This window comes from Malaciobacter mytili LMG 24559 (genome assembly GCF_003346775.1).
Lineage (GTDB): Bacteria > Campylobacterota > Campylobacteria > Campylobacterales > Arcobacteraceae > Malaciobacter > Malaciobacter mytili.
Window position 1 is genome coordinate 115,344 of sequence record NZ_CP031219.1, and the last position, 230,686, is coordinate 346,029.

Consider the following 230,686-nt stretch of genomic DNA (forward strand, 5'->3'; position numbering starts at 1 on the left):
TTAAAAAATTGGACTGTCATAATGAAGTCTATAAATCAAAAAAACAAAGATAATGTAAAATCTTTTTTGAACTTATATGAATACATTTATGACTTAAAAAATGGACACCCTAACCATTCTATGAAGAGCTTCCATAAAGTTTTAGGTTTTGAAAAAAGACATAATCAAATATCTAAAAATTTTTTATCTTTACAAATGAATTATGATTTACAGAAGAATTTTCTGATAGGTAAAAAAAGAAGTGGAAGAAAAGCAAGTTTTGGTAGAAGTATTCTTTTATCTTTACCTAATGAGGTAAAGTTGAAAGAAGAGGACTATAAAAAGATTAGAGATTTAATACTTATAAGATTAGTGAATTTTATAAGTAAAGAATACAATCTAAACTATACAAAAGAGCAAAGAGATAAATTTATAACAAATTATATATTATCAACTGCACATCTGCAAAACTCTAACAATCATATAAATATATTAGTTCCTAATATTTTTATAGATTATAATCAGGGTAATAAATTGATTAGAGTTGACCTAGGGAAAAGAAATATCTCTTATTTTGTAAAAAAATCTTTCAATTATATAATGCTTAAATATTTTAATCAAAATTATTTAGATTATGAGATTAAGTCACATAAAGAAACTAAAAAACTAAATTCACAATACACTTATAAATTAAAAGAAGTTGAGCAGAAAAAGGATGACTTGAAATCTCAAGTAAACAACATCAAAAATCTTTTTCAATCAACTAATGAAAGTATTTTAAAAATTCATAAGAGGTTAAATATCTATGTAATTAGGATGGATATTGCTTTAAAAGAAGCAAATAGAGATAAATTTGAGAAAAATAAAGAGTTAGTAATTAAAAATATTGAAAAAATGAAAAATGAAATTAGTAAAGATTTAACTAATAATGATAATAAGCCTGACTTGTCAATATTTGAAAAAATAAAATCAGAAATGAAAAACACCTCTTATAATAATAGTATAGATTTAAAAAGGTAAAAAATGGACTCACTACATACTATTAAAAGACTTGAAAAGAAGAAGAAATTGATAGACCTAAAATTAAGGGTTAAAGCCATTAAATACAAAATGGAAGAGAGTAAGTTATTAGATAAAGAAGAGAAAGAATATCTTAATTTCTCAATAGACTATATATTATTTATAATGGACAAATACAAAGAATCTGAAGGAATGGATATATAAAATGTTTTTACTAATAAATTTTTTCATGGATACTACAGATGTACTTGAAGAGTTTTTACTTCAAGAGAGAAAAAGAGAAGACAAAGATATCTCAAAAAAACCTAAGCCTCCTTTTGGTGGTTTAACAAATTTAGGATTATAGGTTATTTATAACAACTCAAAAAAGGCTTTGAGCCAGTAGGTAATATCTTCTTAAAGAAGAAAGCAAAACCTTAAAACATTAAGATTTTACTTCAAGAGGATTGGTGGAAAAAGATTTTATAGCGTAAGTAATGCATTAAGACTATATATCATTACATAAGTATATCAATTTGTAAAAATTTACAAAACTACTATAAAATAGGATTTCTCTCTTACTTTATTTTTTTAAAGAGCAACTTTTTGGGCTTTTTTAACAACTTTTGGGCTTCTTCATTTTTAATTTGACTTACTTTTTTTTCTGCTATACAATGAAAATAAAAAAGGTTAAATATTAAATGATAGAAGATTTTATTATTCAAAAACCAAAAGCTTTAATATATATTTCAAATGATTTAACAAAGAGAGAAAGATTGGTTTTGAATTTTTTAATATTAGTTGCTAGAAGTCAAATAAAAGAAAAAAATATTAAATGTGAGTTTATGTTAGCAGATATAAAAAATGTATGTAATATTAGAGATTTTGGAGTAATTAGGGATATATTAAAAAGCTTTAATAGTAATATGTTAAATATCGATTTATTAAAAGAAGAAAAACAATTAAAAATTATAGAAAATTTAACAATAAATTCTTCAAAAGTTGAAGTTTTATTTTCAGAAGATTTTTTTAATTTATTAAAAATAAATTCATATGCTTCAATTGATTTAAAACAACAAACAAAACTAAACTCAAAATACTCAATACTGCTCTATGAAATGATAATTGATTATTACAGAGAAAGTAATCACTTTATGCAGATACCTCATATTAAATTAGATATCTTCAAAAACTTAATGGGGTTTGAAGATATAACAAACTATCAATTAAAAACAACAGTATTAAATACAATAATTAAAGACATAGAAAAAGAAATAGATTTTTATTTACAATATGAATTTTTAAAAAAGCAAGGAAGTAAAAAATATAACTATATAGAGTTTAAATTTTCTAAGAAAAAATTGAAGCCTAAAATGACTAATGAGCAAATTTTAAAAGAGATTGAGAGACAAAGGGAAAAACTTCAAGAAGAATCAGAACAATTGACTAAAAAAAGATGGGAAATTTGGGAAGAAAAAAAAGAATTGGAAGAAACTATTGAGAGATATAAAAATGTAATGAAAGAATTTGATGATAAGTGCTGGGGATATATTTCTTAAATAATTGTTTTTTATAAATAGCTAAAATAATTTTTATTTATGAGGGAAAAATACGTCTTTTACACAAAACTAACCTTATCCAGACTATAACTTTTTATCAAATGAATTATATTTACAAGATTTATATTCAGTTGAACAACTTGCTAATGATAGAGATGTTGAATTCATATATAAAGTAGAAACATTACAAAAAATAGAAGATAAAATTCATCGATATTATTCTAAAGCTAAAAAGAATTACAAGATAAAAGTTTATACTAATTTTTAAATTTAGAAAGAATTTAAAGTCTACTTGATAATAATTGCAATATAATTCCAATGAATTTCTAAAAAAAGAGTTTATATGTCAAAACAATATTTAAAATCAATTTCTTTCCCTAAAGTGTTTAATGATGAAAATAAAACAAAAACAATAAAGTTAGCATTTAATGAAAACGAATTTGACTTATATAAAATGGTTAAAATATTATCATCAGAGGAGATTCGTGAAATACTTAAAGTATCTTCATATGATGAAATTGAAGAAGGTGCAAATAAAGAAAACAGAAAGTTAAATAATTATTGTATTACAAAATTAAAAGAATATTTTAGAAGTAAAAGAATTAATTTGAAAACAAATTCTAAGACAGGTACTTTTGCTAATAATAAACAACAAGAGATATTTGGTTGGTATCCATATTTAGAGGGGTACTCTTATGATTTTATTCAAGATATAATAAATCAAATTTCTCCCAAACCAAAGAAAATATTTGAACCATTTTCTGGATCTGGAACTACTGTTATAGTATCAGCTTTGGATGGTATTGAAGTTGGATATTCAGAAATTAATCCTTTAATGCAATTTATATGTAAAACCAAATTTGAAGCGATAAAATATGCGTCAGAAATATTAGGTGATAAAATAAAAATAGATAGTTTTTTAAAAAAGCTTCCAATAACAAATTTTAATAATGTAAAATTGACTAATAAACATAATTATATGATTGAAAAAGGTTATTTTGATCATAAAATATTAGTTCAGTTTATTTATTTACTTCAAAAAATTAGAGCTTCGCATTTATCTCATAATATTAAAGACATTTTGTTAGTAGCAATTGCTTCTATTACAGTAAAAGAATCAAATATGATTAGAAGAGCCGATTTAAGAAAAAAGAAAAATAATGAATTTAAGGAAATTGAAGAAGATGTAGTTTCATTATTTCAAAGAACTGTTGAAAAATTTATAAATGATTTATTATTGTTTGAGAATCTAACAGTATCTAATTCTAGATTAGTATCAAACAATGCAAAAGTTGTCAATGAAAATGAATTTAATACTTATGATGCGATTATTACTTCTCCTCCATATATCAATGGAACAAATTACTTTAGAAATACAAAGTTAGAACTCTTAGTATTAGATTTTATTGATAAAGAAGAAGATTTAGCAAAATATAGAGATGAATCAATTACTGCAGGCATTAATAATGTATCAAGTAGAATTCCTAAACCAGAAATTTTAAGTTATCTTTCTTCTATAATCAAAGAGTTAGAAGAAGATAATTATGATTCGAGAATACCTAAATTAGTAAAATCATATTTTAGTGATATGAAAATAGTATTTAATAATTCTTATAAACTTTTAAAAGATAATGCTGATTGTTTTATCGATATAGGTGATTCAAAGTTTAAAAATACACATATTCCAGCAGATAGAATTTATGAAGAAATAGCGAAAGAAATAGGTTTTACCTTAGTTGATAAGATAGTATTGAGAAGTAGGTTTTCAAAAGATGGAACACCACTAAAACAATATCTTTTACATTTTAGAAAATAATATAAATTAAAAAGGAATTTTTTGAAAAAATCAAATGCTTCAAAATTAGTTAAAAATAATTGGGAAAAGTTTAGAGATAATTTACCTTATAAGGTACATCCTTATTCAAAAAGAAATTGGGGAAATAATTTACATTCACTTTGTTCTTACCAAGGTAAATTAAAACCCGCATTAGGACATTTTTTAATATCTGAATTTACTTCAAAGAATATGACTATTTTAGATACTTTTTCTGGTGTAGGAACAATTCCTTTCGAAGGTGCTTTACAAGGTAGAAAAGTTATTGGTAATGATTTGAGTAAAGTAGCTTATGCCAACTCTCTTGCAAAAGTTGGGGAAACAAATAGAGAAGAAGTATATAAAATAATTGATAATTTAAAAAAATATATAAAAGAAAATATTCCAACTAAAAAAGATATTGACTCTGTTGATGTTTCTTTTAATAAAAAAATCCAAGATTATTATCATGAAAATACATTTAAGCAAATTCTTAGTGCTAGAAAATTTTTTATTGAGCACGATATTAAAGATGCAAATTATGCATTGGTATTTTCAAGTTTGTTACATATTTTACATGGGAATAGACCTTATGCCTTATCTAGAACTTCACATCCTATAACTCCTTTTGCTCCAAAAGGTGAGTTTATAGATAAAGATTTAATAGAAAAATTAATGGAAAAAGTTGAAAGATCTCTTACTTTAGAAGAAGAAAAATCTATTCAAATTGGAAAAGTAATTTATGGTGATGTTTTTGAGTTAGATAAAGCATTAGAATTAGAAAGTGTAGATTCAATAATTACTTCACCACCTTTTTTTGATTCTACCAAATTTTATTTAGCTAACTGGATAAGACTTTGGTTTGCGGGTTGGAATAAAAAAGATTTTGATATAGAAAAAGAAAAATATCTTGAAACAAAGCAAAAAAAAGATATTTCAATTTACAATGAATATTTTAGAGTATGTAATAATGTATTAAAAATAGGTGGAACTATTATTATGCACTTGGGTGTATCTAAAAAAGCTAATATGGGAGAAATGATTTTACCATTTGCAGAAGCTAACAATTTCAAACTAATAGGAATGTTTATTGAAGATGTTGATGGTAATGAAAAATTTGGTATTAAAGATCAAGGTTCAGTAAAAGGACATCAATTTATGTTTTTAGAGAAGATTTAATTAATCTTCTCTAAGTTAGTATTGTTCATTATAGAATTATTCTTCTAAACCTAATATCTGTTTATTCTCTAGAGACAATTTATCTATTAAATCAAAACCTTCAATAATTTTTTTAAATTCTTGAATTCTCTTCGGAAAGTCAGACTGCTCTCTTATTTGCCCTAGGTATTTATCCATAGCTAGATTGACATCAACATCAGTATTAGTCAAAGGTTTTGTTGATGTTAATAGTTCTAAATTTGCACCAGTAATTTGTGCTAATCTATAAAGTTTAGAATTAGATTTAAAAAACTTACTTGGCCAATGATGTTTTTTCTTTAAATTACATCCTCTACATAATAGTTCAGCATTACTTTCAGTTAGAGGCCATAAATAAACATTTGGCAAAATGTGGTCAATTTGATAACTTTTTCTATCATCAATATCTAAATCACATTCACAGCTAAAACATTTTGAATCAAATTTCTCAAATAGCTTTTTAATCTCTATTTTTTCATCTAGAACATCAGTGAAAAGTTGGGCTGTTCTTCTACTTGTTGCAGATTTTAACATTTCATCTCTTGTTCGAAATGGGTTTAAAATTGCATTTGCAGCAGCTTTACATGCTCGGCATTCAAATTGTCTTACTAATGGACCTTTTGAAGATGATTTTTTTGCAAAATGACTAAATGGCAGAGTCCTTCCACAAGCTCCACAAATTTTATAATATGATTCTGCTGATTCTAATGAGTTTTTAAAAAAAGCATTCCAAAATCTTTGAGTAGGTAGTGATGTAGCTTTAATAATATCAGGGTTCCAATGTTCAAATGGTAAATCACTCTTTGATGAATGATTAAAACCACAAGATTTACACACCCAATTTGCATTTTGATAAGCATCTTCAACAGATAATAATTCTTTACCAATATCGACATAGTTGTCTTTTTGGCATGATAAGCAAGTATAATGAACTTGCGCATTTTCATATGGTAGATCTAAGAATTTAAACCCAGATATTCTACCACGAGTTTCTCTTTTTTCTTTAGCCATGAATAATCCTTTTACAGCTTTACAAATGAGAATATTCATGTTATAATTTAATAGTCTTTTAACGAATATTCAACATTTGTTAATTAAAGATGTAATTGATTTGCAGATCAATTACATCTCACCTCATTTTTGAACAATCAAATTATAACATTTTAAAAGAGAAAGGTCAAGAGCTTTAAGTATTCGATTTTATGGGATTTCATAGTTTTGAAATTCATTATGAATAGATTAATAAAAGTTTAAGTTTAGTATGAATGAAGAAGAATTAAGAAAGAAAATTTATGAAATTTTAGGTTTAGAGTTTGGTTCATTATCAAATGAAGGTGGCAATGATTGGATTCGTGCTAAAAATCAAGCAATAGAAGAATATAAACAAATAGAGTTTGAAAAATTAAAAAATGTTAAGTCGACTGATTATTTAAAGATTGACAAAAATTCAGAAGAATTTAATATGGCTTTAAATTCAAAGTTTATTGAAACAAGTAATTTTAAGATATTGATAGCACAAAGAAATGACTTAACTAATGAAGAAATTGATAAGCTAATTGTCTTTGGTAATAAAGATATATTAATTAATTTGGCTAAATATCAAAAATTAACTTCAGATCAAATTGATAAAATAATTCCTAATAGTGTCTTTTTAACAAAAAAAAATATAATTGAAAATCAAGAATTAAATTCCAATCAAAAAGAAAAAATATTAGATTTAATGGCGAAAAGTAGTTTAGATTATAAAGAATTAATAAATAAGTTAAATGAAGCTTAGAATCTTTTCATGGAATGTAAATGGTATTAGAGCTATTTCAAAGAAAAATGTATTTGAATGGTTAGATGAATATAAGCCTAATATTTTAGCATTGCAAGAAATTAAAGCTACCGAGGAACAAATTCCAAAATTATTTGAGTATTTTTATACTAATCGTATTGTAAATAGTGGTAGATTAAAAAATCAATCAGGTGTGTTGACATATTCAAATATTGACTTTGTTTCTAATGATTTTTGTGAAAATATTGATGATAGACTTGAAGGTCGAATAATTGAACATAATATTAAAGATGTTTGTATATTTAATGTATATATTCCTAATGGAAAGGCTTCTAAAGAAAGATTACAATATAAACTAGAATTTTATGAAAAACTATTGTATCACAGTTCGGATTTAATAAAAAAAGGTAAGTCAGTTATTATTTGTGGAGATTTTAATACTGCTCATAAAGATATTGATTTAAAACAAACAAAAATCTTAAATAGAAGTGGTTTTACTGAAAAAGAAAGAGAGTATTTAGAAAAATTCTTTGAACTAGGTTTTATTGACTCTTATAGATATATACATGGGAGTAAAAAGAATTCTTATACTTGGTGGTCTTATAGGTCAAAAGGTCGCGAGAAAAATGAAGGTTGGAGAATAGATTATATATTAGTTTCTGATGATTTAAAAGATAAGATAATTGATGCATTTATTTTAAATGAAGTTTTTGGTTCAGATCATTGTCCTATTGGAATTGAAATTAAATTGTAGTTTATAAAATAATTATGGAGATAAGATGAATAGCGAATCAATAAAAGACAAATATTTAAATTCTTTAAAAACTTTTGATGACTTTGTTACTGTGTCAGAATGGGCTATAAAATTTTCAGAACTTTATCCTGAAGAATTAAAAAAAGCAGAGAGACAAGCTTTTAATCAACGTAATGAAACTACTGGACTTAGGGAAATTGCAGCAAGAATATCTTCTCGTTTAGCAAGAGGTGCTTTTGTTGGTTTAATACAAATTGATGATAGTGAACGCCCAAAAAAGATTAAGTATATTACAAAAGAGGAACAAGATAGAAACATTCAAATAGAAATTGATAATGATCTAGAGCCTTTAAGAAGACAAGATATTATTAATAATGCTAAAGATAGTATGAATATTATTGAATTGTATAGAATTTCAGAGTTTGAAAATATTCAAAGAGGATTTAAACTTTTTTTTGGAATTGATTTTGAAATTGATCATGCACAAGCATTATTAAATGATGTTGAACAAGGAATTCACCATCCTAATAACTTACAATTATTATTAAAATTTCATAATAGTAAAAAAAATAAAAAGAGTTGGGAAAGGTTTAGTTTTAAAGAGCAAGAAGAATATATAAAGAATGCTATTAAGTTACAATCTGTAGTTGCTGAGAAATTCGATATTGAAATAAATGATAGAATTTTAGAATCATTATTAAATAGACTTCAGAAAGTTTATTAAAACAAAAAATTTTAGGTTAAATATAATGATTATAAAAGAAAAGTATTTAAAAATCATTCCAATATTAGAGATAGCTACTCTCATTATATGTATATATTTTCATACTTATGGACACATGACCCTGATGGTAATTATGAATTCTTAAAGATTTTTGGTGTCAAATAGGTGACATTTATTACTATTTAATAAGTCTTTTAAATGAAATAGTAAAATTCTAAAGTCTGTATTTATGGTATTAAGTGGTATTTAGTTCGACTCCTGATAAAATCCTACCAGGCGTGCCATTTAAACTATATATAATTTATTACCCTCTAAACTTATCCGATAAGTCTCTTTTTTCTTTTTCAATTAGAACTTCATTTAAAGTAACTTTCTTTTTAAACTTGTTATATAATTTATATTGAATAAAAATAGCAAAAATACCTAAGCTTCCCACATATATAAGTAGATTTGAAAGTTTTATATTTAAGTAGTCAAAAAACATAGCACTTATACTTCCAAAGATAATAGCTAGTGAAATCATAAAAGACCTAAGTATTAAATAGTCTTTTAATTGTATCTCTTCTTCTTGCATAAAATCCACAGTATGAACCCTTGCTATTTCAAAAGTAATAGCTTGCAAAGTAAAAATACAAAGAATAATATATGTGAAGATTAAAATAGAGTGGCTTATTAAAAAATATGAGCTAATTTGCACAATATCTAAAACAATAGTAAATAAATAGATATTATAAATTTTTATATTTTTAAATAAAGGTTGAATAATCCCATCAAGAGCCCCTAAAAGCATAAAAAAACTTATCATAAAAACAGGAAGATAAGTTCCTTCTAGTTTTGTAATATAAGGAAGCAATGTCCAATCAATATATGTAACCAAAAATAAAACAACAGACTGTAAAGATAAAAAATATGACTTTTTAAGCTCTTTAAAGATGCTTTTATAGTTTTTTAAAGCCATAGAAAAGTAGCCTTTCTTGCAAATATAAAATTCGCAATTGTACTACTTTTTTAAGAATTTGCGTAAAAATTAGAAAAATATTTTTTAAGACCAAAGTTGTAGTTTTGGTAGGTGCGATACAGCTTTAATTATATCTGTTTTAGATACCATTCCCACTACTATATCTTCTTGATTTACAACTGGCATAGCATCAAGTTTTAAATCAATCATTACTTGACAAACTCTTCTTATATCTGCAATAGGATCAGCTGTAATTACTTCACTTAAAGATAAATCTTTTAGTTTTCTATTTAAAATAGCTCTACTATTATCCAAATCATCTATTAAAAGATTTAGAATAATTTTTTTACTAATCAGTCCTATAATTTTTTTGCCAAAGGATACAATAGGTATTTGGCTTACTTTTTTCTCTTTTAGCATATCATAGGCATCTTTGATACTTGCTTCATGGTCAAGATAAAAAATATCTCTAGTCATAATATCTTCCACATGATAAACAGCTTCACTTATATCTAAATTTGCCATTTGTTTATATGCATTTACAGCTTGTTCTTTTACTGCTGGATTTTCACCATTTTTCTTTTTTTCTTTATTTAAATAGTCTTGAAAAAGTGTATCATCATCAGGTTTTAAAAAAGCAGCTGAGGGAGCATCTAAATTCTTAATTTGGTATAGATTATCTGCTGTACTTCTAAATCCTACACTTCCATTATTATATATAGCAAACATCTCTCGTCCTTTATATGATACCAATATCATATAATAGCATAATTAATAGTTTTTTAATATATTAATTAGAACAGACTTTATTTCTACCTTTTTCTTTTGCTTCATATAATAATTTATCTGTTTGTTTATATAAATCCTCCAAATCTTGTATACAAGAAGCTTTTAAAGTTATCACTCCAAATGAAGCAGTCACATAAGGTGAAGTTGTATTTTCTTTATGCTCAATTTTAAGATTTTCAATTGTACTTTTAATCTTTTCTATAAAAGCTTTTGCTTTTCCCTCTTTACCATCTTTAAATAAAATCCCAAACTCTTCACCTCCCAACCTAAAGCAATAATCATCTGCCCTATGCAAAGAGTTTTTTACAGTTAGGGAAACTTTTTTTAAAACTTCATCTCCTTTTAGATGACCATAAGTATCGTTATAGAGTTTAAAATAGTCTATATCAAACATTGCAAAAGTAATATATTCATCTTTTCTTTTTGCTGCATTTATTACTTTTGGAAGAAGTTCATTAAAAAATCTTTTATTATAAAGTTGAGTCAATTCATCAGTCACTGATAACTCTTCAAGTCTTTTTTTTACTGTGATGTTTTCTTGAAGAGAGGTATAGCCTATTTTTTTATTATTCTCATCAAAAGTAGGTGAGATTAGTATTCTTACCCAATAAATAGAGCCATCTTTGGCTTTATTTTTTAGTTCTCCTTCCCATTTTTTATTATTGTTTAAACTCTCCCACAATTGAGCATATACTTTTTTATTATTATCTTTGGATTTTATAATAGAGTGACTTTTCCCTATTAATTCCCTTTTTGAATATTTTGAGACTTTACAAAAAGCTTTTGATACAGCTTTAATTTTACCATCCAAATCTGTAAAAGAAGTTATAATATTTTCATCCACAAGTTTTACATAATCTTTTAATTTTTTTTCTATAATTAGTCTTTTTCTTATCTCTTTATTTAGCTTTTTATTTACTCCCATAATTATAAATAAAATAGAAGCAAAGATAAGAGTAATTAAACCTATCCATCTAAAAATTAAGAGATAATCAACTTTAGCTTCATATTTTACAGCTACCCACTTATTTAAAATTGATTGATGTTCTTCTGTTGAGATTTTAGAAATAGCTTTATTAAAAATATCTTTTAAAATAGGTTCATCATTTCTTGTTCCTATTCCCAGCTGTAAAATTTCATCAAAATTTCCTGAAATTTTAAGTTCTCCAAAATATTTTTTTTGAATATAATAACCTGTTGTAGGTACTGTATCAATAAAAGCAAAAAGTTTACCCTCTTTTACTTTTTGTAAACCCTCTTGTACATTTTTTACATCTACTAAGTTTAAATTTGGGTGTTTCTTTTTTAAAAACTCTTTAAAAGCATAACCTTTAACAATCCCTATTTCTTTCGTAAGAGAGGAAAATTCTGAGATATAAACTTCTTGCATTTTTGTTACAATTACTAAAGGGATATTTAAATAAGCAGTGGGAAAGTCTAAATATTTTGCTCTTTGTTCAGTTAGAAGTAATAAAGAGATAATATCGCACTTTCTACTTTTTGCAAATTCAAGAGTTTCTGTCCAAGTTTTTGTTTTAACTAATAGTATAGGAATATTTAAAAGCTTTTCAATTACTTTTATATACTCAGCAGCCATTCCTATATGTTTATTATTTTCTATTTTTTCAAGTGGCATCCAATTTGGATCTACACACATCAAAATATTTTTTTTATTTTTTAAATATTCTATTTCTTTAAAAGTCAAATTATTTAAGACATTATTATTTTGAGGTATTTCGATAGTTTTAGAGAATAGAAAAGTTATTATTGTTAAATATAAAAATAGATACTTCATTTGATTCTTTTCCCTTTTAAATTATTTTAACATAAAAAAGACACTATTTTTAAAAAATAATTGTATAAATATTAAAAAAATTACTTCTATTTGAAATCTAACCTTATTTTATAAACTAAATAGATAAAATAAGAAAAATAAAAAAAAGGTATTTTATGAGTATTTTAGAGCAATTGATGAATAGAAGTGAATCATCATGCGAATTATGTAAATCAACAGAAAATTTATCAGTTTTTGAAGTTTCACCAAGTGATGGTTCTGTTGATAAATCTATTTTAGTTTGTTCTACATGTAAAGAGCAATTAGAAGATGAAAGTAAAATAGATGTAAATCATTGGCATTGTTTAAATGATAGTATGTGGAGCCAAGAACCAGCAGTTCAAGTAGTAGCTTATAGAATGTTAAATAAAATAGCAAATGAGGGATGGCCACAAGATTTACTAGATATGATGTATTTAGATGATGAGGTAAAAGCTTGGGCAAATGAGGGTATCTCAACAGGAAATGAGGTTATTCAAAAAGATTCAAATGGTGTAGTTTTACAAGCAGGTGATAGTGTTACTTTAATAAAAGATTTAGAAGTAAAAGGTGCTGGATTTACTGCAAAAAGAGGAACAGTTGTAAAAGGTATTTCTTTAACAGATAACCCTGAGCATATTGAGGGTAAAATCAATGGAATAAAAATAGTTTTAAAAACTTGTTTTCTTAAAAAAGTTTAATACTAAAGAGTTTTTACTCTTTAGTTATAGGAAGTTTTATAATAAACTTTGCACCATCTTTTGTATTTTCTACTTCTAGTTTCCCATACATACTATTTTCAATAATAGTTTTTGTCATATATAAACCAATTCCTGTACCTTTTCCTTCTTCTTTTGTAGTAAAATAAGGTTCAAATATTTTATTTTTTATTTTATCCTCTATTCCTCCTGCATTATCTTCTATTTCAATAATAGCAGTCTCATTTTTTTTATAGCTTTTTACAACTATTTTTTTATTTTCAAGAGTAGTTTCTATTAGAGCATCTTTGGCATTTGATAAAATATTTAAAATACTTTGTGAAAATTCACTTGAAAAACCAAATAACTCTATATCTTCTGCTAAATCTCTTTGGATTTTAATATTATAGTGTTCAAATGTTGATTCTAATAAGAAGATAGTTTTTTCTATAGTTTCATTTATTTTAAAATAGCTTTTTGTTTTATTAGGTTTAAAAAAGTTTCTAAAATCATCTATGGTTTTAGACATATTTGTAGTTAAAGTATTTGTTTTTTCAACAGCTTTATTCATAAAGTTATTATCAAGTTCTCCTATTTGATATGCAAATTGAATATTTTGCATAACCAAACCTAAGGCATTTAAAGGTTGTCTCCATTGATGAGCAATATTTCCTATCATTTCCCCCATTGCTGCAAGTTTACTTTGTTGAATTAACAGTTGTTCTTGTTCTCTTTGTTTTTTTATCTCTTTTTCCACTTCAATTTGCAGTTTTTTATTTAATTTTTGTTGATATTGCATATATGAAAAAAGAATATAAATTAAAATTACAAAAAGAATAGAGATTATTAGATTAAAAAATAAGATATTTTTTTTACCTTTTTGATAAATTTCCCTTTTATCTACTGTTTTAATACTAAGTTTAAAAGTATTGTTTTTATTAAAAAAGTCTATATAATTTATTAGATTTTCTTCATTATGCAATAAGGCTATTTTTATATTATCCAAATAAGAGCTAATAAAGTTAATATTATAGTGCTTATTTTCCACATCCGAAAAAGATATATTATCAAAAAGTGCAAAATTTAATTCTTCAAGTTTTAGTTTTCTACCACTTATTATATACCCTTTTGACTCTCCTGAAGAATCACTTTTTACAATAGGTAATTTTGCTAAATAAAAATGGCCATTTTGATATTTCATTATATCAGCAGTATGGGTTTTTGAAAAATTATTTAATATATAATAGATAAAGTTTTCTTTATTGTATATAGAATTTTCTTCTAAAAATTTAGAATAAATAATTTTGTTTTTCTGATTGATAAAAACCATAAATTCTAAACCTAAATCCTCTAAAGTAGAACTATTTTCTCTAAAGTTTTCATAGATATAATTATTATATTTAGTTTCTATAAAATTATAAGTTTCATCCCACTTTGCGTAGTCATTAGTTGTTTGCTCTATCTTTTGTAGTTCTTTATCTATTTTTTTTGCAAAGGAATACAAACTTTTTATGTTTTCATTGTATTCTAACTCTTTAAAGTCTTTAATAAAGTAGTTATAACTTAAAAAATTAAATATAAAAAGATAAATAATTAAAATACTTAAAATTAGATAACTGTTTTGAAATATCTTTTTCAAGATTATTCCTTATTTTCTTTTAATTATACACTTAATTATAAAACTATGCAAATTTAAAAAAAAAATTAAAAAATAAATAGATTTTTTAGGTAAATAAGAAGCAAAATTAAAATTTTTTTTTAAATTTAAATCCTAAAAAAGGCACTTCAGAAAAATTTTATTTCATTTAAGATTTTTTTTAGATTTTTTCTTTTTTTATTGATTATAATTCGAATGTAGAATAAGGGAAAAGTCCAAGGGAACCTGAAAACTCAAATAATGCATAGACCGTGCTTTTGTAAAAGTTTTCAGGCTTGTTTATACTCTAAAAAAAGAGTATTTTATACTAACAAATTAAACTTAACTAAGAAGTTAAATAGGAGCATGGATGTTAAAATTTATATTTATTGCACTTACAGCAATTACACTATCTTTATGGGCAAATAATGACGTAATAGAAAGTGAAGATATTCCAGCAGTAAATATTTGCGATAAAGTTTATGATGATTGCGCACTAAAATGTGAAGGTAGTGATGTTACAAATGTTGAACAATGCTATGCAAATTGTGAAAAACTTTATGATCAATGTCTTGAAGAAAAATCAACAGTACAACCAGAAGAGAAATAATTAAATTATCTCCTTATTCTACTAATTATTTAGGAGAAGTACTTTGAGTTATTTAAAGAATTTAGCAAATAGTCAACCTAAAGACCCTCTTATTGATGTTGTTTATGAAATTACAAATTGTATAAAAACAAAAAAAGATTTTGAACAAGCATCATTAATGGTTAAACAAAATAATCTAACTTTAGAAGGAGTGATAAAAAGAACTTCTAAATTAGATTTAGAGGATTTAGCACTTTTAGCAGATAAAGTTATAGCATTAAGCTAAAAGATTGAAGATTAGAAGGACGAGATGAAGACAAAAACAAATAAAGAGTTAGTAAAACTCTATTATGATGAGTTATGGAATAAACAAAATAAAGAGTATATAGATATTTTGTTTGATGATAATATTACATTTCATGGTTCATTGGATATTCAAACAACAGGTAAAAAAGAGTTTGAAGAGTATATGGATAAAATTTTAGAAGGTATTCCTAATCTTTATCATGGTGTAGAACTTATGGTAAATGAAGGAAATGTTGTAGCTGTAAGAGCAGTATATAACGGAACTCATAAAGGAAAAATTTTCGAATATGAAGCTACAAATAAAAGAATAAAATATAATGGAGCTTCTTTTTTTAAATTTGATAATGGAAAAATAGTTGATATATGGGTTTTAGGAGATTTAGCAAATCTTCTTAAACAGTTAAAATAGATTTTATGTATCAAATAAGTAATAATATCTATTGTCAAAAAGATATTTTAGATTTGGAAATACCAACTAAACTATTGACCAATCCATATTATGATTATCCATATTTAATAATAGAGAATTTTTTTTCACAAAAAATATTAAAAGAACTTTGTGAAATGCTAAAGTCAAATAGTGATGTTGAAGATGCCAAAATTAGAAAAATAAATGATTTAAATATTCTTGATAAGAAATTAGATAAGAGTATTCGAAAAACAAAGATTCATAAATTGCCTAAAAGATATTTAAATATTTATGAAAAAAAATTTATTTTTCATCAAAAAAAAATTGAAGAATTTTTCAAATTAGCTTTAACAACATCAACCAAAGTTCAAGTTCTTCAATATACCGAAGGTTGTTTTTATAAAGCTCATAGTGATGATTCAAATATGATAGTTAAGGATGATAAACTAGTAGGCTTTTTACCTGTTGCATTACAAAGAAAAATTACAACAGTACTTTTTTTAGATGATGAGTATGAAGGTGGAGAGTTAGTATTTAATTATTTATATGACAAAGACGGAAATGTTGTACAACTAAAAGGTAGAAGTGGAGATATGATAGTTTTTCTAAGTAATCCTGTTTACACCCATGAAGTAAAAGAGGTGATAAGTGGTAATAGGTTTACTCTAGTGCAATGGCATGATGCTATAATAAATTAAGGTTTAATATGCACAACGAAGAATTAGAGATGATTGGAAGTTTAAAAGAAAAGAGTATGAATATACAAGATAGTGTTTATCAAATAATCTTCTTTATTCATAATAAAGAAGATTATGAAAGTGCAGCACAAGTTATAATTAGACATAAAATTTCAATGTCAAAACTAGCAAAAAATACTTTTAAACTTACACTTTTACAATTTGCAAAACTTGCAGATGTAGTTATTAAAATAAAAAGGGGTAAGTAAAATACTTACCCTAAAAATTCAATAATATTAACAGCAGCAGTAGCACCATCACCAGCAGCACAAACCACTTGCTTAGCAGCATCAATTCTAACATCACCAGCAGCATATAAACCAGGAACAGAAGTTTTCATTTTTAAATCAACAATAACTTCCCCTTGCTCATTTACTTCACATAAAAATGAACCATCTTCTTGTTTAATTGGCTCATTTAATACATCCCTTCCTACAAATACAAATACTCCTGGTACATTTAAATCTCTTATACTTCCATCTTCTTTACTCTTTACTTTTAGTCCTAATACCCCTGTATTATCACCATATACCTCTTCTACACTTACATTTGTAACTTCTTCAATATTTTGTGTATGTTTCATATGCTCTATTGTACTAGGTGCAGCTTTATATGTATCTCTTCTATGTACTAAATAAACTTTACTACAAATTTTTGATAAATAAACAGCCTCTTCTAAAGCAGAATCCCCACCACCAATAACAGCAACTTCTTTATTCTTATAAAAAAATCCATCACAAGTAGCACAAGTAGAGATACCTCTACCAAAGAACTCTTTTTCACCTTTAAAACCAGCTTTCTTAGGAACAGAACCAGTAGCTAATAAAACCGCTTTAGATTCAAAAGTCTTACCATCAGAAGTAGTTAAAGTAAAAATATCATTATTCTTAGAAACAGAAGAAACTAAAGACATTTCATGCTTTAAACCAAACTTCATAGCTTGAGCAGGCCAAGACTGCATTAAATCTAAACCAGACATAACTTTATCTTGACCCGGGTAATTTTCAATTTCAGAAGAACCAGTGATTTGACCACCAGGCATACCCATTTCGAACATAATAACGTTTTTTAAGCCACCTCTAGTTGCATATAAACCAGCTGTTAATCCTGCTGGTCCTCCTCCTATTATCGCTAAATCTAACATTTTTTAATCCTTATTATTGTATATTTATGATGGAATTATAGTCAGTAAAGGATAAAAATTATCTTAAGAAAAAGATTATAAATAAATAAAACTTTTCTTAAAAATAAAATCTAAAAAAAAATCCATTAAATTACTTAAATAAAAATCATTATACTTCCACCATCAAAACAAAAAAATATATTAAAGGAAAAAAAATGTTAGTAACAAAAAAAGCTCCAGATTTTACAGCAACAGCTGTTTTAGCAGATGGACAAATTGTAGAGGATTTTAATTTATATGATAATATCGGAGAAAAAGGTGCAGTATTATTCTTTTATCCATTAGATTTTACATTTGTATGCCCATCAGAAATTATCGCTTTTTCAAAAAGAGCAGATGAATTTAGAGAAAGAGGAGTAAATGTAATTGGTGTTTCTGTTGATTCTCAATTTTCTCACTTTGCATGGAGAGAAACTCCTGTTGAATTAGGTGGAATTGGAAGAGTTAAATATCCATTAGTGGCAGACCTTACAAAACAAATTGCAAGAGATTATGATGTATTATTTGAAGAATCAGTTGCTTTAAGAGGGTCTTTCTTAATTGACAAAGATGGGACTGTAAGACATGCTGTAATCAATGACTTACCATTAGGAAGAAATATTGATGAAATGATTAGAATGGTAGATACAATGTTATTTACTAATGAACATGGAGAAGTTTGTCCTGCTGGATGGAATAAAGGTGATGAAGGTATGAAAGCAGATAAAAGTGGTGTTGCTGAATACTTAGCTAAAAATGAGGGTAAACTATAATATATAAAGAGTAAGATTTTTTCTTACTCTTTTATAAGTGAAATAGGAATGATTATTTCAAAAACTGCTCCAAAATACTTTTGTTGTTTATATAAAAAATTTTCATTATAGGCTTTTATCTCTCCTTTCATACTTCTTACAATAATTTGTTCACTCATATAAAGTCCAATTCCTGTACCTTGGCTTTGATGTTTTGTTGTAAAATATGGCTCAAAAATTCTATTTATAATTTTTTCTTTTATTCCGCCAGCATTATCTTTTATCTTAATAATTGCCATATGATTATCTTTTTTTATTTCAATTAATATTATCTTATCTTTAGTGTTATTATTTGAAAATGCATCTTTTGCATTATTTAAAATATTAATTAATACTTGAATAAGTTCATTTTTTATTGTATTAAAATTAAACTCTTCAACCTCTTTAATAACTTTAATATTTCTATTTTTTAAAACTATATTTATTAACTCTAAAGTTTTATTTATTATCTCTTTTGAAGAAAAGATACTTATTTCTTTATTGTTTTTATAAAAATCACTAAAGTCATTAATTGTTTTTGAGAGATATTGTGCTGTATGATTTATATTATCTAACCCTTCTTCTAACTCTTCATCAGTTAAAGAATAAAACTCTTTTTTAAATTTTAATCCAGTAGAAACAGTACTTATTAATGAAAGAGGCTGTCTCCATTGATGAGCAATATTGCCTAACATTTCTCCCATACTTGCAAGTTTTGATTGCTGTGCTAGATATTCTTGCTGTTTAGAGTGTTCTTTTATATATTCATTTATAGATTTTTTATATTTTTTAAAAACATTTTCAAGTGTTTTTGAAATAAAAATACTAATTAATAAAATAAAAATAGTTGAAAATAAAAATATTAAAATGATATTTTTTAAATAGTGGTCAAATTGTTTATCAAGAATATTTTTTCTTTCTTTTATGATTTTATTTACTTCATCTTCATAAAAGCCTTTTCCAATTATCCAATCCCAATTTGTAATTATTTCAAAATAAGTAGTTTTAGTTTTATTTTTTTGATTATCAAATCTTTTATTTTGAGTATAAGTTATATATCCACTTTTTTTATTTAATGAAGTATCTATTATATACTGTAAAGACTTAGTTGAAATATTTTTTATCTCCTTAGCATTTTTTTGTATATACTCTTTAGTAGGATGATATAAATAGTTCCCTTTTGTATCTAAAACAAAAATATACTCATTTTTATATTGTTGCTTTTTTATATAATTTAATACTTTTTGTTTTACTGTATTTTCATAATCAATAAAATACTCTCCTGTTCCAATAAACCAATCAAAAGGCTCAAAGTGTTTATTAAAACCTATTTTTTTATATTGATTTGTCATATCACTAGGTTTATGATACCACCATTTTAAAAAACCTTCTTTTTCTTCTTTTACTTGGGAAACGATTTGCCTTGTTAGATAATTTCCTTTTCCTTCTTTAAAATTATAAAAATTAGTTCCTTCAAGATGTCTAGCAACGGGCAGCAAAATACATTTATAATCAAAAGTATAAATATAAAAATAACCTCTTCCTTCTAAAAATTTAATATCTACTAAAGCATCTTTTATCATCTTTATAATTTCATTTTTAGGTTTAGTTTTATTTTCAAGATAGATTCTATTTGCAATATTATAAGCTTCATAAACTCTGTTTTTTAGTTGAGCTTTTAACTCTTCTTCCATCTCTTCTTGAATTTTAAAGATATAATTATTGATTTTTTGGATATCTGATTTAAGTTGTTCTTTTTTTTGTTGGATATATTTTTCTTCTATTTCTTTTTTCTCTTTTTTAAAATTATTTTTATAATCCATATATAAAAATATTGAAATAATAATAAATATTGAAAAAGAAAATAAAAAAGGAGCATACTTTATAAATTTAAGTATTATATTTTCATATTTATATTTCATAAAATCTTTTTTAAAAAATTATAACAAAAAAGGGATAGATATAATATAAATATTTTAAAAAGTTTAAACATAAAGTACTATTGTGTATAATAAATAAAAATAAAGAATTCGGTGATGTTATCAGAAAAAGAAAAATCAATATTAAAAATAATAAAATTATTTCCTTTATTTCTTATTATAACTTTTTCAATAATATGTTCTTATATATTTTTTATAGAGCATAATAAACATTATGTAAAAGAGACAAATGCCTTAAAAGAAAAGTTTATTTATACTGAAAAAACAAAAATAAAAAATGAAGTAGAAAGAATCTATGAATATATTAGTTTTCATAAATCAAATAGTGAAAATGAACTAAAAGAACTTATAAAAAATCAAGTGGAAGAAGCTCATTTTATGATGAGTGGAATTTATGAAACTTATAAAAATGAAAAATCAAAAGATGAAATCATAAAAATAATCAAAGCCTCTTTAAATAAGATGAGATATTTAGATGGAAGAGGATATTTTTATATCTATGATTTAAAAGGAAATAATATTTTTCATCCCATATTAAAGTTTTTAGAGGGTAAAAGTTTATGGGAGTATAGAGATATTACGGGAAAATTGATTATTCAAAATGGTATAAAAATATTAAAAGAGAAAAAAGAAACCTTTGATGAGTGGTATTGGGAAGAACCAACTACAAAAAAAGTAAAAAGAAAAATCGGTTTTCATAAAATGTTTGAACCTTATAATATTTTTATAGGTTCAGGAGAATATATAGAAGATTTTGAAGAAGAGTTAAAAGATAAAATCTTAGAATATATTGGAAAAATCAAATATATAGATAATCAAGGTATAACTATTATAAATCAAATAGGAACAATTTTAACACATACAAATAAAGACTTAATTGGAAAAAATGTATTTAATTTAAAAAACTCAAAAGATTTTAGTATTTATAAAGAGATAATTGCTTTATCTAAAACTCAAAGTGGTTATTTAAGCTATGAAGATACTAGCCTTATAAATAAAACAGAATTTATAAATAAAATTAGTTATATAAAAGCCTTAGAAAATTGGAATTGGATTATCTTTAGTTCTTTTTATAAAGATTCAGTAAATAAGCAAATACAAGATAGAGTTGAAAATTTAGAAAAAGATGATAAGCAAACAGTTACTTCTTTTATCGTTTTAGCAATAATTTTAACTTTATTGATGCTTCTAATTTCTTATAGAATTACTAAAATTTTAGAAAAAAACTTTTTAGAATATAGAAAAAGAATTTTAGAAAAAATTGAAGAAAATCGTGAAAAAGATAATATACTAGCACAACAATCAAAAATGGCAGCTATGGGAGAAATGATAGCAAATATTGCCCATCAATGGAAACAACCCCTTTCGGTTATTTCAACTGCTGTTACAGGTTTGAAATTTGAAAAAGAGATGGGACTTTTAAAAGATGAAGATTTTAATAGGGGATTAGATAGTATTTATAACTCTGTTATTCATCTTTCTTCTACAATAGATGATTTTAGAAACTTTTTTAAACCTAATAAAGAAAAAAAAGTATTTGATTTAAAAAATATAGTAGAAAAAACTTCAAAATTAATTAGTTCTCAATTTGATATTTATAATATTTATTTTGTAAAAAATATTCAAAATGTAAAAATATTTGGTCAAGAAAATGAACTAGTTCAAGTAATGATAAATCTTTTAAATAATGCTAAAGATGCTTTAAAAGATAAAGAAGGGAAAAGACTTATATTTATTGATATTTATAAAGAAGATAAAAAAGCTTTTATTGTTATAAAGGATACAGCAGGTGGAATTCCTTCAAAAAATATAAATAAAATATTTAATGCTTATTTTACAACAAAGGGTGAAGAGGGTACTGGTATAGGACTTTATATGTCAAAAAATATTATAGAAAAAAGCTTTGAGTCTACTATTAAAGTAGAAAATAGCACCTTTATATATGAAAAAGAGCAGTTTTCAGGTGCTAAATTTACTATAGCTTTTTCTTGTGTGGAAGATTAGTTTAAATACTCTTGCAAATCTTTATGTTCTTCCAATACAAAAGCACTATTTTTATTAATATTTGTACCTCTTTTTGCTTCATGAATTAAAATATATCCTTCAAGGGAATTTCTTTTATATTCAAAAGCATTTTGTTCTGCAACTTCTGCTTCTAAAACTTTATATGAGTTATAGCTATTTAAAGATAAAAGATACTCTTTAATTGAAGAAGAACAAACAATAGCCACATCTATATTATTATCCAATAGAGTTTTTAACTCATCCCAAGTTTCAACTAATTTACCTTTATTTAAACCTGCCCTTGAGTAAATTAATGTGTAGTTTGCAGGAACTTTTTTCCTATTTTTTAAAATATTATATTTTGTATAATCAAAAAATTGAACATCTGGAAAAAGTTGCATAATATTTTGATACTCTTTTTCTTTATAAGTAAAACTCTCTTTTTCCCATAAAATATCTGAAGTTTTATTTAATTGAATTAATAGTTTAAAATTCTCTTTTTTTGCTTTTCTTTGTAGAGTTTTTATCTCTTTTATTAATTTTTCAAAAAAATCATCTTTTTGAACTAAAAACAAAAAAGTTCTTTTTATTCTTGCTTGTTTAATTTTATTTTTACTAAAGTGAGAGTTTTGAAATAATCCATTATGATAAATACAGGCAGTTACACAGCCATTTGTAGCATTTTTACATAAGTTGATTTTACTTAAATTAATAGCCTTATTATCGTATTGTATACCATACATAGGTGCATGCATTATATTTTTTTGTGCAGCTAAATATAGTGTAGCTAATATTGTATTTCCTTCAATTTTTTTTGATAATAGATTTGTTGTATTGTAGTTATATTGCAAAACTTTTCCTTTTAAAGATTAAGTAGGGCGCGTATTATATAAAGATAAAGTTAAATAACATATAATAGAGTTATAAAAGGGTTAGAATGAAAAGAGTATTATTATATTGTTGAACAACTTGCTAATGAACTTATAAACCTTTCTTTTGATGTATTTAAGAGTACTTCTTATGAAGAATCAATCAATAAATATCTAAAAGAAAATTATGATTTTATTATTATTGATTTAGATACTTTTGATGCGCCAAAATTTTTAAATAAAATATTAAAATTAAATCCTAAACAAAGAATTATTAATCTAAGCAACTCTTTAGAACTTACAACTAAAGAAGGTTGTGAAACATGTATAAAAAATTATAATAAAAAAAGATTACTTAAGCCATATGATTTAAGAATGATTTATGATTATTTAATAAACTTTGATGAAAGAGTTTGTTTAGATTACAACAAAGATTTAGAAAGTAGAAAATTATCCCATGCTTTAAGTGAAATTTCTGAATTTGAGAGTTTTAAAATAAAAGAAGATGAACTGCTGATTTTTTTAGAAGAGCAAGATAAAAATGCTTTAACTTTAAGGGAGTTTTTCTTAATTATTGAAATTTTAAATAAATATGAAATTAATTATAAAATATTAGAACAATATAGCTTGCAAATATTAAGGAATTAGATGACTAATCAAGTTTTAAAAGAAGATATTTATAAGTATTTAAATATTGCAAAAGGCATATATGTAGTTTTAGAAGTAGATTCTACAATACTTTTTGCAAATGATTATGCATGTAATTTATTGGGTGTTCCTTTAGAAAAACTAGTAGGTATGAAGTGGATTGAACATTTTTTACCAGAAGAACTTAAAACTTATATATCAAATGTATTTATTGAAATTTCTAAAAAAAATATGCAAATTAACGAATATGTTGAAAATGAAATTATTACTTTAAATGGAGAAAAAAAATTTATCTCTTGGAGAAACTCTTATATTGAAGAAAATAAAAAAGTTTCAAAAATTGTATGTTTTGGTGAAGATATTGCAGAAAAAAGAGAAATTCAAAAATATATTGAAGAAAAAGAAGAGAGACTTAAAGCAATATTTGATTTTTCACCTTTAGGAATTTTAATCTCAGATAAAACAGGAAAAATGATAGAAGCTAACTTATCTTTTTTAAATATGTTAGGCTATTGTCAAGATGAGATAATTGGCAAATCTTATTTAGATATTACTCATAAAGATATAATTAGTTTAAATGAAGAGTATTTTAATAAACTTATTGATAATGAAATAGGAATGTATAAAATTACTAAAAAATATATAACAAAAAATAATGAACTAATTTGGGGAAATGTAACAGTATCTACAATAAAAGATGATTATAATGAGATTTTATATGTTTTAGCAATAATAGAAGATATTACTGAGATGAAAAAAAGAGAAGAAGATATTATTGCTCAAAGAAAATTTCTACATACTATTATCGATGAAAATCCAAATATTATTATGGTAAAAGATTATGATGGGAAGTTTGTTTTAGCAAATCAAGCTATAGCAAAACTTTATAATACCACTACTGAGAACCTAATTGGTAAAACAGATGAAGATTTTAATCCAAATAAAGAACAAGTTGAACATTATTTATCAAATGTTAGGGAAATAATGCATTCAGATGAAACAAAAGTAGTATATGAAGAATCAACAGATAGCTTAACAGGAAAAGTAAAATATTATCAATCTATTAAAAAACCAATAGTTGATAAATATGGTAATAAACAGATTTTAATTATTGCAAATGATATTACAGAGATAAAAGAGACACAAAAAAAATTAAAAGATAATGAAGAGATGATTCATCATCAATCAAAAATGGCAGCTATGGGTGAAATGCTTGAAAATATTGCTCACCAATGGAGACAACCTTTATCTGTAATTACAACAAGTGCAAGTAGCGTAAAAATTCATAAAGAGATGGAAACTTTAACAGATGAGTTTTTAGATGAGGTATTAGATGCAATAGTAAAATCAGGAAATCATCTTTCTCAAACAATTGATGATTTTAGAGACTTTTTCAAACCAGATAAAGAAAAAGTTGAATTTAATATAGCAATTACATATAAAAAAGCGTTATTTTTAGTAAGTTCAAAATTAAAAAATAGAGAAATTAAAATTATTGAAAATATTAAAGATATAAAACTATATGGTTTTGATAATGAATTAATTCAAGTAATTATGAATCTTATAAATAATGCAAGAGATGCCTTAGAAGAGAAAAAAATAGAATATAAACTTATTTTTATAGATATTTATAAAGATGAAGAAAATAATGCAGTATTGAAAATATTGGATAATGCAGGAGGAATCCCTGTTAATATTATTGGAAAAATTTTTGACCCTTACTTTACAACAAAACACAAAAGTTTAGGTACAGGAATAGGCCTTTATATGTGTGAAGAGATTTTAGTAAAACATATGAATGGACAAATTCGTGTAAAAAATAAAGAGTATGAATATAAAAATAAGCAATATAAAGGTGCAGAGTTTACTTTAAAAATACCTATTTTAGAAAAACAAGAGGAGATATAAACTCCTTTTGTTTTAATCTTTAAAGTTTTCTATTAACTCTTTTGCTTTTTGTAAAGCTTTATCACTACTTTCTTTATCAAAAGTTAAGGCAACAGCCATTCTTCTTCCCACATGGCTTTGTGGTTTTCCAAATACTCTTACGAAAGAAGTTTTAGTAAATACATTTTCTTGTATATCAATTACAGGATTAAAAGTATCTCCTTTTGCTTTATATGCAGCACTTGCTCCTGCTCCATAATCTATAAAATCTAAAGGTAAGCCTAATACTGCTCTTACATGTAAAGCAAACTCACTTTGAGATTGTGTAATCATAGTAACCATACCAGTATCATGAGGTCTAGGGCTTACTTCGCTAAAGTAAACTTCATCACCTTTTACAAATAATTCAACTCCAAAAATCCCTCTTCCGCCTAAACCATCAGTGATAATTTTTGCAATTTCTTGAGATCTTTTTTTAGCTGTTTCACTCATATTCATTGGTTGCCAAGAAAAAATATAATCTCCATCTTGTTGAATATGACCTATTGGTTCACAAAATGCTGTTTGATTTTCATTTCTTGCTGTAAGCATAGTAATCTCATAATCAAAAGTAATAAACTCTTCAACGATTAATTCACTAGCATCACCTCTTGCTTCTTTTGCCAATTCCCAAGATTTTTCTAAGTCAGCTTTGCTTCTTGCAATACTTTGTCCATGTCCAGAAGAACTCATAACAGGTTTAATTACACAAGGAAAACCTATTTTTAAAGCTGCATTTTGTAAACCTTCAAAAGTAGTTACAAATTCATATTTTGAAGTTGGAAGTTTTAATTCTACGGCTGCAAATTCTCTAATATTTTTTCTATTCATTGTTTTATTTACTGCATCAGCATTTGGAATTACATGAAAACCTTCTTTTTCTGCTGTAAATAAAGCTTCAATATTAATAGCTTCAACTTCTGGTAAGATATAAGTTGGTTTTTCTCTTCTAATTACATCTAAAATTTCATTTTTATTTTTCATATTTATAGTATATGATTTATTTGCAACTAATTGAGCTGGTGCATTATTATAACTATCAACTGCAATTGTTTCAATACCTAATCTTTGAGCTTCTATAATAACTTCTTTACCTAATTCTCCACTTCCTAAAAGCATAATTTTAATTGAATCAGATTTTAATGGTGCACTAAATTTCATATTTTTCCTCTTTGTAATTAATTTATTGATGTTGTAAAAACTTTTTTTACAGCACCTTTAAAGTATAGTGTTTCATCTTTTTTTGTAAGTGTTAATTCTTCTTTACTCTTTGGATAAACTTTAGCAATATTTCCAACTAACCCTAAGCTATTTGCTCTTAAAAAACAAGCAGCCATACCTGTTCCACAAGCTAGGGTTTCACCCTCAACACCTCTTTCATAAGTTCTTACATAAACTTTACCATCTTGTATTTTTGCAAAGTTTACATTTGCATTATGTTCATATCTCATTTTAGAAGCAAGATTATGGTCATATTTTTCTAAATCTTCAACAATAGTAACTAAGTGTGGAACGCCTGTATCAACTATATACCAAGTAAACCCTTCTTGTTCAAACTCCTCTTTAAGTATAACTGGTTTAGTAAGTTGTGTTTCAACAATATTTTCTTCAACTGTTGATTCAATTACTCCTGCACCTGTTAAAAACTGCATTTTAGAAGAAGCTAAACCATTTGTATAAGCATAATGTGCACAAGCTCTTGTACCATTCCCACACATAGCTGCATGGCTACCATCACTATTATAAAAAAGCCACTCAAAATCATATTTTTCATGTGGAACTAAAACTATAAGTCCATCTGCACCAATACCTTCAGTTCTATTACATAATTTAATAGCTTCTTGTGAATAATCTTTTTTTATAAATGAGTGGAAAATTACAAAGTCATTCCCACTTGCACTATATTTTGTATAAGTCATATTATCTCCCCAATAACTCTTTCAACTTCATTTTGTAAATTTTTTAAATCTTTAGAATTATCTATTACAAAATCAGCCAATTGTTTTTTCTTTTCAATATCCATTTGATTTGAGATTTTTAATATTGCTTCTTTTTCATCAATATTATCTCTTTTCATTAGTCTTTGTATTTGTAACTCTTTTGGAGTATAAATTACTAAAGATTTAGGAATTGGATAGTGCATTTTTTCAAAAAATAGAGGTATATCTATAAAGTAGGGTTTATTTGCCTCTTCAAAAATTCTTGACTCTTTAATAATTTCATCTTTGATTTTAGGATGTAATAAAGCTTCAAGTTTTAGTTTATTATCTTCATTTGAAAAGATTATTTTTCCTAACTCTTTTCTTAAAACTTTTCCATCTTTTACATACTGTTCCCCAAACATTTTGATAATTTCATTACTATTCTCATCTAAAAGTTTATGGGCGATTTTATCTGCATCAATTGTTAAAAATCCATGAAGTTTTAAAAGGTTACAAACTGTACTTTTACCTGTTGAAATTCCACCTGTTAAGGCTATTGCATTTTTAAATAAATCATTACTCATAGTAAGATTTTACTATAATAATGATTTATTTTAGTTTTAATTGTAGATTATCTTCTTGCTATTCCTGTTAATGCTTTGTGAATAGCTGCAGGAAATACAAATGAAGCTTGGTGCATCTCTGATGAGTAGTATTCTAAATCATCTAATAAATCTGATCTTTGTAAAACTAAATCAGCCGTTGGATGATATTTTTTAGAGGCAATTATTGAAGTATTGTGTCCAAATCTAAATGGCATAGCTATCCAAAATTTAGATCCTACTAATTGTAAATCTTCTTTTAATTTATCTTCATCACTTTGAAAACTTTGAGTAGAAAATGTAATTAGTCCATCATCTTTTAAAATTCTATCAATATTTGCTAAAACTAATTCATCTAGTTTTACATCTGTTAAAATAATTGCATCAATATTTTTTTCATTTTTAGAATTTAAAAAAGTAATATCTCCATATTCAATATTTGCATTGTGTTTTTCTGCTTCTTTTTTTAAAGCAGGACTTGTTTGACCAATTATTAAAATATTTGAAGGTTCTTTATGTGTACATAAAGGAATATGTACCATCATTTCATTAAAAGCTTGGTTATCATTCATTGAACACGACATTAAATCCGTCCTTTTATTAATTTTTCGATATAATACCAAAAATAATTTAAAGTAAATAGATATATTTGTATGTGCTAAAAAATCACAGAAAGTTTTAATAACAAATGTGCTAGGAAGTTTTTTATAGATACAAGTATATATTGCTTCGAACTTAAAAAACATATAAAAGGTAAAGAATGTCTAAAGTTAGCTATAAAGACGCAGGTGTAGATATTGATGCTGGAAACCAGTTTGTAGAAAATATTAAACCACATGTAAAATCAACTCTAATTCCAGGTGTATTAGGTGGTATTGGTTCATTTGCAGGTGCATTTGAATTACCAACTGGATATAAAAATCCTGTATTACTTTCAGGAACAGATGGTGTTGGAACAAAATTAAAATTAGCAATTGATTCTAAGAAGTTTGATACAGTAGGTATAGATTTAGTTGCTATGTGTACTAATGACTTATTATGTAATTTTGGTGAGCCATTATTTTTCTTAGATTATTATGCAACAGCAAAATTAAATGTAGAAGAAGCAACAGATGTTGTAAAAGGTATTGCAAAGGGTTGTGTTTTAAGTGAGTGTGCATTAGTTGGTGGAGAGACTGCTGAAATGCCAGGAATGTATAAAGAAGGTGATTTTGACTTAGCTGGTTTTTGTGTTGGAATAGCAGAGAAAGAAGAATTAAATAGAATTGAAAAGGTACAAGCTGGAGATGTTTTAATCGCATTACCAAGTTCAGGAATTCACTCAAATGGATTTTCACTTGTAAGAAAATTACTTTTAGAAAAACTAGGTATGTCTTTAGATGATGATTTTCAAGGAAAAGCACTTAAAGATGTATTATTAGAACCAACAAGAATTTATGTTAAAGAGTTTAAAGCAAATAAAGAAAATATTAATGCATTAGCTCATATTACAGGTGGAGGAATTACTGAAAACTTACCAAGAGTTCTTCCCGAAGATTTAAAAGCAGTAATTAAAAGAGATAGTATAAGAGTTTTACCAATTTTTGAATTTATGTCACAACATGTGGAACTTGAAGAGATGTATAGAACATTTAATATGGGGGTTGGAATGATTTTAGTTGTAAACCCTGCAAATGTTGATGCAGTTTTAGCAAATACTGATGGTTATATAATTGGAGAATTAGCAAGTGGTGCTAAAGGTGTAGAATATATTTAATAAAAAATATTAAATATTATAAAAAAGGCAAGAAGTTTTTTCTTGCCTTTTTTTATACTTTTTTTGTAGTTGAAACAAATAGTGCTGCAATTAATAAAAAAGTCCCTGTTACTCTATTTTGAATCTTCATTGCTTTTACATCTTTTACTAAAAATCTAAGTTTTGAAGCCAAAGAAGAATACCCTGTCATAACAATAATATCTATTACACATAAAGTTATAGAAATAATTATAAATTGTATCCATAGAGATTCATTTGGGTTTAAAAATTGAGGTATAAAGGCAACTAAAAAAATAGTAGCTTTAGGATTTGTTAAATTAATTAAGGTTGCAGTTAAAAAAGCCTTTTTCATATTGTATTTATCAATTTTTTCTATCTCTTCATTAATTTCAACTTTTTCAAAAATTTTACTTAAGCCTAAATAGACTAGATAAATAACTCCAACATATTTAATAATATTAAATAAAAGTACAGACTTTATAATAAGTGCCCCAAGACCAATTACAACTATAAAAGTTTGAGCTAATAATCCTAATTGAAGGCCAAAAATTGTAGCATAGGATTTTTTAAGTCCATATTTTAAACCATAATTCATAGAAACAACAGCACCAGCTCCAGGTGAAACTGAAATAGCAATTCCTGCTAAAACAAGGGTAATCCATAAATCAAATTGCATAAAAAAACCTTGAAAATTAAATAAGTGAGATTATATAAAATAGAAGTAGTTATGAAGTTTAAGTAGTAGCTTTTTGCTACTACTTATAAAATTTATGCAGCTTTTTTAGCAATTTTTTTAGCAGCTTTTTTAGCTTTTTTAACTTTTGATAATTTTAAATTTGTAACTTTTTTAGCAACTTTTTTTGTTAATTTTTTAATATCATCTTTTTTCTTTGCAACTTTTTTTACAGCTTTTTTAGCAATTTTAGCAACTTTTTTTTCTTTTAATTCTTTTGACATGTCTCTTTCCTTTTTCTATTTATATTATATAAAAAAGTTATATAATATGGTGATTATACATAAGAAAAATAGAAAAGTCAATAGTTTAATTGTAAAAATTCTGAAAACTTATAAATCATTGTAAAATAGAGTACTTAACCTCTTCATAATAAACATTTGGATATAATATTGAGTTTTACTAAAAAGATATATTTTTTAAGGATAAGTAAATGTTATTAACACCAGGTCCAACTCCTGTACCAGAGTTTGTAAGAAAAGCAATGGCTGATATAACTATTCACCATAGAACGCCAGAATTTGAAGCAATATTTGCACAAACAAGAGAGTTACTTTTTGAACTATTTGGAATGGATGAGGTAGTTATGCTTGCTTCTAGTGGTTCAGGTGCTATGGAAGCTTGTGTTACAAACTTGACTCACAAAAAAGCATTAACTATTAGTTCAGGGAAATTTGGTGAGAGATTTGGAAAAATCTGTAAAGCATTTGATATTGCATATACAGAAATAACTAACGAATGGAACACTCCTGTAAGTGTTGAAGCTGTTGTTGAAGCTGTAAAAAATGATAGTGAAATTGACGCTATTTTTATTCAACTTTGTGAAAGTGCTGGAGGGTTAAGACATCCAGTTGAAGAGATTGCACAAGAAGTTAAAAAAATCAATAAAGATATTATGATTATTGCAGATGGAATTACTGCAATTGGTGTAGAAAAAATTGATACAACAAATTTAGACGCTGTAATTACAGGAAGTCAAAAAGCTTTAATGTTACCTCCTGGATTGGCAATTATTGGATTAAGTAATGCTGCTGTTTCAAAAATTGAGACAAAAGCAAGAGGTTTTTATTTTAATTTAGCAACAGAAATTAAAAAACAAAAAACAAATACTACTGCTTGGACAGCTGCAACTACTTTAATTATTGGATTAAAAGAGATTTTAGTTTATATTAAAGAAAATGTAGGCTTTGATAATTTATTTAAATCAACTGCATTAAGAGCAGAAGCAACACTTGAAGCTTTAAAAGCTATTGGATTTGAAATTTATCCAAAAGTTCCTGCAAAGGCTATGACAACAGTTTATACTGAGCAATCAAATCAAATTAGAAAAATTTTAAAAACTAAATACAATGTTAATATTGCAGGTGGACAAGATCACTTAAGTGGAAAAATCTTTAGAATTAATCATATGGGATTAGTTGAAGATTTTGAAGCTGCATGGGTTGTAAACGCTATTGAATTAACTTTAGATGAATTAAATATTAGAACATTTGATGGAACAGCAAATAGAGTGTTTGTAGAGAAAATGTTTAAGGCTTAATTATGGTTTTTGAACACGAAATACCAAAAGGAAGCAGATTATATTTTGGGAAGAAAGCAAAACAAAAAAGAGAATTGGAGTATAAAATCAGTTCATTATTAGATAATAATGATTTTGAAGAGATAATTACTCCTAATTTCTCTTACTCACAACATCAATCTATTCATAATTGTAGAAAGCTAATTAAGTTTTCTGATGAACAAAATGAACAAGTATCATTAAGAGCAGATTCAACTCTTGATGTTGTAAGAATTATTACAAAAAGATTAGGTAGAACAACAACTCATAAAAAATGGTTTTATATTCAGCCTATTTTTACTTATCCTTCAACTGAAGAGTATCAAATTGGTTGTGAGTGGATAGGACATGATAATATTGCAGATATTATAAATTTAAATGTTAGTATTTTAAAAGAGCTAGATATTAACCCAATTTTACAAATTGCAAATATAAAAATCCCAAGATTAGTTAGTAAAGAGTTGGGAATTGATATTGAACTATTTATTAATGGCGAAATTGCACAATTATTTGAGCTAAATAATGAATGGTTAAGTGAACTTCTAAAAGTAAAAGATATTAAAGATTTAGAAAATATAATTGCAATGGTACCAGCAAGTATTAAAGAAGAACTTGTAAGTCTTTTAGACAAAGTAAAAGAAGTAAACTATGATAATATCGTAATTTCTCCATTATATTATGGATCATTAAAATATTATGATGGTATCTATTATAGGGTTATTGATGGTAACTCAATTTTAAGTAGAGGTGGAATGTATAGTAGTGAAGGTTTAACTTCATTAGGATTTGCACTTTATACAGATAATTTATTAAAAATTTTAGAGGATTAGGAATGAAAGCAGACTTAATAGTTGGAATTCAATGGGGAGATGAAGGAAAAGGTAAGATAGTTGATATGCTTGCTCAAAAATATGATATTGTATGTAGAAGTCAAGGTGGACACAATGCAGGACATACTATTTGGGTAGATGGAATTAGATATGCCTTACACTTAGTTCCTTCTGGAATTTTAAATCCAAATGCAATTAATATTATTGGAAATGGAGTAGTTTTAGCACCAGAATCTTTAATTAAAGAGATGGAACAATTTGAAAATTTAGAAGGTAGATTATTTATCTCTGATAAAGCTCATTTAAATTTACCTTATCACTCGCTAATTGACCAAGCAAGAGAGAAATTAAAAGGTGATAAAGCTATTGGAACAACAGGTAAAGGAATAGGACCTGCATATTCTGATAAAATCAATAGAATAGGTCATAGGGTAGGAGAGTTATTAAATAGTGATAAACTAGCTAGTTCAATTATTGAATATTTTGAACAAAATAGAGCAATTTTTGATGTTTTAGAAATTTCAACTCCAAATGAAGAAGAATTAAAAGCTTTATTAAAAGAGTATAAAAAAGCTCTTGCACCATATATTACAAATACTACAAATATGTTATGGAATGCACTTGACAATGGGAAAAGAATTCTTTTAGAAGGTGCACAAGGAACAATGCTTGATATTGACCATGGAACATACCCTTATGTTACTTCATCAAGTACAGTAAGTGCAGGTGCTTGTACAGGATTAGGTTTAGCTCCAAGAGATATTGGAGTGGTTACTGGTATTGTAAAAGCATATTGTACAAGGGTAGGAAATGGACCTTTCCCATCTGAAGATTTAGGTAAAGATGGTGATATTATGGCAGAAGTTGGGAAAGAGTATGGAACAACAACTGGTAGAAAAAGAAGATGTGGTTGGTTTGATGCCGTTGCTGTTAAACATGCAGGAAGATTAAATGGATGTGACCAATTAGCACTTATGAAACTTGATGTTTTAGATGGTTTTGAAACAATTAAAATCTGTAAAGGTTATAAAGTTGATGGAAAAGAGATAAATTATGTACCATCTTCTTTAGATGATTTAGAGCCTGTTTATGAAGTTTTAGATGGATGGGATAGTGTAGTTGGTATTAGACAGTTTGATAAACTACCACAAAATGCAAAAAAATATATTGAAAGAATTGAGGAATTAACTGGTGTTAAAGTGGGGATTATTTCAACTTCACCAGAGAGAGACGATACTATTATAAGAGGGTAGGCTATGAGAATTAAGTTACATCATACAAAATATATAGCAAGAAGAGTAGCTAGGGATTTAGTTAACTGTGACTTTGTTGAAGTAAGAAAAACAAAGGACGAAATAACTCAAGAGATTCAAAGAATCTTAACAGAAGATATTGAAAAAGAACATGATTTAGATGAAAAAGTTGCAGAGATTCTTGAAGCACAAGAAGCTGAAATTGAGTTTTTAAATGCAGATTATAGACAGCTATTTTGGATGACAAAAAAAAGAATGGCTAATGAGTTTGGTGTAATTTTAAATAATGAAGATAGATTTTCGGATATAGCGCACAAAATGTTAGATTATTTATGGGAAGAAGACTATATCCATTACACTTGTTCTGATAATCAAGTGAAAAATGTTATTTTTACATCAATTGATGAGTTTTTAAAAGGGTTTGAAGAGTCAGATAGTGCAGTACTTGAAAAAATAAAACACTATAAAAGAAAATTGATACCAGGTACTGAAGAGTACGATATTGTTTATAATAGACTTTATGAAGAAGAATTAATAAAACGAGGGTTAATGTAAAATGCAAAAAGTTTGGATTTATTTAGAAAACGGGGTATATTTAGAGGCGAACTCTTTTGGTGCAACAGGAACAAGTGTTGGAGAAATTGTATTTAATACTTCATTAACAGGATACCAAGAAATTATTTCTGATCCTTCATATGCTGGACAATTTATTACTTTTACTATGCCAGAAATTGGTAATGTTGGAGTTAATAAAGATGATATGGAAAGTATTACTTGCCATTGTAAAGGAATTTTAGTTAGAAACTATCATCATGAATACTCTAACTTTAGAGCTCAAAAAGACTTAGATGCTTTATTAAAAGAGCATAATGTATTAGGTATTTGTGATATTGATACTAGATATTTAACTAAAATGGTAAGAGATGAAGGTGCAATGATGATGATTGCATCAACAGAAATTCATGATAAAGATGAGTTAAGAAAACTATTACAAGAAAGTCCAAGAATTGAAGATATTAATTATATTGAAGAAGTAACAACAAAAGAGCCATATATTCATAAGTTTGGTGCATGGAATCATAGTACATTATCATATAATAAAGCAGTTATGAGTGATAAAAAAGTTGTGGTTATTGATTTTGGTGTAAAAAGAAATATCTTAAATGAATTAGTTGAAGTGGGATTAGAAGTTGAAGTTGTTCCTGCAAGTTTTAAAGCTGATGATTTAATTGCTAGATTTGAAGCTGGTGAAATTGGAGGTATCTTTTTATCAAATGGACCAGGGGACCCTCTTACACTTAAAAGTGAAAAAGAGCAAGTTCAAAAACTAATAAATGCAAATATTCCAATGTTTGCTATTTGTTTAGGTCACCAAATGCTTTCAATTGCACATGGACATGATACATATAAATTAAAATTTGGTCAGCATGGTGGTAACCATCCTGTTGCAAATCCAAATACTAAAATTGTGGAAATTACTGCTCAAAATCATAATTATAATGTTCCTGATAGCATTACTGAAATTGCAGATGTAACACATATAAATTTATTTGATAATACTATTGAAGGGGTTAAATATAAAAATAAAGATATTTTCTCTGTTCAACATCACCCTGAGGCAAGTCCTGGACCACACGAGTCTAAATATATTTTTAAACAATTTGCACAAATTGTAAAATAGATTTGCAAACTTTAAGTAATAAATAGAAATTCAAAATAAATGAATTTCTGTTTTGCTTTAATATCAAACTAATTAAATCAAACTAGCAATTTTATGAATAATACATTTTAATAAGAAATTTTAGAAAATAAAAAATATAGCCAGTTTAAAACTGGCTATTATAAGATAAAGTTTTGTAGTAAGTAATAAGTTCCCGCACTTGCAATTCCAGCAGCAATTCCAGCTAATAAGTCATCCCCCATAACTCCCCAGCCACCTTTTACATTTTTATCAATTCTTCCAATAATTGAAGGCTTCCAAATATCAAAGATTCTAAAAAATATAAAAGCTAAAGCACCTAAAATTATCATATTTGATTCATTAATTCCACAAATTGAAAGGGCAATCCACATTCCAGCTAGTTCATCAATAACTATTTCTTTACTATCATGAATACCAACTTGTTCTTCATATTTATCTATTTCTTTTGCAGCAATAACACTAATTAACAGTGCCAACAAAAATAGTGTTGATACATGAATATATTGTAATAAAAATAAACCCATAAGAAGTGAAACAAAACTTCCTACAGTTCCTGGTGCTTTAGGGCTTAATCCACTAAAACCCACAGTTAAGAAAAATTTTCTCAAAATATAGTCCTTATTTTTTCTTTTCAATACCTAATTTTTTTCTTTTTTCCCAAAGAGATTTTCTAGAAATACCAAGTTTTTTACTTAATTCTGTATCTGGATATTTCCCTTGAAATGATAAAACCATCATTTTTACATAATCATTTATAGTCATAATATTATTATTTAAAACTACTAAATCAGGTCTATTAAATTCTAGTTTTCTATATGGGAAATCTTCTTCTTTTTCTAAAGAAGTAATAATACATTTTTTATCTTCAATTAGCTTTATTAAGTTATCTTTTGCATTTTTCTTTAAAGTATGATAATCAGTTAAATAAACAATTCCTTTAAAAGGATTTGTAAGCTCTTTTTGCCAATTATCTGAATTTAATGAAACAAATTTTACACCCAAATCCATCTTTCTTGCTAATTCAAAAACTAATTTATCTGCACATTTTTGTGAGTTTGATTCAATCAAAGTTGGAAAAGATGGAGGAAGAGACTGCTCTTCTAAATCAATTTCTTGAAAAATAAAATCTAAATATCTTCTCATTGTATTTAGTTCTTGTCTTAATGATCTACACTCTTTATAATGATAGATTTTTCTTACTAGTTCATCCATTATAAATGGCTTCATAATATAATCTTTTGCACCATCTTTAATAGGATTAGTAACTGTTTCATCTGAAATATATGAAACAAGTAAGATAACAATAGAATCTTTATATCTTTTTATAATATTTTTACATTGTAATGAAGGCAATGAAGTTGATAACAATACAATATCATACTCTTTTGTTAAACTATCAATATTTGGTGATTCTACATAATCACAACTATGACCATCATCAAGTAGTCTTGAAACAACTTTTTGAGCTAAATAGATTTCACTTTCAATAATTAATATATTCATACTTTTTTCCAATCATAATATTTTAGTGTTGCTATACTTTGCACAGCAACTCCTTCTTTTCTTCCAATAAATCCAAGTTTTTCAGCAGTTGTTGCTTTTATATTTACAAATTGTTTTTCAATATTTAAAAGTTCTGCTAATTTTGATTTTATTTGAGATTTATAAGGATTGATTTTTGGTTGTTGAGCAATTATTGTTAAATCAATATTTACTATTTCATAACCTACATTGTAGATAAATTTTACAATATCTTTTAATAAGATTTTTGAATCTACATTTTTATATTTTTCATCAGTATCAGGGAAAAACTCTCCAATATCTCCTGCACCACATGCCCCTAAAAGAGCATCTATAACAGAGTGGATTAATACATCTCCATCACTATGTGCTTTAAATCCATAATCAACATCTATTTCTATTCCACCAAGGTACATCTTTTTATTTTCTTCAAAAGGATGAATATCAAAACCCGTACCTGTAAAAAAGTTTTTAGAAGGAGCTTGAAACTCTTTTAAAATTTCTATATCATTTTCAAAAGTTAATTTTTTACTTCTATTTGAACCTTGAATATATTTTATTTTTCCACCATTTGCTTTAATAGCAGAGCTATCATCAGTATATTCAATTTGAGTTTTTAAAGCTTGTTTTAGGATTTTAGTATTTGAAAGTTGAGGAGTTTGAATTAGTTTTACATTTTCTCTATTAATTGTCTCTTCATTATAAATTACTGTATCAGAAACATTGAGTATAGGCACAATACAGTCTGCTTCATTTTTGAGTTTAATTAAGCTAGTAATTACTTCTTTGGGAATATCAACTCTTGCCACATCTGTAATCATTATATAATCAGTTTCTACTTCAGCTAGAGCATTTTTTATAGAGTTTTGTCTTGTATCTCCACCTTCTATAAAAGTTATCTCATCACTAAAATTTTTCATATAATTTAGTTCATCTTTATGAGAAGTAACAATCACTTTATCAAAGTTATAATAAGAAGTGAGTTTTTTTGAAACATGAAGCCACATAGGTTCATTCCCCACTCTCAACCACTGTTTTTTGGAACTTAAAGCAAATCTAGAAGATGTTCCAGCACAAAGAATTAATAAGGTTACATTAGACAATTGTATTCCCCTTGTGTAAAAAAGTTACAAATTATAGTCTAATGTAACTTATGCGAAATTTAAGGTTCTTTACTAATTTTTACTTTCAAGGAATCTATTGCATTTACTAAAGGTTCAATATCAAAATTATATTCAATTGCTTTTGCAATTGCTCTTTTAATAGTCCCATCACTTAGGGGCTCTGTAATATCACATAGTATTTTTACTATCTGTAAAATTTGAGCTTTTTTTATGAATTCTTTTGGGCATGAATCTAAATCATTAACAAAACCTATTGTGAAAATTAAGTTAGGACTAAGATTCCAGTGTTTAAATATATTTGCAGTTATCCTAGAACATGAAAATCCCATAAACTCTTTTTCTACATTTTCAATATCATTTTCTTTTAATTTATCTTGAAATTCTTGAATAAGATTGTTTTCTACTATTAAATCTGAAATAATAAACTTTCCAATTTCTTGTAAAAATGCAGCAAGCATTAGTTCATCTTTTAACCCCTCATCAACTGAAGAAATCCATGCATTAATTAGCATTGACGAAAGATTTGAAATAAATAAAAAATCATCAGTAGTTGCATCATAAGCTTCAAGATTTGATTTTATTAAGTTTTGAACAACAGAGCCTAAAGCAATAGAGATACAAAAGTTTGTACCTAATAATGAAATAGCTCTACTTGGTGTTTCTACTTTATCTTTAAAAGCAAACATAGCAGAATTTGCAACTCTTAAAATAGTAGTAATCATTAAGGGGTCTTTTTCTATTATTGAACGCAATTCTCTAGGGTCTTTATTAGGAAGTTTTCTAAACTTTTCTAATTCCAAAACACTTTTTGGAAGGGGAGGCAGGGAGTCGATTTTTTCAATAATTAGTTCTTTCATAATTTTTCCTAAAAGTTTATTGTTAAAATTATAGCAAGTTATAATTGAACTAAAAGAAAAGTCTTAATTTAATATTATCTACACTTAATCTTAATAAAGTCAATTTAGATAAAATACTTAAGGTTATATAATAATAATTTGATATAATCAGAGCAAACTTTATATTAGGATTTTATAATGAGAGATTGGCTTGACAATCATAAAGATGATACTGTAAGAACTCAGATGTATTATGCAAAAAAAGGTATTATTACACCTGATATGGAATATGTAGCGAAAGTGGAAAATTTAGATCCAGAACTTGTAAGAAGTGAAATTGCAAGAGGAAGATTAATTATTCCTGCAAATGTTAATCATAAACATTTAAAACCTATGGCTATAGGTATTGCGGCTAGTTGTAAAATAAATGCGAATATTGGTTCTTCTGCACTAGCATCAAATATTGAAGGTGAAATTGAAAAAGTTGATGTTTGTTTAAAATATGGTGCAGATACTATTATGGATTTAAGTACAGGTGGGGATTTAGATTCTATTAGAAAAGCAGTAATTGAACACTCAACTGTGCCTATTGGAACAGTGCCTATTTATCAAATTTTACATGATTGTAAAGATAAAATTGAAGATTTAAGTATTGATAAAATGTTGGCTGTTTTAGAAAAACAAGCACAACAAGGTGTTTCTTATTTTACTATTCATGCAGGTTTTTTACTTCAATTTATGCCTCATGTTGCAAAAAGAAAAATGGGAATTGTTAGTCGTGGTGGTTCTTTAATGGCTGCTTGGATGATGCATTATCATAAAGAAAACCCATTTTATGATGCTTTTGATGAAATTTTAGATATTTGTAGAAGATATGATGTTTCTTTATCTTTAGGAGATTCATTAAGACCTGGTTGTTTAGCAGATGCTAGTGATGAAGCACAATTAAGTGAGCTTAAAATTTTAGGTGAATTAACTTTAAGAGCATGGGAAAAAGATGTTCAAGTTATGATTGAAGGACCTGGACATGTACCTTTAAATCAAATTGAAAGAAATATGAAACTTGAAAAAGAGTATTGTCATGAAGCACCATTTTATATCTTAGGACCATTAACTACTGATATAGCTGCTGGATATGATCATATCTCTTCTGCAATTGGAGCTGCTGTTGGTGGATGGCATGGAGCTAGTATGCTTTGTTATGTTACTCCAAAAGAGCATTTAGGGTTACCAAATGCTGAAGATGTAAGAAATGGTATTATTGCATATAAAATTGCAGCACATAGTGCAGATATTGCAAGGGGAAGAAAAGGTGCAAGGGATATTGATGATGAGATGAGTGATGCTAGATATGGCTTTGATTGGAATAAACAATTTGAATTATGTTTAGACCCAGAAAGAGCAAGGGAATATCATGATGAAACTCTTCCTCAAGATGTATTTAAAGAAGCCGAATTTTGTTCTATGTGTGGACCAAAATTTTGTTCATATAAAATTACTCAAAAAATCGTTAGCGAACATGGCGATAAAATGGTAAATGCGGGATAAAGCAATAAAAATTTAAAAGAGAGTGACTTTTCACTCTCTTTTTTTTAGTCTAAATTTTTTGGGTAAATTTTTTTTTACTTAAAATAAAGTATAAAATTAAGACAAAAATTATCCTATTTGTTTTATAATACATAAAATTTTTAAAATTAAGGAATTAATATGGCAACAATAGCAGATATTAAAAGTGCATTAGAAAATGTAAAATATCCTGGGTTTGCTAAATCTATTGTAGATTTTGGATTTGTAAAAGATGTTCAAGTAGAAGGTTCTGCCTGTATTATTACACTTGAAATTACTTCAAGTGCACCTGAAGTTGAAGAAAACTTAAGAAAAGATATTCATTCTTCATTAGTAGGAGTTGTTGAAAATATAACATTAAATATAAAAAAACCTGAAGCACCATCTCAACAAAGTAATAGTGTAAGTGGAAAAAATATAGCACCTCAAATTAAAAACTTTGTAATGGTAAGTTCTGGAAAAGGTGGAGTTGGTAAATCAACAACAACTGTAAACTTAGCAGTAGCAGCAGCTATGCAAGGCAAAAGAGTAGGTATCTTAGATGCTGATATTTATGGACCAAATATTCCAAGAATGATGGGAATAAATGGAAAAGAAGTAGAAGTTATTGGAAATAAAGCAAGACCATTTAAAGCTTATGGTGTTGATGTTATGTCTATGGGATCATTAATGGAAGAAGGTCAAGCCCTTATTTGGAGAGGTGCTATGATTATGAAGGCTATTCAACAATTATTAAGAGATATTTTATGGGAAGACTTAGATATTTTATTTATTGATATGCCTCCAGGAACAGGAGATGCTCAATTAACTTTAGCTCAAAGTGTACCTGTAACTTGTGGTATAAATGTTACTACTCCTCAACATGTTGCCCTTGATGATAGTAGAAGAAGTTTAGATATGTTTAAAAAACTTCATATACCAATTGGTGGAATTATTGAAAATATGAGTGGATTTATTTGTCCAAAATGTAATGAAGAATCAGATATTTTTGGAATGGGAACTTGTAATGAATTAGCAGAGCAATATAATACTCAAGTTTTAGGTCATTTACCAATTGAACCTGCTATTAGACAAGGTGGAGATAATGGTAAACCAATAGTATATTTCCAACCAGAATCACAAACTGCAAAAAGATATATGCAATCTGCACAAAAATTAATTGCATATATTGATGATATAACAGGAACAGTATCAAATGCTTCTATTCAGCCAACAACACCTCCAGGGGTGAGTGCTTGCAGTAGTGCAGGTGCTTCATCTTCTTCTCACAATGGTGGTGGATGTGGTTGCCATTAAGTAAAGAGTTTTTACTCTTTACTTCTTTTTTAATAAATCTTCTATATATTATATTCATATTATAAAAAAGGCTTTTATATGAATATGGAAAAAATCCAACAACAAATTAAAGAGTTTTCAAAACAAAGAGATTGGGATAAACACCACAATCCAAAAAATCTAGTAATGGCTTTAAGTGTAGAAGCTTCTGAACTTTTAGAAATTTTTCAATGGCTAGAAAGTAATCAAACTTTAAATTTAAGTGAAGAAAAATTAACTCATGTAAAAGAAGAAGTTGCTGATATTGCTATTTATCTAATAAGAGTTTGTATGGCTTATAATATTGATTTAGAAAATGCTATATTTGAAAAGATGAAAAAAAATGAATTAAAATATCCCTTAGTTGATAAAGAAGGCAATAAAATAAATTATAAGAAAAACTAATTATAAAAGTTAATATCTAGCTTATTTTTAATGCTATATAATTTTTATATATAACATATAAGGAGAAGATATGTTTTTAGGAAAAATAGCACTTTTAATAGTGGGTGGATTACTTATATTTATGGGATTAAGTTTTATTGTAAAAACATTTTTAAGAAAAGAGGAGTAAAATTTACTCTTCTATTCTTGAGTTTTTCTCTTCTATTCCAGAAATACCAAATCTTCTAGCTAACTCTTGTTTTACCCTATCAGGGCTTATATTTTTGCTTGCAAGTGCTACTAAGCAGTGATATAATAAATCAGCACTTTCATATACAATTTCTTCTTCATTATTATCTTTAACTGCAAAAGTTAGCTCTCCTGCTTCTTCTACAATTTTTTTAAGCATTGAGTTTTGTTTACCTTTTAATAGTTTTGCTGTATAAGATTTTGACGGGTCATCATTTTTTCTTTCAAGTATAGTATGATAAAGTGTCTCTATTATTCCATAAGCAGCAGTTGTATCAACTTCAACTTTTAAAACCTCTTTTGTTGTTTCTAAATTAGTAAAAAAACATGATTTTCTTCCAGTATGACAAGCAACACCAATTTGTTCAACTTTTAATAAAATTGTATCATTATCACAATCTAATAAAATCTCTTTAATATTTTGAAGATGTCCTGAACTTTCACCTTTTTTCCAAAGTCTTTGTTTACTTCTACTAAAGTAGTGAGCTATTTTTGTTTCAAGTGTTAATTCTAGTGCTTCTTTATTCATATATGCAAGCATTAATACTTCATTTGTTTTTGCTTCTTGAGTAATAACAGGAATTAGATTATTCATCTTCTCCCAATCAATTTTATCTACCATACTCATTTGATTTCCTTATTCTGCTTTGATTTTTGGGCATTTTACAAAAAAAGTGCTTTTGTTTCAATGCCAATTAAAACTTTTTACCTACTTCAACTTCTATTTTTTCTATCTCTTTTGTCTCTTCATTTATTTTAAAATTACTTTTAAAATTATCGTGGTTTTCTTTAAAAGGTTGTTGTAACTCTTCTTGGGCATTGTTTTTATATGTAACAATACTCTCTTTGTGTTTTGGGGCCTCTTGCAATTTTTGTTTTATATTTTCATATTTATCTAAATCATCTTCTTTGTAGTTTTTTTCTTTTGGAAGTTCAGTAATTAGTTTTTTTTGTTCTATTTGAATATTTGAGTAGTCAATTTTATCTTTAGCGTTTAAAGCTAGAAATAGTAAGCTTATTAGTAATATATATTTCATTTTAATAAAATAAGAAGTAAAAAATTACTTCTTATTCTCCTTTTATTTATTGTTTATTGCTGTGTCCCTTGTTTTATCTTTAGTATCAACCCAGATATTAGGAGTAGAACCACCAGGTGTTAAGAAAATTTTAGCATCTTTGTTTTCTTTAAGTGCATCATTAAATTTCCCTTGAATTTGGATTTGTTGCATCTCTAATAGGTTTCTAGTTAAAGAATCAGCAATTACTTTATTTGCTGCAGCTTGTGCTTTTGCTTCAATAGTTACAGCATCTGCTCTACCTTGAGCTTCAATTCTGTTTTTATCTGCTTCCCCTTTAGCTAAGGCAGCTTTTTTCTCAGCTTCTTGTTTAGCTCTTTGAACTTCGTATCTTACTCTTTCTGCTTCTTGATTTGCTATTTGAACTCTTTCAATTTGATCTTTAATTTTTTGAGGTAATACAATCTCTCTTAATTGAACTGATTCAATAGATACAGGTTTTGTCTCTAAAGCTTCAATTTGAGTTCTAATTCCATCTTCAATCATAGTTGCAATTTCATTTCTTTTTGTAGGAAGTGTTTCAGCATTAAATCCACCAACAACATTTCTTACAATATTTCTTACAACTGGGTCAACAATTTTATCTTCCCATCTAAGACCCCAAGTAGCAATAGTATTTGGTGCACCCTCTGCTGTTAATCTATATTGAACTGTTAATTCAATAGAAACAGGTAATCCCCTTGCATCTAGAATATTAATTGCAGGATAGCTTCTAATACTTTGGTCAAAAGCACCCATATCTTCAAAAGTTTTATAGTTGATTAATCTAACTTTAGTATCAACAATAATAACTTTTTGGAATACTGGAATATATAAATGAAATCCCGGTCTTAATGGAGTATCACTATATTTACCTGTTGTTGATTTAATACCTACTTGTCCTGATTCAATGATTACAAATGGTTTAAAAACAAATAGCAAAATAATTGCAATTATAATTGCATAAATAAATCCTGCTTTTTTCCCAAAATTTTTGAAAAACTCAGGAGTTTCAAATGGTGGTTGATAGTTTCCACCATTTCCTCCTCCTGAATTATTGTTTTGTTGTCTATTTTTAAAATAGTCGTTATCAATTGGCATATTATTCCTTTTATTAGTTTATATATGTCAAATATTTTAAATACTTTTCATTTTTTCCGCTTACTGCATCAAAATATGCAGTTTGTAATTTTTCTGTAATTGGTCCTCTCGCACCATTTCCAATAATTCTCGCGTCCACATCCCTTATTGGAGTAACTTCAGCAGCAGTTCCTGTAAAGAATGCTTCATCAGCAATATAAATCTCTTCTCTTGTAACTCTTCTTCTTACTACTTCAATACCCATATCTTTTGCTAAATCAATAATTGTAGCTTGTGTAATTGATTCTAAAGAGTTATCATTTGGTGGAGAGATTAAAACTTCATCTCTAACAATAAAGAAACAAGCACCACTTGCTTCTGCAATATACCCTTGGTCATCTCTTAATAAAGCTTCATCATAACCAGCCTCAACAGCTTCATATTTAGCCATTTGAGAATTTAAATAATTTGCAACAGCTTTTGCTTTACCCATTCCTGAAGTATTTGGAGTTCTTGTCATTGAAGATATTTTTACTCTAACACCTTTTCTTAAGCCTTCTTCTCCTAAATATGCACCCCATTCCCAAGCTGCAACAGAAACTTTTACAGGAGCCTCTTTATGATATAATCCCATAACACCATACCCAAGGTAAACTAAAGGTCTAATATAAGCTCCATTGAAAAGTTCATTTTTTTGAAGTAATTCAACTTGAGCTTTATTTAACTCTTCAACGCTAAAAGGTACATTCATTAATGTCATCTTTGCAGAATTAATTAATCTTTTTGTGTGCTCATTTAATTTGAAAATTGCACATCTACCATCAACAGTTTTATATGCTTTTGTACCCTCAATAGCACCATTACCATAATGTAACGTATGACTTAGAATATGTGTGTTCGCTTCATGCCAAGCAACATATTCACCATCCATCCATATATATTTAGCTTCTGTCATTTTAATTTATCCCAAATAAAATTTTTAGTTAATATTCTATCCAAATAAAATTAAAATAACCTCTTATTGCTATTTTAACTTTTTTTATACTATATTTATTAATTGCAACTTAGTGGCATACAAAAGCTATTTTATATAATTTTATATTAAAGCAAAACATAGTAAAAGATATAAATTTATTATTAGGATTATTATGAGTCAGCAACAATTTTGGAATGAAAAATTTACAAAGGATGGATATTTGTATGGAATTAATCCAAATGAGTTTTTAGCTTCAAAACTAAATTTGTTTAAAAAAGATTCAAAACTTTTATGTTTAGGAGAAGGAGAGGGAAGAAATGCCATTTTTTTTGCAAAAAATGGTTTTAAAGTAAAAGCAATTGATGTTTCTAATATTGGTTTAGAAAAATTACAAAAAAGAGCAAAAGAGCAAAATTTAGATATTAATACTTTATGTATAGATTTAAATCATTGGCAAGCTAATGAAAAGTATGATGTAATTATCGCTTCATATTTACATATGTATAAAAATGAAAGAGAAGAGTTATTTTTAAAAATAGAAAACTCTTTAAATATAAAAGGCTATTTTGTTGCTGAATTTTTTTCACAAAATCAATTATCGTATAATAGTGGAGGTCCAAAAGATACTGAACTTTTATACACAATAGAAGATTTTAAAAATAATTTTAACTCTTGTACAAAACAAATAAGTGAAGAAATAGTTTTTCTAAATGAAGGTAGAGGACATCAAGGCAAAGCAAGTGTTATTAGAGTAGTTATTCAAAAGAGCTAGTTTACCTACTCTTCAACTACTTTTATATATACTATCTAATAATAATTTATATCAACAATAATTATACTAGAGAAAAGAATGAGAAAAAAAATAGAAGATCTTATAGATAATAGAGTTTTAGTAATTGATGGTGCGATGGGAACACAGCTTCAGGTTGCTGAAATAAAAGACGAATATTGGTACTATGAAGGGGAGAATTTAGAAGGATGTAATGAACTTTTAAATTTAACTGCTCCTAATGTAATAGAAAAAATATATAGTGCATATGCTTATGCAGATGCAAACCTTATAAGTACAAATACTTTTGGCTCAATGCCTTGGGTTTTAGATGAGTATGGAATAGGACATATGTCTTATGAACTTTCAAGACTTGGAGCAAAAATTGCAAGGGAAGTTTGTGATAGCTATCAAAGTGATGAAAAGCCTAGATTTGTCCTTGCTTCAATAGGACCTGGAACAAAATTACCCTCTTTAGGGCATATTGAATATGATGAAATGTTTGAGGGTTATAAAACAATGGCTAAAGGTTTACTTGATGGAGGTGCAGATATTTTCCTTCTTGAAACATGCCAAGACCCTTTACAAATTAAAGCAGCTATTCATGCTTTAAATGAAGTAGCACCACATATTCCTATTATGGTATCTGTTACAATTGAATTAAGTGGAACAATGCTAATTGGAACTGATGCTTCTACAATTGCTACAATTTTAGAACCTTTTAATATTTTATCTCTTGGATTTAATTGTGGTACGGGACCAAAGCAAGTACATAAACATGTGAAAACTTTAAGTGAAGTATCAAAGTTTCCTATTTCTGTTCATGCAAATGCTGGACTTCCTCAAAATAAAGGGGGATATACATATTATCCAATGGGACCAAAAGAGTTTGTAGAATTACAAAAAGAGTTTTTACAAATAAATGGAGTTTGCTTTTTAGGCGGATGTTGTGGAACAACTCCTCAACACATTAAAGCCTTAGCAGATGCAATAAAAGGAATTAAACCAAAAAAACCAACAGGAAAGCATGAGCCTTCACTTGCTTCATTATTTAATAGTGTTCCTTTAGTTCAAGAATCAACTGCTCTTTTAATTGGAGAAAGAAGTAATGCTACGGGAAGTAAAGCCTTTAGAGAATTATTAAAAGCAGAAGATTATGAAGGAACTTTAAGTGTAGGACAACAACAAGTAAGAGCAGGAGCGCATGTTATTGATGTTAGTGTTGGTTTTGCTGGGCGTGATGAGAGTAAAGATATGCATGAAGTTATCTCTTTATACTCACAAAAAATTGCTTTACCTTTAATGCCTGATTCAACACAAATAAAAGCTTTAGAAACTGCACTTAAAAAAATTGGTGGAAGAGCTATTATTAACTCTGTAAATTTAGAAGATGGAGAAGAAAAGTTTGATGAGGTATGTAAATTAGCTAAAAAATTTGGTGCAGCTTTAGTTTGTTTAGTTATTGATGAAGTAGGAATGGCAAAAACTAAAGAAAGAAAAGTAGAAGTTGCCCAAAGAATATATGATTTAGCAACAACAAGACATGGCTTTAGACCTGAAGATTTAGTTTTTGATATGTTAGTATTTACCGTTGGTTCAGGAGATGATGAGTATAGAACAGCTGCTATTGAAACAATTGAAGCTATAAGGGAGTTTCAAAATAGACATCCAAAAGTAGGTACAACTTTAGGTTTATCAAATATCTCGTTTGGTCTTGATGCAAAAGCTAGAATATATTTAAACTCAATGTTTTTACATCATTGTGTACAAGCAGGTCTTACAAGTGCTATTGTAAATGTTAAACATATTTTACCTATAAATAAAATAAGTGAAGAAGATAGAATAGCTTGTGATGATTTATTATTTAATAATCAAGAAAAAGGTGATCCTTTATTTAAATTTATAGATCATTTTTCTAATATTGAAGAACAAGCTGAAGAGAGTGATGAAGAGTTTCAAAAATTAAAGCCAATTGATAAAGTGAAAAAACTTTTATTAGATGGTGACAAAGATAGAATGTTACCACTAGTTGAAGAATTAAGACATACTGTAAATCCAGAAATTATTGTAAATGAGTGGTTAATTGATGGAATGAAAGTTATTGGAGAACTTTTTGGAAGTGGTCAAATGCAATTGCCATTTGTTCTTCAAAGTGCAGAAACAATGAAAGCAACAGTTGATGCTTTAAATCCATATTTACCAAAAGAAGATAAAGCAACTGAAACTGTTTTAGTTTTAGGAACTGTAAAAGGCGATGTTCATGATGTTGGTAAAAACTTAGTTGATATTATTTTAAGTAATAATGGTTTTAAAGTTATAAATATTGGTATAAAAGCAGATATTAATGATTTTATTATTGCAGTAAAAGAACATAAAGCTCAAGCTATTGGTATGAGTGGACTTTTAGTAAAAAGTACAGCTGTTATGAAAGAAAATCTTGAAGAATTACAAAGACAAGGGATAAATATCCCTGTATTGCTTGGAGGGGCTGCTCTTACTAAAGCTTTTATAAATGATTTTTGTAGACCTATATATGATGGCCCAATTTTTTATTGTAGAGATGCTTTTGATGGAGTTGTTTCTATGCAAAGAATTGAAGTTGGAGATGTTAATAATACCGCTTTAGCTGCTGATTTAATTGAAATTGAGGATACTTCAAATAAAAAAGAAGAAGTTGAAGTTGTAATTCCTCCTTATGAACAAATACAATTACCTTCTAAAACAAAGTTTACTTTTCCACCTTTTTGGGGAAGAGTTGCAAAAACAAGTGATAAAATTGATAATGACTTAGTATTTAAATGGATTAATCATAGAGTATTATTTAGACAAAGATGGGGATATAAAAGAGCAGGTCAAAAAACAGAAGAGTTTATAAAACATGAAGAAGAAGTAGTTAAACCTTTATATGAAAGATTAAAAGATGAACTAATTTCAAAAAAGATTTTTAACCCTATTTCTATAATGGCTTATTATCCTTGTATTTCTTATGATAACAAACTATATATATTTGATGCACAAAAATATGGTTTTCACTCTTTGGAAGAAGCAAAAAAAGTTCCTTCTTTAGATGAAGCTATAAAAGTATTAGAATTCCCAAGACAAAAAAGAAAACCACATAGATGTATTGCTGATTTTTTTGCAAATGATAGATTAGATGTGGTTGCTTTTACTCTTGCAAGTGCAGGATTAGAAATAACTCCTTATGAAAGAGAACTATATAATAAAGGAAAATTTACTGAATATTATCAAGTTCATGGATTAGGAGTAGAATTAGCTGAAGCTTTAGCTGAAGTAATACATAAACAAATAAGACTTGATTTAGATATTGTTCCAAAAGAAGGACCAACATTAAATGATGTTCAAATGAAACAATATATAGGATGTAGATACTCTCCAGGATATGCTGCTTGTCCAGAATTAAGTCAAAATAGAGATTTTTATGATTTATTAAGCCCTGAAGAGTTTGGAATTACACTTAGTGAAACCTTCCAAATGGACCCAGAACAAACTACTTGTGCTATTGTAGTGCATCACCCTGAAGCAAATTACTATAATATTTAAGTTAAACAATAAAAAAACACCCCCAAAGTGGGGTGATAAAATAAAAGCCCAAAGAATTTAAAAATTTAAGTTAAATTTTAGGAAAAACCCTTGACAAGGGGTAAAAAATCTATTATAATTCCCGTCCAAATTCGCTGGAACGCTTAAGAAGCGGGAGAGATAGAAATTGAGTTCTTTAAAAACAAAAAGTTTATAAGGAAAGTAATCTTTATAAACTGAATATATATGACAATGAAAAACAAGAAGAATAGAAAATTCTTCGTCTATAACAAAAATTTAATTAATTAATTTTAATTAAAAAACAATGAGTGATAATTTTGTAACAAATAGAGTTACATAATTAGTCAGTTTCAAACACTTTTTGGAGAGTTTGATCCTGGCTCAGAGTGAACGCTGGCGGCGTGCTTAACACATGCAAGTCGAACGAGAACGGGATATAGCTTGCTATATTTGTCAGCTAAGTGGCGCACGGGTGAGTAATGTATAGGTAACATGCCCTTTACAAGGAAATAACAGTTGGAAACGACTGCTAATGTCCTATATGCCTTTAATACTAAAGTATGCAAGGGAAAGATTTATCGGTAAAGGATTGGCCTGTATTGTATCAGTTAGTTGGTGGGGTAATGGCCTACCAAGACAATGACGCATAACTGGTTTGAGAGGATGATCAGTCACACTGGAACTGAGACACGGTCCAGACTCCTACGGGAGGCAGCAGTGGGGAATATTGCACAATGGGGGGAACCCTGATGCAGCAACGCCGCGTGGAGGATGACACATTTCGGTGCGTAAACTCCTTTTATATAGGAAGATAATGACGGTACTATATGAATAAGCGCCGGCTAACTCCGTGCCAGCAGCCGCGGTAATACGGAGGGCGCAAGCGTTACTCGGAATCACTGGGCGTAAAGAGCGTGTAGGCGGATCGATAAGTCAGGAGTGAAATCCTATGGCTCAACCATAGAACTGCTCTTGAAACTGTCAATCTAGAGTATGGGAGAGGTAGATGGAATTTCTGGTGTAGGGGTAAAATCCGTAGAGATCAGAAGGAATACCGATTGCGAAGGCGATCTACTGGAACATAACTGACGCTGAGACGCGAAAGCGTGGGGAGCAAACAGGATTAGATACCCTGGTAGTCCACGCCCTAAACGATGTACACTAGTTGTTGCCATACTAGATATGGCAGTAATGCAGTTAACACATTAAGTGTACCGCCTGGGGAGTACGGTCGCAAGATTAAAACTCAAAGGAATAGACGGGGACCCGCACAAGCGGTGGAGCATGTGGTTTAATTCGACGATACGCGAAGAACCTTACCTGGTCTTGACATAGTAAGAATATTTTAGAGATAGAATAGTGCTAGCTTGCTAGAACTTACATACAGGTGCTGCACGGCTGTCGTCAGCTCGTGTCGTGAGATGTTGGGTTAAGTCCCGCAACGAGCGCAACCCTCGTCGTTAGTTGCTAACAGTTCGGCTGAGAACTCTAACGAGACTGCCTACGCAAGTAGGAGGAAGGTGAGGACGACGTCAAGTCATCATGGCCCTTACGACCAGGGCTACACACGTGCTACAATGGGGTATACAAAGAGCAGCAATACGGTGACGTGGAGCAAATCTCAAAAATACCTCCCAGTTCGGATTGTAGTCTGCAACTCGACTACATGAAGTTGGAATCGCTAGTAATCGTAGATCAGCTACGCTACGGTGAATACGTTCCCGGGTCTTGTACTCACCGCCCGTCACACCATGGGAGTTGATTTCACTCGAAGCAGGGATGCTAAGATAGCTACCTTCCACAGTGGAATCAGCGACTGGGGTGAAGTCGTAACAAGGTAACCGTAGGAGAACCTGCGGTTGGATCACCTCCTTTCAGAGAAAAAACAGATTAAGATTCAATTCTTAATCTGAAAGTCAATATATTCAGTTTATAAAGATTATTTAAAGATAGGTGAAAGGGGCCTATAGCTCAGCTGGCTAGAGCGCTCGACTGATAATCGTGAGGTCACAGGTTCAAGTCCTGTTAGGCCCACCATAAGAAAGATAATCTTTATGGGGAATTAGCTCAGCTGGGAGAGCGCCTGCCTTGCACGCAGGAGGTCAGCGGTTCGATCCCGCTATTCTCCACCAACTTATAAATAAAAAAGAAGAAAATAAGGTGAGAAAAGAAACTTAATATAAGAACTAAAAGAGATTAGTTTTTATATTAGGTTTAAAAAACCTAAAAGTTATTTAAAAACACAATGTTAAAGTCTTTAAATTTTTCGAAAGAGTTTTATTGAAACGAAAGTTTTAATAAAAAATAAAATTTCAAAAAAGAAAACACAACTATCTTATGTTTAATAAGATAGTAGCCAAGGAATAATTATCAAAGGTAGATTAAATAGGAATATTTAATTTATACAAAGAAAGCTATTAAGGGCTAATGGTGGATGCCTAGACTGTAAGAGGCGATGAAGGACGTACTAGACTGCGATAAGCTTCGGGGAGCCGTCAAGAGGCATTGATCCGAAGATTTCCGAATGGGACAACCCAGCATAATGAAGATTATGTTACCCTACGGGGGGCTAACCTGGTGAAGTGAAACATCTCAGTAGCCAGAGGAAGAGAAATCAAACGAGATTCCGTAAGTAGCGGCGAGCGAACGCGGAAGAGGGCAAACCCTATGCTTGCATAGGGGGTTGAAGGACCATAATAAGAGACTAAAGATGATAGTAGAAATAGTTGGAAAGCTATAGCATAGAAGGTGATACTCCTGTATACGAAATTATCAATAGCTCAAATGGTATCCTGAGTAGGTCGGAACACGTGGTATTTTGACTGAAGCCGGGGGGACCACCCTCCAACCCTAAATACTACTTACAGATCGATAGTGAACAAGTACCGTGAGGGAAAGGTGAAAAGTACTCCAGCGAGGAGAGTGAAATAGAACCTGAAACCATTAGCTTACAATCATTCGGAGCCCTATGTTTTAACAGGGTGACGGACTGCCTTTTGCATAATGAGCCTGCGAGTTGTGGTATCTGGCAAGGTTAAGTCAAGTACGAAGCCGTAGCGAAAGCGAGTCTTAATAGGGCGACTAAGTCAGATGCTGCAGACCCGAAACGAAGTGATCTATCCATGGGCAGGTTGAAGCTGGTGTAAGAGCCAGTGGAGGACCGAACCGATAGGCGTTGAAAAGCCTCCGGATGACCTGTGGATAGGGGTGAAAGGCCAATCAAACTTCGTGATAGCTGGTTCTCTCCGAAATATATTTAGGTATAGCCTCTAGAAGTAGCATGTAGGGGTAGAGCACTGAATGGGCTAGGGCTGCTCACCGCGGTACCAAACCCTATCAAACTTCGAATACTACATGTGGAATCTAGGGAGTCAGGCGTAGGGTGATAAAATCATATGTCGAGAGGGGAACAACCCAGACTAACAGCTAAGGTCCCAAAGTTACATCTAAGTGGAAAACGATGTGGAGTTACTGTGACAACCAGGAGGTTGGCTTAGAAGCAGCCATCCTTTAAAGAAAGCGTAACAGCTCACTGGTCTAGTGATTCTGCGCGGAAAATATAACGGGGCTAAGATGTACACCGAAGCTTTAGATTCATATTATATATGAGTGGTAGGAGAGCGTTCTATTCAGCGTAGAAGATGTACCGGTAAGGAGCGTTGGAGCGGATAGAAGTGAGCATGCAGGCATGAGTAGCGATAATTGAGGTGAGAATCCTCAACGCCGAAAACCCAAGGTTTCCTACGCGATGCTCGTCATCGTAGGGTTAGTCGGGACCTAAGTCGAGTCCGAAAGGGGTAGACGATGGTAAATTGGTTAATATTCCAATACCAGCATATAAGCGCGATGTGGGGACGCATAGAGTTAATCGAGGTCACTGATGGAAGTGTGGCTCGAAGGAAGTAGGTTGATACTTAGGCAAATCCGGGTATCACGAGACCGAGATCTTACAGGCCGAACAATCTTTTAGGAGAGCGTTTGGAATCGATGATACTGTCGTGCCAAGAAAAGCCACTAAGTATATTATATGTTGCCCGTACCGTAAACCGACACAGGTGGGTGGGATGAGTATTCTAAGGCGCGTGGAAGAACCCTGGTTAAGGAACTCTGCAAACTAGCACCGTATCTTCGGTATAAGGTGTGCCTCCTCTGGTATATGAACTTGCTTCAAAAAGCTAGAAAGGTTGCAACAAAGAGTCCCTCCCGACTGTTTACCAAAAACACAGCACTTTGCTAACACGTAAGTGGATGTATAAGGTGTGACGCCTGCCCGGTGCTCGAAGGTTAACTGATGATGTTAGAGCAATCGAAGCATTTGATTGAAGCCCGAGTAAACGGCGGCCGTAACTATAACGGTCCTAAGGTAGCGAAATTCCTTGTCGGTTAAATACCGACCTGCATGAATGGCGTAACGAGATGGGAGCTGTCTCAACCAGGGATCCAGTGAAATTGTAGTGGAGGTGAAAATTCCTCCTACCCGCGGAAAGACGGAAAGACCCCGTGCACCTTTACTACAGCTTGACACTGTAGCTTGGATATTCATGTGCAGGATAGGTGGGAGGCTAAGATGACTAGACGCCAGTAGAGTCGGAGCCACCCTTGAGATACCACCCTTGAATATTTGAGTTACTAACTAGGTAGAGTAAACCTCTACTAGGACAATGTCTGGTGGGTAGTTTGACTGGGGCGGTCGCCTCCTAAAAAGTAACGGAGGCTTACAAAGGTTAGTTCATGGCGGATGGAAATCGCCAGCTGAGTATAATGGCATAAACTAGCCTGACTGTGAGACGTACATGTCGAGCAGAGACGAAAGTCGGTCATAGTGATCCGGTGGTTCTGAGTGGAAGGGCCATCGCTCAAAGGATAAAAGGTACGCCGGGGATAACAGGCTGATCTCCCCCAAGAGCTCACATCGACGGGGAGGTTTGGCACCTCGATGTCGGCTCATCGCATCCTGGGGCTGGAGCAGGTCCCAAGGGTATGGCTGTTCGCCATTTAAAGCGGTACGCGAGCTGGGTTCAGAACGTCGTGAGACAGTTCGGTCCCTATCTTCCGTGGGCGTAGGAAAGTTGAGGAGATTTGTCCCTAGTACGAGAGGACCGGGATGAACGTACCACTGGTGTACCAATTGTTCTGCCAAGAGCATCGTTGGGTAGCTACGTACGGATGAGATAAGAGCTGAAAGCATCTAAGCTCGAAGCCAACTCCAAGATGAACTTTCCCTGAAGATCCCTCTAAGACTAAGAGGTTGATAGGCTAGATGTGTAATCAATGAAAGTTGTTTAGCTGACTAGTACTAATAGATCGTTTGGCTTTTTTTTTACAATTCTTTGGTTTACTATCTTATTAAATATAAAAGTTGTGTAAAAGACTTTAACAAAAAACTCACAAAGTTGAGTGTTAAGAATAGAAGAACTATTTTTATCACTCAACTTGCTGGTGGATATAGCGAAGTGGAAATACCCAGACCCATACCGAACCTGGAAGTCAAGCACTTCAGCGCTGATAATACTGCAGCTTTCAGTTGTGGAAACGTAGGTCTCTGCCAGCTCTTGAGTTTTTTATATAACAATTTAGCCTTTATCTAAGTCAATATTTACTGTTGATTTCGATAGAGGCTTTTTTTTTACCTTGTTTTTTTATATATTTTACTTTTATCTTTTATTACTAGAAAAAGAGCCAGACTTTATTGAAGCCAAAAATAGGAAGATAATTTTCGAGAAAGCCTGAGGATTGTTTGAAATAAAAAGAGTGATAAATTCACTCTTTTTATAAGTTCCGCAAGGCAGAAAATTAGAATAATATTTTTGGGAAGCATTTATGCCTTCAATAACTTGTCTGGGAGTTTCTTTGTACCTTTCTTTACGGTTAAAGAAAGGTAATTAAAAAAAGAAATATAAAATATAAGATAAAAGTTTTATTCTCTTATAGTATTTTCTACTTATAAATATATATTTCTATAATTAATATTTAGACTGAAATACTTTTTTTTTATAAAAAAAGTAAACAAAAAAAATCGTTCACTAGATGAAAAATTACGCTAAATCTTTTTTAAAATCCTAAAATTGTAAGACTCGGCAAATTCTTGCCTCAAACAAGTTACAATTTCTTTACGAATTTTAAAAAATATTCTTTACGCTATTTTTCAAATGCTCACCCTTTTATCTAGTAATTTAACTTTATTGAACTAAAAAGTATAAGTTGTGTAAAGAGTCATTAAAATAAAGCTTTAAATGGATTAATTTATAAAAAATAAGTAAATATACTTATCTCTCTTTTCTTTTTCTTCTAGACATCTTATAGGGCTTTTATATAAAGCTAGGTTTCTTTTGATTTTTTTTATTAAAGGCTTTATTTACTAAATTAACATACTATTAATTAAAATTGGGTAGAATTACACATATTTTAATAAGGAAAATTGATGCTTTCATCTTTTAAACAAAAGATTATAGATTATGTATTTACAGTTTCAAAACAACCTATATTATTAAAAGATTTACTAATTGCAAATGCTCAATATAATGAAAAATTGCATGTTGATCCAGTAAAACTTGGATTTAGATTAAAAGTTGCTAGAGCTTATTTGGTATATATAATACTTGTAATTCTTTTTCTAATTCCTTTTACAATTGTTTCTCATGGTGCATTTGTAAAAATGGATTCACATGTTTCTATTGTTGCAGGGATGCTTTTAACAGCAGTAATTTTTATCTTTTTTAATTTCTTTAGAGTTTGGTTAGTTGACCAAGTTGCTTTAAGTCAAATAAAAAAAGGTTGGAAAACACATTTCCCATTTTTTCCATATAAAGATTATAATAAAAAAATTGATGAGATTTTTCAAAAAGCTAGTAAATTAGAGCTTCCAAAAAAAGAACTTCAAAAATATATCTTAGATAATCTAGTAGAATAGATTATCTAATCTCTTAAAGCTTTTGCTTGAGGATTTCTTTGCTTTTTTAATTGCATATCTACAAATTTTCCTAATAATTCTTGTTTTTCTTTAAAAGCTAAAGTTTGCTTTTTAATCTCAGGAATATATTCATAAATATTAAAACCTGCTTCATACATAGATAATCTAACAGGAGTAGCAATAGAATAAGTTGTAATAATTGTATTTTTATTTGAAAGTCTATATAAAATATCAAAATATTCTTTAGTCCACAATTCATTATTAACGTCACTTGAAAAAGCATCTTGATAAATTATATCAAAATTTATTTCTAATGAATTTAGATATTCTCTTGCATCACCAATTTTAATAATTATATTAAATTGAGTATCCTTATAATATTTATCTTCACATAGCTTTATAATAATAGATTTTAATTCTTCAAACTCTTTAGGGTATTCAAACTCTTTTAATGATGAAATAAGCACTTCATCTAGTTCAGGAGAGTATATATTTATTTTAGCATTAATATTATACTTTTTTACATAATAAATAGTTGCTAAAGTATTATATCCTAATCCAAAACAAATATCTAAAATATTTAATTCATTTTTATTTTGATGAAAAGTAAAGGCTGGAATAATATGTTTTGATAAGCTTTCAAAAATTGCACCATCATTTATACTATGATAGTGCTGATTATATTGTTGGGAAAAAAGAGTTTTAGACCCATCTCTTGTAGTAACTACTTTATACATAAAATTAGATTTCTAACTCTTTTAATTTTTCTTCAGGTAAAAATAAATCTTTATTAGACATTACTCCAATTCCATTATTTAAAACCTCTTGTGCAATTTGTTTTGCTTCTTCTAATGAGTGCATTTTATATGTACCACATTGATATTCATTTAATTCTGGAATATCATTTTGAGATTTTACTTTAATTACATCTTCCATAGATTTTTTCCAAGCAGTAGCAACTACTTCTTCACTTGGATTTCCTAATAAACTCATATAAAATCCTGTTCTACACCCCATAGGAGAAACGTCAATAATTTCAACTTTATCAGAATTTAAATGATTTCTTATAAATCCTGCAAAAAGATGTTCTAAAGTATGAATACCTTTTTCTCCTAACATTTTTTTATTTGGAATACAGAATCTTAAATCATAAACAGTAATAACATCTCCCGAAGGTGATTTCATAGTTTTTGCAACTCTAACAGCAGGTGCTGGCATAATAGTGTGGTCTACTCTAAAACTATCTAGTAGTGGCATTTTGTTCCTTTTAGATTTAATTATTTTGAATTTTATCCTAAAATTACTAAAGAGGTATTTATAAATAATAAGCTTTAATATTTTAACAGTATTTCTAAAGTAAAGAAAAAACTTAAACTGTAATTGAAAATATTGCTCCTTTTATTGAATTTTCAACTTTTATTTCTCCATTCATTTTTTCTTCAATAATTAGTTTTGTCATATAAAGCCCTATGCCAGTTCCATAATTACATTTTGTAGTAAAATATGGATCAAATATTTTATCTAAGATATTTTTATCTACTCCTCCTGCATTATCTTCAATATATAAAGTATTGTGTTTTTCTTCTTTTATATAGATTTTTATTTTGGGATTTGTCACTTTTCTATCTACTAATATATCTTTTGCATTTGAAATAATATTAACTATAGCTTGTGCATATTCATTTTTAAACCCATAAATTTTAAAGTCTTTTCCTTTTTTTATTTTAACTTTTATTTTATAGAAGCTTAATGTAGAATTTAATATTTTTAAAGCATTTTCAACAGCTTCAAAGATATAAAACTCTTCTTTTTTGCTATTTGGGTCAAAAAAATTTCTAAAATCATCTATAGTTTTTGACATATATTCTGTTAAATCATTTGCTTCATTTATTCTATTTATAAGATATTTTTTAGTTAATTCATTATATTCGTACGCTGATTGAATATCAAAAAATAATCCTGAAATTTGCGATAAAGGTTGTCTCCATTGGTGAGCAATATTTTCTATCATTTCACCCATTGCCGCCATTTTTGATTTTTGTATTAAAAGTTGTTCTTGTCTTCTTTTTTGTTTTTTTAAATAAGTTCTTTCTGTAATATCTTTAAGTGATGAAAAAAGTAGATTTTCATCATAATTATTATAATTAACAATTTGAAGTTCAATGATTTTAATATTATTATTTTTATCTTTTAATTTTATAGTTTTTTCAAAAGAAGATTTATTTAAAACCATTTCTTTATCTAAATTTATAAATAATTCAAAAAAATTTCTATTTAGTAATTCTGAATGTTTATAAGAAGTAAGTTTTAATGCAGTATTATTAAAACTTAAAATTTCACCTTTATGTTTATTTGAAATAATAAAAGCATTATTACTATGATTAAAAAGAAGTTTAAATTTTTGTTCATTAGAAATAACTCTTTTTTTATAGTTTTTAAATAAAGAATCAATCTTTTTTGTAAATAAAAGAGAAATAATAAAGAAAAATATAGTTATTACACTAATAGAAATAGAGAGTTTAGTTATATTTTTTATTAAATTTTTATAAGAGATATTTCTTTCATTTTTAATAATATTATTAATAGTATTTAAATTTGTAACATTTGCAATAAAATATCTATACTCTTGTATAAAACTTCCATACATTAGTTTTTCAGAATCTTCATAAAATATAAAATCATTACCTTTATAATTTGTTTTTATAAGTAAATCTTTTATAGCTTCTTTATCAAACTTATTTGCAATTACATGTTTTTGTATAATTAAATCACTATTTAAAATATCATTTAAACTAGTTACATTGTATATTAAAATAAAGTCTTCTTTATTAGAACTTTGCTTAAAAATCTTTTCTTTAATTTTACTAGTAATATTTTCTTTTATTTTTTCTAAAAAAGTAGTAGAACCAATAATAATATCTAATTCATCTAATGCTCTTGCAAAAAGTATTTTTTTTGATAATATATTACTTTTGGGTTTATACCAAAAATATTCATGAAAAGTTTGTTTTTTATTATTAGAATGAATGATTTCGTTTATAAATTTTTTTCCAGAGATATCTTGAATATTTAAATAATTTTCTCCTTCTATTTTTTTATATTCAGTATTTAAAATAATAGTTCCTTTTTTATCTAAAATAAAATAATTTATATCATTTTCTTTATTTGAGATTTGAGTAAGAGCGTCTTTTATAAATTTTAATTTTTCCTCTTTTGTAAGATTTTTTGATTTTTTATATATGGCCTTAGCTAAATTATATGCTATTATTGATTGATTTTTAATTCTATATTTTTTATTTTTTAAAATAGAAAATTCTTCAATTTTTATATCATTTATTAGATTCTCAACAGATGTTTTTAGAGTAAATTTTTTTCTTTCAATAATAGTATTTTTAAAATTATTTATATGATTATTAAAATTTGTAAATTCAGTTTGTATAAGAATAATACCTATTATTGTAGCAACTAATAGAATAATTATTGTAGAACTTAAAAGTGTAATTTTTTTTATTTTTTTTTCAGTGTTTGTATATTTATTCAATATTTAATTTATATCCTATATTTGAAATATTTTTAATGCATTTTATAGGAAGTTTTTTCCTTAAAAAACCTATTGTAGTTCGAAGAGAGTATATGCTCATATATTTTTCATTCCATACAACTCTTTCAATCTCTTCATAAGAAATTATTCTGTTTCTATTTTTTACTAATAGTTCTAAAAATAAAAATTCTTTTTTTGTAAGAGTTAATGGTGAGTCTTTATAATAAAAAAGTAAATTCTTACAATCAAAATAAAAATTTGCATTTAGATATATCTTTTTATCTTTGCTTTCTTCAATTTTTTTTACTGCTTTTTTTAAAGCAGGATATAAATTTTTACTTGAAAGAGGTTTTATAATATATTTTTCAAGGTTTAATTCAATAGCCTCTAATAAATAATCTTTATTACTAAAAGCTGTTGAAATAATAATTTTTGTATTAAGATCATTTTCTCTAATTTTTTTTGAAAGTGAAATTCCATCTAGTTTTGGTAAATTTATATCTGTTAAAATAATATGAGGTTTATATTTTTTATAAAGTTTAAAGCCCTCAAAGCCATCTTTAGCTTCAATAAGAGTTTTAAACATCCTTTTTAGAATTCTTGAATTGATTTTTCTTACTTCTTCATCATCTTCAATATATAAAATAGTATATGCTTTAAAATTTTGCATTTAAGACCTTTTTTTAGATAGATATTTAAGTATTATAGGTGATAATATTATAACTATTATAATTATTAAAAGACTTAAAGTAATTGGTCTTTCCCAAAGAAAAGAGATAGAACCATCGCTTATTGTTAAAGATCTTCTTAAATTATCTTCAATCATCTTTCCTAAAATAAATCCTAAAATCATAGGTGCCATAGGAAAATCTAAAATTCTTAAAAAAAGTGCAACAACAGCAAATAGTGTCATTATATAAATATCAAAATTATTAAAAGTAACTAGATATACCCCAATTAAAGAAAAAAAGATAATAAGAGGCAATAGCAATTGTTTAGGTAAAGTTAGTATTTTAGCTATATAAGGAATAAGAGGAAGATTTAAAATCAATAATACTAAATTTCCAATATACATAGAGATAATAACAGACCAAAATAAAATAGGATTATCAATATATAATGTTGGGCCTGGCTGAATACCATAAGATATTAAGGCTCCTAAAATAACAGCTGTAGTTCCAGAACCTGGAATGCCTAATGTTAATAATGGTACAAAAGAACCTGAAGAAGCAGCATTATTGGCACTTTCTGGTCCAGCAAGACCTTGAAGAGAACCATTTCCAAATTTTTGTTTCTCTTTTTTACTTGCAAAGCTTCTTTCCATTCCATAAGCTAAGAATGAAGCAATTGTAGCACCAGCTCCTGGTAAGATACCAACAAAAAAACCTAGAATAGAAGATCTTGCAATAGTTGGGGCAATTTGTCTAATTTCATTTTTTTGAAGTTTTAAACTACCAAGTTCATTTTTTAATTTTGTTTCTTCATCTTTATTAGTTCTTTTATTTTCTAAGATATTCATCATTGCTTCAGATAAAGCAAAAGCAGCCATTGCTAGAAGTAAAAAGGATATTCCATCAATTAAATCTAATCTTCCAAAAGTAAATCTTGGAATTCCAGAATCAGAATCTATACCAATAGTTGAGAGCATAATACCAAAAATTGTCATTATAGAAGCTTTTAGAAAATTGCCTCTTCCTGAAAATGCTGCTACTGCTGTAAGTCCTAATAACATCATTGCAAAATAGTCAGAAGATTGAAAACTTAATGAGATATTTGCCAAAATTGGTGCAGCAATAAGTAAAAAAATAGCTGCTATTGTTCCTCCTGAAAAAGAAGAATATGCTGCAATTGCTAAGGCTTTACCTGCTTGTCCTTTTTTTGATAAAGGATAACCATCAAATGAACTAGCTACTGTTCCTGCTACTCCTGGAGCATTTATTAAAATTGATGAAGTTGAGCCTCCAAAAACAGCACCATAATAAACTCCGGCAATTAAAATTAATCCAGAAGAAGGATCCATCCCATATGTAATAGGAATCATAAGTGCAATGGCTGATATTGGTCCAAGCCCAGGAAGCATCCCAATAATAGTTCCTGCAAAACAACCTATAATTACCATTAGTATATTATAAAAAGAAAAAGCAGTTTGTGCTCCTTGTAAGATACCATCTATCATAAGAATACTCCTTTAATATATTCTATAAAAAATCCAGGTACTATATATACCCCTAAAATATTATTTAGGATAAGATAAAACCCAACAGATATACTAATAGAAATAATTAGTATTCTTTTAATGTTCCTTTCTTTTAAAAAAATAAAACTCAAAGCTAAAAAAATTATAGTAGATAAAATAAATCCTAAAATTTTTATAATTAAGCCATATAAAAACATTAAAGTTATAAATAAAAAAATAGTTTTAAAATCTAATGATTTTAAATATTCTAGTGAAATTTTTTCATTGTGTTTTTCTTTGATTGCAAAAAATAACATTAGTAAAGAGATAATTATTCCAATAATTCCAATATAGAAAGGAAATGTAGAAGGAGTCATCACTTCAAACTGAGCATTTGGCAACTCTTTTATATCAAATACATTATAAAAGTAAAAAGATGAAAGAGCTAAAAAGAAAATTGAACCTATTATATTTTTTGACATAAGATATTCCTTAATAACCTAGATAAATATTTTTATAAAAAGCCCATTTCTTTCATTAGAGAACTAATTATTTTTTCTTGGTTTTCAAGAAAAAGTTTAAACTCTTCTTTTGATTTATATAGGTTTTCCCAACCATTTCTTTTTCTTATTTTTTCCCATTCTTCAGTTTTATACATATCTTCTAGAATTTTTGCAAATTCGTCAATTTTTTTCTTTGGAAGATTAGGAGCAGCAAAGAAACCTCTCCAATTTACAAAATAAGCATCTACACCCATACTTTTAAAGCTTGGGATACCTTCAATACTCTTATTAGATGTAACTCCAATTATTTTTAATTCTTTCTTTTTATGTTTTTCTAAAACTTCACCAAGTCCAGTTGATAAAATATCAACTTCTCCTGTTAATAATCCAGCTATTGCTTTACCTCCTGCATTGTAAGGTACATATCTCACATCTCTAGGATTTCCATTTGCAGCTTTAAATATTTGTGCTGCAACTAAGTGGTCCATACTTCCTCTTGAACTTCCTCCTGCAATTTTTATTTTTCCTGGATTTTTTTTAAAGGCTTTTTTAACATCTTCCCATGAATTATATTTTGAATCATTTTTTACTACTAAAACGCCAAAATCTGCAATAACTGTTGAAATTAAAGATAAATCTCTAAAAGATTGAGGAAATATGCCTTGTAGTGATCTAATAACAATTGGAGTTGAATTTACCATTATTGTATTTTGTTGTTTATTAGCAGTTTCAATTAAATAAGCAATAGCTTTTCCACCTCCACCACCTGAAATATTTTCGTATGAAGCTTCTTTTATTAAATTTGATTTTAAAAGAGCTTCTCCTACCCCTCTTGCTGTACCATCCCAGCCACCACCTGCTCCTCCAGGTATTAAAAAGTGTATTTTTTCAATATTTGCTGCAAATAGAGTACTATTTACTATTAATAAACTAATAAAAAGATTTTTAAAAGTTTTTGTTAGCTTGTAATTTTTCATCTTTTTCTCCTTAACTTTTTATATATTTAAAGTCTAGATAAAAAAAATGTAAAAAAAATAAAATATTAAATGATTTTTGAAAGTTTTTATATATTTGTAGGATAAATAGAAGCAGAGTTTTAAACTCTTGCTTCTTCTCTTCTTTGTAAATATTCCCATCTAGCATCAACTCTTTTTTGCCATTCTTCTATAATATGCTCATTTTCAGGAGCAAATAGATGTTTAAATCTTGGTTGAAATGCTAAATAATCCCTTACTGGAACAATATTTTTAGGTCTATATGTAATATTTAATTCAGTTCCATCAATTATTTCATAAAGAGGGAAAACTAATGAATCTGTTGCTAAATCAGAAGCTTCAATAGTTTGGTCAGGTTTAAATCTCCACTCAGTTGTACATGCACTCATCGCATTGATAAATACTGGACCTTCTGTATCAAATCCTCTTTGGATTTTTTTAACCATATCTTTCCATTTATTTGGAGCAACTTGTGCAACATAAGGAGAACCATGTGCTGCCATAATTGATAAAATATCTTTTTTATTTTTCTTTTCACCATAAGATACAGTTCCCGCAGGAGCAGTTGTAGTACTTGCTCCAATTGGAGTAGATGAAGATCTTTGACCTCCTGTATTTGCATAAACTTCATTGTCTAAACAAACATACATAAAATCATGTCCTCTTTCAAAACAACCTGAAATAAATTGAAAACCTATATCATAAGTTGCACCATCTCCACCAAATGCAACAAATTTTGGTTGTGGAGTATCAGCAGGAATTCTTCCTTTTTTTCTTAAAACTTTATTCATAGTTTCTGCACCTGCAATTGCTGTTGAAGCATTTTCAAATCCAATATGAATCCATGAACAGTCCCATGAAGTATGAGGATAAATAGCTGTACAAACTTCTAAACAACCAGTTGCTGCAGAAACAACTAAATTATCATTTGTTGCATTTAAAACTTCTCTTACAATAATAGAGTGTGCACACCCTGGACATAAAACATGAGAACCTTCAAATCTTTCAGCAGCTGTTGAAAATGTTTTTAAGTTTTTTATCTCTTTTTGATTACTCATAACAATCCTTCTTATAGTTCATAGAAGCTTAATTCTGGACCTCTAACACCTGTTAATTTTTGGATTTTTCCTGTTAGTTTACCAGCTTTTGCATCTTTATTTAAATCTCTGTAAATATCGCATAATTCATTAATAGTCATATCTCTTCCACCTAAACCATAAATTAAATTTCTTAATACAGGCCTAGCAGAAGTGTTGAATAATGCACCTGCTACTTCATTATATAAAGCACCCACAGTTCCTCCAGGTGCACTTCTATCCATACATGCAACAGCTTTAGCATTTTGTAAAGTTTGTGCAATTTCAACTAAAGGAAAAGGTCTAAATAATCTTGGTGCAACAACACCAGCTTTAATTCCTTCTTCTTTTAACTTATCCACAGCTAATATAGCAGATTCATAAGTTGTTCCTAAACATACAATTGCAACTTCTGCATCTTCCATACCATATGATTCAACAATATTATATTTTCTTCCTGATACTTTTTCAAACTCTTCAAATACTTCTTTTACTACTTCTTTAGAAGCCATAAGAGCAGCATGTTGTTTTGCTTTGTGTTCAAAATGCCAATCATGTTCTGTTTGAACACCATGTGTTACAGGTTTAGAAAAATCAAGCATAGCATTTAATGGTTTATAATCACCAATAAAGTTATAAGCTACTTCATCACTTAGGGGTCTTACATTTTGTGCAGTATGTGAAGTCATAAATCCATCTTGATTTGAAATTACTGGAAGTCTTACTTTTTCATGTTCAGAGATTTTAAAAGACATTAATGTCATATCATATGCTTCTTGTGGGCTAAAAGAATCTAAAGAAACCCATCCTGAATCCCTTGTTAAGTATAAATCTGAATGGTCACCATTTACATTTAATGGTGCAGCTAAAGCTCTATTTACTAGACATAATACTACTGGTATTCTCATCCCTGATGCTTGGTATAATACTTCTATCATAAGAGCTAATCCTTGAGATGAAGTTGCCGTTGCAACTCTACCACCAGCAGCCCCTGCTCCTACACAACCAGACATTGCTGCATGCTCAGATTCAACCATAATTACTTCACCATCAACATACCCATTTGCATGCATTGAAGCATAGTTTTCAACTGTTGCAGTTGAAGGAGTAATAGGATATGCTGCAACAACATCAACAGCAGCTTGTCTTAAAGCTTGGGCATTTGCCATATTCCCATCCCAAACCTCTACTGTATTTAATTCCATTTGTTTACTATTCATTACTTTCACCCTTTTTCTTTTTCTCAGGCCATTTAGCAAGAGCATCTTCATTTTTTTCTGTTTCATTAAACATTAAAAGTGATTTTGGATTTGTAGGACATACACTTACACAGATACCACATCCTTTACAGTGATCATAATCAACTCCTTTCATCTCTTTATCTCTTGCAATAATAGATGAATCAGGACAGAATATCCAACAGTTTTGACAGTCAATACAGATTTCAGAATTCCATACTGGCTTTATTACTCTCCAATCACCCACATAGGCATTTTTTGAGTTAGTTTCTGCATATGTTCTATCTTCTGGTTGAACTTCTGCTATATTATAATTTACAGTTTGTTCAAAAGAAAATAGTGCTGCTCCTGGAACTAATTCATCCCATCCCATATCTTTTATTGATTTACTCATAATACCACCTTTAATTTACTTCGTTGAAAGCTCTTTCAATAGCAATCATATTTGCATCAATTACTTTTTGAGGTAGCTTTTTTAGTACAGCTTTCATTGCATCTTTGAAATATTCTAATTCAAACATTCCACTAATTTTCATAAATGCACCAAGCATTGGAGTATTTGGGATAGGTCTTCCAATAGTTTCTTGAGAGATTTTAAGACAGTCAAGAATAAAAACTCTATCTTCTCTTCCTTGTAATGCTGGAATTAAATTAATTAATTCATTTTTTTGTAAGTGTGTAGTAATTATATATTTAGTTTCTGGTTTTTCATTTGCAGTAAAATCATCTGTAAAGGCTAAACCTGGATCTAAAATAAAAACATAATCTGGAACCATATATTTTTCATGATTTATGATTTTTTTATCATCAATTCTATTATATGCAGTCATTGATGCACCTCTTTTTGCAGAACCATAAAATGCAAAAGCTTGCACTTCTTTTCCAGTTTCTGCAACAACTGAACCTAAACCTTTAGCTCCTGTCACAGCACCTTGACCAGCACGGCTATGCCATCTTATTTCTAGCATTTTAGCTCCTAAAATTTAGTTAGTGTAAGACACCTCTTTTTTGTCTATACTTATTTTATGAGATAATTACTTATAGCAACCTTTTAAATTATAAATTTAATATGTAAAATTAATGTAAAAATCAGCTAAAATTATTTGCTGAACTTATTTTTAAGTATTAGTAAAGCCCAAAAAGTAAGAATTATAAAATATTTTTATAATTCTTTATTAATTTGAATAAGTTTTATTATAGATAAATTGAACAGCTTCTAATGCACTATTTTGTATATAATCTGTGTAGATTTGTAACTCTTCTTGCTGTGCATAACCACAAAGCACTCCCACGCAATTTACATTTGCTTCTTGGGCACAAATTAGGTCAAGCTTTGTATCTCCTACCATCCATACTCTATGTTTTTCTTCATCATAATTCATTAATTCTAAAGTTTTTAAAATTGGCTCAGGATGAGGCTTTGGATTTTCAACATTTTCTCTTCCTGTAATATATTCAAAGTAGTCTAAAATCTCTAAATGTTCTAAAAGAGGAGTGCTATATAAAGCAGTTTTTGTTGTAACTATAGCTAGTCTTGCAAATTTTGAAGCAAACTCTAAACACTCTTTTACATTTTCTAAAAGAAAAGTTTGTTCTTTTGATATAGTTCTATATCTATTTTTATAAGCATCTACAAAATCCCAAACTCTTTCATCTTCAACTCCTAAATCTTTATACATAATATCTAAAGGGTATCCAATTAGATTTTTAATATCTTCTTTTTTCCCTTTAAACTCAAAATTTAGTTCTTCAAAAGTATGATAAAAAGATGAAATAATTGCTTCTGTTGAGTCTATTAATGTTCCATCTAAATCAAATAGTATAATATTATTTTCTTTCAATTTTTTTCCTTGTCTTCTTTTATCCAGTCAATTTGATTATGAAAAATACCTATAAAAGTAGGTTCAATATTTTTTATATTTTTATTTACAACGGTTATAGAATTTGGTATAAATAAGAATAAATATGGCAAATCATTACTTATAATTGTAAAAATATTTTTATAAATTTCTGCTAATTTTTCTCTATTAACTGTAGTTGAACCAAGTTCTATTAATTTATCTAGTTGTTTATTTTTATAACCTACAAGATTAAATCTTCCAATTTTTGTTGAGTCACTATGCCAAAGAGGGTAAGCATCTGGCGTTAAAGCAAGAGACCAACCAAGTAATACAGTTTCAAATTTCCTTGGATGAACAACAGTATTTAAAAAAGCTTGCCATTCCATAACTCTTATTTTTACTTCTACTCCAATTTGTTTTAATTGATGTTGTAAAATTTGAGCTGCATTAACTCTTATTTCATTTCCTGTATTTGTAACAAGTTCAAAGCTTAAAGGATTTTTTTCATTATATCCTGCTTCTTTTAAAAGCTGTTTTGCTTTTTTTATATCTTGAACTATAGGTTTAACTTTTTCATTATAAGCAAAAGTTCCAGGTAAAAATGGCCCATTGGCAACTTTTGCATGTCCAAAATATAAAATATCAACTAACTCTTGTCTATTTATTGCTAAAGATAAGGCTTGCCTTACTTTTTTATCTTGAAATTTTTTATTATTTAAATTAAATCCCAAATAAGCATAAGAAAAACTTGTTGTTTCAATTATTTGGTAATTTTCATAAAATTCATTATTTAATTGTCTATCAACTTGAATAGGTGTAAGAGAAGCTATATCTAGTTTATTTTGTTTTAACATTAAAAAAGAAGTTGTTGGGTCTGGATAAAATTTATAATGAATTTTATCAATTTTAGGTTTACCTTTAAAATAGTTTTTATTGGCAGTTAAAATAATATCTGAGGCATTTTTAAAAGAGTTTAAAATATAAGGACCTGTTCCTATAGGATTTTTATTAAATTTACTTGTCATTAAATCTTTATCATCTTTTAAAATATGATAAGGAAGTAAACCAATTAGCCAAATTTCTAAAGCTTTAAAATAAGGTTTTTTATAAATAATTTCAATAGTAAATTTATCTAAAGCCTTTACACTTTCAACTTCTTTATAATTTGAAGCAATTGAAGTAAAAACTTTTGGATTTAAAATCGTTTCATAAGTAAAAAGTACATCTTGTGAAGTAACTTGTACCCCATCATGCCAAAATACATCTTCTCTTAGTTTAATAATAAGTTTTGTTTCATTTTCAAAATAATATGATTTTGCAATATCTGTTGTAATATTTGCATCTTTATCATATTTTAATAGACCATTAAAAAGCCATTGAGAGATTTCACTACTTGCCGTATCATTAGATAAGATAGGATTTATTCTACTAGGGCTTGAAGTAATTGAAAGATTTAATGTACTTGCAAATAAAAAATTAAAAAATAAAGCTATTAATAGTATATGTTTTTTCATAAGATATTTTAGTATTTTTTTTTAAAAAAGTGCATAAAAAAAGGAAGCAAAATTTTGCTTCCTTTGTAAAAAAATAGTATTGATAAAAAAATATTATCTTTTTGAGAACTGCGTAGATTTTCTCGCTTTTTTCTTTCCGTATTTTTTTCTTTCAACAGATCTTGCATCTCTTGTTAATAATCCATAAGGTTTTAAGATTGTTCTAAATTGCTCATCATAAGCAACTAATGCTCTTGAAATACCATGTCTTACAGCATCAGCTTGTGCAGAGTATCCTCCACCTAAAGTTTTAACAATTACATTTACAGAAGTTTCTTGTTTTGCTACTTCTAATGGTTGCATAACTCTTTTTTTGATTGATTCTAATCCACCTAACCATGCATCTAAAGATTGACCATTAATTGTAAGTTGACCATTACCATTTTCTAGCCATACTTTTGCGATAGCTGTTTTTCTTCTACCTGTTGCGTAAACTTTTGCCATTAGTCTTATCCTTTAATTTGCGCAGTATGAGGATGCTCAGAACCTGCATATACTTTTAATTTTTTTAACATTGTTTTACCAAGAGTAGTTTTAGGTAACATACCTCTTGTTGCTAATTTATATAATTTTTCTGGATTTTTTTCAAACATTTCAGACATTTTGTGAGTTTTAGTACTTCCAAAATAACCTGAGTGTGTAAAGTAGTTTTTAGTCTCTAATTTAGTTCCAGAAAATTTAGCTTTAGATGCATTGATAATTACAACATAATCTCCACAATCTACGTGAGGAGTATAAGAAGGTTTATGTTTACCTCTTAAGATAGTAGCAACTTCAGTAATAATTCTACCAAATACTTTATCAGTTGCATCTACTACTACCCAATCTCTCTCGATTTCGTTAGCTTTTGCCATTTGAGTAAATTTCATTTATTTCTCCGATTTGATTAATGAGGTGGAATAATATACTAATAAAACTTAATAAATACTTAATTTAAGTATATTTTAATATTTTATTATAAATTCAGAGCCTTTATGAATTTCACTTTTAATTTCAAGCTTAAAATTATGTAGTGATAAAATAGAATGAACAATAAAAAGTCCTAATCCTAAAGAGTTATTCCAACCGTTTTTTGATACTCTATAAAACTTTTTATTAATCTTATTTAACTCTTTTTCTTCTATTCCAATACCTTTATCAATTATACTTATTGACTCTTGTGTTAAAATAACTTTAACATTATCTTCTGAATACTTTAAGGCATTTTCTATTAGATTTCCTATTGCTATTTCCATTAAGGTTTCATCTGCTTTTATTTTTATATCATTACCTTCAATAGTTACTTCATGATCTTTATATTTATCTTTTAAATCAGAAACTACTCTTTCACAAATTTTTTTTATTGAACAAGTTGTAAATAAAGTTTGTTGTTTTCCCTCTTCAAGTTTTAATGATAGTCTTAATTTATCAATAATTTGAGACATTTTTTCACCATTTGAACGAATTTTATTTAAAAACTTCTCTCTCATACTATTTGGCAAATCTGTATCATTTAATAAAGTCTCACTATATCCTGAAATAATAGCAATAGGATTTTTAAATTCATGGGAGATAGCTGAAATAATCTCATCTTTTTGTCTATTTGCTAGTTTTAATTTTGCAGTTTGTTTTGCTTTTTGTTTCTCTTTTTTTGCTAATTTTAAAGCAACCTTATTTAAGAATCTAGTTATTTTATTAAACTCTAAAGTATAATTTGAAGTGATTTCATAGCTTGGTTTTTTATCACTTAATTCAATTAAAAATTTTAAAATATTATCTGTTTCAGATTTAATTTTTATACTAATAAAATAAGTTATCATAAATGCAATAATTAAAAATATAGTAATAATTCCTATAATATGAAAAGATAACCTAATAAAATTTTCTTGAATTTTATCAGTATAATCAGCAAGTCTTATATAATAAGTCTCTTCATTTATTTTAATTTTTTTAGCAACATATAAAAGTTCTTTATTTAATGAACGAGAATATCTAATAATTTTACCAAATCCATCATATTTTGCATGAATAATTTCATATCTATTTTTATGATTTTCCATTGAGTCTTTATCTTTATCACTCTCTACTATAACTTTACCATTTTCATCTATTATTGTGATTCTTAGACTTGTTTTCTCTTTAAATTGCTGAACTGTATTTTCAATATCTTTAATATTATGTAAAACTAAAGCAATAGAGTCAATATTTTGAGATAGATTTTTCTCAATTTGGTTCATATAGATATTTTTAGACCAAAAATATGTAGTAAAACTAATACTTAAAAATATAAGAAAAAATATAATTACAAAGGTTCTAAGGAAGAGTTGATGTATTTTTAGCAAAAGATATACCCTTCCCCTCTAATAGATTTTATATACTCTTTCTTACCTTTTGGGTCAATTTTTGTTTTTAATCTTTTTATAGCCACATTTACTGTTTTTAGTTTTTTATCAAAAGAGTCTTCCCATACAGTATTTAATAGATGTTCTCTACTTAATAAAATATCTTTATTTTTTACAAACTCTAAAAGTAAATCATGCTCTAAATGAGTTAATTCTATGGCTTTGTCATCTATATAGAATTTTTTATTATTTGCTTTATATACTATATCTTTAACTTTTAAAATTTCTACTTCTTTTGCTGTTCTTTTAATAACTGCTTTTACTCTTGCTGATAGTTCTTTTAGATTAAAAGGTTTTGTAATATAATCATCAGCATAGTTTTCAAATCCTTCTAATATATCCTCATCTCTATCTTTTGCAGTTACATAAATAACAGGAGCATTAATTCCTTTTTTTCTAATTGTATTTATAAAAGTTGTACCATCAATTCCAGGAAGATTTCTATCCATTAAAATAAGGTCTATCTCTTCTTCTTCAATAATTTTATTTAAAACAGAGTTTACATTTAAACAACCAATAGTTTCATATCCTTCTTTTTGTAGGGTATATTCTAATAGTTCTAAAATATCCTCTTCATCTTCTACAATTAAAATAAGTTTTTTTTTCATATCTCTTCTTTTAGTAAATCTTTTTTTCCTGGTGAATATTTTATTGCAAGTATTCTAAATATAAAGAAAACTAAGATTACAAATAATAAAAAAAGAATAGTAAAGTAATCTTTATTTGTATGTGAAGTATAAATTACAACATCTCTAATAAGAAAGATTATAAAAATATCAATAACAAATCTTAGTCTTAATTTTGCTTTTTTTATAAAATCAGAGATCATTTTAACAACTTCCATAACTACAATGAACTCTAACATTAAAACAATAGTTTTTTGAAACTCTAAATGAGCAGCTAAAATGATAATAAAAATTATCAAAGCTGCCAAAAATTCATAATTATTTTTTACTTTTGTAATTGCACTTTTCATTGATTAGTGTAATAACTCTCCACCAATTCTAGCAAAAAGCATTAAGTTTGCTATGCTTGTAGCTCTATCTGCACATTTTTCTAGTTTTCTTAAGCTACTTAATAAGTTAAAATAGTCTCTTGATAATTCATGCTTTTTATTAATTATTTTAAGAACATTTTTTTCAACCATTGCATATAAATCATCAGTTTTACTCTCTTCAACTAAAACTTTATTATATTTTTCTTCAATAATTTTTTCATTATGTTCTTCAATCATACTTAATGAAATTTCTAAAGCATTTACAGCTGCTTTTTGTAAAGGAATAGCATATTCTAAAATTGTTTGTTCATCTAAATCCTCTGAAAAAGATTTTTTAAATGTTTTTATAAAAGTTTTTGAATTTGCTGCTGCTCTTACTAGCTCATTTGTAATTTTTAAATATGAAACCATCTCTCTTAAATCTTTAGCTTCTGGTGAATATAAAGCTAAAGTTGTAACTATTAAATTATCAATCTCATTTGATTTAGAAACTACTTTTCTTAATGATAGTTCTATATCTTTTAATTGATTAAAATCCTTATCTTTTAAAGCTTTTAATGAAGTTTGATTAGCTTTTAAAACTATCTCCCCTATAGTATTAATCTCATGCTTTATAAGATTTACCTTTTCTTCATAAGTTTTTAACATTATCCAAACCTTCCTGTAATATAATCTTCTGTTTTTTTATTGCTAGGATTAACAAAAATTGTTTCTGTTTCATCATATTCAATTAGTTTTCCTAAGTGAAAAAATGCAGTATAATCAGCAACTCTTGCTGCTTGTTGCATATTATGTGTAACTGTAATAATTGTATAATCTTGTTTAAGCTCTAACATTAGTGCCTCAATTTTCTCTGTTGAAATTGGATCAAGTGCTGAGGTAGGCTCATCCATTAAAATAACCTCAGGTCTTACTGCAATTGTTCTTGCAATACAAAGTCTTTGTTGTTGTCCTCCTGAAAGAGAAGTCCCAGGTTCTCCTAATTTATCTTTAACTTCATCCCAAAGTCCTGACTTTTTTAAAGAGATTTCAACTAACTCATCACATTCTCTACCTTTTTTTACAAGACCATGTTTAAGTGGTGCATATGCTACATTGTCATAAATAGATTTTGGAAAAGGATTTGGTTGTTGAAAAACCATTCCTATTCTTTTTCTAACACTTACTTCATCAACATCTTTATCATAGATATTTTTATTATCAATAACAATTTGACCATCAATTTTCACAACTGAGATTAAATCATTCATTCTATTTAAACATCTTAAGAATGTAGATTTTCCACATCCTGATGGACCAATTAAAGCTGTAATTTTATTTTTATAAATATCAACATCAATATTATGTAGGGCATGGTTATCTCCATACCATAGATTTAAAGAGTTTACATTTATTTTTACTTCATTATTTTTAATATCTTTACTCATAATTTTTCCTACCATTTAACTTCGAATTTTTTTCTTAAATATATTGCTAAGGTATTTAATGAAATTAATACACTTAATAAAACTATAATTCCAGCTGCTGTTTTTTCAATATACATTCTTTCTGGCATACCTGCCCAAGTAAAAATTTGTGCTGGCATAACTGTTGCAGCTTCCGTAACCATTGTTGGTGCATCAGGAATAAAGGCTATCATACCTACAATTATAAGTGGTGCAGTCTCTCCCATAGCTTGAGCTAATCCAATAATTGAACCTGTCATAATTCCAGGAAAAGCCAATGGTAAAACATGGTCCTTAGTTACTTGAATTTTTGTAAGACCTAGCCCATATCCTGCTTGTCTAATTGAATCAGGTACACTTCTTAATGCAGCTCTTGAACTTACAATAATAATTGGTAGTGTCATAAGTGCAAGAGTTAATCCCCCAACTAAAGGGGAACTTCTTGGTAATCCAAAAAGATTAATAAAAATTGCAAGACCTAAAAGACCAAATAAAATTGAAGGTATTGCTGCAAGGTTATTAATATTTACTTCAATTATCTGTGTAAATTTATTATCTTCTGCAAACTCTTCTAAATAAATCGCTGTCATAACACCAATAGGAAATGCTACAAGCATAGTAATAATTAAAGTTAAAATTGAACCGACAATTGCTGATTTTAATCCAGCATATTCTGGAATTTTTGAATCTCCATTTGTAAAGAAGATTTTATTAAATTTAAGCTCGGCTTGACCATAAGCTTTTAAATCATCAACTAAAGCTCTATCTTTTCTATTTAACTTATAATAATGATTTTTTAAATATTGATCCACTTGATCATCTGCTAATACCCACATCGTCATAGTTTTATTCATAAGTGTTGGATTTTCTTCAACTAATCTTGGAACATTTCTAAGCCATGCTCTTGAAACAATTTTTCTATATTTTTTATCAATTGCTTGTCTTGAATCTTTTATTGAAGCTTCATTAAAAGTTACATCAATATGTAAATAAGCTTGTTTAAAAGCAGGAAGTCCTTTTGTAACAATATCTGTTAAAAAGAAAGCTAAAAATACAATTGAAAAAACTAATGAACCTAATGCAAAAGCTTTAAATCTTCGTGAACTTCTATGTCTTTTATTTAATGTTGGATCATAGAATGGATTTTCTTCTTTATTTTTATTTTTTCTTCTAATTATCATAATGTATTCACTTTATATTTTTCTTTGAATTTTTTAATCATTGTTAAAGACACAATATTTAATACTAACGTTACAACAAATAGTATAAGTCCTAAAGCAAAAGCTGAAAGTGTTGCAGGTGAATCAAAGGCTTGATCTCCCACAAGGGCATCAACAATTCTAACTGTAACAGTTGTCATATCTTCTAAAGGATTTATAGATAAATTTGGTCTAAGTCCTGCTGCCATAACAACAATCATTGTTTCACCTAAGGCTTTAGATAATCCAAGTAGTGTTGCAGAGATAATTCCTGGCATAGCAGAGGGTAATACTATATTTCTAATAGTTTCACCATGAGTTAATCCTAGTCCTAAAGAGGCTTTTCTTTGAGAATCAGGAACAGCTCTAATTACATCATCACTTAATGAAGCAATTACTGGAATAATCATAATCCCCATTACAACTCCAGAAGCAAGGGCAGAGTTAAATGAAGCTTCAAGTCCAAAATAAGCTGCAACTTTTACTATTAATGGTGCAATTGTAATTGCTGCAAAGAAACCATAAACAACAGTTGGAATACCTGCAAGTATTTCTAATAATGGTTTTAAAGCATTTCTTACTTTTCCTGAAGCATATTCACTCATATAAATAGCACTTCCAAGTCCAATAGGAATTGAAACCGCCATTGCTATAAAAGTAATAATAAAAGTACCTGCAAAAATTGGAACAGCCCCAAATTTACTATTTACAATTCCTGGAGACCATTCAGTTCCTGAAATAAAGTACCAAAAACTTCTTAATTGGAAAAATTCTATTGCTTCAAAAAGAATTGAAAATAAAATTCCAAATGTAGTTAAAATAGAAATAACTGATGCTGTAATAAGTAAAAATTTAATCAGTTTCTCTTTTAACTCTCTTGATTTATTTCTTGTTTCAAAGGGTGTCAATACTCTTACCTTTATTTATAAAATTTAAGAAATTCTATAAAACAATGGTTACAGTATGGTTACATAAGTATGCAACTTCCCATAGGTACGGGGATTTCCTTTGAATCTTTTTTTATTTTTCCAATAATTTTATCAAAGTTTTCTTGCTTTGATTTATTGGAAATTTCAATAATAGCACTACTTACAGATAGTAAAGAAAATTTTCTTTGTACTCCAAATCTATCTTTTGTTAAAATGTAACCATTTTGCAGCTCTTTTTCATTATATAAACTGCTTACATTATTTTTAAAAGCCTCTTGAATTTGGGCAATAAGTTTATATACAAATTCAAACTCTTTATTTTTAAAGCCAATAAAAAAATCATCTCCCCCAATATGAGCAATAAAAGTATCTTTTTCTAGGTGTTTTTGTAAAAGTTCAGAAAAGATTAAAATGGCTCTATCCCCTTGTCTAAATCCATAATAATCATTGAAAGGTTTAAAGTCATTAAAATCAAAATATACTATATGTGTAATTTGTTCATTTTTAAAGCTTTCATTTAAAAAATTATTTATTTGATTGTTTCCTGGAAGTTTTGTTAGAGGGTTTTGATTTTGTGCAATTTCTAGATTTCTTTTATATGAAAGGGATAAAAGATTATTTACATTAATAAATCCTGCATATTTTCCATTTTTAGTAACAAAAATACCTTTTGATTGATTTCCTTTTAGATTAAACATTTCTAAGGTTTTATCAATACCCCAAGAGATTTCTATAGATAGAGTTTGTTTTAAATATGAACTTAGTTTTGATTTAAAAGAGACATTTTGTGCTAAAGCTAAACCATATTGAGAATAAGAGATTTTTTTAATATCAACTTCATGGATTACTCCTATTAAAGTTTTATATTCATTGATAATTGGAACAAAGTTATTATTTGGATATTCTTTAAAATATAAAAATAAATCATGTAATGAAGAGTTGATATTTAAAGGTTCTATATATTCTATATAGTCTTTATCTATTAAATTATTTGATTTGTTTCTTCTATCATTTTCAAATAAATTGGGAATATTATCGTAACTACTTTTAATATGCTCAATATTTATGGTTGGTTTTGAAATTAAAAAGCCTTGAATATAATCTATATTAATATCTTTACAAGTATAATATTCAGCAATTTCTTCAATTCCCTCCGCAATTACTTTTATTCCCATAATATGAGCCATATCTACTATTGAAGAACAAAAAAGTTTTTTTCTTGAATCTTTATTGATATTTCTTATAAAAAATCTATCAAGTTTAATATAGTGAGCTTCACTTAAATATAAAAGTTCTAATCCTGAAATTCCTGTTCCAAAATCATCAATAGCAATATTATAACCTTCACTTTTATAGTTATTTAGTATTTTATTAACCATTATCTTATTTTGCATAGTGCCATTTTCTGTTATTTCAAAACAAATACTATCTTGTTTTAAATTTAACTCTTGTAAGATTTTAGTTGTATTACCTTTTTCAAAATCTGGCATAAATAAAAGTCTATTATCAAGGTTATAAAAAAGTTTGATATTCTCTATTTTTATATATTTAAATTTTTCAATAGCTTTTCTTCTTAATAATAAATCTACTTTATATAAAATTTTTTTTTCAAAAAAATTATCAAATAAATCAGGGATAGATTGAAATCCTAAATTTTGATAACCTCTAATTAAGGCTTCAACTGCAAAGGTTTTCCCATTGTATGTATTAACAATTGGTTGAAAGGCATAATCTAATTTATCAAGTAATAAAGATAAGTTTTCATCAGTAAAAAGTTTTGAGGATGACATTAAAGGCCTTTATGTAGTTATATATATAGATCTTTTTTTACTTGTTCGCAAAATAATAAAGACCTATATTTATAGCTAAGAAAGAGGGGGAGAGAGTCCCTCTTTTTATTAATGGCTAGCTTTTAAAGCTTCTAAAGTAACTTTTTCTCTTTTTGCTACAGATTCTCTAATAGCTTTTCTAGTTTCATCTGGAAGTGGGATTAATCCGATTTCAGTTAAAATTCCACCTTTTCCAATCATCATCTCATCCATAAATAATTTTACATAATCTTTTATTGCTGGAACTTCTTTTTCGTGTGCATTTTTAATATAGAAGAATAAAGATCTTGCAATTGGATATTTATGTGATGCAATAGCTTCAGGAGTTGGCATAACACCATCAACTTTAGCACCAATTAATTTATCTTCATTTTCAACTAAGAATGAGTATCCAAAAATACCAAATGCATCTTTGTTTTTATTTAATTTTTGAACTATAATATTGTCATTTTCACCAGATGGTACATATACTCCATCTTGTCTAACTTTACTATATTTTTTATACCCTTTATTAGCCTCTTTATCTTTTTCATATAAAGAAGTATATTCTTTCATCTTTTTAAAAGTTGCTTGCATTACCATCTCTTCAAATGCATCTCTTGTTCCAGAAGATTTTGGTGGTCCATAAATAATAATTTCTCTATTTGGTAAAGAAGCATCAATATCAGACCATTTTTTATATGGGTTTGCAATTAAGTTTCCATTTTTATCTGGAACTTCAGCTGCAACTGCAAGAGCTAATTGTTTTTTAGTAATAGAAAAAGGATTATTTGATTTTGATTGAGCAAAAGCAATACCGTCAAATCCAATTACAGCTTCAGTAATATCAGTAACACCATTTTTTTCACATAATTGGAACTCTTTTGGTTTCATTCTTCTTGAAGCATTTGTAATATCAGGAGTATTTAAATCAACACCTGCACAAAATAGTTTCATTCCTCCACCTGAACCAGTAGATTCTACTACTGGAGTTGGATATTTAGTTGTTGCTCCTAACTCTTCAGCAACAGCAGATGCAAAAGGATATACAGTTGATGAACCAACCATTTTTATTTGATCTCTAGCACTTAAGCTAACAGTTAACGCCGCACTTGCTATAATAGCCAATGTCGTTTTTTTCATTGTCATTTCTTGTTCTCCATTAAATGTTTGATAAAGAAATTATAAAACTTATTGGTTACATTTTGGTTACTGATTTTAAAATTAGGGGAGTGTAAAGATTATTTAAAAAATAAGTTAAGAATTTAAAGAAAAATGAGGAAGTTAAACTTCACTCATTTCCATAAGTTTTGCTTGATGGTCAGCAATTAGTGGATCAATGATTTCATCAAATAATCCATCATTCATGATGTATTCAAGTCTATAAAGTGTAAGGTTAATTCTGTGGTCAGTTATTCTATTTTGTGGATAATTATATGTTCTAATTCTTCCACTTCTATCTCCTGTACCAACTTGGGCTTTTCTATCTGCACCTTCTTGAGCCATTTGTTCTTGCATTTGTAAGTCAAAAAGTCTAGCTTTAAGAACTTTCATGGCTTTTTCTTTATTTTTATGCTGTGACTTTTGGTCTTGATTTGTTACTACTATACCTGTTGGTAAGTGAGTAATTCTAACAGCACTATCTGTTGTATTTACAGATTGTCCACCACAACCACTTGATCTCATAACATCAATTTTTAAATCATTTGGATTAATATCTATTTCAATATCATCAACTTCAGGCATAACTGCAACAGTGATTGCAGAAGTATGAACTCTTCCTTGTGACTCTGTTGCTGGTACCCTTTGAACTCTATGAGTACCACCTTCAAATTTAAGTTTACTGTAAACATGGTCACCTTTAAAAAGAGCAACAATCTCTTTATAACCACCAGCTTCACTCTCACTTGAGTTCATTATTTCAACTTTCCAGCCATTGTTTTCTGCATATCTTAAGTAACCTTTAAAAAGGTCACTTACGAAAATTGCAGCTTCATCACCACCAGTTCCTGCCCTTAATTCCAAATAGATGTTTTTGTTATCATTTGGATCTTTAGGAATCATAAGAATTTTTATCTCATTTTCTAATTGAGGTTTTTTTTGTTCTAATTCTTTTAATTCCTCTTTTGCAAGCTCACCTAACTCTTCATCTTCTAAAAGCAATTTATTATCTTCAATATCATTAACTACTTGAATATACTCTTTTGCTTTTTTAACAATAGGTTGGATTGATGATTGCTCTTTAGATAGATCTGTCATTTTCTTGATGTCATTAATAACATCAGGTGAAATTAACATTTTGTTAATTTCTTCATATCTATCTATAAAAGGCTGTAGTTTATTTTTTAACATTTATATTTTACTTAATAATAATATATTATATAGCGTTTACTTTAACTTGTAATCTACTTACTTTTCTTGCTGCGTTACCTCTTTTTAGGATTCCTTTGCTTACGCAGTGGTGAAAGTATTTATTCGCAGTTTTAACTGCAGCAGTTGCTTTTTCTTTATCATTTGCTTCAATAGCAGATAATACATCTTTAGTAATGTTTTTAATTCTAGTTTTGTAGAATCTGTTTCTTTCAGTTCTAACTTTAGTTTGTCTAGCTCTTTTTTCAGCAGATTTATGGTTTGCCATTTTATTTAACCTCTTTATAAAAATTTTAAGGGTAGAATACTACCTAAAGTAACTTTAAATTAAGTTTAAATTTAGGAAGATTTAATGAAACTATTTGGAACTGATGGTGTTAGAGGAAAAGCAGGTGATTTTTTAGATGCAATCACTACAATAAAGTTAGCTATGGCTGCTGGGATATATTTTAGAAAACACTCTACAACAAATAAAATATTGGTTGGAAAAGATACAAGAAGAAGTGGATATATGATTGAGAATGCACTTGTTTCTGGGCTTACTGCTGTTGGATATGATGTGATACAAATAGGTCCTATGCCAACTCCAGCTATTGCTTATTTAACTGAGAGTATGAGATGTGATGCAGGGATTATGATAAGTGCTTCACATAATCCTTATGATGACAATGGAATTAAATTTTTTGATAATCATGGAAATAAATTAAGTTCTAATTGTGAAAAAGAAATAGAAAAAATCTTTTTTGATGAAGAATATTTAAATTCTCAACAAAAAACAGGCAAAGAAATAGGTTCTTCAAAAAGAATAGATGATGTAATTGGACGATATATTGTTTCAATTAAAAGCTCTTTTCCAAAAGATTTAACACTTCATGGATTAAGAATAGTTTTAGATTGTGCAAATGGTGCAGCATATAAAGTTGGTCCTACAATTTTAGAAGAATTAGGAGCAGAAGTAATTACAATTAATAATAAACCAAATGGATTTAATATTAATGATGACTGTGGAGCTTTACACCCTAAAAATGTAGGTAAATATGTTTTAGAAACAAGGGCAGATATTGGTATTGCACTTGATGGTGATGCAGATAGACTTGTAGTAATTGATGAAAAAGGTGAAGTTGTACCAGGGGATAAACTAATAGGTGCTTTATGTACTTATTTATCTAATCAAGAGTTACTAGAAACAAATGCTTGTGTAGCAACAGTTATGAGTAATCAAGCCTTAGAAGATTATTTAAAAGATCATAAAATTGAGTTAAAAAGAAGTGATGTTGGGGATAAATATGTTCTTGAGTGTATGAAAGACTCTTGCATTAATTTTGGTGGAGAACAAAGTGGACATATAATCTTCTCTGATGTGGCAAAAACTGGTGATGGGCTAGCTTCTGCACTTCAAGTATTAGCTATGATTTTAAAAAGCAAAAAGAAAGCTAGCGAAGCTTTAAACCCTTTTGAACTATATCCACAAGTTTTAAAAAATTTAGTTGTTAGTGAAAAGAAACCTTTAGATGAATTAGAAGGGCTAAAAGAACTTCAAGAAGAAATAAAATCTATGGGTATAAGAGATTTAATAAGATACTCAGGAACAGAAAAAAAACTAAGAATTTTACTTGAAGGAAAAGATAAAAAGCTTGTTGATGAATATATGGAAAAATTAGTAAGTTTTTTTAAAGATAGGTTATGAAAATAATTACTTCAATAAGTATTTTTATTGTAGTTTTTATCCTTGACCAGTTTATAAAATATGCTTTTGTATATTTTGGTTGGGGATATGAAGGAAGTTGCTTATCTTTTCAGCTTGCATATAATTATGGGGTAGCTTTTTCAATGTTCTCTTTTCTAAAAGAGTATTTAAAATATATTCAGCTTTTTTTAGTAGTGGGTGGACTAATTTATTTATATTTTAATAAAGAGGTGCTAAAAGAGTATGCTTTACCAATTTCACTACTTTTTGCAGGTGGTTTATCAAATATTTTAGATAGATTTACTTATGGAGCTGTAGTTGATTATATCTATTGGCATTGTGGTTTTGAATTTGCAATTTTTAACTTAGCAGATATGATTATAAACCTTGCGGTGGCAATAATTATTTATAAGCAGATATTTACTAAAAAAGATCAAAAAAACTAATCCTTTTAAAAGGTTAAATTTTTTTTAGCTATAATCTTGCGACAAATTATATATTAAGTAGGTAATAAATGGGACAAACAATAACTGAGAAAATATTTAGTGAGCATGTAGGAAGAGAAGTATATGCAGGAGAAATCATTAGATGTAATATAGATATGGTAATTGGAAATGATATTACTACACCTATTTCTATTAAAGCATTTGAAGAGAGTGGGAGAGAAAAACTTGCTAATCCAGAAGGTTTTGCTATTGTACTAGATCATTTTATTCCAGCAAAAGATATTGCAAGTGCAAACCAAGCAAAAATCTCAAGAGATTTTGCAATGAAGCATAACTTAAAATATTTCTTTGATGAAAAAGATATGGGAATTGAACATGCACTTTTACCTGAAAAAGGATTAGTATTACCAGGAGATGTTATTATTGGTGCAGATTCACATACATGTACACATGGTGCTTTAGGAGCATTTAGTACAGGGATGGGAAGTACTGATATTTCTTTTGGGATGATTACCGGAGGAAATTGGTTTAAAGTTCCTGAGTCTATTAAAGTAGTATTTAATGGAAAACCAAAAGAGTATGTTACTGGAAAAGATTTAATTTTAGAGGTTATTAGAATTTTAGGTGTTGATGGAGCACTATATAAAACTTTAGAATTTACAGGAACTACAATTGCTTATTTAACAATGGATGATAGATTCTCTTTATGTAATATGGCCATTGAAGCAGGGGCTAAAAATGGTATTGTTGCTTATGATGAAATTACAAAAGAGTTTTTAGATACAAGGGAATCTTTAAGAGCTGAACCAAAAATTCATTATAGTGATGAAGATGCAACTTATTGTCAAGTTATTGAAATTGATGTTGAAAATTTAGAACCAGTTATTGCATATCCTTTCTTACCATCAAATGGACATCCTGTTTCTCAAGCAGTGGCAGATGAAATTAGAGTTGATCAAGTATTTATTGGTTCATGTACAAATGGAAGATTAAGTGATTTTAAAGTTGCTGCGGAGATTTTAAAAGATAAAAAAGTAGCAAGACATGTTAGACTTATCTTAACTCCAGGAACTCAAAAAATTCTAAGAGATGCTACAAAATTAGGTTATATTGATACTTTAGTTGATGCAGGAGCAGTTGTATCAAATCCAACTTGTGGAGCATGTTTAGGTGGATATATGGGTATTTTAGGAGATAATGAAGTATGTATCTCTACAACAAATAGAAACTTTGTTGGAAGAATGGGAAGTAGAAGTTCAAAAATCTATTTAGCAAATAGTGCAGTTGCAGCTGCTAGTGCAATTTCTGGATATATTACTGATCCAAATAGTCTATAATTATGATTCCACAATTTAAAATACCTTGTGTAATTTTATGTGGTGGCAAAAGTTCAAGAATGGGAGAAGATAAATCTCTTCTTCCTTTTTTTGATAAATCTTCACTAACTCAATATCAATATGATAGATTAAAACCTTATTTTACAAAAATATTTCTTTCTTCAAAAACTAATAAATTTAATTTTGAAGCTAAGTTAATTTTAGAGGAAAATGAAATATATTCTCCTATTGTTGCAATAGATAGTATTATAAAAAAACTTTATAATTATGATAAATTTTTTCTAATAACTGTTGATACTCCATTAGTTAAAATTGAATCAATAAATCAATTGATATTAGAAAGTATTGATAGTGATATTTGTGTTGCCCAAACTGAAAAAATACATAATTTATGTGGAGTTTTTTCTACAAATATAAAACCTATTGTAGCTGAGATGCTAAAGAAAGATATTCATAAAGTAGGCTATCTTCTAGACCAAGTTAAAAGTAAAAAAATAATATTTAAAGATGAAGAAGAATTTTTAAATTTAAATAATAAAGAAGAGTATCTTAAAGCTCTTAAAATTATAAGTTAAACAAATATTTATTATTATAAGTTTAAGTTATGTTTAAGTATAATATTATCTAACTTCTGCTATGCTAACTTTTATAAGATAAAATTATAAAAGGAAGCAAAATGGCAAACAATGAGCTTGAAAAAGCACTAGATATATTAGATTCTGAACTTAAAAAGCAAGGTTTATCAAGAAGGGAAGCTTTAAAAGTTGCAGGTTTAGGATCAGCAGCATTTTTGATGGGATCAACGGAAGTTGAAGCTGCTACTCTTAATGCTAGTGATGTTAAAGCAAAAATTGTAATTGTTGGAGGGGGACTATCAGGAGTTGCTACTGCTGCTAGGCTTACTAATTCTTTATCTAATCCAGATATTACAATAATCGAACCAAATCCAAAATCAGTATCATATCAACCTGGTAATACTTTAATTGCCTCTGGTATATATACAAAAGCAGATATTGAATTTGAAAGTAAGGATTTCACTCCTAAAGGAACAAAAGTAATTCAAGATAAAGTAGTTGAATTTGATCCTGAAAATAATATAGTTGTAACTTCTTCTGGAGAAAAAGTAAGTTATGATTTTCTAATTATTGCAGCAGGATTAACTTTAGATTTTGGAAGAATTAAAGGATTAGAAGCAATTGGAGAACTTACTACTTTAGGTGATGCAAGTTCTTTATTAAATACTTTTAAAGATAGTGGAGTATGCTCTATTTATAGTGTAGATGGTGCTGTAAAAACTTGGGAAGAGATGCAAAAATTTATTGCTAAAGCAAAAGCTGGACAAAAAGTAAAAGGTGTATTTACTCATCCAAATACTGCAATTAAGTGTGGAGGAGCACCTAAAAAAATTATGTATCTAACTAATGCAAGATTAGTTGAAGCAGGTGCAAGAGATAATGCAGAACTAACTTTTTATCCAAATGGTGGAACTATGTTTGGAGTTCCAGAGTACCATGATGCAATTGTAAAACAATTTGAAGCAAGAGATATGAAATGGCAATATAATCATAATTTGGTTGCTGTTGATTTAGAAAATAAAATTGCTACTTTTAATCATCACTGGAAAGAAAAAGGAGAGTGGGATAAGGATTTAGAAGAGTATGCAATGATAAATAAAAATGAAGATGTAAATGTAGAGTTTGATTTTCTTCATATAACTCCTCCTATGAAAGCTCCAGATGAGATTGGAAACTCTGCTGTTGGTTCAGCAAAAGGGTTTGTTCCTGTAAATAAAGAGACTTTACAACATGTAAAATATAAAAATATTTTTTCAATAGGTGATATTGCTGCTGTTCCTATGGGAAAAACAGGTGGAAGTGTAAGAAAACAATATAAAGTATTAGTTGATAACTTAATTTCTACAATGGAAGGTAAACCTTTAACTTCTAAGTATGAAGGATATACAGTTTGTCCTTTAATTACAGATATAGGGAAAGTTATGTTAGCAGAATTTGATTGGTCAAAAAAACCAACTCCTTCTTTTCCACTTGATCCAATACAAGAAAGATATATTTGGTGGTTATTAAAGGTTTATGCACTTAAACCTATGACTATGTATGGAATGTTATCAGGTAGAGCATAATAAAAACAAAGAGAGAACTCTCTTTGTTTTTAGAGGAAAGAACTTGAAAAAAGAAATCTTAATATATCTAACAATTTTAATTTTCGCTTCATCTTTGATGCACTTTGAGGAGTTTACTTCTCACTTTTTTCAACATATAATTAATTTAAAAACTGCTGGGGCATATGGACTTACATATTTTCATCCTTTTGTTTTTACTTTTATTATTTATATAATTATATTACTTCCAAGAATAGTAATCAAAAAAATCTTTACTTATAAAATAAATAAAAAATAATTTTATATTAAGTTATTTTACAATCTTATAATTCTAATAAGATTTGTTAATACACCATAAAAAGGACTATTCTAACTCCTCTTTTTATAATTGAAAAATTATAATTCTATAAAATAATTTAATAAAAAAGTGAGTTTTTTTATTAATTTTAAACCAATTATAAATACAATTGTGTATATAATATTATTAAGTGATTTTTAATAGTCAAATGGAAGGAGACTATAATGAATGACAAATTAGAAAAAATTTTAGATGAAAATTTAAAAAAAGAAGGTCTATCAAGAAGAGAGGCTATAAAGTTATTAGGTGCATCAAGTGCTTTATTTATGATTAATGAAGAAGCACAAGCTTCAGCAAAAAAGCTAGATGGGAAAAATGTAAAAATACTAATTATTGGTGGAGGTTTAGCTGGAATTTCAACAGCTGCTAGATTAAATAATGGTTTAGATAATGCAAAAATTACAATAATTGAGCCAAACTTAAAATCAGTATCATATCAACCTGGAAATACTTTTATTGGGGCAGGCTTATATAAAAAAGAGGATGTATTATTTAATACAAAAGATTTTTTACCAAAAGAAGTAGAATTTATAAATGATAAAGCAGTTGCCTTTGAGCCTGATAATAATATAGTAGAAACAATAAATAGTGGAAAATTTACATATGATTATTTGATAATTGCAACAGGTGTTGTTTTAGATTTTGCTAAAATCAAAGGTTTAGAAGAGTTATCAAATTACTATACTATACAAGATTCACAAAGTATAATAAAGCTTTTTAAAAATAGTGGTGCAAGTACAGTATATAATGTTCAAGCAGCTGAAATTACATGGGAAAATATGCAAAAGTGCATAGAAAATGCTTCAAAGGGCATAAAACAAAATGCTGTATTTACACACCCAGATACGGCTATTAAATGTGGTGGTGCTCCTAAAAAAATGATGTATTTAATGAATGCAAGATTAAATGAAGTTTCAAAAGAAGCAAGAGCTAATGTTAATATGACTTTTTACCCTAATGGAAATAAAATGTTTAGCGTAAAAGAGTATGAAGATGCTATTATTGAACAGTATAAACAAAGAAATATGTATTGGAAATATGGGCATAATTTAATTGAAGTTGATTTAAAAAATAAAGTTGCAACTTTTAATCATCATTGGCAAGAAAAAGGTGCTTGGGATAAAGATTTAGAAGAGTATGAAGTTATTAAAAAAAGTGAAAATGTAAGTGTTCCTTATGATTTTTTACATATAGCTCCACCTATGAAAGCTCCAGATGAGATAGGAAACTCTGCTTTAGGTTCTGCAAAAGGTTGGGTTCCTGTAAATAAAGAGACTTTACAACATGTAAAATATAAAAATGTTTTCTCTTTAGGAGATGTTGCAGCAGTTCCTTTGGGAAAAACAGGAGGAAGTGTAAGAAAACAATATAAAGTGGTTGCTGACAATATTATGGCTCTTATAAATAATAAACCATTAGAGGCAAAATATGATGGATATACTGTATGTCCTATAATAACAGATATTGGAAAAGTTATGTTAGCTGAGTTTGATTGGAGTATGAAACCAACACCATCTTTTCCCCTTGACCCAACACAAGAGAGGTATATTTGGTGGTTATTAAAAGCCTATGTATTAAAACCTATGACAATGTATGGAATGTTGTCAGGTAGAGCATAATTTAAAATAAAGGGAAGAAAATGAAAAACTTATTATTAGTAAAAAGTGTTTTAGTTGCAGGATTGATTTTTTCAGGGTGTACAAGTACTTCTAATGTATCTATAAAACAACCAAATGAAAAAGTTAAACACTTAATTGAGCAATATAAATTACAAAGTGTAGATTATAATTATGTAAAAAAAGCAATAGGAAATGGTACAAGTGCAACAGCAAGTGCTATTTTAGTTGATGCTAGACCAAATGCAAAATACTTAAAAAGTACAATTCCTACAAGTGTAAATATCCCAGATACTAAGTTTGAAGAGTATTATAAAATAGTTGAAAATATATCAAAAGATAAAGAAATTATAGTATATTGTGGTGGATATAGTTGTGAAAAAAGTCCTATTGTTGCAAATTTATTAATAAAAAAAGGTTTTAAAAATGTAAAAGTTTATCCAGGAGGAGAACCTGAATGGATAAAAAACAATTATGCAGAGGTTGATACAGTAGTAGTTAAAGCAACTATGAATAATAACTCAGCAGTTTTAATAGATGCAAGACCTTATAAACTTTATTTAAAAGAAACAATTGTAGGAGCAATATCTATTCCTGATACACAATTAGAAGAATTAGTAGGAAGATTTCCATCTAACAAAAATGAAAAAATTATAGTATTTTGTGGTGGATTTAAATGTGAAAAATCGCATATTGTTGCTGATAAGTTAGTATCTTTAGGATATAAAAATGTTTTTGTTTATGCAGGTGGAGTTCCACAATGGAAAAAAGAAAAACTTCCAACAACAGCAGGTGCAAAAGTAGCAGAAGTTGCTAAAGTAAGTGCTAAAAAACAGTTTAGTTCAAAAGGATTAAAGCTTGGAAGTGATGAGGGAACTGTTGATGGTGATTGGTTAAAGGTTCAAATTTTAGCTAATAATGTACCTTCATTTATTCAAATTGTAGATGTTAGATCAAAAGCTGAGTTTGCTGAGGGACATTTTAAAAATGCTATAAATATTGAAGCTGGAAAATTAACTGCAAAAGAGTTATATGAAAAATTACCTAAAGATAAAACAATTGTATTTAATTGTAGTGCAGGTGGAAGATCACTTGAAGCTTGGGCAAAATTAAATGATGAAAAATATGATGTATCTGAAATTTACTATTTTGATGCAAATGTAAGTTGCAAAGGTAATAATTGTACTATTGAAGTAAATGAACCTTTAGAGTAAAAGTTCTGTATCAATCTTTTAGATTGATACAGATAAAATATATATAATTTATAAAAGTAAAAATATGAGGTAACGGTATTTTTAACATAATTACTCCTTATTTTAAATAGGTATAAAATAAGTTAATAGCAATTAAAATTACTATTAACATAGGAAATTTGAATGATGTAGAAATCTTTTTTATTTTATATGTTAAATATATTAAATAAAATAGATATAGATATAGTATTAACAAATATATCAAAGTTAGTTGTTTCCCAAGTGTAGAAAAATGAATAAAAAATCCAATTGCAACTATTATTGCTTCATATATTTTTAATTGTTTTATATAAAAAAAAAGATAACACTCAAGAAATTTTATTAATCCATAAATAAATATCATTAACAAACTTTATTAGAATGGCAACTTCCACAATTATTTCCTACAGTAGGAGCATTTGCTGTAGTAAGTCCCCAACCAAAAGCTAACGGCACAATAATTTGTATAAATTTCCCTTCAGTGTCTTTCATTTCTTTTTTATTTAATATTGAAAAATTAGCAAAGTCATTAAATACCAAATTTTTCCATATTAAACTCCTTAGTATAATATTAATAATTAAAATCATTATAAAAAATATAAACTTAAGATAATATTAATTATTACTTTTTGGTTTAAAAAAATTTAATCTTATAGATTTTTTGTTTATATTTTTTAATTAAATAGATTTATTATAAGTTAAGATATAGGAATAAAGGTATAAAAAAAAGGTAAGAAGATAACTTCTTACCTTTTTATTTGCAAATTTAAAAAATTATGCTGCTAATGCTTCTTTAGCTTTAACTACTAATGCTGCAAATGCTGCTGCATCATGCATAGCTAAATCAGCTAAGATTTTTCTATCTAATTCAATATTAGCTAATTTTAATCCATTCATAAATCTTGAATAGTTAATATCATTTAATCTACAAGCAGCGTTGATTCTGATGATCCAAAGCTTTCTAATATCTCTTTTCTTTTGTCTTCTATCTCTATAAGCGTAAACTAAACTTCTTTCTAATTGTTCTTTCGCTTTTCTAAAGTGTTTTCTTCTACCGCTAAAAAATCCTCTAGCAGCTTTTAAAACTTTTTTATGTCTTCTTCTTCTAACTACACCAGTTTTAACTCTTGGCATATTTTTCCTTTCTTTACCGTATATTTTAATAGGTGTCGATTTTATAAATCGAACTTGTCCACTTTATGTGGAGGGACTTGTAATTTTATAAAAATTACCTTATTAACAATTTAACATTTTTTTAACTCTTGCAGTATCAACAGCTGCAACAGTTTGTGGACCTCTTAGGTTTCTTTTTCTTTTTGGGCTCTTTTTAGTTAAGATATGGCTTCTAAAAGCTGAACCTCTTTTAATAGAACCATTTTTTTTCACTTTAAATCTCTTTAAAGCTCCACTATTAGATTTCATCTTTGGCATTGTGGAATCCTTTCTTAAAATTTGCATTTTCATATAATTGAAAAAGTTCGTGATTTTACTTAAAATAAGCTTTGAATAAGTTTAAGTATATAGAACAATAGTAGTAGAGTTTCTACTACTATTTAAGATTATTTATTTTTTTCCTTTGGAAGAACTAGCATATTTACATATCTTCCTTCAAGTTTTGGTTCTTTGTCCATTACTCCAAATTCTTCAAGCATTGGCCAAATTCTATTTAGAACTTCAATTCCTGATTCAGGGTGAGCCATCTCTCTACCTTTTAGGAATACTCTAAATCTTACATGCTTTCCTTCTTCTAAAAATTCAATAGCATGTTTAACTTTATAGTTAATATCATTGTCAGCAATTTTTACAGATAATTTAATCTCTTTAATTTCAATGATTTTTTGTTTTTTCTTAGCTTCTTTTTTCTTTTTCTCTTGTTGGTATCTAAATTTACCATAATCCATAATTTTAGCAACAGGAGGTTTTGCTTCTGGCGCAATAAGTACTAAGTCTAGCCCTAATTCTTCTGCAGTTGCAAGAGCATCTTTTGTTGAGATGATTCCATAATTTGTACCATCATCACTCATACATCTTACTTCTTTTACTGTAATTTCCTCATTCATTATTACATCGTCTTTTTTATTGTTTCGACTCAAATTTCACATCCTTTTTTAATTTCAACTAACATATTTATAAACTCCTCTTTCGTCATATTTGACTGCTCTCTCTTTCTTCTGTCTCTTAATGCTATAGAGTTGTTTTCAACTTCTTCATCACCAATAACAACAATCATTGGAACTCTTTGTTTTTCCGCCATTCTAATTCTTTTATTTAAACTTTCGTTCATATCAAAAATTTTAGAATCTATCTCTTTATATAACAGTTCTTTTTGTAGTTGTTTTGCATATTCAACATGTGTATTTGCAATTGGTACAAAGATAACTTCTGTTGGAGCGATAATAAAAGGGAACTCTCCAGCACAGTGTTCTGTTAGAATACCAATAAATCTTTCAAAAGAACCTAAAATTGCCCTATGAATCATTACAGGTTGTTCTTTTTCCCCTTTATCGTTTATATACTCTACATTAAATCTACTTGGTAAGTTCATATCAACTTGAACTGTACCACATTGCCATTTTCTTCCAATAGCATCTAAGATTTTAATATCAATTTTAGGACCATAAAAAGCTCCTCCACCTTCATCAATTCCATATGGTAGATTGTGCTCATCTAGTGCATCCATGATTCCTTTTGTAGTTTTTTCCCAAAATTCATCATCTCCAATGGCTTTTTCAGGTTTAGTTGAAACTTCCATTTCATATTTAAAATCAAATATACTCATAAGTTTATCAACAAACTCTAAAACTTCAATAATTACATCTTTTACTTGTGCTTGTGTACAAAAAATATGAGCATCATCTTGAGTAAATTCTCTTACTCTAAATAGTCCGTGCATAGCTCCACTCATTTCGTGTCTATGTACTACTCCATATTCAAAAAGTTTTTTTGGTAAATCTTTATATGAAACTAAACTATTTTTAAAAATTTGAATATGTCCTACACAGTTCATAGGTTTAATACCATATTCCTGCTCATCAATTGTAGTAAAATACATATTTTCTTTATAGTTTGCATAGTGACCAGAGATTTTCCACATATCTGATTTTAAAATTTCTGGACCACGTACTGGTTCATATCCTCTTACTCTATGAGCTTTGTATAGGATTTTTTCTAATTTACTTCTAAGCCTAGCACCATTTGGTAGCCACATAGGAAGACCAGCTCCCACATCATCATTAAAAGTAAATAGATCTAATTCAGTACCTAATTTTCTATGGTCTCTTTTTTTTGCTTCTTCTAACATTTTAATATAGTCATTTAATTCTTGTTTATCGAAAAATGCTATACCATAGATTCTTGTAATCATTTCATTTTTTTCATCACCACCAAGATAAGCACCTGCTATTCTTGTAAGTTTAAAATTTCTAATCATTCTAGTATTAGGTACATGAGGACCTCTACATAAGTCTTCAAAATCACCTTGCTTATAAATAGTTAGAGTTGAATCTGTGATGTTTTTAAGTACCGCTTGTTTAAGCTCATCATTTGCGAATTTTTTTAAGATTTCTTCTTTGGTTGTCTCATATCTTTGAATTGGTAGCTTTTCATTTGCAAGCTCTTTCATTTTCTTTTCAATTTTTGTAAGATCCTCTTCTGATATTTTAGAATCTACTTTGAAATCATAATAAAATCCCTCTTTAACAACAGGACCAACAAAGAATTTAGCTTCAGGATATAACGCTTTAATAGCTTGAGCCATTAGGTGAGCACATGAATGTCTTAAAATCTCTAAAGATTCAGGAGAACTGTCACTTTTTATCTCTTCACCAGTTATATTTAAAGCTTCCGCAGTTTGAAGATCATATATTTGACCTTCACTTAATACACCAATTGGTTCCAATAATTTCCTTTTTTTTAGTTTTCTTATAGAATTTGGTACATTTTATCGCAATTGCACTTAAATTTAATCTTAATAATAGTTTATTAATAAATTTTGGGTAAAATATGGAATGATTTTAAACCTATCAAAGATAAAAACAGAAGCTTTATTATTGTTCTGTAAAGATTTAATTCTTTCTTATAAAGATAAAGATGAAAAATTATTTAATATAGAAGAAGAGTTAGATAATTATATTAATAGTGTAAGTGAAGATATTTTAAAACAGATAAATAATGTAACTTTTGATACAGAACACTATTTAAAAAATAGAAAACATTATAGAATTAAAGCTGTATTAATTGCTTATAATTTTATAAATGATCAAATCTCTAAATATCTAGCACAAGGAAGTGCTTTTAATCCTGCTATGTTATTTCTTGCTTTACTTGCAGTTTGGTTTAAAGAACTAGATAAAGAAAGAACTTCAAAAGAGTTTATTTATTTTACACTTTTTCCTTATGGAAATGTATATGATAAACTACTAATAAATGTAAAAGATAATGATTTTAAAAAAATAAATATTGAGATGATGGATATTGCGGAAAAAACTATTTTTAATTTAGATAAAGTCTCTTTTAAATAAGAGACTTTATTTTTAGAATCTATATCTAATATTTGCTGAAAAGTTTTTAGCCTCTTCAACAGCATTAGGAGAATCACTAATTTTTACAGGTGTTCCAAAGTCTCCAAAGAAACCATTACTTCCTGTATAATCATATTTTATTTGTGTATATCTTAAAGTAAAACTAAGAGCATCAGTTAATTTTTGGTGTCTATATACTTCCCAAGCAGTACCACGTGCAGCAATTTTACTTCCTGCCATAGTATCTTCACCATAAGTCATAGATCTCCAGTATTTACTACCTTTGTTCCATTCTATTCCTACTCTTGCTTTTTCAGATAATGGACATGGCATATTTGCACCAATCCAAAAAGAGTGACCAGTTTCAGAATCAGCTGAACCTAACATTGCTTTGTTTCCATCAGGATCAGTTTTACTCATAGCATATGAAGCAAATACTGTTGTATCATCTAAGAAATCAGAAATACCATTTCCAATTCCATAAGCTTTAAACATAATTGTAGCTAATTCTATATCTCCAAAATTATAGAATTTACCATTACTATCAGGTTGTCCATCAGCATTTGCATCTTGATTTCCTATTAAATTCCAAGCTTTTGCATAGTTCATATGTACTGAGTATTGTCCATTATCATAAGGAACAAAAATAAATCCGGCCATATCAACATTTTCACTTGTATCATTATCATCTATATAATCAAGCCCATCTGAAGAAAATCTAAGTTTTGCATTAGTTAATCCTCTACCTACGCAAAACTTAAGCCACATTCCATTTATACCTGTTAGTTTATCAAGGTTAAATCTAGCACTAGCTCCATCAAATTCCACATTTACTGTATGTGAAAGAGCAGATTTTCTTTCTTGGTCAGCTCTTAAACTAATTCCCAAACCATCTGTTGAAGGACGCCTTCCAATACTAGCTGTCCAAGAAACATCATTGTTTCCAAAGAAAGAATCATTTGTATATAGCCAATATGCCTCTTTTACTTTTAAGCTATTATCATTTGTAGCAGCTTCATTTGTTACCCAATCAAAGCTTGCATTATTTCTTGTTTGTCCATCAATTTGAGCTCTATTATCCCCAAATAATTTATTATAAGAAAGTGTTCCATAAAAAGTTGAGTTTTCATCAGCTTGGAATTTCATTCCTAACCAAAGTCTATTAGAGTATATAGAGTTATTTGTTAGTTTTTTACCATTTGATAGTTTATATTGAACATTATCATATTGTGTTCTAAAATCAACATCCCACTTTATATTATCTCCTGCATCATGTGCTTTTACTTCTTGAATTTTTTCAGAGTTTTTCTTTACATTTTTTTCAAGTTTTGTAAATCTTTTATCTGTAAAAGTCTTTTCAAGTGTAGTTACTTTGTCTTGATTTGAATTTAATTTCTTTTCAAGCATTTCAATTTGTTTTTTCAATAACTCGATTTGTTTCATCATCTCATTATTTGATATTTCTGATGAAAAAGCACAAGTTGTTAATGCTGCAACAGTTGATAAAGCAATTATCCCCTTTTTCATTAAGTGCTCCTTGGTGTATAATAACTAAAACTTATACTCATTGTATTAAGTATATTAAATATTATATAACTATAACTTTTAATTAATACTTAACATAATATTATTTTTACTTATAATAAAAATAATAAAAAAGGGGAAGAGATTACCTCTTCCCCTTTTATTTATTAACAAGAAGGAACATTCCCTGAGTCATTTGCATATTCATAAGAAAAATCATAAATATGTTCCATCCAAGATTCTTGAACATAACCTTTTTTTACTTTTGGACAAATTTTGATTATTTCATCTTCAAATTTACCAGCATTTTTGATCTCTTCCCATTGATCTTGAGAATGCTGTGCAGCAAATTTTGCTCCAGTCATACCACAAGGATTTTTTAACTTTTTAGAAAAAAGTTTTTGTCCTTTTACTGCATCTGCTGATGCTGTTGTTGTTAAAACACCTAATGTTAATGATGCTGCTAATGCAATCTTTGCCAATTTTGTCATTATAACTCTCCTAATTAAAATTTGGGTATAATTATATTTTATAAATATAAAAAACCTGACAACAAACTATTATAACATAAAGTGAATTAATTGTGAAGTATTTTTTAATAAAACAAATAGTTGAATATCTTAAAGAAAAAGCCCAAAATATAAAGTTTATCAAGAGAATTGACAATAATATAATTATAATTGAATTTAATAATAAAGAGATCTTATATTTTGATATGACAAAAGGTAAAAGTCAAATTTATAAAAAAAATAATCAAGATACAATAAAAAAAGACTTTAATGCTCCTTTTGATATTCTTCTACAAAAAAGATTTGTAAATTCTAAAATTGAAGAGATTAGTATATATAATGAAGATAAGGTAATTAATATAAAAGTATCTTCAAGTTCTTCATATAAAAAACTAACAACTATTTTACAATTGGAGTTTACAGGTAAACATACAAATATAATAATCTTAGATGAAAATAGAATTATATTAGAGGCTTTAAGACATATAGATGAATTCTCATCAAGTAGAGTTGTAAAAGTTGGGATAAAATTAGAAGAGATACCAAAACAAAACTTTATTTTTAAAGAAGATTTTATTGAGAATATTGAAAAGTATCTATATGAAATTTATGAAATTAAAGAAAAACAGAGTTTAGAAAATCTAAAAAAACAAAAAATTTCTTTAATAAGTAAAAAGATAAATAAATTAGAAAATCTTATAAATCATTTGCCTTTAAAACAGCAATTAGAAAAAGAATCAAATCTTACTTATTTATATGCAAATATAATTTTAAGTAATATTCATAATATTAAACCTTATCAAGATATTTTAGAAGCTTATGATTATGAAGGTAATAGTATAAAAATACCTTTAGATAAAAGTATTAGTGCATCAAAGTATGCAAATGAACTTTTTAAAAAAGCAAAAAAATTAAAACAAAAATTACAAAATATTGATATAGAAAAACAAAGTTTAGAAGAAAAATTAGAGTTTTCTAAAAAGATGATTGAAAATCTACAAGAGGCAAATTCTATTGATGAAATAGAGTTTTTATTTCCTAAAAAGCAAAAGAATCAAACAAAAACAGCAAAACAGCAAAATTATGAGACATTTTTTTATAATGGATATAAAATTCTTTTAGGAAGAAGTGAAAGAGAAAATATCTATTTATTACAAAATTCAAAAGCAAGTGATTTTTGGTTTCATTTAAAAGATAGAACTTCGTGTCATGTAATAGTACAAAATAGTAAAAAAACAATCCCTGAATCAGTGATAATTAAAGCTGCTAAATTATGTGCAAAGTTTTCAGTTGAGTTTGGTGGAAAGTATCTTATTGATTATACTCAAAGAAGAAATATTAAAATTCAATCAGGTGCAAATGTTTTATATAACCCTTATACTACAATTGAAATTAACATATAAAAATATATCTTAAAATTAATAAGTATATAACTAAAGAACTGTTAAAATTTAGTTTATTAATAATTTAGGAGAGATTAATGAAAAAGCTGATTGGATTAGTAGGAACACTGTTTTTTGTAATGTTAATTGCAACAGGATGCGGAAGAGGTACAATGGTACATAATGTAGATAATAGTAGTTATATTGAATCAAAAAATATAACTATGGCACAAGTTGAACAAGCAATTACAAAAGGTGCTATAAGAAAAGGTTGGACAACTAAAAAAATCAAAACTGGTTTATTAGAATCTAAAGTAAATGTTAGAGGAAAACATTTTGTAATGGTAAATATTGCTTATAATACAAAAGGTTATAAAATTACATATAAAGATAGCCAAAATATGAATTATAATGCAGAAAACAACACTATTCACAAAAACTATAATAAATGGATAGGAAATTTAGAAAGAAATATTAATTATGAACTTTCTTTACTTAAATAGTTTTAGGAGAGTGTAGTGAAAAAAATATTAAGTCTATTAGGAAGTTTATTTTTTGTATTATTTATTATTACAGGGTGTGGAAAAGGTTCAATAGTTCAAAATATTGATAATAGCAATTATATTGATGCTAAAAATATAACTATGGCAAAAGTTGAAAAAGCAATTACAAAAGGTGCTATAAGAAAAGGCTGGACAACTAAAAAAATCAAAACTGGTTTATTGGAATCTAAAGTAAATGTTAGAGGAAAACATTTTGTAATGGTAAATATTGCTTATAATACAAAAGGTTATAAGATAATATATAAAGATAGTCAAAATATGAATTATAATCCACAAGATAATACAATTCATCCAAATTACAATAAATGGATAGGAAACTTAGAAAGAAATATAAATTATGAGTTATCATTAATTGGAGTATCTGGAAATAGCAATTCAAGAAATGTAACATCAATTGAAAGTAGTTCTGATACTACAACTATTAATAAATCACAGTATAAAAGTTCTGGTGAAATTAATACAAATAAAAATGTTATTTACATAAAAGCTATAACTCCTTATGCAAAAAATAATAGAATTGCACAAAATATTAAATCTGAGTGTACAATAAATCAACAATTAGCTGAGTTTATTCAAAAATATGCTACAGAACAAGGATTAACTGTTAAGTTTAAAAACAATATAGGTCCAAATGATTTATATTTAAATTTACAAATTGATGATGCTATAAGTCAAGGTGGAGCTTTTAGAGGACATGCTAAATTCACAACAATTTCAGGGATTTTAGTAAAAGGTAAAAAAAGCTATGGTTCATTTAAAGCTGCTAGAGTATCTGGTGGTGGTTTTTGGGGAGCTTACAAGGGTTCTTGTGCTGTTTTAGGAAGAACTGTTGAAGCTTTAGGAAAAGATGTTGCAACTTGGTTATATAGCCCAATTGATGGTGCTCAATTGGGAGATGTAGGATACCTTAGATAGCAAAGAGTTTAATTATTTATTTGGTATAATATAATATTTTTTAATATAAAGAGAGAAAATTTGAAGAAAAAAGTATTAGTTATATCATATTCTCAAACTGGACAACTAACAAAGTTAATACAAAGTGTAATAAATCCTTTAATGGGGGATGAGAATATTGAGGTTTTTATAAAAGAGATAAAACCTTTAAAAGCATATCCTTTCCCTTGGGATTTTATTACTTTTATGGACTGTTTCCCTGAGTCAGTTTATTTAGATCCTCCTAAAATTGAAAATATTGAAGATGATAATGAATATGATTTAATTATTTTGCCATATCAAGTATGGTTTTTATCTCCATCTTTACCAATTACTGCATTTTTAAAAAGTGATTATGCAAAAAGAAAGTTAAAAGGTAAACCTGTTATAACTCTTATTGGTTGTAGAAATATGTGGGTTATGGCACAAGAAAAAGTTAAGTTGCTACTAAATGAAATTGGTGCTAAATTAATAGATAATATTGTATTAATTGACCAAGGTAACTCTTTAGCAACTTTTGTAACTACTCCTAGATGGATGCTAACTGGAAAGACAGATAGTTTATGGGGACTTTTCCCAAAAGCAGGGATAAGTCAAAGGGAAATTGAAGATGCAAAAAGATTTGGTAAAGCTATAAAAAAAGCTCTTTATGCAAATAAAGAAAAAGAGTTTTCTTCAATGTGTCATGGATTAAAAGCTGTAAATGTTGATGTAAAACTAATAAAAAGTGAACAAATTGCAACAAAAAGCTTTAAAATTTGGGGAAAACTTATAAGAAAAATAGGTCCACAAGGAAGCCCTAAACGAAGACCTATTGTAATGTTATATGTGGTATTTTTACTTTTAATTATATTAACAATTGTACCTATAAATATGATAATACAAACAATAATAAGAAAAATAAATAAACAAAAAGTTTTAAAACAAAAAGAGTTTTATGAACTTCCATCTGGAAATGGTGATTATAGAATGAAGGATTTTTTTAGGAATGAATAAAGTTTATATAAATAATATACAAAAATTTATGCCAAATGAACCAGTTTCAAATAATGAAATGGAAGAGTATTTGGGATTTATTGGTGGAAAAAAATCAAAAGCAAAAAGTATTGTTTTGCGAAGTAATGGAATAAAAAGAAGATTTTATGTTCTTGAAAAAAATACTTTAAAACCACTTTTTACAAATGCACAAATAACTGCAAATGCAGTTAAGAAACTTGAAAACGATAATTTTAAGCTTGAAAAATTAGAAGCTTTATCATGTGGGACAACTTCTCCTGATCAATTAATGCCTGGACATACTTTAATGGTTCAAGGGGAATTAGGAATTAATAAAATTGAAACAATTAGTGCTTCTGGTATTTGTCTTAGTGGTATAAATGCATTAAAATACATCTATTATGGGATTAAAGCAGGAGAGCTAAATAATGGTGTTTCTACAGGTTCAGAAACTTCATCAATGGTTTTAAATTCAAGAAATTTTAAAGAAGAATCTGATTATAGAGAACTTGAAAATAATCCTGGAATTGAGTTTGAAAAAGATTTTCTAAGATGGATGCTTTCTGATGGTGCTGGAGCAATGCTTTTAGAAAATAAACCAAATAAAGATAAATTATCATTGGAAATAAAATGGATTGATATTTTATCTTATGCAGGGGAAATGCCTATATGTATGTATAGTGGCTGCGAAGTTGATGAAAATAATACTACTACTTCGTGGAGAGCTTTTGAGCAACAAGAAGTAATGAATAAATCACTTTTATCAATAAGACAAAATGTTAAGCTATTAAATGAAAATATTATTGAATACACAGTTACAAAACCCATAAAAGAGATTTTAGAAAAAAGAGATATAAAAGAAGAAGAGATAACATATTTTGTTCCCCATTATTCTTCAACATTTTTTAGACAAAAAGTATATGAAGGAATGAAAGAGGGTGGATTGGAAATACCTTTTGAAAAATGGTTTACTAATCTTACAGAGTTTGGAAATACAGGAAGTGCTTCTATTTATATTATGCTTGAAGAGTTATTTAATACAAATAGATTGAAAAAAGGTGATAAATTACTTTGTTATATTCCTGAAAGTGGAAGATTTTCTACAGCATTTATGTTTTTAGAAGTTGTTTAATGGAAAAAATAGATATACCTCAAGAAGAAAATAAAATCTTAGAAGGTCATAGAAAAGTAATGTATGTTTCAGATGAAAAAGGAGAGTTTCATACTGAAAATTATGGAAGTAGTGTAGAAGAATTTGCTACAAAAACTGCAGTTGAAGAGTTTGATTTATTGGCTAAAGAGAGCTTAAAAAAAATACAATTAAATGAAGCTTCTCCTATTGAATATTATATGTATAAAAATAGAATGGATTTTCCAACACTAGTAAGTGTAGTAGGAATGTTTTCTTTTAGAGTAAAAAGACATTTAAAAATGAAAAATTTCAAAAAATTAAGTGATAAAATTTTAAATAGATATTGTGAAGCTTTTAATATCTCTTTAGAAGAATTAAAAGGTTTTAAAGTATGAATAAAGAGTTTGAACATTCACAGTTTGCCCATTGTGAGAGTGGTACAATTTCAACTCTTTTAACAAGTTATGGTTTAAAAATTAGTGAGCCTATGGCTTTTGGAATTACAAGTTGTCTTTCTTTTGTATATCTTCCTTTTATAAAAATTAGTAATATGCCTCTTATTGCATATAGACAAATGCCAAAAAATATTATAAATAGAATATCAAAAGTTTTAAATATTAAAATGGAAAAGAGAAAATATAAAGACCCAATAAAAGCAAATGAAGAGTTATCAAAGCTAATAAATCAAAATCATTTAGTAGGTCTTCAAACTTCTGTTTTTTATCTTCCTTATTTTCCAAAGGATATGAGATTTCATTTTAATGCACATAATTTAATGGTATATAAAAAAGAAGGAAATGAATATTTTATTTCAGATCCTGTATTTGAAGATATTGTAAAGTGTGATGAAAAAGAATTAACAAAAGCTAGATTTGCCAAAGGAATTTTTGCACCAAAAGGGTTTTTATATTATCCAAAACAGATACCTACAAATATAGATTTTGAAAAGATAATAAAAAAAGCTATTAAGAAAAATGCAAATTCATTACTTACACCTTTTCCTTATGCTGGAGTTAAAGGAATGAGAAAGTTAGCAAAAAGTATTGCTTTATTAAAACTTGATAATAATGAAAGATATATAAAAAACTTTTTAACACATATTGTTAGAATGCAAGAAGAAATAGGTACTGGTGGCGGAGGTTTTAGATTTTTGTATGCAGCTTTTTTACAAGAATCAAAAAAATATAATTTAGATGAAAACCTTTTAGAAGAAGCTTCAACTTTATTTGTTAAATCTGGAAATACCTTAAGAGAGTTTGCTTTATTATGTGTTGAATCAAGTAGAAATTTAGATAAATTTAATCCTGAAAAAATCTCAGAGAAATTAATTGAAGCTTCAAAATATGAAGAAGAAGCTTCAAAACTTTTAAAAAGAGTCTAAGAGGACTCTTTTTATTCTTCAATTAGTTTTAAATTATTGTTTTCAAAAACAAATTTTTCAGAGTTATGTTTTGTTTTCCAATAATACCAAGAATTTGATGATAGTGTTCTTGTTTTGTGTTCTGGTGGAAAGCCCCTTGCAAATATAACTTCTTCTTTACTCATCCCTAGTTTAAATATAGCATTTTTTATAGCTTCTTTATTTTCAAGATTTTCTAAATCTACTTTACTTAAAGCAAAAGTTCTTTTAAAAAGCTGTTCTAAAGTTCTATGTTTACTATGTTTTGTTCTTACATAAGCATATAGTTTGTCATTATGTTCAAAAAAGATTTTATTTGTATCTAGTTTTACGATTTTTATTTGTGAGTTTATTGGTAGAAGCTTACCATAATTATAGTTAGTAGATGCAATAGTATAATCAGAAGCAAAAGGAATATTCCCTTCATTGAAAGATCTATTATTTGATACACTATCATAAGTGGGTTTTTCTTCAAACCACATATTAACTTGTGTATAATATGTTTTCTTTAAAGCATCATTTTCAAGGGATACTTTAGAGTTTTTGCTACAAGCAGAAAATAGTAATAAACTTAAAAGTACTAAAATACTAAGAGATAAATTTTTCATAAATAGACCTTTTTATTTTCATTATATAATAAAAATCTATTAAATTGTAATTAAATAGTAATATAAATAACAATAAATTTATTATTTATATCTTTTGCAATATGAGCAAGTTTGCCTTTATGCTTTAAAAGTTCAAAAAAACTTAAAGCTCCATCACAACCAAAAAAATCATCTGAAGACAGTAGTTTATTATCTTTTAAAAAATTTTTTAGTTCTTCATCAAATAAAGCATGAAAATTAAGTGAAATTATTGAGTTTTTTAAATTGAAACTATTTTTAAATTCTAAAAAATTTGAATATTCACAAATATCATCTATTTTGGCTAAGGCATTTACAGGATTATTATTGGCATAAAGCCACAAACTGCCATCTTTTGGGTTTTTATTAAAAAATTCAGGAAGATAAGTTTTATACTCTTTTATATTTTCTAAAGATTCATCCACTGCCCCAACTAATACATTTGTAACTTCATTTATCTCTAAATCAAATTTTGAAAGTTGTAAGGCTTTTTCAAAAGAGAAATTTTTACTTGTAATAACCATATTTTTGCCATTTGCATTAATAGCTTTTGAAACATAAAAACTAACATTATTAGTATTTATATTTAAAAAATCAAAAGGCATAATCATATTATTGGGTTCATTAACTATACTTAAAACCTTATCCACATCACTAATTGGACCAGATTCTGTTGCTACATATATTCCTATATTATCTTCTAAAGAGATGTCTTTTGTGCATAATAAAGCTCCATAAACAGCTAAAATATTAAACTTACTAGATCTTCTTAGGTTTATAGAAGATAGCTTTTTTAATTCATCTCTATACTCTTTTATTTGTTTATTGCTATTTAAGATATTTGATATTGAGTGAATATACATCCTAATCCTTATTACTTAAAATAATAGAAGTATTATTTCCACCAAAAGCCACAAAATTAAATAAAAAAGTTGCATTTTTTAAATAAGGAAGATTTTGTTCTAAAGGAGTAAAAACTACATCTTCTGCTGGTGTTTCAAATCCAAAAGTAGCAGGTAAAAATCCACTTTTTAATGAATATATCATTAAAACTATTTCATTTGTACCACAAGCACCTAAAGTATGACCAATTGTAGGTTTTAAGGCAGTAACCTTTGTAGTTTGATTATATTTTTCAAATAAAAGCTTAATTGCTTTAGCTTCTGAAAGGTTATTATTTTCACTTCCTGTTGCATGGGCTTTAATACAATCAATATCTTTTAATTGTAAATTTGAAGCTTTTAAAGCTTGATTCATTGTATTAAAAATAGGTATTCCTGATGGGTTACTTGTAGTTTCAGAATAGTTATCACAAATATTTGAAGAACTTAAATATTTAAAATCAAAGTCAGTTTTCTTTTTTGAATCTAAAATAACAGCAGAACAGGCTTCTCCTAAAATTATTCCATCACTATTTTTATCAAAAGGTCTATAAACTTTATTTTTTGATAAAAGCATTAATGATGAAAAACCACCATATGTTGAACTATTATATAATTCAATTCCAATTACAATGGCTCTTTTTATCTTTTTTGTTTGTATTAATTTTGAGGCATAACAAAGGGCATTAGCACTAGAAGTACAAGCTGTTGTAAAAAGAATTGATTTATATTTTGAATCAATAAGTTCTTCAATATATTCACCAATTGAACCATTCCCAATATCTTTAAAGGCTAAGGAGCTTTTATTATTTAAAAATGAGTTTCTATACTCTTCATTTGAAGACATTTCCATAGAAGTTGAACCTATAAAGATATGTAACTCTTTTTGTTCTTCTTTTGATAGCTTTGCATCTTTTATTGCATCAAAAATTACTTTTTTTAATATAGTTTTATATTTCTCTTCGGCACTTATAAAATCGAAATTACTTATTGCATAAAAAAGGTTATCTTTAAAAATATTTTCTAAATTTTTAATATAACTTTCTTGTGTTAAATTTTTTAAATTTGTAGAGATTTCTTTAAAATTATCTCCCATATTACAAATAAGTGAAGTTCCAATTATATATGAATTCAAATCTACTCCGGTTGTATATGATCTGCTAAAGTATTAATTGATGCCATAATTTTTCTTAGTTTTTTACTATCATTTGCATCAATACCATATTTTTTATGAAGTGCCATAGAGATTTGTAAAGCATCCATTGAATCCAATTCTAACTTTGTATCACTACCAAATAAAATTTCATCATCAGATATTTCTTGGGGTTCTATATCCTTATCACACTCTTCAATAATTAGTTGTTTTAATTCTAGTTTTAATGCTTCATCTTGTGAACCTATCAATCTAACTCCTCTTTTTTAATAATATATAAGCTATAACTAAACAAATTATAGCGAAAAATAACATTCTATATACATAACTTGAAATATCAGAAAAGTCTCCACCTCTTACAAAAACCTCTAAAAAACTCTCTAAAGCCCAAGACATTGGTGAGAAATTAGTTGCTTCTTGCATAAACTGTGGCATTACAAATTTAGGGACCATAATCCCCCCAAGTGCAGCTAAAATAATATTTGAAACTCCCCCATAAGTTGTTGCTTCTTCTGTAGTTTTACTAATATTTGCAATTAGTAAAGCAAAAGAAATAGAAGAGATACTTACAATACTCGAAACTAAAAATATCATAGAATAATTTCCTAAAATCTCAAGCTTATCTCCTCCTAGCAAAGGAACTATATATATACCAACTAAAATCATAAAAATAACTTGTATTTGATTTATTAGGTAATAAGGAAAAATTTTACTTATTAAGATGGGTAAAAGTGATACGTTTATACTTCTTATTCTATTAATTGTTCCAAAGTTTTTTTCATTTATAAAAGTATTTGAAATAGGAATTAAGATAAAAAACATAGAAAATACTAACCAAGCTGGAACACTTTGTTGTACAGAAGTTGGTTTTAATACTATATTTTCATTTTTATAAATAATATTTGTGTCTATAACTTCATTTAAATTTGTAAGTGTTTTTGAATCTATATTTTGCATAGATAAAAACTCTTTTAAGATTGTTGTTTTTGAAGAATTTACAATCAAACTTTTTAAAAGTTCAATTTTTTGTTGTTGGGAGTCTGGTTTTGTAAATATTTCTATTTTAAACTCTTTATCATTATTTTTAATTTTATCTAAATATAAAGAGTCAATTGAAATAATAAAATCATAATTTTTATCATATAAAAGCTCTTTTGTGTCTTCTTTTATAAGTTGATATTTTGTTTCAAAAAAGCTACTATTATTAATGTCACTAATTAATGTTTGTATTTTTTCATTATTTTCTTTAGTAATAATTGCTACTTTTAATTTCACATCAATAGTATTTGAATAGCTATTTTTAAGTGCCAAAGACATAATTAAAATAAAAAGAGTAGGCATTATAAAAAGCACTAATAGAGCATGAATATCTCTAAAGATTAAGGTAAATTCTTTTTTTAGTAAATATTTAAACATTAGTCTCTTAAATCCTGTTTTGTTAAGTTTAAAAACATATCTTCTAAACTTTTGTGTCCAAAATCTATATGTTTAATTTTTAAATTTTCTTGTTTTATTTTATAAAATAAACATACCAACTGTTCATAATCCTCTTTTATACTTATCTCTTGTGTTGTATTATTTTCAAATATTATCTTAATTAGCGAATTTTTATAAATTAGCTCATCTTTTTTTTCTTGTAAGATGATTTTTGAATTATCCAAAATAGCTATTTCATCACATAAATACTCAACTTCTTCCATATAATGTGAAGTATAAATAATCGTAGTATTTTTTTCTTTATTAATATTTTTTATTACATTTAAAATATATTTTCTTGATTGGGGATCAATTCCTACTGTTGGTTCATCTAAATATAAAATTTTTGGATTATTTAAAAGACCAATTGCTATATTTAACCTTCTTTTTAATCCACCTGAATAAGTGTGTGCTTGCCTATTTATATATTTTTCTAAAGAAGTAGCTTCAATACAATATTCTATTCTTTTTTTTAGCTCATTTGCTTTTAATCCATATAATGCACCAAAAAATTCCAAGTTTTCATATGTGGTAAGTTTTGGATAAAAAGCATAAGTTTGTGGAACATAACTACTTATAGATTTTATCTCATTTGCATGTTTATCTAAATCAAATCCAAAAACCTTTACAATTCCATTATCTTTTGGAATTAAAAAGTTTAAAATAGAAACAAGAGTGGTTTTGCCTGCACCATTTGGTCCTAACAGTCCAAATACTGACCCCTCTTTTATACTTAAGTTTAGATTTTCTAAGATTTTATGTTTTTTGTATGCTTTATTTAAATTTGAAATTTCTATAGACATTTGGTTTCTTTAATTTTTGAAAGTATAACAAAAGTTATATTATTTTCAATTTTTTACCCACACTTGAAGTTGGTATTTTATCAACAACTTTTAATTTTATAGAGAATTTTAAATTTGATAAATTATGTTTTAAATACTCTTTAATCTCTTTTGTTGAAAACTCTTTTTTACTCTCTATTGTTATATCTAAACTTTCATCTTTTAAAGAGCTATCTTTATTGCATACAAAAACTAGTGCTTTTGAAATATCTTTATGCTCTTCTAAAAGTTGTTCTATTTGAATAGTAGAGTATCTTTTCCCTGCAATTTTAAGTATTTGGGAACTTCTTCCTATTAGTTTAAATTTATTATCAATAAGTTCAATATAATCAAAAGTTTGAAGTTGTGAATTAATATCTTTAAACTCTTTTTCAAATATAGTTTTTGAAACAAAAGAAGATTGTATTTTTAATTCATTATCTTTATTTGTAGAAATTTCTACACTTTCAAAAGGAGTCCATAACTCTTCATCATTATATTTATATGCAATTCCTCCTGTTTCTGTTGAACCAAAAATTTGAATTACATTTGTATTGAATTTTTGTGAGAATTCTTTTGCATTTTGTGCATCTAAAGGACCTGTTGAGCTAATAAAAACAGAAGTTCTTAAATCCTTTTGTGAACTAATTTTATTTAAAGCTTTTATATATAAAGGTGTAGTTATTATTAAAGAATTCTCTTCTATTAAATTTAGTAAATCATTTGGTAAAAAATGCTGTTTTAAAACTATATCAATATTATTATATAAAGGATAAATAATCCCCATTAATGTTCCATAAATATGTATAAAAGGAACAGTAACTATTACTCTTTTAATTTTATATTTTTCCAATAATTTTGAAGAGATTTTAATTTCATTTTCCAAGTGTTCTTTAGTTTTTAAAGCTCCCACTGGCTCCCCTGTACTTCCACTTGTAAAAAATATCATAGAAAAATCTTTTTTATCAAAAATAGTCTTTTCATTAAAACTGGTTTTGTATTCAGGGATATTTAAAGCTTTTAATTTATTTTCTATTATTTTATTTGTATGATCAAATAAAATAACCTTTGAGTTTGAATAATAAGCTTCTATTATTTTTAGAGCATTTAAGGCTTTTTTATCAGAACTAATATACCCTAGATGATTTTCTAACTCTTTATTATAAAAATTGTTTTTTTCTAAAGAATAGGTATTTATTGTTAAATCATCATTATGCACAATTAGTTTCATTATTTGACCTTTTTGAAAATATTAATAGTAAAGCAATAGCAATAATTCCTATAGTTGCAATTACTCCAATTGCCTTTAAAGAGTTTATTTTACTAAAAATTAAAACTCCAAATCCAGCAAAAGTGCTAAGTAAAGAGTATATTATTGCTTCTTTTGTTTTTTTATCCAATCGTTTTGAAGTATATATTCCATAATCAATAGAAAAAGATAAAAGTATAAAAATCATAAAAATATGTAAAATATTAAATTCTATAAAATATGATGAAATAAAAATTAAACATAAAGGGAAAACTATATAATTAAAAGAGTTTAAAAACTCTTTTTTTGTAATTATAAATAATAAACTAAAGATTATAATAAGTGCAATTGCACCAAAAAAAAGTAGTTCATTTTTAACTTTAAGTAGAGATTTTTCAAATAGCAAAGTCATACTTAAAGGATATACAAAGTCAAATTTTTCTATATTCTTTAGCTCATCTTTTTTTATAGTTACATAAGATAAAAGTGAGTTATTATGTTTGATAATATCTATGTTTAATTGTTTTAGTTCTTCTATCGTATCGTAAGTTATGGTTTTTTCTTGTATCTTATATGCATCAGTAAAAAAATCTTTTCTAAATCCAAGCTTTGAAGCTTCAATACCTATTGTATTTTTTAATTGTAAAAATTCTTTGCTTTGTAAAAGAGTATTTCTTTGTTTTAAAATCTCTTCATTTACTAAATAAGCTAAAGGAGATTTTATATATTTTACTTCTTGTTTAATTTTTTCAATATTTAAAATTAACTCATCAATATTTTTTGCTGTTATTAAAATCTTTATAATATTATCTTCTTTTAAATTTTTATTGAAAAACTCTTCTTTTTCTTTTAAAACTTTATTATCATAATCTAAATTTTTTAAATTTAAATCAAATGTAATAAATTGAGAAAAAACAATTAAAACTATTAAGGAAAATACAAAAATGATCTTTGGAGAAATTAGTTCTAGTTTTAAACTAAAAGTTTTATTTTGTTTTGGTAAAAATCCAATTTTAGGGAAAAGAAAAGAGAATTGTAAATATGAAATTGTTAAAGAAATAACTGCAAAAATACAAATATGAGTAATTAAATCAAAAGAGACAAAACTAATTGTAAAGAAAACTAAAAGAGTTGTTAAAAAGCCATAAAAAACCTCTTTATTAAACTTTTTATTATTTGAATAATATCCGTGAATATAGTTATGAAACATATAATCAATGGCAACAGTACTAATTGAAATCCCAAAAACTATTACAAAAATAGAAATTTCATTAAATAAAGAAGTTACTATTACTATTGATAAAATAGTAGAAGTTGCTAATGCAGTTAAAGTATTTAAAAGTAAAGAGAAGTTTCTTAAAATAACTAAATACAATAAAAGAAGAATAATAGTTGCTATTAAAATAATCTTATTTACATCATCTTTAATTGCTTTTTCATTTTCTACATAATAAAAAATTGGAGAGAAAACTATAATCTCTTGGTAATTCTTTGTAATACTATTTACACTATTATAAAGCTTTTTATACTCTTGCAAAGAGTTTAGTTTTTCATCTATCATAAAAAATGAAATATAACCAAAATCACCAATAGTAATATGAGAGTTTTTTAAATTAAATACTAAGTGTAAACTCTCATCTTTAAAAAGTTTAAAAGGGTCTTGTTTATCTATAAGAATAGGGAAAAAAGAGTTATTTAAATTCTCATATAAAGTAGTAAGTTCTTGTTTTATATTAATATTTTCAAATCTTTGTTTATCAAACTCTTTATAATATAGTTTAAACTCTTGTTTATAAGTTTCCAATTGATTATTATAAAAAACTTTTTTTAAAGTTAAACCCTCTATTTTTGAAAGTTCTTCTTCTAATTTTATAGTTTTGTTATAAGATTCTTTTTCAAGTCCTTTAACACTTAAAAGTAAAAGCTTTGAACTTTTAAATTTATCATACTCTTGTAAAAATGATTTTTCTTCACTTTTAGGAAGTAAAGTTAAAATACTATTTGAGATTTTACTAAAGCTATTTGTATTTATTAATACTATTATAGAAAAAAGAAAAAGTATAAAAACTAGATATTTAATTAGTTTGTTCAATTATAATCCTATCATTATTGTGTAAATAAATTTTTAGAAAAATTAGTTTTTCTTTCTTTTTTTTATATTCAACTTTTTGCATATATTTTGAAATAATCTCTTTGGGAGCTAAAAGTATTAAATCATTTTGTTTTTCTTGAATAAAGAATTTATTAATTACATTTGAATTATTATGAAAAATTCCTTCTAAAATTAGAAAGTATATCTTTGCTGCAATATTATTAAGCTCTATTTGTTCCTTATCTTTAATTTTATAAAGTTTGTCATTTTTAAAATATAAAGTCTCTTTACTATTTTTATACCAAGTTTTTATACTATTTTCTTTAAATTCTATAAAACCTTTTTTATAAATAGAATTATCCAAAGCATAAAGGTATCTTTCTTCTTTAAACTCAATAACCAAAGCAAAAGAAAAATTAAAAAAGATTAATAAAAAAAATAGAAATTTATGCATCTTTTAAACTCTTATTAAAAATAAATTTTTTATGCAAAAATTGTAAAATTCCTGCAAATATAAAAATAAAATACCAGCCAAATGAACTGTAATATAACCAAAAACTTATATTTTCACTAATAAAAATATAAAAGTGAATTAAACAATTTACTAAAGCTGTAAAAAACCAAAAAAGAGTACTTTTATAAATATACTCTTCTTCTTTTTTATCAATATTTTTTTTGCTAAATTTCTTTGCAAAAAAAAGAATAATAGAAGTTTTATTTATATAACTTATTAAAATTAAAGCAGTAAAAAATATAGCTATTAATAAAGGTAAAACTTTTAAAATATAAAAAGATTCAATAAAATATGTAATAACTGCAATAAAAATATAAACTAAAGGATATAAAGCCTGCTTATAGTCTTTTTTAATTGTTATAAAAAACCAAAGAAGGCTTATAATAAATATGTTTATACAAACAATTTTTATATCAAAATATCTTAGCGAAAAAAACACAAAAGGTGCATATAACAAAGATATTAAGATATTCATATTTACCTAACCATTGCTCCACTTATATTTAAAACTTCTCCACTTACATAAGTTGCTTCTACTCCCATAAAATATGCACATTTAGCAACTTCTTTAGCCTCTCCTAATCTTCCAAGAGGAATACTTTTTTTTAGCTCTTTTATATTTGGAATATTTTCAATCATTTCTGATTTGATAATTCCTGGGGCTAAAGCATTTACTCTAATATTATATCTTCCAAGTTCAATAGCTAACGTTTTTGTAAAAGCAATAACTCCACCTTTACTTGCACTATAATTAGCCTGCCCAGCATTTCCTCCAATCCCAGAGATAGAAGCTATATTAACAATACTTCCTTTTTTATTCATCATCATTTTTTTAGAAATTACTTTTGTAACAAAAAATGCCCCATTTAAATTTGTATTTATAACATCTTCCCACTCTTCATCACTCATAAAGAAAAATAAGTTATCTTTTATAATTCCAGCATTATTTATTAGTACATCAACTTCAAGGTCCTCTAAAGTAGTTTTAATTGATTCTTTATCTTTCATATTAAAAGTGATTAATTCTCCTTGATTATTAATCTCTTCTAAGATTTCAGTTGCTTTTTGTTTATTACTATTGTAATGAATATATACATAAAATCCATTTTTTGCATACTCTTTTACAATAGCTTCCCCAATACTTCCTGTTGCTCCTGTTACTAATACTTTTTGCATCTTTTCTTCTTTAAATAAATTTTTTATTTTGAATTAGAGTATTAATTGCTTCAATATCAAAATCCATTCTTCTATCTTCATAAAGAGGTTTAATAATAGTTCTTGTAATATCATAGATATTTTTTAGATGAGGTGAAACTTCTTTTGAGCCTCTAATATCAACAGCTTGTGCCATACCTATAAAGGCAATTGATAGCATATTATATAAATCTGGAATCATTTTTGCAAAATCGTTTGCTGCAGTAGTTCCCATAGAAACTTTATCTTGGTTTAAAGATTCTGTTGGTCTTGAGTGAATTGAAGCTGCTGTTGTATTTTTTATAACATCAGCACTTAATGAGCTAAGACTTATTTGCATAGCTTTAAAACCATGATAATATGGCTCTTTTGAAAGTTTTAAATTTTCTCCTAAACCTCTATTGAATTTATGATCAACTAGTAGTGCAAACTCTTTATCTAATAAATCAGCTAAATTAGCTGCGCATATTTTTAAAGTATCCATAGCATGTGCCACATATCCACCATAGAAGTTCCCAGATGTATAGATTTTTTGATTTTCACCATCAATTAAAGGGTTGTCATTTACTGAGTTTATTTCTGTTTCTACCCATTTTTTTGAAATATCTAGATTATCTCTTATTACTCCTAATACTTGAGGAGCACATCTCATTGAATAAGTATCTTGAATATTTAAATCATTATCTGCAAAAAACTTATCATATCTATCATCTCTTCCATGAGTTAATTTTGAACCAGCAATTTTTCTTTTAATATTTTTTGCACTTGCAATTTGACCATCAAAAGGTTTTGAATCATGTACAAAATCTTCAACAGGAGTATCATCTCCTAATAAAACTTCAAACATTCCAGCTACATATGATTCCATTGAGTCTAAGATTGTTTCAAACTCTTCAATTGCTGCAAGGGCAATAGCACTCATAACTGTTGTACCATTCATAATAGCTAAAGCCTCTTTTGGTTTAAATTCATAAGGTTGAATATTTAACTGTTCATATACTTCTTGAACAGGTTTAATTTCCCCTTTATAATATACTTCTCTTTCCCCTGCAATAACGGCAGCTATATATGATAAAGGAGTTAAATCTCCACTAGCTCCCACTGAACCTTGAGATGGAATTACAGGAATAATATCTTCTTTTATTAAAAATTCAAGTCTTTTTAGTAATTCTACACTAACTCCAGATCTAGCTTTACTTAAAGAAATAGTTCTCATAATAACAGCATATCTACAAACTTTATAAGATAGTTTTGTTCCTATTCCACAACCATGAAATCTAAAAAGGTTTTTTTGTAAAGTTTTACTATCTTCATAACTTACATAATTTTTACCACTTGCTCCATATCCTGTAGTAATTCCATAAATTGGCTTACCTTCTTTTATTTGATTCATTAAAAAATCATGAGTATGGTTAATATAGTTTAAAAAGTTTTCATCTTTTGAAATCTCAATATTGCAAGATTGTATAATCTCTTTTAGTGTTATATATCTTTTATCAATTAATAAATTCATTTTTTCTCCCAAAAATCATAAAAATTAAACCATTGTAATGGATATTCTTTTAGTATATTAGTTAAAGCTTTTACATATTGCTTCATAGCAATATCAATAGCAACATCCTCTTTTTTTGTTTTATCTAATTGTATTCTTTTATATAAAAGTTCATATTCTCTTGTATTCTTTAGTATTACAAATAAAACAATAATTGGTTTGTTTGTCTTATATGCAATTAAAAAAGGATTTTTATTAAAATATGCTTTTTCATTAAAAAAATCTAAACAGTATTCATATTTTTCATTTAAGGCTCTATCTCCCATAAAAGCTACAGATTCATTTTCCAATAAGGCATTGCCAATGGCAATTGAAGTTGCAAGTGAACCTTTTGAAATATCTATTATTTTTACACAATCTTGGTTTTTTTTATTTAGTAATTCTTCAAACTCTTTAGCATTTTTTATCATGGCTTCATTCATTACTACATTGATTTTTACATTTTCAACATTAAAATAATTACTTGCAGTTGCCCAGCCACCAAAATGGTTTGATACTATAAGTGCCCCATTTTTTACATCTTCTAGTAAAACTTTTCTATCTTTATATAAAAAAGTATAATCTTCAGGATTAGCTTTTGAAATAAATCTATCTGAAGTTGTAAGTGCATAGTTAAATAGGTGTTTAAAAAAGATTTTATTTGTAAATTTTATTCCAAGTTTTAAATAATATTTTTTTAAGGCTTTTCTTACATTTGATGCAAATAAAAAGTAGTATAGCACTACAAAATATAAAGAATAATATACACTTTTATATCCAAAAATTTTATAAAAAGTATATAGTGTTTTTACTATTGGACCACCAACTCTTTGTTTAGCTGACATTTACAAAATACCTTTTAATAAAAATATTTTTTGTAAAAAAAGTTTTAAGTGTAAAAGAGTAATAGAGATGGTATCTTTATAGTTATTAAAATGACTAACCCTCTCTTCAGGAGTTGGATAATAACACTCAATAGTAGTATCTGATATTTTTTTATATTTCCAATAATGTTTTACTAAAACTTCTGCTTCAAAATTAAATCTTTTACTTTTTATACCTAAATCAAGTATAGAAACAGGATATAACCTAAAGCCTGTTAAAGAATCAGTTATATCATAGCCACTATTTAGTTTAATCCAAAAATTATGAAAGGCTCTTCCTATTTTGGATTTTTTAGGTACATTTTCTATTTCAAAGTTTCTTGAACCTATAACTATTTGATTATCTGTTGTAATACAATTTTGTAATTTATATATTTCACTTGCAAGATGTTGCCCATCCCCATCCATACTTACAAAATAGTTATATCCTAATTCTTTTGCTTTTTTAGCACCTGTTAAAATTGCTTCACCCTTCCCAAGATTAGTTTCATGTCTTAAAATTATAATATTAGGATGACTTGGGATTAAATCGCTAACTTTAATTTGTGAACCATCATCAATAACTATTAATTTATAATTATTCTTTAATACATCATCAGTTACATTTTTTATTGTTTTAGGGTTATTATATGTGGGAATTATGACTATTATATTATTCTGTGACAAAAGTAAACTCACTACATTTTTGATTATCTTTTTTTGTTATAACTAAAAAAGAATTATTTTTATTGTTTATCTCAAATTTTATTTTATCATTTGGTAAAATTGGATTTATAAATTTTGCTTTTTTTATAAGTATAACTTTTTTTTCTAATAAATTACTTGCTATATCTATTTGTAAAAAAGCAGGCAAAAGACTATTCTCTGGGAAATGAGCTTGAAATATCGGATGATTTTTATCTGAAAAAAGAATTTCATAATTAAAGAAATTTTCATTAATTTCACTATTTAAAATCCTATATAAATTGTGCAATAAATTCTCCCAAAATGAATAATAATTAAGTTAGATATTTTATCAAAAGTTAACTAAGTATATAATAATGCAATCATTTTCAAGGAGTATTTGTGCAAAATTGTGACATATTAATTATTGGTGGGGGACCTAGTGGTTCTATTGCTGCTTGCAAGCTTTTAAAAGAGGGCTATAGTGTGGTTATATTGGAAAAATTAGACTTCCCAAGATTTGTAATTGGAGAATCTTTATTGCCAAGATGTAATCAAATTCTAGAAGAATGTGACTTACTTGAGACTATAAATAAACAAAAATATATGGTTAAAGGTGGAGCAATTTTTATAAATGAAGAGAAAAAAGAACAGTATATTGATTTTAGAAAAAATCTAGGACAAAAATGGGGAACAAGCTTCCAAGTAAAAAGAGAAGAGTTTGATAATGTATTATTACAAAGTGCAAAATCTCTTGGGGCAAAAGTTCTTCATGGGTATGAAGTTATAGCATACAATAATGAAGAAAATATAATTACTGCAAAAAGTAAAGAAAATATTGAAGAAAAATTTAAAGCTAGGTTTGTTTTAGATGCTTCAGGATATGGAAGAGTTTTACCAAAACTTCTTAATTTAGATATTCCTTCTGATTTAAAACTAAGAAATGCTATTTTTACTAGAGTAAAAGGTGAACAAAGAAGAGAAGGGGATGCTGAGGGATTTATTGATATTGTAATTCACGATGATAATAATGCTTGGATTTGGGTTATACCTTTTAGTGATGGTACAACTTCTATGGGTGTAGTTTGTCAAGAGGAGTATTTTAAAAATACAAATTTAACTAAAGAAGAGTTTTTAGATAAAGTCATAAGTGAGCATAAATACTTAAAAGAGAAGTTTTCAACTGCTGAAAAAATTGCACCAGTGGGTATCATAAATGGTTACTCAGCAGCCATTAAAAAAATGTATGGAAAAGGTTTTGCTTTAAGTGGAAATGCAACAGAGTTTTTAGATCCTGTATTCTCTTCGGGTGTTACTTTAGCCTTAGAGTCTTCATCAAAAGTTGCTTCACTAATAAGTAAAGAGCTAAAAAATGAAAAAGTTGATTGGCAAAAAGATTATGAAGAATATATGATGATTGGTATAAATGTATTTAGAGAGTTTGTATATGCTTGGTATGAAGGAAAATTAAGAAAGATATTTTATAGTGCCAATAAATCAGAACTTATTCAAAAATCAATTAGTTCTATCCTTTCAGGTTATGTGTGGGATGAAAAAAACTACTTTGTAAATGACACTAAAAATAAAATTAATGCACTTGTAAGTATGATACAATAATTTTACAGTTTAAGACAGATATTTTATAAGAGATATAAAAGTACAAAAGTGGTAGAATTTTAAGTAAAAAACACGTAAGGAACATTAAAAAAATGGCTATTTCAAGTAATGAGTTTAAACAAGTTTTAATTGAGGGATTAAACCTTGAAGATATAACACCTGATGATATAAATGATAGTGATCCACTTTTTGGTGATGATGGGCTTGGATTAGACTCTGTAGATTCTATAGAACTTGTACTTATTATTGAAAAAGAGTATGGAGTAAAAATACAAAATCCTGAACTATACAATGAGATTTTTGCTTCTGTAGAAAATTTATTAAAATATATAAATGAAAATAAGTAAAGCATATATAAATAACTATTCTTCAGTGTCATGTGCGGGAGATAGTTCAGAAGAGCTTTTTTTATCAATTTGTCAAAAAAAAAATACAATTAGTTTAGATACAAGCTATGTAAATGAAACTACAGTTGCAATTGGAAAAATAGCTTCTTCTTTAAAATTTGAAGAATTACTTATAAAACATTGTAAAAAAGTATTAGAAGAATCGAATTTAAATGATTTTTCTAATACTTTACTTATTATTGGTTCTTCTGTTGGTGGGATGAATAAAACAGAAGAGATTTTTTTTAAAGATAACTCATATAAAAATATAAATTATAAAGAACATCCTATTGATGCAATTGCACACTTACTAAAAAAAGAGTTTACTTTTTATGATGATATTTCTTTTTCCACAGCTTGCACTTCTAGTGCAAATGCATTGGGTTATGCAAAAGAAGTAATTAATAAAAATATTTATAAAAATGTTTTAGTTGTAGGTGTAGATGCCCTATCTTATACAACGGTTTGTGGTTTCCATGCATTAAGTGTCTTATCTAGTAAACCTTGTACTCCTTTTGAACAAAATAGAGAAGGGATGAATGTTGCAGAAGCAATAGCAGTTTTACTTATTCAAGATACAAAAGTAAATAATAATTCTATTGAGATATGTGGAGTAGGATATAGTTCTGATGCTCATCATATGACTCAACCACATCCAGAGGGTGCTGGTGCAAAAAAAGCTATGGAAAATGCAATTAAAGATGCAAATATCTCTAAAAATGAAATAGGATATATAAATGCCCATGGAACTGGAACTATGGCAAATGATACTTCTGAATTAAAAGCTATTGCAAGTTTATTTAATGAAAATAAACCTTATGTAAGTTCTACTAAATCTATAACTGGACATACTTTAGGTGCAGCTGGAGCTATTGAAGCTATTATTTCTTCAATGGCCTTACAACAAGAAATAATTCCCCCTAGTAAAAATATTACTAATTTAGAAAATAATGAGGTTAAAATCTCAAATGAAATTATAAATCAAAAGTTAAAATATGTAATAAGTAACTCTTTTGCTTTTGGTGGAAATAATACTAGTTTAGTTTTTGGAATAAGTAAATGAAGATAAATTTAGAAATTTTAGATGCTGCATATTTAATGGGTGAAGTTGAAATAGATAACCTAAATACAAAAGAATTAGTTCCAAAAATGGTTTTTAGAAGAAGACTTACAAAAGCAGCTAAACTTGTAATAGAACTTGTTTCAAAAGTAAATTTTACAAATGGAAGAATAATGTATGCAAGTGCTTTTGGAGAGTTAGAAGCAACAGCAAAAATTTTAAATGCAATTTTAAATAAAGAGGGTATTTCTCCCACTGATTTTCAAAATTCAGTTTATAATACCCCTGTATCTTATGCTTCAATTTTAGAAAATAATCAAAATGAAATAATGACTATTTCTTGTGGGGATAATACTTCAAATAGGCTTTTAAAATTAGGAGCTATTAAAGCTTTGGATAATGATGAGATATTATTAGTGGCTACTGAAACTTTAAATATTAAAAATATTGAGCAAATTAACAGTTGTATTGATTATTTAGAAGTAGCAGTGGCTTTAAAAGTAAAAGTTACTGAAAAAGAAGCAAATATTAATATAATAGAAGTTGATAAAACTTTACCTAAATCAATAGCATATTTAGTACAAGTAGCTAAAACTTTTGATAAAGAAAAACAAAATATTATAGGAATTAGCTTATGAATATTCCTCATTTACCTCCTGTAAAATTTGCACAAGAGATTAAAGAAGTAAAAGAAAATCTTGTAAAAGTTTATTGTGAATTTCCTTTTGTACCCACATTAGCTATGTTTTTTGAAGCAGCAGCTCAAAGTAGTGCAGCTTTTTCAAAAAGTGATGAGAAAAAAATAGGTTTTGTAATCTCTTTAAAAAATATAGAACTTATAAAAGAAGCTACTAATTTAACTTATATAATGCAAGTTAAAAAAGAGTATGAAATGGGGTCAATTTGTGAATTTTCATTTGAAGCTTTAGATAAAGAAGAAGTATATGCAAAAGGAATTTTTACAATAATGGTGAAAGAATGAAATTTTTTAAAAACAATGATAATTTAACGGCCTTAGAAGCACAATATGAAGCTCAAAAAATTGCCTTTGCTCCTATAATTTTTCAAGTTGCAAGAGTAATGAGAGATTTAAAAGTTTTAAAAACTCTAAAAGATTTTTCCAAAGAGGGACTTACTTTAGAAGAGTTAGCAAATAAAACAAAACTTTCAGTTTATTCAATACAAGTACTATTAGAAACTGCCCTTAGTGCAAATATAGTAAAACAAAAAGATGAGCTTTGGTTTTTAACAAAAATTGGATATTTTATCGATAATGATGAGATGACAAGATTAAATTTAAATTATAATCATTATGTAAATTATTTGGGTTTATATAATTTAGAAGAGTCTATAAAAGAAAATAAAGCTTGTGGTTTAAAAGTTTTTGGAGAGTGGGAGACTATTTATCCTGCCTTATCAACTTTACCAAAAGAAGTAAAAAAAAGTTGGTTTGAGTTTGATCATTTTTATTCAGATAGTGGATTTGAACAAGCAATTGAAATTTTAAATAGCCTAAATATTAAAAAACTTTTAGATATAGGTGGAAATACAGGAAAATTTGCAACTTTACTTTCAAATAAAAACTCAGATATTGAGATTACTATTATGGATTTACCACAACAAATAAAACTTGCAAAACAAACAATATATGAAAAAAATCTTACAAATATCTCTACATTTGAAGCAAATATTTTAAATGATGATACAAATATTCCTACTGGGTATGATATTATTTGGATGAGCCAATTTTTAGATTGTTTTAAAGAAGAACAAATTATAAAAATATTAACAAAAATCAAAAAATCACTTAATAATAATTCAAAAATTTGCATTATGGAACCTTTTTGGGATAGACAAAATAATGAAACAGCAGCTTTTTGTGTAATAAATACTTCTCCTTATTTTACTGCTATGGCAAATGGATATAGTAAGATGTTTAAATATCAAGATTTTGAAAAATATCTGCAAAAAGCAGGTTTAGAAGTGGAAAAGATTATTGATAATATAGGGATTTGTCAAACACTTATTCTTTGTAAATAAGGAGCGTTTTTGCATTTGATTTTAAAAATTTTACTTTTATTTGTTGTTTTTATTCAATCTTATGCAAAACAGGAATATATAAAAGAGAATACTTTTAATGAAGTCTCTTATGTGAGAACTTTTGGAGATTCAAGTAAAGATGCAATTGTTTTTGTACATGGTTTAGGAGAAGAAGCCTCTTCTATTTGGATTGAAACTGCAAAAAAACTACAAGATAATTACTATATTTTAATTTTTGATTTACCTGGTTTTGGAAAATCAGATAAATCAAATAAATTATATTCTCCTACAAATTATGCAAAATTTATTTTTAATATTACAAATCATTTTATAAATAGACCTTTTCATTTAGTAGGTCATTCTATGGGAGCAAGTATTTCACTAAAATATGCTTCAATGTATGCAAATGTTAAAAGTTTAGTTTTAGTTGATGCTGCTGGTTTATTAAATAAAGTTGTTTATAGTAAATATTTAATAGAAGAAAAAACAAAAAAAATTACACACAATAATAGCATATTAGGTTTTATTTCAGATTTACCTAGAACTTTGGATAATATCTTACCTTTGGAAGTGGATGCTATACTTGAAAATAAACTTTCAAGAAAAGTGTTTTTAAGTTCAAACCCCAATAGAATTGCAGCTATATCTTTACTTGAAGAGGATTTTTCAAATACTTTTAAAACAATTGATAATAATACTTTAATAATTTGGGGAGAAAAAGATAAAACAGCTCCTTTAAAAACAGCCTATGTATTAAATAAACTAATTAAAAACTCAAAACTTGTTATTTTTAAAAATTCAGCACATGTTCCTATAATAGATGAGCCAGAATTATTCTTTCAAGAGTTGAAAAATCATCTAAATGTAAATAATTATAAAAAAAAGAGTAATCCTATTTTAAAAAAAGAAGATACTTTTATAATAGAAAATAACAATGATTTAAAAATAAATGGTTACTACTATAAAAAACTAATAGTTAAAAATAGTAAAAATATTAGAATAGAAAATTCAACAATTGAAGAATTAATAGTAGAAAACTCTTCTTTAGATATATTAAATTCAAGTTTATTATTAAAAAATAGTAGTTTTTCTAATTTTATAGTAAATTTAACAGCTTCTAGTATAAATTTAAAAGATACAATTTTATTAAATAAAGGAAGTTTAGATATTGCAGGAGTTGATATAACTTCAAAAGCAAATATTTTTAAAGTAAAAAAAGATTCTTCTTCTATTACAATAAATTTTTCACTTAGCAGCAAAAATGGGATGAATTTACATAAGACTATTACTTTAAAGGCAAAAGAAGTATATTAAATTATATTACCAAAAGCCTTAAAATGTTAAAATCTAATAATTAAAAATTATAGGGATTTTAATGTCAAATCTATTATCTTCAAGTTCTACAAGAATAAAAACAGGTGTAGTTTTAGTGCTTGCCTTACTTTTGATTGGGTATATAAACTCATATTTTATAACATGGTTATTTTTAGGTTCACTTATGATTATTGCAATTAGTGAATCTATGAAACTTTTTAATGTTAAAAACAATATTATATTTGCTTTTGCCATAGCTTTATGGGCTATTGCATATTTTTACCCAAGCCCTGAAGATTTATTTTTTGTTTTGGCTGTTGTTTATGCTTCAATTTTAGCTTATAAAAGAGATATTGGAAAGAAATTATTTTTACCTTTATTATATCCTGCAGCTTCATTTTTATTTATCTTAGCTTTATATAATGAATATTCTATGAGTTCATTATTGTGGTTACTTGTTATTGTGGCTTTAACTGACACAGCTGCTTATTTTGTTGGTAGAAGTATAGGAAAAAGAAAGTTTTGTGCTACAAGTCCTAATAAAACAATAGAGGGTGTAATTGGTGGTGTTTTATTTGGATCATTATTGGGAGCATTTTTTGCAATTGAACAATTATCTTATAGTGATGCTTTTATAATTTCTTTATTTGTTTCTATTGCTTCTGTATTTGGGGATTTATTTGAAAGTTATTTAAAAAGAGAAGCAAATGTAAAAGATAGTGGAAATCTTTTTCCTGGACATGGGGGAGTTTTAGATAGAACAGATGGTTACTTATTTGCTTCTGTTTTAATGTTAGTTATCTTAAGAGTTGTAGCTTGATAGTATTAGGAAGTACAGGTTCAATTGGAGTTAATACTCTAAATATTGCAAAAAAATTTAATTTAAGTGTTGAGGTTTTAGTAGCAGGAACAAATATAAAACTTCTAAATGAACAAATAAAAGAGTTCTCTCCTAAAAAAGTAGTAATTGCAAATGCTAAAGATATAAAAGAAGTAAATCATAATAATGTCTCTTTTGGAGAAGAAGCAATTTTACAAGCAATTGAAAATTCAAATGCTAAAATGGTTGTAAATGCACTTGTGGGATTTTTAGGACTTAAACCAACTTTAAAAGCTATAGAGTGTGGAAAAAAAGTTGCTTTGGCAAATAAGGAGTCTTTAGTTGTTGCAGGTAAGTTTATTGACCAATCAAATTTAGTTGCAATTGATAGTGAACATTTTGGTTTATGGTATTTACTTCAAGATAAAAAAATAGATTCTATGGTAATTACTGCAAGTGGAGGTTCTTTTAGAGATTATCCTTTAGAAAAATTAAAAAATGTTTCTGTAAAAGAAGCACTAAATCATCCAAATTGGTCAATGGGAAATAAAATAACTATTGATAGTGCCACAATGACAAATAAAATGTTTGAATTACTTGAAGCTAAATGGCTTTTTAATACTACTAAACTAGATGCAATAATTGAAACAAAGTCTTTAATTCATGCATTAATAAACTTTAAAGATGGAAGTACAACCGCTCATATTGCCAATGCTTCTATGCAACTTCCAATTGCATATGCAATTTTAGGAAAAGTTGAAGAAGAGATTTTAAAACCTATAAATTTAGTAGAAATTACTTCTTTAGAATTTAGAAAAATTCAAGAAGAAAGGTATCCAATTTGGCAAATAAAAGATGAAGTTTTACAAAACCCTGATTTAGGAGTTGTATTAAATGCAGCAAATGAAGTTGCTGTTTCAAAATTTTTAAATAATAAAATAGGCTTTTTGGATATTTCAAAAATAACACTTAATGCAATAAATAAATTTAATAAACCAAATATTTCAAATCTTGAAGATATTTTTATTTTAGATAAAGAAGTAAGGAGTTTTTGTGACTCTTGATTTATTAATCCCTTTTCTTATTTTAATTATTTTGGTAATATACCTAATATATACAAGAAGTAGTTTTGAAAAAAACATACTTACTTCTTATGAAGAAAAATTTCAAGAGTGGAAAAAACATAACCCAACAACTGAAAAACTTGAAGAACACAAAGAATTAGTTGGACTTATTTTTAAAAAGGGTTATAAAGTTGAAGTGGAACTTTTTAACGAAGAGATAACTAGTCATTTACAAAAAGGCAAGTTTAGTATAAAGGGTAGATAATGAAATTACTATTTTGTCTATTAATTACAACTTTTTTATATGCAAATAATTTTCAAAGAGAATCTAATTTAAATGTGGTTATTGATAAAACAAATAAACTTATGTGGCAAGATAGTATAAGTGTTATAAAGATTAAAAGAACACATAAAGAAGCACCAACATATTGCGAAGAATTATCTCATGCTGGATATGCAGATTGGAGATTACCTACTATTGAAGAGTTTAAACTAATTGTTGATAAGAAAAATGAAATCAATTCTATAAATAGAAAATTTAGATACAACGTACCAGATGGATATTGGGCAAAAAAAGCCCATTGGAGAACTTTTTGGTATTATGCAGATTATATGCATTTTTTAAGTGGAACTGCCTATTTTGATAGTAGACATAAAAGAAAATATATTAGATGTATAAGAGATATGAAATAAGGAAGAAATTTGAGTAAAAAAGTATTAATATTACATGGATTAAATGGAAGTGATTATCCCCATTGGCAAGCTCATTTGGCAGCTGATTTAATAAAAGAGAATTATACAGTATCTTTTCCTGCTTTTCCAAATAGAGATTTCCCTAAATTAAAACAGTGGAAAGAGTTTTTAAAAAAAGAAATACAACATTTTAAACCTCAAATTGTAGTATGTCACTCTTTAGCAAATATTTTATGGTTTCATACATGTGAAGAGTTAGATATAACTTTAGATAAATTAATGCTAGTAGCTCCTGTTAGAAAAACTTGTGAAGTTGAAGCAATAAAAGAATTTTTTCCCTATCCAATTCCTAAAAATTTAAAATCACGTGAAATTATTATGGCAGCTTCTACAAATGACCCTTATATGAGTTTAGAAGAGGCAGTTGAGTTACAACAAGAACTTAATATTGGTATGAAAATAATGGAAAATGCAGGACATATAAATGCACAATCTGGATTTGGAAAACTTGATTGTGCCCTTGATTGGATAAAAAGAGAAGAAGAGTGTGAAAACTCTCAAAATTAATAAAGGAAAAAATCATTGATTTTAAGTATAGAATCTAGTTGTGATGATAGCTCAATAGCTGTTACAGATATAAAAACTAAAAAACTAATTTTTCATAAAAAAATTTCTCAAGAGTTACAACATAGCCAATATGGAGGAGTAGTTCCAGAGCTAGCTGCAAGATTACATGTTGAAGCTTTACCTAAAATTTTAGAAGAGACAAGTGAATATTTTGATAAATTAAAAGCAATTGCAGTTACAAATTCTCCTGGATTATCTGTAACACTTATGGAAGGAGTTACTATGGCAAAAGCTTTAGCTACTTCTTTAGAACTTCCTTTAATTGCAGTAAATCACTTAAAAGGGCATATATATTCTCTTTTTATTGAAGAAGAGGAGATATTTCCTATTACTATTTTATTGGTTTCTGGTGGACATACTCAAATAATAGAAGCTAACTCATATGAAGATATGAAAATAGTTGCAACAACAATAGATGATAGTTTTGGAGAAAGTTTTGATAAAGTATCTAAAATGATGAATTTAGGTTATCCTGGTGGTCCAATTGTTCAAGAATACTCTTTAAAAGGTGATGAAAATAGATTTGATTTTCCTATTCCTTTAAGACAAAGTCCAAAAATTGAGTTTAGTTATTCGGGACTTAAAAATGCAGTAAGATTAAAAATAGAAGAGTTAAATGAACTATCAACTCAAGATATTGCAGATATTTGTGCTTCTTTTCAAAAGACAGCAGTTGCACATATTATGCAAAAATTAAAAAAACTCTTTAAACAAAATCCTCCTAAAAATTTTGCCATAGTTGGGGGAGCTAGTGCAAATATCTATTTAAGAAAAGAACTTGAAAGTTTATGCAAAAAGTATAATACAAGTTTATATTTAAGCCAATTAAAATACTGTTCTGATAATGCAGCTATGATAGGAAGAGTTGCTTTAAAACAGTATGAAAAACAAGAGTTTACTTCTATTGAAAATATAGATATTCAAACAAGAATAAAGGCTTTTTAGTGAATTTAGCAGATAAATTAGCACAAAGTTTTGGTTCAAAATTAGAAGGTGATATTTTTGATACTAAAAAAGAAGATAAAAAAAACAAAGAAAAAAGTTTAGAAATTTTAAGTAAAAATCAACATCAATTAGTTTTTACTTTTGAAAAAAGAAAAGGAAAACCAGTAACTTTAGTGGGAAGATTTTATTTAGCTGAAAATGAAAAAAAAGAGATTTTAAAACTACTTAAGAAAAAACTTGCCTGCGGTGGAAGTATAAATAATGAATTTATTGAATTACAAGGTGATATAAAAGATAAGATAAAAGCTATTTTAGAAAATGAAGGTTGGAAGTTTAAAAAATAAGAGGAGTTCCTCTTATTTTTTCCAAATTGAAGTATCAATTTTATCTTTTAATTCTGGGAATTTTTTAGCTTCAAATGTAGGTTCTAAACCTTTTTCTCTTTGTTCTAAATAATCTTTTGTTAATTTAACAACAGTTCCTGATAATAATACAATAGCAATTAAGTTAATAGTTGCCATTAATCCCATTGAAGCATCTGCTGCATCAAATACAGTTTGAACTTTTTCGTATGAACCCCAAATTACCATTGAAATAGTAGCAATTCTTAAAAGATTTATTCCAAATTTATTTCCTAAACCTAAATATGTTAAAGCATTTTCTGCATAAGCATAGTTTCCAATAATAGAAGTAAAGGCAAAAAATAAAATAGCAATAGCAATAAAATAAACTCCAGCTTCTCCAATATGAACAGATAAAGCTTGTTGTGTTAATTCAATACCTTTTATTCCAGAACCTGGTTCTAATACACCTGCTAATAAAATCATAACAGCAGTTGCAGTACAAATTAAAATAGTATCAATAAATACACCTAAAGCTTGTACAAAACCTTGTGATGAAGGATGGTGAGGAGTTGGTGTTGCAACAGCAGCAATATTAGGTGCAGAACCCATACCTGCTTCATTTGAAAATAATCCTCTTTTTACTCCATTTAAAATTGCAGCTAAAATTCCACCTGCAACTCCACCAGCTGCTTCTTGTAATCCAAAAGCACTTTTTATAATAGTTGCAATAACTGAAGGTACTAATTCATAGTTTGCTATCATAGTATAAACAGCTAGTAAAAGATAAATAATAGCCATAAATGGAACAACAATCTCAGCAATTTTTGCAATACCTTTTATTCCTGCAAAAATTACAAGTGCTGTTAATGCAGCAATTGCATATCCCACATACATTTTATCAATATTAAAAGCTGTACCAACTGCACCTGCAATTGAATTTGCTTGTACTGCATTAAATACTAACCCAAAAGCCAAGATTAAACTAATACAGAAAATTACTGCTAAAAAAGGAGATTTTAAACCTTTTGCAATATAAAAAGCTGGTCCTCCTCTATATTGGTCATTTTCATCTTTAATTTTATAAAGTTGAGCTAATGTACTTTCTGCATATGCAGTTGCCATACCAACTAAAGCAACAATCCACATCCAAAATATTGCTCCTGCTCCTCCTAAATATAAAGCAACAGCAACTCCAGCAAGATTTCCTGTTCCAACTCTTGATGCAAGAGAAATAGTTAAAGCTTGAAAAGGAGAAATCCCAGATTCATCTGTTTCATCTTTATCAAAAACAGATTTGAACATCTCTTTAAAATGAATAAATTGAATAAACTTAAGTTTTATTGTAAAAAATAGTCCAACTGCTAATAGACCATAAATAAGAATATAACCCCAAAAGATATTATTCAAAAAACCAATAATAGTTTCCATTATATTTCCTTTTTAATTTTTTGAAGTACTAAGGATATTAAAATATAACTTATATGTAATTAATATGAAACAAAAATAACCAAAATATAAGATATATAAGTAATAAAGTTACAAAAAGAGTATAAATTAGTTTTTTTGTATATTTTGTATATAATAATTTAACTTTAATAAAAAGATAAAAAGATGCAAAAAGTATTTACACATATTGGATTTTTAGATGAAAAGTGTTATTCAAAATATAATCTAAGTGAAGATATTTTGATGGAACATGCGGCACTTGCCCTTAAAAACGCAATAAAAAAAGAGTCTAAAGAGTATAACTCTTCAATTTTAATTTGTTGTGGTGTGGGTAATAATGCAGCTGATGGTATAACTTTAGCACGTTTATTGCAAAATGAGTATAAAAATATATATTTATATATTCCTTTTGAAGTAAAATCTTCAATGGCAAAATTGCAACTACAAAGGGCAAATCTTTTAGGAATAAAACAAATTAATAATATTTCTTCTATAAATAAAGTTGATATAGTTGTAGATTGTTTATTTGGAAGTGGTTTAAATAAAAGTTTAGATAAAACTACAATAGAAATAATTGAAAAATTAAATAATATAGAAGCTTTTAAAATCTCTTGTGATATTCCAAGTGGAATTGATGTAAATGGTAAGATAGAAACTTGTGCTTTTATTGCCCATAAGACAGTAACAATGGGAGCAAATAAACTAGCACTTTTTACAGATATAGTAAAAGATTATGTGGGAAAGATAGAAGTAGCAAATTTAGGTTTAGCAAAAGAGATGTATGAAGAAGAAACAGATATTTTCTTACTTGAACAAACAGATATGAAACTTCCTTTTAGAAAACAAAAAAATTCTCATAAGGGTACATTTGGACATGCTGCTATTGTAATAGGTTGCAAAAAAGGTGCTGGAACAATTGCTTGTGATGCTGCTTTTAGCTTTGGAAGTGGTTTAGTAACAGCTATTGTTCATGAAGAGTTAGCTTTACCTTGTCATATTATGCAAAGTCATAAACTACCTTTAAATACTACTTCAATAGCTATTGGAATGGGATTGGGATTATATAATCAAGATGAATTAAAACAGATTTTAGATAATAATATTGCAAAGGTTATTGATGCAGATATGTTTTATGAAGAAATAATTTTGCAACATTTAAAAAGTAATGTGGTTTTAACTCCCCATCCAAAAGAGTTTTGTTCTCTTTTAAAATTAACAAAAATTGCAGATATTTCTATTGAAGAGTTACAAAATAATAGATTTAAATACTTAAAAGAGTTTACTTTAAAATATCCACAAGTTACTATTTTATTAAAAGGTGCAAATACTTTAATTGCAAATAATAATAAAATATTTATAAATTATTTCGGAACTTCTGTTTTAAGTAAAGGTGGAAGTGGAGATGTTTTAAGTGGCTTGATAGCTTCTTTACTTGCACAAGGATATAGTTCTTTAGATGCAGCAATAACAGCTTCTTTAGCTCATACTTTAGTTGCAAAAAAATATAAGAAAAATTCTTATTCTTTATCACCACAAGATTTAATTGAAGGAATAAAAATATTATGAAACCAATAATAATACAAACAACAACAAATAGTAAGGATGAAGCAAGAAATATTGCTAAAGTTCTTTTAGAAAGTAAGTTAGCAGCTTGTGTTCAAATTTCTAAAATTGATTCATTATATATTTGGGAAAATGAAATGTGTGAAGATGAAGAGTATCTAATTATTATAAAAACTAAAAAAGAAAAGTTTAAAAAAATCAAAAGCAAAATTAAAGAATTACATAGCTATGATTTGCCCGAAATTATAAGTATAAATATTGATGATTTAAGTAAAGAGTATAAGAAGTATATAGGAGATAATATAAAATGAGTGATATTTTAAATATTGGTAAGTATGAATTTAATAGCAGATTAATTGTTGGTTCTGGTAAATATGATAGTTTTCAAACAACAAAAGATGCAACACTTGCAAGTGGAAGTGAACTTATCACTGTTGCAATTAGAAGAGTTAATATTACAAATCCAAATGAAGAAAATTTATTAGATTATTTTAAAGACACAAATGTAAAACTTCTTCCTAATAGTGCAGGGTGTTTTACAGCCCAAGAAGCTATTACAACTTTTCGTCTTATGAGAGAAGCAACAGGGATTGACCTAATTAAATTAGAAGTTATAGGTGACGCACAAAAAACTTTATACCCAGATGTAATTGAGACAATTAAAGCTTGTGAAATTCTAAAAAAAGATGGATTTACAATTATGGCTTATACTAATGATGATCCAATTATTGCAAAAAGATTAGAAGAAGCAGGTGCTGATGCTATTATGCCTTTAGCTGCACCAATTGGTTCAGGTTTAGGTATTCAAAATAAATATAATGTAGCTTTTATTAAAGATGCAGTAAAAGTTCCAGTGATTGTTGATGCAGGTGTTGGTTGTGCAAGTGATGCAGCAATTGCAATGGAACTTGGTGCTGAAGCTGTACTTACAAATACAGCAATTGCTTGTGCTTCAAATCCAATTTTAATGGCAGAAGCTATGAAACATGCTGTAATTGCAGGAAGATTAAGCTATAAAGCAGGAAGAATTCCTAAAAAACCTTATGCAACTGCAAGTTCTCCAATTGATGGATTAATTCAATTTTAATGGTTTTCTCTTTAAAAGAGAAGACCATTTCTTTGTAAAGCTACTATTAATACTCCTATAAACATAGCTAAAAAAGTATTTTTTGTTTTATACATTATTATAATGATAAATAAACTTGCAATAACTCCTATTAGTCCTTCTTTTATAATAGAAGGAACAATAAGTGCAATTAATAATGTGGGAGGAATTGATTCTAAAAAAATATCAATATTTTTAATTTCTTTTAATTTATTTGATAGTAATAAACCTGATATTCTTAAAGTATATGTTCCTATTGCCACCAAAAATATTATTAAAAGTAGATTTAAATTACTCTCTTGCATTTTTTCTCCATACATAAAATAGTGAGCCAAAAATTGCAGATAAAATAATATAAAACATATTATTTAAATAGTATTCTAATATTATTGCAATAATAGCTGTTAATAAAAAAGGCAAAAAATCATCTTTTGATTTATACATACTTGTAACAATTGCAGTAAATAAAGCAAGAAAAGCAAAATCTAATCCAAAAACTTTTGGATTTGAGATAAACTCTCCAAAGAAATAACCAAGAGTTGTTCCTAAAAACCAAGTAATAAAAATACATAATCCTCCACCAAGTAAAAAATATGTAGTTACTTCTTTTTGTTTTTGCCTATTTATTGTTACTGCCCATGATTCATCTGTAACAAAGTGAATTATAAAAAATCTATTTTTTAAACTTGTATCTTTAAATAATGTATTCAAAGATGCAGTAATTAAAAAATATCTTAGATTTATAAGTAGAGCCGAACTAACAATAGCTACAATATTAATAGGTGTTGTTAGCATATCTACTATAACAAATTGAGCAGAACCTGCAAAAATAAAAATATTCATAAATGCAAGTTCTAAAAAACTAATAGCTTTTGAGGTACATATTATCCCCAATACTACTCCATATGAAAACACACTTACACTAATTGGTAAATTAGCAATAAAACCATCTTTTATATCATTATTCATAATGTAACTTTATCAAATATAAAAATATATGTCTTGGATGAGGTTGCTAATTAAAAAAAACTTTTATATTTTCCTGGAGTTAATCCTGTAATTGATTTAAACCTTCTATTTAAATGGCTTTGATCATTAAAACCACATATATAAGAAGTATCTATAATTGAAAAGCCTTCTCTTAAAAGTTGTTTTGCTTTTTCAATTCTTCTTAAAATTAAATATGTATGAGGAGAAACAAAAGTTTGTTCTTTAAAGAGTCTAAGAAAGTGATATTTTGAGATATTAAACTCTTTTGATAAATCATCTAATGTTAGGTTTTGATGAAAATTATCATTTATAAACTCTTTTGCTTGTTTTATTAAATAAGAGTTTTTTGCAATAGGTTTTATATTTGATGAAACTTTTGTATTTAATTTTAAAATATCTTCAAGTAAATTTACAAATTGACATTCCCATACAAGGTCTAAGTCAATTTTTGCTTTATCCAATCTAATAAAATATGCAAGTTTATTATAAAGCATATTATTATTGAAAAAAACATCTTTAAAAGATAGTAGCTCACTATTAAAATTTTCTTTTAAAATATTTTTCATTACTGAAGGATTTATATATAAAGAGTGGTGTTTGTATCCTTCTTTATTTAATATACCACAAGAATGAACTTCATCAGGATTAATAGTAATAATAGAAGATTTATCAAGTTTATGATTAAAACCATTAAAAAAAGCCTTCATACTACCTTTTTCTATTATACTTATAGTATATTCTTCATGTACATGCTTTTCAAAATTAAAATTATTAAAGTGTCCCTCATATAAAAAAATCTCTTTTTCTTTACTAGGTTTGATATAGTTTATATTATGTATTAGATTTTCCATAGTATGTGATTATATCATTAATTTTTGATATAATATAGGATGAAATTGCTATAAAAAACCTATAAAAATAGAAAATTTCAAAATTTTTATATTTTTTTTAAAAAAGCTCTTGACAAAGCTAAAAAAATATAATATAATTCCGTCCACTTTTTGAGAGAAAAGCTTAAAAAGTTTAAGTGTCGGGGCGTAGCGCAGTCTGGTTAGCGCACCTGGTTTGGGACCAGGGGGCCGGAGGTTCGAATCCTCTCGCCCCGACCATTTTTATTTATGGTGGATATAGCTCAGTTGGTTAGAGCATCGGGTTGTGGTTCCGAGGGTCGTGGGTTCGAGCCCCATTATCCACCCCATTTTTAAAACTTTATTATATGCGTCCGTAGCTCAGCTGGATAGAGCACACGCCTTCTAAGCGTGCGGTCTCAGGTTCGAATCCTGACGGGCGTGCCACTTTTTTATTTTTTTGCGGATGTGGTGAAATTGGTAGACACGCCAGACTTAGGATCTGGTGCCTCACGGTGTGGAGGTTCGAGTCCTCTCATCCGCACCACCAAAGCGGGAGTAGCTCAGTTGGCTAGAGCTTCTGCCTTCCAAGCAGATTGTCGCGAGTTCGAGTCTCGTCTCCCGCTCCATATAAAAGCCTTAAATAATTAGTTTATAACTTTTTATTTAAGGCTTTTATGCTTTATAGACTATGCGTCCGTAGCTCAGCTGGATAGAGCACACGCCTTCTAAGCGTGCGGTCTCAGGTTCGAATCCTGACGGGCGTGCCACTAATGATAATAATCAGTTTATATTAAATATGAATGCTTTTTTAAAGACTTTAACTTTTGAAGTTAAGGTCTTTTTTTTTATCTTGAAAAATAATCCCTCTTTATTTATTTTCAACCTCAAAAATACTCAAATATATATAACCTATAAAAACCCTTATCTTAACTTATATAGTATATATAAAAAATATATAAATATAAATATAAAAAAAGTTATTTATTTTTATTTTATCTATTAAATATATATAAGCTATAGATAAAAAGTAAAAAAAGAAGAAGATAAAAAAGTTATTTAAAAATAAAGAAGAGACCAAAGTGTCTATAAAATATAGAGAAATAGGATAATAAGAAGAAAGCTAAGAGTAAAAAGAGTAAAGAATTTAAAAATTTAAGTTAAATTTTAGGAAAAACCCTTGACAAGGGGTAAAAAATCTATTATAATTCCCGTCCAAATTCGCTGGAACGCTTAAGAAGCGGGAGAGATAGAAATTGAGTTCTTTAAAAACAAAAAGTTTATAAGGAAAGTAATCTTTATAAACTGAATATATATGACAATGAAAAACAAGAAGAATAGAAAATTCTTCGTCTATAACAAAAATTTAATTAATTAATTTTAATTAAAAAACAATGAGTGATAATTTTGTAACAAATAGAGTTACATAATTAGTCAGTTTCAAACACTTTTTGGAGAGTTTGATCCTGGCTCAGAGTGAACGCTGGCGGCGTGCTTAACACATGCAAGTCGAACGAGAACGGGATATAGCTTGCTATATTTGTCAGCTAAGTGGCGCACGGGTGAGTAATGTATAGGTAACATGCCCTTTACAAGGAAATAACAGTTGGAAACGACTGCTAATGTCCTATATGCCTTTAATACTAAAGTATGCAAGGGAAAGATTTATCGGTAAAGGATTGGCCTGTATTGTATCAGTTAGTTGGTGGGGTAATGGCCTACCAAGACAATGACGCATAACTGGTTTGAGAGGATGATCAGTCACACTGGAACTGAGACACGGTCCAGACTCCTACGGGAGGCAGCAGTGGGGAATATTGCACAATGGGGGGAACCCTGATGCAGCAACGCCGCGTGGAGGATGACACATTTCGGTGCGTAAACTCCTTTTATATAGGAAGATAATGACGGTACTATATGAATAAGCGCCGGCTAACTCCGTGCCAGCAGCCGCGGTAATACGGAGGGCGCAAGCGTTACTCGGAATCACTGGGCGTAAAGAGCGTGTAGGCGGATCGATAAGTCAGGAGTGAAATCCTATGGCTCAACCATAGAACTGCTCTTGAAACTGTCAATCTAGAGTATGGGAGAGGTAGATGGAATTTCTGGTGTAGGGGTAAAATCCGTAGAGATCAGAAGGAATACCGATTGCGAAGGCGATCTACTGGAACATAACTGACGCTGAGACGCGAAAGCGTGGGGAGCAAACAGGATTAGATACCCTGGTAGTCCACGCCCTAAACGATGTACACTAGTTGTTGCCATACTAGATATGGCAGTAATGCAGTTAACACATTAAGTGTACCGCCTGGGGAGTACGGTCGCAAGATTAAAACTCAAAGGAATAGACGGGGACCCGCACAAGCGGTGGAGCATGTGGTTTAATTCGACGATACGCGAAGAACCTTACCTGGTCTTGACATAGTAAGAATATTTTAGAGATAGAATAGTGCTAGCTTGCTAGAACTTACATACAGGTGCTGCACGGCTGTCGTCAGCTCGTGTCGTGAGATGTTGGGTTAAGTCCCGCAACGAGCGCAACCCTCGTCGTTAGTTGCTAACAGTTCGGCTGAGAACTCTAACGAGACTGCCTACGCAAGTAGGAGGAAGGTGAGGACGACGTCAAGTCATCATGGCCCTTACGACCAGGGCTACACACGTGCTACAATGGGGTATACAAAGAGCAGCAATACGGTGACGTGGAGCAAATCTCAAAAATACCTCCCAGTTCGGATTGTAGTCTGCAACTCGACTACATGAAGTTGGAATCGCTAGTAATCGTAGATCAGCTACGCTACGGTGAATACGTTCCCGGGTCTTGTACTCACCGCCCGTCACACCATGGGAGTTGATTTCACTCGAAGCAGGGATGCTAAGATAGCTACCTTCCACAGTGGAATCAGCGACTGGGGTGAAGTCGTAACAAGGTAACCGTAGGAGAACCTGCGGTTGGATCACCTCCTTTCAGAGAAAAAACAGATTAAGATTCAATTCTTAATCTGAAAGTCAATATATTCAGTTTATAAAGATTATTTAAAGATAGGTGAAAGGGGCCTATAGCTCAGCTGGCTAGAGCGCTCGACTGATAATCGTGAGGTCACAGGTTCAAGTCCTGTTAGGCCCACCATAAGAAAGATAATCTTTATGGGGAATTAGCTCAGCTGGGAGAGCGCCTGCCTTGCACGCAGGAGGTCAGCGGTTCGATCCCGCTATTCTCCACCAACTTATAAATAAAAAAGAAGAAAATAAGGTGAGAAAAGAAACTTAATATAAGAACTAAAAGAGATTAGTTTTTATATTAGGTTTAAAAAACCTAAAAGTTATTTAAAAACACAATGTTAAAGTCTTTAAATTTTTCGAAAGAGTTTTATTGAAACGAAAGTTTTAATAAAAAATAAAATTTCAAAAAAGAAAACACAACTATCTTATGTTTAATAAGATAGTAGCCAAGGAATAATTATCAAAGGTAGATTAAATAGGAATATTTAATTTATACAAAGAAAGCTATTAAGGGCTAATGGTGGATGCCTAGACTGTAAGAGGCGATGAAGGACGTACTAGACTGCGATAAGCTTCGGGGAGCCGTCAAGAGGCATTGATCCGAAGATTTCCGAATGGGACAACCCAGCATAATGAAGATTATGTTACCCTACGGGGGGCTAACCTGGTGAAGTGAAACATCTCAGTAGCCAGAGGAAGAGAAATCAAACGAGATTCCGTAAGTAGCGGCGAGCGAACGCGGAAGAGGGCAAACCCTATGCTTGCATAGGGGGTTGAAGGACCATAATAAGAGACTAAAGATGATAGTAGAAATAGTTGGAAAGCTATAGCATAGAAGGTGATACTCCTGTATACGAAATTATCAATAGCTCAAATGGTATCCTGAGTAGGTCGGAACACGTGGTATTTTGACTGAAGCCGGGGGGACCACCCTCCAACCCTAAATACTACTTACAGATCGATAGTGAACAAGTACCGTGAGGGAAAGGTGAAAAGTACTCCAGCGAGGAGAGTGAAATAGAACCTGAAACCATTAGCTTACAATCATTCGGAGCCCTATGTTTTAACAGGGTGACGGACTGCCTTTTGCATAATGAGCCTGCGAGTTGTGGTATCTGGCAAGGTTAAGTCAAGTACGAAGCCGTAGCGAAAGCGAGTCTTAATAGGGCGACTAAGTCAGATGCTGCAGACCCGAAACGAAGTGATCTATCCATGGGCAGGTTGAAGCTGGTGTAAGAGCCAGTGGAGGACCGAACCGATAGGCGTTGAAAAGCCTCCGGATGACCTGTGGATAGGGGTGAAAGGCCAATCAAACTTCGTGATAGCTGGTTCTCTCCGAAATATATTTAGGTATAGCCTCTAGAAGTAGCATGTAGGGGTAGAGCACTGAATGGGCTAGGGCTGCTCACCGCGGTACCAAACCCTATCAAACTTCGAATACTACATGTGGAATCTAGGGAGTCAGGCGTAGGGTGATAAAATCATATGTCGAGAGGGGAACAACCCAGACTAACAGCTAAGGTCCCAAAGTTACATCTAAGTGGAAAACGATGTGGAGTTACTGTGACAACCAGGAGGTTGGCTTAGAAGCAGCCATCCTTTAAAGAAAGCGTAACAGCTCACTGGTCTAGTGATTCTGCGCGGAAAATATAACGGGGCTAAGATGTACACCGAAGCTTTAGATTCATATTATATATGAGTGGTAGGAGAGCGTTCTATTCAGCGTAGAAGATGTACCGGTAAGGAGCGTTGGAGCGGATAGAAGTGAGCATGCAGGCATGAGTAGCGATAATTGAGGTGAGAATCCTCAACGCCGAAAACCCAAGGTTTCCTACGCGATGCTCGTCATCGTAGGGTTAGTCGGGACCTAAGTCGAGTCCGAAAGGGGTAGACGATGGTAAATTGGTTAATATTCCAATACCAGCATATAAGCGCGATGTGGGGACGCATAGAGTTAATCGAGGTCACTGATGGAAGTGTGGCTCGAAGGAAGTAGGTTGATACTTAGGCAAATCCGGGTATCACGAGACCGAGATCTTACAGGCCGAACAATCTTTTAGGAGAGCGTTTGGAATCGATGATACTGTCGTGCCAAGAAAAGCCACTAAGTATATTATATGTTGCCCGTACCGTAAACCGACACAGGTGGGTGGGATGAGTATTCTAAGGCGCGTGGAAGAACCCTGGTTAAGGAACTCTGCAAACTAGCACCGTATCTTCGGTATAAGGTGTGCCTCCTCTGGTATATGAACTTGCTTCAAAAAGCTAGAAAGGTTGCAACAAAGAGTCCCTCCCGACTGTTTACCAAAAACACAGCACTTTGCTAACACGTAAGTGGATGTATAAGGTGTGACGCCTGCCCGGTGCTCGAAGGTTAACTGATGATGTTAGAGCAATCGAAGCATTTGATTGAAGCCCGAGTAAACGGCGGCCGTAACTATAACGGTCCTAAGGTAGCGAAATTCCTTGTCGGTTAAATACCGACCTGCATGAATGGCGTAACGAGATGGGAGCTGTCTCAACCAGGGATCCAGTGAAATTGTAGTGGAGGTGAAAATTCCTCCTACCCGCGGAAAGACGGAAAGACCCCGTGCACCTTTACTACAGCTTGACACTGTAGCTTGGATATTCATGTGCAGGATAGGTGGGAGGCTAAGATGACTAGACGCCAGTAGAGTCGGAGCCACCCTTGAGATACCACCCTTGAATATTTGAGTTACTAACTAGGTAGAGTAAACCTCTACTAGGACAATGTCTGGTGGGTAGTTTGACTGGGGCGGTCGCCTCCTAAAAAGTAACGGAGGCTTACAAAGGTTAGTTCATGGCGGATGGAAATCGCCAGCTGAGTATAATGGCATAAACTAGCCTGACTGTGAGACGTACATGTCGAGCAGAGACGAAAGTCGGTCATAGTGATCCGGTGGTTCTGAGTGGAAGGGCCATCGCTCAAAGGATAAAAGGTACGCCGGGGATAACAGGCTGATCTCCCCCAAGAGCTCACATCGACGGGGAGGTTTGGCACCTCGATGTCGGCTCATCGCATCCTGGGGCTGGAGCAGGTCCCAAGGGTATGGCTGTTCGCCATTTAAAGCGGTACGCGAGCTGGGTTCAGAACGTCGTGAGACAGTTCGGTCCCTATCTTCCGTGGGCGTAGGAAAGTTGAGGAGATTTGTCCCTAGTACGAGAGGACCGGGATGAACGTACCACTGGTGTACCAATTGTTCTGCCAAGAGCATCGTTGGGTAGCTACGTACGGATGAGATAAGAGCTGAAAGCATCTAAGCTCGAAGCCAACTCCAAGATGAACTTTCCCTGAAGATCCCTCTAAGACTAAGAGGTTGATAGGCTAGATGTGTAATCAATGAAAGTTGTTTAGCTGACTAGTACTAATAGATCGTTTGGCTTTTTTTTTACAATTCTTTGGTTTACTATCTTATTAAATATAAAAGTTGTGTAAAAGACTTTAACAAAAAACTCACAAAGTTGAGTGTTAAGAATAGAAGAACTATTTTTATCACTCAACTTGCTGGTGGATATAGCGAAGTGGAAATACCCAGACCCATACCGAACCTGGAAGTCAAGCACTTCAGCGCTGATAATACTGCAGCTTTCAGTTGTGGAAACGTAGGTCTCTGCCAGCTCTTGAGTTTTTTATATAACAATTTAGCCTTTATCTAAGTCAATATTTACTGTTGATTTCGATAGAGGCTTTTTTTTTACCTTGTTTTTTTTAATTACCTTTCTCATTAAAGTTAAATTACTAGATAAAAGGGTGAGCATTTGAAAAATAGCGTAAAGAATATTTTTTAAAATTCGTAAAGAAATTGTAACTTGTTTGAGGCAAGAATTTGCCGAGTCTTACAATTTTAGGATTTTAAAAAAGATTTAGCGTAATTTTTCATCTAGCGAACGATTTTTTTTGTTTACTTTTTTTATAAAAAAAAAGTATTTCAGTCTAAATATTAATTATAGAAATATATATATTTTTTATAAATGATAAAAGAATAAGAACTATTGAAATTTAAAATATATAAATCAATTTATTTTATATTTCTTTTTTTAATTACCTTTCTTTATCCGTAAAGAAAGGTACAAAGAAACTCCCAGACAAGTTATTGAAGGCATAAATGCTTCCCAAAAATATTATTCTAATTTTCTGCCTTGCGGAACTTATAAAAAGAGTGAATTTATCACTCTTTTTATTTCAAACAGTCCTCAGGCTTTCTCGAAAATTATCTTCCTATTTTTGGCTTCAATAAAGTCTGGCTTTTTTCACAAGAAGCTTTTTATTTATACTACTTTTTAAATACTCACCATTTTCTAGTATTCAATTTAAAAATGGGGAAAGCCAGATTATTAAAGGCAATTTATGTTTTATAAATATAATAATAATTATTGAATATCTATTTTTAGTTATTATATTTTATTTTATTATAATTAGTTAAAAATAGTTATTTTTTTAATTTTTTCTGTTTTTTATGGGTATATTATCAATTATATAGTATTTATTTTGATTTAAATGTTAAATTAAAATTAAACTTAAAGTCTTTTTTTTATAAAGTATAGTTATTAGATAATTATAAGGAAATCTATGAATAGCACTCTTAAAAATCTAGTTGTACTTTATGTAGAAGACCAAAAAGATGCACAAGAAGAATTGGTACATGTATTTAATAAAACTTTTAAAAAAACAATCATTGCTGATAATGGTGAAGAGGGCTTAAAAAAGTTTTTAATGCATAAAAAAAGAAATTATAATATTGATATTATAGTTACGGATATAAAAATGCCTAAATTAAACGGTATTGATATGATAAAAGAAGTTAAAAAATATGATAATAATGTAAAGTTTGTTTTAACTACTGCTCATACAGATGTGGAGTATCTTTTAGAAGCAATAGAATTAGGTATAACAGCATATATAGTAAAACCAATTAATATTATGAATTTATTAAATAAAATTGAGTTTGCATATCAAGAAAAAATTGATAAAGAGATGCTAACTGATATTGTTGAAAAAATGAAAAAACACAATATTAAAAAATTAGATGATTTTTTCAATATATTAGATGATAGTGTTGAAAAAAATAGAGAGAATATATATCTTTCTAACAATTACACATATAGCTTTAAAAATAAAGTATTAATGAAAGATAATAAATATATCTCATTAGTAAATCAAGAGATTATGTTATTAGAGTATTTTATTGCTAATTCGGATAAAGTAATTACTTATGATGAACTATTAAATGCCATAAGTGTAAATAATGATATGCATACAAGTTTAAATAATTTAAGAACAGTTATTAAATCAATTAGAAAAAAATCATCAAAAGATTTAATAAAAAATCTTTCAGGTGTTGGATATAAACTAGAATTAGATTAAGATATGAAAAATATCAAAATAAATACAATAATTCTTTAAGTTGGCAAAGATGCAATATATTAAATATTTTGATGATAGTCCAATTACTTTTTTTAAATATAAAAAAGATTATACACTAGATTATGTGACAAGCAATGTTGAAAAGTTATTGGGTTATAGTGCAGAAGAATTTTTATCAAATAAAATAGATTTTGAAAGTTTAATACATAAAAATGATAAAGAAAAAATTCAAGAGCAATTTAACTGTATAGAATTTGAAGAAGAGATAACTTTAGAGCCTTATAGATTAAAAACAAAAGAAAATAACTATATCTGGATAAAAGAAACAAAAAAAGTCTTTTTTAATGAAAATAATGAAAAAGAGATTTGTTCTTATATTCAAGATATAACAAAAGAGATTAATTTAAAACAAAATCTTTTTTATACTAATAAAATAATAAAAACTGTATATGATAACTCCTTACATTTAATTGCTTTATTAAAATCAAATGGAACAATACTTAGAATAAATAAAACAGCCTTAGATATTATAAAAGATAAGGAAGAAAAAGTTCTAAATATAAAATTTTGGAATGCTTCTTGGTGGATAAGTGAAGAAGAAAAATTTCAATTAAAAACAGAAATAAAAAAAGCTACAAAAGGAGAAATTGTAGTTAGTGAAAAAAATATTTTAGATAAAGAGTGTAATATCTTAGATATTGAACTAACAATTAAACCAGTATATGATAATAATCGTATTATATATTTAGTTTGTGAAGGTAGAGATATAACACTTCATAAATTAAAAGAAAAGAAGATTAATCACTACAATGAAATTATCAATAAACAACTTATTAGTATTACAGATAAAGATGGGATAATAAAAGATTGCAGTGAAGGATTTTGTAAATTAACTGGTTATAGTAAAAATGAATTAATAGGTAAAAAGCATACTGTTTTAAAACATCCTCAAACAAAAGATAAATTATATAGAAATTTATGGGAGACAATTCTTTCAAAAAAAATTTGGAAGGGAAGACATAAAAACCTAACAAAAGATAAAAAAGTATTTTGGGTTGAAAACCTAATCAGTCCTAATTTGGATCAAAATGGAAACTTAGAAGGTTTTACAGCCATATATAATAATATTACAAATAGCAAAAAAATAAAAGACTTATTAGTAATAGATACCCTAACAAAAATCTATAATAAAAGATATTTTAATAAAATATTTAAAAAATTTATAAAGAAATTTGAAAATTTTAATAAAAGCTTTTCTTTAATAATAATAGATATAGATTTTTTTAAACAATACAATGATAATTATGGACATTTAAAGGGTGATGAAGTATTATCAAAAGTGGCAAGGACTTTAAAAGAAACATTACGAAAAAATGATTATGTTTTTAGAATAGGAGGAGAAGAGTTTGCTGTTTTAGTTACAAATTCAAATGAAAATTCAATTTTAACTGTGGCTAAAAAATTAAAAGATGCAATTTATAATCTAAATTTAGAACATAAATTTAGTGAATTTAATAGAGTAACTATCTCTTTAGGAATAAAAACAATCAATGAAAAAAATGAAGAAAAAATTGATAAAAATAAGATTTTCCTAGACGCTGACAATGCCCTGTATAAGGCTAAAAGAGAAGGTCGAAATAAGATTTTCTAGAACTTATAATTCTTAAATAAAAATAAAAACTCTTTTGAAAAAGTTATAATATATATTAAAAATTATATAATTATATATATAACCTAAGGAGGCTATCATGCCAAATACAAAACAAATTGAAGAACTACACGAAGTATTATTAAAAAGAAAAGAAGTTCTATTAAAAAGTATTAATGGAAATAGAGAAAATATTAATCTTTTAAAAGACCAAGATATTAATGATGATCTTGATTATGCTGAAGTAGTTTCTGACTCTTTTACAGAGGGTATGATTGCAAATCACCATTCAAGAGAGCTTGCAGAAATTGAATTAGCTCTAAAAAAAATAAATGATAAATCATATGGTATATGTGATATGTGTGGAGTAGTAATTCCACTAGGTAGATTAAAGGCTAAGCCATTTGCTAAATTCTGCACGGAGTGTAGAACTGTTTATGAAGCTGAACAAGCTGGTAAATAAAATGGTTAAAAGAGAGTTTATTCAAAATCACAAACCATTAAATTTTAATTTCTATCAAAATGAAAATGACTTTATTGTAGAAGAGTTACCTATTGATTTTTCTTTAAAAGGTGGGGTTATTGTACTTAAAATTAGAAAGAAAAATTTAGGGACTTGGGATTTAATGGAAATTTTATCTAAGCAATTAAATATTTATGAAAATGAGATTGGTTATGCTGGATTGAAAGATAAAAATGCCACAACAACACAATATATTTCTATTCCTAAAAAATACTCTAAAGAATTAAAAAAATTTAGACATTCAAAAATAGAAATATTAGATAGTTTTTTGCATAAAGAGAAGTTAAATATTGGTGATTTAAAAGGAAATAGATTTAGTATTAATTTACATAATGTTGATTTAAATACTTCATATGAAATAGAAAAAATACTAAAAAAAATCACTTCTTTTGGTTTACCTAACTATTTTGGATTTCAAAGATTTGGTAAAGAGATAAAAGAAAATATTCAAAAGGCAAAAGATTTAATATATGGCGAGTTACATATAAAAGATAGAAAAGTAGAAAAAATGTTAATTTCTGCATATCAAAGTGCCTTTTTTAATGCTTGGCTAGTAAAGAGATTAAAAGCTTCTAAAGATAACTTTGAACTTTTAGAGGGAGATGTTTTTAAAGAACTAAAAACACAAAAACTTTTTACTCCAAAAAAAATAAGTGAAGAGTTAAAAGCTGATTTTCTTTCACATAAGGTTGTACCTACTGGATTATTACCTGGAAGAAAAGTTTTTAGAGCTATTTTAAAAGCACGAGAAGTTGAATCAAAATTTGACGATAGTGCAATTAGCGAAAAAGGTTATAGAAGAGATGCTTTAGTTTTCCCAAAAGATATTAGTTGTAAATATAATCAAAAAGAACAAATATTTACACTAAAGTTTTCTTTACCTAAAGGTTCTTATGCCACTGTATTAATAGAAAATATTGCAAATAGAAATTTTAATTTTTAATTTCTTTTGCAATTTTACTATTTAAATCTTCTAAGATTTTATTTAATAGGGTATTAGTAGCCTTTACAAAGCCGTAAACCTTATTGTTTTCAATTTCTAAGGATTTTGTATAGATATAACTATTTATAAGCTTATTTCCTTTGTATAGCTCAAATTTCATTTTTAATATAGCTTTTGATTTATTTTCTTTTACTTGATGATATACTTCATAAATATATGAGTTTAATACAAAATCACTTTTTATTTTTGAAGGAGAAATAAGTACAGTTTTAAATAGTTTACTTTCTTCAATACTTTGTGTTATTAATTGTGTTGTTAATAAGTTAAAAGAGTCTATCCATCTATTTTTTACATATTTTTCTAATAATAGAGGCTTTTGTTTATACAATATTGCATTTGTATTAAAACTTTTATTTATTAAACTTTTATTTATTTCTATAGAAAAATTTGTAGTTTCATATTTATTTAAATTCTCTTTTAATTCTAAAGAATAAGTGTTTATTGCATGATTTTGTTGTTTAGAAGCACAACCTACAAATATAATAGCAAGTAAAATTAATAGATATTTTTTCATTTTTATTCTCCTGGTCCTAGTTTTTCAACTTTTTCTTTAAATAAAATATCACTTGGACTATCTTTTAAATTTTCAATTAATGTTTGAGTGTTTATTAAAGTATCTTCCATCTGCTCTAATACATTATTTAATTTATTAAAACTTTCAAAAGAGATAGCTTTTAAATCATAAGTTCCTTTATTAAATTCAAGTAAGATAGTATTTGATAGCTCTTTAACTTTATTTGCACTATCTTTAACACTTAAAGCAGCATCTTGCATAGTCTCAAAAGAGTTACTACTTACACTTGTTAAGTGAATAATATTATCAATCATATTATTTAAATGTTGTTCTTTTTGAATTAGATAGTTTGTAAACTCTTCTGAATTTTTTAAACTATTTTTTGTATGAACTAAAATTTGTGAAAACTCTTTTAAATTATCGTTATTAAAAAGTTTTCTAATTTGTATTAAAGACTCTTTTAACTCTTTAGTTATATCTTCACTAGAATTTTCAAGAGAGGTTAAAACTGAAGTTTTAGAAGCTATTATCTTTAATCCTTCACTATTTTTCTTTAAAAGTTCTGATTGTTTATTTCCACCTTTAAGTTCTATATATTTAAGACCTGTTAATCCAAGTGTTCCTAAAGTTGCAAAATTATCCTGTTTTATAGGAGTATCTTTTTTTATTTTTATAGTGATTTGTATTTCTTCTGAGTTTTTTGGATTAATTTTTATATCATCAATTCTCCCAACTTCTACACCTTTGAATTTTACAGGAGAATCAACATTTAGTCCTGAAACAGACTCTTTGAAGTAAATTATATAACTATCTTCTTTTTCTTGTGAAATACCATATTTCCCAAGCCAAAAAATAAATCCTAAAAGTAAAAAAAATAGTGTTACTACAAAAAGACCAATCTTAAAAAAATCTATCTTAGTGTCCATGCTGTAAATCCTTATTTATTGTTAGAAAATCTTTTATAAAATTATCTTCTTGTTTTAATGCAGTTTGAATATCTCCCTCAAAAGCAATTTTCTTATTATTTATTATAATAAATCTATCAAGTACAGTTTTAATGGTATCTAAATCATGAGTAATTATTATAATAGTAATATTTAAAAGCTCTCTTAACTCTTTTATAAGTTTATTAAACTGTTTTGCACTTGCTGGGTCTAAGCCACTTGTTGGTTCATCTAAAAATAAAACTTTTGGTTGCATAGCAATTGCCCTTGCAAGAGCAACTCTTTTTTTCATTCCACCACTTAATTGAGAAGGGTATAAAGTTGCAACACTTTTATCTAAGCCAACCATATTTAGATTTGTGTAGGCTATTTTTTCTATTAAGCTATTTGGTAGTTTTGTGTACTCTTTTAACATAACACTAATATTTTCTATTACATTTAAAAAAGAGTATAAAGCCCCAAATTGAAAAAGATAAGAAAAGTTACTTTTTAACTCTTCTGCTTGCTTTTGTGAAAGAGTTAAAATATCTTTATTTAAAAAAAGTATTTGTCCTTTTTGTATTTTTTGAAGCATTACTATTTGTTTAATAATAGTAGTTTTTCCTGAGCCACTTCCACCTAAAATTCCAAATATTTCATTTTCTTTAATACAAAAAGAGATATTATCATGTATAACTCTATTTCCAAATTGAGTTGATAAGTTTTTTATTTCAATAATATTCATTATAAGCCACTTTCTGTTAATACAACGGAAAACAATGCATTAAAAGCTATTACTACAAATATAGCACTTACTACACTAATAGTTGTATATTTTCCAATACTTGTAGTATTATTTTGTACTTGAAAGCCTCTATAACAACCAATTAAAGCTATAAAAATACCAAAAAACATTGATTTGATAATTCCAATTAATAGGTGTTTTAAAGGAACTTCTGCATACATTCTATTTATAAACTCTAAAAAAGTAATATTTAAATCTAAATTGGCAATTAACATTCCAGCAAAAACACCTATAATATCAGCAAAAAATACTAAAAGAGGAAGGGAAATAAAAAGTGCAAAAACCCTTGGAAGTGTTAAAAAAATAGTAGGCTCAAAACCCATAGTTTTCATGGCATCTATTTCATCAGTTATTTTCATTGCTCCAATTTCTGCTGTATATGAACTTGCAGTTCTTCCTGCTATTACAATAGCTGTAACTAAAGGAGCAATTTCTCTAAACATTGTAATACATATCATTTCAACTATAAAAATATTTGCACCAAACTTTTCAAGTTGAACTGCTCCTTGATAAGCAATTACTATTCCTACTAGAAAAGAAGTTAAAGCGATAATTCCCATAGCATTAATAGCAGAAGAATCTATATATTTTAACATAGCTTTAAATCTTATTTTTTTTGGATTCATTAGTGAATAAATAAAAAAATATGAAATTTTTCCAAAAAAATAAATAAACTCTTTTAGTTCTAAATAAAATGTGTATGAACTTTTTCCTAGGTTGATAATAAAATTATTTTTACTTTTTAAATTAGTATCTTTTTCTTGATAATATTTTTTATAATGATTATAAAGTTTTTCAAATTTATTTAAATTAATTATGGAAAAATTTAGTTTTTTATCTAAAGAGATAAGATAAATAGCAGCACTTGAGTCTAGTTGTTTTATATCTTTGCAATCAATAAGAATTTGTTTTTTTGATAAATTTTTAATAAGAGAAATTTTTTTAATTATTTTAGGTAAAGTTTGCTTGTTTAATTTTCCTAAAAGAAAAATAGATAAAGAGTTATTTTCAAACTCTTCTATTTTAATATCTGCTATTAAATCATTCAAGTTCTAACCTTTGTCTTTAATAGCAGTTATTCTATAATCTTTTAGCTAAAAGAAAATAGAATAACTTCAGTAAAATATTATTTTACTATAAAATATTCATCTTCATAATATATAGTATCATCAATAGCTATTACTTTTTCTTCATTATTAAAAGAAAAATCATAGATTTTATCAGTTTTAAAATCATTACTTATATTAATTAAGTAACCTTGCGATTCTAAAGCATAAAGTGAAGTTCCATAAGCAAGTGCATAAAACTTAGCATATTTATATTTTCTTCTATCTAAGATATTTAAGCTAATATCTGTTTTTATAATTTGACCATCAATTGTAGCAATGTAGATTAAATCATCATGGGCAATAATATCTCTAATATTGTAACTTTTTAAGTTTACAGTTCCAGAACCAACAGATACAACTTTACTTGTAGTTGAAGCAATAAGTGTATCATTTACAACATCTAAGAAAATTATATTATTAAATTTTCCATCTGCATCAACAACAATTGTTTTTAATACTTTTTTACTTTCACTTGAAACAACAATAACTTTTCCATCTAAAGTTGGAAATAAAATTAGATTACTCATAAAATATGGGTTAGCAATTCTAGTATCATTTGCAATTGATTTAGAATAATACTCTTTCATTACCATTTTTTTGTCTTTTAAATCATAAATTCCAATAGAATTATCCATAAAAACTAAAGCTAAAATATTATCTTTTATTGAAGCTGCAACTATTCCTGTTGAAAGTGTTAGTTCTTCTTTATCTAAAAGAATTTTATCTTTATAATTTGTTGCAATTACTATTTTATCGCTTAGATTAATAAACTCAAAACCTTCTTTTAATTTAAAATTAGAAACACCACTTTTTGTAATAATTTCACCATTATCTAATGTTGCACCAACTTTATTAAATGAAATAATTTTATCATTTAATGAAGCAGTATTTGTATCATAACTTCCTAAAGTATCTTCAGCCTCATAATATTTTTTACTTGAACACCCAGTAAAAATAAATAGCGAAGTAAGTAGTATTAAAAAATATTTCATAGATTTTCCCTTCTATTTTGTAAGTAAATAGTGATTTAAAATTTTCACTAACTCATAGGCACTTGATTGTGTTGGAACTAATTTTAAAGTGTTTTTTGCCTCTTCATATTTACCATTTTTTGCTTCAATTAAAGCTTTATTGAAAATTGCAAATTCTTTAAGTAAGAACTCTTTTTGCATAGAAACATCATTTAATTTTTGAATATTTTGCTCTTCTAATGCTTTTTGGTATTGTGTTAAACTTTTAAAGAAATCAACATTTACCTCTACTGTTTTATTTTGTTTCTTTGCTATAACATAAGTTGCTATTTCATATAGCTTTTCATTTTTTTGTTTTAAAACTTCTAAAGCTTCTTTATCATTATTGTTATTTAATACTTTATTAAAAGCAATATTTGCTTCAATTTTATTTTGATTATTTATGTATTTTTTTACATTAATTCCTATTATTGCAACAACTACAATAACAACAGCTGCAATTAATAGTGTTTTATTTTTTTTGTAAAATCTCTCAATTTTTACAAAACTTTCAAGAAATTTTTCTTCACTATTTAGTTCATTTTTTACAAAATCTACATTCTCTTTTAAACTCATAAAATTCCTTTAAAAAAATTAGTCATTATGTTACAAAAATTTTTATAAAATCTTACTTTTATGAAAATTTCAATATAATACTACTCTTATACAAATAAAAAGGTTAATAATGAAGAAATTTCTATTAGCTTCATCTATTGCTTTAGTGTTTTTACAAACACTTTTTTCACAGGAGCAAAAAGAAGAGCTTACTCAAAGTAGATTTGAATCATTAACTAAACTAACACAAGTTATTGGTACAGTAGAAAAGTACTATGTTGATGATGTTAAGCTAGAGGAGATTGTTGATAAAGCAATTAAAGGTTTAATGCAAGAGCTTGATGCACACTCAACATTTCTAGATAAAAAATCATCAAAAGAGATGTCTATACAAACAAATGGTGAATTTGGTGGCTTAGGTATAACTGTTGGAATGAGAGATGGTGCTTTAACTGTTGTTTCGCCAATAGATGAAACACCTGCATATAAAGCTGGAGTAAAAGCTGGAGATATTATTTTAAAAATTGATGATATTTCAACTTTAAATATGACATTAGATGAAGCAGTAAATCTAATGAGAGGAAAACCAAAAACTTCTATTTCTTTAACACTTGTAAGAAAAGGTGAAAATAAACCTCTTAAAATTAAAATCATAAGAGATATTATAAAAATTCAATCTGTTTTTGCAAAAAATATAGAAGAAGACCTTTTATATTTAAGAGTTTCAAGTTTTGATAAAAAAGTTACAGAAAATTTAAAAGATGCAATTATTAAAAAAAGCAATTTAAAAGGTATTATATTAGATTTAAGAAATAACCCTGGTGGTTTATTAACTCAAGCTATTGGAGTAACTGATCTTTTTGTGGATTCTGGGATTATCGTATCTCAAAAAGGTAGAGAAGCTACTGATGAAGAGAAGTTTTATGCAAAATACTCAAATTCAGTAACAAAAGTTCCTTTAGTAGTTTTAGTAAATGGGGGAAGTGCAAGTGCTAGTGAAATTGTAAGTGGTTCACTTCAAGATCATAAAAGAGCAGTTGTTATTGGTGAAAAAACATTTGGAAAAGGTTCAGTGCAAGCTGTATTGCCAATTGTAAAAGATAGAACTGAAAATATTAAATTAACTATAGCAAAATACTATCTTCCAAGTGGAAGAACAATTCAAGCAAAAGGCATTACTCCTGATATAATTGTTCATCCAGGTAAAACAGTATCTGATTCAAATAGTGAATTTCAAATTAAAGAAGCTGATCTAAAAAAACATTTAGAGGGAGAATTAGAAAAAGTTGACGGTGTAAAACAAGAAGAAGAAATAGTTCAAACAAAAACGGTTATTACAAAAGAGGATATTGCTAATGACAATCAACTAAATTCGGCAATAAATATTTTAAAAAGTTTAATAATTATTAATAACAAATAAGGAATTTATAAATGAATAAAACAGAACTTTTATATGAGGGTAAAGCGAAAAAAATTTGGAAAACTGAAGATGAAAATCTTTTAATTTCTGAATTTAAAGATGATTTAACTGCGTTTAATGGACAAAAAAAATCAAGTGAAGCTGGAAAAGGTGCTTTAAATAATAAAATCTCTACTGAGTTATTTAAACTTTTAAATTCAAAAGGTATTCCTACTCACTTTGTTGAAATGTTAGATGATAACCATATGTTACATAAAGCTTGTGAAGTAATTAAAATAGAAGTTATTGTAAGAAATATTGCAACAGGTTCTTTATCTAAAAATTTAGGTATTGAAGATGGAAAAGTTTTACCATTTACTTTAGTTGAATTTGATTATAAAAATGATGATTTAGGTGACCCAAAACTTAATGACCAACATGCATTAATTTTAGGATTAGTTGAATTCCAAGATGAATTAGACAAATTAAGAAGAGTTGCAAGACAAATTAATGATATTTTAAAACCATATTTCTTTGAAAAAGGTTTAAAATTAGTAGATTTTAAATTAGAGTTTGGAAAAGACAAAGATGGAAATATTATCTTAATTGATGAAATCAGCCCTGATAACTGTAGATTTTGGGATGTTGAATCTGGTGAGTCTTTAGATAAAGATAGATTTAGACAAGGTAAAGGTGGACTTAAAGTTGCCTATGAAAACGTATTAGAAAGAATTTTAAAAAATTAATTTAGGGAGAAAAATTTGAAAGCAATCGTAAATGTAGCATTAAAACAAGGTGTTTTAGACGATCAAGGAAAAGCAACACACCATGCCTTAGATACTTTAGGATTTAAAGAAATTGTTAAAGATGTAAGAATTGGTAAACAAATTATTTTAGAGTTAAACTCTTCAAATGAAGATGAGGCAAGAGCAGAAGTTACTAAAATGTGTGAAAAACTTCTTGCAAATACTGTAATTGAAGATTATTCAATAGAAATTATAGGTTAATTATGATGAATGTAACAGTATTACAATTTCCAGGAACAAATTGTGAATATGATACAAAATATGCTTTTGAAAAATTAGGATGTAATGTAACTATTCTTTGGCACAAAGAGACAAAGCTACCAGAAAATACAGATTTATTAGTAATTCCTGGTGGATTTTCTTATGGAGATTATTTAAGAAGTGGTGCTATTGCAAGATTTGCAAATATTATGGATTCTGTTCAAACTTATGCAAAAAATGGTGGAAAAGTATTAGGTATTTGTAATGGATTTCAAATTCTTTTAGAAGCTGGGTTATTACCTGGTGCTATGAAAAGAAACTCTTCTTTACATTTTATCTCTAAATACCATCACTTAAAAGTTATCAATAATGATAATACTTTTTTACAAGAGTTAAATATAGGTGATGTTGTAAATATCCCAGTTGCACACCATGATGGTAACTACTATATTGATGAAGAGGGCTTAAAACAATTAGAAGCAAATAATCAAATTTTATTAAAATACTGCACAAGTGAAGGTGAAATTACAAACTTAAATGGTTCTGTTTCTCAAATCGCAGGTATTTGCAATAAAGAAAAAAATGTATTTGGTTTAATGCCACACCCTGAAAGAGCAATTGAAGAATTACTTGGATGTGATGATGGTGTTAAAATGCTACAAGGCTTTTTAAAATAAATATATGGCAATAGAGAAATCTATTGCTTTATATAAAGAGTAAAATATGAAATATATACTATTTATTATTCTATTAATTCAAACAATATTTGCAAACAATGATTTTGTAAAAGAAGAACTACCTGTTTTTCAACAAGACCCACATATTCTCCTAAGAACACAGCCACAAGATAATCAATTTAACAATTCTTTAAATTATTTAAATGAAAAAGAAGTTGAAGTAATTCCAACTTCAAAAAATTTATATTTATCATATATAGAGTTTCCAAAAAATATATATAAAAATCAAAGATTTGAAATCGTACTAAAAGCTTTAATAACAACTGATGAATTTGATACAATACAAACAAGGTTTGTTGATTCAAAAAATATGAATGTTTTAAATCCTGAACAACCTTGGATGGCAGTAGATAAAAATAGTTTTGAAAATAGATTTTTCTTTAAAGCTTATGAAGAGGATTTTATTTTACCAACATTTCAAGTTTTATTATATAAAAATGAACAGTTAGTAGATTTAGCCTATTTAAAACCAAAAGAAATTAGATTTTCAAAATTAGCAAAAGGTGATAATAGTTTCTCTAATATTATTGCTAAAGATTTAATAATAAACACATATAAAACAAAACAATATAATAATAAAGAGTTATTAACAATTTTGGATATTGATGCAACCTATTCAAATTTGGAGGACTTTTACTTAAAAGAATTTTCAAAAGACCAAGGAATTTCTAGTATTGAAGATGAGTACCCAAAACAGCATATTTTATATTATGTGGTTGCACCAATTCATAAAAAAGAGTTGTCTTTTACTTATTTTAATACAACATTAAATAGATTTAATACTGTATCTATTCCTTTAAAACTAGAAGATGAATTAGTAAGTACACAAACAGATTTAAATCCAAATAATTCAAATTTTGAATTATATAAAAAGATTGCATTATTAGTTGTACTTTTACTATTTTTAATACTATTTATTTGGAAGAGAAGATATATTTATTTAATAGTTGTGCTTATTTTAACAATAGTTTCAATTATCTATTTAATGCCAAATAAAAATCTTATTGTAAAAAAAGGAAGTTTAGTTTATATTCTTCCTACAAATAAATCAACAATTTTTTATGAGTTTAAAAATAATAGAAAAGTTGAAGTATTAACTCAAAAAAATGAATATATAAAAATTATGTTCACTGATTCAAATTTAAATAAAATAATTGGTTGGGTAAAGGAAGATAGCTTTGGGAAAAATTAGAGGATTTATTGTTTTAATACAGTTTTCAATTACAGTAGCAATAACAATTGCTTTGATGTATACATTTAGAAATCATACACATAAGGTGATTAAGGTTTGGATGAAATTTCAAATGAAATTTCTAGGAATAAAACTTGAAGAGCATGGAACACTTGATGAAAGTTGTGATATGGTGATTATGAATCATCAAAGTTTACTAGATATTATTGTAATGGAATATATTCATTCAAGAGATTTAGCGTGGGTTGCAAAAAAAGAGATTACAGATATGCCTTTTTTTGGACATATAATTAAAGCTCCAAGAATGATATCAGTTGATAGAGAAAATAAAGTTGGTATTGTTAAACTTATTAAAGATGTAAAAGATAGATTGGATAAAAAAAGACCTATCGCAATTTTTCCAGAGGGTACAAGGGGAGATGGAAAAACTCTACTACCTTTTAAACCAGGTGCAAAAATGGTTGCAGATAGATTTAAATTAAGAGTTCAACCAGCTATTATTTTTAATACAAAATATATTTTAGATTCTCAAAAAGTAGAGTGCAATCCTGGAATTGTAAAAGTAATATATTTAGATCCAATTCAAGCATCTAAAGATACAAATTGGTTTGAAGAACTTGAAGCTAAAATGAAAAAAATTGTAGAAGAAGAGTATAAAAATCAAAATGCTTAGTTGGCAAACTATTTTAGCAATTGGATGTGGAGGTTTCCTTGGTGCAGTTGCTAGGGCATATTTTGTACATTTAAGTAATAAGTATATTCCTTTAGAATTACCTATTGGAGTATTACTTGTAAATATACTTGGAAGTTTTTTAATTGGTATTCTTTTTGCAATTTTTGCTCATTATACTTTAAATATAAATGCAAAAGCATTTTTAACAACAGGTTTTTTAGGGGCATTAACAACATATTCTACATTTGCAATAGAGACATTTTTTCTATTTCAAACTTCAATTATATTAGCAACTGCTAATATAGTACTAAATGTAGTTGGTACCATATTTGCAGCTTCTATTGGATATAAATTAATACAATTTATTTTAAATCATTAATAACTATCAGTAAAATCTTTTATTTCTCTTACTTTTTTTATCACATTATCATATAAAGCATCTGGCATATATGGTAATAGTGAAATAAGTTCATCAATTTTATCTTTATTTGTTTTATATGCATATATTTTTTCAACTTGTTTAGTCATTGCTTGTTCCCAATGACATAAGTCTTCAATCCTATTTTTAATTAATTCAAGTTCATTTTTTGATAAATCTTTTAATATATATTTTAAATATCTAGTTCTATTATTAGTATTATCTTCGAACAACTCTTGCTCAGCTACATTTAATGCTTCAGCAATAAAAGGAATAAAATCAGCTTTAATTGATGATGTTCCATTTAAATATGCATAGATAGAAGATACAGAAGGAGCTTCTCCTACTCTATTAACTTTTGGATTTATTGCTAAAAGTCTTGCAGCAAACTCTTTTTTTGTTAGTTTTTTTTCTTTTAATATTTGATTTATTTTTTCATAAATTTCCATAATTAAACCTTTTTTGAAAATTATAATAAAGTGTCTTACAATTAAGCTAAATGAACTATAACAAAGATTATATTTGTTATAGTTTAGTTAGGTTAATTAAAAAATTAATTAAGTGATTTTAACATTTTTTTTCAATAAGTAAATAAAAAATGATTATAAATTTTAATAAAAACTTATATTTCTTATACTAAACTCAAAAAAAACTCAATAAAAAATCATATAATTATCATATGACATAAATGCGACTAAATGGTCTTTTTAAAAAGAAAATAGATTTTAAATAATAAATTTATAATAAATCAATCAATAAAAATATATTTATTTTATAACTTTTAGTTATTCTAGTATTAGAAAAAATAATATAATTATAAATGACATAATTTAAGAAAAAGGCTTTTTATTTTTAATTGGAATATTATAAATAAGGTATTATTGAAATTATAATTAAAGATAAAAACTCAATATAATGACACTTTTAAAAATTAAGAAAAAAAATTATATTTAAAATAGAAAAAAAGATAAATTTTTATAAATTATTTTTTTTAGTTATTTAAAAATTGAAAAGAAATTGTTTAATTGTAAGCTAAATAAATATTTTATATATAAAAAATTTTAGACATTTTTTTTAAGTATTAAGAGGATATAATTAAAATCTAAAAAAATATTAGGAGTCTACTATGGGTATGCCAGGTGGTATGGAATGGATTTTAATTGCTTTAGTAATATTATTGCTATTTGGAGGTAAGAAAATACCTGAATTAGCTAAAGGCTTAGGAAGTGGTATTAAAAATTTCAAAAAAGCAGTTAAAGAAGACGATGATGAAGTAGCAACAGCAGATAAAAAAGAAGAAATTGAAAAAAAAGCTGAAACTACAACAACAGAAAAAAAAGAAGAATCTAAAACAGTATAAGAGAATTAAGATTGCAAAAAATAGTTAAAAAATATATAGAAGAAATTTTACAAAAAGATATTGTTCTAGAAAAACCTAAAGATATATCTCTAGGTCACTTTGCAACGCCTGTTGCTTTTTCTTTAGCAAAAGAGCTAAAAAAATCTCCAATGGTAATTGCAGAAGAATTAGCTTCTAAATTTAGTGAAAGTGAAATGTTTGAAAAAGTTGAATCAGTAAAAGGATTTATAAACTTTAAATTATCAAATGATTTTTTACAATCACTATGTGAAGAGGCTCTTACTTTAGGAGAAGATTTCGCAAAAGCTGAGAAAAAAGAAGAAAAAATTCTTCTTGAATATGTAAGTGCAAATCCTACTGGACCACTACATATTGGTCATGCAAGAGGGGCAATTGCTGGTGATACTTTAGCAAGAGTAGGAAGACATTTGGGATACGATATAACTACTGAGTATTATGTAAATGATGCTGGTGCTCAAATGGAGTTATTAGGAATTTCACTTGCTTTAGCTGGACAAGAATCTATTTTAAAACAAGATGTTGTTTACCCTGAAAAATACTATAGAGGAGATTATCTTTTTGATATAGCAAAAGATGTAGCTTTAGAATTTGGACAAGAAGTATTTAATGATGAGTCTAAATATGAAGAATTAGCATTTTATGCAAAAGATAAAGTCTTAGATATTATTAAAAAAGATATGAAAGATATTGGTATTGAATTTGATAATTATATTAGTGAAAAATCTTTATACTCATCATGGGAAACAACAAAAGAGGTATTAGAGAAAAACGGTTCTTTATATACAAAAGATGATAAGGTATGGATAAAGTCTACACAATATGGTGATGATGTGGATAGAGTTGTTGTAAGAGACAATGGAATTCCTACTTATTTAGCAGGTGATATTATCTATCATAAAAATAAATATGATAGAAATTATGATAGATATATAAATATTTGGGGTGCTGATCACCATGGGTATATTACAAGAGTTAAAGCAGCTATTGAGTTTTTAGGAAATGATTCTTCAAAACTTGAAGTATTACTTTCTCAAATGGTTCAACTATTAAAAGGTGGTGAACCATATAAAATGAGTAAAAGAGCTGGTAATGTTATTTTAATGAGTGATATTGCTGAAGAGATTGGTTCAGATGCTTTAAGATTTGTATTCTTAACAAGAAAAAGTGATACACATCTAGAGTTTGATTTAGATATCTTAAAAAATCAAGATAGTTCAAATCCAATCTTTTATATTAATTATGCCTATGCTAGAATTAATCAAATATTTAAAAAAGCAGAGCTTACTTTTGATGATGTAAAAGGTGAAAGTTTTGAGAATTTAAATAAAGATGGTTTAAATCTTGTTTATGAAGCCTTACTTTTCCCATCAGTTTTAGATGAAGCATTTAATAAAAGAGATATGCAAAAGATAACTGATTATTTACATTCTTTAGCAGCTTCAGTACATAGATTTTATAATGAGTATAAAATTGTAAGTTCTGATGAACAAAATCAATACTTAAAGGTATTGAGTTTAGTTGCATTAACAATCAAAGTAGCTTTAAATTTATTAGGAATAAAGGCTAAGGAGATAATGTAATGAAATGGTTTATTTTAATTTTTGTTATAGCAATTGGATATGCAATACTAACAGGAAATATGGGTGGCGCTAAAAATGCAACAGCAAATTATAATAAACTTTTATCAGGAAAACCTTAATATTAAAGAAGAATAAAGATTTACTCTTTATTCTCTTTTAGTTCTGATAAAAACTCTTCAAGGTTATATTTAGCTCTATGATTTTCACTCATTAAGTGAATAAAAATATCACCTAAGTCGATAATTGTCCATTCATCATCTTCATCAACTCTTAAAAAATCTTCACCAAGTGGTTTTAAATCTGTTCTTAAATGATTTAATAATGCAAATGCATGTTTTGGATTTAGTGTTGTTGCAATAACAACATAATCAACTATATAATCTTTTGAAGATAAATCAATAACCTCAATGTTTTCAGCTTTTTTATCATCTAAGATAGATTTTATTTTCTCAATTCTATTGTTCAAATTAATTGCCCTTTTTTAATAATGATTTAATATCATCTTTTATTTTTTTTGGTATGTAGTCTAAATTGATATTTTCTCTTAAGTTAGTAGAACTAATATCAATATCAATATCTAAAGTCTTAATATTATCAAAATTTTCATTTAAAAATCCAACTCTTTTAGCAACTATGAATTCAACTTCATTTTTTAATTTATCATAATTGTTCCAAGTATTTAAATTTTTAAAATTATCGCTTCCAATAATTAAATATATTTTTGATAACTTATAGTTATTTTTTAAATATTGGATTGTCTCATATGTAGAAACTTTTCTTTTTTGTAAAATTTCAAAATCTAATACCTTTACTTTTTCATAATCTTTAAAAATCTTTTTAAGTAAGGCATATCTTTTTTCAGGTTCTAAATGAAAATTTTGCTTAAAAGGATTTAAATATGTAGGCACAATAAAAAGCTTATCAATTTCAAGACTTTCTAAAGCCTTAATAACAATCTTTTCATGTGCAATATGTGGCGGGTCAAAACTGCCTCCAAATAATGCTATACGCACTTAAATTTTCCTTTTGTCATATGATTAAATAATATTATAGCAATTTTTGGATAAAATATCTAAAAATTACAAATAAAGATAAAGGTATAGTATGGCTGTAAAAGTTGCAATAAATGGTTTTGGAAGAATTGGAAGATGCGTTGCAAGAATTATCGCTGAAAGAGATGATGTGGAATTAGTTGCTATTAATGACACTGCAACTGCTGAAATGTTAGAGTACATTACTAAATATGATACTGTTCATGGTACTTTTAATGGTGAAGTTAAAGTTGAAAATGGTTTTTTAAAAATGGGAAAAATCAATGCTAAACTTTATTCAACAAGGGATGCAAAAGAATTAACATTTACTAAAGATTGTGGTGCTGAGGTTATTTTAGAGTGTACTGGGGCATATTTAACTCAAGAAAAATGTCAAGTTCATATTGATAATGGTGCAAAAAAAGTTGTTATGTCTGCACCAGCAAAAGATGATACTCCTACTTTTGTAATAGGGGTAAATGAGGATAAATATGCAGGTGAAGCAATTATTTCAAATGCTTCTTGTACTACAAACTGCTTAGGTCCTGTTGCAAAAATCCTTGATGATGCATTTGGAATTGAAAAAGGTTTAATGACTACAATTCACTCATATACAAATGACCAAAATATTTTAGATGTTAAACATCAAAAAGATAAAAGAAGATCAAGAGCAGGTGCGCTTAATATGATTCCTACTACAACAGGTGCTGCAAAAGCTATGAAATTAGTAATGCCTCAACTTGATGGAAAACTACATGGTCAAAGTGTAAGAGTACCAACTCCAAATGTTTCTATGGTTGATGTAAACTTAGTTGTAAGAAAAGCTACATCAAAAGAAGAAGTTAATGCATTATTTGAAGAAAAAGCAAAACAATTAGCGGGAATTGTTGCTGTTGATAATGATATGATGGTATCAAGTGACTTAGTTGGAAATACAAATTCAACTATTATTGCTGCTGATTTAACTCAAGTTATTGGGAATGATATGATTAAAGTAATGACTTGGTACGACAATGAGTGGGGATATTCTTCTAGATTAATTGATATGGCTGTTTTTGTAGCTAATAAATAAGGAAGTAGATGAAATTACAAGAGATTAAAAATATAGATATTTCTGGAAAAAGAGTATTTATAAGATGTGATTTTAATGTACCAATGGATGAGTACAATAATATTACTGATGATAGAAGAATCAGAAGTGCTTTAAATACAATTAGATATTGTATTGATAATGATTGCTCTGTTATTTTAGCTAGCCATTTTGGAAGACCAAAAAGTGGTTTTGAAGAAAAATATTCATTAAAACCTATTGCAAAAAGATTACATATTCTTTTAAAACAAGATGTAAAAATGGCAGAAGATGTTGTGGGTGAAACAACTTTAAAAACAGCTGCAAATTTAAAAAGTGGTGAAATTTTATTATTGGAAAATATGAGATTTGAAGAGGGTGAAACTAAAAATGATGAAAAGTTAAGTGCAACTCTTGCTTCAATGGCTGATGTATATATCAATGATGCTTTTGGAGTTTCTCATAGAGCTCATGCTTCAGTTGAAGGAATATCAAAATATTTTGATATTGAACATAAAGCAGCAGGATTTTTATTAGCTAAAGAGATTAAATTTTTCCATCATATTGTACATAATCCAAAAAGACCATTTGTTTCAATAGTTGGAGGTTCAAAAGTATCTGGTAAACTTGAAGCTTTATATAATCTTGTTCCAAAAGTTGATAAGATGATTATTGGTGGAGGAATGGCATTTACATTTTTAAAAGCTTTAGGATATGAAGTTGGGAATTCTTTAGTTGAAGATGATTTAATTCCTGAGGCTTTAAAAGTTATGGAAGAAGCAAAAAAACAAGGTGTAAAATTCTATCTTCCTGTAGATGTTGTTGCAGCTGAAGCTTTTGATGCTGAAGCTTTTGCAAAACCAACTACAATTCAAGAAATTCCTAAAAATTGGATGGGATTAGATATTGGTCCAGCAACAGCAATGTTATTCTCTCAAGCACTTGAAGATGCACATACTATTTTATGGAATGGACCTATGGGTGTATATGAAATGGAAAAATTTGCAAAAGGAAGTGCTAAAATTTCCCATGCAGTTGCTGCTTCATATGCTACTACTGTTGTTGGTGGTGGAGATACTGCTGATTTAGTAAGAGTTACTGGTGATGAAGATGAGATGACATTTATCTCAACTGGTGGTGGAGCTTCTTTAGAATTAATTGAAGGTAAAGTTCTTCCAGGTGTTAAAGCACTAGTAATTGAGGAATAATGATGGCAATTATTGCATCAAATTTTAAAACAAACCATACTAGAAAATCTACTAATGAATTTATTCAAACTGTAAATAACTATTTAGTAGAAAATAAGATTTCAAGTGAAGTTTATGTATTTCCTACATCAACTTCACTTGATACTTTCCAAACTGTTTCAAACTTTTTTGTAGGGGCTCAAAATGCATACGCAACAAAAAATGGCTCTTTTACAGGAGAAATTGGAACAGAACAATTAGATGAATTTAATATTAAAACAATTCTAATTGGGCATAGTGAAAGAAGACATATTTTAGGTGAAACACAAGAAGAAATTGCAAAAAAATTTAATTTCTATAAAGAGTTAGGATATAAAATTATCTACTGTATAGGTGAGCCTTTAGAAGTAAAACAACAAGGTTTAGAAAAAACTTTAGAGTATATTTATGAGCAATTTATAGGAATTGATACAAATTATGAAAATCTTATTTTAGCATATGAACCAGTTTGGGCTATAGGAACAGGAGTTACTGCTACAAATGAAGATATTATTAATGTACATGGTGCAATTAAAGAAAAGATTTCTAAGCCACTTTTATATGGTGGAAGTGTAAAAGTAAATAATGTAAGAGAAATTTGTTCTTTAAATGGTGTAGATGGAGCATTAATAGGAACAGCTTCTTGGATTAAAGAAGATTTTATTCAAATTTTAAAAAATACAAAGGATATATAGATGTTAATGAAAGGTAAAAAAGGTGTTATTTTAGGAGTTGCAAATAATAAGTCAATTGCATATGGTATTGCAAAAGCTTGTGCACAGCAAGGGGCTCAAATTGCATTTACTTACTTAAATGAAGCGTTACAAAAAAGAGTTGAACCAATAGCTGCTGAATTTGGTAGTGATAACTTAGTTTATCCTTGCGATGTTAGTAAACCAGAAGAAATAAAAGCTTTAAAAGAGTCTTTAGAAAGAGACTTAGGACAAATTGATTTTATTGTTCACTCAATTGCCTTTGCACCAAAAGAGGGATTATCTGGAAGATTTTATGATATTTCAAGAGAAGCATTTGATATTGCTATGGATATTTCTGTTTATTCATTAATTGAAGTTGTAAGGGAATTAAAACCATTATTAAGTGATAACTCTTCTGTATTAACTTTAACATATTATGGTGGAGCAAAATATATTCCAAACTATAACTTAATGGGTATTGCAAAAGCTGCATTGGAAATGACAACTAAATATTTAGCTGAAGATTTAGGAAAAGATGGAATTAGAGTAAATGCTATTAGTGCAGGTCCTATTAAAACTTTAGCTGCTGCTGGAATTGGTGATTTTAGATTTATGTTAAAATGGAATGAAGCACACTCTCCATTAAAGAAAAATGTAACAATTGATGAAGTTGGAAACTCTGGAATGTACTTATTATCTGATTTAAGTAGTGCTGTAACAGGTGAGATTCATTATGTAGATGGTGGATTTAATATTATGGGTATGCCAGCTGTTGAATTTGTAGATGGAAGACCAAGAATTGCTTGGAATGGAACTGATAAATAAGTTTTAAATTTTATAAAAATCTTAACTAAGTATCTACATTGATGTGGATTTCTTAGTAAGGTTTTTTTAATAAAAAGTTTTTATTTAGAATTTATGGAAATTTTAAATAGAAATTTTACAAATTATAGGGAAAAAAGAATGAGTATTAATTTTAAAGAGTTAGCAGATAAATATCAAACACCATATTATGTTTATGATTTTGATTATATTACTGATAGATATAATGAATTAAAAGGTGCCTTTAAAGCAAGAAAATCTTTAGTTGCATATGCTGTAAAAGCAAATTCAAATCTTTCTGTAATAAAACATTTAGCTAATCTTGGAGCAGGAGCTGACTGCGTTAGTATTGGTGAAGTAAAAAGAGCTTTAAAAGTAGGAATTCAACCATATAAAATCATTTTTTCAGGTGTTGGAAAAATTGATAGTGAAATTAAACAAGCTTTAGAACTTGGTATATTAATGATAAATGTTGAAAGTGATGCTGAGTTAAATAGAGTTGAAGCTATTGCTAAAGAATTAGGTGTAGTTGCTAGAATTTCTATTAGAGTAAATCCAAATATTGATCCGCAAACGCATCCATATATTTCAACAGGCTTACATGAAAATAAATTTGGAGTTGATATTGATACTGCAAAAAGAATGTATATTCAATGTAAAAACTCTGAAAATTTAGAGCCAACAGGAATACATTTACATATTGGTTCACAATTAACTCAATTAGAGCCAATTAAAGAATCAGTTAAAATAGTTGCAGATTTAGTAAGAAATTTAAAAGCTATTAAAATTGAACTAAATTTCTTTGATGTTGGTGGAGGTTTAGGAATTGTATATAAAGATGAAAAACTTATAGATACAAATGAATATGCACAAGTTATTTTAGAAGCTTTATTTGGTTTAGACTTAACAATTGTATGTGAACCTGGAAGATTTTTAGTGGGTAACTCTGGTACTTTTATTACTAAAGTATTATATGAAAAAGTAAATGGAAATAAAAGATTTGTTATTGTTGATGGAGCTATGAATGATTTAATTAGACCATCATTATATAATGCTTACCATAAAGTTGAAGTTTTAAATGATAATAAAGAGTTTAGTGATTGTAATTTAGTAGGTCCTGTTTGTGAAAGTGGAGATTTCTTTGCAAAAAACATTCAACTACCAAAAACACAACATAATGATTTAGTTGCAGTTTATAGTGCAGGGGCATATTGCTTTACAATGGCAAGTAACTATAATACAAGAGGAAAAGTTGCAGAAATTGCTATTGAAAATGGGGTTGATAGATTAATTAGAAAAAGAGAAACATTTGAAGATCTTATTTCATTAGAAGAGGAATATATAAAATAAATGTATTTTATTGATGTACAAGGAACACTAATTGATGATATAAATAAAGAACCAATTAGTGGTGCAATAGAGTTTATAAATACTTTAAATGAAAAAAAAATACCATATGTAGTAATTACTAATAATACAAAAAAACTTAGTAGTGAATTTTTTAGTTTTCTTAAAAATCTAGGGTTTAATATAGGTGAAACAAACTATATAGACCCTTTTGTAATTTTAAAAGATGTGGCAAAAAATAAAAAAGTTGCAGCTTTTGGACAAGAGGATTTTTTTGACTCATTAAAAAAAATGGGATATGAATTAGATTATGATAAGCCTCAATCTTTAATGGTTTCAATAAAAAAAGAATATACAAATGAAGACTACTCTAAGATGATAGAGTGTGCTTTAAAAACAGATGATTTAATAGGTATGCATGAAACTTCAATATACTCAAAAGATGGCTCAAGGTATCCAGGTGTTGGGGCTATTATGAGTATGATTAAATTTGCTGTAAATAAAGAGTATAAGGTTGTTGGAAAACCAAGTTTTAATTTTTATGATGAGGCTAGAAAACTAATTGGTGCAAAAAACTTTAATGAAATTACTATTATAAGTGATGATATGATGGGTGATTTAGTAGGTGCTAAAAAACTTGGTATGAAAGCTATTTTAGTTTTAAGTGGAAAAATAAAAGATGAAAAAGAAGTTTTACCAACACTTAAAGAGGAAGAAAAACCTGAATTTATCTGTAAAAATATGAGTGAAGTTTTAAAACTTTTTACTAAGGGAGAATTATGAGTGAAAAAGGTTTAAAAGAGCTTAGAAATAAGCTTGATAATATTGATAATGAATTATTAGAACTTTTAAATAAAAGAATGGATATTGTCCATGAAGTTGGTGTATTAAAAGCTCATAGTGGTGGTTCTATTTATAGACCTGAAAGAGAAAGAGAAATTATTGATAGACTTGAACTTTTAAATAAAGGTAAACTAAATAGAAGTGCAATAGAAGCACTTTTCTTAGAAATATTTGCAATTTCTAGAAATATAGAATTACCTGAAAATATTGCCTTTTTAGGACCTGAAGGAAGCTTTACACATCAAGCTGCTGAGTCTAGATTTGGGGCAATGAGCTCATATCTTCCAATTGGGTCAATTTCTGGTGTTTTTAGAGAAGTTAGTACACAAAAAGCAAAGTTTGGTGTTATTCCAATAGAAAACTCATCAAATGGAATAGTAAGTGATACTATTAATTGTTTAACTAAATATAATTTAAAAATCATTGCAGAAGTAATACTTGATATTCATCATACTTTAGCAACTACTTGTGATAAAATAAAAGATATTAAAAGAATTTATTCAAAAGATATAGCCTTTGAACAATGTAGAAGATTTTTGGAAAATGTAGGTTTAGATGAGGTAGAACATATACCTGTTGAATCAACTACAAAAGCAGCTAAATACGCTGTAAAAGAGAAGAATAGTGCAGCAATTTGTTCTCATGTTGGTGCTAAAATGTATAACCTTCCAATTTTATTTGAAAATATTGAAGATAAAGATAATAATAGAACAAGATTTTTTATTGTAAGTGATTTTGAAAATGCAAAAAGTGGAAATGATAAAACTTCAATTTTAGTAAAACTTCCAAATAGAAGTGGTATTTTAGTTGAATTTCTGACAGATTTTGATAAAGCAGGAATTAACCTTACAAAGATTAAATCACATATTGTAGAGGGTAATTCTATCTTCTTTATAGATTTTGATGGACATAAAGATGATGAACATATAAAAACAATATTTGAAAAACATAAAGAGAGTATAAAATTCTTAGGTTCTTATGTAAAAGAAGCAGATGATATTTAAAAAAATAATTTAGTTTTTTTTAAAGCTAAAGTGTTAAAATCAAAGTTTAATATTAGGGAAAAAAATGCAGTTTAAAAAAGTTTTAGATGAAGTTAAAATTTATGAAGCAGGTAAGCCAATAGAGCTAGTTGTAAGAGAATATGGAGTAGATGTAAAAGATATTATAAAACTTGCATCAAATGAGAATCCTTATGGAACATCTCCTAAAGTTACTGCAAAAATTCAAGAGCTTGCAAAAAATATGTTTATGTACCCAGATGATTCAATGTTTGAGTTAAAAGATGCCTTAGCAAAAAAATTTGATATGGAAAGCTCAAATATTATAATTGGTTCAGGAAGTGATCAAATTTTAGAGTTTGCTATACATGCAAAATGTGATGAAAATTCTAAACTTCTAATGAGTAAAACAACGTTTGCAATGTATGAAATTTATGGTAAACAAACAGGTGCAACTATAATTAAAACTGAAGATGATCAACATAACTTAGAACAATTTAGAAAATTATATAAAGAAAATGGTGCAGATATTATTTTCTTATGTTTACCAAATAATCCTTTAGGTGAATGTTTAGATACAAAAGAAGTATATAAGTTTTTAGAAGAAGTTTCTCCTGAAACTTTAGTAATTGTTGATGGGGCTTATCAAGAGTTTGCTGCTTTTAAAGATGAAAATAAAAAAATAGATGCAAAAGATATTATTTCTAAGTTTCCAAATGTAATTTATTTAGGAACATTTTCTAAAGCTTATGCTTTAGGTGGAATGAGAGTAGGGTATGGTTTAGCAAATAAAGAGATTATTAAAAATCTTTATAAACTAAGACCACCTTTTAATATTACAACTTTATCTTTAGCAGCAGCTATTGAAGCACTTAAAGATGAAGATTTTGTGTCTGAGACAATTAAAAGAAATTTTGAAGAGATGAAAAGATATGAAGATTATGCAAAAACTAGAGGTTTTTCATATATTCCAAGTTATACAAACTTTATAACATTAAAATTTGATGATAAATATATTTCTGCTGAAGTAGCGCAAAGTTTACTTAAAAGAGGTATTATTATAAGGGATTTAACAAGTTATGGGGTTAATGCTATTAGAATTACTATTGGAAGAAAAGAGCAAAATACTAGAGTTTTTGAAGTCCTAGATGAAGTATTAGAAAGTTTAAATTAAAGATAAAAAATGAATATTAAGAGTAGAAATTTAGGCCAATTAGAAGAACTTTGCAGTGATATTAGAGAAAGAATAATAGATGTAGTTTCTAGAAATGGTGGACATTTTAGTTCAACATTAGGTGCAGTTGAATTAACTGTTGCTATGCATAAAGTTTTTGATGTACAAAAAGATCCATTTATTTTTGATGTATCACATCAATGTTATCCACATAAACTATTAACTGGAAGATGGGAAGAGTTTGAAACTATTAGACAGTTTAGAGGATTAAGTGGATTTACTAAGCCTAAAGAGAGCAGTGCTGATTACTTTGTAGCAGGACATAGCTCTACTTCTATCTCTTTAGCAGTTGGGGCAGCAAAAGCAATAAAATTAAAAAAAGAGAAAAGAATACCTGTTGTTATGATAGGTGATGGTTCTATGACAGCAGGAATGGTTTATGAAGCTTTAAATGAATTAGGAGATATTAAACTTCCTGTTGTAATTATTTTAAATGATAATGAAATGAGTATTGCAAAACCAATTGGTTCTATTTCTAAATATTTAAGTAAAATTTTAGCTGGAAAATTCTATCAAAGTTTTAGAGAAAAAATTGATAGAAATATTATTCAAAAACTTCCTGAGGGAGCTACTTATATAGCTAAAAAAATAGAAGAAAGTATGAAGCTTATCACTCCTGGTATTATTTTTGAAGAGATGGGAATAGATTATATAGGTCCAATAGATGGACATAATCTTGAAGAAATTATAGAAACTTTAGAGATTGCAAAAGCTATGAATAAGCCTGTAATTGTCCATGCAAGAACAGTAAAAGGAAAAGGCTACTCAATTGCAGAGGGTCAGCATGAACATTGGCATGGAGTAGGTCCTTTTAATAAAGATAATGGTGAATTTATAAAAAAAGTAAGTGCAAAATCAGCAACAGCTGTATTTGCAGATGCTTTAGTAAATCTAGCAACAAAATATGATAATGTTGTAGGTGTAACTGCTGCAATGCCAAGTGGAACAGGTATAGATAAACTAATGAAAGAATTCCCAACTAGATTTTGGGATGTGGCAATTGCTGAACAACATGCAGTAACTTCAATGGCTGCAATGGCAAAAGAAGGCTTTAAACCCTATATAACAATATATTCTACTTTTTTACAAAGGGGATATGACCAAATTATTCATGATGTTTGTTTAATGTCTTTACCTGTTGTTTTTGCAATAGATAGAGCAGGAATTGTTGGTAATGATGGGGAAACGCATCAAGGTGCTTTTGATATTTCATATTTAAGATTTTTACCAAATATGGTACTATTTGCACCAAGAGATGAAGAGACATTAAATTTAGCAATAGAATACTCATATACTTTAGATAAACCATGTGCAATAAGGTATCCAAGGGGTGCTTTTACACCATTAAGCTTTAAAGCTACAGCTTTTGAATTTGGTAAAGCAGAACTTTTAAAAGAAGGAACTTCAAATAAACTATTTATAGGTTATGGTGCTGGAGTTTCAAGAGCCTGTGAAACACAAGAACTTCATAAAGAAGATATAGCAATACTTGATTTAAGATTTGTAAAGCCACTTGATAAAGAGTTATTAAAACAATTATCTAAAAAATATAATGATTGGTATATCTTTAGTGATTCTCAAAAGCAAGGTGGAGTAGGTAGTGCTATTTTAGAGTTTTTAAATGAAGAAAAAATTAATATTAATTTAACTTCATTTGAATATGAAGACCATTTTATTGAACATGGAGATACTAAAGTAGTGGAAGAGAGTTTAGGGCTTCTTCCTTCTTTATTAGTAAATAAAATTAATTAAGCTAAAGGGTCTTCACCCTTTGCCCATGTGGCTAAATATCTTTCAATTAGGTGAAAATCCTCCCCTTTATGCTGTGTAAAAGTAATATATTGGTTTCTATTTTCAATTTCAAATAGTTCATTTACAATTGACATAAATCTTAATGCAAGCTCTCTTCTTTGCTCAATACTTCTTCCTTCTCTAATATCAAGATTCATTAAACAAATATCATCACCTTCTATGGCTCTACCAATACTTACATCAAATCGATTTAGCTCTTTTATACTTATAGCTATATGATCAACTCCTGTATTCATAACTTCACTAAAAGTATCTCTTATTTTTTTATAGAACTCTCTTTTTGTACCATCAAGAAGTTTTTTGTTTATTTCAAATTGTAAATGAGGCATAGTTTGTCCTTTATAAATATGGTTTTAGTTTTTCAACACAAAGTCCCATTGCTGTTGATTCGTATCCTTTAACACTTTTTATATATGGTTTACAAAAGCCCTCGACCATAATAGCACCAGCTTTTCCCATACACTCTTTTGAGTCTAAATATTCTTGCATATGTTTTAGGTCAAATTTATCAAATTCATATGTTGTAATAGAAATATCAATAAGTTCTAATTTTTTTGATTTATATATCATACAAGAGATAACTGATGTTTTATTTGCACTTTGTAGTTGCAACATTCTTTTTGCATCATCTAAATCTTTTGCTTTTCTTAAAAGTTCATTATTACAAGTAACCACGCTATCAGCTACCAATAAAGGTAGCTCTTCTATACCATATTTTTTATAGAGTTCTTCAAATTTTCCTTTTGTTGCCTCATAACAAAAAGCTTTTGGATTAGTTGTAATAATACTGTCTTCATCAAAATTTCCACCACTTTGAATAAAATCAATTCCAAAATTTTTTAATAATAATGCTCTTGTTGGTGAATTTGAACCAAGTCTTATCAATATTATGCCTTTTTTATTTTTATTATACATAATTTATATATAATTAATTTTAAAAAAGCTTTATAGGAAATATAATGAATTTTATTGTAATTGGTGCAGGTGGAGTTGGATCCTTTTACGGAGTAATATTAAAAATGCAAGGGCATAATGTAAAATTTGTTGTAAGAGGTAAAAATTTAGAATATTTTAAAAATAACAAATTAAAACTAACTCATCCTAATTTTACTTTTGAAGAATATATTGATGTTTTAGATATAAATGAACTAAAACAACTTGATATAAATAATATTGATGCAGTGTTTTTAGCAACTAAATCTATGAGTACAGAAGAAATATGTAAAGATTTAGCTTTATGGAGTAAAGATAGGGAAAAACTTCCATATTTTATCTCTTTACAAAATGGTGTTGAAAATGAAGATAAAATGCTAAAGTATCTAAAACAAGAGTATGTTATTGGAGGACTTACAAGATTAATTGCAGCACATATTGTAAAGCAAGGTTTAGTAGATGCTGTAGGAGAGGTACAGACAATCTTAGGTGCATTAGTTCCTACAAATGAAAATAAATTATTTTTAAATAAATTAAAAGAGCAGTTAGATAAAACAGGAACGACTACTATTTTAACAGATAATATAAGATTAGAGTTATGGAAAAAACTAATTATAAATAATGGAGTTAATGCTATTTGTGCTTTACTTGAAGAAAAATCTGGAACACTAATAAATAATGAAAAAACTTCAATATTGGTTTATAATCTTATGAAAGAAGCAGCACTTGCTTCAAATGCTGTTGGAGTAAATATCTCTGAAAATGATGCAAAAGAGATGTTTGAATTAATGAAAAGTTTTGAATCTATTGTTCCTTCTATGTGGGTAGATAAACAAAATAATAGAGATTTAGAACTTGAAGATATTTGTGGAGTGGTTATAAAAAATTGTAAAAAGCAAGGAATTGATGCTGCATATACAAGAAGTGTTTCTACTATTTTAGAGGTTTTATATAATAAATCAAGGGCATAAAATACTTTTGATTTAAAATTTCAGAAAGTTTCATTAAAATATGCAAAAGTCATACTAAAGTCATCTGGTTATATTATAATTCCAGCATAAGAAGTAAATGTGAAGTATATTTGTTACTACAAAATATATAAACATAGTGTAATTATTATAAACTTATTCTGGATTTTTCTCCCTCTCCATGATTTTTATTATCACATTTACTTCCTTATCCTTTCTAATCTTAAATCTCAAAAATTAAATTAAAAATATAAAGTATTATTCAATGAGATTTTAGCTATATTTATAGCTTTCAATATAAGGAAAGCTATGAACTTATTTTTTATACTATTAGGAAAAATTTTACCACTTTATTTAAATATATTTATAGGTTATTTACTTACTAAATATTTAAAAGTTAAAAGAGATTTAGTTGCTTTTCTACTTGTTTATATTTTAGGACCAATTGTTATTTTCTTTGCTACTTTATCAATTGAGATTAATATGCAAATGGTATTTTTACCTTTATTTGTTTTTCTTTTTGGAAGTGCGATTGCTTTTTATATTTTAATAAGGTATAAAAAACATTGGAGTGATGCTAGTATCAATACTTTAGCTTTTACTTGTGGTACAGGAAATACAGGATATTTTGGTATTCCTTTAGCTATGTTATTACTTGAACCTCAAGTTGCAAATATCTTTATTTTTGTAACTTTAGCTTCTTTATTATATGAAAATACAACAGGATTTTATGTAACTGCGAAAGGTAACTTTACAGCCATACAATCAATAAAAAAAATATTAAAACTTCCCCTTTTATACGCATTTATTATGGGAGTTGCTTTAAATATAAATGAAGTAAAAATTCCAATAGAAATAGTACCATATTTTGAAAATCTAAAATGGGCTTATGGAATTTTAGGTATGATGATGCTTGGAATGGGATTAAAAGGTTTTAATTTAGAAGAGGATTTTGATAAAAAGTATATAAAAGTTGCTTATTTATATAAATTTATTTTATGGCCTTTTGCTATGTTACTTCTAATAAATCTAGATAGATATTTTTTTGATTTTTTAAATGAAGATATTTATAAAGTTTTATTTTTAGTTTCAATTGTACCACTTGCTGGAAATACTGTGACTTTAGCAATATTACTTAAAGCAAAACCTGAAAAAGCAAGTTTTACTGTACTTTTAAGCACTTTAATCTCTATACTTTATATACCAATAGTTCTATCTTTATATGGAGGGTTTTAAATGAAAAATATTTTATTATTTATTACCGTTTTAGTTTTTTTTACTGCTTGTACACCATCTACTATAAATAAAGTCTCTCTTAGTTCAAATAAAATTATTTTAGAGAATAAAAATATAATTCACACTTTTAATGAATGTACAAATTTCTCATATTATGTAAATGAAGAAAATAAAGAGTATGGAAAATTATTTATTGAATATATTGATTTAAATTCTAGCTGTAAATGGAATGGTTTTCAAAGGGGATTTTTTGAAGAATTATTTAAATCTACACTTAAAATTAAAAGTATGAAAATAGTAGAGCAGTTTGATTATAAAAACTTTGAGTTTACAACTTATTTAATAGATGAAAAACAGTATTTAAATCTAATTTATAACTATGAAGTTTTTAAAGATATATTTATTTTAGATTATAGTGGAAAACTATCACAAGAGTATATTCAAAAATTTGATAATTTATATAAAAGTAAATATCTAAATAAAAATAGATTTTTGAAAAAATATAATAAAAGCTTAGTAAATATGGCTACTTTTAATGGATATTTTTCTAAAGAAAAATTTCTTTTGGATTAAAAAATGGGACTTTTTTTAACTTTATTATTAAAAATTACACCTTTATATTTAAATATAGTATTGGGCTATATTAGTGTAAAAATCCTTGATATAAAAAGAGAATCAATAGCAAATTTAGTTATATATATTTTGGCTCCAATAGTTGTATTTTCTGCTACTATTAGTGTAAAAATAGATTATACTTTAATCTCTTTGCCAATTTTCTTTTTTATTTTTTGTTCTTTTACTGCAATATTAACTTATACTTTATGTAAAAAATATTGGAGTGATGCAACTTCTAATGTTTTAGCTTTTAGTGCTGGTACTTCAAATGCAGGATATACAGGAATCCCTTTAGCTTTGATTTTTTTTGACCATACTTTCGCAGATATTTATATTTTTACTATGTTAGGTTTTATTTTTTATGGAAATACAACAGGATTTTATATAAGTGCAAAAGGAAACTTTACAGTTAAGCAATCTTTATTAAAAGTTGTTAGACTTCCTATTTTGTATGCTTTTATTTTAGGGCTTATTTTAAATATAAATGGGGTTTCTATTCCAGAAGAGTTATTTATTTATACTTCCCAATTTAAAGGTGCTTATGGGATTTTGGGGATGATGATTTTAGGGATGAGTTTAGTGGGACTTAAAAAAAGTAGTGATTTAGATAAAAAGTTTATACTTATAAGTTTTTTTATAAAATTTATTTATTGGCCTTTAGCTATCTTATTTTTTATATATTTAGATAAAACTATTTTTAATTTATATAATAGTGAAATTTATAAGATGATGTTTTTATTTTCTATTTTACCTTTGGCAAATAATAGTGTAACTTTAGCTATTTTACATGGAATAAAACCAGAAAAAGCAAGTATAACTATTTTGCTTAGTACAATATTTTCTATAATATATATTCCTATAATGCTAGTTTTATATGGTGGGTTTAACTAAGAATCTTTTGTTATAATATTTTCTAAAAAGTAACTTTTGGGGCTAATATGTTAAAAAAATATCTATTTTTATTTTTAATACCTCTATTTTTTACTGCTTGTTCTTATACAACAAATCCTTTAGTTAATCCTAATATTGAAAATATACAAAGTGATGATGAATTAACAAATCTTTTGTTAAATCATTATTATGAATGGAAAGGTGTAAAGTATAAGTATGGAGGTAATTCAAAAAAGGGAATAGATTGTTCTGCTTTTATTCAAAAAACCTATATAACTAAATTAAATGTAAAAATTCCAAGAACTACTTATTATCAATCAAGAGTAGGAAAAAGTGTAGCAAAAATTAATGCAAAAGCAGGAGATTTAGTATTTTTTAAAACAGGTAAAAATAGTCGTCATGTGGGTATTTATTTAGATGATGGAAAATTTATGCATGTTTCAAAGAAAAAAGGTGTGATTATTTCTAGTTTAGATAATATTTATTTTAAAAAACATTTTTGGAAAATACAAAGGGTATTAGAGGAGAATTAAAGTCCTCTTAATACAACTCCTAAGTAAATGGCAGTTAAGCCTAAGATAATATTTAACGGAATATAATATTTTGCAATTGGTAAAAGTGTTTTTTTACAAGCTTCAAAATCACCTATTTTAAAATATTTTTGGGCTTTATTTCTTCTTAGGTAAATAGTTATAAAAACTATTGCCATTATTGTCCAAATAATCTCTTTTGTCATGGCAATTGAGTATAAAGATGACTTTTCAAAGCCTAAAGCCAAAATCATTATAATAGCTGTAATTAAAAGGGTTAAAATAGTTGGTATTACCATATAAAAGAATCTTTTTAAATTTTCTAAAGTTCTTTCAAGTCTAAGCTTTGGTTCTTGTATTTCTTGTATAGAGTAATGAATAGCAAATCTAATTGCTATCATTCCTCCTACCCAAATTACAGCACTAATTACATGCAAAAAAACAATTAATGCAGAGTAATTTTGAAAAAATTCAGACATTATAAATTTGCTTTTACAAACTCTAAAGCTTTTTGTTTTGCTTCTTCAACTTTAGTAACATCTTTTCCACCTGCTTGTGCGAAGTCTGGTCTTCCTCCACCACCTCCACCAACAATTGGAGCAATATTTTTAATCCACTCACCAGCTTTAATATTTGTATTTTTACTTCCAGCAACAATCATTACTTTATCATCTTTTGCTTGAAGTAATAAAATTGCTAATTTTTCATTTGCATTTTTTAAATCATCAACAATTTTCTTTAAATCACCATTTGAAACCACATCAACAATAACTTTAGTTCCATCAATAATTTGCTCATTTAATGGTGCTTGTGTTGCATTTTGAGCAACTTCTAGCTCTTTTTTAAGCTCTTTTATTTGGTCTTTTAATTTTTTTATTCCAAGAAGTACATCTTGATTTTTAACTTCTGTTTGAATCTCTTGGTATTTAGAAATAATTTCATTTGTATAGTTAATTGCTGCAACTCCACAAACTGCTTCAATTCTTCTAACTCCTGCACTAACTCCTGATTCTTTTAAAATATAAAAGCTTCCAATATCAGCACTATTTCTTACGTGAGTTCCCCCACAAAATTCAACACTTACTCCACCAAAATCAACAACTCTTACCATATCACCATATTTTTCACCAAACATAGCAATAGCACCTTTGTTTTTAGCTTCTTCAATAGGTAATTCTTCAATATTTGAAGGAATTCCTCTTACTATCATAGAGTTTACTAAATCTTCAACCTCTTTTAGTTGTTCATAAGACATAGCTTTTGGATATGTAAAGTCAAATCTTAATCTAGAAGAGTCATTTAAAGAACCTGCTTGTGCTACATTTTCTCCAAGAACCATTTTTAATGCTGTTTGTAAAAGGTGCGTTGCACTATGGTGTTTTGCCACTTCATATCTATTTACAACCACACATGCAACAGTTTCACCAATAGTTAAATTTGATTTTGATACTTTAATTTTTGAAAGATTTAAATCAAAGAATTTTTTAGTATCTAAAATTTCTGCAATATGATTTTCATCTTCAATAACTCCAATATCTCCACTTTGTCCACCTGACTCAGCATAAAATGGTGTTTTATCCAACATAACCCAACCATTTTGTCCTGCACTTAAAGTAGAAACCTCTTTAAAGTTTTCATCTAATAAACTAATAATTTTTGAGTTATATGCTGTTTGGTTATATCCTACAAACTCATTTTTCCCATATTTTTCTAATAATTGTTTAAAATCACCATCAGTTGCACTATCTCCACTACCTTTCCACGCAGCTTTAGCTTTACTTTTTTGCTCATTCATTAATCTATCAAAAGTTTCAATATCAACTTCAATATTTTTATCTCTTAACATATCTTGAGTTAAGTCTAAAGGGAAACCATATGTATCATAAAGTTTAAAAGCAACCTCACCAGAGAATTTTTCTTTAGTGATTTTTAACTCTTCTTCAAATAAAGACATACCAGATTCAATAGTTTTAAAAAATCTATCTTCTTCAAGTGTAATTTGTTCTTTTATATACTCTTTTTGTTCTCTAATTTCATTGTAATGGTTACCTACAATAGAATCTAAAGTTTCAACTAAGTTTGCCATAAAAGGTTTTCTAAACCCTAAAAGATAACCATGTCTAACAGCTCTTCTTAAGATTCTTCTTAAAACATAACCTCTACCTTCTTTATCAAATAAAATCCCTTGTGCAATCATAAATGATACGGCTCTTAAGTGGTCAGCAATTACTCTAAAACTTCCAATAGTCTCTTTTGTTGCTTCTTTTTTAGCAAGCTCTTGAGTCTTTTTTATAATAGGTAAAAATAAAGAAGATTCAAAATTATTAAATTTACCTTCTTTAATAGCAACAACTCTTTCAAGACCCATACCTGTATCAATAGAAGGTTTTGGAAGTGGAGTCATCTTTCCACTTGCATCTCTTTCATACTGCATAAATACTAGGTTCCATATCTCTAAGAATCTATCACCTTCTCCACCTAAATAATCTTCATCACTTCCAAAGTTTTCTTCACCTTGGTCATAAAAGATTTCAGAACAAGGTCCACAAGGTCCTGTATCACCCATTGACCAAAAGTTGTCTTTATCTCCAAATCTTTTAATTCTATCAGCACTAATATAATTTTGCCAAATTTCGAAAGCTTCATCATCACTATCGTGAACAGTAACCCATAATTTATCTTTAGGTAAAGCTAAATTAACTGTTACAAACTCCCAAGCATATGCAATTGCATCTTCTTTAAAATAGTCTCCAAAAGAGAAGTTTCCAAGCATCTCAAAAAGTGTATGATGTCGTGCAGTGTAACCAACATTTTCTAAGTCATTATGTTTTCCCCCGGCTCTTACACATAACTGACAACTTGTTGCTGTTTTATTTTCTGGCGTGGGAACAGCTCCTGTAAATATATCTTTAAACTGTACCATTCCTGCATTTGTAAATAATAGTGTAGGATCATCTGGAACTAAAGGCATACTTGAAATTACCTCATGTCCTTTGCTTTTAAAAAAATCTAAATACTCTTTTCTTACATCCATGAAATTTTCCGTTCTTAAATTAAAGATAATATTTTACCCAAAATAAAATTTATACAAGATTAGTACGACTTATATTTAAGTTTAGCTTAGTATAATTATTAAACTTTATATTTTGAAAAGAAGGGATTGTGATGGGAAAATATATTGATTTAACACAAGATAATTTTGATAGTACAGTTGCAAATGGAGTATCTTTAGTAGATTTCTGGGCTCCTTGGTGCGGACCTTGTAGAATGTTAGCTCCTGTTATTGAAGAATTAGGTGCTGATTTTGAAGGTAAAGCAAATATTTGTAAAGTAAATACAGATGAGCAACAAGACTTAGCTGTTAAATACGGAATTAGATCTATTCCTACTATTATTTTTATGAAAGATGGTGAGATTGTAGATCAAATGGTTGGTGCTGCTTCTAAACAAGCATTAGCTGATAAAATAAACTCTTTATTATAATTTATAGATTAGGGATATACCCTATCTATAAATTCTACTACTAAAACTTAGGATAAAAGTGAAATTTTTAAGAAATCTTTTTCTTTTTATTACTCTTTTTAATACTTTTTTATTTGCGCAGTTTGAAAAAAATATACTAATTTTAAATTCCTATCATAGGGGATTTTTATATAGCGATAATATTATAAAAGGTATTGAAAATAGTTTTTATAAAACAGATGAAATAGATGTAAATGTTTTATATATGGATTATAAAAGAGTTAATCAAAAAGGTTATTTAAATAAGCTTTTAGAGTTATACTCTTTGCAATTAAAAAATAAGCAGTATGATACAATTATTGCTATTGATAAATTTGCATATGATTTTGCCATAAAAAATAAAGATAAGCTTTTTAATAATATTCCTTTAATTTATACAGGAATAGAGACTTTAAGTGAAAAACTTCCTTTAAATCATTATTCTGTTTTATCAAAAAGAGATATTACTGAAAATATAAAATTTATAAATAGAGTAATGCCAAAACTTAAAAAACTCTATATAATAAATGATTCATTATCTTATGAAAAAACAAATCTTTTAGTGGAAGAGGCTTTAAAAGATAAAAGAAAAAGATTTGAAATTGAATATATTGAAAAATCAACTTTAGAAGAAATAACAAAAAAGTTTTCAACTTTCAAACGCAATGAAGCTATATTTTTTATTAAGTTTTATGAGGATAAAACTAAAAAACTAAATAAAGATAATCAAATAGAAAGGCTAATTCATAATATAAAATTACCTATATTTATAACTGATGATTTATTTTTAACAAAAGGGGTTGTTGGGGGTAAACTTGTACCTATTACAAAATTAGGTAATGTTTCTGGAAAATTAGCTTTAGATATTCTTGCTAAAAAACAAAATAATCTAAAAAACAATAAAATATATATAGATTATGACTATAAATTTGATAGTTTAAAATTAAGAGAATTTAATATAAGCCCATACTACTTTTATAATAAATATGAGATTATAAATAAACCTTTAGATTTTTTTCAAAGGCATAGGGATTTACTTGAAATTTTATTTTTACTTTTCCCTTTATTGGTTTTATTAGTTATTGGACTTTTACATAATATTTATTATAGAAGAAAAACAGAAAATTTATTAAAAGAGAGAATAGAGTTTGATGAGACTTTATTAAATGCAATTGAAAGTCCAATTTTTTGGCAAAATAGTGAAGGAAAAATTGTAGATTTTAATACAAAATTCTGTTCTATGATAGATATTCCTGCACAAAATTTATATTTTAGTAGATTAAAAAAATTTAGAACAAATAAATATGTTGGAAGATTATTAGAAGTTTTAGAAAAATATGAAAGAAATCCTCAAAAATATTCACAATTTACTTTTGTAAATAAAAATTTTGAAAAAAAAGTTCTTTTAATAAAACAAGCAACATATAAAAATGATGGTATAGATTTAGGTTTAGTTACTATTTTTACTGATATTACAAAAGAAATAGAAATAGAAAAAGAAAAAGAAAGAAATCAAGAGTTTTTAATCCAACAATCAAAACTTGCAGAAATTGGAGAGATATTTTCAGCAATTGCACATCAATGGAAAGCTCCACTTGTAGAAATAACTACAATAGCTCAAGAGAGTTTTTATGCAAATGGTGAAAATAATAAAGAAAATGAATCTTATGTAAAAGATATTATGACTCAAGTTAAATATATGAATGATACAATAAATGATTTTCAAGATTTTATTAAACCTTCAAATAAAAAAACAACTTTTGATATTTATGAAGCAATTACTTCTTTGCTTAAAATTGTAGAACATAATATTAAATTTAACTATATAAAAGTAGATATAACTTTAAAAGAAAATACAAATGTTAGAGTTTATGGTTATAGAAATGAGTTTATGCAGTCTTTTTTAAATATTATAAATAATGCAAAAGATGAGTTAGTAAAAAAAGATTTTAAAAATAGGTCTATAAAAATAGAGATATTTAATGATCAAAATAAACTTTTTGTAAATATTAAAGATAATGCTGGTGGGATTGATGAGAAGAATATAGAAAATATTTTCAATCCATATTATTCAACAAAAGAGAGTGGAAGTGGTATTGGATTATATATGGCAAAAGTAATTATAGAAGATAAAATGCATGGTAAAATAACAGTAAGAAATACAAAAGTCGGTGCTTGTTTTACTATTATATTGGAGCAAAATTAATGAAAATTCTAGTTTTAGAAGATAATGAAAGACTACTAAAGCTAATAAGCACCTCTTTGGAAAAAGAGGGTTTTATTGTGGATTGTTTTGATAATGGTGATGAAGCTTTAGAAGCTTTAGAAAATGGTTATAAATGTTTTATTTTAGATATAAATGTACCATCAATTGATGGAATTACTATTTTAGAATATATTAGAATGAATCATAAAGATGTTCCTGTACTAATTATTAGTTCAAACCATGACTTAGAAAAGATTGAAAAATCTTATAAAATGGGATGTGATGATTATATTAAAAAACCATTTTATATTTTTGAACTTATTCAAAAAGTTACGAAACTTTGTAGTCCAACTTCAAATAAGTTTTTATTAACAGATGAGTGTTTATATGATATAAAAGAGCATAAATTATATATAAATGGCGATGAGGTAGAATTAACAAAAAAAGAGATTTTATTTTTAGAACTTTTTGCTTTAAATTTACACCATGTGGCAAGTTATGATGAAATTATAAATTATGTTTGGGAAGGGGAAGAAACAAATCTTACAAATATAAGAGCTATGATAAAAAGATTAAGAAAAAAACTTCCAACTGATAGTATAACAATTGTAAAGGGAATGGGATACTCTTTAAGTAAAAATGCTAGATATATTTAAAAAAAGTAACCCAAAAAATCATTTACTAGATGAAAAAGAGCCAGACTTTATTGAAAACATATTTAAGCTTTCAATAATTTGTCTGGGAGTTAAGTAGTTAGTAATTATTATAATTTATCATGTTTAAAATATCTTTTTGTTTCAGAAGATACTATATTTGATAATAATAAAAGACCAATTAAGTTTGGAATTGCCATAAGTCCATTTGCAACATCTGAAAAATTCCATACAAATTTAAGTTCTAGCATAGCTCCTATTAAAATGAAACTAACAAAAATTATTCTATAAAATTTAACTGCATTATCTCCAAATAGATACTCAAATGCTCTCTCACCATAATATGACCAACCAAGAATAGTTGAATACCCAAAAAGAATAGTTGCAATTACAATAATAACTGCACCCGTATCTCCTAAGAAAAATTGAAAACTTTTTAAAGTTAATTCTCCTGCTCCTACTCCTTGTTGCCAAACAGGTGACATTAAAATAATAATTGCAGTTGTAGTACAAACAATTAATGTATCAATAAAAGTTTGTGTCATTGAAACAAGTGCTTGTTTTACAGGGTCGTTTGTAATAGCAGCCGCTGCTGCTATTGGAGCAGAACCAAGTCCTGATTCATTTGAAAAAACTCCCCTTGCAAGTCCATATCTAATTGCAGCTGCAACAGCAGCTCCTGCAAATCCTCCAGTTGCTGAAATTGGATTAAAAGCGTAATAGAAAATCAATGAAAAAGCATCTGCAACTTTATCTAAGTTTGTAAAAATAATAGCAAATGCAGTTACTAAATAAATTGCAATCATAAAAGGAATTAAAAAAGCAGTTGTTTTTCCAATTGATTTTATTCCTCCTAAAATAACTAAAGAAGTGATAGTTAAAAGAACAATACCTGTTACCCAAGATGGAACTGAAAATTGTGTAAATAGTGCATTTGCAACAGCATTTGATTGAGTCATATTTCCAATACCAAAAGAGGCTAATACTGTAAAAAGAGCAAATATTGCACCAAGTTTAGGCAAGTTTGCACCTTTTGCAATATAGTACATTGGTCCACCTTTATACCCATTTTCACCTTTTTCTCTATACTTTACAGCTAAAATTGCTTCTGAGTATTTAGTTGCCATACCCACAAGTCCTGTAACCCACATCCAAAAAACTGCACCAGGGCCTCCAAAAGTAATAGCAGTTGCCACACCAACAATATTACCAATTCCAACTGTTGCAGCTAAGGCTGTTGTTAAAGCTGAAAAGTGAGAAATATCACCTTTTGCTCCTTTTTCTTTTATAAAAATTAATTTAAAAGCATGTCCTAATGCCCAAAATTGCATACCTTTAAGTTTAATAGTAAGATATAGTCCTGTTCCTACTAACAATGTTAGCATTGGAACTCCCCAAACAAATGAGGAAATAGCAGAAATTATAGCGTCTAATGTTTCCATATATTTTTTACTCCTTGAAATCTTAGTAAAATAACAAAAAAAACATTAAAAAAAAGTGAATATTCAATCATTATTTTTAAAAAATCTAATAAAACTTAATTTAAAAAATTAGCTATTTTTGATTAACCTATTGCTTAATATTTTTACTGTATGATTACGTCTTAATAATATAAAGGAACTAAAAAATGTTAGATTTAGCGATAATAGGAGGAGGACCAGCAGGATTAACAGCTGGTTTATATGCAACTAGAGGTGGCTTAAAAAACGTTATTATGTTCGAAATGGGTATGCCTGGTGGTCAAATCACTGGTTCTTCTGAAATTGAAAATTACCCGGGTCAAGATAAAGTTATGTCTGGTTTAGATTTAATGCAGTCTTGGCCTGCTCAAGCTATGAAGTTTGGTTTAAAGCATGAAATGTCTTTAGTTTCTTCTGTTTCTAAGAATAGTGATATTTTTACTTTAACTACTTCTGATGGTAAGACTTTTGAATCTAAAGCAGTTTTATTAGCTACTGGTTCTGTTCCTAAGAAAGCTGGTTTTAAAGGTGAAAAAGAGTTCTTTGGTAGAGGTATCTCTACTTGTGCTACTTGTGATGGATTTTTTTATAAGAATAAAGAAGTTGCTGTTATTGGTGGTGGGGATTCTGCTTTAGAAGAGGCTGTTTATTTATCAAAAATTTGTAGTAAAGTTTATTTAGTACATAGAAGAGATACATATAAAGCTGCACCTAGTACTATAGAGCATATGAAACATACACAAAATATTGAAGAAGTTACAAATGTAAGTGTAGAAGAGGTATATGGTGATAATACAGGGGTATTAGGACTAAAAGTAAAGAGTAAAGAAGATGGAAGTATAAGAGATTTAAATGTACCAGGAGTATTTGTATTTGTAGGAAGGGATGTATTAAATGAGCCAATTAAACAAGAAGATGGTTCATTTTTATGTGAAGTAAATGAGCAAGGGGAAGTTATTGTTGATTTAAAAATGAAAACTTCTGTTCCTGGTTTATATGCTGCTGGTGATGTTAGAATTGATGCTGCTAAGCAAGTGGTTTGTGCTGCTGGTGATGGTGCTACTGCTGCTGTTAATATTATTGAATTTTTAGGGTAAGAGGGAAGTTTTATAAGATGATTAAAGTAGGAATTGTTGGAAGTACAGGAAGAGTTGGAACATTATTAATTGATGATTTAAAAAATGACAAAGAGGCAGTTTTAGCTGCTGTTCATGTTTTTGATAAGTTAGAAAAAAGCGTTCCTGAAAATACAGTTGTAACAAATGATATGAAAGAATTAATGCAAAGTGTTGATGTTGTTATTGATTTTTCTGCACCAGCTGCAACTGAAGAGTTATTAACTCAAGTAGTTGAACATGGAATTAGAAAACCTTTAGTAATTGCAACAACAGGATTTTCTAAACATCAACAAAACCTATTAGTTGAAGCAAGTAAATTAGTTCCTATTTTATATTCAACAAATATGAGTTTAGGTGTGGCAGTTTTAAATAAACTTGTTGCACTAGCTTCAAAAACATTAGCTGATTTTGATATTGAAATTGTTGAACAACATCATAGATATAAAGTTGATTCACCATCTGGTACAGCTTTAACTTTAGCAGAACATGCAGCACGTGCTAGAGATTTAGACTTAGATAAAGTTAGAGTATCAGGAAGAGATGGAGATATTGGCGCTAGAACAAAAGATGAAATTGGTGTTATGAGTTTAAGAGGTGGAGATATTGTAGGAAGACATACAGTAGGTTTATATAATGATGGGGAGTTTATAGAACTTCATCATACTGCAACAGCAAGAAATACTTTTTCAAGAGGTGCTATTAAAGTTGCAAAATGGCTTATTGGTAAAGAGCCAAATTTATACTCAATCAATGATGCTTTAGGTCTATAATTAATTAAATAAAATTTTATAAAGAGAAGAAATTTCTGCGCATTAAGTTCACTTCTCTTTTATTAGTAAGGTTAAATAAATGTGTGCAATAGTTGGAATTTATGGTAATAATAATGCAGCAAGACTTGCTTCTGTTGCTCTTTTTGCAATGCAACATAGAGGGCAAGAGGCTACTGGTATCTCTTCATCATGTGATGGAAAGATTTATACAAAGAAAGATAGTGGTTTAGTTTCAGAAGTTTTTACAGATGAAGCATTACAATATCTAAAAGGTAATATGGCAATAGGTCATAATAGATACTCAACAGCGGGTAGTGATTCTATTTTAGATGCTCAACCAGTTTTTGCAAAATATAAATTGGGTGAAATGTCAATTGTTCATAATGGAAACTTAATTAATAAAGAAGAAGTAAGAAATGAGCTAATAGATAAAGGTGCTATTTTTCAAACAGGAATGGATACTGAAAACCTTATTCATTTAATTGCAAAAAGTTCAAAAGATAGATTAAGAGATAGAATAAAAGAGGCATTAAATAAAACTGTTGGTGCATACTGTTTTATTGTTCAATCTAGGTCTAAACAGTTTGTAATTAGAGATAGATATGGAATTAGACCTTTATCTTTAGGTAAACTAAAATCAGGTGGCTATATAGTTGCTAGTGAAACTTGTGCTTTTGATTTAGTTGATGCAGATTTTATTAGAGATGTGAACCCTGGTGAAATGTTAATTTTTAGTGAAAATAATGAGCAACCAGAGTCTATTCAACTATTTGAACCAGAGTATAGACCTTGTGCTTTTGAATATGTATATTTTGCAAGGCCTGATTCAGTTATTGATGGTAAAAATGTATATATTACAAGAGAAAATATGGGAAAAACTCTTGCTAAAAATGATGCAAATAAAGATTTAAAAGTAGATATGGTTGTTCCAGTACCTGATTCAGGAGTTCCAGCAGCACTTGGTTATGCAGCACAAAGTGGAGTACCTTTTGAATTAGGGATTATTAGAAACCATTATGTTGGTAGAACATTTATTGAACCAACACAAGAGATGAGAAATTTAAAGGTTAGAATGAAGCTTTCTCCAATGAAATCTTTAATTGCAGGTAAATCTTTACTTGTAATTGATGATTCAATTGTTAGAGGAACTACATCTAAAAGAATTGTAAAAATGCTTAAAGATGCTGGTGCTAAAGAAGTTCACTTTAGAGTAGCAAGCCCTGAAATTAAATTTCCTTGTTATTATGGTATAGATACACCAAATCAAGAAGAGTTAATTTCATTTAAAATGACAAAAGAAGAGGTTTGTAAATATATTGAAGCTGATTCTTTAGAATATCTTTCAATTGAAGATTTAAGAAATTCAATTGGAGCAGATAGAAACTATGCATTAGAAAGCTTTGATGGAGACTATTTCGTAACAAAATAATGAGCAATTTAAAAGAAGTTCTAACAATTGGAAGATATTTTAGAGAAAAATTTGGTGAGACAATTTATAAAGTTCCAATTTCAATATCAGGATTCACTTGTCCAAATATAGATGGTACAGTGGCAAGAGGAGGGTGTTCATTTTGTGAAAATGACTCCTTCTCTCCAAACTTACAAGAAAAAAAAAGTAAGTTTAAATTAAATCCAAGAGTAGAAAAAAATCCTTATTTGGATAATCAACTAAAACAACTACAATTACAATTTGAAGCTACAAAACAAAGACTTCAAAATAAATTTGGTGCAAAAAAATTTATAGTTTATTTTCAATCTTTTACAAATACTTATGCTCCAATAGAGACTTTAAAAGCTTTATATTCAAAAGCCTTAAGTTTTGAAAATGTAATAGGTTTATCAATTGGTACAAGAACTGATTGTGTAACAGAAGAGATTTTAGATTATTTAGTTGAATTATCAAAAGATAAAGAGATTTGGGTTGAATATGGAATACAATCTTTTTATGATGAAACTTTAGAAGAGATAAATAGAGGTGATAGTAGTTCTAATATGAAATATTGGATACAAAGAACTAAGCAAAAAGGCTTAAATGTTTGTGGTCATTTAATCTATGGACTTCCAGGTGAAACACAAGAGATGATGTTAGATACTTTTGAGCAAACTGTTAAACTAAATGTGGATTCTATAAAATTTCATCCTTTATATGTTGTTAAAAATACATTATTAACAGCACAATTTAAAAAAGGTAAATTTACTCCAATTAGTGAAGATTTATATATTGATACGGTTGTAAAATCTATTAAGAATCTTCCAAATAATATCTCTATTCAAAGAGTAACAGCAGGAATTGATGATAATACACTTTTATCACCTTTATGGTGTAAAAATAAACATCAACAAATTTTTAAAATAAGAGAAGCTTTATTAAAAGAAGGTTTTATTTATTAAGCTAGGAAAAAATTCCTAAGCTTATTTGATTTTTAATAGATAATCAACAACATTTTCTATAAATGCGTCGTGTTTTCTATCTTTTCTATATGCAATATATAGTTTTCTTATCATCTTTTGATTACCAATTCTTGATTCAAATAAAACACCAGCTTTAAGTAGTGATTCAATTGCATTTCTTGATACTATAGATACCGTTGGTACATCATCTTTATTTGAATGTAAAACAGTTTGTACAATAGTTGTGGCACTTGTTACTTCACTTGTAACATTAAATGTATCACAGTCAGGATAGTTTGCTTTATCTAGTGATTCTTTAAAGATTAATCTTGTATGTGAATCAGGATTTCTACATACCCATTTATATGATAATAAATCTTTTGCTTTTGCTTTTAATGGAAGTGCTTGATTAGAAAAAATTACAATTTCATCATCCATCCATTCTCTATAAATAATATTATCATCAGGAATATAGTTTTCAACTAAAGCCATATCTATTTTTTTATCCAATAAATCTTCAATTGCTTTATGTGAAACAGATACATTTATTGATACATCATTATTAATATTCTCTTTTAAATTATTTAAAAATCTAGGTAAAATATAGTTACCTATGATGAAAGAGGCACCAAATACAAAAGTTACATCTTTATTCATAATCTTAAGTAGTTCTTTTTCTGCATTATTTACACATCTTTCTATTTTTTGTGCAATAGAGTAAAGCATTTGCCCCTCTTTTGTTAGCCTAATTCCATTTTTCTTTCTATCTACTATTTGAACATCTAAGTAGTCTTCGATAAACTTCATTTGTTGTGTAACTGCAGGTTGAGAAATACCAAGTTTTGCTGAAGCTTTTGAAAAAGATTTTTCCCTAACTACAGTTAAAAATGTTTCAAGTTTTGCAAAATCCGTTAGCATTATTTTATACCTTTATTATTCTTTATGATAATAATAACATTTATTTATAAATAAAAAAATTAAGTAAAATAATAATTTAATTAAATTATGGTATAATCTATTATTATTGGAGAAGAAATGTCTGAAAATTTTTTATTAACATTAAATGACTCACAAAAAGATGCAGCACAGCATATTGATGGTGCATTACTTATCTTAGCTGGGGCTGGTTCTGGTAAAACAAAAACTATTACTACTAGATTAGCATATCTTATATCAATAGGGATAGATCCTGCTTCAATTTTAACGCTTACATTTACAAATAAAGCAGCAACAGAGATGAGAGAAAGAGCCTATAGTTTACTAGATAGTGCCTCAATAAATACTCCGCCTTTATTATGCACATTCCACAAGTTTGGATTACTTCTTTTAAAATTTTATATAAGTAAGCTTGATAGAAAAAACAATTTTATAATAATAGATACAGATGACAAAAAAAGAATTTTAAAATCAATAGATAAAGATATTCCAACTGCTCTTGTTGCAAGTGAAATATCAAAATATAAAAACTCAATTTTATCTCCAACTGAAGCAAAAGCTGCTGCACAATTAAAGCTATATCAACAAATTGCAGATATTTATGAAAAGTATGAAAATTATCTAGAAAAAAATAATTTAGTAGATTTTGATGATTTACTTTTACTACCATATAAAATTCTTTGCAAAAGTAAAGCATTGGCTGAAGAATTAAGTCAAAAATATCAATATATTATGGTAGATGAATACCAAGATACAAATGAATTACAATATAAACTTTTAAGAAAGCTTTGTTGTACTCATAATAATATTTGTGTTGTGGGGGATGATGACCAATCTATTTATGGATGGCGTGGTGCAACAATAAAAAATATTTTAAATTTTACAGACCACTTTGAAAATACTAAGGTTGTTAAGCTTGAAGAAAACTATAGATCAACAACAAAAATCTTAGAACATGCAAACCAACTAATAGAACATAATAGGGATAGGCTAGGTAAAAAACTTCTTGGAACTAGAGAAGAAGGAAGCAGTGTAAAAGTATATGAATCTTCTGATGAAAATGAAGAAACAAGAAAAATAGTAGATGATATTAAAAAATTAATTGATAGTGGAGAAAGAGCAAGTGATGTTGCTATTTTATTTAGGGTAAATGCCCTATCAAGATCACTTGAAGAAGGGTTTAATAAAGCAGGATTATCTTATAAACTTGTGGGTGGAATGAAGTTCTATGAAAGAGCAGAGATTAAAGATTTAATTGCTTATTTTAGAATACTTACAAATAATAACGATAACTTCTCTTTAAAAAGAATTATAAATAAACCAAAAAGAGGTATTGGAAAAACTACAATTGATAAGCTTGATGCGGTATCAATTGAAAATAAAAAACCAATTTTTGAATTATTAGAAGAGTTAGAGCCTGATGAATTAGCAAAAATTGTTGGAAAGAAAAACTCAAGAACATTAAAAGTATTTATGGCTTCAATAATGGATTTAAAAGAGAGTTTAGAAGAGTCTAAAATGAGATTCTTGGACTCTTTTGAAGATACTTTTGATTATAGAAGTTCATATGATAATCTTCCTGATGGTTTTGAAAGACAAGCCAATATTGATGAGTTTTATGGATATATTAGAGATTATTTTATTCAAAACCCTCTTTTAAGTTTAGAAGATTTTTTAAATGAGATAGCACTAGAAAGCGAGCATAATGAATATAGTGATGAATTAGTCTCTATGATGAGTATTCATGCTTCTAAAGGTTTAGAATATAAGCATCTATTTATAATTGGACTTGAAGAGGGCTTTTTCCCTATAATTGGTGATGGAAGTGATATAGAAGAAGAAAGAAGATTAGGTTATGTTGCAATTACAAGGGCTATGGATAATCTTACTATGTCATTTGTTCATTCAAGGTTTTATAAAGGAAAAAGAACAACTTTATCTAAAAGTAGATTTTTAAGTGAAAGTGGACTTATAAAAGGTTGCTTAACAATTGAAAAAAATTCTGCATATAAAACTGGAGATTTAGTAAAACATAAAATCTTTGGAATGGGAAGAGTTCAAAAAGCTGTAAAAGCTGGAAAAGATTATAAGCTTACTATTAATTTTAGCGGACAAAGAAGGGATATACTTTCTTCTTTTGTGGAGAAGATATAAGTTAATAAAAGTTTTTCTTTTTTATTATTCTTTATTAAAAAAGAAAATTTACTCATCATATACTTTTATATATGTTTTTTATAAATTTTCTTCTTTGTCTTGAATTAATACCAAAATCTAAAACTTTTAAAGCTTATATTTTTTTTTAAATAAAATGAGAAAAAAATAAGTGGAAAATAAATGCAAAAAAGACTTTACAATAAAGAACCCTTAAATAAACTACTTGTAGTAAATAAACCAATGTATATTAGTTCAAATTTGTATTTAAATAAAATAAAAAGAAAATATAAAAATAAAAAAGCAGGTTTTAGTGGAACTTTAGACCCTTTTGCTTGTGGATGTTTAATAGTAGCTTTTGGACAATATACAAGACTTTTTAATTATTTGAAAAAAACACCAAAAACTTATAGGGCTGTTTTATGGCTTGGTGCTACTTCTTATTCTGAAGATATAGAAAATATAATAAGTATAAAAGAAGAAAAACTTTTACATAAAGAAGAAATAATTAAAGAAATTGAAAAGTTAAAAGGAGAAATAGAATATCTTCCTCCTAAATATTGTGCAAAAAAAATAAATGGAAAAAGAGCTTATGAATTAGCAAGAGCTGGCCTTGAAGTAGAGTTAAAAAAAGAAGTTATGAATATAATTGATATAAAACTACTTTCTTATTCACACCCTTTTATTAGTTTTGAAGCAACAGTTAGTGAAGGCTCATATATTAGAAGCTTAGCACAACTCTTAGCTAAGAATTTAAATGTAGTGGGAACTTTATCTTATTTAGAAAGATTAAATGAAGGAGAATTCTTTTTTGAAAATGAAAAAGACTTAAATCCTTTAGAGTACTTAAATTTAGAAGTAAATAACTATACAGGTAGTAAAGAGTGGTTAGATAATGGTAAAAAAATATCTTTAGAATATTTGCAGAAAAAAGAAGAAGGTGACTATATCATCTTATTTGAAGACTTTTTTAGTATAATCCAAATAAAAAATAATGAAGTTTCATATCTATTAAATAAGGTAAATATATAAATGCAAGTATCTATTAAATCTTATGCAAAAGTAAATATTTTTTTAAAAATTGCAGGAAAAAGAGAAAACTACCATGAGATAGTTTCACGGTTTGTAAGGGTTAAAAATCTTTATGATACTATTTCGTTTACACCTGATAATGAAACAAATGAATTTAATTTAATAGGTGATTTTGGTTGTAAAACTGAAGATAATTCTATATATAAAGCTTTTTTAGAATTAAGAAAATATTGTCCGAAAATTGATGCATTTTTTAGAATTTATAATATAAAAGTTGAAAAAAATATTCCTGAATTTGCTGGACTTGGCGGTGGAAGTTCAAATGCTGCTGCTTTTTTAGTTTTAGCAAATAAATATTTTAATTTATATTATAAAAAAGATAAGCTTGCAAAAATTGGTGCAAGAATTGGTGCAGATGTACCTTTTTTTATATATGAATATGATAGTGCAAATGTGACAGGAATTGGTGAAATTGTAGAAGAGTTTAAAGAAGAGCCTTTAAATATTGAAGTTTTTACACCAAAAGAGATTAAATGTCATACTGGTAAAATATTTACAAATTTTAGAAATGAGTTTTATAAAGAGATAAGTGCTAAACAAGCAAAAGAATTATTAGATTTAAAAAGTACAGATATTTTAAATAAACTTTCAATAGAAGAAGCAAATGATTTATATCTTCCTGCACTTAAAGAGTATCCAAACTTAAAAGAATATGCAAAGCAAGGATGGTTTTTTAGTGGAAGTGGAAGTTCATTTTTTAAGGTTTTATAATGGCAAAGCAAACAAGTAAAAATTTAGTTTTTAAAAATAAAAAAGCTTTTCATGATTATATGATACTTGATACTTATGAAGCAGGTGTTGTATTAGAAGGTAGTGAAGTAAAAGCAATAAGAGATGGAAGAGTTAATTTAAAAGATAGTTTTATTAGAATAATTAAAAATGAAGTTTTTGTTCTAAATATGCATATTACACATATGAGTACAACCCATACATCTTATAGACCAGATGAAAGAAGAAGTAGAAAGCTTTTATTGCATAGAAAAGAAATAGATAAAATGTACACTAAAGTGACAAAAGATGGAATTACTTTAGTTCCTTTAAAACTTTATTTCAATTCAAAAAATATGGTAAAAATGCAAATTGCAACAGCACAAGGTAAAAAGTTGCATGATAAAAGAGAAGATTTAAAACAAAAAACAATGCAAAGAGAGACACAAATTGCATTAAAGAACTGGAAATAGGTTGATTTTATAATAAAAAGTATTTCTTTTTGTATTATTTAAATAAACCTTAAAAAAAAATATCAATTATTAAGCTTAACTTTATTGAGTTTTAGCTAAGATTTTTTTAAGTGACAAACCTGTGACTTGATATATAAAAAATTAGTAGGAGGAGATTGATGCAAAACGGTGCACGAATTGAGTACGATTACTCAGTTGCAAAAGCCTTTACATTTGCAACAATTTTGTTTGGTATCATTGGTATGACAATTGGTGTTGTATTAGCATTTCAATTGGCGTTTCCTGGGTTAAACAACCTTGCAGGGGAATATGGTACTTTTAGTAGATTAAGACCATTACATACAAATGGTGTTGCATTTGGTTTTACACTTAGTGGTATTTTTGCTTCTTGGTATTATATTGGACAAAGAGTATTAAAGGTTTCTTTAAAGGAATCTCCATTCTTAATGACAATAGCAAAGCTACACTTTGTGTTATATTTTATAACAATTCTTTTAGCAGTTGTAACTTTATTTATGGGTATTACAACTTCAAAAGAGTATGCTGAATTAGAGTGGCCTATCGACCTTTTAGTGGTTGTTTGGTGGGTATTATGGGGTATTTCTATTTTTGGACTTATTGGAATTAGAAGAGAAAGAACTCTATATATTTCTATTTGGTATTTTATTGCTTCATTTATTACAGTTGCAATGTTATACTTATTTAATAATATGGAAGTACCTACATATTTTGCTTCTGGTGGTTATGGTTCATGGATTCACTCTGTGTCTATGTACTCAGGAACAAATGATGCGTTAGTACAATGGTGGTATGGACACAATGCGGTTGGATTTGTATTTACAGTTCCAATTATTGCAATGATTTATTATTTCTTACCAAAAGAGTCTGGACAAAATGTTTACTCATATAAGTTATCTATTTTAGCTTTCTGGGGATTACTATTTGTTTACTTATGGGCTGGTGGACACCACTTAATTTATTCAACTGTTCCAGATTGGATGCAAACTATGGGTTCTGTAATGTCAGTTGTTTTAATTTTACCATCATGGGGATCAGCAATTAATATGCTTTTAACTATGAAAGGTGAGTGGCAACAATTACAAACAAACACATTAATTAAGTTTATGATTCTAGCTTCAACTTTCTATATGTTATCAACAATTGAAGGACCAATTCAATCAATTAAATCTGTTAATGCAATTGCACACTTTACAGATTGGATTCCAGGTCACGTTCATGATGGTGTATTAGGTTGGTTAGTATTTATGATTATGGCTGCTTTATATCATATGGCACCAAGAATGTATGGAAGAGAAATCTACTCAAAATCTTTAATGGATACTCAATTCTGGTTACAAACTACAGGTATTGTATTATACTTTACTTCAATGTGGATTGCAGGTATTACACAAGGTATGATGTGGAGAGCTTATGATGAGTACGGTTCATTAGTTTACTCATTTATTGATACAGTTACTGTATTACAACCATACTATACAATTAGAGCTGTTGGTGGGTTAATGTACCTAATTGGATTCTTTATGTTTGCTTATAACATGTATAAAACTGCAACTGCAGGTAGAATACTTGATAAAGAACCAGTAAATGCAACACCTGTAGCAGCTTAAGAAAAGGGGTAAATAATGTTTCATTGGTTAGAACAAAGACCGTTTTTCTTCGCGGTATTAGTATTTGTATTTGTTTCATTTGCAGGTATTATTGAAGTAATTCCTGATTTCGCTAAACAAAGTAGACCAACAGTTGGTACAAAACCTTATTCAGTGTTAGAGTTAGCAGGTAGACATGTATATATTAAAGATTCATGTAATGCTTGTCACTCTCAATTAATCAGACCATTTAAATCTGAAACTGATAGATATGGTATGTACTCTTTATCTGGTGAGTATGCTTATGATAGACCATTTTTATGGGGATCAAAAAGAACTGGTCCAGATTTAATGAGAGTTGGAAACTACAGAACTACAGATTGGCATGAAAATCATATGATGAATCCTGCTTCTGTTGTTCCTGGAACTGTTATGCCAGCTTATCCACACCAATTTGATAATATTGCTGATTTAGATACAGCTTATGCTGAAGCTTTAACAGTTAAAAATGTATTTAATACTCCATATGACCAAGATTTAGATGGCGATGGACAAATTGATGTAAAACTTGGTAATTATGAAGATGCAATTGCTGCTGCTAAAGAAGAAGCAAAAGCTATTGCTGCTGATATGAAAAACCAAAAAGTAAAAGATGCCGTAGCTAACGGTCAAGTTCCTGAGATTGTTGCATTAATTGCATATTTAAATTCTTTAAAATAAGAGGATATTATGGATAACGAGGCTCTACTGAATCTTCAAGGTTATTTGAAGTTTTTTTTAATACTAATAGTATTTGTAGTTTTTTACTCTTATGCTTTTTCTATATATAGAAGGGATAAAAAGGGTGAAAGAGATTTTGAAAAATACTCTAATCTTGTTCATGACGATTCTGTAAAGTCTGATCCTCTTGAAGAAAGAAACAATAATAAAGAGATAAACGAGAAGGAGAGTATCAAATGAAATCTATGGTAATAGGTGGAATTATTCTTATCATCGCTCTAATAGCAGGAACTTACTTTGTAGCAGGTGATGCTTTTAATAGTGATGATTATATCAATAGCTTAACAATGCTTGGTGCAATTGCGATTATTACAATTACTGTATTCGTTGCATTAAAGTATGTTAATCAAATTAAAAATGATAAAGCAACTGGAGAATTAGCTGAAGATAACTGGGATGGAATTGGTGAATATAAAAATCCAATTCCAACTGGTTGGGGATTAGCTTTTATTGGTGTATTAGTTTGGTTATTCTGGTATTGGTCATTTGGTTATCCAACAAATGGATTTTCACAAATTGGTCAATGGAATGAAGAAACAATTGAATATAATAAAAAGTTTGCATCTAAATGGGAAAATCCAAGTGATGAAACTTTAACAGCAATGGGTGAATCACTTTTCTTAGTTCAATGTGCTCCTTGTCACGGTGTTGATGCTGAGGGAATTGGTGGAAAAGCTCAAAACTTAACTCACAGAATGTCAAAAGAGTCTGTAGAGGATGTAATTAGAAATGGTGCAAATAATTTCAAAGCTGAATACCCAGCTGGAATGCCTCCTATGATGTTAAGTGATGATGCTGAAATTGATGCAGTATCTTCTTATGTTGCAGGTGGATTCAAAGGTGAACAACCAGCAGCATTTGGTGTTTGTGCTGGATGTCATGGTGCTGATGGAAAAGGAATTGATTATGTTGCTCCAAATATTGTTTCATATGATGATGCAGTTGTAATGGCAACATTAACAAATGGTAAAAAAGGTAGCATTGGTATTATGCCAAGCTTTAAAGGTAGATTAAACCCTACTCAAGAAAAAGCTTTAGCTACATATATTAGAAGTTTAGGAGAGTAATATGGCTGGAAATTCTCAAATGAATGAAAATGAAAGAGGGTTATTTTCTCTTCTTCATGGAATTACAGGTATGTTAATTGCAACAGTATTATTACTTACTATATTAGGTGTATTAACTTACGGTGCAATTACTGTTCAACAAAATGAAGCAACTAACTTCTATAAAGTTAATCAAGATTTAAATGCATTAAAAGCAAATAGTCAAGATAACCTTAAACATTATGAATTAGTTGGGAAATAAGGGGAAAGCTATGGACAAAATTATTGGAATTTTATTATTAGCTTCAGCAGTTTACTCTGCGTATTTATCTTTCTTCGATTCTACTAGAGTGTTTGTTGGATAAATGAAAGCTTTAAAACTTACAAAAATGGCAGTGCTTTTTGCACTGTCATTTTTTATATCATCAAATCTATTCGCATCTGAACATATTTTAAGTAATGATGGGCTTATTGATAAAAGAGCAATTGAAAAAATTGAAGAAATTGCCCTTGAAGCTAAAAATAAATTGGGTGTAAATATCTACGTATATGCAAAACAGAGTTTAGGTCTTGAAGAGAATATATCTACAAAAGATAAAATTGAGTTTATAAAAAATCAAGAAAAAGAGCTTGTACAAGTATTAAAAAAACCATATGTTTTATTAACTATTTCAGTTGATGATACACATGTAAATTTAGTTGTGTCTTCACAATTAAAAGATATTGTTGATAAAAATGATATTTTAAACGGATATGTTGTACCATTATTGGCTTCAAAAGATAAAAACTCAGTATTTGCAAAAGTAAGTGCTGCTGTACTAAATGGTTATGCTGCAATTGCAGATACAATTGCCAAAAGTAAAGATATTAAATTAGAATCTAGTATTGGAAATTCTGGAAGAGTTGCTGGAACTATCTGGAAAGTATTTATGTACACACTAGTTATAATTGGATTATTTTTATATGTATATGCTGTTTTAAGAAAAAGAAAAAATTAGGAAATATTTTATGAAAAGAAATTACTGGCCACTGTTTTTTGTTGCTATTTTTGGTTTTACATTCTATATGATTGTATGGACAATCTATTCTGCAATAAAAGTTCCAGTACATGAAGATGATGCTTTTTTTAAAAAGTATCAAGATGTTGATGATCATTATAATGAAATTATAAATTCAAATAAAATTTTTTTATCAAAATATAATTTTAAAATTATATTAAATGACAAAGAGTATGGTTTAGATACAAATGATATCTTTCTTTCTCAAAGAGTTATTGAAAAAAGACAAACTCATAGGGATATTTTAAAAGTTGGTGAAAACTCTATTAAAGTATCAATTAAAGATAAAACTGGTGATAGTGTTGATAATATGAAGATTAAATTTAGGGTTACAAAAGCTACTAATAATAACTCTATTATTGATTTACCTGAAAACTCTTTTATTTTTAATAATGAAGTTTATAATTCAAAAGTTACAGTGCCAAGTATTGGTAACTGGAATATTATAGCAACTTTTGAAAAAGATGATTCAAAAGGTTATTTATTTATAAAAACTAATGCAAATTAAACAAAAACTTATAGTATTTCCTACATCAAGGGCAATAAGGGAGCATCTACTTTTAAATAAAAGTAGTAATTCTTTATTGCCTTTTTTTTTAACAATTGATGATTTTTTTAAAAAATCTTTCTTTTTTAATAATAAAAAACTTATAGATGAAGAACATAAATTTCTACTATTAAAAGAATCAATTAAATTTGATGATTTTAAAAAATTGGGAATTTCATCAAATTTTACACAATTTTTAAAACAAAGTGATTATATATTTAGATTTTTTACTGAAATATCTAGTGAAAAAGTAGATATAAATGAGATAAAAAATGTGGATACATATGAGTTTTATAAAGAGCATCTTGAAATATTAAATAAAATTAAAATAAATTATATTGAATTATTAGAAAAAAATAATTTTATTGATAGGGTAAATGAAGCAAATCATTATAAATTAAATAAAGATTTTTTAAATAAATTTGAAGAAATTGAGCTTAATTTTGAAGGATACTTTACTAAAGTTGAGTTTGATAAAATCTTACAAATATCAGAAAATACAAAGCTTATTATTAATCTTTTTACAAATGAATATAATAAAAAATCAATAGAAGCTTTTAAAAGTATAGGATTTGAATTAGAAGAAAATAAAGCTTATAAACTAGATATTAGTAATAAAAAGATTTTAGAAGAAACTCAAGTTAAATCAATTTTACAAAATTTTGAAATAAAAGGTTTTGCTTCTAGAATTAATCAAATTGCTTATATAAAAGCTACTATTGTTTCTTGCATACAAAGTGGTGTTGAGCCTTCAAAAATTGTTTTAATTGTACCTGATGAGGGTTTTATCAATAAATTAAAACTTTTTGATAATGAAGGATATTTTAACTTTGCTATGGGCTTAGATATAACTAATAGTAAATCATATAAGCTTTTATATACTCTATTTAATCTATTTAGTGATGAAGAGTTTAAAATAGACTTTAGCATTGAATTTTTTAAAATAAATAAAGATTTTTTAGAGTTTATAAAACAAAATTGGAATAAGCAATTAACTCTTAATATTTTTGAGTTTTTAGAAAAAGAGGTTTTACAGTATGAAGATAATGAAGAAATTATTGTAAAACTTAATGAACTTTTTTATAAGTTTAAAGTCTTATTTTTTACAAATAACTCATATATTTTAGTAAAAGAGGCTTTAAAAATACTTTTACAAAAACTTCAAAAAACAACAATTGATGATGTAAACTCTGGAAAGATTACTGTAATGGGTCTATTGGAAAGTAGGGCAGTTAATTTTGAGGTTGTAATTATTTGTGATTTTAATGAAGAGTTTATTCCAAAAATTTCTTTAAAAGATAAGTTTTTATCTACAAAAGTTAAAGAGTATGCAAATTTACCTACAATTAAAGATAGGGAGAATTTACAAAAATACTACTATAAAAGATTGATTAATAATTGTAAAAGTTTATATGTTTGTTATACAAATAATGAATTAAGTTTTATTAGTAGATTTGCAAGTGAACTTTTTAATAGAAAAATAGATAATCGTGTATTTGACAATGAATATAAGCATATTATTTATAATAAAACAAATTTTTCTCATTTTGATAAGCAAATTATTGAAACTATTGATTTATCAAAGATGACTTGGTCTGCAACTTCTTTAAAAGCATATTTGCAGTGTAAAAGAAAGTTTTATTTACAATATATTTTAAAGCTAAAAGAACATGAAATTTCACTAAAACCTAAAGGGTATGAGTTAGGAGATATAATTCATAAAATTTTATATGAGTATTTTGAAAAATCTCTTGATAGCTTTGAAAGATTGGAAGAGTTATTTGTAAAATATACTCAAAAAAATCCTTTTTTAACTTTAGAGTTAGAAGTTTGGAAAAAGAAGATTTATAAAGTTTTTGAAAATGAAAAACAAAGATTTGAAAATATACAAATTTTGCATAAAGAACTACCTTTTAATATGACTTATCAAGGTATTAATATCAAAGGGGCAATTGATAGAATTGATAAACAAAATGATAAATATTTAGTAATTGATTATAAAACATCAAGTAGTTTAAAAGTAGATAGTTTAAAAAACTATGAAAAAAGTTGTGATTTTCAATTGGAGTTTTATTATTTGGCAGTACAAGAATTATATAAAACTTTAAATATTGAAAGTTTTTATTATGATTTAAATAGTGCTAAACTTTTAAAAGAAGAAGCACTAGATGCTAAATTAGAACTATTAAATACTATTTTTAACTCTTTTAAACAAACTAAAGAGATAAATTTTGAAAAATGTGAAGATAAAGCTTTATGTGGTTTTTGCTCTTATAAGATAATTTGTAATAGGGAATAAAAAAAGGCCCTATATAAAATAGGACCTTTATTATAAAGTAAAATATCTTTTATTAGAAAGAGTATTGTACGTGTAATCTTCCCATTGTAGAATCTATATCACTACCGTTTTTAACATCTTTTTCAAATTGTCCAAATCTTACATATCCTGCAAAATTTTTAGACATTTGGTATGATAATTGTGTATAAATTTCTTCTTGGTCTGTATTATTTGATTTTGAATCAGCATCTAAGTTAGAGTATTTTAAAGCTACATTTAAAGATGGTAATACTTGTGCATCAACTGAAGCATAAACTACAGAAGCATCAGAAATACCTGTTAATGTTACTCTCCAGTGCTCATCATAACCAGTTTCAGCACTATAATCTAAAGCTACTATTCCACCTTCTTTATCTGTTTGACCATATCCTAAATGAGCTCCAAAGATTCCCATATTAGCTCTCATCCCAACTTTCCATAATACATTATCAGCTGAATTATTATCTAAATCTAAAGAAGAGTATCTTGCATATGGATTTAATTTAACTGAAGCTACATCATAAGATGCTGATAAACCTACAGTATATGCATCAAAGAAATCTTGTACATCAACATAAGAAGCATCTACATTAATTCCTGCAAAACTTGCCATTGCACTTAAGAATACAACGTTTTCATCACCGTGTAAACCAACATCATTACTTAATTCACCAACATCTTCGCCTAAGTTAGTTTGGTTAAAGTAAGCAGCTGCTAAAGTAACAGGTCCTACGTTTGTAACTGCAACAATACCAGTTCCAGTTTGCTCATTTCCAATTGAATCTCTATGTACTGTAAAAGGAGTTGCTAAACCTTGTTTACCAAATGTAATTGCAGTATTTGCAATACCTGTATATGTAAAGTTTACTTCTGATAAAGAAACACCAACTTGTGCATCACCATCTTCATGTGTATTTAAACCAACTTCAGCAGCACCTTTATCAGAACCAATAATAAATCTTGTATTAGCTACAACATCATCATTTACTTTTGATTTTACATTAACTGCAATTTTATAAAGATTTGAAGAAGAACTTGTATCTTTTCCATCTGTATCTTCATAATCATTATATCTATATGTAACTGTACCAGATACATCTACATTTTTAATTGCTTCTTCTAATGCTTGAGCATTAGCAAATGAAACTGAACCTAAAGCTAAAGTAGCAATAAGGCTTAATTTTGTAATTTTTTTCATACTGTTTCCTTATGTGTATTTAAGAGGTACATTATATTAAAATTACTTTTAAGTTTTATTAAAAAGGTATAAAAATTGTAAATTAAAATAACTCTAAAAATTTTAGAGTTATTTTGAAGAAGTTGCAATTAATACATCTTCTATTATTTTAGTTATATCCCCATCAAGTATTGCAGTTACATTTGAGTATCCAATATTACTTCTAGTATCTTTTACTTGTTGATAAGGTTGTAGTACATAAGATCTAATTTGATGTCCCCATCCAATTTCACTTTTTTCTATTCCATCACTTTGTGCTTTTTGTTTTTCAAGTTCAAGCTCATAAAGTCTACTTTTTAGCATCTTCATCGCACTTGCTTTATTTTTATGCTGACTTCTATCATTTTGACATTGAACTACTATATTTGTAGGAATATGCGTGATTCTAATAGCACTTTCAGTTTTATTTACATGTTGCCCACCAGCTCCACTTGCTCTATAAGTATCAATTCTTATATCTTTATCTTCAATTTGTATATCAATATCATCATCAATTTCAGGGCTTACCATAACTGAACTAAATGAAGTATGTCTTTTTGCATTTGAATCAAAAGGTGAGATTCTAACAAGTCTATGAATACCATTTTCAGCTTTTAAGTATCCATAAGCATTTACACCTTTTATTATAAAAGAGACATCTTTTATTCCTGCTTCTTCACCATCTTGATAATCTAAAATTTCAACTTTAAAGTTTTGTCTTTCTGCCCATCTTAGATACATTCTATATAAAATACTTGCCCAATCTTGAGATTCAGTTCCTCCAGCTCCTGGATGAATTGATACTATGGCATTAAGTCCATCATCTTTTCCACTAAGCATTACTTCAATTTCAGTTTTTTTAACTAACTCTTCTATTTCATAAGCTTCTTCATAAAGCATCTCTAAAGTCTCTTCATCTTTATCTTCTAAAGCTAAAGTATAAATATCATTTGTATCTTCTAAAGCACTATTTGCTTTATTAAATTTATTTAATTTTCCTAAAATTTTATTTTTTTCAATTCCAATTTTAGTTGCAGTATCCACATCATTCCAAAAAGATGGTTCTGCTTCTAGTTCTTCAATTTCTTTTAATCTAGATTTTAATTCATCAGGTTTTAAAATACCTTTTATATTTGTTAACTTTTTATTTAAAAGTTTTAAAAGCTCACTATATTCGTATGCATCCATTATTTTTTAGCTTCTTCTTTCTTTTCATTTATACTTTTTATGTAGATATATACATTTTTTACATCATTATCATCCATAAGTAGTGCATATGGTTTCATTACAAAAGCCATTCCTCTATCATATGAACCTAAATTATAATCTCTAATAGAAATTTGAAAATCTTGTAAATTTAAATCTTTAATAGGTCTTGAAACCCCTCTTGCTTTAAGTTCACCTTTTTCTCCATGACATGAAATACATTTATTTTTATATAAGTTTTCACCAGATTTACTTTTTCTTGCATATATTTCTCTTTTTTTAATCTCAATTTCTTCTTTTTTTCTTTGCTCTAATCTTTGTAAGATTTTTGTCTCAAGTGCTGCTTCATCAATAGTTGCAACTTTTGGTTCATCTTTTTTAAATACATAGATATAATTAGTTCCTTTTTCTGTTTGAGTGATTTTTATATCATCAACATTCCAACCATCTCTTTTCATATCTTTTACAGATTTATCACCTTTACATACTCCACCATTTAAGTTTATCTCTTCAATAGTTGACATATCTTTATGATTCTCTTTAAAACACATAGTTGTTTCGGCACTTGCTACACTTAAAAATAATATAGATGAAAGGCTTATGCTTGTTAGTAGTCTCATTTCTATCCCTTTTTATAAATTGAGATATTTTAGCATAATTTAGTTAAATAAAATTTGAGCAAAAAAAAAGGTTGGGAAAAAAATCCCAACCTAAAATAGAGTTTAGTAACTTAAACTTTCAAATTAGAAAGAGTATTGTACTTGTAATCTTCCAATTGTTCCATCATTATCTTTAGATTTTGTTCCATCTACATAATCATTTTCAAATTCAGCTTGACCTAATCTAATATATCCACCAAAGTTTTTAGACATTTGGTAAGATGCTTGAACATAGATTTCTGTATCAGTTGAATCTTTTGCTCTTACATCATTTTTATCTTTATCTAATGTATGGTAGTTAAGAGAGATATTTAAAGATGGTAATACTTGTACATCAGCTTTAACTTGTAAATATTTAGCATCAGCCACACCGTTTAATTGAACAGTGTACCCTTGCATCCCTGTTAATGCATCATTATCAAGTGCTGCTAAACCACCTTCAGAATCAGTCCATCCGTAGTTAACGTTTGCACCAAAAATTCCAGCTTTTAATCCTAATTCAATTTTTGTTAAAGAGTTATCTTCTTTTGCAAAATCTTTACCTGCTAATTCTTTATCAGCATCTAATTGAGTATGTCTAGCACCTACAGATAATTTAACTGCATCTAAATCAAAATTAGCTTTTGCACCAATTGTAAATGTATCAAATGAATCTTGCATATCTAAATACCATGCATCTAAAGCAACTGGTCCAATATTAGCCATTGCACCAACAGTAATTACATTTGAATCTCCACCTAATACAGATGCATCAGTTTTTGAATTATATAATTTAACTGCTTTTGCTCCTAAAGCTTTACTTCCATTAATAGAAACATCTGTTGATTTATTTAAGTTAGTTTGGTTAAAGTATGCACCAGCTAAAGTAACAGGTCCAACATTTGTTAATGCTAAGATACCAGTACCAGTTTGCTCATTTCCATCAGCATCAATTGCTACAGTCCATGGAGTTGTTAAACCTTGTTTACCAACATTTACAGTTGTATTAGCAATTCCTGTATATGAAAAATAAACATTATTTAAAGAAATATCAGCTTGTCCATCACCACCATTAGTATTGTTTAGTGATACAAAATCTCCATTAGTTTGAGAACCAACAATAAATCTTGTAACAGCAGTTACATCATCATTAACTTTAGATTTTAAAGTTAAACCGATTTTATATTTATTATTTGATAAATCTCTATCTGAATCATTATCTCTTGCTTTATCTTCAAAAGCTCTATCATCATATCTATATACTACTGTACCAGATACATCTACATTTTTAATTGCTTCTTCTAAAGCTTTAGCTGAAGAAGTAGTTGAAAGACCAGCAACTGCAACAGCAGCAACTAAACTCATTTTTGCGAATTTTTTCATTTGTTCTCCTAAAATTTCGAAATTTAATAATCAGTTTACCGGAGCGCGCGAACCATCCTAATTTAAGTTATTAGAAACCTATCCCGATACACCGTTACGCAAATTGTACATAAGTAAATTTTAAAGTTTTCTTAAAATATCTTTTTTCAACAGTTTTGCTTATAAATTTAAGCTATATTTTACTTTGTTACACTTACCTTGCAATTAGGCAAAATTTGGGGTTTGCAAATAGTTAGTTTCAATTTAGTTACATTATACTTGTCACGAAGGTGTCTCTTTAAATAAAGAAGAGCATCTTCTATTAATTCAAACTTTTTTTCTATCATAATAGTTTCTATATCTTTTGCAACTAAAGAGTAGTCTATAAATTCACTATTTTTATATTTATATTTTATTTTACAATTTATAACTACTTGTTGAGCCATTTCTCTTTCAAAAGGCAAAATACCAATAATACAATTAAAAGTTAAATCTTTGATTTTTATTTTCATTTAAATAGCTTTCTTTTGATTTGCGAAAACAAAGTCATCATTTAGATAACTTCTTTTTATTCGGAAAACAAAGTCATCATTTAGATAACTTCTTTTTATTCGGAAAACAAAGTCATCATTTAGATAACTTTCTTTTCCTCTCCCCTAACAAGTCTAATAATATTTGGGATATGTTTATAGTAGATAATAAAAGCTATGATATACATAGGAGCATTGCTTCCAACTTCTAAACCATTATTAAAAATTAAAGCACTTAATACCACCCCAGTTAATCCTAAAAGTGAAGATAAAGAAGAGACTTTTAATACTTTTGCACAAAATCCCCAAACAATAGCTCCAATTAGTGTTGGAATAGGAATTAATACCACAAAAACACCAAGTCCTGTTGCTACACCTTTCCCACCTTCTAATCCTAAGTAAATAGAATAACAGTGCCCTAATACAGCAAGTACTGCAATAGCCCATAAAGTTTCAATAGGAGTATTTAAACTCATTGCTACAAGTAAAACAGCTGTTCCTTTTAACGCATCTAAGATTACAGTTGCAATTCCAAGTTTTTTTGCTAAGCTTGGATTTGTTTGCTTAACTACTCTTAATACATTTGTAGCTCCAATAGAACCACTCCCTGCACTTTTAATATCCACTTTAGCAAATACTTTTGCCAAAATTAGTCCAAATGGAATTGAACCAAATAGATATGCTGCAAGATAAAAAAGTAGATTTGAATTAGATAAAAAATCCATTTATTACCTTTGTTATTTTTTTTGATTTTTTAATTAAATGGATTATAACTAAAATTTTGTTATATTCTCATTTAGTTAATAACAGGGTAATTTTACCCCTTTAGATATATTAAAGGTATTATTTTGAATTTAAAAGAAGAGATTTTAAAACTAAAAGAGAAGTTAGATGTAACAGTTGTTGCTCACTTCTATCAAAGAGATGAAGTATTTGAATTAGCAGACATAACAGGTGACTCTTTAGAATTAGCAAAAAAATCTATGGAGGCAACTTCTAAATATATTCTTTTTTGTGGAGTTGGTTTTATGGGTGAGGGAGTTAAAATATTAAGTCCCGAAAAAAGAGTTCTAATGCCAAAAATTGCTTGCTGTGCAATGGCAAGAATGATAGATGTAGATTATTTTGATGAAAGTGTTGAAAAATTAAATAAAGCTGGAATTACAAAAGATGATATTTTACCAATTACTTATATAAACTCAAGTGCTGCTGTAAAAGCAAGAGTTGGAGAAATGGGTGGATTAGTATGTACTTCTTCTAATGCTTATAAAATTATTCAAAAAGGTTTACAATCAGGTAAAAAAATACTTTTTGTTCCAGATAGATGTCTTGGACAAAATTTTGCAAAAGCTATGAATTTAAAATCAGCAGTAATTGGAGATGGTACTAATTTACATGAAGCAGATATTATCTGTTACAATGGTTTTTGTTCTGTTCATCAACAATTTACAGTTGAAGATGTGGAATTTTATAGGGAAAAATATGAAGATATTCTAATAGCAGTTCATCCAGAGTGCGATCCAAGTGTTTGTGATGTGGCTGATTTTGTTGGTTCAACTTCACAACTTATAAAATATATAAAAGAGTTGCCTATTGAACAAAAAGTAGCAGTTGGAACAGAGTTTAATATGGTAAATAGATTAAGAAAAGAAAATACTTATATCTTAAGTTCAACAAAGCCAGAGTGTCCAACGATGAATGAAACTACACTTGAAGATTTATATAAAACTTTAAAAGATATAGAAAAAGACCAAAAAGAGCCTTATGCGTCTGAAATTTTAATAGATGAAGATAGAGCGCAATGGGCAAGAGTTGCTTTACAGAGGATGTTTGAAGTATGATTAATATAAAAAAGTTTGTTAAAAACGCTATTATTGAAGATAATGGTAGAGGGGATTTATTTTTTGATGTTGCCCCTAAAGGAAGATTTACTGCTAGAGTAATTTCAAAAGATGATGGTGTTATTGCAGGAGTTAAATATGCAAAAGTTCTTGCAAGAACAGAAAAATTTGAATGTAAATTTTTAAAAAGAGATGGTGATAGGGTTAAAAAAGGTGAAATAATTGCTGAACTTGAAGGGAAAGCTTCTATTTTACTTTCTAGTGAAAGAACTTTTTTAAATATTTTACAACATGCAAGTGGAATTGCAACTCAAGCAAGTAAATATGTTGAACTTATTAAAGATTTAGATGTGGTTTTACTTGATACAAGAAAAACAAGACCCCAATTAAGAGATTTTGAAAAATATGCAAGTAGAGTAGGTGGTGCGATTAATCATAGACTTGGGCTTGATGATTGCCTAATGCTAAAAGATACTCACTTAAAAACAATTGAGAATTTAAAAGAGTTTATTTTAAAAGCAAGAAAAAGAATCTCTTGGGTTACAAAAATAGAAATTGAGTGTGAAACTTTAGATCAAGTTAAAGTTGCTATGGATGCAGGTGCAGATATTATAATGTGTGATAATATGAATCCTGAGCAAATTAAAGAAGTTGTTAGTTTTAGAGATGAAAATTATCCTCATATTTTATTAGAAGCAAGTGGAAATATAAATTTAAATACAATTAGAACATATGCACAAACAGGTGTAGATGCTATTAGTAGTGGAAGTATTATTCATCAAGCAACTTGGCTTGATTTTTCTATGAAGTTTGATTGATGATTAACTTTTGGTTAGTAATTTATTGTTAGAATATAGTAAAGGGCAAAGAGTAGATGAAAAAAGATTTTATACTGGATAATAAACTGGATTTCTCAAGATATAAAGAGGCTTTAGAGTTAATTGAAAAGAGTAGATATATTCTTATTGTAACTCATGTAAATCCAGATGCAGATACAATCTCTTCTGCACTTGCTCTATCAAATCTATTTTATGAAAATAGAATAAAACATAAAGTATTTAATGTTAGTAATGATTTACCACAAAATTTAGATTTTATATCTAGGTTTGACAAAATTACTGATCAATTACCAAATTTTTATGATTTAATCATTAGTGTTGATTGTGGAACATATAAGAGATTTGGAGTAGAATTTCCCAAAGAAATTCCTCTTATAAATATTGACCATCATAAATCAAATAATAATTTTGGAACAATAAATATAGTTGATGCAAATAAAAGCTCAACAGCTGAAATAGTTTATGATTTTTTTAAATTTAATGGTTTATATATAACAAAAGATTCTGCAACAGCATTGTACACAGGTATTTATGATGATTCATTAAGATTTAGTATAGGTAGATGTGATGAAAAGACTTTTGAAAAAGCAAATTTTTTAGTTAAATGTGGGGCAAATCCTTCATATATAGCAAATAAGCTTTTAAGAAGAGATTCCTTGGCTAAATATAGAATAATTCCAAAAGTTTTAGAAAGCTTAGAATTATATGAAGAAGGAACTGTTGCTTCAATTTTGGCACAGCCTCTTTGGTTTAAACAAACAGGTGCACATATAAGAGATTGTGAAGATGTACTTGATATGATTATGAGTATGTCTATTGTTAAAGTTGCAGTATTTTTTAGAATTGTAAATAATGAGACAAGAGTTTCTATTCGTTCAAAAGGACAAATTGATGTGTCTGCAATAGCTTCAAAATTTGAAGGTGGTGGTCATTATAATGCTGCTGGTTGTTGTATTGATACAATAAATTTAGAAGAAGCAAAAAAAATGGTATTAAAGGAAATTTTTGAAACGAAAAAATAATTTTACAGGTATTATTGTATTAGTTGTTTTAGTTGCCATAGCTGGTGGATTTGGGTTTGTTTATTTATCTCCTCAATTTGAACAAAATAAACCAGAAATAAAATTTGAAGAAAAAGAGTATTGGAATTTAAAAGATTCATTAAAAATAAGTATTGATGATAATAGCGGAATTAAACATTATAAAGTTATATATAAAGATGATAATAATGAAAGAGTTTTAGAAGATAAAATTTTAGATGAATTAAAAAATAGTATAGATTTAGAGATAAAACCTCCTAAACTTGATATGTTTTTTAAAGGTGAAAATGTATCAATAATTTTAGAAGCCACTGATAGAAGTAAATGGAATTTTTTTGAAGGTAATAGTATAAGAAAAGAGTATAAAATAAAAATTGATAAAAAAATTCCTGTAGCAAATGTAATTGGAAACTCTTTTGCAATAAGACACGGAGGAAGTGCTTTAGTAATTGTTGAGGTTCATGATGAGAATTTAAAAGATGCTTATATCTCTTTTAATGATGAGGAAAGATTTGATTTAATTCCTTTTTATAAAGAGAATTTTTATATTGCTTTAATTGCTTGGCCTGTTACTATTGAAGAATTTAAAAGAGTAAATCTAATAGCAATTGATAAAGCAAATAATAAAACAATTACAAAAGTTCCTTTATATATAAGAGCATTAAAAGTTAAAAATGACAATATAAAACTTTCTGAAAAATTTGTAAAAGATATAAGTGTAAATGTTTTACAAAAAAGTGGTTTAGATGTTCCATCTACTGTGGAAGAGATTTTTGTAAAAGAAAATAGAATTTTAAGAAAAATGAATACTGATGTTTTAAAAGAGATAACTAGAAAATTTATGAATAAAGATAAAATTGATAGTTTTAGTATAAAACCTTTTAAAAGATTAGAAGGCTCAAAAACAGTTGCAGGATATGCGGATAGAAGACACTACTATTTTAATGATGAAAAAATTGATCAAGCTTGGCACTTAGGAATGGATTGGGCAAGTATTAAAAATGCATCTATAAAAGCAACAAATAGTGGTAAAGTGATTTTTAATGATTATTTAGGAATATATGGTAATACAATTGTAATTGATCATAAACTTGGTTTACAATCTTTATATGCCCATACAAGTAAATCCCATGTAATGGCAGGTGAAGAAGTAAGAGCAAATACAAAAATTGCAAATACAGGAAGTACAGGGGCTGTATTTGGAGATCACTTACACTTTGGAGTTTTAGTTCAAGGAATAGAAGTAAATCCTTTAGAGTGGATGGATAAAGATTGGATTAAAACAAGAATTACAGATGTAATAATAGATGCTAAAAAGGTAATAAATAGCAAATGAAACAAAGAACAATAGCAAAAAGTGTAGAAATTGTAGGAATAGGCCTTCATAAAGGAGTTCCTGTTAAGATGAGATTAGAGCCTCTTGAGGCTAATATGGGAATAATCTTTTATAGAAGTGATGAAGGTATTACAATTCCATTACAAATAGAAAATGTTGTTGATACAAAAATGGCAACAGTTATAGGTAAAGATGGAGTAATTATCTCTACAATTGAACATTTATTATCTGCTGTATATGCTTATGGAATAGATAATTTAAGAGTTGTATTAGATAATGATGAAATTCCAGTTTTAGATGGAAGTTCTTCTGGATATTGTATGCTAATTGAAGAAGCAGGTATAAAAGAACTTGAAGCTTCAAAAAAAGCAATAAAAGTAAAAAAAGAAGTAGAAGTTACTACAAAAGAAGGAAAAAGAGTTGCTTTAAAACCTTCTAATCATATAATTTATGATTTTTCTATTGATTTTGAACATCCTGCAATTGGACAACAAGCATTTAGATTTGATTATTCAATTGAAGAGTATAAAGAAAATATTAGTAGAGCAAGAACTTTTGGTTTTTTACATGAAGTTCAATATTTAAGAAGTATTGGTCTTGCCCTTGGTGGAAGTATGGAAAATGCTATTGTTTTAGATAATACTAAAATCTTAAATCCTGAAGGTTTAAGATATGATGATGAGTTTGTAAGACATAAAATATTAGATGCAATTGGAGATATGGCTTTATTGGGTTATACTTTAGTTGGAGAATATGATGCACATGCAGGAAGTCATCATCTAAATCACCTACTTACAAAAAAATTGTATGAAAGTGAAGAAAACTACGAAATTATTGACTTAGAAGAAGCAGATGAAGAATCAAAAGTATTTCAAACTGCCTATGCAAGAGCATAAGGAAATATATTGATAGAGGTTTTTGTAATTAGTATCTCAAATCCATTATTAATTGGTATATATAATGATAAACAATTAATAGAAGAGATAAAACAAGAGGGAATGACTTCTGATATTCTTCCAATTATTTTTAAAGAAATAATAAATAAATATGACTTAAGAGGGGTCTATTATGTGAACTCTCCCGGGTCATATATGTCAATAAAAGTTAGTTATATTTTTTTAAAAACATTATGTATTACAAAAAAAATACCATTTTTTGCAAGTGATGGTTTTAATTTTAATAATAATTCTCCAATAAAAGCATTGGGTAAAAAATATTTTATAAAAGAAAATGATACTATTAAAGTAGATTTTTTAGATAATGATATTAAAATACACGACTTTAAATTGCCTAATAATTTAAATAATAAATTATTTAGTGAAAATACATTACCAATATATAATTTACCAGCGGTATAAAAAGGAAGAGAGTGAGAGTAAGCGTACCAGCTACAAGTGCAAATATGGGACCAGGATTTGATACATTAGGTGTTGCCCTACAAATTAAAAATCAAGTGGTTATTAAACCTGCAAAATTTCATAGTGTTTCTTTAAAAGGTGAAGGGTCAAATAATCCTGCTTTAAAAGATAATAATATGTTTATCTCGATTTTTAATGATTTTTATCATAATTTATCTAATAGAAGAAGAAATTTTAGATTTGAATTTTATAATGAAATTCCAATGTCAAGAGGATTAGGAAGTTCTTCTGCTGTAATTGTAAGTGCTATTGCTTCAGCATATGCAATAGAAGGAATTGAACTAGAAAAAAGTAAATTACTAAATTTAGCTTTAGCATATGAAAACCATCCAGATAATATTACACCAGCAGTAATGGGTGGATTTAATGTGGCAACTGTTCAAGAAAATGAAGTTAAATTTATCAAAAAAGAAATACCAAAACATTTAAAAGCTATTGTTGTAATACCAAATAGACCTATTTCAACACATTTATCAAGAAAAACATTACCTTATAAATATTCAAAAGATGATGCAGTATTTAATATTTCGCATTCATCACTTTTAACAGCAGCATTTATGAGTGAAAATTGGGAAATGCTAAGAGTTGCTTCTTATGATAAATTTCATCAAAAATATAGAATGAAACAAATGCCAGAACTTTTTGAAGTACAAAAAGCTGCTTTAAATAATGGAGCATTAATGAGTACATTATCAGGTTCAGGCTCTACATTTTTCTCTATGTCTTATGCTGATGATAGCAAAAGAATTGAAAGAGAACTTAGAATTAAATTCCCTCACTTTAAAATATTTAGTACAGATTTTGATAACTATGGTGTTAAGGTAGATAGGTAAAATTTATAAATTAAGAAAAAGTTGGATATAATAATTGGCTGATTTAAAAAGACCTTTACGAATGTGTATAATTTGTAGGGCACGTTTAGAGAAAGAAAAACTATTAAGACTTAAATGCGAAGATAAGAAGCTTATAAAATATAATAATTCCGGAAGAAGTTTTTATCTTTGCAACTCATGTATACAAGAGTATGTAATCAATCAAGAACTTAATAGTAAAAAAGAAAAAAAAATAGAAAAAGCACTTTATGCACAGTGCAAAAATAAAGATGAGTACTTAGTACAACTTAAGGAGATATTAACAGATGTCAGATAAAGTAAGAGTGTATGAAATTGCAGATGAAGCTGGAGCTAGTAGTAATGAAGTTATTAGTAAAGCTAAAGATTTAGGGTATGATTTAAAATCACCTCAAAGTGCAGTATCATATGAAGCGGCAGAAGAAATAGCAAACTATATAATGACTGGTTCAAGCCCAAAATTAAAAGTTAAAACTACAACAAAAGCAAAAAAAGCTGCTCCAAAAAAAGAGAAAAAAGTAGAAGAAGAGAAAATTGAGGAAAATGAAGTTGTAACTTCAGTAAAAAGTTCAGCACCAAAAAAAGAGACAAAAAAAGAAGAGATAGCAAAAACAACACCTACTGAAGAAGAAAAACAGACTGTTAATACTCAACCAGAAGATAAATCAAATAGAATTATTCCTAAAAGAAGAGGTTTAAAAATTGTTAAGAAGAAAAAACCTTCTTTTGAAGATGAAGATGTTATAGAAGAATTAAATATCTCTAAAGATAGTGAAGATGCAGCATCTAAAAAGAAAATGAAATCATTAAGTGAAATTCTAGGTGGATCTGCTGAAGAAGAGAAAACAGTTACTTCTGAAGCACAACCATCAGCTGCAAACCAAGCATCAGCAAAATCAAAAATTAAAAAAGAGAAAAAGAAAGTTCTTCCAAAAGCTCATACTCACGGAACAAAAATTGAATTTGATGATGTAAAAGACTTTAGTGATAGTGATGACTCATTACTTGGTGAAGAAGTTGTATTACTTGATATGGATGTTACTGATGAATCAAAAATCTTTGAAGATCAAAAAGCACCAACATCAACAATTAAACAATCAAGAAGTTCAAAGCCAGCTGCTTTTGGAAATAGACCTCAAGGTTTAACAAGAAAGAAAAGAAAGAAAAGAATTAAAAAAGAAGTTGAAATAGCAGAAATAACTGAAGTAATAATCCCTGAAGATATTAGAGTTTATGAGTTTGCTGAGGCTTGCGGAAAGTCACCAGCAGAGGTAATCACTGTATTATTTGGTTTAGGTATGATGGTTACTAAAAATGACTTCTTAAAGCAAGATGAATTAGAGATTCTTGGTGAAGAATTTGGAATTGAAGTAACAGTTAAAGATGCTTTAGAAGATGTTAATTATGTTGAAGATTATCATGAAGAAGAAATTGATGAATCAAATTTTGTAAATAGACCTCCTGTTGTTACAATTATGGGGCATGTTGATCATGGTAAAACTTCATTATTAGATAAAATTAGAAGTTCAAAAGTAGCTGCTGCTGAAGCTGGTGGAATTACACAACATATTGCAGCATATACTATTAAACAAAATGGTCAAAAAATTACTTTTGTTGATACTCCTGGACACGCAGCATTCTCTGCTATGAGAGCAAGAGGAGCAAGTGTTACAGATATTATTATAATTGTAGTTGCTGCTGATGATGGTGTAAAACAACAAACAGAAGAAGTTATTTCTCATGCAAAAGCTGCAAATTGTCCAATTATTGTTGCAGTTAATAAAATGGATAAAGAATCTGCTAACTTAGATATGGTTAAAGCACAAATGGCAGAAAGAGGAATGACACCAATTGATTGGGGTGGAGATGTTGAATTTATACCACTTTCAGCAAAAACTGGTGATGGAATTGATGATTTATTAGAAAATATTTTATTACAATCTGAAATTTTAGAACTTAAAGCTGATCCAAATGCAAAAGCTAAAGCAACAGTTGTTGAAGCTTCTTTGGAAAAAGGAAGAGGACCTGTTGCTACTGTTATTGTTCAAAATGGTACATTAAAAATCGGAGATAATATCGTTTGTGATACTACTTATGGTAGAGTTAAAGCAATTACAAATGATTTAGGACAACAAGTTAAAGAACTTGGACTTTCTGAAACAGGAAGAATTTTAGGACTTAATGAAGTTCCTGCTTCTGGTACAGTTATGGTTGCTCAAGAAACTGAAAAAGAAGCAAGAGATATTGCTACAACAAGAGCAGAACATGCAAGAGCTAAAGAGTTATCTAAATCAACTAAAGTATCACTTGAAGAGATGAGTGGTCTTATTGCAGAAGGGAAAATTAAACAACTTCCAGTAATTATTAAAACTGATGTTGTTGGTTCACTTGAAGCAATTAAAGGAAGTTTAGAAAAAATTGCAAATGAAGAAGTAAAAGTGAAAATTGTTCATGCAGCAGTTGGAGGAATTACTGAATCAGATTTAATTTTAGCAAGTGCTAGTGAAGGTTGTATAATCTTAGGATTTAATGTAAGACCTACAGGAAGTGTTAAAAATAAAGCAAAAGCTGATGGTATTACAATTAATACATATTCAATTATTTATGATTTAATTGATGATATTAAAGATGCTCTTTCTGGTATGATGAGTGCAATTATTAGAGAAGAAAACACTGGACAAGCAGAAGTTAGAGATACATTTGTAGTTCCAAGAGTTGGAACTGTTGCTGGATGTTTAGTAACTGATGGTAAAGTTATTAGAGGTGGTCATGCAAGAATTATTAGAGATGGTGTTGTAACATATACAGGTAAAATTTCATCATTAAAAAGATTTAAAGATGATGTTAAAGAAGTTTCTAATGGTTATGAATGTGGTATTATGTTTGATAAATTCAATGATATTAAAGTTGGAGATTTTATTGAAACATTTATTCAAATTGAAGAGAAAGTACATATAGACGATTAAGATGAAAAGTATTAATTTACAAAGAACAGAGTCTTTGCTTTTAGAATTAGTTCCAGAGGCTCTGTCAAATTTAAGTGACACAAGAATAAACTCTCTTGCAATTACTGCAATTGATTGTAAAAATGGTAAATATGATGCAACTGTTTATTATGATGGAAGTGATTATAGTAAACAAGAACAACAAGCAATAAATACACTTTTAGCAAAAGCAAATGGGCATATCAAATCTTATTGTTTAAATGCAACAGGTTGGTATAAATGTCCAAATTTTAAATTTAAAGCTGATGATTCTTTAGAACATAATATGAAAATTGAAGCTTTATTTGAACAAATTAAATCAAAGGATTGATTTTAATGAATTTAGAAGAATCAATAGAAATGACAGTAAAAAGCTGTGGTGCAGAACTTTATGATATTGTAGCTACTAAAGAAAATGATGTAAATGTTTATAGGATTTATATAACTTCTAAAGAGGGAGTATCTTTAGATAAATGTGCTGAAATTTCACGACTAATATCTCCTATTTTAGATGTTGAAGAACCAATGAGTGGAAATTATAACTTAGAAGTAAGCTCTCCTGGTATTGAAAGAAAATTAAAAAAGCCAAAACATTTCATCTCTTCAATTGGTGAAAAAGTTAAAGTTAAAAATTTTGCAACTGAAACTTTTAAAGGTGAATTACTAGATGCCAATGAAGAAAAAATTATAATAAAAACAACTGAAGGTGAAGTTACAATTTCTCAAGATGAAATTTTAGCTGCATCTACTTATTTTGAATGGTAATAGGATTAATTTCCTATTATCTTAACTACTAATTTATACTACTTTTTATATACTACAAACTAAAAAACTTTGGAATAAACTATGAAAATTGATAATGATTTTTTTATGAAATTAGCTATTGATGAGGCTTGGAAATATCAACTTTTAACATACCCAAATCCAGCTGTTGGATGTGTAGTTGTAAAAAATGATAGTGAGATACTAGCAATTGAAGCCCACAAGGAAGCTGGAGGAGCTCATGCGGAAGTAAATGCTTTAAAAGAAGCCTATCTTAAGTATCACCCAAATACTATTTTAAAAACAATAAAAGACTCTTTTAAAATCCATGAGTATTTAATTAAAAATCATAATGGTTTTTTTAATGATTGTACTATTTATGTAACTTTAGAGCCTTGTAATCATGTAGGTAAAACTCCCTCTTGTGCTAATTTAATAAAACAATTAAAACCAAAGAAAGTTATAATAGCTCATAAAGATTTAAATAACGTGGCAAAGGATGGCCAAAAAACCCTAGAAGAAGTAGGTATCAAGTGTGAACTAGGGTGTATGCAAAAAGAGGCGTATGACCTTTTATTTCCATTTATAAAGTGGAATAGTAATTCTTTTATATTTTATAAAATGGCACAAACTTTAAATGGTACTATTGATGGAGGAAAAATCTCTTCAAATCAAGCCTTAGCTTATGTGCATGCATTAAGAGATAAGATTGATTTACTTATGATAGGTGGAAATAGTGTAAGAATAGATAAACCTACTCTTGATGCAAGGTTTGTTGCAGGAAGAGCCCCTGAAGTATTAATATACTCTAAAAATAAAGTATTTGAACCTTCAATTGCTTTATTTAAAATACCAAATAGAAAAGTAACTATCAGTGATGATTTATTTAAACTTCTTGATTATAAGTTTGTAATGATAGAAGGAGGTTATACTCTTCTTGAAAAATTAAAAGAAAAAATAGACTATATTATGTTAATTATTAGTCCCAAGATAAAAGTAGGCCTTAATGCTATAAATGAAAGTTTAGATTTAGAGTTTGAAATTATTCATGAAAATTATGTTGGCCCTGATAAGATAGTTTATTTAAAAAGAATAAAGTAATTAGTATCTTGATTTTTTTTGTTTACTTTTTTTATAAAAAAAAAGTATTTTAGTCTAAATATTAATTATAGAAATATATATTTATAAGTAGAAAATACTATAAGAGAATAAAACTTTTATCTTATATTTTATATTTCTTTTTTTAATTACCTTTCTTTATCCGTAAAGAAAGGTACAAAGAAACTCCCAGACAAGTTATTGAAGGCATAAATGCTTCCCAAAAATATTATTCTAATTTTCTGCCTTGCGGAACTTATAAAAAGAGTGAATTTATCACTCTTTTTATTTCAAACAGTCCTCAGGCTTTCTCGAAAATTATCTTCCTATTTTTGGCTTCAATAAAGTCTGGCTTTTTTCACAAGCAACTTATAGCTTATACTTTTTAGTTCATTAAAGTTAAATTACTAGATAAAAGGGTGAGCATTTGAAAAATAGCGTAAAGAATATTTTTTAAAATTCGTAAAGAAATTGTAACTTGTTTGAGGCAAGAATTTGCCGAGTCTTACAATTTTAGGATTTAAAAAAAGATTTAGCGTAATTTTTCATCTAGCGAACGATTTTTTTTGTTTACTTTTTTTATAAAAAAAAAGTATTTTAGTCTAAATATTAATTATAAAAATATATATTTCTTATAAATGATAAAAGAATAAGAACTATTGAAATTTAAAATATATAAATCAATTTATTTTATATTTCTTTTTTTAATTACCTTTCTTTATCCGTAAAGAAAGGTACAAAGAAACTCCCAGACAAGTTATTGAAGGCATAAATGCTTCCCAAAAATATTATTCTAATTTTCTGCCTTGCGGAACTTATAAAAAAAGTGAATTTATCACTCTTTTTATTTCAAACAGTCCTCAGGCTTTCTCGAAAATTATCTTCCTATTTTTGGCTTCAATAAAGTCTGGCTTTTTTCACAAGCAACTTATAGCTTATACTTTTTAGTTCATTAAAGTTAAATTACTAGATAAAAGGGTGAGCATTTGAAAAATAGCGTAAAGAATATTTTTTAAAATTCGTAAAGAAATTGTAACTTGTTTGAGGCAAGAATTTGCCGAGTCTTACAATTTTAGGATTTAAAAAAAGATTTAGCGTAATTTTTCATCTAGCGAACGATTTTTTTTGTTTACTTTTTTTATAAAAAAAAAGTATTTTAGTCTAAATATTAATTATAAAAATATATATTTCTTATAAATGATAAAAGAATAAGAACTATTGAAATTTAAAATATATAAATCAATTTATTTTATATTTCTTTTTTTAATTACCTTTCTTTAACCGTAAAGAAAGGTACAAAGAAACTCCCAGACAAGTTATTGAAGGCATAAATGCTTCCCAAAAATATTATTCTAATTTTCTGCCTTGCGGAACTTATAAAAAAAGTGAATTTATCACTCTTTTTATTTCAGACAGTCCTTAGGCTTTCTCCCTTAATAAATTGAATACTAGATAAAAGGATGAGCATTTGAAAAATAGGGTAATTTATCATCTTTTAAAAAAAAGTATCTAAGTTTAAATATTAACTATAAAAATAAATATTTAACTTAGATTACTAAAAAGAGGGTATAGGTAATTAGGTAATAGGAAATTTTAATATATTAGTTATTTGAGATAAAGGCTATGCCAATATCCAAATAACTAATGAAGGAAGAATTATTTTACTTTCTCGATATATTCACCAGTTCTAGTGTCACATCTAATTACATCACCCTCTAAGATATGAAAAGGGATTTGTACAACTGCACCAGATTCAAGTGTTGCAGGTTTTTTACCACCTTGTGAGTCTCCTTTAAAGTTTGGAGGAGTATCTACAATTTTAAGTTCAACAATCATTGGTGGTTCAACTGTAATAGCATTACCGTTAAAAAACATCATATCAACATTCATACCATCAATAATCCATTTTTCAGTTTCACCAACTTGCTCATATGTTAAACCAATTTGCTCATATGTTTCAGTATCCATAAATTGTAACATTTCACCATCATCATATAAAAATTGCATTTGTTTTTGTTGTAAATCTGGAGTTTCACATTTATCTCCAGCATGGAAAGTTTTTTCAATAACTTTTCCATTTAAAAATGATTTAATTTTACATCTAACAAATGCAGCACCTTTACCAGGTTTTACATGTTGATATTCAGTAATTTTATATGGTACACCATCAAGTTGAATTTTAAGACCTTTTTTAAGATCACCCATAGAAATAGTTGCCATTTATTCTCCTATTAAATTTCAGCATAAGAAACAGAAATAGCTGCTTCTAAGTTAACAAGTTTTTCTAATATATCGCTTTTTATATTTTCATCAACAAGAATAACTGCTAAAGCACAATTTTTGCCTCTTGAAAGTCTAAAGTCAGCAATATTAATATTTTCATTTCCTAATACTCTTCCAACTTCTCCAATAACACCTGGAACATCAGAGTTTCTTAGAAGTATCATTTTACCTTTTGGTGCAATATCAAGTACAAAGTTATTAATATCAATAATTCTTTGCATATCTCCATCAAATACTGTTCCAGAAATAGTATTTACACCTTTTTCTGTTGTAATTTTAACAGTAACTTTATTGCTATAGCCACTATTATTAGTTAATTCACAAGTATCAAATGTAATACCTTTTTCTTCTGCCCAAAATCTTGCATTTACATAATTAACTTCATCTCCACCTGAAACTGACAGTGCTCCAACTGCTGCAAATGTAGATAATGAATCTAAATATTCTGCAATTTTGCCTTCAGCACAAACAGTAATAGATCTAATAGCACTCTTATCACTTTGAGCTAATAAGAAAGCCATTTTTTGTGTTAATTCAATATAAGGTTTAACAAAAGAAGGAATTTTTGTCTCATCAATTGGTAAATTTAATGCATTTGGATAAGCAATCCCTCTTGCTGCTTCAATTGCATTTTCAGCTGCTTGAATAGCAATTTTCTTTTGAGATTCTTTTGTATTTGCACCTAAGTGTGCAGTTACAGTTACATTATCTAAATCTAATAATGGATGATCTGTTGCTGGTTCTTTTTTAAATACATCAATTCCAGCCATTGCAATTTTTCCAGATTTAAGATTATTGTATAGTGCTTCTTCATCATATAAACCACCTCTAGCACAGTTTATAAGAATAACACCATCTTTCATCTTAGCAATCTCTTTTTCACCAATCATTCCTACAGTTTCAGAATTTTTTGGTGTATGAATTGTAATAATATCACAAGCTAAAATATCTTCAAAATCAGTTGTATATTCAATTCCTAAATCAGTTGCTTTTGTTGAAGGGATATATGGGTCATATGCTATAACATCCATCTCAAAAGATTTTGCTCTTAAAGCAACTCTATGTCCAATATTTCCAAATCCAATAACACCTAATTTTTTTCCAAATAATTCGTTACCATACCAATCTTCTCTTTTCCAGATTCTGTCTTGTTTTAATTGGTTATGTGCATAAGGGAATTTTCTCATACAAGATAACATATGAGCCATTGTTAATTCAACTGCAGCAATTGTATTTGCTGTTGGAACGTTCATAGCAATAATTCCTCTTTTGCTACACCCTTCCATATCAACATTGTCGTATCCAACACCAGCTCTAATTACAGCTTTTAAATTAACAGCTGCATTTAAAAATTTTTCATCTACATCAGTAGAACTTCTTGTAATTGCTACATCAGCATCTTTTATAATATCTAAAAGTGCAGTTTTATCAATATCAGCGGCATAAACGTAGTTTACGTCCTCTGTATTCTTAAGGATGTTTAATCCATCCTCATGAATATGATCACAAACTACGATAGTATGTTTACTCATTTTTAAAAGCCCTCTTTTTTAAAAATTATTTAATTTGATCTTTTAATAAATCACCTAAAGTCATATTAGAATCATCATTTACAGCTTTAAGAACTTCTCTTTCTTGTTGTAATTCTAATCTTTTAATAGATAATCTAACTCTATTTCTTTTTGTATCAATATTTACAACAACAGCTTCAATTTCATCACCAAGTTTTACTTCATCAGCTTTTAATGGACCAAAATCTTCATTTCTAATTAAACCATCTAAGTTATCATCTAATTTAATAAAAATTCCGAAATCTTTAATATCTTTTACTGGTCCTTTAATAATATCACCAAGTCTATAAGTATCTTGGAATTTTTTTGCAGGAGAATCAGTTATATCTTTTACACTTAAAGAAATATTTTCTTTTTCTCTATCTATTTTGATGATTTTAACTTCTACATCATCACCTTTTTTAAATAGATTTTTACATTTTGCATTTGTTTCCCATGCAGCTTCTTCATTGTGTAATAAACCATCAATTTCACCAAGAGTAACAAAAGCACCAAAATCAGTTAATGTTGCAACTTTACCTTTAATTACATCACCAACTTTATGGTCTTTTAAAAATTTTTCAAATGGTTTCTCTTGTAAATTTTTTAATGAAACTCTTAATCTTTTTTTATCAATATCAAGTTCAATTACTTCAACATTAATTTCTTCACCTAAAGTTAAAATCTCTTTTGGATTTTTAATGTTTTTATTCCATGTGATTTCTGAAATATGTAATAGTCCTTCTATATCATTTCCTAAATCAACAAATGCACCGTATGATTCAAAGTTAGAAACAGTAACAGTAATTGTATCACCCACTTCTAATTGATCTTTAATCTCTTCCCATGGATTAGGAAGTGCAGCTTTAATAGATAATGATAAGTGTTGTTTTGATTTATCATATGATAAAATTGATACAGTTACTTCATCACCTTCTTCATAATAGTTAGCTGGATTAACTGGACCTTTATAAGAGATTTCATTGTAGTTTACTAAACCATCAATTCCACCTAAATCTACAAACATACCATATGAAGTGATTTTTTTAATGATTCCATTAATTGCTTCACCACTTTCTAAAATATCAGTGATTTTAGAATCTTTTTGAGCTTTAGATTCTTCAATAAGTTTTTTTCTTGAGATAATTATCGAGTTTTGTGTAGTATTTACTTTTAAAACTTTTGCTTTAACTTTTTTTCCAATTGCACCAATTGCTTTTAAATAAGATTGTGCCATTGGCATAAAATATTCACAACCATCTTCATCTTCAACGATGAAACCACCTTTATTTTTTACAGATACAATTTTCCCTTCTACAATAACATCTTCAAAGTTGTCACCATATTTTTTTACAAATGCATCAAATTTCTCTTTTTGTAAAACTTTTCTATAAGAAATAGCAGGTCTTTCACCTCTATTACCCATAAGCATAACAGGGATAGTATCACCTGCTTTGTATTTTAGTTTTCCATTTACAGTGATTTCAGAGATGTTTAATTTACCTTCAATCTTTTGACCAACATCTACAAGAGCACTATCATCAGTAATTTCAACAATTACACCATTTACTACAGAGTTATTTTCAGCATTCTCAAAAGACTCATTTAGCATTTGCTCAAAGTCAAAGTCTTCACCAATTTCTATATCTTCGATACCCATATTATTCCTTCGTATTTACCGTATTTATTAAATGGGACGATTATAGCTAAAATTGGCTTAAACTAAAAATGGTATCAGATTTTCTCTACTTTATTAACAACTTCTTGTATAATCCAATCAGGAGTTGAAGCACCAGCAGTTATACCACAAATTTTTTTGTTTTTAAACCAATTTTCATCAATTTCATTTGAGTTTTCAATTAAATAAGAGTCTGGACAGTTTTCTAAACATATAGCATGAAGTTGTTTTGTATTTGAAGAGTTTTTACCTCCAATTACTATCATAATATCAACTTCTTTTGATAAATCTCTTGCTGCATCTTGGTTTTCAAAAGTTGCATCACAAATTGTATTAAAAACTCTAACTTCTTTATTTTTTAAAATTAAAGCATTTACAATTTCTAAATAAACCTCTTTTTTCTTTGTTGTTTGTGCAACAGTAGCTATTTTGTCATATTTAAATTTTATATTATCTAGGTCTTTTACAGACATAACCACATGGACATCTTCTTGGTCTTCACCATAAGATTTAACCCCTTTTACTTCAGGATGTGTGCTATCTCCAAAGATTAAAATAGAGTAGTTATCTTTTGACATTTTTTTTACAATTTGCTGAGGAGTTGTAACAAAAGGACATGTGGCATTGATAATTTTTGCATCTTTATTTTGTTTTAACTCTTTTAGGTCATTCTTAGGGATACCATGAGTTCTAATAATAACTGTATCATTTTGTTTTACTTCATCTAAAGTATTATATAAACCCACATTAAAGTTGTTTTTTAATCTATCAATTTCATTTTGATTATGAATAAGTGGTCCCATAGTAGCAGAGTTTTTATATGACTCTGCTATTTTGATAGCTCTTTTTACTCCAAAACAAAAACCATAGCTAGATGCTAATTTTACTTGCATTTTTTTCCTTAATATAGGGTGTCAAGTATCTCTTTGAAGTTTGGAAAAGATGTTTGAATACATTGTGTATCTTCTATATTCATCTCACAAATAGTTCCTGCAATTGCAAAACTCATTGCAATTCTATGGTCACCATATGAGTTAATAGTTGCTTTTTTTAAGTTACCACCAACTATTTCATAACCATCTTCAAACTCTGTATATTCAACACCACAAAGTTTTAAATTATTAATTACAGAAGATATTCTATCACTTTCTTTTACTCTTAATTCTTCAGCATTGCTAACTTTTGATTTACCTTTTGCTAAACTCATAGCAATAGCTAAAGCTGGAAGTTCATCAATTAACCAAGAGATATTTTCATTTACTTCAACACCTTTTAATTCTTTGTGTTTTACAACAATATCTCCAATTGGTTCATAAATATCTTCTTTTTGAATATATTCAATTTCTGCACCCATTCTTTCTAAAACTTTATAAGCTTCTATTCTAGTTGGGTTTAAAGTTACATTTTTAATTGTAACTTTAGAATTTGGATTAATCGCTGCTGCAACTGCAAAGAAAAAAGCTGATGAAGGATCAGTTGGCACTGTAATATTTAAAGGTTTTAAACTATTTTTTAAAGGTTCAATATTAATAAAGCCTTCTTTATCAGTAAAAATATTTACACCCATACCTTTTAACATTCTTTCAGTATGATCTCTTGTTAATTCATCTTCTTTGTATTTACAAATATCTTCTGCTTTTAAAGCAGCTAAAATCATAGCAGATTTTACTTGTGCAGAGTTTATAGGTGAATGGTACTTAAAAGCTTTAAGTTTATCTCCTCTAATAAATAAAGGAGCTTTATTCCCTTCTTCTCTTCCATCAATTTTAGCTCCAATACTTCTTAAAGGATCTGCAACTCTTTTCATAGGTCTTGCTCTTAGATATTTATCCCCAGTTAAAGTAAAAGCACCATCTACACTTGCTAGTAAACCACAAAAAAGTCTCATTGCAGTACCTGAGTTTCCACAGTCTAAAACATCACTTGGTTCTTTTAACTCTCCTGTTGGAGTAATCTGAACAGTTGAACCATCTCTTTTTATTTTTGCACCTAATTGTTCAACAATACTTAAAGTATTTAAAGTATCTTCAGCTGTTAGATAGTTTTTTATATATGAAGTTTCCTTTGAAAATAGTGAAAACATAGCACATCTATGAGATATTGATTTATCACTACTTATCGTATCAATTGTAATATCAAAAGGCTTATTTATTTTTTTAATGCTAAATGTTTCCACTTTTTTCCCTTAGTCTCTTAATCCAATAGATAATTCATTATTAAGTTTTTCTAAAATTTTATTCATTGTTGTTGTAATATCTTCATCATCTAAAGTTTTTTCATCATTTTGTAAAACAAATCTAATTGTTAAACTTTCATTATTTCCTAATTTTTCATCACTATATGTATCAATTAGGTTAAATTGCTTAATATTTGCATCTTCAATTAAAGTTATTACATTTCTAATTTTTGAATATGGCATATCTTTTGGAACTACCACACTTAAATCTTTTCTAGATGCTTGAAATTTTGAAGTAGTTTTTGCTTTTATTAAATCATTTTTAATTGCTTCAAAATCAATCTCAGCTATAAATGTATCTGGTAAATCAAACTCATTTGCTACACTTGGATGTAGTTTTGAAATAAATCCAGCATTTTTCCCATCAATTAAAATATTTGCATTTTGGTATGGATGTACAAAGCTATTTTCAATAGTTTGCATAGGTTCTAATTCAAACTTACCAACACTATTTAAAATTTTTTTTGCAAATTCAAAAAAGTCAATATTTACAGGTTTACCTGCATTTAAAAAACTTTCTTGTTCTTTTGCTCCACTAAAAATAAATGAAATTTTAAAAGTTTCATTTCTATTTTCATCAAATACTTTTCCAATTTCATAAAAAGAAGCTGATTTAAAACCTTGTTTAAAGTTATTTGAGCAAGCCTCTACTAAATTTAATAAAATAGTTGTTCTAAAAGTATTTAGTTCATTTACAATTGGATTTAAAATATCAAGTTCTTCTTTTACAGTTGGGAATTTATATTTTTGTAAATTCTCTTTATTTGTAAATACATAAGTAACTGTTTCAAAAAAACCATTTTCTATTGCTTTACTTCTAATTTTATTTTTCTTAATTAAATCATTTGAAGTTTTATTTACTCTATTTACTTCATCAATTGCTAATGGTTTTGCCTTAATATTATCAATTCCTATAATTCTTACAATCTCTTCTGTTACATCAGCAATATTTTTTATATCATGCCTATATAATGGAACTTGTATAGAAAATACATTATTTAATCCCTCTTTTACTTCAAATCCTAAGGCATTTAAAATATTTTCAATTTCAGCTTTTGGTGTTTCTTGACCAATAATAGAGTTGATTTTATCAATATTAATATCTAAATAAATAGTTTCAATATCCTCTACAAAAGCTTCAGCTCCATTATAGATTTTTGCACCAAATTTTGAAATAAATGTTGTAAAACAATCTACTCCATGCTTAATATTTGGTTCACTTCCCCTTGAAGCTCTATAATATATCTCACCTGTTTTTTTCTTTGCTTCAAAAACTTTTCTTGATAATTTCTCAGGATTAATATATGAAGCTTCTAAAATATAAGTTGTATCTTCGTTATCAATTTTTTGATGTTCAACACAAATTGTGCTTAAAAGTTCTTTTCCATAAACTTTATCAAAACCATCTTTATCTTTTTTTATATGTAATACTGATAAATCATTTAATTTATCTGCTTTATTACTTGCGTAAGCATTTAAAATTACACCATTTGCATGAGTTGAATAAGAAATAGCATCACTTATGTCATTTTCTTTATATTCATCAATTAAACCAACTCTTATTTTATGTAATACAGGAAGTTTAAAATCTGTAAAATCAATAGCTTTAAAAATAAGTGATGAATCAACTGAACTTTCACATTCAACTTCTAAAAATTGTCCAATTCCAAGCTCATTATTATCAAGGTTTTTTTCATGTTCAATTATTGGAAGATTATAAAAAGCACTTAATTCTCTTGCAATTCCATGAATACTTAGACAGTCACCTCTATTTGCAGTAAGTTCGATTTCTATAATATCATCATTTAAAAGCTTATATTCATTTAATTCTTTACCAATAACTAACTCACCAATTGATTCATCAAGTGGTAAAATCCCATCATTTAATTTAGGTAAACCAATTTCAGTAGATGAACAAATCATACCATTTGATTCAACACCTCTTAATTTTGCTTTTTTTATTTTAAAATCTTCACCTAATTTGCAACCAACAACTGCAACAGGAACAATTTGTCCAGCATCAACATTTTTAGCCCCACAAACAATTTGTACAACTTCTTTTCCAATATCAACTTGACAAACATTCAATTTATCTGCATCAGGATGTTTTACTTTTTCTAATACTTTTCCAACAACAACACCAGAAGCAATTCTAATCTCTTCTACACTATCAACTTCTAATCCAATAGAGTTAAGTGTTTTGCAAATCTCTTTTGTAGAAATTTTTGAAATATCAATATACTCTTCTAACCATCTTCTAGTAACTATCATTTAAATTGTCCTAATAATTTTAAATCACTTTCAAATAAAGATCTTAAATCTCCAATATTATGTATAAGCATTGCAAATCTTTCAACACCTAATCCAAAGGCATATCCAGAAACATTTTCATATCCAACAGCTTTAAATACATTTTCATCTACAATTCCACAACCAAGAACTTCTAACCATCCTGTGTGAGAACATACTCTACAACCATCACCTTTACAGAAAACACATGATATATCAACTTCTGTTGAAGGTTCCGTAAATGGGAAGAACGAAGGCCTAAATCTAACTTCAACATCACCAAACATATGTTGTAAGAATTCAACTAATACATGCTTTAAATTAGCAAAAGATACTTTATCAGCACTATCTACCACAAGTCCTTCTACTTGATGAAACATTGGAGTATGTGTTAAGTCAAAGTCTCTTCTAAAAACAGTACCCGGTGCTATCATTCTAATTGGTGGTTTTTGTGATAACATAGTTCTAATTTGTACAGGAGAAGTATGTGTTCTTAATAGAGAAAAATCTTTATTATAAAATGTATCTTGCATATCTCTTGCTGGATGATATTTAGGAAGGTTTAATGCCTCAAAGTTATGAAAATCATCTTCTACAAGTGGACCTTCTTCAACTGCAAAATTTAAATTTTGAAAATAAGTTATAATTCTATTCATAGTATCAACTACTGGGTGAACAGCACCAGAAGATAGTTCATTATTAAATCTTGTTACATCAATTTTTTCATTTTCAAGCTTTTTATTTAAAGCCTCTTCTTCTAAAACAACTTTTCTTTCATCAATAGCATTTGTAACTGCAATTTTTGATTCATTTAAATTTTGTGCAAATGCTTTTTTCTCTTCGTTTGGAATATCTTTTAACTTTGCAAATTCTAAAGTCAATACACCTTTTTTACCAAGAGTTTCAACTCTTAAAGCTTCTAATTCTTCAAGTGAATTGGCATTAGTAATTTTTTCAATCCATTGTTTCACTTAACATTCTCCTGTATATTCGTTCTTTCTTAAGTGCTGGGATTATACTTAATAATTTATTAGAGTTTGGTTATAATGTTTTTTTAAATAAGAAAGGAAGAAAGATGTGTATATTTTGCAAAATTGTTAATAATGAGATACCAAATAATACGGTATTAGAAAATGATGAATTTTTATGTTTTCATGATATAAACCCAGCAGCAAAAATTCATGTACTAATAATCCCAAAAAAACACTATGATTCATTTGATGTAATAGAACCAGAACTTATGAGTAATATGACTAAATTTATCCATGAAGTAGCTTCTAAATTAGGTGTAAGAGAGAGTGGATATAGAATAATTACAAATATAGGGGACCATGGGGGACAAGAAGTTCACCATTTACATATTCATCTATTAGCAGGAGAATATGTGGGAAGATTAGTGGGAGCTAAAAAGTAGTAATCTACTTTTTACCCTCTGCAAAGCTACCTAAGTTCATTAGTTTTTCATATCTTCTTTCAAGTCTTTGTGCAACAGTTTGTTGTTTTAACTCTTCTAAAGTATTTAAAAAATAATCACCTAAAGCTTGAATAGCATTCTCTTTTTGTTTATGAGCACCGATTAATGGCTCTTCAATTACATCATCAATTAAATTTAAATCTTTTAATGCTTCTGCTGTAATTTTAAGTGAATTAGCCGCAGTTTCAGCTTGAGCTGGGTCATTCCATAAAATAGCTGCACAACCTTCTGGTGAAATAACAGCATATACAGAATATCTCATCATTGCTAATTTATCAGCAACTGAAATAGCTAAAGCTCCACCTGAACCACCTTCTCCAATTACTACTGAAATTGTAGGAACTTTTAAAGTTGAAAATTCATATAGATTTTTTGCAATAGCTTCACTTTGATTTCTCTCTTCTGCTCCAAGACCTGGATATGCACCCGGAGTATCAACTAACATAAGAATTGGAATATTGAATTTTTCGGCCATTCTAGCACATCTTAAAGCTTTTCTGTATCCTTCTGGACTTGGCATTCCAAAGTTTCTCATAAGCTTATTTTTTGTACCTCTACCTTTTTGTTCACCAATTACCATAACTTTTTGTTCACCAATATATCCTAAATAGCAAACAATAGCTTTATCATCATCAAAGTGTCTATCTCCGTGTAATTCATAAGCATCAGTTAATAAACCTCTAATATAATCAAGTGCATATGGTCTATCTGGATGACGTGCCAATTGAAGTTTTTGATAATCATTTAAATTTTTAAAAGTTTTTTCAACTTCTTTTTGAAGTTTCTTTTCTAGAATTTCCACCGCATGATCATCTGCTCGGCTTTTTGCAACTAAAATCTCTTCTTCAATTTGCTTAATTTTATTTTCAAAATCTAAATAAGTTGCCAAAATTTTCCTTTTTTGTTAAGAGGAAAAATCCTCTTAAGTGTGAGATTAAATTATATTTTTCTAAAGATAACAGAAGCGTTTGTTCCACCAAAACCAAAGTTATTACTCATAACTATATTTAACTCAGCTTTTCTTCCTTTAAAAGGAACATAATCTAAGTCACATTTTTCATCTGGATTATCTAAGTTAATTGTTGGAGGAATAACTCCTTCATTTAATGCTTTAATTGCAAAAATTGCTTCAATAGCACCAGCTGCACCTAAACAGTGACCTATTTGTCCCTTTGTTGAAGAAACAGGAGGGCAATTTTCTTTACCATCAAATAATTGTTTAATTGCGGCTGTTTCATTAACATCTCCAACTGGAGTTGAAGTACCATGTGCATTGATATAATCAATTTTAATATCTTCATTTGTAAGAGATTTTGCCATAGCAACTGCTGCTTTCATAGCTCTTAATGGACCATCGATTACAGGTGCTGTAATATGATTTGCATCACCACTTTCTCCAAATCCAATAACTTCAGCATAAATTTTAGCACCTCTTTGTTGTGCAGATTCTAATGTTTCAAGAACAAGTGCACCAGCACCCTCTCCCATAACAAATCCATTTCTATCTGTATCAAATGGTCTAGATGCTTTTTTAGGTTCTTCATTTCTAACAGCAAGTGCTTTCATAGCAGCAAAACCACCAACACCAGCACCACAAATAGCACTTTCAGCACCAACTACTAAAATTCTATCAGCTCCACCAGTCATAATTGTTTTTACACCATCAGCAAGAGCATGAGTTGAAGCTGCACACGCAGTTACATGTGATAAACTTGGACCTTTTAATCCATGTTCAATTGAGATAAATCCACCAAGCATATTAACTAGTGAAGAAGGAATAAAGAAAGGTGATATTTTTTTTGGTCCTTTAGTTTCACAAACAATAGAGTTTTTTTCAATTGTTGATAATCCACCAATACCAGAAGCAGAAACAATACCAAATCTTTCAGCAATAGACTCATCAACTCTTTTATTTTCATCATCTATAAATTTAGCATCTTTCATTGCTTCATTTGCAGCTTTAATTCCTAGTTGAATAAATCTATCAGCTTTTTTTACTTCTTTTTTGTCCATTACTGTTGAAGGATCAAAATCTTTTACTTCTCCAGCAATTTGTACAGGATATTCAGACGCATCAAATAAAGTAATAGTATCAATACCACATACTCCTTCTACTACAGCGTTAAATGACTCCTCTACATTATTTCCAACAGAATTAATAGTACCTAAACCAGTTACAACAACTCTTCTCATTAAATATGCTCCGTTTCTATATATGTTTATTTAAAATATTCAATTTTTTAAAAAAAAAACTCAAAATTTTAAATAAAAAGCTAGATTTCTAGCTTTTTATTTTAAAAGTTAAAATTACGCGTGTTCTTCGATGTATTTGATAGCATCTGCAACAGTTTGGATACCTTCAGCATCTTCATCTGGGATTTCGATATCAAATTTTTCTTCTAAAGCCATAACTAATTCAACTACGTCTAAAGAATCTGCACCTAAATCCTCAATAAATCTTGAATCTTCTTTAATTTCTGCAATATCACAATCAAGTTGTTCTACTACCACTTCTTTTACATCATCAATTAATGCCATATTTTTTCCTTTTATAAAATTATCAGCGTATTATAGCCAAAAAGATTTTAAAAATTCT

General features: G+C 27.6%; 228 protein-coding genes, 10 tRNA genes and 6 rRNA genes. 139 read left to right on the plus strand and 105 right to left on the minus strand.

What is annotated here, in order from left to right:
- The first annotated feature begins 120 nt into the window (after positions 1-120).
- From AMYT_RS00600 to AMYT_RS00620, 6 genes are all read left to right on the plus strand, one after another.
- On the plus strand, positions 121-999 hold the full coding sequence (locus tag AMYT_RS00600) for a hypothetical protein (protein ID WP_129085760.1): 879 nt from the start codon (positions 121-123) through the stop codon (positions 997-999).
- Positions 1,000-1,002: 3 nt separating this feature from the next.
- The gene (locus AMYT_RS00605) at positions 1,003-1,203 is read left to right on the plus strand and encodes a hypothetical protein (RefSeq protein WP_114840641.1); all 201 of its coding nucleotides are present in this window, start codon (positions 1,003-1,005) and stop codon (positions 1,201-1,203) included.
- A gap of 1 nt (position 1,204) precedes the next feature.
- Entirely contained in the window at positions 1,205-1,345 is a 141-nt protein-coding gene (locus AMYT_RS14900; protein WP_162919453.1) for a hypothetical protein, read from the plus strand.
- Positions 1,346-1,679: 334 nt separating this feature from the next.
- On the plus strand, positions 1,680-2,537 hold the full coding sequence (locus tag AMYT_RS00610) for a replication initiation protein (protein ID WP_114840642.1): 858 nt from the start codon (positions 1,680-1,682) through the stop codon (positions 2,535-2,537).
- A 343-nt stretch (positions 2,538-2,880) separates the two neighbouring features.
- On the plus strand, positions 2,881-4,353 hold the full coding sequence (locus AMYT_RS00615) for a hypothetical protein (RefSeq protein ID WP_114840643.1): 1,473 nt from the start codon (positions 2,881-2,883) through the stop codon (positions 4,351-4,353).
- Positions 4,354-4,374: 21 nt separating this feature from the next.
- Positions 4,375-5,529: a class I SAM-dependent methyltransferase gene (locus tag AMYT_RS00620; protein ID WP_114840644.1), complete on the plus strand. Its 1,155-nt coding sequence runs from the start codon at positions 4,375-4,377 to the stop codon at positions 5,527-5,529.
- Between the two features lie 36 nt (positions 5,530-5,565).
- Here the strand turns inward: AMYT_RS00620 and AMYT_RS00625 are convergent, their stop codons facing one another.
- On the minus strand, positions 5,566-6,558 hold the full coding sequence (locus tag AMYT_RS00625; protein ID WP_114840645.1) for an HNH endonuclease signature motif containing protein: 993 nt from the start codon (positions 6,556-6,558) through the stop codon (positions 5,566-5,568).
- A gap of 250 nt (positions 6,559-6,808) precedes the next feature.
- On the opposite strand from AMYT_RS00625, the gene AMYT_RS00630 reads away from it, so the two are divergent.
- The 3 genes from AMYT_RS00630 to AMYT_RS00640 are packed head-to-tail and all read left to right on the plus strand — an operon-like array spanning position 6,809 to position 8,802.
- Positions 6,809-7,324 carry a hypothetical protein gene (locus tag AMYT_RS00630; RefSeq protein ID WP_114840646.1) on the plus strand — a complete coding sequence of 172 codons (516 nt, stop codon included), beginning with the start codon at positions 6,809-6,811 and terminating at the stop codon, positions 7,322-7,324.
- Entirely contained in the window at positions 7,314-8,078 is a 765-nt protein-coding gene (locus tag AMYT_RS00635) for an exodeoxyribonuclease III (RefSeq protein ID WP_114840647.1), read from the plus strand. The genes AMYT_RS00630 and AMYT_RS00635 overlap by 11 nt, the downstream gene beginning before the upstream one ends.
- A gap of 25 nt (positions 8,079-8,103) precedes the next feature.
- Positions 8,104-8,802: an HNH endonuclease gene (locus AMYT_RS00640; protein WP_114840648.1), complete on the plus strand. Its 699-nt coding sequence runs from the start codon at positions 8,104-8,106 to the stop codon at positions 8,800-8,802.
- 304 nt (positions 8,803-9,106) lie between these two features.
- On the opposite strand, the gene AMYT_RS00645 is transcribed toward AMYT_RS00640, so the two are convergent.
- The 3 genes from AMYT_RS00645 to AMYT_RS00655 all read right to left on the minus strand — a co-directional run bounded on the left by AMYT_RS00645 (position 9,107) and on the right by AMYT_RS00655 (position 12,344).
- On the minus strand, positions 9,107-9,760 hold the full coding sequence (locus AMYT_RS00645) for a hypothetical protein (protein WP_114840649.1): 654 nt from the start codon (positions 9,758-9,760) through the stop codon (positions 9,107-9,109).
- 84 nt (positions 9,761-9,844) lie between these two features.
- Entirely contained in the window at positions 9,845-10,489 is a 645-nt protein-coding gene (locus AMYT_RS00650) for a CBS domain-containing protein (protein ID WP_114840650.1), read from the minus strand.
- Positions 10,490-10,550: 61 nt separating this feature from the next.
- On the minus strand, positions 10,551-12,344 hold the full coding sequence (locus tag AMYT_RS00655; RefSeq protein ID WP_114840651.1) for a diguanylate cyclase: 1,794 nt from the start codon (positions 12,342-12,344) through the stop codon (positions 10,551-10,553).
- Between the two features lie 155 nt (positions 12,345-12,499).
- Here AMYT_RS00655 and AMYT_RS00660 point away from each other — a divergent pair, with 155 nt between their 5' ends.
- Positions 12,500-13,063, plus strand: coding sequence for a PhnA domain-containing protein (locus AMYT_RS00660; protein ID WP_114840652.1), 564 nt, complete (start codon positions 12,500-12,502; stop codon positions 13,061-13,063).
- 13 nt (positions 13,064-13,076) lie between these two features.
- Here the strand turns inward: AMYT_RS00660 and AMYT_RS00665 are convergent, their stop codons facing one another.
- The gene (locus tag AMYT_RS00665; protein WP_228197874.1) at positions 13,077-14,699 is read right to left on the minus strand and encodes a sensor histidine kinase; all 1,623 of its coding nucleotides are present in this window, start codon (positions 14,697-14,699) and stop codon (positions 13,077-13,079) included.
- Positions 14,700-15,066: 367 nt separating this feature from the next.
- Here AMYT_RS00665 and AMYT_RS00670 point away from each other — a divergent pair, with 367 nt between their 5' ends.
- The 5 genes from AMYT_RS00670 to AMYT_RS00690 are packed head-to-tail and all read left to right on the plus strand — an operon-like array spanning position 15,067 to position 16,946.
- A complete protein-coding gene (locus AMYT_RS00670) occupies positions 15,067-15,306 on the plus strand; it encodes a hypothetical protein (RefSeq protein WP_114840653.1) in 240 nt (79 codons plus the stop codon).
- A 43-nt stretch (positions 15,307-15,349) separates the two neighbouring features.
- Entirely contained in the window at positions 15,350-15,571 is a 222-nt protein-coding gene (locus tag AMYT_RS00675) for a hypothetical protein (RefSeq protein WP_114840654.1), read from the plus strand.
- Between the two features lie 24 nt (positions 15,572-15,595).
- Complete coding sequence (locus AMYT_RS00680; protein WP_114840655.1) at positions 15,596-16,000, plus strand: ester cyclase; 405 nt, start codon at positions 15,596-15,598, stop codon at positions 15,998-16,000.
- Positions 16,001-16,005: 5 nt separating this feature from the next.
- Entirely contained in the window at positions 16,006-16,698 is a 693-nt protein-coding gene (locus AMYT_RS00685; RefSeq protein WP_114840656.1) for a 2OG-Fe(II) oxygenase, read from the plus strand.
- 8 nt (positions 16,699-16,706) lie between these two features.
- On the plus strand, positions 16,707-16,946 hold the full coding sequence (locus AMYT_RS00690; protein WP_114840657.1) for a hypothetical protein: 240 nt from the start codon (positions 16,707-16,709) through the stop codon (positions 16,944-16,946).
- A gap of 5 nt (positions 16,947-16,951) precedes the next feature.
- On the opposite strand, the gene trxB (AMYT_RS00695) is transcribed toward AMYT_RS00690, so the two are convergent.
- The gene (gene trxB, locus AMYT_RS00695; RefSeq protein ID WP_114840658.1) at positions 16,952-17,881 is read right to left on the minus strand and encodes a thioredoxin-disulfide reductase; all 930 of its coding nucleotides are present in this window, start codon (positions 17,879-17,881) and stop codon (positions 16,952-16,954) included.
- 194 nt (positions 17,882-18,075) lie between these two features.
- On the opposite strand from trxB (AMYT_RS00695), the gene AMYT_RS00700 reads away from it, so the two are divergent.
- Positions 18,076-18,672, plus strand: coding sequence for a peroxiredoxin (locus AMYT_RS00700; protein WP_114840659.1), 597 nt, complete (start codon positions 18,076-18,078; stop codon positions 18,670-18,672).
- A gap of 23 nt (positions 18,673-18,695) precedes the next feature.
- On the opposite strand, the gene AMYT_RS00705 is transcribed toward AMYT_RS00700, so the two are convergent.
- Complete coding sequence (locus tag AMYT_RS00705) at positions 18,696-20,612, minus strand: sensor histidine kinase (protein ID WP_114840660.1); 1,917 nt, start codon at positions 20,610-20,612, stop codon at positions 18,696-18,698.
- A gap of 114 nt (positions 20,613-20,726) precedes the next feature.
- Between AMYT_RS00705 and AMYT_RS00710 the strand changes: the two genes are divergently transcribed.
- Positions 20,727-22,634 (plus strand): sensor histidine kinase, encoded by a 1,908-nt coding sequence (locus tag AMYT_RS00710; protein ID WP_114840661.1) that lies wholly within the window; start codon positions 20,727-20,729, stop codon positions 22,632-22,634.
- Here AMYT_RS00710 and AMYT_RS00715 read toward each other — a convergent pair.
- Complete coding sequence (locus AMYT_RS00715; protein WP_114840662.1) at positions 22,631-23,485, minus strand: GP88 family protein; 855 nt, start codon at positions 23,483-23,485, stop codon at positions 22,631-22,633. The two genes, AMYT_RS00710 and AMYT_RS00715, sit on opposite strands and share 4 nt — an antisense overlap.
- A 393-nt stretch (positions 23,486-23,878) precedes the next feature.
- Between AMYT_RS00715 and AMYT_RS00720 the strand changes: the two genes are divergently transcribed.
- Both AMYT_RS00720 and AMYT_RS00725 read left to right on the plus strand, forming a co-directional pair.
- Positions 23,879-24,151 (plus strand): hypothetical protein, encoded by a 273-nt coding sequence (locus AMYT_RS00720; RefSeq protein ID WP_114840663.1) that lies wholly within the window; start codon positions 23,879-23,881, stop codon positions 24,149-24,151.
- Positions 24,152-26,059 (plus strand): PAS domain S-box protein, encoded by a 1,908-nt coding sequence (locus AMYT_RS00725; RefSeq protein WP_114840664.1) that lies wholly within the window; start codon positions 24,152-24,154, stop codon positions 26,057-26,059. It begins immediately after the preceding gene.
- Between the two features lie 12 nt (positions 26,060-26,071).
- Here AMYT_RS00725 and purT read toward each other — a convergent pair whose 3' ends face one another.
- From purT to AMYT_RS00745, 4 genes are read right to left on the minus strand one after another with little or no spacing between them, the layout of a single operon-like run.
- A complete protein-coding gene (gene purT / locus AMYT_RS00730; protein WP_114840665.1) occupies positions 26,072-27,238 on the minus strand; it encodes a formate-dependent phosphoribosylglycinamide formyltransferase in 1,167 nt (388 codons plus the stop codon).
- A gap of 17 nt (positions 27,239-27,255) precedes the next feature.
- Complete coding sequence (gene dapF / locus AMYT_RS00735; protein WP_114840666.1) at positions 27,256-27,996, minus strand: diaminopimelate epimerase; 741 nt, start codon at positions 27,994-27,996, stop codon at positions 27,256-27,258.
- Positions 27,993-28,583 carry a dephospho-CoA kinase gene (coaE, locus tag AMYT_RS00740; protein ID WP_114840667.1) on the minus strand — a complete coding sequence of 197 codons (591 nt, stop codon included), beginning with the start codon at positions 28,581-28,583 and terminating at the stop codon, positions 27,993-27,995. Before coaE ends, dapF begins: the two co-directional genes overlap by 4 nt.
- 47 nt (positions 28,584-28,630) lie before the next feature.
- Positions 28,631-29,185 carry a class I SAM-dependent methyltransferase gene (locus AMYT_RS00745; protein ID WP_228197875.1) on the minus strand — a complete coding sequence of 185 codons (555 nt, stop codon included), beginning with the start codon at positions 29,183-29,185 and terminating at the stop codon, positions 28,631-28,633.
- 176 nt (positions 29,186-29,361) lie between these two features.
- Here AMYT_RS00745 and purM point away from each other — a divergent pair, with 176 nt between their 5' ends.
- A complete protein-coding gene (purM, locus tag AMYT_RS00750) occupies positions 29,362-30,357 on the plus strand; it encodes a phosphoribosylformylglycinamidine cyclo-ligase (RefSeq protein WP_114840669.1) in 996 nt (331 codons plus the stop codon).
- Positions 30,358-30,409: 52 nt separating this feature from the next.
- On the opposite strand, the gene AMYT_RS00755 is transcribed toward purM, so the two are convergent.
- Positions 30,410-31,033, minus strand: a complete 624-nt coding sequence (locus AMYT_RS00755; protein WP_114840670.1) for a LysE family transporter — start codon at positions 31,031-31,033, stop codon at positions 30,410-30,412.
- Positions 31,034-31,125: 92 nt separating this feature from the next.
- Positions 31,126-31,314, minus strand: a complete 189-nt coding sequence (locus AMYT_RS00760) for a hypothetical protein (protein WP_114840671.1) — start codon at positions 31,312-31,314, stop codon at positions 31,126-31,128.
- Between the two features lie 209 nt (positions 31,315-31,523).
- On the opposite strand from AMYT_RS00760, the gene AMYT_RS00765 reads away from it, so the two are divergent.
- Genes AMYT_RS00765 through carA form a run of 5 tightly spaced genes read left to right on the plus strand, consistent with a single transcriptional unit; the run spans position 31,524 to position 36,412 of the window.
- Positions 31,524-32,630, plus strand: a complete 1,107-nt coding sequence (locus AMYT_RS00765) for a pyridoxal-phosphate-dependent aminotransferase family protein (protein ID WP_114840672.1) — start codon at positions 31,524-31,526, stop codon at positions 32,628-32,630.
- A gap of 2 nt (positions 32,631-32,632) precedes the next feature.
- Positions 32,633-33,478 (plus strand): ATP phosphoribosyltransferase regulatory subunit, encoded by an 846-nt coding sequence (locus AMYT_RS00770; protein ID WP_114840673.1) that lies wholly within the window; start codon positions 32,633-32,635, stop codon positions 33,476-33,478.
- Positions 33,479-33,480: 2 nt separating this feature from the next.
- Positions 33,481-34,731, plus strand: a complete 1,251-nt coding sequence (locus tag AMYT_RS00775) for an adenylosuccinate synthase (RefSeq protein WP_114840674.1) — start codon at positions 33,481-33,483, stop codon at positions 34,729-34,731.
- 3 nt (positions 34,732-34,734) lie between these two features.
- Entirely contained in the window at positions 34,735-35,286 is a 552-nt protein-coding gene (locus AMYT_RS00780) for a DUF507 family protein (protein ID WP_114840675.1), read from the plus strand.
- 1 nt (position 35,287) lies between these two features.
- Positions 35,288-36,412 (plus strand): glutamine-hydrolyzing carbamoyl-phosphate synthase small subunit, encoded by a 1,125-nt coding sequence (carA, locus tag AMYT_RS00785; protein ID WP_114840676.1) that lies wholly within the window; start codon positions 35,288-35,290, stop codon positions 36,410-36,412.
- Positions 36,413-36,570: 158 nt separating this feature from the next.
- On the opposite strand, the gene AMYT_RS00790 is transcribed toward carA, so the two are convergent.
- Genes AMYT_RS00790 through AMYT_RS00805 form a run of 4 tightly spaced genes read right to left on the minus strand, consistent with a single transcriptional unit; the run spans position 36,571 to position 39,935 of the window.
- Positions 36,571-37,041 (minus strand): phosphatidylglycerophosphatase A family protein, encoded by a 471-nt coding sequence (locus AMYT_RS00790; protein WP_114843122.1) that lies wholly within the window; start codon positions 37,039-37,041, stop codon positions 36,571-36,573.
- 10 nt (positions 37,042-37,051) lie between these two features.
- Positions 37,052-37,936: a DNA-binding transcriptional response regulator gene (locus AMYT_RS00795; protein ID WP_114840677.1), complete on the minus strand. Its 885-nt coding sequence runs from the start codon at positions 37,934-37,936 to the stop codon at positions 37,052-37,054.
- On the minus strand, positions 37,933-39,057 hold the full coding sequence (locus AMYT_RS00800; RefSeq protein ID WP_114840678.1) for a bifunctional 2-C-methyl-D-erythritol 4-phosphate cytidylyltransferase/2-C-methyl-D-erythritol 2,4-cyclodiphosphate synthase: 1,125 nt from the start codon (positions 39,055-39,057) through the stop codon (positions 37,933-37,935). Before AMYT_RS00800 ends, AMYT_RS00795 begins: the two co-directional genes overlap by 4 nt.
- Before the next feature lie 59 nt (positions 39,058-39,116).
- The gene (locus AMYT_RS00805; RefSeq protein WP_114840679.1) at positions 39,117-39,935 is read right to left on the minus strand and encodes an HDOD domain-containing protein; all 819 of its coding nucleotides are present in this window, start codon (positions 39,933-39,935) and stop codon (positions 39,117-39,119) included.
- A 177-nt stretch (positions 39,936-40,112) separates the two neighbouring features.
- On the opposite strand from AMYT_RS00805, the gene thiC reads away from it, so the two are divergent.
- The 3 genes from thiC (at position 40,113) to AMYT_RS00820 (ending at position 43,199) form a co-directional block, all read left to right on the plus strand.
- A complete protein-coding gene (thiC, locus tag AMYT_RS00810; RefSeq protein WP_114840680.1) occupies positions 40,113-41,462 on the plus strand; it encodes a phosphomethylpyrimidine synthase ThiC in 1,350 nt (449 codons plus the stop codon).
- 159 nt (positions 41,463-41,621) lie between these two features.
- Complete coding sequence (locus tag AMYT_RS00815; RefSeq protein WP_114840681.1) at positions 41,622-42,776, plus strand: Mrp/NBP35 family ATP-binding protein; 1,155 nt, start codon at positions 41,622-41,624, stop codon at positions 42,774-42,776.
- Positions 42,777-42,854: 78 nt separating this feature from the next.
- The gene (locus tag AMYT_RS00820) at positions 42,855-43,199 is read left to right on the plus strand and encodes a nucleotide pyrophosphohydrolase (protein ID WP_114840682.1); all 345 of its coding nucleotides are present in this window, start codon (positions 42,855-42,857) and stop codon (positions 43,197-43,199) included.
- Between the two features lie 172 nt (positions 43,200-43,371).
- Here AMYT_RS00820 and hisIE read toward each other — a convergent pair whose 3' ends face one another.
- The 4 genes from hisIE to AMYT_RS00840 all read right to left on the minus strand — a co-directional run bounded on the left by hisIE (position 43,372) and on the right by AMYT_RS00840 (position 46,517).
- The gene (gene hisIE / locus AMYT_RS00825) at positions 43,372-44,055 is read right to left on the minus strand and encodes a bifunctional phosphoribosyl-AMP cyclohydrolase/phosphoribosyl-ATP diphosphatase HisIE (RefSeq protein ID WP_114840683.1); all 684 of its coding nucleotides are present in this window, start codon (positions 44,053-44,055) and stop codon (positions 43,372-43,374) included.
- 67 nt (positions 44,056-44,122) lie between these two features.
- Positions 44,123-44,464: a hypothetical protein gene (locus tag AMYT_RS00830; protein ID WP_114840684.1), complete on the minus strand. Its 342-nt coding sequence runs from the start codon at positions 44,462-44,464 to the stop codon at positions 44,123-44,125.
- 42 nt (positions 44,465-44,506) lie between these two features.
- A complete protein-coding gene (locus AMYT_RS00835) occupies positions 44,507-45,583 on the minus strand; it encodes an SPFH domain-containing protein (RefSeq protein ID WP_114840685.1) in 1,077 nt (358 codons plus the stop codon).
- Between the two features lie 13 nt (positions 45,584-45,596).
- Positions 45,597-46,517, minus strand: coding sequence for a branched-chain amino acid transaminase (locus AMYT_RS00840; protein WP_114840686.1), 921 nt, complete (start codon positions 46,515-46,517; stop codon positions 45,597-45,599).
- Positions 46,518-46,710: 193 nt separating this feature from the next.
- On the opposite strand from AMYT_RS00840, the gene AMYT_RS00845 reads away from it, so the two are divergent.
- From AMYT_RS00845 to AMYT_RS00880, 8 genes are all read left to right on the plus strand, one after another.
- A complete protein-coding gene (locus AMYT_RS00845; protein WP_114840687.1) occupies positions 46,711-47,310 on the plus strand; it encodes a class I SAM-dependent methyltransferase in 600 nt (199 codons plus the stop codon).
- Positions 47,311-47,388: 78 nt separating this feature from the next.
- The gene (metH, locus tag AMYT_RS00850; RefSeq protein WP_114840688.1) at positions 47,389-50,868 is read left to right on the plus strand and encodes a methionine synthase; all 3,480 of its coding nucleotides are present in this window, start codon (positions 47,389-47,391) and stop codon (positions 50,866-50,868) included.
- A 358-nt stretch (positions 50,869-51,226) separates the two neighbouring features.
- Positions 51,227-52,743 (plus strand): 16S ribosomal RNA (locus AMYT_RS00855).
- A gap of 85 nt (positions 52,744-52,828) precedes the next feature.
- Positions 52,829-52,905: transfer RNA gene (locus AMYT_RS00860), tRNA-Ile, on the plus strand.
- Positions 52,906-52,924: 19 nt separating this feature from the next.
- Positions 52,925-53,000: transfer RNA gene (locus AMYT_RS00865), tRNA-Ala, on the plus strand.
- A 275-nt stretch (positions 53,001-53,275) separates the two neighbouring features.
- A 23S ribosomal RNA gene (locus tag AMYT_RS00870) occupies positions 53,276-56,189 on the plus strand.
- Positions 56,190-56,303: 114 nt separating this feature from the next.
- Positions 56,304-56,419, plus strand: a 5S ribosomal RNA gene (gene rrf / locus AMYT_RS00875).
- The 16S, 23S and 5S rRNA genes sit together here with 2 tRNA genes alongside, the layout of an rRNA operon.
- A gap of 870 nt (positions 56,420-57,289) precedes the next feature.
- Entirely contained in the window at positions 57,290-57,778 is a 489-nt protein-coding gene (locus AMYT_RS00880; RefSeq protein ID WP_114840689.1) for a hypothetical protein, read from the plus strand.
- Between the two features lie 5 nt (positions 57,779-57,783).
- On the opposite strand, the gene AMYT_RS00885 is transcribed toward AMYT_RS00880, so the two are convergent.
- The 26 genes from AMYT_RS00885 to rpsT all read right to left on the minus strand — a co-directional run bounded on the left by AMYT_RS00885 (position 57,784) and on the right by rpsT (position 82,098).
- A complete protein-coding gene (locus tag AMYT_RS00885; RefSeq protein WP_114840690.1) occupies positions 57,784-58,515 on the minus strand; it encodes a tRNA (5-methylaminomethyl-2-thiouridine)(34)-methyltransferase MnmD in 732 nt (243 codons plus the stop codon).
- 4 nt (positions 58,516-58,519) lie between these two features.
- Positions 58,520-59,035: an S-ribosylhomocysteine lyase gene (gene luxS / locus AMYT_RS00890; protein WP_114840691.1), complete on the minus strand. Its 516-nt coding sequence runs from the start codon at positions 59,033-59,035 to the stop codon at positions 58,520-58,522.
- 112 nt (positions 59,036-59,147) lie between these two features.
- Complete coding sequence (locus tag AMYT_RS00895; protein ID WP_191287675.1) at positions 59,148-61,319, minus strand: cache domain-containing protein; 2,172 nt, start codon at positions 61,317-61,319, stop codon at positions 59,148-59,150.
- Positions 61,312-61,989 (minus strand): response regulator transcription factor, encoded by a 678-nt coding sequence (locus AMYT_RS00900; RefSeq protein WP_114840693.1) that lies wholly within the window; start codon positions 61,987-61,989, stop codon positions 61,312-61,314. Before AMYT_RS00900 ends, AMYT_RS00895 begins: the two co-directional genes overlap by 8 nt.
- Complete coding sequence (locus AMYT_RS00905; protein ID WP_114840694.1) at positions 61,990-63,495, minus strand: tripartite tricarboxylate transporter permease; 1,506 nt, start codon at positions 63,493-63,495, stop codon at positions 61,990-61,992. It abuts the gene before it with no gap.
- Positions 63,492-63,977, minus strand: a complete 486-nt coding sequence (locus AMYT_RS00910) for a tripartite tricarboxylate transporter TctB family protein (protein ID WP_114840695.1) — start codon at positions 63,975-63,977, stop codon at positions 63,492-63,494. The genes AMYT_RS00905 and AMYT_RS00910 overlap by 4 nt, the downstream gene beginning before the upstream one ends.
- 32 nt (positions 63,978-64,009) lie before the next feature.
- On the minus strand, positions 64,010-64,975 hold the full coding sequence (locus AMYT_RS00915; RefSeq protein WP_114840696.1) for a tripartite tricarboxylate transporter substrate binding protein: 966 nt from the start codon (positions 64,973-64,975) through the stop codon (positions 64,010-64,012).
- Between the two features lie 119 nt (positions 64,976-65,094).
- Positions 65,095-66,051 (minus strand): thiamine pyrophosphate-dependent enzyme, encoded by a 957-nt coding sequence (locus AMYT_RS00920; RefSeq protein WP_114840697.1) that lies wholly within the window; start codon positions 66,049-66,051, stop codon positions 65,095-65,097.
- A gap of 11 nt (positions 66,052-66,062) precedes the next feature.
- Positions 66,063-67,289 (minus strand): 2-oxoacid:ferredoxin oxidoreductase subunit alpha, encoded by a 1,227-nt coding sequence (locus AMYT_RS00925; protein WP_114840698.1) that lies wholly within the window; start codon positions 67,287-67,289, stop codon positions 66,063-66,065.
- Positions 67,282-67,701: a 4Fe-4S dicluster-binding protein gene (locus tag AMYT_RS00930; RefSeq protein WP_191287676.1), complete on the minus strand. Its 420-nt coding sequence runs from the start codon at positions 67,699-67,701 to the stop codon at positions 67,282-67,284. The genes AMYT_RS00925 and AMYT_RS00930 overlap by 8 nt, the downstream gene beginning before the upstream one ends.
- Before the next feature lie 10 nt (positions 67,702-67,711).
- The gene (locus tag AMYT_RS00935) at positions 67,712-68,275 is read right to left on the minus strand and encodes a pyruvate flavodoxin oxidoreductase subunit gamma (RefSeq protein WP_114840699.1); all 564 of its coding nucleotides are present in this window, start codon (positions 68,273-68,275) and stop codon (positions 67,712-67,714) included.
- Positions 68,276-68,482: 207 nt separating this feature from the next.
- The gene (locus AMYT_RS00940) at positions 68,483-69,148 is read right to left on the minus strand and encodes an HAD family hydrolase (protein ID WP_114840700.1); all 666 of its coding nucleotides are present in this window, start codon (positions 69,146-69,148) and stop codon (positions 68,483-68,485) included.
- Entirely contained in the window at positions 69,145-70,662 is a 1,518-nt protein-coding gene (locus tag AMYT_RS00945; RefSeq protein ID WP_114840701.1) for a peptide-binding protein, read from the minus strand. Before AMYT_RS00945 ends, AMYT_RS00940 begins: the two co-directional genes overlap by 4 nt.
- Positions 70,663-70,755: 93 nt before the next feature.
- Positions 70,756-71,145, minus strand: a complete 390-nt coding sequence (rpsI, locus tag AMYT_RS00950) for a 30S ribosomal protein S9 (protein WP_114840702.1) — start codon at positions 71,143-71,145, stop codon at positions 70,756-70,758.
- A 5-nt stretch (positions 71,146-71,150) separates the two neighbouring features.
- Positions 71,151-71,570: a 50S ribosomal protein L13 gene (rplM, locus tag AMYT_RS00955; RefSeq protein ID WP_114840703.1), complete on the minus strand. Its 420-nt coding sequence runs from the start codon at positions 71,568-71,570 to the stop codon at positions 71,151-71,153.
- Between the two features lie 75 nt (positions 71,571-71,645).
- Positions 71,646-72,917 carry a sensor histidine kinase gene (locus AMYT_RS00960; RefSeq protein ID WP_228197876.1) on the minus strand — a complete coding sequence of 424 codons (1,272 nt, stop codon included), beginning with the start codon at positions 72,915-72,917 and terminating at the stop codon, positions 71,646-71,648.
- Positions 72,918-73,015: 98 nt separating this feature from the next.
- Entirely contained in the window at positions 73,016-73,690 is a 675-nt protein-coding gene (locus tag AMYT_RS00965; protein WP_114840705.1) for a response regulator transcription factor, read from the minus strand.
- The gene (locus AMYT_RS00970; protein ID WP_114840706.1) at positions 73,687-74,058 is read right to left on the minus strand and encodes a phosphate-starvation-inducible PsiE family protein; all 372 of its coding nucleotides are present in this window, start codon (positions 74,056-74,058) and stop codon (positions 73,687-73,689) included. Before AMYT_RS00970 ends, AMYT_RS00965 begins: the two co-directional genes overlap by 4 nt.
- A gap of 3 nt (positions 74,059-74,061) precedes the next feature.
- Positions 74,062-74,727 (minus strand): phosphate signaling complex PhoU family protein, encoded by a 666-nt coding sequence (locus AMYT_RS00975; RefSeq protein ID WP_114840707.1) that lies wholly within the window; start codon positions 74,725-74,727, stop codon positions 74,062-74,064.
- Complete coding sequence (gene pstB / locus AMYT_RS00980) at positions 74,727-75,506, minus strand: phosphate ABC transporter ATP-binding protein PstB (protein WP_114840708.1); 780 nt, start codon at positions 75,504-75,506, stop codon at positions 74,727-74,729. The genes AMYT_RS00975 and pstB overlap by 1 nt, the downstream gene beginning before the upstream one ends.
- Positions 75,507-75,514: 8 nt before the next feature.
- Positions 75,515-76,705, minus strand: coding sequence for a phosphate ABC transporter permease PstA (pstA, locus tag AMYT_RS00985; RefSeq protein ID WP_114840709.1), 1,191 nt, complete (start codon positions 76,703-76,705; stop codon positions 75,515-75,517).
- Positions 76,702-77,631 (minus strand): phosphate ABC transporter permease subunit PstC, encoded by a 930-nt coding sequence (gene pstC, locus AMYT_RS00990; RefSeq protein ID WP_114840710.1) that lies wholly within the window; start codon positions 77,629-77,631, stop codon positions 76,702-76,704. The genes pstA and pstC overlap by 4 nt, the downstream gene beginning before the upstream one ends.
- Positions 77,632-77,690: 59 nt before the next feature.
- Positions 77,691-79,442, minus strand: coding sequence for a GGDEF domain-containing protein (locus AMYT_RS00995; protein WP_114840711.1), 1,752 nt, complete (start codon positions 79,440-79,442; stop codon positions 77,691-77,693).
- A gap of 108 nt (positions 79,443-79,550) precedes the next feature.
- Positions 79,551-80,603, minus strand: coding sequence for a PstS family phosphate ABC transporter substrate-binding protein (locus AMYT_RS01000; RefSeq protein ID WP_228197877.1), 1,053 nt, complete (start codon positions 80,601-80,603; stop codon positions 79,551-79,553).
- A gap of 141 nt (positions 80,604-80,744) precedes the next feature.
- The gene (gene prfA / locus AMYT_RS01005; RefSeq protein WP_114840713.1) at positions 80,745-81,812 is read right to left on the minus strand and encodes a peptide chain release factor 1; all 1,068 of its coding nucleotides are present in this window, start codon (positions 81,810-81,812) and stop codon (positions 80,745-80,747) included.
- 25 nt (positions 81,813-81,837) lie between these two features.
- A complete protein-coding gene (gene rpsT / locus AMYT_RS01010) occupies positions 81,838-82,098 on the minus strand; it encodes a 30S ribosomal protein S20 (protein ID WP_114840714.1) in 261 nt (86 codons plus the stop codon).
- Positions 82,099-82,182: 84 nt separating this feature from the next.
- On the opposite strand from rpsT, the gene glmM reads away from it, so the two are divergent.
- From glmM to AMYT_RS01050, 8 genes are all read left to right on the plus strand, one after another.
- Positions 82,183-83,517 carry a phosphoglucosamine mutase gene (glmM, locus tag AMYT_RS01015; RefSeq protein WP_114840715.1) on the plus strand — a complete coding sequence of 445 codons (1,335 nt, stop codon included), beginning with the start codon at positions 82,183-82,185 and terminating at the stop codon, positions 83,515-83,517.
- Positions 83,514-83,963, plus strand: coding sequence for a signal peptidase II (lspA, locus tag AMYT_RS01020; RefSeq protein ID WP_114840716.1), 450 nt, complete (start codon positions 83,514-83,516; stop codon positions 83,961-83,963). Before glmM ends, lspA begins: the two co-directional genes overlap by 4 nt.
- 68 nt (positions 83,964-84,031) lie before the next feature.
- A complete protein-coding gene (leuC, locus tag AMYT_RS01025; RefSeq protein ID WP_114840717.1) occupies positions 84,032-85,300 on the plus strand; it encodes a 3-isopropylmalate dehydratase large subunit in 1,269 nt (422 codons plus the stop codon).
- Positions 85,301-85,302: 2 nt separating this feature from the next.
- Entirely contained in the window at positions 85,303-85,875 is a 573-nt protein-coding gene (mobA, locus tag AMYT_RS01030; protein ID WP_228197878.1) for a molybdenum cofactor guanylyltransferase MobA, read from the plus strand.
- 101 nt (positions 85,876-85,976) lie between these two features.
- Positions 85,977-87,440, plus strand: a complete 1,464-nt coding sequence (locus AMYT_RS01035) for an NAD(P)/FAD-dependent oxidoreductase (protein WP_114840719.1) — start codon at positions 85,977-85,979, stop codon at positions 87,438-87,440.
- Positions 87,441-87,483: 43 nt separating this feature from the next.
- Positions 87,484-87,717, plus strand: coding sequence for a hypothetical protein (locus tag AMYT_RS01040; RefSeq protein ID WP_114840720.1), 234 nt, complete (start codon positions 87,484-87,486; stop codon positions 87,715-87,717).
- A 224-nt stretch (positions 87,718-87,941) separates the two neighbouring features.
- Positions 87,942-89,396 carry an NAD(P)/FAD-dependent oxidoreductase gene (locus AMYT_RS01045; RefSeq protein ID WP_114840721.1) on the plus strand — a complete coding sequence of 485 codons (1,455 nt, stop codon included), beginning with the start codon at positions 87,942-87,944 and terminating at the stop codon, positions 89,394-89,396.
- A gap of 20 nt (positions 89,397-89,416) precedes the next feature.
- Positions 89,417-90,607, plus strand: a complete 1,191-nt coding sequence (locus AMYT_RS01050) for a rhodanese-like domain-containing protein (RefSeq protein WP_114840722.1) — start codon at positions 89,417-89,419, stop codon at positions 90,605-90,607.
- A gap of 381 nt (positions 90,608-90,988) precedes the next feature.
- Here AMYT_RS01050 and AMYT_RS15115 read toward each other — a convergent pair whose 3' ends face one another.
- From AMYT_RS15115 to thrS, 5 genes are all read right to left on the minus strand, one after another.
- Entirely contained in the window at positions 90,989-91,117 is a 129-nt protein-coding gene (locus AMYT_RS15115; protein ID WP_265936027.1) for a hypothetical protein, read from the minus strand.
- 282 nt (positions 91,118-91,399) lie between these two features.
- On the minus strand, positions 91,400-91,759 hold the full coding sequence (gene rplT, locus AMYT_RS01060) for a 50S ribosomal protein L20 (protein WP_114840724.1): 360 nt from the start codon (positions 91,757-91,759) through the stop codon (positions 91,400-91,402).
- Positions 91,760-91,861: 102 nt separating this feature from the next.
- Entirely contained in the window at positions 91,862-92,056 is a 195-nt protein-coding gene (rpmI, locus tag AMYT_RS01065) for a 50S ribosomal protein L35 (RefSeq protein ID WP_114840725.1), read from the minus strand.
- 128 nt (positions 92,057-92,184) lie between these two features.
- Positions 92,185-92,685, minus strand: a complete 501-nt coding sequence (infC, locus tag AMYT_RS01070; protein WP_407657355.1) for a translation initiation factor IF-3 — start codon at positions 92,683-92,685, stop codon at positions 92,185-92,187.
- Positions 92,686-92,714: 29 nt separating this feature from the next.
- The gene (gene thrS / locus AMYT_RS01075) at positions 92,715-94,523 is read right to left on the minus strand and encodes a threonine--tRNA ligase (RefSeq protein WP_114840727.1); all 1,809 of its coding nucleotides are present in this window, start codon (positions 94,521-94,523) and stop codon (positions 92,715-92,717) included.
- A 109-nt stretch (positions 94,524-94,632) separates the two neighbouring features.
- Here thrS and AMYT_RS01080 point away from each other — a divergent pair, with 109 nt between their 5' ends.
- A complete protein-coding gene (locus tag AMYT_RS01080) occupies positions 94,633-95,145 on the plus strand; it encodes a hypothetical protein (protein ID WP_114840728.1) in 513 nt (170 codons plus the stop codon).
- Between the two features lie 12 nt (positions 95,146-95,157).
- On the opposite strand, the gene AMYT_RS01085 is transcribed toward AMYT_RS01080, so the two are convergent.
- Positions 95,158-96,672 (minus strand): DUF3373 family protein, encoded by a 1,515-nt coding sequence (locus AMYT_RS01085; protein WP_114840729.1) that lies wholly within the window; start codon positions 96,670-96,672, stop codon positions 95,158-95,160.
- A gap of 164 nt (positions 96,673-96,836) precedes the next feature.
- Positions 96,837-97,160 carry a cytochrome C gene (locus AMYT_RS01090; protein ID WP_114840730.1) on the minus strand — a complete coding sequence of 108 codons (324 nt, stop codon included), beginning with the start codon at positions 97,158-97,160 and terminating at the stop codon, positions 96,837-96,839.
- 92 nt (positions 97,161-97,252) lie between these two features.
- Between AMYT_RS01090 and AMYT_RS01095 the strand changes: the two genes are divergently transcribed.
- The 7 genes from AMYT_RS01095 to AMYT_RS01125 all read left to right on the plus strand — a co-directional run bounded on the left by AMYT_RS01095 (position 97,253) and on the right by AMYT_RS01125 (position 103,565).
- The gene (locus AMYT_RS01095) at positions 97,253-98,581 is read left to right on the plus strand and encodes an NFACT RNA binding domain-containing protein (protein ID WP_114840731.1); all 1,329 of its coding nucleotides are present in this window, start codon (positions 97,253-97,255) and stop codon (positions 98,579-98,581) included.
- A gap of 77 nt (positions 98,582-98,658) precedes the next feature.
- On the plus strand, positions 98,659-99,063 hold the full coding sequence (locus AMYT_RS01100; RefSeq protein WP_114840732.1) for a hypothetical protein: 405 nt from the start codon (positions 98,659-98,661) through the stop codon (positions 99,061-99,063).
- Between the two features lie 15 nt (positions 99,064-99,078).
- Positions 99,079-100,038: a hypothetical protein gene (locus AMYT_RS01105; protein WP_114840733.1), complete on the plus strand. Its 960-nt coding sequence runs from the start codon at positions 99,079-99,081 to the stop codon at positions 100,036-100,038.
- A 60-nt stretch (positions 100,039-100,098) separates the two neighbouring features.
- A complete protein-coding gene (locus AMYT_RS01110; protein WP_114840734.1) occupies positions 100,099-101,052 on the plus strand; it encodes a hypothetical protein in 954 nt (317 codons plus the stop codon).
- The gene (locus AMYT_RS01115) at positions 101,045-102,184 is read left to right on the plus strand and encodes a beta-ketoacyl-ACP synthase III (RefSeq protein WP_114840735.1); all 1,140 of its coding nucleotides are present in this window, start codon (positions 101,045-101,047) and stop codon (positions 102,182-102,184) included. The genes AMYT_RS01110 and AMYT_RS01115 overlap by 8 nt, the downstream gene beginning before the upstream one ends.
- Entirely contained in the window at positions 102,184-102,579 is a 396-nt protein-coding gene (locus AMYT_RS01120) for a hypothetical protein (RefSeq protein WP_114840736.1), read from the plus strand. The genes AMYT_RS01115 and AMYT_RS01120 overlap by 1 nt, the downstream gene beginning before the upstream one ends.
- Complete coding sequence (locus AMYT_RS01125) at positions 102,576-103,565, plus strand: BtrH N-terminal domain-containing protein (protein ID WP_114840737.1); 990 nt, start codon at positions 102,576-102,578, stop codon at positions 103,563-103,565. The genes AMYT_RS01120 and AMYT_RS01125 overlap by 4 nt, the downstream gene beginning before the upstream one ends.
- A gap of 11 nt (positions 103,566-103,576) precedes the next feature.
- Here AMYT_RS01125 and AMYT_RS01130 read toward each other — a convergent pair whose 3' ends face one another.
- From AMYT_RS01130 to AMYT_RS01200, 15 genes are read right to left on the minus strand one after another with little or no spacing between them, the layout of a single operon-like run.
- Entirely contained in the window at positions 103,577-104,191 is a 615-nt protein-coding gene (locus tag AMYT_RS01130) for a hypothetical protein (protein WP_114840738.1), read from the minus strand.
- Positions 104,192-104,241: 50 nt separating this feature from the next.
- The gene (locus tag AMYT_RS01135) at positions 104,242-105,072 is read right to left on the minus strand and encodes a hypothetical protein (RefSeq protein ID WP_114840739.1); all 831 of its coding nucleotides are present in this window, start codon (positions 105,070-105,072) and stop codon (positions 104,242-104,244) included.
- A gap of 1 nt (position 105,073) precedes the next feature.
- On the minus strand, positions 105,074-106,225 hold the full coding sequence (locus AMYT_RS01140) for a beta-ketoacyl synthase N-terminal-like domain-containing protein (RefSeq protein ID WP_114840740.1): 1,152 nt from the start codon (positions 106,223-106,225) through the stop codon (positions 105,074-105,076).
- A 2-nt stretch (positions 106,226-106,227) separates the two neighbouring features.
- Positions 106,228-106,494, minus strand: a complete 267-nt coding sequence (locus AMYT_RS01145; protein ID WP_114840741.1) for a phosphopantetheine-binding protein — start codon at positions 106,492-106,494, stop codon at positions 106,228-106,230.
- A 1-nt stretch (position 106,495) separates the two neighbouring features.
- On the minus strand, positions 106,496-107,659 hold the full coding sequence (locus AMYT_RS01150) for an ABC transporter permease (RefSeq protein WP_114840742.1): 1,164 nt from the start codon (positions 107,657-107,659) through the stop codon (positions 106,496-106,498).
- Complete coding sequence (locus AMYT_RS01155; protein WP_114840743.1) at positions 107,659-108,522, minus strand: ABC transporter ATP-binding protein; 864 nt, start codon at positions 108,520-108,522, stop codon at positions 107,659-107,661. Before AMYT_RS01155 ends, AMYT_RS01150 begins: the two co-directional genes overlap by 1 nt.
- A gap of 34 nt (positions 108,523-108,556) precedes the next feature.
- Entirely contained in the window at positions 108,557-109,771 is a 1,215-nt protein-coding gene (locus AMYT_RS01160; RefSeq protein WP_114840744.1) for an AMP-binding protein, read from the minus strand.
- Positions 109,752-111,881: an MMPL family transporter gene (locus AMYT_RS01165; RefSeq protein WP_114840745.1), complete on the minus strand. Its 2,130-nt coding sequence runs from the start codon at positions 111,879-111,881 to the stop codon at positions 109,752-109,754. Before AMYT_RS01165 ends, AMYT_RS01160 begins: the two co-directional genes overlap by 20 nt.
- The gene (locus tag AMYT_RS01170) at positions 111,865-112,335 is read right to left on the minus strand and encodes a hypothetical protein (protein ID WP_114840746.1); all 471 of its coding nucleotides are present in this window, start codon (positions 112,333-112,335) and stop codon (positions 111,865-111,867) included. The genes AMYT_RS01165 and AMYT_RS01170 overlap by 17 nt, the downstream gene beginning before the upstream one ends.
- Positions 112,328-112,870, minus strand: a complete 543-nt coding sequence (locus tag AMYT_RS01175) for a hypothetical protein (RefSeq protein ID WP_114840747.1) — start codon at positions 112,868-112,870, stop codon at positions 112,328-112,330. Before AMYT_RS01175 ends, AMYT_RS01170 begins: the two co-directional genes overlap by 8 nt.
- A gap of 2 nt (positions 112,871-112,872) precedes the next feature.
- Positions 112,873-113,571, minus strand: coding sequence for an SDR family NAD(P)-dependent oxidoreductase (locus AMYT_RS01180; protein ID WP_114840748.1), 699 nt, complete (start codon positions 113,569-113,571; stop codon positions 112,873-112,875).
- Between the two features lie 10 nt (positions 113,572-113,581).
- Positions 113,582-115,102 (minus strand): HAL/PAL/TAL family ammonia-lyase, encoded by a 1,521-nt coding sequence (locus tag AMYT_RS01185; protein WP_114840749.1) that lies wholly within the window; start codon positions 115,100-115,102, stop codon positions 113,582-113,584.
- Positions 115,099-115,965: a lysophospholipid acyltransferase family protein gene (locus AMYT_RS01190; protein ID WP_114840750.1), complete on the minus strand. Its 867-nt coding sequence runs from the start codon at positions 115,963-115,965 to the stop codon at positions 115,099-115,101. The genes AMYT_RS01185 and AMYT_RS01190 overlap by 4 nt, the downstream gene beginning before the upstream one ends.
- The gene (locus AMYT_RS01195; protein WP_114840751.1) at positions 115,966-116,670 is read right to left on the minus strand and encodes a glycosyltransferase family 2 protein; all 705 of its coding nucleotides are present in this window, start codon (positions 116,668-116,670) and stop codon (positions 115,966-115,968) included.
- Complete coding sequence (locus AMYT_RS01200) at positions 116,657-116,977, minus strand: hypothetical protein (RefSeq protein WP_114840752.1); 321 nt, start codon at positions 116,975-116,977, stop codon at positions 116,657-116,659. Before AMYT_RS01200 ends, AMYT_RS01195 begins: the two co-directional genes overlap by 14 nt.
- A gap of 92 nt (positions 116,978-117,069) precedes the next feature.
- Between AMYT_RS01200 and AMYT_RS01205 the strand changes: the two genes are divergently transcribed.
- The 14 genes from AMYT_RS01205 to AMYT_RS01270 all read left to right on the plus strand — a co-directional run bounded on the left by AMYT_RS01205 (position 117,070) and on the right by AMYT_RS01270 (position 127,577).
- A complete protein-coding gene (locus AMYT_RS01205; RefSeq protein WP_114840753.1) occupies positions 117,070-118,284 on the plus strand; it encodes an NAD(P)/FAD-dependent oxidoreductase in 1,215 nt (404 codons plus the stop codon).
- 92 nt (positions 118,285-118,376) lie between these two features.
- Positions 118,377-118,631 carry a phosphopantetheine-binding protein gene (locus AMYT_RS01210; RefSeq protein ID WP_114840754.1) on the plus strand — a complete coding sequence of 85 codons (255 nt, stop codon included), beginning with the start codon at positions 118,377-118,379 and terminating at the stop codon, positions 118,629-118,631.
- Positions 118,618-119,733 carry a beta-ketoacyl-[acyl-carrier-protein] synthase family protein gene (locus tag AMYT_RS01215; protein WP_114840755.1) on the plus strand — a complete coding sequence of 372 codons (1,116 nt, stop codon included), beginning with the start codon at positions 118,618-118,620 and terminating at the stop codon, positions 119,731-119,733. Before AMYT_RS01210 ends, AMYT_RS01215 begins: the two co-directional genes overlap by 14 nt.
- Entirely contained in the window at positions 119,730-120,368 is a 639-nt protein-coding gene (locus AMYT_RS01220) for a beta-ketoacyl synthase chain length factor (RefSeq protein WP_114840756.1), read from the plus strand. The genes AMYT_RS01215 and AMYT_RS01220 overlap by 4 nt, the downstream gene beginning before the upstream one ends.
- A complete protein-coding gene (locus AMYT_RS01225; RefSeq protein ID WP_114840757.1) occupies positions 120,365-120,712 on the plus strand; it encodes a hypothetical protein in 348 nt (115 codons plus the stop codon). The genes AMYT_RS01220 and AMYT_RS01225 overlap by 4 nt, the downstream gene beginning before the upstream one ends.
- On the plus strand, positions 120,709-121,770 hold the full coding sequence (locus tag AMYT_RS01230) for a class I SAM-dependent methyltransferase (RefSeq protein WP_114840758.1): 1,062 nt from the start codon (positions 120,709-120,711) through the stop codon (positions 121,768-121,770). Before AMYT_RS01225 ends, AMYT_RS01230 begins: the two co-directional genes overlap by 4 nt.
- A gap of 9 nt (positions 121,771-121,779) precedes the next feature.
- A complete protein-coding gene (locus tag AMYT_RS01235; protein WP_114840759.1) occupies positions 121,780-123,084 on the plus strand; it encodes an alpha/beta fold hydrolase in 1,305 nt (434 codons plus the stop codon).
- Positions 123,085-123,145: 61 nt separating this feature from the next.
- Positions 123,146-123,904: a phosphatidate cytidylyltransferase gene (locus tag AMYT_RS01240; protein WP_114840760.1), complete on the plus strand. Its 759-nt coding sequence runs from the start codon at positions 123,146-123,148 to the stop codon at positions 123,902-123,904.
- Positions 123,901-124,968, plus strand: coding sequence for a 1-deoxy-D-xylulose-5-phosphate reductoisomerase (gene dxr / locus AMYT_RS01245; RefSeq protein ID WP_114840761.1), 1,068 nt, complete (start codon positions 123,901-123,903; stop codon positions 124,966-124,968). The genes AMYT_RS01240 and dxr overlap by 4 nt, the downstream gene beginning before the upstream one ends.
- Positions 124,958-125,233: a hypothetical protein gene (locus AMYT_RS01250; RefSeq protein ID WP_114840762.1), complete on the plus strand. Its 276-nt coding sequence runs from the start codon at positions 124,958-124,960 to the stop codon at positions 125,231-125,233. The genes dxr and AMYT_RS01250 overlap by 11 nt, the downstream gene beginning before the upstream one ends.
- Positions 125,233-125,661, plus strand: coding sequence for an Lcl C-terminal domain-containing protein (locus AMYT_RS01255; RefSeq protein ID WP_114840763.1), 429 nt, complete (start codon positions 125,233-125,235; stop codon positions 125,659-125,661). Before AMYT_RS01250 ends, AMYT_RS01255 begins: the two co-directional genes overlap by 1 nt.
- Before the next feature lie 9 nt (positions 125,662-125,670).
- On the plus strand, positions 125,671-126,228 hold the full coding sequence (locus AMYT_RS01260) for an RBBP9/YdeN family alpha/beta hydrolase (RefSeq protein ID WP_114840764.1): 558 nt from the start codon (positions 125,671-125,673) through the stop codon (positions 126,226-126,228).
- Between the two features lie 15 nt (positions 126,229-126,243).
- A complete protein-coding gene (tsaD, locus tag AMYT_RS01265) occupies positions 126,244-127,233 on the plus strand; it encodes a tRNA (adenosine(37)-N6)-threonylcarbamoyltransferase complex transferase subunit TsaD (RefSeq protein ID WP_114840765.1) in 990 nt (329 codons plus the stop codon).
- Positions 127,233-127,577 (plus strand): SUI1 family translation initiation factor, encoded by a 345-nt coding sequence (locus AMYT_RS01270; protein WP_114840766.1) that lies wholly within the window; start codon positions 127,233-127,235, stop codon positions 127,575-127,577. Before tsaD ends, AMYT_RS01270 begins: the two co-directional genes overlap by 1 nt.
- Before the next feature lie 12 nt (positions 127,578-127,589).
- On the opposite strand, the gene AMYT_RS01275 is transcribed toward AMYT_RS01270, so the two are convergent.
- The gene (locus AMYT_RS01275) at positions 127,590-129,005 is read right to left on the minus strand and encodes an alanine/glycine:cation symporter family protein (RefSeq protein ID WP_114840767.1); all 1,416 of its coding nucleotides are present in this window, start codon (positions 129,003-129,005) and stop codon (positions 127,590-127,592) included.
- A 183-nt stretch (positions 129,006-129,188) separates the two neighbouring features.
- Between AMYT_RS01275 and AMYT_RS01280 the strand changes: the two genes are divergently transcribed.
- From AMYT_RS01280 to AMYT_RS01290, 3 genes are read left to right on the plus strand one after another with little or no spacing between them, the layout of a single operon-like run.
- Positions 129,189-130,589, plus strand: coding sequence for an NAD(P)H-hydrate dehydratase (locus tag AMYT_RS01280; RefSeq protein ID WP_114840768.1), 1,401 nt, complete (start codon positions 129,189-129,191; stop codon positions 130,587-130,589).
- Complete coding sequence (cutA, locus tag AMYT_RS01285) at positions 130,586-130,897, plus strand: divalent-cation tolerance protein CutA (RefSeq protein WP_114840769.1); 312 nt, start codon at positions 130,586-130,588, stop codon at positions 130,895-130,897. The genes AMYT_RS01280 and cutA overlap by 4 nt, the downstream gene beginning before the upstream one ends.
- Positions 130,894-131,673 carry a thiazole synthase gene (locus AMYT_RS01290; protein ID WP_114840770.1) on the plus strand — a complete coding sequence of 260 codons (780 nt, stop codon included), beginning with the start codon at positions 130,894-130,896 and terminating at the stop codon, positions 131,671-131,673. Before cutA ends, AMYT_RS01290 begins: the two co-directional genes overlap by 4 nt.
- An 11-nt stretch (positions 131,674-131,684) precedes the next feature.
- On the opposite strand, the gene AMYT_RS01295 is transcribed toward AMYT_RS01290, so the two are convergent.
- From AMYT_RS01295 to AMYT_RS01305, 3 genes are read right to left on the minus strand one after another with little or no spacing between them, the layout of a single operon-like run.
- Complete coding sequence (locus AMYT_RS01295) at positions 131,685-131,996, minus strand: AzlD domain-containing protein (protein ID WP_114840771.1); 312 nt, start codon at positions 131,994-131,996, stop codon at positions 131,685-131,687.
- Complete coding sequence (locus AMYT_RS01300) at positions 131,983-132,660, minus strand: AzlC family ABC transporter permease (protein ID WP_114840772.1); 678 nt, start codon at positions 132,658-132,660, stop codon at positions 131,983-131,985. Before AMYT_RS01300 ends, AMYT_RS01295 begins: the two co-directional genes overlap by 14 nt.
- 50 nt (positions 132,661-132,710) lie before the next feature.
- Complete coding sequence (locus AMYT_RS01305; protein ID WP_114840773.1) at positions 132,711-133,532, minus strand: AraC family transcriptional regulator; 822 nt, start codon at positions 133,530-133,532, stop codon at positions 132,711-132,713.
- 180 nt (positions 133,533-133,712) lie between these two features.
- Between AMYT_RS01305 and AMYT_RS01310 the strand changes: the two genes are divergently transcribed.
- From AMYT_RS01310 to AMYT_RS01380, 15 genes are all read left to right on the plus strand, one after another.
- Positions 133,713-133,790, plus strand: a tRNA-Pro gene (locus AMYT_RS01310).
- Positions 133,791-133,802: 12 nt separating this feature from the next.
- Positions 133,803-133,879, plus strand: a tRNA-His gene (locus AMYT_RS01315).
- A 20-nt stretch (positions 133,880-133,899) separates the two neighbouring features.
- Positions 133,900-133,976: transfer RNA gene (locus AMYT_RS01320), tRNA-Arg, on the plus strand.
- Positions 133,977-133,991: 15 nt separating this feature from the next.
- A tRNA-Leu gene (locus tag AMYT_RS01325) sits at positions 133,992-134,076 on the plus strand.
- Between the two features lie 5 nt (positions 134,077-134,081).
- Positions 134,082-134,158: transfer RNA gene (locus AMYT_RS01330), tRNA-Gly, on the plus strand.
- A 64-nt stretch (positions 134,159-134,222) separates the two neighbouring features.
- A tRNA-Arg gene (locus tag AMYT_RS01335) sits at positions 134,223-134,299 on the plus strand.
- A 678-nt stretch (positions 134,300-134,977) separates the two neighbouring features.
- Positions 134,978-136,494: ribosomal RNA gene (locus AMYT_RS01340) — 16S ribosomal RNA — on the plus strand.
- A gap of 85 nt (positions 136,495-136,579) precedes the next feature.
- Positions 136,580-136,656, plus strand: a tRNA-Ile gene (locus tag AMYT_RS01345).
- 19 nt (positions 136,657-136,675) lie between these two features.
- Positions 136,676-136,751: transfer RNA gene (locus tag AMYT_RS01350), tRNA-Ala, on the plus strand.
- 275 nt (positions 136,752-137,026) lie between these two features.
- Positions 137,027-139,940 (plus strand): 23S ribosomal RNA (locus AMYT_RS01355).
- A 114-nt stretch (positions 139,941-140,054) separates the two neighbouring features.
- Positions 140,055-140,170, plus strand: a 5S ribosomal RNA gene (gene rrf, locus AMYT_RS01360).
- 950 nt (positions 140,171-141,120) lie between these two features.
- The gene (locus tag AMYT_RS01365; protein WP_114840774.1) at positions 141,121-141,915 is read left to right on the plus strand and encodes a response regulator transcription factor; all 795 of its coding nucleotides are present in this window, start codon (positions 141,121-141,123) and stop codon (positions 141,913-141,915) included.
- A gap of 49 nt (positions 141,916-141,964) precedes the next feature.
- Positions 141,965-143,566, plus strand: coding sequence for a diguanylate cyclase (locus AMYT_RS01370; RefSeq protein WP_114840775.1), 1,602 nt, complete (start codon positions 141,965-141,967; stop codon positions 143,564-143,566).
- A gap of 97 nt (positions 143,567-143,663) precedes the next feature.
- A complete protein-coding gene (dksA, locus tag AMYT_RS01375; RefSeq protein WP_114840776.1) occupies positions 143,664-144,026 on the plus strand; it encodes an RNA polymerase-binding protein DksA in 363 nt (120 codons plus the stop codon).
- A 1-nt stretch (position 144,027) separates the two neighbouring features.
- Positions 144,028-145,029 (plus strand): tRNA pseudouridine(13) synthase TruD, encoded by a 1,002-nt coding sequence (locus AMYT_RS01380; RefSeq protein ID WP_114840777.1) that lies wholly within the window; start codon positions 144,028-144,030, stop codon positions 145,027-145,029.
- On the opposite strand, the gene AMYT_RS01385 is transcribed toward AMYT_RS01380, so the two are convergent.
- From AMYT_RS01385 to AMYT_RS01410, 6 genes are all read right to left on the minus strand, one after another.
- Positions 145,019-145,603, minus strand: coding sequence for an ABC-type transport auxiliary lipoprotein family protein (locus AMYT_RS01385; protein WP_114840778.1), 585 nt, complete (start codon positions 145,601-145,603; stop codon positions 145,019-145,021). The genes AMYT_RS01380 and AMYT_RS01385 overlap by 11 nt on opposite strands.
- Positions 145,604-145,605: 2 nt before the next feature.
- Positions 145,606-146,529: an MlaD family protein gene (locus tag AMYT_RS01390; protein ID WP_114840779.1), complete on the minus strand. Its 924-nt coding sequence runs from the start codon at positions 146,527-146,529 to the stop codon at positions 145,606-145,608.
- Positions 146,519-147,271, minus strand: a complete 753-nt coding sequence (locus AMYT_RS01395; protein WP_114840780.1) for an ABC transporter ATP-binding protein — start codon at positions 147,269-147,271, stop codon at positions 146,519-146,521. Before AMYT_RS01395 ends, AMYT_RS01390 begins: the two co-directional genes overlap by 11 nt.
- Positions 147,271-148,380, minus strand: coding sequence for an MlaE family ABC transporter permease (locus AMYT_RS01400; RefSeq protein WP_228197879.1), 1,110 nt, complete (start codon positions 148,378-148,380; stop codon positions 147,271-147,273). The genes AMYT_RS01395 and AMYT_RS01400 overlap by 1 nt, the downstream gene beginning before the upstream one ends.
- 77 nt (positions 148,381-148,457) lie before the next feature.
- The gene (locus AMYT_RS01405; protein ID WP_114840781.1) at positions 148,458-149,432 is read right to left on the minus strand and encodes a hypothetical protein; all 975 of its coding nucleotides are present in this window, start codon (positions 149,430-149,432) and stop codon (positions 148,458-148,460) included.
- 12 nt (positions 149,433-149,444) lie between these two features.
- Positions 149,445-150,026 carry a tetratricopeptide repeat protein gene (locus tag AMYT_RS01410; protein ID WP_114840782.1) on the minus strand — a complete coding sequence of 194 codons (582 nt, stop codon included), beginning with the start codon at positions 150,024-150,026 and terminating at the stop codon, positions 149,445-149,447.
- A 109-nt stretch (positions 150,027-150,135) separates the two neighbouring features.
- On the opposite strand from AMYT_RS01410, the gene AMYT_RS01415 reads away from it, so the two are divergent.
- The 7 genes from AMYT_RS01415 to AMYT_RS01445 are packed head-to-tail and all read left to right on the plus strand — an operon-like array spanning position 150,136 to position 155,392.
- On the plus strand, positions 150,136-151,425 hold the full coding sequence (locus AMYT_RS01415) for a S41 family peptidase (RefSeq protein ID WP_114840783.1): 1,290 nt from the start codon (positions 150,136-150,138) through the stop codon (positions 151,423-151,425).
- Positions 151,426-151,436: 11 nt separating this feature from the next.
- Positions 151,437-152,150 (plus strand): phosphoribosylaminoimidazolesuccinocarboxamide synthase, encoded by a 714-nt coding sequence (gene purC, locus AMYT_RS01420; protein WP_114840784.1) that lies wholly within the window; start codon positions 151,437-151,439, stop codon positions 152,148-152,150.
- Positions 152,151-152,165: 15 nt separating this feature from the next.
- A complete protein-coding gene (purS, locus tag AMYT_RS01425; RefSeq protein WP_114840785.1) occupies positions 152,166-152,411 on the plus strand; it encodes a phosphoribosylformylglycinamidine synthase subunit PurS in 246 nt (81 codons plus the stop codon).
- A 5-nt stretch (positions 152,412-152,416) separates the two neighbouring features.
- On the plus strand, positions 152,417-153,088 hold the full coding sequence (purQ, locus tag AMYT_RS01430; protein ID WP_114843125.1) for a phosphoribosylformylglycinamidine synthase subunit PurQ: 672 nt from the start codon (positions 152,417-152,419) through the stop codon (positions 153,086-153,088).
- 46 nt (positions 153,089-153,134) lie between these two features.
- On the plus strand, positions 153,135-154,340 hold the full coding sequence (locus tag AMYT_RS01435; RefSeq protein ID WP_114840786.1) for a hypothetical protein: 1,206 nt from the start codon (positions 153,135-153,137) through the stop codon (positions 154,338-154,340).
- Positions 154,327-155,013 carry a lysophospholipid acyltransferase family protein gene (locus AMYT_RS01440; protein WP_114840787.1) on the plus strand — a complete coding sequence of 229 codons (687 nt, stop codon included), beginning with the start codon at positions 154,327-154,329 and terminating at the stop codon, positions 155,011-155,013. The genes AMYT_RS01435 and AMYT_RS01440 overlap by 14 nt, the downstream gene beginning before the upstream one ends.
- Entirely contained in the window at positions 155,006-155,392 is a 387-nt protein-coding gene (locus AMYT_RS01445; protein WP_114840788.1) for a fluoride efflux transporter FluC, read from the plus strand. Before AMYT_RS01440 ends, AMYT_RS01445 begins: the two co-directional genes overlap by 8 nt.
- Here AMYT_RS01445 and AMYT_RS01450 read toward each other — a convergent pair.
- Positions 155,389-155,880, minus strand: coding sequence for a helix-turn-helix domain-containing protein (locus AMYT_RS01450; RefSeq protein ID WP_114840789.1), 492 nt, complete (start codon positions 155,878-155,880; stop codon positions 155,389-155,391). The two genes, AMYT_RS01445 and AMYT_RS01450, sit on opposite strands and share 4 nt — an antisense overlap.
- Positions 155,881-156,557: 677 nt before the next feature.
- Here AMYT_RS01450 and tatA point away from each other — a divergent pair.
- Positions 156,558-156,791 carry a twin-arginine translocase TatA/TatE family subunit gene (gene tatA, locus AMYT_RS01455; protein ID WP_114840790.1) on the plus strand — a complete coding sequence of 78 codons (234 nt, stop codon included), beginning with the start codon at positions 156,558-156,560 and terminating at the stop codon, positions 156,789-156,791.
- A gap of 11 nt (positions 156,792-156,802) precedes the next feature.
- Complete coding sequence (gene argS / locus AMYT_RS01460; protein ID WP_114840791.1) at positions 156,803-158,392, plus strand: arginine--tRNA ligase; 1,590 nt, start codon at positions 156,803-156,805, stop codon at positions 158,390-158,392.
- 139 nt (positions 158,393-158,531) lie between these two features.
- On the opposite strand, the gene rsfS is transcribed toward argS, so the two are convergent.
- Positions 158,532-158,858, minus strand: coding sequence for a ribosome silencing factor (gene rsfS / locus AMYT_RS01465; protein WP_114840792.1), 327 nt, complete (start codon positions 158,856-158,858; stop codon positions 158,532-158,534).
- Position 158,859: 1 nt separating this feature from the next.
- Positions 158,860-159,405 carry a nicotinate (nicotinamide) nucleotide adenylyltransferase gene (nadD, locus tag AMYT_RS01470; RefSeq protein ID WP_114840793.1) on the minus strand — a complete coding sequence of 182 codons (546 nt, stop codon included), beginning with the start codon at positions 159,403-159,405 and terminating at the stop codon, positions 158,860-158,862.
- A gap of 91 nt (positions 159,406-159,496) precedes the next feature.
- Between nadD and gap the strand changes: the two genes are divergently transcribed.
- The 9 genes from gap (at position 159,497) to dxs (ending at position 169,412) form a co-directional block, all read left to right on the plus strand.
- A complete protein-coding gene (gene gap, locus AMYT_RS01475) occupies positions 159,497-160,495 on the plus strand; it encodes a type I glyceraldehyde-3-phosphate dehydrogenase (protein ID WP_114840794.1) in 999 nt (332 codons plus the stop codon).
- Between the two features lie 8 nt (positions 160,496-160,503).
- Positions 160,504-161,700, plus strand: a complete 1,197-nt coding sequence (locus AMYT_RS01480; protein WP_114840795.1) for a phosphoglycerate kinase — start codon at positions 160,504-160,506, stop codon at positions 161,698-161,700.
- Between the two features lie 2 nt (positions 161,701-161,702).
- Positions 161,703-162,413: a triose-phosphate isomerase gene (locus AMYT_RS01485; RefSeq protein ID WP_114840796.1), complete on the plus strand. Its 711-nt coding sequence runs from the start codon at positions 161,703-161,705 to the stop codon at positions 162,411-162,413.
- Positions 162,414-163,238 (plus strand): enoyl-ACP reductase FabI, encoded by an 825-nt coding sequence (gene fabI / locus AMYT_RS01490; RefSeq protein WP_114840797.1) that lies wholly within the window; start codon positions 162,414-162,416, stop codon positions 163,236-163,238. It abuts the gene before it with no gap.
- Positions 163,239-163,376: 138 nt separating this feature from the next.
- On the plus strand, positions 163,377-164,585 hold the full coding sequence (gene lysA, locus AMYT_RS01495; RefSeq protein WP_114843126.1) for a diaminopimelate decarboxylase: 1,209 nt from the start codon (positions 163,377-163,379) through the stop codon (positions 164,583-164,585).
- Positions 164,586-165,365 (plus strand): HAD-IIA family hydrolase, encoded by a 780-nt coding sequence (locus AMYT_RS01500; protein WP_114840798.1) that lies wholly within the window; start codon positions 164,586-164,588, stop codon positions 165,363-165,365.
- Entirely contained in the window at positions 165,362-166,429 is a 1,068-nt protein-coding gene (gene pheA / locus AMYT_RS01505) for a chorismate mutase (RefSeq protein WP_191287678.1), read from the plus strand. The genes AMYT_RS01500 and pheA overlap by 4 nt, the downstream gene beginning before the upstream one ends.
- Positions 166,430-166,493: 64 nt before the next feature.
- Positions 166,494-167,600, plus strand: a complete 1,107-nt coding sequence (gene hisC / locus AMYT_RS01510) for a histidinol-phosphate transaminase (protein WP_114840800.1) — start codon at positions 166,494-166,496, stop codon at positions 167,598-167,600.
- Between the two features lie 9 nt (positions 167,601-167,609).
- Positions 167,610-169,412 carry a 1-deoxy-D-xylulose-5-phosphate synthase gene (dxs, locus tag AMYT_RS01515; RefSeq protein ID WP_114840801.1) on the plus strand — a complete coding sequence of 601 codons (1,803 nt, stop codon included), beginning with the start codon at positions 167,610-167,612 and terminating at the stop codon, positions 169,410-169,412.
- On the opposite strand, the gene AMYT_RS01520 is transcribed toward dxs, so the two are convergent.
- Both AMYT_RS01520 and maf read right to left on the minus strand, forming a co-directional pair.
- Positions 169,409-169,801 (minus strand): tautomerase family protein, encoded by a 393-nt coding sequence (locus tag AMYT_RS01520; protein WP_114840802.1) that lies wholly within the window; start codon positions 169,799-169,801, stop codon positions 169,409-169,411. The two genes, dxs and AMYT_RS01520, sit on opposite strands and share 4 nt — an antisense overlap.
- Before the next feature lie 10 nt (positions 169,802-169,811).
- Complete coding sequence (maf, locus tag AMYT_RS01525; RefSeq protein WP_114840803.1) at positions 169,812-170,357, minus strand: septum formation inhibitor Maf; 546 nt, start codon at positions 170,355-170,357, stop codon at positions 169,812-169,814.
- 74 nt (positions 170,358-170,431) lie between these two features.
- Here maf and AMYT_RS01530 point away from each other — a divergent pair, with 74 nt between their 5' ends.
- From AMYT_RS01530 to AMYT_RS01550, 5 genes are all read left to right on the plus strand, one after another.
- Positions 170,432-171,376, plus strand: coding sequence for a ketopantoate reductase family protein (locus AMYT_RS01530; RefSeq protein ID WP_114840804.1), 945 nt, complete (start codon positions 170,432-170,434; stop codon positions 171,374-171,376).
- A gap of 306 nt (positions 171,377-171,682) precedes the next feature.
- A complete protein-coding gene (locus tag AMYT_RS01535; RefSeq protein ID WP_114840805.1) occupies positions 171,683-172,609 on the plus strand; it encodes an AEC family transporter in 927 nt (308 codons plus the stop codon).
- Entirely contained in the window at positions 172,610-173,182 is a 573-nt protein-coding gene (locus AMYT_RS01540) for a hypothetical protein (protein WP_114840806.1), read from the plus strand.
- 3 nt (positions 173,183-173,185) lie between these two features.
- Positions 173,186-174,115: an AEC family transporter gene (locus AMYT_RS01545; protein WP_114840807.1), complete on the plus strand. Its 930-nt coding sequence runs from the start codon at positions 173,186-173,188 to the stop codon at positions 174,113-174,115.
- Positions 174,116-174,162: 47 nt separating this feature from the next.
- Complete coding sequence (locus AMYT_RS01550) at positions 174,163-174,648, plus strand: NlpC/P60 family protein (protein WP_114840808.1); 486 nt, start codon at positions 174,163-174,165, stop codon at positions 174,646-174,648.
- Here the strand turns inward: AMYT_RS01550 and AMYT_RS01555 are convergent.
- Positions 174,645-175,124: a hypothetical protein gene (locus tag AMYT_RS01555; protein ID WP_114840809.1), complete on the minus strand. Its 480-nt coding sequence runs from the start codon at positions 175,122-175,124 to the stop codon at positions 174,645-174,647. The genes AMYT_RS01550 and AMYT_RS01555 overlap by 4 nt on opposite strands.
- Complete coding sequence (alaS, locus tag AMYT_RS01560) at positions 175,124-177,679, minus strand: alanine--tRNA ligase (RefSeq protein WP_114840810.1); 2,556 nt, start codon at positions 177,677-177,679, stop codon at positions 175,124-175,126. Before alaS ends, AMYT_RS01555 begins: the two co-directional genes overlap by 1 nt.
- A 131-nt stretch (positions 177,680-177,810) precedes the next feature.
- Between alaS and trxA the strand changes: the two genes are divergently transcribed.
- The 3 genes from trxA to AMYT_RS01575 are packed head-to-tail and all read left to right on the plus strand — an operon-like array spanning position 177,811 to position 181,008.
- Complete coding sequence (gene trxA, locus AMYT_RS01565) at positions 177,811-178,128, plus strand: thioredoxin (RefSeq protein ID WP_114840811.1); 318 nt, start codon at positions 177,811-177,813, stop codon at positions 178,126-178,128.
- Positions 178,129-178,186: 58 nt separating this feature from the next.
- Positions 178,187-180,352 (plus strand): sensor histidine kinase, encoded by a 2,166-nt coding sequence (locus AMYT_RS01570; RefSeq protein WP_114840812.1) that lies wholly within the window; start codon positions 178,187-178,189, stop codon positions 180,350-180,352.
- The gene (locus AMYT_RS01575) at positions 180,352-181,008 is read left to right on the plus strand and encodes a response regulator transcription factor (protein WP_114843127.1); all 657 of its coding nucleotides are present in this window, start codon (positions 180,352-180,354) and stop codon (positions 181,006-181,008) included. The genes AMYT_RS01570 and AMYT_RS01575 overlap by 1 nt, the downstream gene beginning before the upstream one ends.
- Positions 181,009-181,115: 107 nt before the next feature.
- Here the strand turns inward: AMYT_RS01575 and AMYT_RS01580 are convergent, their stop codons facing one another.
- The gene (locus tag AMYT_RS01580) at positions 181,116-182,447 is read right to left on the minus strand and encodes an alanine/glycine:cation symporter family protein (RefSeq protein ID WP_114840813.1); all 1,332 of its coding nucleotides are present in this window, start codon (positions 182,445-182,447) and stop codon (positions 181,116-181,118) included.
- 185 nt (positions 182,448-182,632) lie between these two features.
- On the opposite strand from AMYT_RS01580, the gene trxB (AMYT_RS01585) reads away from it, so the two are divergent.
- The 4 genes from trxB (AMYT_RS01585) to AMYT_RS01600 all read left to right on the plus strand — a co-directional run bounded on the left by trxB (AMYT_RS01585) (position 182,633) and on the right by AMYT_RS01600 (position 186,744).
- Positions 182,633-183,562: a thioredoxin-disulfide reductase gene (gene trxB / locus AMYT_RS01585; RefSeq protein ID WP_114840814.1), complete on the plus strand. Its 930-nt coding sequence runs from the start codon at positions 182,633-182,635 to the stop codon at positions 183,560-183,562.
- Positions 183,563-183,579: 17 nt separating this feature from the next.
- Complete coding sequence (gene dapB / locus AMYT_RS01590) at positions 183,580-184,353, plus strand: 4-hydroxy-tetrahydrodipicolinate reductase (RefSeq protein WP_114840815.1); 774 nt, start codon at positions 183,580-183,582, stop codon at positions 184,351-184,353.
- A 79-nt stretch (positions 184,354-184,432) separates the two neighbouring features.
- Entirely contained in the window at positions 184,433-185,782 is a 1,350-nt protein-coding gene (gene purF, locus AMYT_RS01595; protein ID WP_114840816.1) for an amidophosphoribosyltransferase, read from the plus strand.
- The gene (locus AMYT_RS01600; RefSeq protein ID WP_114840817.1) at positions 185,782-186,744 is read left to right on the plus strand and encodes a TIGR01212 family radical SAM protein; all 963 of its coding nucleotides are present in this window, start codon (positions 185,782-185,784) and stop codon (positions 186,742-186,744) included. Before purF ends, AMYT_RS01600 begins: the two co-directional genes overlap by 1 nt.
- A gap of 21 nt (positions 186,745-186,765) precedes the next feature.
- On the opposite strand, the gene AMYT_RS01605 is transcribed toward AMYT_RS01600, so the two are convergent.
- The gene (locus tag AMYT_RS01605; RefSeq protein WP_114840818.1) at positions 186,766-187,662 is read right to left on the minus strand and encodes a LysR family transcriptional regulator; all 897 of its coding nucleotides are present in this window, start codon (positions 187,660-187,662) and stop codon (positions 186,766-186,768) included.
- A 117-nt stretch (positions 187,663-187,779) separates the two neighbouring features.
- Between AMYT_RS01605 and AMYT_RS01610 the strand changes: the two genes are divergently transcribed.
- The 12 genes from AMYT_RS01610 to AMYT_RS01665 all read left to right on the plus strand — a co-directional run bounded on the left by AMYT_RS01610 (position 187,780) and on the right by AMYT_RS01665 (position 199,441).
- Positions 187,780-189,834 (plus strand): ATP-dependent helicase, encoded by a 2,055-nt coding sequence (locus AMYT_RS01610; protein WP_114840819.1) that lies wholly within the window; start codon positions 187,780-187,782, stop codon positions 189,832-189,834.
- Positions 189,835-190,014: 180 nt separating this feature from the next.
- A complete protein-coding gene (gene truB / locus AMYT_RS01615; protein WP_114840820.1) occupies positions 190,015-190,863 on the plus strand; it encodes a tRNA pseudouridine(55) synthase TruB in 849 nt (282 codons plus the stop codon).
- Positions 190,864-191,634 (plus strand): 4-(cytidine 5'-diphospho)-2-C-methyl-D-erythritol kinase, encoded by a 771-nt coding sequence (locus AMYT_RS01620; protein WP_114840821.1) that lies wholly within the window; start codon positions 190,864-190,866, stop codon positions 191,632-191,634.
- A complete protein-coding gene (gene smpB, locus AMYT_RS01625) occupies positions 191,634-192,104 on the plus strand; it encodes an SsrA-binding protein SmpB (protein ID WP_114840822.1) in 471 nt (156 codons plus the stop codon). The genes AMYT_RS01620 and smpB overlap by 1 nt, the downstream gene beginning before the upstream one ends.
- Before the next feature lie 158 nt (positions 192,105-192,262).
- On the plus strand, positions 192,263-193,732 hold the full coding sequence (gene ccoN, locus AMYT_RS01630; RefSeq protein WP_114840823.1) for a cytochrome-c oxidase, cbb3-type subunit I: 1,470 nt from the start codon (positions 192,263-192,265) through the stop codon (positions 193,730-193,732).
- 15 nt (positions 193,733-193,747) lie between these two features.
- Positions 193,748-194,431, plus strand: a complete 684-nt coding sequence (ccoO, locus tag AMYT_RS01635) for a cytochrome-c oxidase, cbb3-type subunit II (RefSeq protein WP_114840824.1) — start codon at positions 193,748-193,750, stop codon at positions 194,429-194,431.
- Between the two features lie 9 nt (positions 194,432-194,440).
- Positions 194,441-194,671 (plus strand): CcoQ/FixQ family Cbb3-type cytochrome c oxidase assembly chaperone, encoded by a 231-nt coding sequence (locus tag AMYT_RS15205; RefSeq protein ID WP_114840825.1) that lies wholly within the window; start codon positions 194,441-194,443, stop codon positions 194,669-194,671.
- On the plus strand, positions 194,668-195,558 hold the full coding sequence (locus AMYT_RS01645; protein WP_114840826.1) for a c-type cytochrome: 891 nt from the start codon (positions 194,668-194,670) through the stop codon (positions 195,556-195,558). Before AMYT_RS15205 ends, AMYT_RS01645 begins: the two co-directional genes overlap by 4 nt.
- Position 195,559: 1 nt before the next feature.
- Entirely contained in the window at positions 195,560-195,799 is a 240-nt protein-coding gene (locus tag AMYT_RS01650; RefSeq protein ID WP_114840827.1) for a DUF4006 family protein, read from the plus strand.
- Positions 195,800-195,902: 103 nt separating this feature from the next.
- The gene (locus tag AMYT_RS01655; RefSeq protein WP_114840828.1) at positions 195,903-196,535 is read left to right on the plus strand and encodes a hypothetical protein; all 633 of its coding nucleotides are present in this window, start codon (positions 195,903-195,905) and stop codon (positions 196,533-196,535) included.
- Positions 196,536-196,545: 10 nt separating this feature from the next.
- Positions 196,546-197,103, plus strand: coding sequence for a hypothetical protein (locus AMYT_RS01660; RefSeq protein WP_114840829.1), 558 nt, complete (start codon positions 196,546-196,548; stop codon positions 197,101-197,103).
- Positions 197,093-199,441, plus strand: coding sequence for a PD-(D/E)XK nuclease family protein (locus AMYT_RS01665; protein WP_114840830.1), 2,349 nt, complete (start codon positions 197,093-197,095; stop codon positions 199,439-199,441). The genes AMYT_RS01660 and AMYT_RS01665 overlap by 11 nt, the downstream gene beginning before the upstream one ends.
- 52 nt (positions 199,442-199,493) lie before the next feature.
- Here the strand turns inward: AMYT_RS01665 and AMYT_RS01670 are convergent, their stop codons facing one another.
- The 6 genes from AMYT_RS01670 to plsY all read right to left on the minus strand — a co-directional run bounded on the left by AMYT_RS01670 (position 199,494) and on the right by plsY (position 205,136).
- Positions 199,494-200,657: a porin gene (locus AMYT_RS01670; RefSeq protein ID WP_114840831.1), complete on the minus strand. Its 1,164-nt coding sequence runs from the start codon at positions 200,655-200,657 to the stop codon at positions 199,494-199,496.
- A 108-nt stretch (positions 200,658-200,765) separates the two neighbouring features.
- Positions 200,766-201,863 carry a peptide chain release factor 2 gene (gene prfB / locus AMYT_RS01675; protein ID WP_114840832.1) on the minus strand — a complete coding sequence of 366 codons (1,098 nt, stop codon included), beginning with the start codon at positions 201,861-201,863 and terminating at the stop codon, positions 200,766-200,768.
- Positions 201,863-202,501 (minus strand): c-type cytochrome, encoded by a 639-nt coding sequence (locus AMYT_RS01680; protein ID WP_114840833.1) that lies wholly within the window; start codon positions 202,499-202,501, stop codon positions 201,863-201,865. The genes prfB and AMYT_RS01680 overlap by 1 nt, the downstream gene beginning before the upstream one ends.
- Before the next feature lie 123 nt (positions 202,502-202,624).
- Positions 202,625-203,902, minus strand: a complete 1,278-nt coding sequence (locus AMYT_RS01685) for a major outer membrane protein (protein ID WP_114840834.1) — start codon at positions 203,900-203,902, stop codon at positions 202,625-202,627.
- 179 nt (positions 203,903-204,081) lie between these two features.
- Entirely contained in the window at positions 204,082-204,393 is a 312-nt protein-coding gene (locus AMYT_RS01690) for a dihydroneopterin aldolase (protein ID WP_114840835.1), read from the minus strand.
- A 119-nt stretch (positions 204,394-204,512) separates the two neighbouring features.
- Entirely contained in the window at positions 204,513-205,136 is a 624-nt protein-coding gene (gene plsY / locus AMYT_RS01695) for a glycerol-3-phosphate 1-O-acyltransferase PlsY (RefSeq protein ID WP_114840836.1), read from the minus strand.
- Positions 205,137-205,259: 123 nt separating this feature from the next.
- Here plsY and nadA point away from each other — a divergent pair, with 123 nt between their 5' ends.
- The 12 genes from nadA to ribD all read left to right on the plus strand — a co-directional run bounded on the left by nadA (position 205,260) and on the right by ribD (position 216,583).
- Positions 205,260-206,252: a quinolinate synthase NadA gene (gene nadA / locus AMYT_RS01700; protein ID WP_114840837.1), complete on the plus strand. Its 993-nt coding sequence runs from the start codon at positions 205,260-205,262 to the stop codon at positions 206,250-206,252.
- The gene (nadC, locus tag AMYT_RS01705) at positions 206,249-207,070 is read left to right on the plus strand and encodes a carboxylating nicotinate-nucleotide diphosphorylase (protein WP_114840838.1); all 822 of its coding nucleotides are present in this window, start codon (positions 206,249-206,251) and stop codon (positions 207,068-207,070) included. Before nadA ends, nadC begins: the two co-directional genes overlap by 4 nt.
- A 56-nt stretch (positions 207,071-207,126) precedes the next feature.
- Positions 207,127-208,113, plus strand: coding sequence for a DHH family phosphoesterase (locus tag AMYT_RS01710; RefSeq protein ID WP_114840839.1), 987 nt, complete (start codon positions 207,127-207,129; stop codon positions 208,111-208,113).
- On the plus strand, positions 208,097-209,467 hold the full coding sequence (locus AMYT_RS01715; RefSeq protein WP_114840840.1) for a M23 family metallopeptidase: 1,371 nt from the start codon (positions 208,097-208,099) through the stop codon (positions 209,465-209,467). The genes AMYT_RS01710 and AMYT_RS01715 overlap by 17 nt, the downstream gene beginning before the upstream one ends.
- Positions 209,464-210,363: a UDP-3-O-acyl-N-acetylglucosamine deacetylase gene (gene lpxC, locus AMYT_RS01720; protein WP_114840841.1), complete on the plus strand. Its 900-nt coding sequence runs from the start codon at positions 209,464-209,466 to the stop codon at positions 210,361-210,363. Before AMYT_RS01715 ends, lpxC begins: the two co-directional genes overlap by 4 nt.
- 9 nt (positions 210,364-210,372) lie before the next feature.
- Positions 210,373-210,825 carry a hypothetical protein gene (locus AMYT_RS01725; protein WP_114840842.1) on the plus strand — a complete coding sequence of 151 codons (453 nt, stop codon included), beginning with the start codon at positions 210,373-210,375 and terminating at the stop codon, positions 210,823-210,825.
- 11 nt (positions 210,826-210,836) lie between these two features.
- Complete coding sequence (thrB, locus tag AMYT_RS01730) at positions 210,837-211,718, plus strand: homoserine kinase (protein ID WP_114840843.1); 882 nt, start codon at positions 210,837-210,839, stop codon at positions 211,716-211,718.
- A 34-nt stretch (positions 211,719-211,752) separates the two neighbouring features.
- The gene (locus tag AMYT_RS01735; protein ID WP_114840844.1) at positions 211,753-212,034 is read left to right on the plus strand and encodes a DUF448 domain-containing protein; all 282 of its coding nucleotides are present in this window, start codon (positions 211,753-211,755) and stop codon (positions 212,032-212,034) included.
- Entirely contained in the window at positions 212,024-214,702 is a 2,679-nt protein-coding gene (gene infB, locus AMYT_RS01740; RefSeq protein ID WP_114840845.1) for a translation initiation factor IF-2, read from the plus strand. The genes AMYT_RS01735 and infB overlap by 11 nt, the downstream gene beginning before the upstream one ends.
- 1 nt (position 214,703) lies before the next feature.
- Entirely contained in the window at positions 214,704-215,051 is a 348-nt protein-coding gene (rbfA, locus tag AMYT_RS01745; RefSeq protein WP_114840846.1) for a 30S ribosome-binding factor RbfA, read from the plus strand.
- Between the two features lie 5 nt (positions 215,052-215,056).
- Positions 215,057-215,485: a ribosome maturation factor RimP gene (gene rimP, locus AMYT_RS01750; RefSeq protein WP_114840847.1), complete on the plus strand. Its 429-nt coding sequence runs from the start codon at positions 215,057-215,059 to the stop codon at positions 215,483-215,485.
- Positions 215,486-215,566: 81 nt separating this feature from the next.
- Positions 215,567-216,583, plus strand: coding sequence for a bifunctional diaminohydroxyphosphoribosylaminopyrimidine deaminase/5-amino-6-(5-phosphoribosylamino)uracil reductase RibD (ribD, locus tag AMYT_RS01755; protein ID WP_114840848.1), 1,017 nt, complete (start codon positions 215,567-215,569; stop codon positions 216,581-216,583).
- A gap of 1,653 nt (positions 216,584-218,236) precedes the next feature.
- Here ribD and efp read toward each other — a convergent pair.
- The 7 genes from efp to AMYT_RS01790 form a co-directional block, all read right to left on the minus strand.
- Positions 218,237-218,800, minus strand: coding sequence for an elongation factor P (gene efp, locus AMYT_RS01760; RefSeq protein WP_114840849.1), 564 nt, complete (start codon positions 218,798-218,800; stop codon positions 218,237-218,239).
- Positions 218,801-218,811: 11 nt separating this feature from the next.
- A complete protein-coding gene (serA, locus tag AMYT_RS01765) occupies positions 218,812-220,395 on the minus strand; it encodes a phosphoglycerate dehydrogenase (RefSeq protein ID WP_114840850.1) in 1,584 nt (527 codons plus the stop codon).
- A gap of 25 nt (positions 220,396-220,420) precedes the next feature.
- Complete coding sequence (locus AMYT_RS01770; RefSeq protein WP_114840851.1) at positions 220,421-222,073, minus strand: 30S ribosomal protein S1; 1,653 nt, start codon at positions 222,071-222,073, stop codon at positions 220,421-220,423.
- 74 nt (positions 222,074-222,147) lie between these two features.
- Positions 222,148-222,984, minus strand: a complete 837-nt coding sequence (locus AMYT_RS01775; protein ID WP_114840852.1) for a 4-hydroxy-3-methylbut-2-enyl diphosphate reductase — start codon at positions 222,982-222,984, stop codon at positions 222,148-222,150.
- 8 nt (positions 222,985-222,992) lie between these two features.
- A complete protein-coding gene (aroA, locus tag AMYT_RS01780; protein ID WP_114840853.1) occupies positions 222,993-224,267 on the minus strand; it encodes a 3-phosphoshikimate 1-carboxyvinyltransferase in 1,275 nt (424 codons plus the stop codon).
- 9 nt (positions 224,268-224,276) lie between these two features.
- On the minus strand, positions 224,277-226,598 hold the full coding sequence (gene pheT / locus AMYT_RS01785; RefSeq protein ID WP_114840854.1) for a phenylalanine--tRNA ligase subunit beta: 2,322 nt from the start codon (positions 226,596-226,598) through the stop codon (positions 224,277-224,279).
- Entirely contained in the window at positions 226,595-227,587 is a 993-nt protein-coding gene (locus AMYT_RS01790) for a phenylalanine--tRNA ligase subunit alpha (protein ID WP_114840855.1), read from the minus strand. Before AMYT_RS01790 ends, pheT begins: the two co-directional genes overlap by 4 nt.
- 104 nt (positions 227,588-227,691) lie before the next feature.
- Here AMYT_RS01790 and AMYT_RS01795 point away from each other — a divergent pair, with 104 nt between their 5' ends.
- The gene (locus AMYT_RS01795; protein ID WP_114840856.1) at positions 227,692-228,030 is read left to right on the plus strand and encodes a histidine triad nucleotide-binding protein; all 339 of its coding nucleotides are present in this window, start codon (positions 227,692-227,694) and stop codon (positions 228,028-228,030) included.
- Positions 228,031-228,034: 4 nt separating this feature from the next.
- Here AMYT_RS01795 and accA read toward each other — a convergent pair whose 3' ends face one another.
- The 3 genes from accA to acpP all read right to left on the minus strand — a co-directional run bounded on the left by accA (position 228,035) and on the right by acpP (position 230,628).
- Positions 228,035-228,979: an acetyl-CoA carboxylase carboxyl transferase subunit alpha gene (gene accA / locus AMYT_RS01800; RefSeq protein ID WP_114840857.1), complete on the minus strand. Its 945-nt coding sequence runs from the start codon at positions 228,977-228,979 to the stop codon at positions 228,035-228,037.
- Positions 228,980-229,029: 50 nt separating this feature from the next.
- Positions 229,030-230,283, minus strand: coding sequence for a beta-ketoacyl-ACP synthase II (locus AMYT_RS01805; protein ID WP_114840858.1), 1,254 nt, complete (start codon positions 230,281-230,283; stop codon positions 229,030-229,032).
- Positions 230,284-230,397: 114 nt separating this feature from the next.
- Complete coding sequence (acpP, locus tag AMYT_RS01810) at positions 230,398-230,628, minus strand: acyl carrier protein (protein WP_114840859.1); 231 nt, start codon at positions 230,626-230,628, stop codon at positions 230,398-230,400.
- Positions 230,629-230,686: the final 58 nt, after the last annotated feature.

What these genes read in the sequence shown, in the direction of transcription:
- AMYT_RS01190 (WP_114840750.1), bottom strand. Translation starts at nt 115,965, where the DNA reads ATGTCAGCTAAACAAAGAGTTGGTGGTCCAATAGTAAAAACACTATAT.
- ccoN (WP_114840823.1), top strand. Translation starts at nt 192,263, where the DNA reads ATGCAAAACGGTGCACGAATTGAGTACGATTACTCAGTTGCAAAAGCC.
- hisC (WP_114840800.1), top strand. Translation starts at nt 166,494, where the DNA reads ATGCAGTTTAAAAAAGTTTTAGATGAAGTTAAAATTTATGAAGCAGGT.
- pstB (WP_114840708.1), bottom strand. Translation starts at nt 75,506, where the DNA reads ATGAGTAAAGATATTAAAAATAATGAAGTAAAAATAAATGTAAACTCT.
- trxB (WP_114840814.1), top strand. Translation starts at nt 182,633, where the DNA reads ATGTTAGATTTAGCGATAATAGGAGGAGGACCAGCAGGATTAACAGCT.
- AMYT_RS00760 (WP_114840671.1), bottom strand. Translation starts at nt 31,314, where the DNA reads ATGTCAAAAGAATTAAAAGAAAAAAAAGTTGCTAAAATTGCTAAAAAA.
- lspA (WP_114840716.1), top strand. Translation starts at nt 83,514, where the DNA reads ATGAAAATAATTACTTCAATAAGTATTTTTATTGTAGTTTTTATCCTT.
- AMYT_RS01775 (WP_114840852.1), bottom strand. Translation starts at nt 222,984, where the DNA reads ATGCAAGTAAAATTAGCATCTAGCTATGGTTTTTGTTTTGGAGTAAAA.
- AMYT_RS01050 (WP_114840722.1), top strand. Translation starts at nt 89,417, where the DNA reads ATGAAAAACTTATTATTAGTAAAAAGTGTTTTAGTTGCAGGATTGATT.
- hisIE (WP_114840683.1), bottom strand. Translation starts at nt 44,055, where the DNA reads ATGAGTATGGTAGATAAAATTGATTGGGAGAAGATGAATAATCTAATT.
- AMYT_RS01045 (WP_114840721.1), top strand. Translation starts at nt 87,942, where the DNA reads ATGAATGACAAATTAGAAAAAATTTTAGATGAAAATTTAAAAAAAGAA.
- rplT (WP_114840724.1), bottom strand. Translation starts at nt 91,759, where the DNA reads ATGCCAAGAGTTAAAACTGGTGTAGTTAGAAGAAGAAGACATAAAAAA.
- AMYT_RS01395 (WP_114840780.1), bottom strand. Translation starts at nt 147,271, where the DNA reads ATGAATATTATTGAAATAAAAAACTTATCAACTCAATTTGGAAATAGA.
- AMYT_RS00920 (WP_114840697.1), bottom strand. Translation starts at nt 66,051, where the DNA reads ATGAGTAATCAAAAAGAGATAAAAAACTTAAAAACATTTTCAACAGCT.
- AMYT_RS01170 (WP_114840746.1), bottom strand. Translation starts at nt 112,335, where the DNA reads ATGCATAAATTTCTATTTTTTTTATTAATCTTTTTTAATTTTTCTTTT.
- tatA (WP_114840790.1), top strand. Translation starts at nt 156,558, where the DNA reads ATGGGTATGCCAGGTGGTATGGAATGGATTTTAATTGCTTTAGTAATA.
- alaS (WP_114840810.1), bottom strand. Translation starts at nt 177,679, where the DNA reads ATGGATGTAAGAAAAGAGTATTTAGATTTTTTTAAAAGCAAAGGACAT.
- purC (WP_114840784.1), top strand. Translation starts at nt 151,437, where the DNA reads ATGAATAAAACAGAACTTTTATATGAGGGTAAAGCGAAAAAAATTTGG.
- pheA (WP_191287678.1), top strand. Translation starts at nt 165,362, where the DNA reads ATGAGTGAAAAAGGTTTAAAAGAGCTTAGAAATAAGCTTGATAATATT.
- AMYT_RS00970 (WP_114840706.1), bottom strand. Translation starts at nt 74,058, where the DNA reads ATGAAAAGTGCAATTACAAAAGTAAAAAATAATTATGAATTTTTGGCA.
- lpxC (WP_114840841.1), top strand. Translation starts at nt 209,464, where the DNA reads ATGAAACAAAGAACAATAGCAAAAAGTGTAGAAATTGTAGGAATAGGC.
- trxA (WP_114840811.1), top strand. Translation starts at nt 177,811, where the DNA reads ATGGGAAAATATATTGATTTAACACAAGATAATTTTGATAGTACAGTT.
- AMYT_RS01540 (WP_114840806.1), top strand. Translation starts at nt 172,610, where the DNA reads ATGAAAAATATTTTATTATTTATTACCGTTTTAGTTTTTTTTACTGCT.
- truB (WP_114840820.1), top strand. Translation starts at nt 190,015, where the DNA reads ATGCAAAAAAGACTTTACAATAAAGAACCCTTAAATAAACTACTTGTA.
- AMYT_RS00815 (WP_114840681.1), top strand. Translation starts at nt 41,622, where the DNA reads ATGGCAACAATAGCAGATATTAAAAGTGCATTAGAAAATGTAAAATAT.
- leuC (WP_114840717.1), top strand. Translation starts at nt 84,032, where the DNA reads ATGGGACAAACAATAACTGAGAAAATATTTAGTGAGCATGTAGGAAGA.
- AMYT_RS01480 (WP_114840795.1), top strand. Translation starts at nt 160,504, where the DNA reads ATGAAATTACAAGAGATTAAAAATATAGATATTTCTGGAAAAAGAGTA.
- AMYT_RS01575 (WP_114843127.1), top strand. Translation starts at nt 180,352, where the DNA reads ATGAAAATTCTAGTTTTAGAAGATAATGAAAGACTACTAAAGCTAATA.
- AMYT_RS00645 (WP_114840649.1), bottom strand. Translation starts at nt 9,760, where the DNA reads ATGGCTTTAAAAAACTATAAAAGCATCTTTAAAGAGCTTAAAAAGTCA.
- AMYT_RS01610 (WP_114840819.1), top strand. Translation starts at nt 187,780, where the DNA reads ATGTCTGAAAATTTTTTATTAACATTAAATGACTCACAAAAAGATGCA.
- AMYT_RS01485 (WP_114840796.1), top strand. Translation starts at nt 161,703, where the DNA reads ATGGCAATTATTGCATCAAATTTTAAAACAAACCATACTAGAAAATCT.
- AMYT_RS00650 (WP_114840650.1), bottom strand. Translation starts at nt 10,489, where the DNA reads ATGTTTGCTATATATAATAATGGAAGTGTAGGATTTAGAAGTACAGCA.
- AMYT_RS00745 (WP_228197875.1), bottom strand. Translation starts at nt 29,185, where the DNA reads ATGTCGTGTTCAATGAATGATAACCAAGCTTTTAATGAAATGATGGTA.
- AMYT_RS00755 (WP_114840670.1), bottom strand. Translation starts at nt 31,033, where the DNA reads ATGCAATTTGATTTATGGATTACCCTTGTTTTAGCAGGAATTGCTATT.
- AMYT_RS00720 (WP_114840663.1), top strand. Translation starts at nt 23,879, where the DNA reads ATGATTTATGATTATTTAATAAACTTTGATGAAAGAGTTTGTTTAGAT.
- prfA (WP_114840713.1), bottom strand. Translation starts at nt 81,812, where the DNA reads ATGTTAAAAAATAAACTACAGCCTTTTATAGATAGATATGAAGAAATT.
- AMYT_RS01605 (WP_114840818.1), bottom strand. Translation starts at nt 187,662, where the DNA reads ATGCTAACGGATTTTGCAAAACTTGAAACATTTTTAACTGTAGTTAGG.
- AMYT_RS01210 (WP_114840754.1), top strand. Translation starts at nt 118,377, where the DNA reads ATGGCTATTTCAAGTAATGAGTTTAAACAAGTTTTAATTGAGGGATTA.
- AMYT_RS01000 (WP_228197877.1), bottom strand. Translation starts at nt 80,603, where the DNA reads ATGAAAAAAACGACATTGGCTATTATAGCAAGTGCGGCGTTAACTGTT.
- dapF (WP_114840666.1), bottom strand. Translation starts at nt 27,996, where the DNA reads ATGACTTATACAAAATATAGTGCAAGTGGGAATGACTTTGTAATTTTC.
- AMYT_RS01530 (WP_114840804.1), top strand. Translation starts at nt 170,432, where the DNA reads ATGAATTTTATTGTAATTGGTGCAGGTGGAGTTGGATCCTTTTACGGA.
- rimP (WP_114840847.1), top strand. Translation starts at nt 215,057, where the DNA reads ATGAATTTAGAAGAATCAATAGAAATGACAGTAAAAAGCTGTGGTGCA.
- AMYT_RS01410 (WP_114840782.1), bottom strand. Translation starts at nt 150,026, where the DNA reads ATGAGTTTAAAAGAGAATGTAGATTTTGTAAAAAATGAACTAAATAGT.
- dksA (WP_114840776.1), top strand. Translation starts at nt 143,664, where the DNA reads ATGCCAAATACAAAACAAATTGAAGAACTACACGAAGTATTATTAAAA.
- purT (WP_114840665.1), bottom strand. Translation starts at nt 27,238, where the DNA reads ATGAAATTTAGTGCACCATTAAAATCTGATTCAATTAAAATTATGCTT.
- AMYT_RS01185 (WP_114840749.1), bottom strand. Translation starts at nt 115,102, where the DNA reads ATGAATTTATTAATTGATAAAAGATATATAACACTAAAAGAGATTATA.
- AMYT_RS00780 (WP_114840675.1), top strand. Translation starts at nt 34,735, where the DNA reads ATGAGAATTAAGTTACATCATACAAAATATATAGCAAGAAGAGTAGCT.
- AMYT_RS00805 (WP_114840679.1), bottom strand. Translation starts at nt 39,935, where the DNA reads ATGAAAGAACTAATTATTGAAAAAATCGACTCCCTGCCTCCCCTTCCA.
- AMYT_RS01240 (WP_114840760.1), top strand. Translation starts at nt 123,146, where the DNA reads ATGTCAAATCTATTATCTTCAAGTTCTACAAGAATAAAAACAGGTGTA.
- AMYT_RS01405 (WP_114840781.1), bottom strand. Translation starts at nt 149,432, where the DNA reads ATGAAATATTTTTTAATACTACTTACTTCGCTATTTATTTTTACTGGG.
- AMYT_RS01230 (WP_114840758.1), top strand. Translation starts at nt 120,709, where the DNA reads ATGAAATTTTTTAAAAACAATGATAATTTAACGGCCTTAGAAGCACAA.
- AMYT_RS00680 (WP_114840655.1), top strand. Translation starts at nt 15,596, where the DNA reads ATGAAGACAAAAACAAATAAAGAGTTAGTAAAACTCTATTATGATGAG.
- AMYT_RS01545 (WP_114840807.1), top strand. Translation starts at nt 173,186, where the DNA reads ATGGGACTTTTTTTAACTTTATTATTAAAAATTACACCTTTATATTTA.
- AMYT_RS01220 (WP_114840756.1), top strand. Translation starts at nt 119,730, where the DNA reads ATGAAGATAAATTTAGAAATTTTAGATGCTGCATATTTAATGGGTGAA.
- AMYT_RS01690 (WP_114840835.1), bottom strand. Translation starts at nt 204,393, where the DNA reads ATGAAAATAAAAATCAAAGATTTAACTTTTAATTGTATTATTGGTATT.
- lysA (WP_114843126.1), top strand. Translation starts at nt 163,377, where the DNA reads ATGAGTATTAATTTTAAAGAGTTAGCAGATAAATATCAAACACCATAT.
- infC (WP_407657355.1), bottom strand. Translation starts at nt 92,685, where the DNA reads ATGAATGAGGAAATTACAGTAAAAGAAGTAAGATGTATGAGTGATGAT.
- AMYT_RS00840 (WP_114840686.1), bottom strand. Translation starts at nt 46,517, where the DNA reads ATGACAGAAGCTAAATATATATGGATGGATGGTGAATATGTTGCTTGG.
- AMYT_RS01450 (WP_114840789.1), bottom strand. Translation starts at nt 155,880, where the DNA reads ATGGAAATTTATGAAAAAATAAATCAAATATTAAAAGAAAAAAAACTA.
- AMYT_RS01125 (WP_114840737.1), top strand. Translation starts at nt 102,576, where the DNA reads ATGAATAAAGAGTTTGAACATTCACAGTTTGCCCATTGTGAGAGTGGT.
- AMYT_RS00705 (WP_114840660.1), bottom strand. Translation starts at nt 20,612, where the DNA reads ATGAAATATAAATATGAAAATATAATACTTAAATTTATAAAGTATGCT.
- AMYT_RS01175 (WP_114840747.1), bottom strand. Translation starts at nt 112,870, where the DNA reads ATGAATATCTTAATATCTTTGTTATATGCACCTTTTGTGTTTTTTTCG.
- AMYT_RS01620 (WP_114840821.1), top strand. Translation starts at nt 190,864, where the DNA reads ATGCAAGTATCTATTAAATCTTATGCAAAAGTAAATATTTTTTTAAAA.
- ribD (WP_114840848.1), top strand. Translation starts at nt 215,567, where the DNA reads ATGAAAATTGATAATGATTTTTTTATGAAATTAGCTATTGATGAGGCT.
- rpsT (WP_114840714.1), bottom strand. Translation starts at nt 82,098, where the DNA reads ATGGCAAACCATAAATCTGCTGAAAAAAGAGCTAGACAAACTAAAGTT.
- AMYT_RS01650 (WP_114840827.1), top strand. Translation starts at nt 195,560, where the DNA reads ATGGCTGGAAATTCTCAAATGAATGAAAATGAAAGAGGGTTATTTTCT.
- AMYT_RS00830 (WP_114840684.1), bottom strand. Translation starts at nt 44,464, where the DNA reads ATGAAATATATATTACTAATAAGCTTACTATTTCTAGCTTTAAACGCT.
- ccoO (WP_114840824.1), top strand. Translation starts at nt 193,748, where the DNA reads ATGTTTCATTGGTTAGAACAAAGACCGTTTTTCTTCGCGGTATTAGTA.
- purF (WP_114840816.1), top strand. Translation starts at nt 184,433, where the DNA reads ATGTGTGCAATAGTTGGAATTTATGGTAATAATAATGCAGCAAGACTT.
- dxs (WP_114840801.1), top strand. Translation starts at nt 167,610, where the DNA reads ATGAATATTAAGAGTAGAAATTTAGGCCAATTAGAAGAACTTTGCAGT.
- AMYT_RS01500 (WP_114840798.1), top strand. Translation starts at nt 164,586, where the DNA reads ATGTATTTTATTGATGTACAAGGAACACTAATTGATGATATAAATAAA.
- AMYT_RS00725 (WP_114840664.1), top strand. Translation starts at nt 24,152, where the DNA reads ATGACTAATCAAGTTTTAAAAGAAGATATTTATAAGTATTTAAATATT.
- AMYT_RS00670 (WP_114840653.1), top strand. Translation starts at nt 15,067, where the DNA reads ATGTTAAAATTTATATTTATTGCACTTACAGCAATTACACTATCTTTA.
- mobA (WP_228197878.1), top strand. Translation starts at nt 85,303, where the DNA reads ATGATTCCACAATTTAAAATACCTTGTGTAATTTTATGTGGTGGCAAA.
- AMYT_RS01225 (WP_114840757.1), top strand. Translation starts at nt 120,365, where the DNA reads ATGAATATTCCTCATTTACCTCCTGTAAAATTTGCACAAGAGATTAAA.
- plsY (WP_114840836.1), bottom strand. Translation starts at nt 205,136, where the DNA reads ATGGATTTTTTATCTAATTCAAATCTACTTTTTTATCTTGCAGCATAT.
- AMYT_RS01120 (WP_114840736.1), top strand. Translation starts at nt 102,184, where the DNA reads ATGGAAAAAATAGATATACCTCAAGAAGAAAATAAAATCTTAGAAGGT.
- AMYT_RS01305 (WP_114840773.1), bottom strand. Translation starts at nt 133,532, where the DNA reads ATGGAAAATCTAATACATAATATAAACTATATCAAACCTAGTAAAGAA.
- cutA (WP_114840769.1), top strand. Translation starts at nt 130,586, where the DNA reads ATGAAACCAATAATAATACAAACAACAACAAATAGTAAGGATGAAGCA.
- AMYT_RS00660 (WP_114840652.1), top strand. Translation starts at nt 12,500, where the DNA reads ATGAGTATTTTAGAGCAATTGATGAATAGAAGTGAATCATCATGCGAA.
- AMYT_RS01215 (WP_114840755.1), top strand. Translation starts at nt 118,618, where the DNA reads ATGAAAATAAGTAAAGCATATATAAATAACTATTCTTCAGTGTCATGT.
- AMYT_RS00765 (WP_114840672.1), top strand. Translation starts at nt 31,524, where the DNA reads ATGTTATTAACACCAGGTCCAACTCCTGTACCAGAGTTTGTAAGAAAA.
- AMYT_RS00625 (WP_114840645.1), bottom strand. Translation starts at nt 6,558, where the DNA reads ATGGCTAAAGAAAAAAGAGAAACTCGTGGTAGAATATCTGGGTTTAAA.
- AMYT_RS00820 (WP_114840682.1), top strand. Translation starts at nt 42,855, where the DNA reads ATGAATATGGAAAAAATCCAACAACAAATTAAAGAGTTTTCAAAACAA.
- AMYT_RS00960 (WP_228197876.1), bottom strand. Translation starts at nt 72,917, where the DNA reads ATGAACCAAATTGAGAAAAATCTATCTCAAAATATTGACTCTATTGCT.
- AMYT_RS00845 (WP_114840687.1), top strand. Translation starts at nt 46,711, where the DNA reads ATGAGTCAGCAACAATTTTGGAATGAAAAATTTACAAAGGATGGATAT.
- AMYT_RS00640 (WP_114840648.1), top strand. Translation starts at nt 8,104, where the DNA reads ATGAATAGCGAATCAATAAAAGACAAATATTTAAATTCTTTAAAAACT.
- AMYT_RS01115 (WP_114840735.1), top strand. Translation starts at nt 101,045, where the DNA reads ATGAATAAAGTTTATATAAATAATATACAAAAATTTATGCCAAATGAA.
- AMYT_RS00690 (WP_114840657.1), top strand. Translation starts at nt 16,707, where the DNA reads ATGCACAACGAAGAATTAGAGATGATTGGAAGTTTAAAAGAAAAGAGT.
- AMYT_RS00795 (WP_114840677.1), bottom strand. Translation starts at nt 37,936, where the DNA reads ATGAATATATTAATTATTGAAAGTGAAATCTATTTAGCTCAAAAAGTT.
- AMYT_RS00910 (WP_114840695.1), bottom strand. Translation starts at nt 63,977, where the DNA reads ATGTCAAAAAATATAATAGGTTCAATTTTCTTTTTAGCTCTTTCATCT.
- purQ (WP_114843125.1), top strand. Translation starts at nt 152,417, where the DNA reads ATGAATGTAACAGTATTACAATTTCCAGGAACAAATTGTGAATATGAT.
- AMYT_RS01100 (WP_114840732.1), top strand. Translation starts at nt 98,659, where the DNA reads ATGAAAAAGCTGATTGGATTAGTAGGAACACTGTTTTTTGTAATGTTA.
- AMYT_RS00770 (WP_114840673.1), top strand. Translation starts at nt 32,633, where the DNA reads ATGGTTTTTGAACACGAAATACCAAAAGGAAGCAGATTATATTTTGGG.
- AMYT_RS01155 (WP_114840743.1), bottom strand. Translation starts at nt 108,522, where the DNA reads ATGTCTATAGAAATTTCAAATTTAAATAAAGCATACAAAAAACATAAA.
- AMYT_RS01710 (WP_114840839.1), top strand. Translation starts at nt 207,127, where the DNA reads ATGAAAAAAGATTTTATACTGGATAATAAACTGGATTTCTCAAGATAT.
- AMYT_RS00600 (WP_129085760.1), top strand. Translation starts at nt 121, where the DNA reads ATGAAGAGCTTCCATAAAGTTTTAGGTTTTGAAAAAAGACATAATCAA.
- AMYT_RS01130 (WP_114840738.1), bottom strand. Translation starts at nt 104,191, where the DNA reads ATGAAAAATTTATCTCTTAGTATTTTAGTACTTTTAAGTTTATTACTA.
- AMYT_RS01080 (WP_114840728.1), top strand. Translation starts at nt 94,633, where the DNA reads ATGATTTTAAACCTATCAAAGATAAAAACAGAAGCTTTATTATTGTTC.
- AMYT_RS01550 (WP_114840808.1), top strand. Translation starts at nt 174,163, where the DNA reads ATGTTAAAAAAATATCTATTTTTATTTTTAATACCTCTATTTTTTACT.
- AMYT_RS00885 (WP_114840690.1), bottom strand. Translation starts at nt 58,515, where the DNA reads ATGTATAAAGTAGTTACTACAAGAGATGGGTCTAAAACTCTTTTTTCC.
- luxS (WP_114840691.1), bottom strand. Translation starts at nt 59,035, where the DNA reads ATGCCACTACTAGATAGTTTTAGAGTAGACCACACTATTATGCCAGCA.
- purM (WP_114840669.1), top strand. Translation starts at nt 29,362, where the DNA reads ATGTCTAAAGTTAGCTATAAAGACGCAGGTGTAGATATTGATGCTGGA.
- acpP (WP_114840859.1), bottom strand. Translation starts at nt 230,628, where the DNA reads ATGGCATTAATTGATGATGTAAAAGAAGTGGTAGTAGAACAACTTGAT.
- rpmI (WP_114840725.1), bottom strand. Translation starts at nt 92,056, where the DNA reads ATGCCAAAGATGAAATCTAATAGTGGAGCTTTAAAGAGATTTAAAGTG.
- AMYT_RS01665 (WP_114840830.1), top strand. Translation starts at nt 197,093, where the DNA reads ATGCAAATTAAACAAAAACTTATAGTATTTCCTACATCAAGGGCAATA.
- AMYT_RS01295 (WP_114840771.1), bottom strand. Translation starts at nt 131,996, where the DNA reads ATGCAAGAGAGTAATTTAAATCTACTTTTAATAATATTTTTGGTGGCA.
- AMYT_RS01770 (WP_114840851.1), bottom strand. Translation starts at nt 222,073, where the DNA reads ATGGGTATCGAAGATATAGAAATTGGTGAAGACTTTGACTTTGAGCAA.
- AMYT_RS00700 (WP_114840659.1), top strand. Translation starts at nt 18,076, where the DNA reads ATGTTAGTAACAAAAAAAGCTCCAGATTTTACAGCAACAGCTGTTTTA.
- infB (WP_114840845.1), top strand. Translation starts at nt 212,024, where the DNA reads ATGTCAGATAAAGTAAGAGTGTATGAAATTGCAGATGAAGCTGGAGCT.
- AMYT_RS00965 (WP_114840705.1), bottom strand. Translation starts at nt 73,690, where the DNA reads ATGAAAAAAAAACTTATTTTAATTGTAGAAGATGAAGAGGATATTTTA.
- AMYT_RS00915 (WP_114840696.1), bottom strand. Translation starts at nt 64,975, where the DNA reads ATGAAAAATTACAAGCTAACAAAAACTTTTAAAAATCTTTTTATTAGT.
- AMYT_RS00710 (WP_114840661.1), top strand. Translation starts at nt 20,727, where the DNA reads ATGTTATCAGAAAAAGAAAAATCAATATTAAAAATAATAAAATTATTT.
- AMYT_RS01680 (WP_114840833.1), bottom strand. Translation starts at nt 202,501, where the DNA reads ATGAGACTACTAACAAGCATAAGCCTTTCATCTATATTATTTTTAAGT.
- AMYT_RS01255 (WP_114840763.1), top strand. Translation starts at nt 125,233, where the DNA reads ATGAAATTACTATTTTGTCTATTAATTACAACTTTTTTATATGCAAAT.
- AMYT_RS01670 (WP_114840831.1), bottom strand. Translation starts at nt 200,657, where the DNA reads ATGAAAAAAATTACAAAATTAAGCCTTATTGCTACTTTAGCTTTAGGT.
- AMYT_RS00900 (WP_114840693.1), bottom strand. Translation starts at nt 61,989, where the DNA reads ATGCAAAATTTTAAAGCATATACTATTTTATATATTGAAGATGATGAA.
- coaE (WP_114840667.1), bottom strand. Translation starts at nt 28,583, where the DNA reads ATGAGTAATGATTTATTTAAAAATGCAATAGCCTTAACAGGTGGAATT.
- AMYT_RS00635 (WP_114840647.1), top strand. Translation starts at nt 7,314, where the DNA reads ATGAAGCTTAGAATCTTTTCATGGAATGTAAATGGTATTAGAGCTATT.
- gap (WP_114840794.1), top strand. Translation starts at nt 159,497, where the DNA reads ATGGCTGTAAAAGTTGCAATAAATGGTTTTGGAAGAATTGGAAGATGC.
- AMYT_RS01580 (WP_114840813.1), bottom strand. Translation starts at nt 182,447, where the DNA reads ATGGAAACATTAGACGCTATAATTTCTGCTATTTCCTCATTTGTTTGG.
- serA (WP_114840850.1), bottom strand. Translation starts at nt 220,395, where the DNA reads ATGAGTAAACATACTATCGTAGTTTGTGATCATATTCATGAGGATGGA.
- AMYT_RS00775 (WP_114840674.1), top strand. Translation starts at nt 33,481, where the DNA reads ATGAAAGCAGACTTAATAGTTGGAATTCAATGGGGAGATGAAGGAAAA.
- AMYT_RS01415 (WP_114840783.1), top strand. Translation starts at nt 150,136, where the DNA reads ATGAAGAAATTTCTATTAGCTTCATCTATTGCTTTAGTGTTTTTACAA.
- AMYT_RS00835 (WP_114840685.1), bottom strand. Translation starts at nt 45,583, where the DNA reads ATGCCAATTGATAACGACTATTTTAAAAATAGACAACAAAACAATAAT.
- smpB (WP_114840822.1), top strand. Translation starts at nt 191,634, where the DNA reads ATGGCAAAGCAAACAAGTAAAAATTTAGTTTTTAAAAATAAAAAAGCT.
- AMYT_RS00880 (WP_114840689.1), top strand. Translation starts at nt 57,290, where the DNA reads ATGCTTTCATCTTTTAAACAAAAGATTATAGATTATGTATTTACAGTT.
- AMYT_RS01290 (WP_114840770.1), top strand. Translation starts at nt 130,894, where the DNA reads ATGAGTGATATTTTAAATATTGGTAAGTATGAATTTAATAGCAGATTA.
- rpsI (WP_114840702.1), bottom strand. Translation starts at nt 71,145, where the DNA reads ATGGCAAAAGTTTACGCAACAGGTAGAAGAAAAACAGCTATCGCAAAA.
- AMYT_RS00685 (WP_114840656.1), top strand. Translation starts at nt 16,006, where the DNA reads ATGTATCAAATAAGTAATAATATCTATTGTCAAAAAGATATTTTAGAT.
- efp (WP_114840849.1), bottom strand. Translation starts at nt 218,800, where the DNA reads ATGGCAACTATTTCTATGGGTGATCTTAAAAAAGGTCTTAAAATTCAA.
- AMYT_RS00615 (WP_114840643.1), top strand. Translation starts at nt 2,881, where the DNA reads ATGTCAAAACAATATTTAAAATCAATTTCTTTCCCTAAAGTGTTTAAT.
- AMYT_RS00905 (WP_114840694.1), bottom strand. Translation starts at nt 63,495, where the DNA reads ATGATAGATGGTATCTTACAAGGAGCACAAACTGCTTTTTCTTTTTAT.
- AMYT_RS01380 (WP_114840777.1), top strand. Translation starts at nt 144,028, where the DNA reads ATGGTTAAAAGAGAGTTTATTCAAAATCACAAACCATTAAATTTTAAT.
- nadC (WP_114840838.1), top strand. Translation starts at nt 206,249, where the DNA reads ATGATTAATATAAAAAAGTTTGTTAAAAACGCTATTATTGAAGATAAT.
- AMYT_RS01685 (WP_114840834.1), bottom strand. Translation starts at nt 203,902, where the DNA reads ATGAAAAAATTCGCAAAAATGAGTTTAGTTGCTGCTGTTGCAGTTGCT.
- rplM (WP_114840703.1), bottom strand. Translation starts at nt 71,570, where the DNA reads ATGAAATTTACTCAAATGGCAAAAGCTAACGAAATCGAGAGAGATTGG.
- AMYT_RS01535 (WP_114840805.1), top strand. Translation starts at nt 171,683, where the DNA reads ATGAACTTATTTTTTATACTATTAGGAAAAATTTTACCACTTTATTTA.
- AMYT_RS00995 (WP_114840711.1), bottom strand. Translation starts at nt 79,442, where the DNA reads ATGTCATCCTCAAAACTTTTTACTGATGAAAACTTATCTTTATTACTT.
- glmM (WP_114840715.1), top strand. Translation starts at nt 82,183, where the DNA reads ATGAAACTATTTGGAACTGATGGTGTTAGAGGAAAAGCAGGTGATTTT.
- AMYT_RS01160 (WP_114840744.1), bottom strand. Translation starts at nt 109,771, where the DNA reads ATGAAACTAATTGTGCATAATGATGATTTAACAATAAATACCTATTCT.
- AMYT_RS01275 (WP_114840767.1), bottom strand. Translation starts at nt 129,005, where the DNA reads ATGGAAACTATTATTGGTTTTTTGAATAATATCTTTTGGGGTTATATT.
- AMYT_RS14900 (WP_162919453.1), top strand. Translation starts at nt 1,205, where the DNA reads ATGTTTTTACTAATAAATTTTTTCATGGATACTACAGATGTACTTGAA.
- fabI (WP_114840797.1), top strand. Translation starts at nt 162,414, where the DNA reads ATGTTAATGAAAGGTAAAAAAGGTGTTATTTTAGGAGTTGCAAATAAT.
- thiC (WP_114840680.1), top strand. Translation starts at nt 40,113, where the DNA reads ATGAGAGATTGGCTTGACAATCATAAAGATGATACTGTAAGAACTCAG.
- pstA (WP_114840709.1), bottom strand. Translation starts at nt 76,705, where the DNA reads ATGATAATTAGAAGAAAAAATAAAAATAAAGAAGAAAATCCATTCTAT.
- AMYT_RS01150 (WP_114840742.1), bottom strand. Translation starts at nt 107,659, where the DNA reads ATGTTTAAATATTTACTAAAAAAAGAATTTACCTTAATCTTTAGAGAT.
- AMYT_RS01520 (WP_114840802.1), bottom strand. Translation starts at nt 169,801, where the DNA reads ATGCCTCATTTACAATTTGAAATAAACAAAAAACTTCTTGATGGTACA.
- AMYT_RS01390 (WP_114840779.1), bottom strand. Translation starts at nt 146,529, where the DNA reads ATGGACACTAAGATAGATTTTTTTAAGATTGGTCTTTTTGTAGTAACA.
- AMYT_RS01660 (WP_114840829.1), top strand. Translation starts at nt 196,546, where the DNA reads ATGAAAAGAAATTACTGGCCACTGTTTTTTGTTGCTATTTTTGGTTTT.
- AMYT_RS01035 (WP_114840719.1), top strand. Translation starts at nt 85,977, where the DNA reads ATGGCAAACAATGAGCTTGAAAAAGCACTAGATATATTAGATTCTGAA.
- AMYT_RS01435 (WP_114840786.1), top strand. Translation starts at nt 153,135, where the DNA reads ATGAAATATATACTATTTATTATTCTATTAATTCAAACAATATTTGCA.
- AMYT_RS01805 (WP_114840858.1), bottom strand. Translation starts at nt 230,283, where the DNA reads ATGAGAAGAGTTGTTGTAACTGGTTTAGGTACTATTAATTCTGTTGGA.
- AMYT_RS01180 (WP_114840748.1), bottom strand. Translation starts at nt 113,571, where the DNA reads ATGCAAAAAGTATTAGTAACAGGAGCAACAGGAAGTATTGGGGAAGCT.
- AMYT_RS01370 (WP_114840775.1), top strand. Translation starts at nt 141,965, where the DNA reads ATGCAATATATTAAATATTTTGATGATAGTCCAATTACTTTTTTTAAA.
- AMYT_RS00610 (WP_114840642.1), top strand. Translation starts at nt 1,680, where the DNA reads ATGATAGAAGATTTTATTATTCAAAAACCAAAAGCTTTAATATATATT.
- AMYT_RS01600 (WP_114840817.1), top strand. Translation starts at nt 185,782, where the DNA reads ATGAGCAATTTAAAAGAAGTTCTAACAATTGGAAGATATTTTAGAGAA.
- AMYT_RS00925 (WP_114840698.1), bottom strand. Translation starts at nt 67,289, where the DNA reads ATGAATAGTAAACAAATGGAATTAAATACAGTAGAGGTTTGGGATGGG.
- AMYT_RS00945 (WP_114840701.1), bottom strand. Translation starts at nt 70,662, where the DNA reads ATGAAAAAACATATACTATTAATAGCTTTATTTTTTAATTTTTTATTT.
- AMYT_RS01445 (WP_114840788.1), top strand. Translation starts at nt 155,006, where the DNA reads ATGCTTAGTTGGCAAACTATTTTAGCAATTGGATGTGGAGGTTTCCTT.
- rbfA (WP_114840846.1), top strand. Translation starts at nt 214,704, where the DNA reads ATGAAAAGTATTAATTTACAAAGAACAGAGTCTTTGCTTTTAGAATTA.
- AMYT_RS01385 (WP_114840778.1), bottom strand. Translation starts at nt 145,603, where the DNA reads ATGAAAAAATATCTATTAATTTTACTTGCTATTATATTTGTAGGTTGT.
- trxB (WP_114840658.1), bottom strand. Translation starts at nt 17,881, where the DNA reads ATGTTAGATTTAGCGATAATAGGAGGAGGACCAGCAGGATTAACAGCT.
- AMYT_RS00930 (WP_191287676.1), bottom strand. Translation starts at nt 67,701, where the DNA reads ATGAGTAAATCAATAAAAGATATGGGATGGGATGAATTAGTTCCAGGA.
- AMYT_RS00630 (WP_114840646.1), top strand. Translation starts at nt 6,809, where the DNA reads ATGAATGAAGAAGAATTAAGAAAGAAAATTTATGAAATTTTAGGTTTA.
- AMYT_RS01655 (WP_114840828.1), top strand. Translation starts at nt 195,903, where the DNA reads ATGAAAGCTTTAAAACTTACAAAAATGGCAGTGCTTTTTGCACTGTCA.
- AMYT_RS01280 (WP_114840768.1), top strand. Translation starts at nt 129,189, where the DNA reads ATGCAAAAAGTATTTACACATATTGGATTTTTAGATGAAAAGTGTTAT.
- AMYT_RS01645 (WP_114840826.1), top strand. Translation starts at nt 194,668, where the DNA reads ATGAAATCTATGGTAATAGGTGGAATTATTCTTATCATCGCTCTAATA.
- carA (WP_114840676.1), top strand. Translation starts at nt 35,288, where the DNA reads ATGCAAAAAGTTTGGATTTATTTAGAAAACGGGGTATATTTAGAGGCG.
- AMYT_RS00935 (WP_114840699.1), bottom strand. Translation starts at nt 68,275, where the DNA reads ATGCTAGAAATAAGATGGCATAGCCGTGCTGGTCAAGGTGCTGTGACA.
- AMYT_RS00975 (WP_114840707.1), bottom strand. Translation starts at nt 74,727, where the DNA reads ATGTTAAAAACTTATGAAGAAAAGGTAAATCTTATAAAGCATGAGATT.
- pheT (WP_114840854.1), bottom strand. Translation starts at nt 226,598, where the DNA reads ATGATAGTTACTAGAAGATGGTTAGAAGAGTATATTGATATTTCAAAA.
- AMYT_RS15115 (WP_265936027.1), bottom strand. Translation starts at nt 91,117, where the DNA reads ATGAAAGACACTGAAGGGAAATTTATACAAATTATTGTGCCGTTAGCT.
- AMYT_RS01795 (WP_114840856.1), top strand. Translation starts at nt 227,692, where the DNA reads ATGTGTATATTTTGCAAAATTGTTAATAATGAGATACCAAATAATACG.
- prfB (WP_114840832.1), bottom strand. Translation starts at nt 201,863, where the DNA reads ATGGATGCATACGAATATAGTGAGCTTTTAAAACTTTTAAATAAAAAG.
- dapB (WP_114840815.1), top strand. Translation starts at nt 183,580, where the DNA reads ATGATTAAAGTAGGAATTGTTGGAAGTACAGGAAGAGTTGGAACATTA.
- AMYT_RS01365 (WP_114840774.1), top strand. Translation starts at nt 141,121, where the DNA reads ATGAATAGCACTCTTAAAAATCTAGTTGTACTTTATGTAGAAGACCAA.
- AMYT_RS01555 (WP_114840809.1), bottom strand. Translation starts at nt 175,124, where the DNA reads ATGTCTGAATTTTTTCAAAATTACTCTGCATTAATTGTTTTTTTGCAT.
- AMYT_RS01135 (WP_114840739.1), bottom strand. Translation starts at nt 105,072, where the DNA reads ATGTATATTCACTCAATATCAAATATCTTAAATAGCAATAAACAAATA.
- AMYT_RS01300 (WP_114840772.1), bottom strand. Translation starts at nt 132,660, where the DNA reads ATGAATAATGATATAAAAGATGGTTTTATTGCTAATTTACCAATTAGT.
- AMYT_RS00605 (WP_114840641.1), top strand. Translation starts at nt 1,003, where the DNA reads ATGGACTCACTACATACTATTAAAAGACTTGAAAAGAAGAAGAAATTG.
- AMYT_RS01090 (WP_114840730.1), bottom strand. Translation starts at nt 97,160, where the DNA reads ATGACAAAATTGGCAAAGATTGCATTAGCAGCATCATTAACATTAGGT.
- AMYT_RS00655 (WP_114840651.1), bottom strand. Translation starts at nt 12,344, where the DNA reads ATGAAGTATCTATTTTTATATTTAACAATAATAACTTTTCTATTCTCT.
- metH (WP_114840688.1), top strand. Translation starts at nt 47,389, where the DNA reads ATGAGAAAAAAAATAGAAGATCTTATAGATAATAGAGTTTTAGTAATT.
- AMYT_RS01085 (WP_114840729.1), bottom strand. Translation starts at nt 96,672, where the DNA reads ATGAAAAAGGGGATAATTGCTTTATCAACTGTTGCAGCATTAACAACT.
- AMYT_RS15205 (WP_114840825.1), top strand. Translation starts at nt 194,441, where the DNA reads ATGGATAACGAGGCTCTACTGAATCTTCAAGGTTATTTGAAGTTTTTT.